At 66.7% G+C, this 230,686-nt stretch carries 199 protein-coding genes and 3 tRNA genes (1 of these 202 running past the window's edge); 118 read left to right on the top strand and 84 right to left on the bottom strand.

Translation table 11 applies throughout. The features are described 5' to 3' along the window. Window positions 1-138: 138 nt before the first annotated feature. The 6 genes from ACMGRF_RS05145 (at window position 139) to ACMGRF_RS05120 (ending at window position 5,508) form a co-directional block, all read left to right on the top strand. On the top strand, window positions 139-1,125 hold the full coding sequence (locus ACMGRF_RS05145) for a PhoH family protein (RefSeq protein ID WP_005415936.1): 987 nt from the start codon (window positions 139-141) through the stop codon (window positions 1,123-1,125). After that, window positions 1,122-1,607, top strand: a complete 486-nt coding sequence (ybeY, locus tag ACMGRF_RS05140; protein WP_049412052.1) for an rRNA maturation RNase YbeY — start codon at window positions 1,122-1,124, stop codon at window positions 1,605-1,607. The genes ACMGRF_RS05145 and ybeY overlap by 4 nt, the downstream gene beginning before the upstream one ends. 106 nt (window positions 1,608-1,713) lie before the next feature. After that, a complete protein-coding gene (locus ACMGRF_RS05135; protein ID WP_414485910.1) occupies window positions 1,714-2,280 on the top strand; it encodes a hypothetical protein in 567 nt (188 codons plus the stop codon). 64 nt (window positions 2,281-2,344) lie between these two features. Further along, window positions 2,345-3,226 carry an HlyC/CorC family transporter gene (locus tag ACMGRF_RS05130; RefSeq protein WP_005408827.1) on the top strand — a complete coding sequence of 294 codons (882 nt, stop codon included), beginning with the start codon at window positions 2,345-2,347 and terminating at the stop codon, window positions 3,224-3,226. Next, window positions 3,223-4,479, top strand: coding sequence for a DUF4105 domain-containing protein (locus ACMGRF_RS05125; protein ID WP_414485692.1), 1,257 nt, complete (start codon window positions 3,223-3,225; stop codon window positions 4,477-4,479). The genes ACMGRF_RS05130 and ACMGRF_RS05125 overlap by 4 nt, the downstream gene beginning before the upstream one ends. 6 nt (window positions 4,480-4,485) lie before the next feature. Beyond that, entirely contained in the window at window positions 4,486-5,508 is a 1,023-nt protein-coding gene (locus tag ACMGRF_RS05120; protein ID WP_049412061.1) for a magnesium and cobalt transport protein CorA, read from the top strand. Window positions 5,509-5,583: 75 nt separating this feature from the next. Here ACMGRF_RS05120 and ACMGRF_RS05115 read toward each other — a convergent pair whose 3' ends face one another. The 4 genes from ACMGRF_RS05115 to ACMGRF_RS05100 all read right to left on the bottom strand — a co-directional run bounded on the left by ACMGRF_RS05115 (window position 5,584) and on the right by ACMGRF_RS05100 (window position 9,935). Next, window positions 5,584-6,948 carry an NAD-dependent succinate-semialdehyde dehydrogenase gene (locus ACMGRF_RS05115; RefSeq protein ID WP_049412065.1) on the bottom strand — a complete coding sequence of 455 codons (1,365 nt, stop codon included), beginning with the start codon at window positions 6,946-6,948 and terminating at the stop codon, window positions 5,584-5,586. Window positions 6,949-7,030: 82 nt separating this feature from the next. After that, window positions 7,031-7,873, bottom strand: a complete 843-nt coding sequence (locus ACMGRF_RS05110; protein ID WP_019659047.1) for an ABC transporter permease subunit — start codon at window positions 7,871-7,873, stop codon at window positions 7,031-7,033. After that, window positions 7,870-8,802 (bottom strand): ABC transporter permease subunit, encoded by a 933-nt coding sequence (locus ACMGRF_RS05105; protein WP_414485691.1) that lies wholly within the window; start codon window positions 8,800-8,802, stop codon window positions 7,870-7,872. Before ACMGRF_RS05105 ends, ACMGRF_RS05110 begins: the two co-directional genes overlap by 4 nt. Then, window positions 8,799-9,935 carry an ABC transporter ATP-binding protein gene (locus ACMGRF_RS05100; RefSeq protein WP_099488550.1) on the bottom strand — a complete coding sequence of 379 codons (1,137 nt, stop codon included), beginning with the start codon at window positions 9,933-9,935 and terminating at the stop codon, window positions 8,799-8,801. The genes ACMGRF_RS05105 and ACMGRF_RS05100 overlap by 4 nt, the downstream gene beginning before the upstream one ends. Window positions 9,936-10,226: 291 nt before the next feature. Between ACMGRF_RS05100 and ACMGRF_RS05095 the strand changes: the two genes are divergently transcribed. Then, on the top strand, window positions 10,227-11,609 hold the full coding sequence (locus tag ACMGRF_RS05095) for a flavin-containing monooxygenase (protein WP_414485690.1): 1,383 nt from the start codon (window positions 10,227-10,229) through the stop codon (window positions 11,607-11,609). A gap of 38 nt (window positions 11,610-11,647) precedes the next feature. On the opposite strand, the gene ACMGRF_RS05090 is transcribed toward ACMGRF_RS05095, so the two are convergent. The 3 genes from ACMGRF_RS05090 to ACMGRF_RS05080 all read right to left on the bottom strand — a co-directional run bounded on the left by ACMGRF_RS05090 (window position 11,648) and on the right by ACMGRF_RS05080 (window position 15,004). Further along, on the bottom strand, window positions 11,648-12,757 hold the full coding sequence (locus ACMGRF_RS05090) for a polyamine ABC transporter substrate-binding protein (RefSeq protein WP_019659050.1): 1,110 nt from the start codon (window positions 12,755-12,757) through the stop codon (window positions 11,648-11,650). 91 nt (window positions 12,758-12,848) lie between these two features. Next, window positions 12,849-14,246 (bottom strand): glutamine synthetase family protein, encoded by a 1,398-nt coding sequence (locus ACMGRF_RS05085; protein WP_049416306.1) that lies wholly within the window; start codon window positions 14,244-14,246, stop codon window positions 12,849-12,851. Beyond that, a complete protein-coding gene (locus ACMGRF_RS05080; protein WP_049416308.1) occupies window positions 14,243-15,004 on the bottom strand; it encodes a gamma-glutamyl-gamma-aminobutyrate hydrolase family protein in 762 nt (253 codons plus the stop codon). Before ACMGRF_RS05080 ends, ACMGRF_RS05085 begins: the two co-directional genes overlap by 4 nt. 200 nt (window positions 15,005-15,204) lie before the next feature. Here ACMGRF_RS05080 and ACMGRF_RS05075 point away from each other — a divergent pair, with 200 nt between their 5' ends. From ACMGRF_RS05075 to ACMGRF_RS05065, 3 genes are all read left to right on the top strand, one after another. Then, a complete protein-coding gene (locus tag ACMGRF_RS05075; protein WP_414485909.1) occupies window positions 15,205-16,443 on the top strand; it encodes an NAD(P)/FAD-dependent oxidoreductase in 1,239 nt (412 codons plus the stop codon). An 81-nt stretch (window positions 16,444-16,524) separates the two neighbouring features. After that, the gene (locus ACMGRF_RS05070) at window positions 16,525-18,129 is read left to right on the top strand and encodes an MASE1 domain-containing protein (protein WP_414485689.1); all 1,605 of its coding nucleotides are present in this window, start codon (window positions 16,525-16,527) and stop codon (window positions 18,127-18,129) included. 189 nt (window positions 18,130-18,318) lie between these two features. Beyond that, window positions 18,319-19,899 carry an MASE1 domain-containing protein gene (locus ACMGRF_RS05065; RefSeq protein ID WP_053091789.1) on the top strand — a complete coding sequence of 527 codons (1,581 nt, stop codon included), beginning with the start codon at window positions 18,319-18,321 and terminating at the stop codon, window positions 19,897-19,899. A 112-nt stretch (window positions 19,900-20,011) separates the two neighbouring features. On the opposite strand, the gene ACMGRF_RS05060 is transcribed toward ACMGRF_RS05065, so the two are convergent. After that, a complete protein-coding gene (locus tag ACMGRF_RS05060; protein WP_241895102.1) occupies window positions 20,012-20,437 on the bottom strand; it encodes a hypothetical protein in 426 nt (141 codons plus the stop codon). Window positions 20,438-20,792: 355 nt separating this feature from the next. On the opposite strand from ACMGRF_RS05060, the gene ACMGRF_RS05055 reads away from it, so the two are divergent. Both ACMGRF_RS05055 and ACMGRF_RS05050 read left to right on the top strand, forming a co-directional pair. Next, window positions 20,793-22,136 carry a diguanylate cyclase gene (locus tag ACMGRF_RS05055; RefSeq protein WP_049416322.1) on the top strand — a complete coding sequence of 448 codons (1,344 nt, stop codon included), beginning with the start codon at window positions 20,793-20,795 and terminating at the stop codon, window positions 22,134-22,136. 86 nt (window positions 22,137-22,222) lie between these two features. Then, entirely contained in the window at window positions 22,223-22,684 is a 462-nt protein-coding gene (locus tag ACMGRF_RS05050) for a bacteriohemerythrin (protein WP_049416324.1), read from the top strand. On the opposite strand, the gene ACMGRF_RS05045 is transcribed toward ACMGRF_RS05050, so the two are convergent. Then, window positions 22,665-23,966: an MFS transporter gene (locus ACMGRF_RS05045; protein ID WP_049416327.1), complete on the bottom strand. Its 1,302-nt coding sequence runs from the start codon at window positions 23,964-23,966 to the stop codon at window positions 22,665-22,667. The two genes, ACMGRF_RS05050 and ACMGRF_RS05045, sit on opposite strands and share 20 nt — an antisense overlap. Before the next feature lie 199 nt (window positions 23,967-24,165). After that, window positions 24,166-25,662 carry an aldehyde dehydrogenase gene (locus ACMGRF_RS05040; RefSeq protein ID WP_099495047.1) on the bottom strand — a complete coding sequence of 499 codons (1,497 nt, stop codon included), beginning with the start codon at window positions 25,660-25,662 and terminating at the stop codon, window positions 24,166-24,168. A gap of 104 nt (window positions 25,663-25,766) precedes the next feature. On the opposite strand from ACMGRF_RS05040, the gene ACMGRF_RS05035 reads away from it, so the two are divergent. The 6 genes from ACMGRF_RS05035 (at window position 25,767) to ACMGRF_RS05010 (ending at window position 31,985) form a co-directional block, all read left to right on the top strand. After that, window positions 25,767-27,119, top strand: coding sequence for an aspartate aminotransferase family protein (locus ACMGRF_RS05035; RefSeq protein WP_262257373.1), 1,353 nt, complete (start codon window positions 25,767-25,769; stop codon window positions 27,117-27,119). 63 nt (window positions 27,120-27,182) lie between these two features. After that, window positions 27,183-28,061: a plasmid replication/partition related protein gene (locus ACMGRF_RS05030; protein WP_049437941.1), complete on the top strand. Its 879-nt coding sequence runs from the start codon at window positions 27,183-27,185 to the stop codon at window positions 28,059-28,061. A gap of 118 nt (window positions 28,062-28,179) precedes the next feature. Next, window positions 28,180-29,466, top strand: coding sequence for a DUF445 domain-containing protein (locus ACMGRF_RS05025; RefSeq protein ID WP_049416341.1), 1,287 nt, complete (start codon window positions 28,180-28,182; stop codon window positions 29,464-29,466). Between the two features lie 244 nt (window positions 29,467-29,710). Next, window positions 29,711-30,025, top strand: a complete 315-nt coding sequence (locus ACMGRF_RS05020; protein WP_049416344.1) for a DUF3649 domain-containing protein — start codon at window positions 29,711-29,713, stop codon at window positions 30,023-30,025. Further along, on the top strand, window positions 30,022-31,659 hold the full coding sequence (locus ACMGRF_RS05015) for a PepSY-associated TM helix domain-containing protein (protein WP_414485688.1): 1,638 nt from the start codon (window positions 30,022-30,024) through the stop codon (window positions 31,657-31,659). Before ACMGRF_RS05020 ends, ACMGRF_RS05015 begins: the two co-directional genes overlap by 4 nt. Next, window positions 31,656-31,985 carry a DUF3325 domain-containing protein gene (locus ACMGRF_RS05010; RefSeq protein ID WP_049416349.1) on the top strand — a complete coding sequence of 110 codons (330 nt, stop codon included), beginning with the start codon at window positions 31,656-31,658 and terminating at the stop codon, window positions 31,983-31,985. Before ACMGRF_RS05015 ends, ACMGRF_RS05010 begins: the two co-directional genes overlap by 4 nt. Before the next feature lie 138 nt (window positions 31,986-32,123). Here the strand turns inward: ACMGRF_RS05010 and rlmKL are convergent, their stop codons facing one another. Continuing rightward, window positions 32,124-34,262 (bottom strand): bifunctional 23S rRNA (guanine(2069)-N(7))-methyltransferase RlmK/23S rRNA (guanine(2445)-N(2))-methyltransferase RlmL, encoded by a 2,139-nt coding sequence (gene rlmKL, locus ACMGRF_RS05005; protein ID WP_414485687.1) that lies wholly within the window; start codon window positions 34,260-34,262, stop codon window positions 32,124-32,126. 145 nt (window positions 34,263-34,407) lie between these two features. Next, window positions 34,408-34,935: an alpha/beta hydrolase gene (locus ACMGRF_RS05000; protein ID WP_049416354.1), complete on the bottom strand. Its 528-nt coding sequence runs from the start codon at window positions 34,933-34,935 to the stop codon at window positions 34,408-34,410. 72 nt (window positions 34,936-35,007) lie between these two features. On the opposite strand from ACMGRF_RS05000, the gene ACMGRF_RS04995 reads away from it, so the two are divergent. Beyond that, window positions 35,008-35,574 (top strand): N-acetylmuramoyl-L-alanine amidase, encoded by a 567-nt coding sequence (locus tag ACMGRF_RS04995; protein WP_049416357.1) that lies wholly within the window; start codon window positions 35,008-35,010, stop codon window positions 35,572-35,574. Between the two features lie 540 nt (window positions 35,575-36,114). On the opposite strand, the gene ACMGRF_RS04990 is transcribed toward ACMGRF_RS04995, so the two are convergent. The 3 genes from ACMGRF_RS04990 to ACMGRF_RS04980 form a co-directional block, all read right to left on the bottom strand. Continuing rightward, window positions 36,115-37,017, bottom strand: coding sequence for a sulfurtransferase (locus ACMGRF_RS04990; RefSeq protein WP_414485686.1), 903 nt, complete (start codon window positions 37,015-37,017; stop codon window positions 36,115-36,117). After that, a complete protein-coding gene (locus ACMGRF_RS04985; protein ID WP_180880786.1) occupies window positions 37,014-37,817 on the bottom strand; it encodes a CoA pyrophosphatase in 804 nt (267 codons plus the stop codon). The genes ACMGRF_RS04990 and ACMGRF_RS04985 overlap by 4 nt, the downstream gene beginning before the upstream one ends. 213 nt (window positions 37,818-38,030) lie before the next feature. Further along, window positions 38,031-38,732 (bottom strand): FKBP-type peptidyl-prolyl cis-trans isomerase N-terminal domain-containing protein, encoded by a 702-nt coding sequence (locus ACMGRF_RS04980; protein ID WP_005408797.1) that lies wholly within the window; start codon window positions 38,730-38,732, stop codon window positions 38,031-38,033. A gap of 167 nt (window positions 38,733-38,899) precedes the next feature. On the opposite strand from ACMGRF_RS04980, the gene ACMGRF_RS04975 reads away from it, so the two are divergent. The 15 genes from ACMGRF_RS04975 to rnt all read left to right on the top strand — a co-directional run bounded on the left by ACMGRF_RS04975 (window position 38,900) and on the right by rnt (window position 52,013). After that, window positions 38,900-39,682: an enoyl-CoA hydratase-related protein gene (locus ACMGRF_RS04975; RefSeq protein WP_180880785.1), complete on the top strand. Its 783-nt coding sequence runs from the start codon at window positions 38,900-38,902 to the stop codon at window positions 39,680-39,682. 4 nt (window positions 39,683-39,686) lie between these two features. Continuing rightward, window positions 39,687-40,040 carry a hypothetical protein gene (locus ACMGRF_RS04970; RefSeq protein ID WP_049411258.1) on the top strand — a complete coding sequence of 118 codons (354 nt, stop codon included), beginning with the start codon at window positions 39,687-39,689 and terminating at the stop codon, window positions 40,038-40,040. Then, a complete protein-coding gene (gene nth / locus ACMGRF_RS04965) occupies window positions 40,040-40,729 on the top strand; it encodes an endonuclease III (RefSeq protein WP_099488566.1) in 690 nt (229 codons plus the stop codon). Before ACMGRF_RS04970 ends, nth begins: the two co-directional genes overlap by 1 nt. Window positions 40,730-40,925: 196 nt before the next feature. Next, the gene (locus tag ACMGRF_RS04960; RefSeq protein WP_049411264.1) at window positions 40,926-42,137 is read left to right on the top strand and encodes an OprO/OprP family phosphate-selective porin; all 1,212 of its coding nucleotides are present in this window, start codon (window positions 40,926-40,928) and stop codon (window positions 42,135-42,137) included. Between the two features lie 221 nt (window positions 42,138-42,358). Next, window positions 42,359-43,375 carry a phosphate ABC transporter substrate-binding protein PstS gene (pstS, locus tag ACMGRF_RS04955; RefSeq protein WP_019659077.1) on the top strand — a complete coding sequence of 339 codons (1,017 nt, stop codon included), beginning with the start codon at window positions 42,359-42,361 and terminating at the stop codon, window positions 43,373-43,375. Window positions 43,376-43,782: 407 nt separating this feature from the next. Continuing rightward, a complete protein-coding gene (gene pstS / locus ACMGRF_RS04950; protein ID WP_049411267.1) occupies window positions 43,783-44,871 on the top strand; it encodes a phosphate ABC transporter substrate-binding protein PstS in 1,089 nt (362 codons plus the stop codon). A gap of 82 nt (window positions 44,872-44,953) precedes the next feature. After that, window positions 44,954-45,922 (top strand): phosphate ABC transporter permease subunit PstC, encoded by a 969-nt coding sequence (gene pstC / locus ACMGRF_RS04945; protein WP_414485685.1) that lies wholly within the window; start codon window positions 44,954-44,956, stop codon window positions 45,920-45,922. Continuing rightward, window positions 45,922-46,785 carry a phosphate ABC transporter permease PstA gene (gene pstA / locus ACMGRF_RS04940; RefSeq protein ID WP_049438223.1) on the top strand — a complete coding sequence of 288 codons (864 nt, stop codon included), beginning with the start codon at window positions 45,922-45,924 and terminating at the stop codon, window positions 46,783-46,785. Before pstC ends, pstA begins: the two co-directional genes overlap by 1 nt. Window positions 46,786-46,804: 19 nt before the next feature. Then, window positions 46,805-47,635: a phosphate ABC transporter ATP-binding protein PstB gene (gene pstB, locus ACMGRF_RS04935; RefSeq protein ID WP_049411272.1), complete on the top strand. Its 831-nt coding sequence runs from the start codon at window positions 46,805-46,807 to the stop codon at window positions 47,633-47,635. 76 nt (window positions 47,636-47,711) lie between these two features. Then, on the top strand, window positions 47,712-48,419 hold the full coding sequence (phoU, locus tag ACMGRF_RS04930) for a phosphate signaling complex protein PhoU (protein ID WP_005415893.1): 708 nt from the start codon (window positions 47,712-47,714) through the stop codon (window positions 48,417-48,419). A 259-nt stretch (window positions 48,420-48,678) separates the two neighbouring features. After that, window positions 48,679-49,035, top strand: coding sequence for a hypothetical protein (locus tag ACMGRF_RS04925; RefSeq protein ID WP_049411277.1), 357 nt, complete (start codon window positions 48,679-48,681; stop codon window positions 49,033-49,035). Further along, the gene (locus ACMGRF_RS04920) at window positions 49,022-49,897 is read left to right on the top strand and encodes a DUF692 domain-containing protein (RefSeq protein WP_012479633.1); all 876 of its coding nucleotides are present in this window, start codon (window positions 49,022-49,024) and stop codon (window positions 49,895-49,897) included. Before ACMGRF_RS04925 ends, ACMGRF_RS04920 begins: the two co-directional genes overlap by 14 nt. Then, window positions 49,890-50,645: a DUF2063 domain-containing protein gene (locus ACMGRF_RS04915; protein WP_180880781.1), complete on the top strand. Its 756-nt coding sequence runs from the start codon at window positions 49,890-49,892 to the stop codon at window positions 50,643-50,645. Before ACMGRF_RS04920 ends, ACMGRF_RS04915 begins: the two co-directional genes overlap by 8 nt. Window positions 50,646-50,672: 27 nt before the next feature. Next, entirely contained in the window at window positions 50,673-51,194 is a 522-nt protein-coding gene (locus ACMGRF_RS04910) for a DoxX family protein (protein ID WP_049438231.1), read from the top strand. A gap of 168 nt (window positions 51,195-51,362) precedes the next feature. Then, complete coding sequence (gene rnt / locus ACMGRF_RS04905) at window positions 51,363-52,013, top strand: ribonuclease T (protein WP_414485684.1); 651 nt, start codon at window positions 51,363-51,365, stop codon at window positions 52,011-52,013. 65 nt (window positions 52,014-52,078) lie between these two features. Here rnt and ACMGRF_RS04900 read toward each other — a convergent pair whose 3' ends face one another. The 3 genes from ACMGRF_RS04900 to ACMGRF_RS04890 form a co-directional block, all read right to left on the bottom strand. Next, window positions 52,079-55,105, bottom strand: coding sequence for a ligand-binding sensor domain-containing diguanylate cyclase (locus ACMGRF_RS04900; RefSeq protein WP_099488574.1), 3,027 nt, complete (start codon window positions 55,103-55,105; stop codon window positions 52,079-52,081). 176 nt (window positions 55,106-55,281) lie between these two features. Then, entirely contained in the window at window positions 55,282-56,691 is a 1,410-nt protein-coding gene (locus ACMGRF_RS04895) for an ATP-binding protein (protein ID WP_049411285.1), read from the bottom strand. 6 nt (window positions 56,692-56,697) lie between these two features. Continuing rightward, on the bottom strand, window positions 56,698-57,426 hold the full coding sequence (locus tag ACMGRF_RS04890) for a response regulator (RefSeq protein WP_005415886.1): 729 nt from the start codon (window positions 57,424-57,426) through the stop codon (window positions 56,698-56,700). A gap of 204 nt (window positions 57,427-57,630) precedes the next feature. Between ACMGRF_RS04890 and ACMGRF_RS04885 the strand changes: the two genes are divergently transcribed. From ACMGRF_RS04885 to ACMGRF_RS04875, 3 genes are read left to right on the top strand one after another with little or no spacing between them, the layout of a single operon-like run. Beyond that, the gene (locus ACMGRF_RS04885; RefSeq protein ID WP_049438234.1) at window positions 57,631-58,872 is read left to right on the top strand and encodes an efflux RND transporter periplasmic adaptor subunit; all 1,242 of its coding nucleotides are present in this window, start codon (window positions 57,631-57,633) and stop codon (window positions 58,870-58,872) included. Continuing rightward, window positions 58,869-60,827 (top strand): MacB family efflux pump subunit, encoded by a 1,959-nt coding sequence (locus tag ACMGRF_RS04880; RefSeq protein WP_049411292.1) that lies wholly within the window; start codon window positions 58,869-58,871, stop codon window positions 60,825-60,827. Before ACMGRF_RS04885 ends, ACMGRF_RS04880 begins: the two co-directional genes overlap by 4 nt. Continuing rightward, window positions 60,824-62,263 (top strand): efflux transporter outer membrane subunit, encoded by a 1,440-nt coding sequence (locus ACMGRF_RS04875; RefSeq protein ID WP_049411295.1) that lies wholly within the window; start codon window positions 60,824-60,826, stop codon window positions 62,261-62,263. The genes ACMGRF_RS04880 and ACMGRF_RS04875 overlap by 4 nt, the downstream gene beginning before the upstream one ends. 82 nt (window positions 62,264-62,345) lie before the next feature. Here the strand turns inward: ACMGRF_RS04875 and rlmB are convergent, their stop codons facing one another. The 3 genes from rlmB to rnr form a co-directional block, all read right to left on the bottom strand. Beyond that, window positions 62,346-63,089 (bottom strand): 23S rRNA (guanosine(2251)-2'-O)-methyltransferase RlmB, encoded by a 744-nt coding sequence (gene rlmB, locus ACMGRF_RS04870; RefSeq protein WP_005408775.1) that lies wholly within the window; start codon window positions 63,087-63,089, stop codon window positions 62,346-62,348. A gap of 94 nt (window positions 63,090-63,183) precedes the next feature. Further along, complete coding sequence (locus ACMGRF_RS04865; protein ID WP_049411297.1) at window positions 63,184-63,666, bottom strand: GFA family protein; 483 nt, start codon at window positions 63,664-63,666, stop codon at window positions 63,184-63,186. Between the two features lie 94 nt (window positions 63,667-63,760). Continuing rightward, window positions 63,761-66,226 (bottom strand): ribonuclease R, encoded by a 2,466-nt coding sequence (gene rnr, locus ACMGRF_RS04860; RefSeq protein WP_049411299.1) that lies wholly within the window; start codon window positions 66,224-66,226, stop codon window positions 63,761-63,763. A 128-nt stretch (window positions 66,227-66,354) separates the two neighbouring features. Between rnr and ACMGRF_RS04855 the strand changes: the two genes are divergently transcribed. Then, window positions 66,355-66,439, top strand: a tRNA-Leu gene (locus ACMGRF_RS04855). 157 nt (window positions 66,440-66,596) lie between these two features. Continuing rightward, window positions 66,597-66,681: transfer RNA gene (locus tag ACMGRF_RS04850), tRNA-Leu, on the top strand. Window positions 66,682-66,820: 139 nt separating this feature from the next. Here ACMGRF_RS04850 and ACMGRF_RS04845 read toward each other — a convergent pair. Further along, window positions 66,821-67,567: a sulfite exporter TauE/SafE family protein gene (locus ACMGRF_RS04845; protein WP_049413258.1), complete on the bottom strand. Its 747-nt coding sequence runs from the start codon at window positions 67,565-67,567 to the stop codon at window positions 66,821-66,823. Window positions 67,568-67,666: 99 nt separating this feature from the next. Between ACMGRF_RS04845 and ACMGRF_RS04840 the strand changes: the two genes are divergently transcribed. The 3 genes from ACMGRF_RS04840 to ACMGRF_RS04830 all read left to right on the top strand — a co-directional run bounded on the left by ACMGRF_RS04840 (window position 67,667) and on the right by ACMGRF_RS04830 (window position 69,303). Continuing rightward, window positions 67,667-68,566, top strand: coding sequence for a LysR family transcriptional regulator (locus ACMGRF_RS04840; protein WP_049413260.1), 900 nt, complete (start codon window positions 67,667-67,669; stop codon window positions 68,564-68,566). A 50-nt stretch (window positions 68,567-68,616) separates the two neighbouring features. Further along, a tRNA-Leu gene (locus ACMGRF_RS04835) sits at window positions 68,617-68,701 on the top strand. 323 nt (window positions 68,702-69,024) lie between these two features. Further along, a complete protein-coding gene (locus ACMGRF_RS04830; protein WP_049412208.1) occupies window positions 69,025-69,303 on the top strand; it encodes a hypothetical protein in 279 nt (92 codons plus the stop codon). Window positions 69,304-69,414: 111 nt separating this feature from the next. On the opposite strand, the gene emrB is transcribed toward ACMGRF_RS04830, so the two are convergent. Genes emrB through emrR form a run of 4 tightly spaced genes read right to left on the bottom strand, consistent with a single transcriptional unit; the run spans window position 69,415 to window position 74,135 of the window. Beyond that, a complete protein-coding gene (emrB, locus tag ACMGRF_RS04825) occupies window positions 69,415-71,001 on the bottom strand; it encodes a multidrug efflux MFS transporter permease subunit EmrB (protein WP_049438443.1) in 1,587 nt (528 codons plus the stop codon). A 7-nt stretch (window positions 71,002-71,008) separates the two neighbouring features. Next, window positions 71,009-72,190, bottom strand: coding sequence for a multidrug efflux MFS transporter periplasmic adaptor subunit EmrA (emrA, locus tag ACMGRF_RS04820; RefSeq protein WP_049412202.1), 1,182 nt, complete (start codon window positions 72,188-72,190; stop codon window positions 71,009-71,011). An 11-nt stretch (window positions 72,191-72,201) separates the two neighbouring features. Beyond that, window positions 72,202-73,695, bottom strand: a complete 1,494-nt coding sequence (gene emrC, locus ACMGRF_RS04815; RefSeq protein ID WP_049412200.1) for a multidrug efflux transporter outer membrane subunit EmrC — start codon at window positions 73,693-73,695, stop codon at window positions 72,202-72,204. After that, on the bottom strand, window positions 73,692-74,135 hold the full coding sequence (gene emrR, locus ACMGRF_RS04810; protein ID WP_005415875.1) for a multidrug efflux system transcriptional regulator EmrR: 444 nt from the start codon (window positions 74,133-74,135) through the stop codon (window positions 73,692-73,694). Before emrR ends, emrC begins: the two co-directional genes overlap by 4 nt. 172 nt (window positions 74,136-74,307) lie before the next feature. Between emrR and ACMGRF_RS04805 the strand changes: the two genes are divergently transcribed. The 3 genes from ACMGRF_RS04805 to ACMGRF_RS04795 all read left to right on the top strand — a co-directional run bounded on the left by ACMGRF_RS04805 (window position 74,308) and on the right by ACMGRF_RS04795 (window position 78,158). Then, window positions 74,308-75,189, top strand: a complete 882-nt coding sequence (locus tag ACMGRF_RS04805; protein WP_180879605.1) for a helix-turn-helix domain-containing protein — start codon at window positions 74,308-74,310, stop codon at window positions 75,187-75,189. 59 nt (window positions 75,190-75,248) lie between these two features. After that, complete coding sequence (parC, locus tag ACMGRF_RS04800; RefSeq protein ID WP_049412194.1) at window positions 75,249-77,492, top strand: DNA topoisomerase IV subunit A; 2,244 nt, start codon at window positions 75,249-75,251, stop codon at window positions 77,490-77,492. A 216-nt stretch (window positions 77,493-77,708) separates the two neighbouring features. Further along, entirely contained in the window at window positions 77,709-78,158 is a 450-nt protein-coding gene (locus ACMGRF_RS04795; RefSeq protein WP_049412190.1) for a hypothetical protein, read from the top strand. A gap of 362 nt (window positions 78,159-78,520) precedes the next feature. Here ACMGRF_RS04795 and bfr read toward each other — a convergent pair whose 3' ends face one another. After that, a complete protein-coding gene (gene bfr / locus ACMGRF_RS04790) occupies window positions 78,521-79,009 on the bottom strand; it encodes a bacterioferritin (RefSeq protein ID WP_005415872.1) in 489 nt (162 codons plus the stop codon). A 125-nt stretch (window positions 79,010-79,134) separates the two neighbouring features. Between bfr and ACMGRF_RS04785 the strand changes: the two genes are divergently transcribed. Next, a complete protein-coding gene (locus ACMGRF_RS04785; protein ID WP_262224153.1) occupies window positions 79,135-81,462 on the top strand; it encodes a penicillin acylase family protein in 2,328 nt (775 codons plus the stop codon). A gap of 82 nt (window positions 81,463-81,544) precedes the next feature. Here ACMGRF_RS04785 and ACMGRF_RS04780 read toward each other — a convergent pair whose 3' ends face one another. From ACMGRF_RS04780 to map (ACMGRF_RS04745), 8 genes are all read right to left on the bottom strand, one after another. Next, entirely contained in the window at window positions 81,545-82,939 is a 1,395-nt protein-coding gene (locus tag ACMGRF_RS04780; RefSeq protein ID WP_164282834.1) for a cation:proton antiporter, read from the bottom strand. Window positions 82,940-83,039: 100 nt separating this feature from the next. Further along, a complete protein-coding gene (gene asnB / locus ACMGRF_RS04775; protein WP_111096472.1) occupies window positions 83,040-84,731 on the bottom strand; it encodes an asparagine synthase B in 1,692 nt (563 codons plus the stop codon). Between the two features lie 537 nt (window positions 84,732-85,268). Then, a complete protein-coding gene (dapE, locus tag ACMGRF_RS04770; protein ID WP_049412179.1) occupies window positions 85,269-86,396 on the bottom strand; it encodes a succinyl-diaminopimelate desuccinylase in 1,128 nt (375 codons plus the stop codon). Continuing rightward, entirely contained in the window at window positions 86,393-86,764 is a 372-nt protein-coding gene (locus ACMGRF_RS04765; RefSeq protein ID WP_181452403.1) for an arsenate reductase, read from the bottom strand. Before ACMGRF_RS04765 ends, dapE begins: the two co-directional genes overlap by 4 nt. Before the next feature lie 31 nt (window positions 86,765-86,795). Further along, a complete protein-coding gene (locus tag ACMGRF_RS04760; protein WP_099495063.1) occupies window positions 86,796-87,662 on the bottom strand; it encodes a hypothetical protein in 867 nt (288 codons plus the stop codon). A gap of 2 nt (window positions 87,663-87,664) precedes the next feature. Beyond that, on the bottom strand, window positions 87,665-88,744 hold the full coding sequence (dapD, locus tag ACMGRF_RS04755; RefSeq protein ID WP_049412173.1) for a 2,3,4,5-tetrahydropyridine-2,6-dicarboxylate N-succinyltransferase: 1,080 nt from the start codon (window positions 88,742-88,744) through the stop codon (window positions 87,665-87,667). Further along, complete coding sequence (locus ACMGRF_RS04750) at window positions 88,744-91,371, bottom strand: [protein-PII] uridylyltransferase (protein ID WP_414485683.1); 2,628 nt, start codon at window positions 91,369-91,371, stop codon at window positions 88,744-88,746. The genes dapD and ACMGRF_RS04750 overlap by 1 nt, the downstream gene beginning before the upstream one ends. Window positions 91,372-91,373: 2 nt before the next feature. Further along, window positions 91,374-92,159 (bottom strand): type I methionyl aminopeptidase, encoded by a 786-nt coding sequence (gene map, locus ACMGRF_RS04745; protein ID WP_032955117.1) that lies wholly within the window; start codon window positions 92,157-92,159, stop codon window positions 91,374-91,376. A 230-nt stretch (window positions 92,160-92,389) separates the two neighbouring features. Here map (ACMGRF_RS04745) and ACMGRF_RS04740 point away from each other — a divergent pair, with 230 nt between their 5' ends. The 24 genes from ACMGRF_RS04740 (at window position 92,390) to ACMGRF_RS04625 (ending at window position 120,585) form a co-directional block, all read left to right on the top strand. Then, window positions 92,390-92,920, top strand: a complete 531-nt coding sequence (locus tag ACMGRF_RS04740) for a spore coat U domain-containing protein (protein ID WP_049438435.1) — start codon at window positions 92,390-92,392, stop codon at window positions 92,918-92,920. Then, the gene (locus ACMGRF_RS04735) at window positions 92,920-93,669 is read left to right on the top strand and encodes a molecular chaperone (protein ID WP_262224154.1); all 750 of its coding nucleotides are present in this window, start codon (window positions 92,920-92,922) and stop codon (window positions 93,667-93,669) included. Before ACMGRF_RS04740 ends, ACMGRF_RS04735 begins: the two co-directional genes overlap by 1 nt. 7 nt (window positions 93,670-93,676) lie before the next feature. Beyond that, on the top strand, window positions 93,677-96,049 hold the full coding sequence (locus ACMGRF_RS04730) for a fimbria/pilus outer membrane usher protein (RefSeq protein WP_414485682.1): 2,373 nt from the start codon (window positions 93,677-93,679) through the stop codon (window positions 96,047-96,049). Beyond that, window positions 96,046-97,083: a spore coat protein U domain-containing protein gene (locus ACMGRF_RS04725; protein WP_099495068.1), complete on the top strand. Its 1,038-nt coding sequence runs from the start codon at window positions 96,046-96,048 to the stop codon at window positions 97,081-97,083. The genes ACMGRF_RS04730 and ACMGRF_RS04725 overlap by 4 nt, the downstream gene beginning before the upstream one ends. A 152-nt stretch (window positions 97,084-97,235) precedes the next feature. Then, window positions 97,236-97,454 (top strand): hypothetical protein, encoded by a 219-nt coding sequence (locus tag ACMGRF_RS04720; RefSeq protein WP_049438432.1) that lies wholly within the window; start codon window positions 97,236-97,238, stop codon window positions 97,452-97,454. Then, the gene (locus ACMGRF_RS04715; protein WP_099495070.1) at window positions 97,454-98,152 is read left to right on the top strand and encodes a molecular chaperone; all 699 of its coding nucleotides are present in this window, start codon (window positions 97,454-97,456) and stop codon (window positions 98,150-98,152) included. The genes ACMGRF_RS04720 and ACMGRF_RS04715 overlap by 1 nt, the downstream gene beginning before the upstream one ends. 219 nt (window positions 98,153-98,371) lie before the next feature. Beyond that, window positions 98,372-99,178, top strand: coding sequence for a 30S ribosomal protein S2 (rpsB, locus tag ACMGRF_RS04710; RefSeq protein ID WP_005408748.1), 807 nt, complete (start codon window positions 98,372-98,374; stop codon window positions 99,176-99,178). 125 nt (window positions 99,179-99,303) lie between these two features. After that, the gene (tsf, locus tag ACMGRF_RS04705; protein ID WP_005415856.1) at window positions 99,304-100,179 is read left to right on the top strand and encodes a translation elongation factor Ts; all 876 of its coding nucleotides are present in this window, start codon (window positions 99,304-99,306) and stop codon (window positions 100,177-100,179) included. A gap of 259 nt (window positions 100,180-100,438) precedes the next feature. Then, window positions 100,439-101,977: a GGDEF domain-containing protein gene (locus ACMGRF_RS04700; protein ID WP_049438430.1), complete on the top strand. Its 1,539-nt coding sequence runs from the start codon at window positions 100,439-100,441 to the stop codon at window positions 101,975-101,977. A 120-nt stretch (window positions 101,978-102,097) separates the two neighbouring features. Next, window positions 102,098-102,826, top strand: coding sequence for a UMP kinase (gene pyrH / locus ACMGRF_RS04695; protein ID WP_005415854.1), 729 nt, complete (start codon window positions 102,098-102,100; stop codon window positions 102,824-102,826). 96 nt (window positions 102,827-102,922) lie between these two features. Continuing rightward, window positions 102,923-103,477, top strand: a complete 555-nt coding sequence (frr, locus tag ACMGRF_RS04690) for a ribosome recycling factor (RefSeq protein WP_414485680.1) — start codon at window positions 102,923-102,925, stop codon at window positions 103,475-103,477. 5 nt (window positions 103,478-103,482) lie between these two features. Beyond that, window positions 103,483-104,250, top strand: coding sequence for a polyprenyl diphosphate synthase (gene uppS, locus ACMGRF_RS04685; RefSeq protein WP_049412139.1), 768 nt, complete (start codon window positions 103,483-103,485; stop codon window positions 104,248-104,250). Next, a complete protein-coding gene (locus tag ACMGRF_RS04680; protein ID WP_049412136.1) occupies window positions 104,247-105,083 on the top strand; it encodes a phosphatidate cytidylyltransferase in 837 nt (278 codons plus the stop codon). The genes uppS and ACMGRF_RS04680 overlap by 4 nt, the downstream gene beginning before the upstream one ends. 2 nt (window positions 105,084-105,085) lie before the next feature. Next, on the top strand, window positions 105,086-106,276 hold the full coding sequence (locus tag ACMGRF_RS04675; protein ID WP_414485679.1) for a 1-deoxy-D-xylulose-5-phosphate reductoisomerase: 1,191 nt from the start codon (window positions 105,086-105,088) through the stop codon (window positions 106,274-106,276). 55 nt (window positions 106,277-106,331) lie between these two features. Continuing rightward, a complete protein-coding gene (gene rseP / locus ACMGRF_RS04670; protein WP_061480177.1) occupies window positions 106,332-107,690 on the top strand; it encodes an RIP metalloprotease RseP in 1,359 nt (452 codons plus the stop codon). Window positions 107,691-107,764: 74 nt separating this feature from the next. Continuing rightward, the gene (bamA, locus tag ACMGRF_RS04665) at window positions 107,765-110,128 is read left to right on the top strand and encodes an outer membrane protein assembly factor BamA (protein ID WP_099488610.1); all 2,364 of its coding nucleotides are present in this window, start codon (window positions 107,765-107,767) and stop codon (window positions 110,126-110,128) included. A gap of 433 nt (window positions 110,129-110,561) precedes the next feature. After that, a complete protein-coding gene (gene lpxD, locus ACMGRF_RS04660) occupies window positions 110,562-111,584 on the top strand; it encodes a UDP-3-O-(3-hydroxymyristoyl)glucosamine N-acyltransferase (protein ID WP_099495076.1) in 1,023 nt (340 codons plus the stop codon). Next, a complete protein-coding gene (gene fabZ / locus ACMGRF_RS04655) occupies window positions 111,581-112,039 on the top strand; it encodes a 3-hydroxyacyl-ACP dehydratase FabZ (protein WP_005415845.1) in 459 nt (152 codons plus the stop codon). The genes lpxD and fabZ overlap by 4 nt, the downstream gene beginning before the upstream one ends. Window positions 112,040-112,055: 16 nt before the next feature. Further along, a complete protein-coding gene (lpxA, locus tag ACMGRF_RS04650) occupies window positions 112,056-112,847 on the top strand; it encodes an acyl-ACP--UDP-N-acetylglucosamine O-acyltransferase (protein ID WP_049416723.1) in 792 nt (263 codons plus the stop codon). A gap of 53 nt (window positions 112,848-112,900) precedes the next feature. Then, window positions 112,901-114,103, top strand: a complete 1,203-nt coding sequence (gene lpxB / locus ACMGRF_RS04645; RefSeq protein ID WP_239668876.1) for a lipid-A-disaccharide synthase — start codon at window positions 112,901-112,903, stop codon at window positions 114,101-114,103. After that, complete coding sequence (locus ACMGRF_RS04640; RefSeq protein WP_049416727.1) at window positions 114,100-114,759, top strand: ribonuclease HII; 660 nt, start codon at window positions 114,100-114,102, stop codon at window positions 114,757-114,759. Before lpxB ends, ACMGRF_RS04640 begins: the two co-directional genes overlap by 4 nt. Window positions 114,760-114,996: 237 nt before the next feature. Continuing rightward, window positions 114,997-118,587 (top strand): DNA polymerase III subunit alpha, encoded by a 3,591-nt coding sequence (gene dnaE, locus ACMGRF_RS04635; protein ID WP_049416729.1) that lies wholly within the window; start codon window positions 114,997-114,999, stop codon window positions 118,585-118,587. A 55-nt stretch (window positions 118,588-118,642) separates the two neighbouring features. Next, window positions 118,643-119,512: a hypothetical protein gene (locus ACMGRF_RS04630; protein ID WP_049416730.1), complete on the top strand. Its 870-nt coding sequence runs from the start codon at window positions 118,643-118,645 to the stop codon at window positions 119,510-119,512. A gap of 113 nt (window positions 119,513-119,625) precedes the next feature. Next, complete coding sequence (locus tag ACMGRF_RS04625; RefSeq protein ID WP_049416733.1) at window positions 119,626-120,585, top strand: acetyl-CoA carboxylase carboxyltransferase subunit alpha; 960 nt, start codon at window positions 119,626-119,628, stop codon at window positions 120,583-120,585. Window positions 120,586-120,724: 139 nt separating this feature from the next. Here the strand turns inward: ACMGRF_RS04625 and ACMGRF_RS04620 are convergent, their stop codons facing one another. Further along, complete coding sequence (locus ACMGRF_RS04620; protein WP_049416734.1) at window positions 120,725-121,180, bottom strand: CopD family protein; 456 nt, start codon at window positions 121,178-121,180, stop codon at window positions 120,725-120,727. 188 nt (window positions 121,181-121,368) lie between these two features. Between ACMGRF_RS04620 and ACMGRF_RS04615 the strand changes: the two genes are divergently transcribed. Further along, entirely contained in the window at window positions 121,369-121,959 is a 591-nt protein-coding gene (locus tag ACMGRF_RS04615) for a class I SAM-dependent DNA methyltransferase (protein ID WP_049416736.1), read from the top strand. A gap of 93 nt (window positions 121,960-122,052) precedes the next feature. Beyond that, the gene (locus tag ACMGRF_RS04610; RefSeq protein WP_049416738.1) at window positions 122,053-123,360 is read left to right on the top strand and encodes a polyhydroxyalkanoate depolymerase; all 1,308 of its coding nucleotides are present in this window, start codon (window positions 122,053-122,055) and stop codon (window positions 123,358-123,360) included. A 110-nt stretch (window positions 123,361-123,470) separates the two neighbouring features. Here the strand turns inward: ACMGRF_RS04610 and ACMGRF_RS04605 are convergent, their stop codons facing one another. Both ACMGRF_RS04605 and ACMGRF_RS04600 read right to left on the bottom strand, forming a co-directional pair. After that, window positions 123,471-124,460 (bottom strand): sensor domain-containing protein, encoded by a 990-nt coding sequence (locus ACMGRF_RS04605; RefSeq protein WP_049440891.1) that lies wholly within the window; start codon window positions 124,458-124,460, stop codon window positions 123,471-123,473. Beyond that, the gene (locus tag ACMGRF_RS04600) at window positions 124,457-124,822 is read right to left on the bottom strand and encodes a PadR family transcriptional regulator (RefSeq protein WP_004150914.1); all 366 of its coding nucleotides are present in this window, start codon (window positions 124,820-124,822) and stop codon (window positions 124,457-124,459) included. Before ACMGRF_RS04600 ends, ACMGRF_RS04605 begins: the two co-directional genes overlap by 4 nt. A gap of 136 nt (window positions 124,823-124,958) precedes the next feature. On the opposite strand from ACMGRF_RS04600, the gene ACMGRF_RS04595 reads away from it, so the two are divergent. Further along, window positions 124,959-125,861, top strand: a complete 903-nt coding sequence (locus ACMGRF_RS04595; protein WP_099495080.1) for a peptidylprolyl isomerase — start codon at window positions 124,959-124,961, stop codon at window positions 125,859-125,861. A 611-nt stretch (window positions 125,862-126,472) separates the two neighbouring features. Here ACMGRF_RS04595 and ACMGRF_RS04590 read toward each other — a convergent pair. Beyond that, complete coding sequence (locus tag ACMGRF_RS04590; RefSeq protein ID WP_049417251.1) at window positions 126,473-127,345, bottom strand: DMT family transporter; 873 nt, start codon at window positions 127,343-127,345, stop codon at window positions 126,473-126,475. A 115-nt stretch (window positions 127,346-127,460) separates the two neighbouring features. On the opposite strand from ACMGRF_RS04590, the gene ACMGRF_RS04585 reads away from it, so the two are divergent. Together ACMGRF_RS04585 and ACMGRF_RS04580 are read left to right on the top strand one after the other, a co-directional pair. Next, window positions 127,461-128,405, top strand: coding sequence for a LysR substrate-binding domain-containing protein (locus ACMGRF_RS04585; protein WP_099486702.1), 945 nt, complete (start codon window positions 127,461-127,463; stop codon window positions 128,403-128,405). A gap of 68 nt (window positions 128,406-128,473) precedes the next feature. Continuing rightward, window positions 128,474-128,767, top strand: coding sequence for a hypothetical protein (locus ACMGRF_RS04580; RefSeq protein WP_005415831.1), 294 nt, complete (start codon window positions 128,474-128,476; stop codon window positions 128,765-128,767). A gap of 31 nt (window positions 128,768-128,798) precedes the next feature. Here ACMGRF_RS04580 and ACMGRF_RS04575 read toward each other — a convergent pair whose 3' ends face one another. Next, window positions 128,799-129,578 carry a DUF4349 domain-containing protein gene (locus tag ACMGRF_RS04575; protein WP_414485908.1) on the bottom strand — a complete coding sequence of 260 codons (780 nt, stop codon included), beginning with the start codon at window positions 129,576-129,578 and terminating at the stop codon, window positions 128,799-128,801. 32 nt (window positions 129,579-129,610) lie between these two features. After that, window positions 129,611-129,967: a GFA family protein gene (locus ACMGRF_RS04570; RefSeq protein WP_049417256.1), complete on the bottom strand. Its 357-nt coding sequence runs from the start codon at window positions 129,965-129,967 to the stop codon at window positions 129,611-129,613. A gap of 112 nt (window positions 129,968-130,079) precedes the next feature. Here ACMGRF_RS04570 and ACMGRF_RS04565 point away from each other — a divergent pair, with 112 nt between their 5' ends. Then, window positions 130,080-131,888: a DUF885 domain-containing protein gene (locus tag ACMGRF_RS04565; protein WP_099560111.1), complete on the top strand. Its 1,809-nt coding sequence runs from the start codon at window positions 130,080-130,082 to the stop codon at window positions 131,886-131,888. A gap of 86 nt (window positions 131,889-131,974) precedes the next feature. Here ACMGRF_RS04565 and ACMGRF_RS04560 read toward each other — a convergent pair whose 3' ends face one another. Together ACMGRF_RS04560 and agp are read right to left on the bottom strand one after the other, a co-directional pair. Further along, complete coding sequence (locus ACMGRF_RS04560; RefSeq protein WP_180879618.1) at window positions 131,975-132,409, bottom strand: hypothetical protein; 435 nt, start codon at window positions 132,407-132,409, stop codon at window positions 131,975-131,977. A gap of 152 nt (window positions 132,410-132,561) precedes the next feature. Beyond that, the gene (gene agp / locus ACMGRF_RS04555) at window positions 132,562-133,866 is read right to left on the bottom strand and encodes a bifunctional glucose-1-phosphatase/inositol phosphatase (protein ID WP_414485678.1); all 1,305 of its coding nucleotides are present in this window, start codon (window positions 133,864-133,866) and stop codon (window positions 132,562-132,564) included. A gap of 497 nt (window positions 133,867-134,363) precedes the next feature. Here agp and ACMGRF_RS04550 point away from each other — a divergent pair, with 497 nt between their 5' ends. The 4 genes from ACMGRF_RS04550 to ACMGRF_RS04535 all read left to right on the top strand — a co-directional run bounded on the left by ACMGRF_RS04550 (window position 134,364) and on the right by ACMGRF_RS04535 (window position 137,337). Next, window positions 134,364-134,537, top strand: coding sequence for a hypothetical protein (locus tag ACMGRF_RS04550; protein ID WP_180879619.1), 174 nt, complete (start codon window positions 134,364-134,366; stop codon window positions 134,535-134,537). A gap of 85 nt (window positions 134,538-134,622) precedes the next feature. Continuing rightward, entirely contained in the window at window positions 134,623-135,324 is a 702-nt protein-coding gene (locus ACMGRF_RS04545; RefSeq protein WP_180879620.1) for a hypothetical protein, read from the top strand. Next, window positions 135,302-136,279: a hypothetical protein gene (locus ACMGRF_RS04540; protein ID WP_414485677.1), complete on the top strand. Its 978-nt coding sequence runs from the start codon at window positions 135,302-135,304 to the stop codon at window positions 136,277-136,279. Before ACMGRF_RS04545 ends, ACMGRF_RS04540 begins: the two co-directional genes overlap by 23 nt. A 2-nt stretch (window positions 136,280-136,281) precedes the next feature. Further along, window positions 136,282-137,337 carry a TraB/GumN family protein gene (locus ACMGRF_RS04535; RefSeq protein WP_414485676.1) on the top strand — a complete coding sequence of 352 codons (1,056 nt, stop codon included), beginning with the start codon at window positions 136,282-136,284 and terminating at the stop codon, window positions 137,335-137,337. Between the two features lie 58 nt (window positions 137,338-137,395). On the opposite strand, the gene smrA is transcribed toward ACMGRF_RS04535, so the two are convergent. Beyond that, complete coding sequence (gene smrA / locus ACMGRF_RS04530; RefSeq protein WP_180835048.1) at window positions 137,396-139,228, bottom strand: multidrug efflux ABC transporter SmrA; 1,833 nt, start codon at window positions 139,226-139,228, stop codon at window positions 137,396-137,398. 155 nt (window positions 139,229-139,383) lie between these two features. Then, window positions 139,384-140,946 carry a serine hydrolase gene (locus tag ACMGRF_RS04525; protein WP_111096460.1) on the bottom strand — a complete coding sequence of 521 codons (1,563 nt, stop codon included), beginning with the start codon at window positions 140,944-140,946 and terminating at the stop codon, window positions 139,384-139,386. A gap of 110 nt (window positions 140,947-141,056) precedes the next feature. Here ACMGRF_RS04525 and ACMGRF_RS04520 point away from each other — a divergent pair, with 110 nt between their 5' ends. Then, complete coding sequence (locus ACMGRF_RS04520) at window positions 141,057-141,500, top strand: VOC family protein (RefSeq protein WP_049417273.1); 444 nt, start codon at window positions 141,057-141,059, stop codon at window positions 141,498-141,500. Then, window positions 141,497-142,369 (top strand): DUF72 domain-containing protein, encoded by an 873-nt coding sequence (locus ACMGRF_RS04515; protein WP_049417275.1) that lies wholly within the window; start codon window positions 141,497-141,499, stop codon window positions 142,367-142,369. Before ACMGRF_RS04520 ends, ACMGRF_RS04515 begins: the two co-directional genes overlap by 4 nt. On the opposite strand, the gene ACMGRF_RS04510 is transcribed toward ACMGRF_RS04515, so the two are convergent. Beyond that, window positions 142,290-142,904 carry a Pr6Pr family membrane protein gene (locus ACMGRF_RS04510; RefSeq protein ID WP_049441404.1) on the bottom strand — a complete coding sequence of 205 codons (615 nt, stop codon included), beginning with the start codon at window positions 142,902-142,904 and terminating at the stop codon, window positions 142,290-142,292. The two genes, ACMGRF_RS04515 and ACMGRF_RS04510, sit on opposite strands and share 80 nt — an antisense overlap. Before the next feature lie 79 nt (window positions 142,905-142,983). On the opposite strand from ACMGRF_RS04510, the gene ACMGRF_RS04505 reads away from it, so the two are divergent. Next, entirely contained in the window at window positions 142,984-143,931 is a 948-nt protein-coding gene (locus ACMGRF_RS04505) for a DMT family transporter (RefSeq protein WP_049417279.1), read from the top strand. A gap of 30 nt (window positions 143,932-143,961) precedes the next feature. Here ACMGRF_RS04505 and ACMGRF_RS04500 read toward each other — a convergent pair whose 3' ends face one another. The 6 genes from ACMGRF_RS04500 to ACMGRF_RS04475 all read right to left on the bottom strand — a co-directional run bounded on the left by ACMGRF_RS04500 (window position 143,962) and on the right by ACMGRF_RS04475 (window position 153,564). Then, window positions 143,962-145,122: an AAA family ATPase gene (locus ACMGRF_RS04500; protein WP_111190904.1), complete on the bottom strand. Its 1,161-nt coding sequence runs from the start codon at window positions 145,120-145,122 to the stop codon at window positions 143,962-143,964. A 117-nt stretch (window positions 145,123-145,239) separates the two neighbouring features. Beyond that, window positions 145,240-146,310, bottom strand: a complete 1,071-nt coding sequence (locus tag ACMGRF_RS04495) for a sensor domain-containing diguanylate cyclase (RefSeq protein WP_111190903.1) — start codon at window positions 146,308-146,310, stop codon at window positions 145,240-145,242. A 134-nt stretch (window positions 146,311-146,444) separates the two neighbouring features. Next, on the bottom strand, window positions 146,445-147,167 hold the full coding sequence (locus ACMGRF_RS04490) for a pseudouridine synthase (protein WP_019659152.1): 723 nt from the start codon (window positions 147,165-147,167) through the stop codon (window positions 146,445-146,447). A 34-nt stretch (window positions 147,168-147,201) separates the two neighbouring features. Beyond that, on the bottom strand, window positions 147,202-148,866 hold the full coding sequence (locus tag ACMGRF_RS04485) for a diguanylate cyclase (protein ID WP_414485675.1): 1,665 nt from the start codon (window positions 148,864-148,866) through the stop codon (window positions 147,202-147,204). A gap of 109 nt (window positions 148,867-148,975) precedes the next feature. Next, window positions 148,976-151,399, bottom strand: coding sequence for a putative bifunctional diguanylate cyclase/phosphodiesterase (locus ACMGRF_RS04480; RefSeq protein ID WP_049441394.1), 2,424 nt, complete (start codon window positions 151,397-151,399; stop codon window positions 148,976-148,978). A 218-nt stretch (window positions 151,400-151,617) separates the two neighbouring features. Continuing rightward, window positions 151,618-153,564 carry a DEAD/DEAH box helicase gene (locus tag ACMGRF_RS04475; protein ID WP_049413970.1) on the bottom strand — a complete coding sequence of 649 codons (1,947 nt, stop codon included), beginning with the start codon at window positions 153,562-153,564 and terminating at the stop codon, window positions 151,618-151,620. A gap of 268 nt (window positions 153,565-153,832) precedes the next feature. On the opposite strand from ACMGRF_RS04475, the gene ACMGRF_RS04470 reads away from it, so the two are divergent. Further along, window positions 153,833-154,054: an RNA-binding S4 domain-containing protein gene (locus ACMGRF_RS04470; RefSeq protein ID WP_014036469.1), complete on the top strand. Its 222-nt coding sequence runs from the start codon at window positions 153,833-153,835 to the stop codon at window positions 154,052-154,054. 11 nt (window positions 154,055-154,065) lie between these two features. Here ACMGRF_RS04470 and ubiM read toward each other — a convergent pair whose 3' ends face one another. From ubiM to ACMGRF_RS04450, 4 genes are all read right to left on the bottom strand, one after another. Beyond that, window positions 154,066-155,244, bottom strand: coding sequence for a 5-demethoxyubiquinol-8 5-hydroxylase UbiM (ubiM, locus tag ACMGRF_RS04465; protein WP_180879625.1), 1,179 nt, complete (start codon window positions 155,242-155,244; stop codon window positions 154,066-154,068). A 79-nt stretch (window positions 155,245-155,323) separates the two neighbouring features. Then, complete coding sequence (locus ACMGRF_RS04460) at window positions 155,324-155,713, bottom strand: MAPEG family protein (protein ID WP_049441386.1); 390 nt, start codon at window positions 155,711-155,713, stop codon at window positions 155,324-155,326. A gap of 11 nt (window positions 155,714-155,724) precedes the next feature. Beyond that, a complete protein-coding gene (locus ACMGRF_RS04455) occupies window positions 155,725-156,270 on the bottom strand; it encodes a DUF4019 domain-containing protein (RefSeq protein WP_099486723.1) in 546 nt (181 codons plus the stop codon). Between the two features lie 59 nt (window positions 156,271-156,329). Beyond that, window positions 156,330-157,493 (bottom strand): hypothetical protein, encoded by a 1,164-nt coding sequence (locus ACMGRF_RS04450; protein ID WP_100477787.1) that lies wholly within the window; start codon window positions 157,491-157,493, stop codon window positions 156,330-156,332. Window positions 157,494-157,976: 483 nt separating this feature from the next. Here ACMGRF_RS04450 and ACMGRF_RS04445 point away from each other — a divergent pair, with 483 nt between their 5' ends. The 3 genes from ACMGRF_RS04445 (at window position 157,977) to ACMGRF_RS04435 (ending at window position 161,618) form a co-directional block, all read left to right on the top strand. Further along, window positions 157,977-159,455: a DNA-3-methyladenine glycosylase 2 gene (locus tag ACMGRF_RS04445; protein WP_049416048.1), complete on the top strand. Its 1,479-nt coding sequence runs from the start codon at window positions 157,977-157,979 to the stop codon at window positions 159,453-159,455. Beyond that, window positions 159,452-159,943 (top strand): methylated-DNA--[protein]-cysteine S-methyltransferase, encoded by a 492-nt coding sequence (locus ACMGRF_RS04440; RefSeq protein ID WP_414485674.1) that lies wholly within the window; start codon window positions 159,452-159,454, stop codon window positions 159,941-159,943. Before ACMGRF_RS04445 ends, ACMGRF_RS04440 begins: the two co-directional genes overlap by 4 nt. Before the next feature lie 424 nt (window positions 159,944-160,367). Next, on the top strand, window positions 160,368-161,618 hold the full coding sequence (locus tag ACMGRF_RS04435) for an ectonucleotide pyrophosphatase/phosphodiesterase (protein WP_414485673.1): 1,251 nt from the start codon (window positions 160,368-160,370) through the stop codon (window positions 161,616-161,618). 128 nt (window positions 161,619-161,746) lie between these two features. Here ACMGRF_RS04435 and ACMGRF_RS04430 read toward each other — a convergent pair whose 3' ends face one another. Continuing rightward, window positions 161,747-161,926 (bottom strand): 30S ribosomal protein THX, encoded by a 180-nt coding sequence (locus tag ACMGRF_RS04430; protein WP_004150462.1) that lies wholly within the window; start codon window positions 161,924-161,926, stop codon window positions 161,747-161,749. A 110-nt stretch (window positions 161,927-162,036) separates the two neighbouring features. Next, the gene (locus ACMGRF_RS04425; RefSeq protein ID WP_099486733.1) at window positions 162,037-162,450 is read right to left on the bottom strand and encodes a MerC domain-containing protein; all 414 of its coding nucleotides are present in this window, start codon (window positions 162,448-162,450) and stop codon (window positions 162,037-162,039) included. 136 nt (window positions 162,451-162,586) lie between these two features. On the opposite strand from ACMGRF_RS04425, the gene ACMGRF_RS04420 reads away from it, so the two are divergent. The 4 genes from ACMGRF_RS04420 to ACMGRF_RS04405 all read left to right on the top strand — a co-directional run bounded on the left by ACMGRF_RS04420 (window position 162,587) and on the right by ACMGRF_RS04405 (window position 168,453). Continuing rightward, entirely contained in the window at window positions 162,587-164,794 is a 2,208-nt protein-coding gene (locus ACMGRF_RS04420; protein ID WP_049413558.1) for a TonB-dependent receptor, read from the top strand. 254 nt (window positions 164,795-165,048) lie between these two features. Continuing rightward, window positions 165,049-165,615 (top strand): TetR/AcrR family transcriptional regulator, encoded by a 567-nt coding sequence (locus tag ACMGRF_RS04415; RefSeq protein ID WP_019659167.1) that lies wholly within the window; start codon window positions 165,049-165,051, stop codon window positions 165,613-165,615. Further along, window positions 165,615-167,288 (top strand): MFS transporter, encoded by a 1,674-nt coding sequence (locus tag ACMGRF_RS04410; RefSeq protein ID WP_049413555.1) that lies wholly within the window; start codon window positions 165,615-165,617, stop codon window positions 167,286-167,288. Before ACMGRF_RS04415 ends, ACMGRF_RS04410 begins: the two co-directional genes overlap by 1 nt. A 10-nt stretch (window positions 167,289-167,298) precedes the next feature. Further along, window positions 167,299-168,453 carry an HlyD family secretion protein gene (locus ACMGRF_RS04405; protein ID WP_049413553.1) on the top strand — a complete coding sequence of 385 codons (1,155 nt, stop codon included), beginning with the start codon at window positions 167,299-167,301 and terminating at the stop codon, window positions 168,451-168,453. Window positions 168,454-168,548: 95 nt separating this feature from the next. Here the strand turns inward: ACMGRF_RS04405 and ACMGRF_RS04400 are convergent, their stop codons facing one another. From ACMGRF_RS04400 to creB, 7 genes are all read right to left on the bottom strand, one after another. Beyond that, window positions 168,549-169,040 (bottom strand): Fur family transcriptional regulator, encoded by a 492-nt coding sequence (locus ACMGRF_RS04400; RefSeq protein WP_005415799.1) that lies wholly within the window; start codon window positions 169,038-169,040, stop codon window positions 168,549-168,551. Window positions 169,041-169,074: 34 nt separating this feature from the next. After that, window positions 169,075-170,478, bottom strand: coding sequence for a glutamate--tRNA ligase (gltX, locus tag ACMGRF_RS04395; RefSeq protein ID WP_100477783.1), 1,404 nt, complete (start codon window positions 170,476-170,478; stop codon window positions 169,075-169,077). 156 nt (window positions 170,479-170,634) lie between these two features. Beyond that, complete coding sequence (locus tag ACMGRF_RS04390) at window positions 170,635-172,227, bottom strand: M20/M25/M40 family metallo-hydrolase (protein ID WP_414485672.1); 1,593 nt, start codon at window positions 172,225-172,227, stop codon at window positions 170,635-170,637. A gap of 156 nt (window positions 172,228-172,383) precedes the next feature. After that, window positions 172,384-172,794: a hypothetical protein gene (locus tag ACMGRF_RS04385; RefSeq protein ID WP_005412698.1), complete on the bottom strand. Its 411-nt coding sequence runs from the start codon at window positions 172,792-172,794 to the stop codon at window positions 172,384-172,386. 10 nt (window positions 172,795-172,804) lie between these two features. After that, a complete protein-coding gene (creD, locus tag ACMGRF_RS04380) occupies window positions 172,805-174,124 on the bottom strand; it encodes a cell envelope integrity protein CreD (RefSeq protein ID WP_049413546.1) in 1,320 nt (439 codons plus the stop codon). An 81-nt stretch (window positions 174,125-174,205) separates the two neighbouring features. Continuing rightward, complete coding sequence (gene creC / locus ACMGRF_RS04375; RefSeq protein ID WP_049435868.1) at window positions 174,206-175,666, bottom strand: two-component system sensor histidine kinase CreC; 1,461 nt, start codon at window positions 175,664-175,666, stop codon at window positions 174,206-174,208. A 3-nt stretch (window positions 175,667-175,669) separates the two neighbouring features. Next, window positions 175,670-176,395: a two-component system response regulator CreB gene (creB, locus tag ACMGRF_RS04370; RefSeq protein WP_080352990.1), complete on the bottom strand. Its 726-nt coding sequence runs from the start codon at window positions 176,393-176,395 to the stop codon at window positions 175,670-175,672. A 35-nt stretch (window positions 176,396-176,430) separates the two neighbouring features. Between creB and ACMGRF_RS04365 the strand changes: the two genes are divergently transcribed. The 4 genes from ACMGRF_RS04365 (at window position 176,431) to ACMGRF_RS04350 (ending at window position 182,205) form a co-directional block, all read left to right on the top strand. Further along, window positions 176,431-177,288: a 23S rRNA (adenine(2030)-N(6))-methyltransferase RlmJ gene (locus ACMGRF_RS04365; RefSeq protein WP_049411136.1), complete on the top strand. Its 858-nt coding sequence runs from the start codon at window positions 176,431-176,433 to the stop codon at window positions 177,286-177,288. Between the two features lie 95 nt (window positions 177,289-177,383). After that, window positions 177,384-177,929 (top strand): GNAT family N-acetyltransferase, encoded by a 546-nt coding sequence (locus ACMGRF_RS04360; protein WP_004150340.1) that lies wholly within the window; start codon window positions 177,384-177,386, stop codon window positions 177,927-177,929. Between the two features lie 149 nt (window positions 177,930-178,078). Further along, window positions 178,079-181,543 carry a transcription-repair coupling factor gene (gene mfd / locus ACMGRF_RS04355; protein ID WP_111190897.1) on the top strand — a complete coding sequence of 1,155 codons (3,465 nt, stop codon included), beginning with the start codon at window positions 178,079-178,081 and terminating at the stop codon, window positions 181,541-181,543. A gap of 44 nt (window positions 181,544-181,587) precedes the next feature. Continuing rightward, on the top strand, window positions 181,588-182,205 hold the full coding sequence (locus tag ACMGRF_RS04350; RefSeq protein WP_049411129.1) for an HD-GYP domain-containing protein: 618 nt from the start codon (window positions 181,588-181,590) through the stop codon (window positions 182,203-182,205). A gap of 68 nt (window positions 182,206-182,273) precedes the next feature. On the opposite strand, the gene ACMGRF_RS04345 is transcribed toward ACMGRF_RS04350, so the two are convergent. Further along, a complete protein-coding gene (locus tag ACMGRF_RS04345; RefSeq protein ID WP_414485671.1) occupies window positions 182,274-184,367 on the bottom strand; it encodes a M13 family metallopeptidase in 2,094 nt (697 codons plus the stop codon). 138 nt (window positions 184,368-184,505) lie between these two features. Here ACMGRF_RS04345 and ACMGRF_RS04340 point away from each other — a divergent pair, with 138 nt between their 5' ends. Further along, window positions 184,506-184,967, top strand: coding sequence for a hypothetical protein (locus ACMGRF_RS04340; protein WP_049437883.1), 462 nt, complete (start codon window positions 184,506-184,508; stop codon window positions 184,965-184,967). A gap of 110 nt (window positions 184,968-185,077) precedes the next feature. Here ACMGRF_RS04340 and gpmA read toward each other — a convergent pair whose 3' ends face one another. Continuing rightward, entirely contained in the window at window positions 185,078-185,827 is a 750-nt protein-coding gene (gene gpmA, locus ACMGRF_RS04335; RefSeq protein ID WP_014036448.1) for a 2,3-diphosphoglycerate-dependent phosphoglycerate mutase, read from the bottom strand. Window positions 185,828-185,921: 94 nt separating this feature from the next. Between gpmA and nfi the strand changes: the two genes are divergently transcribed. Beyond that, entirely contained in the window at window positions 185,922-186,596 is a 675-nt protein-coding gene (gene nfi / locus ACMGRF_RS04330) for a deoxyribonuclease V (protein ID WP_414485670.1), read from the top strand. Window positions 186,597-186,634: 38 nt separating this feature from the next. On the opposite strand, the gene ACMGRF_RS04325 is transcribed toward nfi, so the two are convergent. Both ACMGRF_RS04325 and ACMGRF_RS04320 read right to left on the bottom strand, forming a co-directional pair. After that, complete coding sequence (locus ACMGRF_RS04325; protein WP_312546770.1) at window positions 186,635-187,615, bottom strand: cation diffusion facilitator family transporter; 981 nt, start codon at window positions 187,613-187,615, stop codon at window positions 186,635-186,637. A gap of 140 nt (window positions 187,616-187,755) precedes the next feature. Continuing rightward, window positions 187,756-190,005 (bottom strand): TonB-dependent siderophore receptor, encoded by a 2,250-nt coding sequence (locus ACMGRF_RS04320; RefSeq protein WP_414485669.1) that lies wholly within the window; start codon window positions 190,003-190,005, stop codon window positions 187,756-187,758. 286 nt (window positions 190,006-190,291) lie between these two features. Between ACMGRF_RS04320 and ACMGRF_RS04315 the strand changes: the two genes are divergently transcribed. Next, a complete protein-coding gene (locus tag ACMGRF_RS04315; protein ID WP_414485668.1) occupies window positions 190,292-191,707 on the top strand; it encodes a diguanylate cyclase in 1,416 nt (471 codons plus the stop codon). Window positions 191,708-191,802: 95 nt separating this feature from the next. Here ACMGRF_RS04315 and ACMGRF_RS04310 read toward each other — a convergent pair whose 3' ends face one another. Continuing rightward, a complete protein-coding gene (locus ACMGRF_RS04310; RefSeq protein WP_414485907.1) occupies window positions 191,803-193,080 on the bottom strand; it encodes an MFS transporter in 1,278 nt (425 codons plus the stop codon). 15 nt (window positions 193,081-193,095) lie between these two features. On the opposite strand from ACMGRF_RS04310, the gene ACMGRF_RS04305 reads away from it, so the two are divergent. The 15 genes from ACMGRF_RS04305 to map (ACMGRF_RS04235) all read left to right on the top strand — a co-directional run bounded on the left by ACMGRF_RS04305 (window position 193,096) and on the right by map (ACMGRF_RS04235) (window position 205,763). Continuing rightward, the gene (locus ACMGRF_RS04305; RefSeq protein WP_099494806.1) at window positions 193,096-193,545 is read left to right on the top strand and encodes a winged helix-turn-helix transcriptional regulator; all 450 of its coding nucleotides are present in this window, start codon (window positions 193,096-193,098) and stop codon (window positions 193,543-193,545) included. 73 nt (window positions 193,546-193,618) lie between these two features. Continuing rightward, complete coding sequence (locus ACMGRF_RS04300) at window positions 193,619-194,746, top strand: metallophosphoesterase (RefSeq protein ID WP_414485667.1); 1,128 nt, start codon at window positions 193,619-193,621, stop codon at window positions 194,744-194,746. Window positions 194,747-194,879: 133 nt separating this feature from the next. Then, window positions 194,880-195,563 (top strand): response regulator, encoded by a 684-nt coding sequence (locus ACMGRF_RS04295; protein WP_049414101.1) that lies wholly within the window; start codon window positions 194,880-194,882, stop codon window positions 195,561-195,563. Continuing rightward, window positions 195,560-196,939 carry a sensor histidine kinase gene (locus ACMGRF_RS04290; RefSeq protein WP_414485666.1) on the top strand — a complete coding sequence of 460 codons (1,380 nt, stop codon included), beginning with the start codon at window positions 195,560-195,562 and terminating at the stop codon, window positions 196,937-196,939. The genes ACMGRF_RS04295 and ACMGRF_RS04290 overlap by 4 nt, the downstream gene beginning before the upstream one ends. 80 nt (window positions 196,940-197,019) lie before the next feature. Next, complete coding sequence (locus ACMGRF_RS04285; RefSeq protein WP_049414105.1) at window positions 197,020-197,856, top strand: alpha/beta hydrolase; 837 nt, start codon at window positions 197,020-197,022, stop codon at window positions 197,854-197,856. Between the two features lies 1 nt (window position 197,857). Then, window positions 197,858-198,217: an EamA family transporter gene (locus tag ACMGRF_RS04280; RefSeq protein WP_049414108.1), complete on the top strand. Its 360-nt coding sequence runs from the start codon at window positions 197,858-197,860 to the stop codon at window positions 198,215-198,217. Further along, a complete protein-coding gene (locus tag ACMGRF_RS04275) occupies window positions 198,214-198,612 on the top strand; it encodes a DMT family transporter (RefSeq protein WP_049414110.1) in 399 nt (132 codons plus the stop codon). The genes ACMGRF_RS04280 and ACMGRF_RS04275 overlap by 4 nt, the downstream gene beginning before the upstream one ends. Window positions 198,613-198,622: 10 nt before the next feature. After that, on the top strand, window positions 198,623-199,825 hold the full coding sequence (locus tag ACMGRF_RS04270; RefSeq protein WP_414485664.1) for a DegT/DnrJ/EryC1/StrS family aminotransferase: 1,203 nt from the start codon (window positions 198,623-198,625) through the stop codon (window positions 199,823-199,825). 173 nt (window positions 199,826-199,998) lie between these two features. Then, window positions 199,999-200,715: an MtnX-like HAD-IB family phosphatase gene (locus tag ACMGRF_RS04265; RefSeq protein WP_414485663.1), complete on the top strand. Its 717-nt coding sequence runs from the start codon at window positions 199,999-200,001 to the stop codon at window positions 200,713-200,715. A gap of 64 nt (window positions 200,716-200,779) precedes the next feature. Further along, the gene (locus ACMGRF_RS04260) at window positions 200,780-202,180 is read left to right on the top strand and encodes an aspartate aminotransferase family protein (RefSeq protein ID WP_006425764.1); all 1,401 of its coding nucleotides are present in this window, start codon (window positions 200,780-200,782) and stop codon (window positions 202,178-202,180) included. 28 nt (window positions 202,181-202,208) lie between these two features. Further along, a complete protein-coding gene (locus tag ACMGRF_RS04255) occupies window positions 202,209-203,273 on the top strand; it encodes a GNAT family N-acetyltransferase (protein WP_414485662.1) in 1,065 nt (354 codons plus the stop codon). A 3-nt stretch (window positions 203,274-203,276) separates the two neighbouring features. Then, window positions 203,277-204,161, top strand: coding sequence for a hypothetical protein (locus ACMGRF_RS04250; protein WP_134708934.1), 885 nt, complete (start codon window positions 203,277-203,279; stop codon window positions 204,159-204,161). A 171-nt stretch (window positions 204,162-204,332) separates the two neighbouring features. Further along, window positions 204,333-204,692, top strand: a complete 360-nt coding sequence (locus ACMGRF_RS04245; protein ID WP_072166862.1) for a bleomycin resistance protein — start codon at window positions 204,333-204,335, stop codon at window positions 204,690-204,692. Between the two features lie 68 nt (window positions 204,693-204,760). Then, window positions 204,761-204,973, top strand: a complete 213-nt coding sequence (locus ACMGRF_RS04240; RefSeq protein WP_006425741.1) for a ParD-like family protein — start codon at window positions 204,761-204,763, stop codon at window positions 204,971-204,973. 7 nt (window positions 204,974-204,980) lie between these two features. Beyond that, the gene (gene map, locus ACMGRF_RS04235; RefSeq protein ID WP_049414149.1) at window positions 204,981-205,763 is read left to right on the top strand and encodes a type I methionyl aminopeptidase; all 783 of its coding nucleotides are present in this window, start codon (window positions 204,981-204,983) and stop codon (window positions 205,761-205,763) included. Here map (ACMGRF_RS04235) and ACMGRF_RS04230 read toward each other — a convergent pair. Continuing rightward, entirely contained in the window at window positions 205,760-206,374 is a 615-nt protein-coding gene (locus ACMGRF_RS04230; RefSeq protein ID WP_100477768.1) for a LysE/ArgO family amino acid transporter, read from the bottom strand. The two genes, map (ACMGRF_RS04235) and ACMGRF_RS04230, sit on opposite strands and share 4 nt — an antisense overlap. Before the next feature lie 106 nt (window positions 206,375-206,480). On the opposite strand from ACMGRF_RS04230, the gene ACMGRF_RS04225 reads away from it, so the two are divergent. From ACMGRF_RS04225 to ACMGRF_RS04205, 5 genes are all read left to right on the top strand, one after another. Continuing rightward, complete coding sequence (locus ACMGRF_RS04225) at window positions 206,481-207,374, top strand: LysR family transcriptional regulator ArgP (RefSeq protein ID WP_049437859.1); 894 nt, start codon at window positions 206,481-206,483, stop codon at window positions 207,372-207,374. A 78-nt stretch (window positions 207,375-207,452) separates the two neighbouring features. Continuing rightward, entirely contained in the window at window positions 207,453-208,859 is a 1,407-nt protein-coding gene (locus ACMGRF_RS04220) for a TolC family protein (protein ID WP_414485661.1), read from the top strand. Continuing rightward, the gene (locus ACMGRF_RS04215) at window positions 208,852-209,865 is read left to right on the top strand and encodes an HlyD family secretion protein (RefSeq protein WP_049437855.1); all 1,014 of its coding nucleotides are present in this window, start codon (window positions 208,852-208,854) and stop codon (window positions 209,863-209,865) included. The genes ACMGRF_RS04220 and ACMGRF_RS04215 overlap by 8 nt, the downstream gene beginning before the upstream one ends. Continuing rightward, window positions 209,850-211,037, top strand: a complete 1,188-nt coding sequence (locus ACMGRF_RS04210) for an ABC transporter permease (protein ID WP_099487000.1) — start codon at window positions 209,850-209,852, stop codon at window positions 211,035-211,037. Before ACMGRF_RS04215 ends, ACMGRF_RS04210 begins: the two co-directional genes overlap by 16 nt. After that, window positions 211,034-212,161, top strand: a complete 1,128-nt coding sequence (locus ACMGRF_RS04205) for an ABC transporter permease (RefSeq protein WP_049437851.1) — start codon at window positions 211,034-211,036, stop codon at window positions 212,159-212,161. The genes ACMGRF_RS04210 and ACMGRF_RS04205 overlap by 4 nt, the downstream gene beginning before the upstream one ends. A 44-nt stretch (window positions 212,162-212,205) precedes the next feature. Here the strand turns inward: ACMGRF_RS04205 and ACMGRF_RS04200 are convergent, their stop codons facing one another. The 13 genes from ACMGRF_RS04200 to ACMGRF_RS04140 all read right to left on the bottom strand — a co-directional run. Further along, window positions 212,206-213,738, bottom strand: coding sequence for a hypothetical protein (locus ACMGRF_RS04200; RefSeq protein ID WP_414485660.1), 1,533 nt, complete (start codon window positions 213,736-213,738; stop codon window positions 212,206-212,208). After that, window positions 213,725-214,087 (bottom strand): glycine zipper 2TM domain-containing protein, encoded by a 363-nt coding sequence (locus ACMGRF_RS04195; RefSeq protein ID WP_099487005.1) that lies wholly within the window; start codon window positions 214,085-214,087, stop codon window positions 213,725-213,727. Before ACMGRF_RS04195 ends, ACMGRF_RS04200 begins: the two co-directional genes overlap by 14 nt. Window positions 214,088-214,257: 170 nt before the next feature. Further along, window positions 214,258-216,480 carry a methyl-accepting chemotaxis protein gene (locus ACMGRF_RS04190; protein ID WP_414485906.1) on the bottom strand — a complete coding sequence of 741 codons (2,223 nt, stop codon included), beginning with the start codon at window positions 216,478-216,480 and terminating at the stop codon, window positions 214,258-214,260. Window positions 216,481-216,689: 209 nt separating this feature from the next. Continuing rightward, window positions 216,690-217,091, bottom strand: a complete 402-nt coding sequence (locus ACMGRF_RS04185; protein ID WP_049437845.1) for a hypothetical protein — start codon at window positions 217,089-217,091, stop codon at window positions 216,690-216,692. After that, the gene (locus tag ACMGRF_RS04180) at window positions 217,091-217,798 is read right to left on the bottom strand and encodes a hypothetical protein (protein WP_239668813.1); all 708 of its coding nucleotides are present in this window, start codon (window positions 217,796-217,798) and stop codon (window positions 217,091-217,093) included. Before ACMGRF_RS04180 ends, ACMGRF_RS04185 begins: the two co-directional genes overlap by 1 nt. A 371-nt stretch (window positions 217,799-218,169) precedes the next feature. Next, window positions 218,170-218,637 carry a hypothetical protein gene (locus ACMGRF_RS04175; protein ID WP_134708936.1) on the bottom strand — a complete coding sequence of 156 codons (468 nt, stop codon included), beginning with the start codon at window positions 218,635-218,637 and terminating at the stop codon, window positions 218,170-218,172. Window positions 218,638-218,878: 241 nt separating this feature from the next. Beyond that, window positions 218,879-219,223, bottom strand: coding sequence for a DUF596 domain-containing protein (locus ACMGRF_RS04170; protein WP_065427422.1), 345 nt, complete (start codon window positions 219,221-219,223; stop codon window positions 218,879-218,881). Between the two features lie 674 nt (window positions 219,224-219,897). After that, window positions 219,898-220,269 (bottom strand): ribonuclease toxin immunity protein CdiI, encoded by a 372-nt coding sequence (gene cdiI, locus ACMGRF_RS04165; RefSeq protein WP_134708937.1) that lies wholly within the window; start codon window positions 220,267-220,269, stop codon window positions 219,898-219,900. 7 nt (window positions 220,270-220,276) lie between these two features. Further along, window positions 220,277-221,029 carry a CdiA family toxin C-terminal domain-containing protein gene (locus tag ACMGRF_RS04160; protein WP_143566366.1) on the bottom strand — a complete coding sequence of 251 codons (753 nt, stop codon included), beginning with the start codon at window positions 221,027-221,029 and terminating at the stop codon, window positions 220,277-220,279. Window positions 221,030-221,164: 135 nt separating this feature from the next. Then, entirely contained in the window at window positions 221,165-222,631 is a 1,467-nt protein-coding gene (locus tag ACMGRF_RS04155; protein WP_414485659.1) for a VENN motif pre-toxin domain-containing protein, read from the bottom strand. A 4-nt stretch (window positions 222,632-222,635) separates the two neighbouring features. Then, window positions 222,636-223,076 carry a hemagglutinin repeat-containing protein gene (locus ACMGRF_RS04150; protein WP_049438742.1) on the bottom strand — a complete coding sequence of 147 codons (441 nt, stop codon included), beginning with the start codon at window positions 223,074-223,076 and terminating at the stop codon, window positions 222,636-222,638. Window positions 223,077-223,509: 433 nt separating this feature from the next. After that, window positions 223,510-223,695: a DUF4926 domain-containing protein gene (locus ACMGRF_RS04145; RefSeq protein WP_157803434.1), complete on the bottom strand. Its 186-nt coding sequence runs from the start codon at window positions 223,693-223,695 to the stop codon at window positions 223,510-223,512. Between the two features lie 13 nt (window positions 223,696-223,708). Then, window positions 223,709-230,686, bottom strand: the 3' portion of a protein-coding gene (locus ACMGRF_RS04140; protein ID WP_414485658.1) for a hemagglutinin repeat-containing protein. It continues 5,652 nt past the right edge of the window; only the last 6,978 of its 12,630 coding nucleotides appear in the window; its start codon lies beyond the right edge, outside the window; its stop codon occupies window positions 223,709-223,711.

Below are 230,686 nucleotides of genomic sequence, written 5' to 3'. Positions count from 1 at the left end.
CAGCTTTTCGCGCCCCCCGTCCACACCGGGTGTGGAAAACCGCGTATCGGCCCGCCGCTGGCCGCATGCCCGGTACGCGCGTAACCTTGTCACCCCGAGTCCATCGCGGTGGACGGCGACCCCGCCCCACCCCAAGCAATGAAAAGCATCGATCATCGAGACTTCACCCTGTCGCCGGAAGACAACGAGCGACTGGCCAACCTGTGCGGCCCCTTCGACGGGCACCTGCGCCAGATCGAGCTGAAGCTCGGCGTGGAGATCGCCAATCGTGGCTTCGTGTTCCGCATCAGCGGGCCCAATGAAGCCATCGTGGAGGCGCAGAAGCTGGTTGAAGCGCTGTACGCCGAAGCCGGCGAAACCACCTTCGACAACCACGCCATCCACCTGCGCCTGGCGCAGGCCAACGTCGAGCAGATCGCCGAGCGCTCCTACGAAGCGCAGGACGTGGCGATCAAGGTCAAGCGCGGCACGGTGCGCGGCCGTGGCGCCAACCAGGGCCGCTACCTGCACCAGATCGCCACGCATGACATCAACTTCGGCATCGGCCCGGCGGGAACCGGCAAGACCTTCCTGGCCGTGGCCAGCGCGGTCGAAGCACTGAACGAGTCGCGGGTGCAGCGCCTGATCCTGGTGCGCCCGGCGGTGGAAGCCGGCGAGAAGCTGGGCTTCCTGCCCGGCGACCTGAGCCAGAAGGTCGACCCCTACCTGCGACCGCTGTACGACGCCCTGTACGAGATGATGGGCGTGGAGAAGGTGGTCAAGCTGCTGGAGAAGAACGTCATCGAGATCGCGCCGCTGGCCTACATGCGCGGCCGCACGCTCAACGATGCGTTCGTGATCCTGGACGAGGCGCAGAACACCACCATCGAGCAGATGAAGATGTTCCTGACCCGCCTGGGCTACGGCTCCACCGCGGTGGTCACCGGTGACCTGACCCAGACCGACCTGCCCAAGCACGTGAAGTCCGGCCTGCGCGACGCCATCGATGTGCTGCGCGAGGTCGAGGGCGTCAGCTTCACCTTCTTCGAATCCCGCGACGTGGTCCGGCATCCGCTGGTGGCGCGCATCGTCAGCGCCTACGACCGCCGCGACCTGCATCAGATCCAGCCTGGAGCAACGCCATGACCCGTGGTCCCGTGCGACTGGACGTCGCCGTCAGTTATGCCCTGCCGCGTACCGGGCTGCCGGCGGCCGTGAGCTTCCGCAAGTGGGTGGCCGCTGCGTTGAAGGGCCGCATCCGTGAGGCCGACCTGGCCATCCGCGTGGTCGATGCCAAGGAGGGGCAGTCGCTGAACCGTCATTACCGTGGCAAGGACTACGCCACCAACGTGCTCAGCTTCCCGGCCGAAGTGCCTGAAGGCCTGCCCAAGGGCGTCAAGTTTCCGCTGCTCGGCGACCTGGTGATCTGCGCACCGGTGGTGGCCCGCGAAGCCGACGAACAGGGCAAGGCGCTCAACGCCCATTACGCGCACCTGACCGTGCACGGCGTGCTGCACCTGCTTGGCTGGGACCATGAGGACGACAAGGAGGCCGAGGCGATGGAACAGCTGGAACGGGAGATCCTGGCCGAGCTCGGCATCGCCGATCCCTACGCCGGCGAGCGCTGAGGCCTATGCAGCCGCGCCTACGCTCGGCTCCAATGCATCGCCCCCGCAAACCTGACCGAAATGCAGCCGAGCATGGGCTCGACTCTACAACGGGAATTTCTTTGTGCTGCTGCGTATTGCCCTGCCCCTGCTGCTCGTCGCGTCCGCCCCGGCCGCTGCCTTGGATCTGCCGGCGCTGATCGAATGCCGCCAGGGCGTGGCCGAGCAGGCCGCGCTGGCGCCGCTGCTGGCTGATCCGCTGAAGGCCGTGGCCCAGGGCCTGCAGCCGCTGCCGCAGGGCAACCAGTTCATGAGCGAGTACCGGCTGGCCAGCCCGATCACCGTCTTCGGGCAACAGACCGAGCGGGTGGCGGTGGCCGGCGCCAGCATCATGGCCGTCCTCGACCAGGCCGACCCACGCCCGCTGGCCAAGCGCCTGGCGCTGGAGACCGGCTACGACCAGGACGGCAAGTTCATGGCCGGCCGCGAGCTGGTCAGCCGCGACGTGACCGACCCGAAGACCGGCGAGGCCCAGATCGAGTCGATCATCCTCAGCGTGTCCACCGTGGCCTCCCATCCGGGGAAAACGCTGGCCGGCTGTACCTACAGCCTGGACCTGCCTGAAGAAGAAGCCCCTGCCCGGCCTGAACTGGCCCCGCCGCCGATCACCGGACCGGGCAGCGACGGTCACTGACAGGCCGCCACATCCTGCTAGACTTGGGCCAACGCCCGGCCTGCCGGGTGCCTTTTTTCCAGAGATGTCAGAAGACGACAGTAGTAGCTCCCCTGCGGAGCACAGTGAAAAGAAGCGCGGCTGGCTTGAACGCCTGACCTCGGCCTTCTCCGGCGAACCCCATACCCGCGACGAGCTGGTCGCTGTCCTGCACACCGCGCAGGAAGAGGGGCTGATCGCCGCCGATACCCTGAAGATGATGGAAGGCGCCATTTCGGTGGCCGAGCTGACCGTGGGCGACGTAATGATCTCGCGCTCGCAGATGGTCTCGCTGCCGGTTGAAGCGCCCTTCCTGGAACTGATGAAGCAGGTGGTCGAATCCGGCCATTCACGCTTCCCGGTGCACGGCGAGAACAAGGACGACATCCTTGGCATCCTGCTGGCCAAGGATCTGCTGCGCGGTGTGGTTGCCGACAACGGTCCGGCCAACGTGCGCGAGCTGCTGCGCCCGGCGGTATTGATCCCGGAAGCGAAGAAGCTGAACGTGCTTCTGAAGGAGTTCCGCCTGTCGCGCAACCACATGGCCATCGTGGTCGACGAGTACGGCGGTGTCGCCGGCCTGGTCACCATCGAGGACGTGCTGGAACAGATCGTCGGCGAGATCGACGACGAGCATGACGAGGCCGAGGATCCGTCCGCGCAGATCGCCATCCAGTCCGACGGCCAGTACGTGGTCGACGCGCTGACCCCGATCGGCGACTTCAACGAGCGCTTCGGTGCCACCTTCTCCGATGAGGACTACGACACCATCGGTGGCCTGGTCACCGAGGCCGTGGGCCATCTTCCGGAAGTCGGCGATGAGCTGGCGCTGGACCGCTTCATGTTCCGCGTGGCCCGCGCCGATGCGCGCCGGGTTCAGGCCTTCCACGTGACCGTGCTGCCGCCGGACGCGCAGGACGACGCTTGAAGCGCCGCGGTCTGATCCTGACGGCGTGGCTGGCACTGTGTGTGCTGGCCTTGGCCATGGCCCTGCCACTGGCCGCCTTCGCGCAGCCGGCGGCAGCCGTGTCCGCGCCTGCCACCGCCGACGCCGAGGCCCCCGCCCCGCGCATCGGCGTGGTGACCATGCAGCCGGGCACCGTGTTCTTCGAACGCTTCGGGCATGACGCCATCGTCGTGGTCGATCCGGCCAGTGGCGAAGCGACCTCGTACAACTTCGGCTACTTCGATCCGTCCGAGGACGACTTCATCAGCCGCTTCGTGCGCGGCGACATGATGTATTACCTGGTGGCGCTGCCGCTGCAGCAGGACCTGTCGTACTACGACGAGACCGGCCGCGGTGCCAGCGTGCAGTGGCTGGACCTGCGCCCCGACCAGGCGCGTGCCCTGGCCGCTGACCTGGCCGAGCGGGCCAAGCCGGAAAACGCGCGCTACCACTACGACTACTACACCGCCAACTGCGCCACGATGGTACGCGACACGGTGGACAAGGCACTGGGCGGTGGCCTGCAGTCGCAGTTGTCGGGCCGTTCGCGCGGCAACACCTACCGCAGCGAATCAGTGCGCCTGGCCTCACCGGCGCCGTGGATGTGGCTGGGCTTCGATGTCGGCCTGGGGCCGTTCGCCGACCAGCCGCTGTCGCGCTGGCAGGAAGCGTTCGTGCCGATGCGCCTGGCCGATGCGCTGCGCCAGGCACGCAACAGTGATGGCCGGCCGCTGGTGCAGTCCGAACAGGAACTGCTGCCACACCGCATCGATCCGGAGCCGAAGGAGTTCGCGCGTCGCTGGTGGCCGTGGCTGCTGCTTGGTCTGGTCGTGGCCGGCGGCGTGCTGGCGCTGCGCAACCGCCCGCGCCTGCTGGCCGGGCTGGCCCTGCCGTTCTGGCTGTTGTGCGCCATCGCCGGCAGCCTGCTGGTGTTCCTGTGGGGTTTCAGCACCCACTACGCCGCCTGGGCCAACCGCAACCTGCTGCTGCTTTCGCCGCTGGCCGTGCTGCTGCTGCCCGGAGCAGTCAGCCTGCTGCGCCGGCGCGCGCCGGGGCGCATGTTCAGGATCGTGGTGTGGCTGCTGGCGGTACAGGCCGTGGCCGCGCTGGTGCTGCACTGGCTGAGCCTGCAGGCCCAGTACAACGTGCAGTGGATCGTGCTGCTGTTGCCCGTGCACGCGGCACTGGCCTGGGTGTTGGGGCGCCGTCCTCACTTGTCCGAAACACGGCGCTGACGCACGATGGCGGGCATGTCATTGCCCGCCTCCGCTTCCGCCCCTGCTTCAGCCAACCCTGCCTGCGTCATCAACTGCGTCCACTACGATGACGAGGGCATACGCCACGACATCAGCCTGGACGCCATCAGCGATGTCATTGCCAGTGGCAATGGCTTCGTGTGGGTCGGCCTGTACGATCCCAACGATGATGTGCTGCTGAAGCTGCAGGAAGAATTCTGCCTGCACGACCTGGCCATCGAGGACGCGCGCAACGCGCACCAGCGGCCCAAGGTCGAGACCTACGGCAATTCGATGTTCGTGGTGGTGACCACCGCGCAGATGGTCGACGAGCGCATCCAGTATGGCGAAACCCATGCCTTCCTCGGCCCGCGCTTCCTGGTAACGGTGCGCCACGGCGCCTCGCTGTCCTACGCGCCGGTACGTGCTCGGGTCGAGCGTGAGCCGCAGCTGCTGAAGATGGGCCCGTCGTACTGCCTGTACGCGGTGACCGACTTCGTGGTCGACAATTACCTGCCGATCATGCACCGCTTCCGCGACACCCTGGACCTGCTGGAAAAGGACATCTTCGCCGAGAACTACAAGCGCAGCACCGTGGTGCGCCTGTACGAGCTCAAGCGCGAACTGAACAAGATGCGGATGGCGGTGGCGCCGCTGCAGGATGTGCTGGCCCAGCTGCGCCGTTACCAGGGCGAGCTGGTTCCGGACGAAGTGAAGCTGTACATCCGTGACGTGCACGATCACGCGGTACGCATCAGCGATGTGATCGACACCCTGCGCGAGATGCTGGGCACCGCGCTCAGCGTGAACCTGTCGCTGGTTACGCTGGCGCAGGGCGAGACGGTCAAGCGCCTCGGTGCGTGGGCTGCGCTGCTGGCGGCACCGACGCTGATCACCAGCTGGTACGGGATGAACTTCAGCCACATGCCGGAGCTGAGCGAACCGTGGGCCTACCCACTGATGATCGTTGGTGTGGGCGGCGTCTGCGTGGGCCTGTACCGGTTGTTCAAGCGCGCGAAGTGGTTGTGACCCGCTGCTGGTAGTGCCGGCCGCTGGCCGGCAACCAGGGCAATGCCGGCCAGCGGCCGGCACCACCATTCGCCATCAAGCCACGTAAACGGTCTTGATGTTCATGAACTCATGGATGCCGTGGTCGGCCAGTTCCCGGCCAAAGCCAGACTGCTTGCTGCCGCCGAACGGCAGCCGCGCATCGCTCTTGACGATCGCGTTGACGAACGCGGCGCCGCATTCCATGCGTTGCGCGAAGGCTTCGCCACGCACCGGATCGCGCGTCCACACGCTGCCGCCCAGGCCGAAGCGGGTGTCGTTGGCCACGCGCAGTGCCTCGCCCTCATCAGCGACCCGGATCACCGCAGCCACCGGACCGAACAGTTCCTCGTCGTAGGCCGGCATGCCCGGGCCGACCTGGTCGAGCACCGTGGCCGGATAGCCGGCATGGGTGCCGGCAATCGGCTCGCCGCCTATCAACACCCGTGCACCCTTGGCCACGCTGGCCTGTACCTGCTTGTGCAGTTCATCGCGCAGATCGGCACGGGCCATCGGCGCCAGCGTGGTGCCCCGCTCATCGGGGTCGCCGTACTGGCGCTCGGCCGCAGCTTCAACGAAGCGACGGGTGAATTCATCGGCCACCGCCTCGACCACGATGAACCGCTTGGCCGCGATGCAGGTCTGCCCGCTGTTGTCGAAGCGCGACTTCACCGCTGCCGCAACCGTCTTGTCGAGGTCGGCATCGTCGAGCACCACGAAGGCATCACTGCCCCCCAGCTCCATCACCGACTTCTTCAACTGGCTGCCGGCGTTGGAGGCGATCGAGCGCCCTGCCCGCTCGCTGCCGGTCAGCGTCACCGCCTTCACCCGTGCGTCGCGCAACACATCGGCGGCCTGATCGTTGTCGATGTGCAGCACGTCGAACACGCCGTCCGGCAGGCCGCCATCGCGGCACACCGCCAGGATCAGGTCGGCACACTGCGGTACGTTGCTGGCGTGCTTGAGCAGCGCCACGTTGCCGGCCATGAACGCCGGTGCGAGGAAGCGGAACACCTGCCAGACCGGGAAATTCCACGGCATCACCGCGAACACGCAGCCGATCGGCTCGTAGCGCACATAGCTGCGCTGGGCTTCGGTGTCGATCAGCTGCGGCTTGAGATAGTCGGCCGCGTGGTCGGCATAGTACTCGCAGGCCGCCGCGCACTTGTCGACCTCGGCCAGGGCCTCGGCCTTGAGCTTGCCCATCTCGTGGGTCATCGCCTGCTGCAGATCGTCGCGACGCGTACGCAGCTGCGCGGCGATCCCGCGCAGGATGGCGCCGCGGTCCTGTAGCGAGCGATCGGCCCACCCCGGAAATGCATCGGCAGCGGCCTGCAGGCGCTGCTCGATGTCGGCAGCGCCCATCAGTTCATGGCGGTAGGTCACCTGGCCGGTGGCCGGGTCGACGATCTCGACGGTCATAAGGGATCTCCATCAGGAAGACCCCATTGTGCGCCGCCGGCCGTGAGCCGGGTGTTGCCGGCGCTGTCGACGGACCGTGTACTCAGCCGTTGTCCTGCCGCGCCAGCTGCAGGTCGCGCTGGCGCCGCTTTTCGGCGCGGGCATTGATGTACCAGCCGATCACCGCAGCGATCGATACCGCCGACACCAGCAGCGTGGCCAGTGCATTGATCTTCGGGCTGATGCCCATGCGCACCGACGCGAACACCTTCATCGGCAGCGTGGTCGAGCCCGGCGTGGCGACGAAGCTGGCCACCACCACGTCATCCAGCGACAGGGTGAACGCCAGCAGCCAGCCCGCCACCAGCGCCGGCGCGATGATCGGCAGGGTGATGCGGGTGAACACGGTCAGCCGGCTGGCGCCAAGGTCCATCGCCGCCTCTTCCAGCGACAGGTCCATTTCCTGCAGGCGCGAAGACACCACCACGGTGACGAAGCACAGGGTGAAGGTGACGTGCGCGATCCAGATGGTGGCCAGGCCGCGCGCCGGGAAGCCCGGAATCGCGCCCATCGAGGCCAGCAGCGCCATCAGCGAGAAGCCCAGGATCACATCCGGCATCACCAGCGGCGCGGTGACCAGCGCACCGAACAGCGGCTTGCCACGGAAGCGCTTGAAGCGGGTCATCACCATCGCCGCCAGCGTGCCCAGCACGGTGGCGGTACAGGCGGTCCAGAACGCCACCACCAGGCTGGTCCACATCGCCTCCATCAGCGCGCGGTCGGCGAACAGGTCGCTGTAGGCGCGGGTGGAGAACCCGGCCCAGACCATCGCCAGCCGCGAGCTGTTGAACGAATAGAACATCAACAGCAGGATCGGCAGGTACAGAAAGGCGAAGCCGAGCAGCAGCACGCCCAGCGCCAAGCCTTTGCCGGTGCGCGGACTCATGCCTGCTTCCCTTCCAGCAGGCGCTGCTGGGAACGGTTGAACAGCAGGATCGGCACCAGCAGCAACAGGATCATCGCCACCGCCATCGCCGACGCACCCGGCCAGTTGCGGTTGTTGAAGAACTCGTTCCACAGCTGGCGGCCGACCATCAGCGTCTCCGAGCCCCCCAGCATTTCCGGAATCACGAATTCACCCACCGCTGGAATCATCACCAGCATGCAGCCGGCGATGATGCCGGCCTTCGACAGCGGCAGCGTGATGCGCAGGAAGGCCTGCCATGGCTTGGCACCCAGGTCGTAGGCCGCTTCCAGCAGGCGGTGGTCATGCTTGACCAGGTTGGCGTACAGCGGCAGCACTATGAACGGCAGGTAGCAGTAGACGATGCCGATGTAGGCGGCGGTCGGCGTATCGATCAACTGCAGTTTCGGCAGCCCCATCGACGTCATCAGCGCCTGCAGGCCGGTGAACTGCAGGAACTGGTCGAGCAGGCCGTTGCGGTCCAGGATCGCCTTCCACGCATACACGCGGATCAGGAACGAGGTCCACGATGGCAGTACCACCAGCATCATCGCCACGTTGCGCGCGGCCGGCGACAGGCGGGAAATGGCATAGGCCATCGGGTAGCCGATCAGCAGGGTCAGGAAGGTGGAGATGGCCGCGATCCTGATCGAGCTCAGGAAGGCCTGCGCATAGATCGAATCGCGGAACAGCGCCAGGTAATTTTCCAGGTTCAGCTTCAGCGAGAAGCCGCCGTCGGCATACTGCAACAGCCAGGTGTACGGCGGCGAGCCGACCCGGCTGAGCGAGAAGCTGATCATCAGCACAATCAGGAACGGCACTGCGAAGAACAGCAGCAGCCACAGGTACGGAATGCCGATCGCCGTGGCACGCAGCCCCGGCAGCCAGCGCTTCAGGCCGGCGACGCTCATGAGGTGAGCACCACGCCGTCATTGTCGCGCCAGTGCACCCACACCTCGTCGGCCCAGGTGAGGCCATCACTGGCCCAGCGCTGCGAGTTGGCAAAGTTGGCCAGCACCTTGGCGCCGCTGGGCAGGCGCACGTGATAGACCGAGTGGCTGCCGAAGTAGGCGATGTCCTCGATCACGCCCTGCGCCTTGTTGGTGTGCCCTTCCGGCTCATCCTTGCCGATCATCACCTTCTCCGGGCGCAGCGCGAATGCGACCGGCTGCCCTTCATAGCAGGTGATGCCATGGGCGATGTAGATCGGCGCCGGGAACAGCGGCGAGCGCACGGTGACGTACTCGGGCAGGTCCTCGTCGATCACCCCGTCGAACAGGTTGACCGAACCGATGAACTCGGCAACGAAGCGGTTGGCCGGCTGCTCGTAGACCTCGTCCGGCTTGCCGACCTGCTGGATCCAGCCCGCATCCATCACCGCGATGCGGGTGGCCATGGTCATCGCTTCTTCCTGGTCGTGGGTGACCATCACGCAGGTCACGCCCGACGATTCGATGATGCTGACCAGTTCCAGCTGCATCTGCGAGCGCAGCTTCTTGTCCAGCGCGCCCATCGGCTCGTCGAGCAGCAGCAGCTTCGGCCCCTTGGCCAGCGACCGCGCCAGCGCCACGCGCTGCTGCTGGCCGCCGGACAGCTGGTGCGGCTTGCGCTTGCCCAGGTGGCCCATCTGCACCAGGTCGAGCATCTCGCCGACGCGCTTGCTGATCGCGTCCTTGCCCAGGCCATCCTGCTTCAGGCCGAAGGCGATGTTCTGCTCGACCGTCATGTGCGGGAACAGGGCATAGGACTGGAACATCATGTTGACCGGCCGCTGGTACGGCGGCAGCGCGTCCAGGCGCTGACCATCGACGGTGATGCTGCCCTTGGTGGGCGTCTCGAAGCCGCCCAGGCAGCGCAGCAGGGTCGACTTGCCACTGCCGGAGCCACCGAGCAGGGCAAAGATCTCGCCCTTGCGCACGTCCAGGTTGACGTCGTCGACGGCGACGAAACCGTCGAATTCCTTGCGCAAATCACGAATGGAGAGATAGCCGGGCGCACCGGTCGTGTCGACGACGGCGGCTACCGGCTGGGCTTCAACGGGCATGGGGGCTCCGGGAGCGGGCGGTGGACAGCGGCGGCCATTCTAACGGCCGGGGGCCGAAGGGGATATGACGGCAGTGGGTGGAAGCGGCCGCTGGCCCGCCCAGGGACCCCGACGCGTGTCGGTTTTCCCCCGCCATGGTGGCCTGTCCGCCGGAAGGCCCGGCCCCTCCTCGACGCCCGGGCGGTCGACCCGGCCAGACACCACGGGCGGCAGCCCGATCTGCAACATTTTTCAGAACGGGATCCATTGAAAGCCCGGGGCATTCCCCGCGCAATGCCCCGGATCTAGGCCTTGCATGGACCGACCCTGGTGATTTCCCCGGACAGCCCCTCCCCTTTCCCGTCCTGCCTGCCGGACTCCCAGCCTGCAAGGCTGCCGCTGGTCATCATCGGCGCCGGCCAGGCCGGGTTGTCGCTCAGCGCGCTCCTGCAGGAGGCCGGCGTCGAGCATCGCGTGCTGGAGGCCGAAACCGTGGGCGCCAGCTGGCAGCGGCGCTGGGATTCGTTCCAGACCAACACCGCCAACGCGACCATGGCCCTGCATGGCCATGCCTATGCCGGGGACGACCCGGAAGGGTTCATGGGGGCCCCGGAAGTGATCCGACGGCTGCGCGACTATGCCGACGAGCGCGCATTGCCGATCAGCGAGGGGTGCGTGGTCCATCGGGTCGGGCCCGAGTCCCGTGGTTATGCCATCGACAGCAGCCGGGGGCTGATCCGTGCCCAGGCGGTGGTGGTCGCCACCGGTGAATACCGCCGGGCGCGGTTGCCCCGGGCCCCCTTCGCGCCCGCACCAGGCCTCACCGTGCTGCACTCCAGCGACTACCGCAGTCCCGGCCAGCTACCCGAGGGCGCGGTGCTGGTCATCGGCGGCGGCCAGTCCGGCGCACAGATCGCCCAGGACCTGTGCGACGTTGGTCGCAGCGTGTACTGGTCATTGGCCGATCGTCATTCGCACACCCGTCGGCTGCGCGGCAAGGACTCGATGACCTGGTGGGACATGGCCGGGCGCATCCATCAACACGTAAGCCAATCGGCGGCCGTACTGGCAGGCGAGCCGGACGCGCTGCGCAAGGCCCGCACCGCGGAGTTCCCGCTGATATCCGGCAAGGGCGGCGCCGGCCTGGGCAGTTCGATCAGCCTGCTCGCCATGCACCGCGCAGGGATCAGGTTGCTGGGCCGGTTGCAGGAATTCAATGGGAACACCGCCCGCTTCGCCGATGTCCGCCCGCAACTTCGCACCGCGATCGAGGCGACGCGCGCCGAGTACGCCTATCTCGATTCGCTGGCCAGCGCGTACTACGCCACGCGGCCCGAGCCGCGCACCGACGATGCCCGCTACATTCCCGAAGAGGTCTACCTGCACTGGGACCCGGAACCGTCCCCGTGCGAGCTGGATCTGCAGGCCGCAGGTATCCGCTCGGTGGTGCTGGCCACCGGTTTCGTCGCCGAATGGCCCTGGCTGGACGTGCAGGGCGCGCTGGATGCACACGGCTACCCGCTCGGGGAGTTCGGTGTTTCACCGCAGCCGGGGCTGTTCTTCATCGGCATGCACAACCTGCAGCGGATGAGTTCGTCGTTCCTGTGCAACGGCGGCCGCGATGCACGCGACCTGCTGCCAGCCATCCTGCAGCACCTTGGCCGAAGCGGGAGTACCGGCTTCGGCGCAGGTTAAGGGAGCCGCCGGGCAAGGCCCGGCGGCGCCAGACCGGCTTAGCGGCCGGTCTTCACCTCGGTCCACAGCCGGGTGTAGAGCTTGTCGGTCTCCGGCGTGTTGATCGAGTAGGTGAACATCTTCTCGGCCACGTCCGCCGGCGGGTAGATGGTCGGGTCGGTGCGGATCGCCTCGTCCACCAGCGGCGTCGCGGTCGGGATCGGGTTGGCGTAGTGGATGAAGTTGGTATTGGCCGCGGCGACCTTCGGTTCCAGCAGGTAGTTGATGAACCTGTACGCCGCTTCCGGGTGCTTGGCGTCCTTCGGGATCGCCAGCATGTCGAACCACTGCGGCGCACCTTCCTTCGGGATCGAATAAGCCACGTGCACGCCATTGCTGGCTTCCTCGGCGCGGTCGCGGGCCTGGATGATGTCACCGGACCAGCCGACCACCAGGCAGGTGCCGCCGTTGGCCAGCGAGCCGACGTACTGCGAGGAGTGGAAATTCTGCACGTACGGGCGGATCGACTTCAGCAGGTCGGCCGCCTTCTGCAGCTCGGCCGGGTCGCCGCTGTGCGGGTCCAGGCCCAGGTAATGCAGCGCGATCGGGATCATGTCGGCCGGCGTGTCCAGGATGGTCACGCCGCAGTCCTTCATCTTGCTGATGTTCTCCGGCTTGAACACCAGGTCCCAGCTGTTGGCGATGTCGGTGCTGCCGCCGAAGCGCTGCTTCAGCATGTCCACGTTGTAGCCGATGCCGGTGGTGCCGATCATGTACGGCACGCCGTACTGGTTGCCCGGGTCCTGGGTGGCGATGCGCTTCATCACCGCCGGATCGAGGTTGGCCAGGTTCGGGATCTTGCTCTTGTCCAGCGGCAGGAACACGCCGGCCTGGATCTGGCGGCCGAAGAAGTTCAGGGTCGGCACCACCACGTCGTAGCCGCTGTTGCCGGCCAGCAGCTTGGTCTCGACCATCTCATCGCTGTCGAATACATCGTAGGTCACCTTGATGCCGCTCTCCTTCTCGAAGGTCGGAATGGTGTCCTCGGCGATGTAATCGCTGTAGTTGTAGACGTTCAGGACCTGGCTGTCCTGCGCGCCGCCGTTGCCACCGCCACAGGCGGCAAGCATGGCGGAGGCCAGGCCGAGCGTGAGGATACGCAGCTTCATCGGGTGCTCCAGAATGCGGGAAGGGGGGCCGGCGGGGCCGGCGACGGGTGCCAGCCTACCCCCCGGCGGCGGATTTTTCTATTCCGGATGCTCAGACGTTCAGCAGCAGGAACTCGCGCTCCCACGAGCTGATGACGCGGAAAAAGGTCTCGTATTCCTTGCGCTTGACCGAGATGTAGGCGCGGCAGAAACGCTCGCCCAGCAGGGCCTGGAGCTCGCTGCACTGCTCCAGCCCGTCCAGCGCCTCGCCCAGCGAGCGCGGCAGGTTGTAGCCCAGTTCCTTCGCGCTGCCGGTCACCGGCGCGTCCGGCGCCAGCCGCTCGCGGATGCCGAGCAGGCCGCAGGCCAGGGTGGCCGCCATTGCCAGGTACGGGTTGGCGTCGGAACCGGCGAACCGGCTCTCCACGCGCATGTTTTCCGGTGTATCCAGCGGCACGCGCAGGCCGCAGGTGCGGTTGTCGAAGCCCCAGTGCACGTTGCTCGGCGAGACTTCGCCGAACACCAGCCGGCGGTAGGAATTCACGTTCGGCGCGAAGAACGCCATCGCCTGCGGCGCGTACTTCTGCAGGCCACCCAGGTAGTGGCCGAACACCGGGCTGAACTCGCCCTCGGCATCGGTCTCGCCAGCGAACACATTGCTGCCATCGCTCACCCGCACCAGGCTCTGGTGGATGTGCATGGCACTGCCCGGCTCGTTCTCCATCGGCTTGGCCAGGAACGTGGCGTAGACCCCGTGGCGCATCGCCGCCTCGCGCATGGTGCGCTTGAACAGGAACACCTGGTCGGCCAGGTCCATCGCATCGGCATGGGTGAAATTGACCTCCAGCTGCGCTGCGCCGGATTCGTGGATCAGCGTGTCCACATCCAGCTTCATCGCATCGGCGTAGTCGTACATCAGGTCGAGGATCGGGTCGAACTCGTTGACCGCGTCGATCGAGTACGACTGCCGCGCGGTCTCCGGGCGCCCCGAGCGGCCGGCCGGCGGCAGCAGCGGGAAGTCAGGGTCGGTGTTCTTCTGCACCAGGAAGAACTCCAGCTCGGGTGCCACCACCGGGCGCAGGCCCAGTTCCGCATAAGCCGCCAGTACGCGGCGCAGCACGTTACGCGGCGCAAGCTCGTGCGGTTCGCCGCTCTTGGTGTAGCAATCGTGGATGACCTGCGCGGTGGCATCGGCTGCCCACGGCACCATGCGCACCGTATCCGGGTCAGGGCGCAGCATCATGTCCGAGTCCGACGGCGAGGTCAGCTCGTAGTAGTCGTCGGGGAACTCGCCGGTGACGGTGGTGGCGAAAATGCCTTCCGGCAGGCGCGTGCCGTAGTCGTGCGAGAACTTGTCGGCAGGAATGATCTTGCCGCGGGCGTTGCCGGTGATGTCCGGCACCAGGCATTCCACCTCGGTGATGCGCCGCTCCTTCAGCCAGCGCAGCAGGCTGCTTTCCTGCGGTGCGGGGGGCGTGGCCGTCTTGCGCGGGCGCGTTCGGGAACTCATCGGGAATCCAGTCGGTTCTGTTGGTGCTGCCGGCAAGCTTGGCCGAACGCACGGAAAATAGCGTGATAGAACGGCGCCTGCGTGACACGCCACTCCGGATGCCACTGTACGCCGAGCACAAATCCATGGTGCAGGCTGCGCGCTGCCTCGACCAGTCCGTCATCGGCCATGGCCTCGACCTGCAGGCCCTGCGCGAGGCGGGCGATGCCCTGTCCGTGCACCGAGTTCACCTGCACGCGGTCGCTCCCCTGCCACCGCGACAGCCAGCCATCGGCGGCCAGGGTGACCGCGTGGGCCGGTCCGTACTGCACCTCCACCGGCGCCTGTGGGTCTTCGCGATGGTCAGCCAGGCCAGGCAACGCGTGTACCTGCGGATGCAGGCTGCCACCCAGCGCGACGTTCAACTCCTGGAAGCCGCGGCAGATCGCCAGCACTGGCAGGTCCAGCGCCAGCGCCTCGTGCAGCAGCGCGAAGGCATTGGCATCGCGGGCAGGGTCATGCGGATTGCCTGGCCAGCTGCGGCCGCCATCGTAGTGCTGCGGTTCGATATTGCTGACCGCGCCGGTCAACAGCAGGCCATCGAGCCCAACCAGCCAGTCGCTGGCCGGCAACGGTGGCTGCAGGCTCGGCAACACCACCGGCGTCACCTCGGCCGCCTCGGCCAGCGCGCGCACGTACTTCTCGCCGGCCACCGCGAAACGGTGGTGGCCGAGCACGGTGCTGTCGGTGGGCAGGCCCACCCAGGGCAGGCGGCGCATGGGAAGACTCCTTGGCGTGCGGACACGTTACCCGCCGCCTGGCAACGGCGGCAAGTCGCTGCCCTCACACCGCAGCTGCCACGCATCGGCGAAACTACCGGGGTGAACGCTGATCGACCTGCCCTGCTCCGCCCTCCCGCACTGCACCCGCGAGGCCTGCAGTGAGCGCCGCCTTTCCGCCCAGCTGGTATGCCGCCAGCCTGCCCGAACCGCCCGCGCTGCCCGCGTTGCAGGGGCAGGTGCAGGCCGACGTTGCGGTGCTGGGCGCCGGCTATACCGGCCTGACCGCCGCACTGGAACTGGCCGCGCGTGGCCAGCGCGTGGTGGTGCTGGACGCACAGCGGATCGGCTGGGGCGCGTCCGGCCGTAACGGTGGCCAGGCGCTGGTCGGCTATGGCTGCGAGGTGGACGAACTGGAGCGTCAGCTCGGCCGTAACGATGCGCGCCACCTGTTCGACTGGTCGCGCGACGCGGTACAGGCGATGCGCAGGCGCATCGATCGCCTTGGTATCGACTGCCACTGGGTGGAGGGCCACGCCAGCGTCGCCATCCGCGAACGCCATGAGCGCGACCTGCGCGCCAACTGCGAGCATCTTCAGCGCCACTACGACTACCCGATGCAGTGGTGGGACCGTGAGGCCCTGCGCGCACAGCTGGACAGCCCGCGCTACCGCGCCGCGATGTTCGATCCGCACAGCGCGCACCTGCACCCGCTGGCCTATGCGCGTGGCCTTGCCGATGCGGCACGCGCGGCCGGCGTGGTGATCCACGAGCATTCGGCGGTCACCCGCGTGCAGCGCGGACCGCAGCCCACCCTGCATACCGCGCAGGGAAGCGTGCGCGCTGCGCATCTGGTGGTTGCCGGCAATGCCTGGCTGCAGGGCCTGCTGCCCGAGCTGGAACGCCGGATCATGCCGGTCGGCACCTATATCGGTGCCAGCGCGCCGCTGGGTGCCGAGCGCGCCCGTGCACTGATCGGCAACAACATGGCGGTGGCCGACACCGCCTGGGCACTGGATTACTTCCGCGTCAGCCACGACCACCGGCTGCTGTTCGGCGGCCGCGCCAGTTACTCGGCGCTGCCCCCACCCGGCCTGCGCGGGGTGATGGAGCGGCGCATGCACCAGGTCTTCCCGCAGCTGGCCGACGTGCCGCTGGAGCAGGTCTGGGGCGGCTACGTGGACATCACCCGCAACCGCGCCCCGCATTGGGGCCGGCTGGACGGCAACCTGTACTTCGCGCAGGGCTTCTCCGGCCATGGGGTGGCCGCCGCCGGGCTGGCCGGCGAGGTCATCGCCGCCGCGATTGCCGGCCAGAGCGAGCGCCTGGACGTGTTCCAGCGCCTGCGGCATGCGCCTTTCCCCGGCGGCCGGCTGCTGCGCATGCCGCTGCTGGTAGCGGCGATGTCCTGGTACAAGCTGCGGGATGCGTTGTGGTAGTGGAGCCATTGCCTGCCACATGACTTGATCCAATGCCGCCCTTTGTTTGCATAATCGGCGCAGGAGCTGGGGAGCACGTGGATGCAGTGGTGGAAGGACGGCCTGCTGGTGAGGATCCGGGTAAGCCCCGAAGGGCTGGCGCTGGCGTTCGTCTATGCGCTCGCCTGCTGGGCGGCGCGCAATCTGTCCCTGGACCAGTTTTTCCTGCCCGCCGGTGTGCGGGTGGCCGCCCTTCTACTGTGCCCGCCCCGTCTCTGGCCCTATCTGCTGATCGGTGAGTACGCCTACTTCGCGCATCTGCGCATCCCCCTGCTGGGCAAGTACGGCCTGACCTGGGTGATCTGCGCATCGGTCTTCCTGATGCCAACCGTGATGCTGATCGTGCGGCTGCACCGGAAACTGCTCGCACGCACCACCGTCGTGGGTGTAATTTCCATCGCGGTCTGCGCGGCTGCGGCGATCAGCCTGCTCAACCTGGGCATCTCCTCCCTGCTTTGGCCACCGTTGCGGGAAACGCCATTTCTCACCCACGTGTTGCGCTACGCGCTGGGCGACTTCACCGGCATCCTTATCCTGGCACCGCTGGCACTGCTTTGGATCCGCCGCGCCGAGGAACAATGGACGGCCCGGTCCGTTGCGGCCGTGACAGGTGCACTCGGAGCCATGCTGGTCATCGGCCTGCAGGCGACGCCAGTACCTGCATCGATCACCAGCCCGGGCTCGCTGCAGCTGCTGCTTATCCTGCCGATTCCAGCAATCGCCCTGACCTGCCTGCTGGGGTGGCGTGGAGCAGCCATTGGTGTTGCCGCCGTGAACATGATCCTGGGCATGAGCACACAGGCCGATCGCCCAGACGCGTTCGATGCCGCAACCTTCGCCACCCAGCAGGCCATGGCCATCGCCAGCGTCGCCCTGTTGCTGCTGGGTGCGCGCATCACCCACTTCCAGAACCAACACCGGTTACGCGAGGAAGATGGCCGGGCAGCCCTGCAGCTTGCCCGCAACTCGCACCTGGCCAGCGAGATGGAATTGCGCGAACGGGCGGCGCATCTGCGCCAACTGGGCGATGGCATTGACCTGTCTCTGAGCGAGATGGTGAATTGGCTGCACGCCCAGGGTCATCACGCCGTGGCCGACAGCCTGCGGCATACCTCGGAGGTGCATTCGCGCCTGTTCAGGGCCCAGGCCAGCATGATCTATCCCGCCGCCCTGGAACGACTGGGCCTGTATGTGGCACTGCAGGCAGGTGGAGTGCGCGAGGCTTGGGACGCCACCCATCGGATCGGGCGGCCCAGGTTGATGGGTGATCCCTGCCTGCTCGGCGTCGGCCTGCAGCTTGCGGCCTATCGACTCGTGGTTGACGCGGTATCACTGCTTCTGAAAAGCGAATCCGGACAGATTTCTGTCAGTATCCGCTGCGGAAACTTCATCCATAAGCCCGGCGTATTCATCTGCATTGCCCTCGTGGGCCGAAACGAATCATTGGGAACCCGGACCTTGGAACAAGCAAATGAGCATTTGCTGGGCCGAATCCTGGTGCATGGCGGCCACATGGACATCACGGGCAACAGGCTCAGGATCGTGTTGACGGAAGCACAGGGAGATTCCCGCCAGGCGGAGGCCAACCCAGCCCTGGGGGGAAGTATGAGATCCATCGATCCAGGCGCCCCACGGACCGCGACCTGACTCCCCCAAGGAAACGAGATGCAGATCACTACTCAAAAGTGATCTCTATTCGGCGCCCCCCGCTTTCCTCTCCAGGACCGCGCGCCACCGAATGATTGCGCCCCCGTGCTTCTATCGATACTGTCACCCGATGGCGAGTTCAAGCAAGCAATGGGGCCGCCGCCATGTCACGAGCAATGGAGGCTTGGGTTGAACTGGTGGAAAAGGGGAATTGAGCTGACGTTCCGCGTACGGCCCTTGGGGCTGGCGATTGCCGCGATGTACGCGATTGCCTGTTGGGCCGCCTGGCGGGTCTCTTTGGACCAGTTCTACCTGCCTGCCGGCATTCGTGTAGCGGCTTTGCTTGTGTGCCCACCTCGCCTCTGGCCCTACCTGCTCATTGGCGAATACGCGTTCTTCGCACAACTGCGCTACCCGCTGATAGATGAGTATGGACTTGCGTGGGTAATCCTGGGTTCGGCGTTCCTGCTGCCAGCCGTAGCGCTGGTTGTGTATGCGCATCGAAAATTCATGACTGCAAAGGCAGATGGATGGCTGCTTTCAGTCGCAGTTTCAGCCGCCGTGATTGCCACTGCCTTGAAGCTTGGGCTGTCTCACCTGCTTTCAGAGAGCCCTTCAAGCGTGCCGATTGCGACAAGGGCTGTGCGCTTCGCCCTCGGTGACTACATTGCCATTCTGACCGTCGCACCGCTCGCAGTTCTCTGGAGCAGACGCCACGCAATGTACGAATGGAGGCTCTGGCGCTCCCCTCCCACACTCGCTGCTCTTGCAGTGATGCTGGGGCTCGGCCTGGTTACCGCAATGGCCCCCGGCCTGTCGGATGCGAGCAAAACGAGTCTGCAGTTGACCATGGCACTGCCCGTGATCGTGTTGACATGCATCCATGGCTGGCAGGGAGCGGCCATTGGTGTTCCCCTGTTGAATATTCTCATTGCGGTGGTCACTCCTACATCCGGCCTCCTTGGCTCATACGATGAGAGAACGTTCACAACGCAGCAGCTGATTGCCATTGCAGGAACGGGGTTGCTGGCACTCGGTTCCCGGATCACCCGGCACTATCACCAGCGGGGACGTAGAGACGCAGACGGACACCAGACCGCTCGGCTATCAAGGTCAGCTCATATGGCGAGCGAGATGGATCTGCGGGAGCGCGCCCTGGATCTCAGGAGAATTGCGGATGGCATTGAAGTTTCCTTGAACAAGACGGTCGACTTGTTGAAGACACACGGCCATCACTCGCCGGCGCTGGATCTGCTTCTCACGTCCACCGCGCATTCCCGCCAGTTCCGCGAATTGACCAGCATGGTATATCCGACCGAAGTCGAGCACGTCGGGCTCTACCTGGCCCTGCAGGTCAGCGGCATTCGCGAAAGCTGGGATCAGACACACAGGGTCACATCTCCCATCCTGACCGGGGATCCCTGCAGATTGAGCATTGCTTTGCAACTGGCGGCCTACCGCACGCTCACCGAGGCCGTTTCATTGCTGCTCAAACAGGAACAAGGACAGATCCAGATACATGCTCGTTGCGGGCGACTGAAAGGGCAACAAGGAATTCTGCTCAGGATTGCGCTACTGGACCGTGATCGCGAGCTGCTCGTCGACACCACAAGGCTGGCTATTGAACGCCTGAGTTCGCGTGCACAAGCCTATGGGGGAAAAGTGCACTGCGAACGGAACCGCGTGCGTGTGCTGCTTCTGGAAACAGCGACCAGCAACGCGCAAAGCAGCATGCAAGCTGCCTGGACAAGCCGAGTGGACATCGCCTGACTGTCGCCAGCCACCAGAACGCAAGGCCCGGACGATCAGATCATCGCAGGAGCCGGCTCCCCGGCTCCTGCTTCGTCGGTGTGCCCCGTCGTGGCGGCCGCGAAGAGTGTCCTCAGCCTGGAGCATCCACGGATTCGACGGCCCATACAGCGCTCGCGCCTTCTCCATAGACAACCAACGAGAACCGGGCGCTCTGGAACACCACGCGTCGGACGCTCTTTTCGGGCAGACGCAGTCGATGCGAAGGCAAAGATACCTTTGCAGCGCTGTTGCCCGCTGGAAGCGTCCAGAACGTCGCATCGACATTTCCCACGATAAGGACGACCTGTCCCGAGAGATCGTTCACCTGGTAGTAACTGATCCCATCGCGTTCAAATCCATAAACAAGCCAGTTTGGATTCGAACTCAGATTCGTGGCTGCCGGCAGAGCCTCCCCCAGACCGCTCTGAGCCATATGGATTCCGTTGTCTCCACTCGGGCAACACGCCGATGCGCTGAAAGCGGACATGGAAAGCAGGACAGCGGCAGGCAGCAACACTCGCAATTCAGAAAATCTCACGCTCACCCCCATGGATGGTTGGAAGGACAACTCCAGGCAATTCCGTTTCGCCACCCGGCGACTGGATGGCTCTCGACCTCGCTTGAAGGGATCCTTCGTTCGGCGCAGTCGTGCCCAAGACACCAGTAGGGATGGCGCAACCCAGCATAACCACGCCGCACTGCAAGCGCCATGAAGGGAATTGCTTCCAGACCTGACCGTGTCTCCCAGGGATGCCCGGTACCCCCACCAGGACCGTGCAGGGCAGATCTGTCCGCAACCAAAGGCTCCGCTAAAGTTACACCCGAAACCGCCGCTATCCGTGCCGAGCCCCTCCCTCGTGAGCCACCGCATCATGCCCGTGCTGCCGCAGGCCGCCGTCGATGGCGACCTGGCCGATCCGCTGCCGCAGCGGATCCTGCTGGTCGAAAACTCCCGTGCGTTCACCGGCATGCTGCGCGAAGCCATCGAGCAGCGCCTGGAACTGCCGGTGGTGATCGCCTCCACCCTGGCCGAGGCCGACCGGCTGCTCAGCGAAGGCGGGGGCTGGTTCCTGGTGCTGACCGGACTGGTGCTGGCCGACGGCGACCGCGATGCAGTGGTCGAGTTCTTCCTCAAGCGCGACCTGCCGACGGTGGTGGTCAGCGGCGTTTACGACGAGGACCTGCGCAAGCGCGTACTGCAGCAACAGATCATCGACTACGTGCTGAAGAATACCCCGGGCAGCATCGACTACCTGGTGTGGCTGGTGCAGCGGCTGGAACGCAACCGACGCATCGCCGCGCTGGTGGTGGACGATTCGCCGTCCGCGCGTGGCTATGCCGCCGCCCTGCTGCGCATGTATGGGCATGAGGTGCACGAAGCCGCCGACGGCAACGAGGGCCTGGCTGCAATCGAGGCGCATCCGGCGATCCGCCTGGCGGTGGTCGACCAGGAAATGCCCGGCATGCAGGGTGTGGAATTCACCCGTCGCCTGCGCACCCTGCGCTCGCGCGACAAGGTGGCGGTGATCGGCATCTCCGGCAATACCGACGCCTCATTGATCCCGCGCTTCCTGAAGAACGGCGCCAACGATTTCCTGCGCAAGCCGTTCTCGCGCGAGGAGTTCTTCTGCCGCGTCTCGCAGAACGTGGACCAGCTGGAACTGATCGGCACCCTGCAGGACCTGGCCACCCGCGACTTCCTTACCGGCCTGCCCAACCGTCGCTTCTTCCTGGAGCAGAGCCAGCGTCAGCTGCCGCAGCTGCAGCTGCACGGCCAATGCGTGGCGGTGGCGATGATCGACATCGACCACTTCAAGCACATCAACGACACCCATGGCCACGAAGCAGGCGACGACGCGCTGCGCGCGGTGGCCGGCGCGGTGACCGCGCATGCACGCAGCCACGACCTGATCGCGCGCTTCGGCGGCGAGGAGTTCTGCCTGCTGGTGCCGGACATGGAACAGGACGAGGCGCTGCTGTACTTCGAAGAACTGCGCCAGCGCATCGCCGCACTGGAGGTGGACATCGGCACCGCTACCCTGCGCATGACAGTCAGCATCGGCCTGTGCTGCCTGCGCCCGCAGCGCGATGCGCTGCACCGGCTGATCTCCGAGGCCGACCGCCAGCTGTACCTGGCCAAGGCCGGTGGCCGCAATCGGGTCAGCTGCACCACGGTGGCCAGCCCGCTGCGTCCACGCGAGCCTGCGCTGACCTGACCGGCTCGCTTTGATCCAGATCAACGCCGTTCCCGCACGGCAGCTCTACAGTCGGCCCCGACATACGCATGAAGGGGAGCCGGGGGATGGCACTACTGGTCTGGCAGGACGATCTGAACATCGGCATCGATGTGATCGATCAACAACACCGCCGCATCATCGAGATGCTCAACCACCTGCACGTGGCGCAGACCAGCCTGCAGCGTGCAGCGGTGGGTGAAGTGATCGACGAAGTCGTCGACTACACCATGTCGCACTTCGCGTTCGAGGAAGAGCTGATGGAGGAGGCGGGCTACCCGTTCTGTGCGGCACACAAGCGCGTGCACGAGATCTTCATCAAGCGCGTGGCCGAGTACCGGTTGCGCTTCCAGGCCGGCGAGGACATCAGCGACGAACTGCGCACCATGCTCTCGCGCTGGTTGTTCAACCACATCCGCGGCGATGACCAGGCCTATGCCGAACAGGTCAAGGCGCACCTGAACCAGTTCACCCGCGAGCACCAGGGTGGCGGTTGGCTGGGGCGTACGCTCAAGCGCTTCTTTGGCTGAACCGCAGCGCGCGCCGGTGCAGTGCCACCAGCGCGCACAGCGTCGCCACCGCGGTCAGGCACAGGTAGTAGCCGACCGCGACCAGGCCGAAGCGCTCGGCCAGCCAGGTGGCCAGGTAGGGCGCCGGTGCCGCCCCCAGAATGCCGGCCAGGTTGAATGACAGCGATGCGCCGGTGTAGCGCACCTCCACCGGGTAGATCTCGGCCAGGAAGGTACCGCAGGGACCGTAGGTCAGGCCCATCAGGAACAGGCCCAGGCACAGGAAGGCGGTGACCAGCCACGGGCTGTGCGGCTGGAACAGCGGCGCGAACAGCACGCCGAAACCGATGATCAGCACGCTGGCCACGATCATCGTACGGCGCGTCCCCCAGCGGTCGCCATAGCGCGCCGACAGCGGGATGCCCAGCGCGAAGAACAGCATGCCGGCCATCTGCATCAGCAGGAACTGCTCGCGGCTGTAACCCAGCACCGCGGTGCCATGGCCCAGACTGAACACTGTCATCAGGTAGAACAGCACGAAGGTGGCGAACGCACCCAGGGTACCCAGCAGCATCGGCACCGGGTGGTCACGCAGCACCGTCCACATCGGAAGCCGCACCGGCGCCTTGCGCTCCAGCGCCTGCTTGAAGTCGGGGGTTTCGTGGATGTTCAACCGCACCCACAGGCCGAGGCCGACCAGCAGCGCGCTGGCCACGAACGGAATGCGCCAGCCCCACTGCAGGAAGTCGGCCTGGCTCAGGCAGCGGCCAAGCACCAGGAAGATGCCGGCCGACAGCAGGAAGCCGAGCGGTGCACCCAGCTGCGGGAACATGCCGTACCAGGCACGCTTGCCCGGCGGTGCGTTTTCCGTGGCCAGCAGCACTGCCCCGCCCCACTCGCCGCCCAGCCCCAGGCCCTGGCCGAAGCGGCACAGCGCCAGCAGCGCCGGCGCCCACAGCCCGATCTGTGCGTGCGTCGGCAGCAGGCCGATCAGTACCGTGGACAGCCCCATGGTCAGCAGCGCAGCCACCAGGGTGGCTTTGCGGCCGATGCGATCGCCGAAATGACCGAACACTGCCGAGCCAACCGGGCGTGCGATGAAGGCCACCGCAAAGGTTGCCAGCGACTGCAGCAAGGCTGCCTGTTCGCTGCTGTCCGGGAAGAACAGGTGCGGGAACACCAGCACCGCGGCCGTGGCGTAGATGTAGAAGTCGAAGAACTCGATCGTGGTACCGATCAGGCTGGCCAGCAGGACACGACGGGGGGAATTCACGGGCGGCGCGGCAGCGGTGATCGTCGACATCGGCAACACAGGTAACGGCGGATCGCCCGATTCTGCCACGGGCCGGTGGCCGCACGGGACGATGGTTTCAGCCGACACCGATGCCAACGAGGGGGCAGGCGCCATTGTTCTGCAGGTTCTCGCCCCTGCTCGGCCACATTCCACGAAATGCAGCCGAGCATCGGCTCGGCTCTACAGGTGGGCGCAAGGCCCGGCGCCGTTACAGCTGTATCCAGGTGGCCTTGATCTCGCTGTACTTGTCGAACGCATGCAGCGATTTGTCGCGCCCGTTGCCGGACTGCTTGTAGCCACCGAACGGAGCGGTCATGTCGCCGCCATCCCAGCCGTTCACCCAGATGCTGCCGGCGCGCAGCTGGCGCGCGACGCGGTGGGCTCGCCCCAGGTCCCGCGTCCACAGGCCGGCGGCCAGGCCGTAGCGGCTGTCATTGGCCAGGCGCACCGCTTCGGCTTCGTCTTCGAAGCCGAGCACGGCCAGCACCGGCCCGAATACTTCCTCGCGCGCCAATGCCTGGTCGGGGCTCACCTGATCGAATACCGTGGGCTGCACATAACAACCGCCCGCCTCGATGTCGGCGCGATGACCGCCCAGCAGCAACCGGGCGCCCTCGCCTTCGGCGCGCGCGATATCGTCCATCACCTTGTCCAGGTGCGCGGCATCCACCAGCGCGCCCATCGGCGCATCGGGGTCCAATGGATGGCGGGGGTGCATGTGCTGGCCATAGGCAACCACCTGATGCACGAAATCCTCGCGGATCGAACGCTGTACCAGAAGCCGCGAACCTGCGGTACAGACCTCGCCCTGGTTGAAGAAGATGCCCTGTGCCACCGCCTTCGCAGCGGCGTCCAGATCAGGGGCGTCGGCGAACACCACATGCGGGCTCTTGCCGCCACACTCCAGCCAGACCCGCTTCAGGTTGGATCGCCCTGAACACTGCAGCAGCTTCGCGCCCGTGGCTGTGGAGCCGGTGAAGGCGAGCACGTCCACATCCATGTGCAGGGCCAACGGCTCACCGACGCGCGCACCGTGCCCCGGCAGCACGTTCAGCACGCCCTCTGGCAGGCCCGCTTCGGCGGCCAGCGCCGCCAGCCGCAACGCACTCAAGGGCGAGCGCTCGGACGGCTTGAGCACCACCGAGTTGCCCATGGCCAATGCAGGCGCGATCTTCCAGCAGGCCATCAGCAGCGGAAAGTTCCACGGAACGATCGCGGCCACGACCCCGGCGGCCTCGCGCGTGACCAGTCCCAGTTCGTGCGGGCCGGTCGGCGCGATCTCGCCGTACAGCTTGTCGACGGCCTCGGCGGTCCAGCGCAGGCAGCGCACCGCGCCTGGCAGGTCGATGCGGCGCGCATCACGCACCGGCTTGCCCATGTCCAGGGTTTCCAGCAGGGCCAACTCGTCGGCATGCGTTTCCACCAGTGCCGCCAGCGCCAACAGTACGCGCTTTCGCTGGGCCGGGCTGGCCTGCGACCAGTGGCCGGCCTCGAAGCTGCGCCGCGCGGCCATTACCGCGCGCTCCACGTCCTGCGCGTCGCAGTCGGCGACCGTGCCCAGTACGCGACCGTCGATCGGGCTGACGCAGTCGAAACGGGCGCCGCTGGCGGCATCGACATAGCGGCCATCGATGAAGGCCTGCCCCGGCATCGACAGCTGGAGGGCCAGCGCCTGCCAATGGCTGCGGTCGGGGAAATCGGCCATGGGAAGCTCCAGCATTCAACGAGCCTTGGTTATACCGGGGTCACCGCGACTCCGCCGTGACGTGGCTGCGCTACATTCGTCGCATCGGACCCGACGGAGCTGGCATGAAGCGTCCCGGAAGCGACCTGCACGACCTGGCCACACAGCGCCCCGAGTCACTGGACGCTTACTGGATGCCATTCACCGCCAACCGCCAGTACAAGGCGGCACCACGCATGCTGGTCCGCGCCGAAGGCATGCACTACGAAGACATCGATGGCCGCCCGATCCTTGACGGTACCGCGGGCCTGTGGTGCTGCAACGCCGGCCATGCCCGCCCGCGCATCGTCGAGGCCATCGCCGGGCAGGCGCGCACGCTCGACTACTCGCCGGCATTCCAGATGGGCTCGCCGCCGGCCTTCGCGCTGGCACAGCGGCTGGCCGCACTGGCTCCGGCCCCGCTCAACCATGTGTTCTTCACCAGCTCCGGCTCGGAGGCGGTGGATACCGCGATGAAGATCGTGCTGGCTTACCACCGCCAGCGTGGCGAGGGCCAGCGCACGCGCTTCATCAGCCGCGAGAAGGCCTATCACGGCGTCGGTTTCGGTGGCATGGCCCTGGGCGGTCTGCCCAACAACCGCAGGGCGTTCGGCCTGCAGCTGGGCGGCGTGGACTATCTGCGCCACACCCTGGACCTGCAGCGCAACGCGTTCAGCAAGGGCCTGCCGCGCCAGGGCGCGGAGCTGGCCGACGACCTGGAACGGCTGATCGCGCTGCATGACGCCTCGACGATTGCCGCCGTCTTCGTCGAGCCCATCGCCGGCTCCGCCGGGGTGATCCTGCCCGCGCCCGGATACCTGCAGCGCCTGCGCGAGTTGTGCGACCACCACGGGATCCTGCTGGTGTTCGATGAGGTCATCACCGGTTTCGGCCGGGTCGGCATGCCCTTCGCCGCGCAGCGCTTCGGGGTCACCCCGGACCTGCTGACCTTCGCCAAGGCGGTCAGCAACGGCGCGGCGCCGCTGGGCGGCGTGCTGGCCAGCGACGCCGTGCATGCCACGCTGATGCAGGCCCCGCCGCAGGCCATCGAGCTGTTCCACGGCTATACCTACTCGGGGCACCCGCTGGCCTGCGCCGCAGCGCTGGCAACACTGGACGTCTACGCCGAAGAGCGCCTGTTCGAGCGCGCCATCGAACTGGGCGAGTACTGGCAGGAACGGCTGCACGCGTTGCAGGGCCTGCCCAATGTGATCGACATCCGCAACTTCGGGCTGGTCGGTGCGGTCGAGCTGGCGCCACGCCGGGACATGCCCGGCAGCCGCGGCTACGAGGTGTTCCGGCGCTGCTTCCACGACGGCCAACTGCTGGTGCGCTGCACCGGTGACATCATCGCGCTGTCGCCGCCGCTGATCGTGGACAAGGCGCAGATCGACCAGATCACCGGCACCCTGGGCGAGATGATCCGGGTCACCGCCTGAACCCGGGCCGGCGGTGGCGAGCGGGTACAATGGGCGGTTCCGCTCCTGCTCGTTGCCGTGCCCATGGATATCGTCGTCAAAGAAGAACTCAAGGCCTACATCGACCCGCTGACTGCGGACGAACATGACGCGCTGGAGCGCAGCATCCTGGCCGAAGGCTGCCGCGATGCGCTGGTGCTGTGGGGTAATGTGCTGGTCGATGGTCACAACCGTTTCGGCATCTGCCAGAAGCATGGCCTGCCCTTCAACACCGTGCAGAACACGCGCTTCCAGAGCATGGAAGACGTGCACCTGTGGATGATCGAGCAGCATCTGGGCCGCCGCAGCGTGTCCGACTTCCAGCGTGGTGTGCTGGCACTGCGCAAGCGCGACATCCTGGCCGCCCGCAAGCAGGTCGAGCAGGCGCAGCTGCAGCGCGAAAGCGACGGTATCGCCGAGATTGCCGATGAGGCGGGCGAGGACAGCCCGCCGTGGGAGCCGGCACCGAAGCTCAGCCGCGCCGAGCTGGCCCGCGAGGCCAAGCTGAGTACCAGCCAGGTCGGCATGATCGAGCGCATCCACGCCCAGGCTGCACCCGAAGTGGTGGAGGCGGTGAAGGCCGGCGTGATCTCGATCAGCGCCGCTGCGGCCGTGGCCGACCTGCCCGAAGAGGAGCAGCGGGCCGCCGCCGCCGGTGGCAAGGACGAGCTGAAGCAGGCGGCCAAGCGCGTGCGCGAATCCAAGCGCAAGCCGCGCGCACCGAAGCCGGACGCGGCCGAGATGGACTTCGAGGAGCCCGGCGAGGACGAGATCGCCAGCCGCGACGCCGAAGTACTGTTGGCACTGGAACAGCTGGGCGAGGATGCCCCGGCACTGCGCCGCCGCGTGGTCGCGTTGACCCGCGAGAACGACACTCTGCGCGCGCAGCTGGCCGCGCTGCGCAAGCAGCTGGAAGCACTCTGAACCAGCGGGTAGTGCCGGCCGCTGGCCGGCACCCCCATGAATCTTCCGCAAGCGTTGCGGATGCCGGCCAGCGGCCGGCACTACCAGATGCTCATGCCGTGCCGGTTAGACTTCCGGCATGACGCCTGCCCACGATCCGCGCCGCGCCCAGCTGCGGCGCCTGAAAGCCCTCGCACTGGGCCTGCTGCTGTTGATGCTGGCCGGTTTCGCGATCAGCCATTGGCACGGCGAACGCGGCATCTGGGCCTGGGTTTCGGCTTTCTGCGAGGCTGCTGCGGTCGGCGCGCTGGCCGACTGGTTCGCGGTCGTTGCGCTGTTCCGGCGGCCAATGGGCCTGCCGATTCCGCACACCGCGATCATTCCGCGCAGCAAGGAGCGCATCGGCGACAGCCTGGCGCTGTTCGTGCGCGACCAGTTCCTGGAACCGGGTGTGCTGCTGGCCAAGCTGCAGGTGTTCGATCCGGCCAGCCGCCTCGGTAGCTGGCTGGCCGACCCGGCACGCTCGCGGATGCTGGCCGACATGGCCCGCGGCTGGGCGCTGCAGGCACTGGATTTCTTCGACGAAACCGCGGTGCGGCGGCAACTGCATGCCTTCGTGGTGCAGCAGCTGCGGCAGTGGAATGCCGCTGCCACCGCCGGTGAACTGCTGGCCCTGCTGACCGCCGATGGACGCCACCAGCGCGTGCTGGACGAGGGCCTGCAGCGCTTGGGACGCTGGCTGGAGCAGCCGGAGGTGAAGGAGCGCGCCTCGCAGCTGATCGTGCGCTACATCCAGCGCGAATGGCCGACGCTGTCGAGCACGGTGAACTGGGTCAAGCCGATCGACGAGATCGGCGACAGCCTGGCCGAACGCCTGGCGCGGGCGGTACTGGAAGAACTGCAACAGGTGCTGGCCGAGCCGCAGCATCCGCTGCGCCAGGACTATGAGACCTGGCTGCAGAACTACGTGCAGCGCCTGCGCGAAGACCCGGCACTGGCCGAGCGCATCGAACAGCTCAAGCAGGACATGATCGACCACCCCGCCCTGCAGGACTACGTGCAGGGGCTGTGGGCGCGCATCCATGCCAGCCTGCGCGCCGACCTGCAACGCGAGGACTCGGCGCTGGTCGGCCACCTGCAGCGCAGCCTGGCGTCGCTGGGCAGCAGCCTGCAGGCCGACCCGGCCCTGCGCGAGGCCCTCAACCAGCACCTGCTGGAAGGTGCGCAGCGCCTGACCGGGCGCCTGCGCGAGGGCGTGACCACGCATATCGCGCAGACCGTGAAGGGCTGGGACGAGCGGCACCTGGTCGAGCAACTGGAACTGAGCGTGGGTCGCGACCTGCAGTTCATCCGCTTCAATGGCACCCTGGTGGGCGGGTTGATCGGCCTGCTGCTGCATGCGGCAACCGTGGTGTCCAGGTTCTAGCCCCGGCCAATGCCCACGATCAGCACGCTTGATTCATAAAATGCGAATACATATCATTTACTGATCGGTTGTACGCTTAGCCAAACGGGCACGAAGACGCGCCCATCGCCCGCGTACTTCCCCGACCTCTGGGCTGCCCGTCTGCGCGGGCAGTGCTTCGTCGATGGGACACGCTGGGCGACATGCGCAGGGCGCAAGGGGGCCGCGGACGCGTTCCATCCCTTCTCCTACCTGCAGGAACGCCGTGGACCGCTCGCCCACACCCGCCAGCCCCCGCACCTTGTTCTCCAACCCGCGCTGGGGCGTGCTGTCGCGCTCTTTGGCCGCGATTTTCGGCGGCTATGCGCTGGCCTCGATGACCAGCGTGTTCTGCGCGGTGGCATTGCCCGGCGCGCGCGGCCAGACCGTGCTGACCGGCATGCTGCTGGCCATTCTGGTGGCTGCCTGCGCGGCGCTGTGGGCCTTTGCCACCCGCAGCGCGCTGCGCGCCTGGGTCGGCATCCTCGCCCCCGCCCTGCTGATGGCGGCGGTCGCGCGCCTGTTGGGAGCCTGGGCATGAAGAACGGATTCCGCCAGTCGATGGCCTGGCTGCATACCTGGACTGGCCTGCTGGTCGGCTGGTTGCTGCTGCTGATCTTCATGGCCGGCACCGCCAGCTACTATCGGGAGGAAATCAGCCGCTGGATGCGCCCGGAGCTGCCGTCCAGCAACGTCAGCATCGACGTGGCCGCGCAGCGCGCGGTGGCCTACCTGCAGGCCAATGCGAGCCACGCCGAGAACTGGTTCGTCACCCTGCCGCAGCCGCGCAACCCGGCCATGCAGATGTTCTGGCGGCTGCCGCCGGAACTGGCCGACCCCAGTCGTGGCCGTCGCGGTGGCTTCGGCGACGCCACGCTCGACCCGAACACCGGCCAGGCATTGAAGGCGCGCGAGACCCGTGGCGGCGACTTCTTCTACCGCCTGCACTTCGACCTGCACTACATCCCGGTGTACTGGGCGCGCTACCTGGTCGGGTTCTGCGCGATGTTCATGCTGGTGGCGATCATCACCGGCGTCATCACCCACAAGAAAATCTTCAAGGACTTCTTCACCTTCCGCAAGGACAAGGGCCTGCGGTCCTGGCTGGATTTCCACAACGTCAGCGCGGTGATGGCCCTGCCGTACCACGCGATGATCACCTACACCGGCATCGTCACTCTGATGATCATGTACCTGCCGTGGGGGGTGAAAGTCGCCTACCCGCAGGACGAGGAAAAGTTCTTCAGCGAAGCCTTCGGCGGCATGCCGGAGGTGACTGCGCCGGCCCAAGGCCGCGCCACGCCGCTGCCGATCGCACAGCTGCTGGACAGCGCGCGTGCACACTGGCACGGCGTGGAAGTGGCCGGCTTCACCGTGTCCAACCCGGGCGCAGCCAATGCGGTGATCGACATCCGCCAGCGCGACGGCAGGCGTTTGTCCACCGACACCCCGGCGCTGCGCTACAACATGGTCAGCGGTGCGCTGCTGGAAGAGACGCCGCCGTCCGGCGGCGCCACCGCCACCCGTGGCGTGCTGTATGGCCTGCACCTGGCGCGCTTCGCCGACTGGGGCCTGCGCGCACTGTTCTTCCTGTCCGGCCTGGTCGGCTGCCTGATGGTCGCCAGCGGCGTGGTGCTGTGGGCGGTGAAGGAGCGTCCCAAGCATGCCAAGAACGGGCGTACCGGATTCGGCCTGCGCCTGGTCGATGCGTTGAACATCGGCACCGTGGCCGGCCTGCCGATCGCCTTCGCGGCGTACTTCTGGGGCAACCGCCTGCTGCCGCTGCAGATCGCCGAGCGCTCCAGTGCCGAGGCCAACGTGTTCTTCTACGCCTGGGGCGGCGCGCTGCTGGCCGCCTTCATCTGGCCGAAGCGGATGATGTGGGCGTGGCAGCTGTACCTGGGTGCGGCCGCGTTCGCACTGGTGCCGGTGGTCAATGCGCTGACCACGCACGCGCATCTGGGCATCACACTGCGCAGCGGTGACTGGGTACTGGCCGGCGTCGATCTGTCGATGATCGCGTTCGGTGCAATGCTGGCGCTGTGCGGCTGGCGCATGCAGCGCTGGACGCCACCGCTGAGTGCGGCCGAGAAGAAGAAGCGTGCGGCCGCTGCGGCTGCGCCGAAGGCATCGCTGAACACTGCAGAAGCGGCCGAAGCGGAGGCCAGCGCATGATGCTGCTGGCACTGGCACTGTCGTTCTCTGCGTTCACCGCGCTGTCGCTGTCGATGGAAAGGCACCAGCACGACTTGCATGGCAAGGCCGCGGCCGCACCCGCACGGCGGATGCAGTGGCGGGTGCTGGGCTGGGCGCTGCTGACGGCGGCGTTCGCACTGTGCGTGGCCGACCACGGCTGGGCGATGGGCCCGGTGCTGTGGCTGGGGGCAATGACCCTGGCCGGCGTGGCGCTGTCGTTCGGGTTGTATCCGTATCGTCCAACGTGGATTGCGCCGCTGGCGATCGCGCTGCCGGTGCTGGGGTTGGTGCTGGAGTTGCTGTAGCCGCAGGACGGGGACGGCGGCATCAACGCATGGCGTGGATCTACAGGCCCAATGGGGTAGTGCCGGCCGCTGGCCCGCATCCCGCGGACCTTCCACGGTTCTGACGCAGTTGCCGGCCAGCGGCCGGCACTACCGGGCTTACCCCAACCGCTTCAGTTCCCATGCGCGGTGGATGCGCGCGTTGCGCTCGAAATCCGGACCAATCGTGCGTGCAGTGATCTCGCGGCACTGGGCGAACTCGGCGATGGCGTTCTCTTCCAGCTTGAAGCGGCGGAAGTTGTTGGAGAAGTACAGCACGCCACCCGGTGCCAGCCGCGCCACCGCCGCACGCAGCAGCTTCAGTTGTTCGCGCTGCACATCGAAGTCATCGGCGCGTGCGGAGTTGGAGAAGGTCGGCGGGTCACAGAAGATCACGTCGTACTGTCCACGGTCGCCTTCCAGCCAGGCCATCGCGTCGGCCTGGACCAGCAGGTGCTGGTTGCCCCCCTGCCCGTTCAGCGCCAGGTTGTCGTAGCACCACTGCAGGTAGGTAGCCGACAGGTCGACGCTGGTGGTGCTGGCGGCACCCGCCACGGCGGCCTGCACGCTGGCCACGCCGGTGTAGCAGAACAGGTTCAGGAAACGCTTGCCACGCACCTGCTCGGCCATCATCCGGCGCAGCGGGCGGTGGTCAAGGAACAGGCCGGTATCCAGGTAATCGAACAGGTTCACCTGCAGCAGCGCGTTGTTCTCGCGCACCACGATGAACTCGTCGCGCTGCTCGAAGCGGCCGTACTTGCTGCCGCCCTTGCCGCGCTCGCGCGATTTCATCGACACCTGCTCCGGCGGCACGCCGAATACTTCGCGCGCGGCGGCCAGCAGCTCATTGCGGCGGCGGCGCACGTCGTTCTCCGGAATCGCTGCCGGTGCCGCATATTCCTGCACATGCAGGAAGGTACGCCGCCTGCCACCCTCTTCCTCGTAGACGTCGATGGCCGCCGCGTACTCCGGCAGGTCGGCGTCGTAGGCGCGGAAGCAGGTGATGTCCTCGCGGGCACGCCAGCTCTTGAACTTCTTCAGGTTCTTGCGCAGGCGGTTGGCCACCATCTGCGCGCCTTCGCTCAGCTCGCGGGGCTGTGCCGGATCACGGCCCGGCACAGCGATCGGATCGCAGACGATCAGCGCGCATTCCAGCGCACCGTTGAACATCTGGTACTTCTTGCTGGCGCGCAGGCCGGTAGCGAAGGCCAGTTCGTCATTGCCACACAGCAGGCTGGCGCGCCACTGCGGCACCGCCTTCTGCAAGGCATTGCCCAGTGCGCGGTACAACGCCGGATCGGCGGCCAGGCGCTCGTCGTACGGTGGGTTGCAGACCACCGCTCCGATCTCCTGTTCGGGCGCGGCCAGGTCGGCGACATCGGCGCGGGTGAAGCGGATCGCGTGGGCGACGCCGGCGACCTCGGCATTCTCGCGGGCCGCCTGGATCGCGGCCGGGTCGATGTCGCTGCCGTGGATGACCGGCTTCAGCGCGGCCAGGCCGGCCGCTTCGCGCTCACGTGCTTCGCTCTGGATGGACTTCCAGGCCGTCTTGTCGAAGCCCAGCCAACGGCTCGGCGGCAGGCTGCCATGCCGCATCAGGCCGGGGGCAACGTCGGCGGCCATCAGTGCGCCTTCGATCAGCAGCGTGCCGCTGCCACACATCGGGTCCAGCAGGCCACCGCCGGCGGCATGCAGGCGCGGCCATTGCGCGCGCAGCAGCAGCGCGGCGGCCAGGTTTTCCTTGAGCGGCGCCTCGTGGGCGGCACCGCGCCAGCCACGGCGATGCAGCGGGCCACCGCCGAGGTCGATCGACAGCGAGGCGCGGCCCTTGCGCAGCGAGAGGTTGACGCGCACGTCGGGCAGATCGGTGTTGACCGAGGGCCGCTCCAGGCCTTCGTCGCGCATGCGGTCGACGATCGCATCCTTGATCCGCTGCGCGGCAAAGCGTGCATGGGTGATCTTGTCGCCGGACACGTGCGCATCCACCGCCAGGGTCATCTCCGGCGAGATGTGCTCGTGCCACGGCAGTGCACGCACGCCGTCATACAGGGCCTGCTCGTCCGGGCAGTCGAACTCGTCGATCGGCCACACCACCCGGCTGGCCAGGCGCGACCACATCACGATCCGCAGCGCCTGCGCCAGTTCGCCCTCGGCGTTGACGCCGGCAATGGTGGCGGTGGCCTTGCCAAGGCCCAGGGCCGACAGTTCATCGGCAAGCAGGTATTCCAGGCCCTTGGCGCAGGAGACGAAGAATTTCACGGGATCGGTTCGCAGGTGGTCGGGCGCGGCACAGGGGCCGGGCCGGTCGGAAAGGAGGGCCGTAGGCACGGCCGGCAAGCCCGCGCCGGGGGCGGCGGGGCTGCCATTGTAGTCAATGCGGGCGGGCGCGCCGTGCGCCCCGGCTTCACAGTTGCCGCAGCAGGCGCTCGAAGGCCTGCGCGGAAGCGTCCACGTGGCGCTCCAGGCGGTGGCCATCGTCAACCAGCAGCAACTGCGCCGAACGCGCCTGCGCCCAGGCAATCACGCCGGCAGCCGGCACTACATCGTCATGCCAGGCCTGCACCACCGTGGTCGGCACCGCAGCGGCGTCCAGCGCCGGCATCGGGCCCATGGTGGTCGGCGGCACCATCAGGAACAGGCCGGCGACCGGCACCTGCAGCGAGGCGATGGCGGAGATGTAGGCGCCCAGGCTGGAGCCGGCCAGCACCACCGGCCCCTGACGGGCAGCGATGGCGGCGCGTTCAACCAGACGGCGCAGGCGGGTCGGCACGTCGCCCACCCGGCTGACCTCGCTCATCGCATCCAGGTCGGTGTAGTCGGGGCGCTCGTGGGTCCAGCCCAGGCGTTGCGCCACCTCGGCCAGCGCGGTGACCTTGGTCGCCTCCGGGCCGCTCTCGAAGCCATGGGAGAGGATGCAGTGGCCGCGGCTCATGCGCGTGCTCCGTGGGCGCGGGCCGACGAGGAAAGGGAAGGCAGGTTCATGCCGCAATGCTAGCATCGCCGGATGCCCAACCCGCTCCTGCCCGGCCTGCAGCTGCAGCCCCTGCCCTATCACGACCGACTGCCGCTGCGGGATCCCGCCTCGCTGGAAATGGTGGTGATCCACTGCACCGAGCTGCCCGATCTGGCGATGGCCCGCGAGTACGGCGAGCGCGTGCTGTACGACAGCGGCGCCGGCAACAGCGGGCACTTCTACATCGACCGCGATGGCAGCGTAGTGCAGTACGTGGCGCCGGAACGCGTGGCCCATCACGTGCGCGGCATGAACGCGCATACGCTGGGCATCGAGCTGGTCAACCGCGGGCGCTATCCGGACTGGTTCGACAGCCGCCACCAGGCGATGGACGAGGCGTACACCGAGCCACAGCTGGAAGCGCTGGAGCGGCTGCTGCTGGCGCTGGCGGTGCGCTATCCGTCCTTGCGGCGGATCGCAGGGCACGACCAGCTGGATCTGGAGCAGGTGCCGGCCAGCGATGATCCGACGCTGAGGGTGGCACGCAAGCGCGATCCGGGGCCCTTGTTCCCGTGGGCGCGGGTGCTGGCGAAGGTGCCGCTGCAGGGGTTGGAGTAAGCAGCAGGGCTGCGCCCTGCACCCGCAGAGGCAACGGCAACGTCAACGGCAACGGCAACGTCAACGTCAACGTCAAACTCTGGCATTCCGTGGGATGGCGGGGTGGGTCCGGTTGCGGGGGACGCCGTGAACCCGTCCACGGGGGCTTGGGCGCGGCATCCATGCCGCGGACTGATCTGGCCCCCCGCAACCGGACCCACCCCGCCTTCGACAGTTTCCCGCTGCTGTTGGTGGGTGTCGACCTTGGTCGGCACGGGGTCGGATCCCGTTGCCACGCAACGGGCTCTGACCCACGATTTACGCTCGATGGAGTCAGAGCCGTTTTCCGTTGGAAAACGGATCCGACCCCGCGCTTCTCAGGTGCCGGTCGCCACCGGGCGGCTGCTGTCGCTCACCCACCCACTCCACGAATTGGTGGGTGTCGACCTTGGTCGGCACGGGGTCGGATCCCGTTGCCACGCAACGGGCTCTGACCCACGATTTACGCTCGATGGAGTCAAAGCCGTTTTCCGTTGGAAAACGGATCCGACCCCGCGCTTCTCAGGTGCCGGTCGCCACCGGGCGGCTGCTGTCGCTCACCCAACCGCTCCAGGAGTCGGCGTAGATGCGTGCGCCGCTCAGGCCTGCGCTTTCCATCGCCAGCAGCAGGTGGCAGGCGGTCACGCCGGAACCGCACATCAGCACCACCTGCTGCGGATCGCGGTTGCCGATCACGCCCTGCAGTTCGGCGCGCAACTCCTGTGCGTCGCGCAGGCGGCCGTCGAGCACGTTCAGTGCAAACGGGCGGTTGACCGCGCCCGGCACATGCCCGGCCACCGGGTCCAGCGGCTCCACTTCACCACGGAAGCGTTCACCCGCGCGCGCGTCGACCAGCCAGCCCGGCGCATGCTTCAGCCGCGCGGTGATTTCATCGGCGTTGGCGATCTGGGTGGTGTCGAAACGGCCCGGGTAGGCCGGCAGCGACGCGACCATGCCCTGCCCGGCTGCCAAGGGATGACCTGCGGCCTGCCAGGCGGCAATGCCGCCGTCGAGTACGGCCACCCGGGTGTGCCCGATCAGGCGCAGCAGCCACCACAGGCGCGAGGCGGCCATGCTGCCGTCGCTGCCATCGTAGACCACGACCTGGGTGTCGGGGCCGATGCCCCACTGCCCCAGCGTCGCGGCAAAGGCATCGCTGTCCGGCAATGGATGGCGACCATGGCCGACGCGGCTGAGATCGGACAGGTCACGATTCAGATCGGCATACACCGCACCCGGGATATGACCTGCCAGGTACTGGCCGCTGCCCGCCTGTGGATCGGCCAGCGAGGAACGCGCATCAACCACGCGCACGGCGGTGCTGGCGGTGGCACGCGCATCGACCACGTGTACGCCTTCGCCCAGTGCAGCGGCCAGGGTGTCGACATCGACCAGGGTGGTCCACGGCTGCTTGATCGGGTTCATTGCACTTGCTCCAGGCGGCGACGCAGGTTGTAGAGGATGGCCGCGGTCGCGCCCCAGATGCGCTGGCCGGGCCAGCCATACTCAAGAACGTGGCGGACGCGGCCGCGATGATTGATTTCGACCTGGCGCAGGCTGTCAGGGGCCATCAGGTAGTCCAGCGGCACCTCGAACACTTCGGCCACTTCGCTGGGCTGCGGCACCGGCACGAACTCCGGATCGACCACCGCCACCACCGGCGTGACGCGGTAGCCGGTGATGGTGACGAAGGGATCGAGATACCCCAGCGCCTGCACCTGGCCGGGCGCCAATGCGATTTCTTCCTGGCTCTCGCGCAGCGCGGCCGCCAGCGCGTCGCGGTCATCGGGTTCGGTGCGGCCGCCGGGGAATCCGACCTGGCCACCATGGGTGCGCAGTGTTTCGGTGCGACGGGTGAGGATCACCTGTGCACCGTTGGCGCGCGGCACGATGCCGGCCAGCACCGCAGCCTCCACCGGAGGCCCGGGCGGCAGCAGATCGACCAGCTCACTGCGGTTCCAGCCGTCGCCGGCAGGTGGGTGGGCCAAGGGGTGCAGCGCGCGCATCAGTCGTTCGTGGTCGGCCAGCGAGCCGCGCAGGGAGTGCTGCAGTTGTTCGCGCAGGGGCTGCACGCGATGCAGGATGCGGCTGCGTTCCTCGTTGCTCATCGACGACCACCGCGCGATCTCATCGATATGCCGCCCGCAGCCGGCGCATTGCCGGTCCGGATCCAGCGTGCACACTCCGATGCAGGGACTTGCGACAACACGCGCCGTTTCTTCCATTGTTTGCACCCGCCAACAGTAGCGCGATCGGGCTGAATTTGCGCGGGTGGCCCGGCCGGACGATAGTCGACTGTCAGTCGACTCGCGCGCGCAGCGGGCGTTTCCCCGATGTGACCCAAGAGCAGTCGACTGACAGTCGACTCTACCGTCAGGTACTGCGCAAACAAAAACGCGCCGGTGGGGTCACCGGCGCGTTTGGTTTGCTGCTTCGATTTACTTGACGCTGACCAGCTTGATCTCGAACTGCACAGCCACGTTCGGCGGGAACGGGGTGCGCGGATCGGCACCGTAGGCCTGGTCCGGCGGCAGGGTGACTTCCCACTTCGAGCCTGCCGGCATCTGCAGCAGGGTCTCGCGCATGGCCTTCATTTCGACTTCGCTGACCTTGATCGACGGGATCTGCTGGGCCGGGCGGGCTTCGGTCGGGCGCTGGCCGTACGGGAACGGACCGGCCACTTCCAGCTGCACAGTGCTGGCCTGGGTCGGCTTGGCACCCTTGCCGGCTTCGATCACGCGGTACTGGACGCCGCTCGGCAGGGACTGCACGCCGGCCTTGGCCTTGTTCGCCGCGATGAACTGGTCGCTCTTGGTCTTGTTTTCGGCAGCCGCCTTTTCGTACTCGGCCTTGGCGGCCTGGGCACGGCCCTGCTCGCGCTTCTGGAACGCTTCAACGGCCGGCTTCAGCTGCTCGGCGGTGATCGCCGGCTGCTTCTTGGCGTAGGCATCCTGCAGGCCCTTCACCACCGAGTTGATGTCCAGCTGCTCACCACGACCGGTCAGCTCCGCCAGGTTGTTGCCGTAGTCGTAACCGAAGTAGTAGCTCAGCTTGCCCTTTTCGGACGAGACGTCCTGGGCGAAGGCATTGCCCGTCAGGGCCAGGGCCGCGACGGCGACCGCGATAGAACGCAACTTCATCAAACAGTTCTCCAGGGGTGGTAACTCAGGGACGTTCTGCGCCGCCCTGAGGCGACGGGTTAGGATAACGGGCGCAACGTGTAACCGCTACTCACGATGCAGGCTATGACCCGTCTGCGTTTGCAGAGTTCAATATCACTTTTTTTTAACGTTCCAGGAGTTTCCCCGTGGCCGATGCCCTGATCGCTGTCGCTGACGACGGCGCCATCCGCACCGTGACCGTCCAGCGCCCGGACAAGCTCAATGCCCTCAACGCCGCGACCCTGCAGGCCCTGGCCGATGCCTTCAGGGACGCCGCCGCCGATCCGGAGGTGCGCGTCGTGGTATTGACCGGGGCGGGCCCCAAGGCGTTTGTGGCCGGTGCCGACATCGCGGAAATGAACACTCTCAGCGCCGTTCAGGGACGTGATTTCTCGCTGCTGGGCCAGGCGCTGATGCGCCAGATCGAACGCATGCCCAAGCCGGTCATCGCACGCGTGAATGGTTTCGCACTGGGCGGTGGCCTGGAACTGGCGATGGCCTGCCACCTGCGCATCGCCGCGGATACCGCCAAGGTCGGCCAACCGGAAATCAACCTGGGCCTGATCCCCGGCTTCGGCGGCAGCCAGCGCCTGCTGCGCCTGTGCGGCCGCGCCGCCACCCTGGAGCTGTGCATGCTGGGGGCGCCGATCAACGCCGCGCGTGCGCTGGAACTGGGCATCGTCAACCAAGTCGTGCCGGCCGACGCGTTGGACAACCGCGTGCAGGACGTCGCCCGCCAGCTGGCGCGCTCGGCGCCGCTGGCCCTGCGTGGCCTGCTCGACGCGGTGCACGTGGGCGGCGAATGCAGCCTGGAGGCCGGGCTGGAATACGAAAGTGCGCAGTTCGGCCTGCTGTTCGCCACCGAGGACATGCGCGAAGGCACCAGCGCCTTCCTGCAACGCCGCGCGCCGGCCTTCCAGAACCGCTGACGCCATGGCATCCCGACCCAACCCCGTGCAGTTGTTCGCCCGGGTCCAGGCAGACGATCTCGATGGCGCCCTGCAGGCCGGGCTGATGGACTACGCCGTCCGTGCCGGCGACGACCGGTTGCTGCCCGACCACCCCGACCTTCCGCAACGCCTGTGCCAGGCCCAGCAGCAACTGCACGCGGCCTGGGCTGCACGCGAACGCTACCGCGCCCGTGCGGTGCGCCTGGCCCGCCGCGAGGCCGAGCGCGATGCACGTCGCACCCCGGCACCCGCCCCGGACGTGAAGCCCGCCCTGCCCGCTGCGGCAGCCGCGATTCTGGCCCGGGCCAAGGCCCGCGCCCGCGGCAAGGAACAGTGATGGCCACCACGAAGAAGACCGCACGCGCCCCGGCGCGGCGTGGCGGCACGATGCCGCGCGCCGACGTGGTGGAGATGTTCACCCGCCTGCGCGAACTCAACCCGCACCCGAAGACCGAACTGGAGTACAGCTCGCCGTTCGAGCTGCTGGTAGCGGTGGCGTTGTCGGCGCAGGCCACCGACGTCGGCGTCAACAAGGCCACGCGCCGACTGTTCCCGGTCGCCAACACGCCGGCGAAGATCCTTGCGCTCGGCGAGGATGGCCTGAAGCCGTACATCGCCACCATCGGGCTGTTCAACGCCAAGGCAAAGAACGTGATCGCCACCTGCGCGATCCTGCTGGAGAAGCATGGCGGTGAAGTGCCGCGCGATCGCGAAGCGCTGGAAGCGCTGCCGGGTGTCGGGCGCAAGACCGCCAACGTGGTGCTCAACACCGCGTTCGGCGAGCCGGTAATGGCGGTGGACACGCATATCTTCCGCGTCGCCAACCGCACAGGACTGGCGCCGGGCAATAACGTGCGCGAAGTGGAAGACAAGCTGGTGAGGGTGATTCCGGCCGAGTTCCTGCTCGACGCACATCACTGGCTGATCCTGCACGGGCGTTATGTGTGCAAGGCGCGCAAGCCGGATTGCCCGGGCTGCGTGATCGCCGACCTGTGCCGGTTCAAGGATAAGACCACGGCCGAGTGACGGCAGCATCCACGCAGGGCGTGGATCTACTGCAACCGGGTCGCAATCCGGGCGTCATACGCAAGCGGTTTCAATGGCAGGCCCTGCCGTGACGGGGCCTGCGGCGGATGTCTGCCGCGCGTGAACTGTCACATTTACGCAATCTTTACCTTCTAGCCTGCGCGCATCTTCCCACCTGCCTGCAAGGCTCCTCTCCATGAAACTGCATCACCAACTCCTGACGGTGGCCGTGGCTGCTGCGCTGTATGTGCCGGCTGCACACGCCGAAGTCGCCATCGACGTGATCGGCGGTTCGGAAATCACCTTCGAAGGCCTGGTCCAGGCCGACGGCAACTGGTTCCACAACGATGTGGTCGACCTCAACGGTGGCGACGCCGGCAACGGCAAGAACAGCGAATTCGAACTGCGTCGCGCCGAGCTGGTGCTGAAGGGCAAGGGCCCGGGCAACGTGGAGTGGGTGGTCGGCTATGACGCCAAGGCCGACAAGTTCCTCGACACCAACGTGAAGTACAAGCTGCTGGGCAACGCCAACCACTTCCTGCAGCTGGGCCAGTTCAAGCAGCCCAACAGCCTGGAAGAACTGTCCAGCACCAAGAACAACGATTTCATTTCCAAGGCAGCGGTCACCAATACCTATGCCATCGCCCGCCGCCTGGGCGGCGCGTACAGCTACGGCCAGGACAACTGGTCGGTGACCGCCAGCGCCTTCGGCCGCGAGCTGACCCGCAACCTGGCCCACGGCAGCGGCTACGGCGCGCGTGGCACCTGGGCCCCGATCAATGAAAAGGGCCAGGTCCTGCACTTCGGCCTGAGCTACGTCAACTACGACGCCGACGCCGACACCCTGCGCGTGCGTGCGCGTCCGAATGCCGACCTCGCCACTGCCCGCCTGGTCGACAGCGGCAACCTGACCGACACCGACCGCGTCAGCACCATCGGTGCCGAAGCGATGTACTTCCAGGGTCCCTTCAAGGCCCAGGCCGAGTACTACACCAGCAAGGCCAAGCGCTACGACCACGACAACTACACCAGCGACGGCTACTACATCAGCGGCGTGTGGAACGTGACCGGCGAGACCTGGAGCTACAAGGGCGGCACTCCGGGCACCGGCCTGCCGAACAACCCGGCCGGCGGCCAGTGGCAGCTGGGCGTGCGCTACGACCACATGGACCTCAATGACGGCAACCTCGCCGCCAACCCGGTCGCCGGTCGCCCGCCGATCGTCGATGGCGTGCTGGGTGGCAAGATGGACATCTGGACCGTGGGCGCCAACTGGTATCTGCGTTCCAACTTCAAGCTGATGCTCAACTACGTGATGGTCGACAGCAAGAAGTACAGCTCCACGGCGCGCGGTTTCGTCAACGACGATCCCAACATCCTGGAAGCCCGCGCGCAGTTCTTCTGGTAAGTCCAGCCGCCTGCGTTGAACCGCGAAGGCACGGCCCCGGCCGTGCCTTCGTCGTTGAGTGGTACCCGTGCCGCCCTGCCGGCGCAGCGGACGTGACATCCCTCATGACGCGTGTCACGCCCGCGTCATATGACAGACGCGGACGTGTCACGCAACCGTTATGGAATGTGCACCGAAACGTCGGGCAACCGCCCTTCGACCACCACCCCAGGAGTCTCCCCGTGATCCACGCCTTCAAATCGCGCGCCGCTGTCGCCATCCTGGCTGCATCGTCCGTGTTCGCCGCCAACGCCGCCGACATCACCGGCGCGGGCGCATCGTTCATCTACCCGGTCATGTCCAAGTGGTCGGCCGACTACAGCGCCGCAACCGGCAACAAGGTCAACTACCAGTCCATCGGTTCCGGCGGCGGTATTGCCCAGATCAAGGCCAAGACCGTTGATTTCGGCTCTTCCGATGCGCCGCTGAAGCCGGAAGACCTGGCTGCTGCAGGCCTGGCGCAGTTCCCGTCGGTGATCGGCGGCGTGGTGCCGGTGGTCAACGTGGCCGGCATCGCCCCGGGCGCGCTGAAGCTGGACGGCGCGGTGCTGGCCAACATCTTCCTGGGCAAGATCAAGACCTGGAACGACCCGGCCATCGCCGCACTGAACCCGGGCGTGACCCTGCCCAACGCCAAGGTCACCGTCGTGCATCGTTCGGACGGCTCGGGCACCACCTTCAACTTCGTCAACTACCTGTCCAAGGTCAGCCCGGAGTGGAAGAGCTCGGTCGGTGAAGGCACCTCGGTGCAGTGGCCGGCCGGCATCGGCGGCAAGGGCAACGAAGGTGTTGCCGCCTATGTGAAGCAGATCAAGGGCGGCATCGGCTACGTCGAACTGTCCTACGCGCTGCAGAACAAGCTCTCCTACACCGCGATGAAGAATGCCGCCGGCAAGTTCGTGCAGCCGAGCGACACCTCGTTCGCTGCCGCCGCTGCCAGCGCCGACTGGGCCAGCGCCCGCGACTTCTACCTGGTGATGACCAATGCGCCGGGCGCCGAGTCCTGGCCGATCACCGCCACCAACTTCATCCTGGTGCAGAAGACGCCGAAAAATGCTGCCAATGGCAAGGCGACCCAGGAGTTCTTCCGCTGGGTCTACAAGAACGGCGACGCCCAGGCCCGCCAGCTGGACTACGTGCCGCTGCCGGACAGCCTGGTCCGCCAGATCGAGACCTACTGGTCGCAGAACCTGAAGTAAGCGCGTTCCCCCGCAGGAACGGGGGCGGCGGGTCCTCTCTCCCCCGCCGCTCCCACCCGGGCGCGAGATCCTCGAGATCTCGCGCTCTTCTTGTTTTCGGGGATACACCTGCCTCTGTAGAGCCGAGCCACGCTCGGCTGCGCTCTGGAGCGTGCGGACCAACGGTCCGCAGCTACCGAGGGCAGGGAACAGCCGGGCGGGCTCGGCTCTGCCTTGCACCAGCCGTCATATCAGTGCGCAGATCCGGGGTTTCCGGGCCCCGGCCGGATCGGCGCCAACCCTGTGAAACCCTTGTCAGAACGTGATCCAGGACACCTCTGTCATGGTCGTAATACGGCTGTAACAAAAACATCATTTCATAGCCGCATCCGCCGACCACGTCGGCTCTTCCCCGCTATGGAGTGACCATGAAACTGCACTCGGCCGGCCTTGCCGCCCTTTCCCTGGCCATCGCCCTGGGCCTGTCGGCCTGCGGTGGCGACAAGCAGGCCGCGCAGCAGCCGGCTGCCGACGCTGCCGCTGCCCCCGCCGCTGCCGGTGCCAAGGTGACCGCCGAAGTGTCCGGCGCGGGCGCGTCCTTCATCTTCCCGCTGGTCTCCAAGTGGTCGGCTGACTACAACGCCAGCACCGGCGCCAAGATCAACTACCAGTCGATCGGCTCCGGCGGCGGCATCGCCCAGATCAAGGCCGGCACCGTCGACTTCGGTTCGTCCGACAAGCCGCTGAGCAGCGAGGAGCTGGCCCAGGCCGGCCTGGCGCAGTTCCCGTCGGCCATCGGCGGCGTGGTGCCGGTGGTCAACATCGAAGGCCTGGAAGCCGGCAAGCTGCGCCTGAGCGGCGCCCTGCTGGCCGACATCTTCCTGGGCAAGGTCAAGACCTGGAACGACCCGGCGATCGTCGCCGCCAACCCGGGCGTGAAGCTGCCGGACGGCAAGATCACTCTGGTCCATCGTTCGGACGGTTCGGGCACCACCTTCAACTTCTCCAACTACCTGTCCAAGGTCAGCCCGGAGTGGAAGAGCAAGGTCGGCGAAGGCACCTCGGTGCAGTGGCCGGACGGCGTCGGTGGCAAGGGCAATGAAGGCGTTGCGTCCTACGTGAAGCAGATCAAGGGCTCGATCGGCTACGTCGAACTGGCCTATGCCCTGCAGAACGGCATGCCGTACACCGCCATGCAGAACGCCGCCGGCAACTGGGTCGAGCCGAGCGCGGAAACCTTCGCCGCGGCGGCCGCCAGCGCCGATTGGGCCAGCGCCAAGGACTTCAACCTGGTCATCACCAATGCTCCGGGCGAGCAGGCGTGGCCGATCACCGCCACCAACTTCATGCTGATGCAGAAGCAGCCGAAGGATGCCAAGCGCAACCAGGACACCCTGGCCTTCTTCAAGTGGGCCTTCGAGAACGGCCAGGCCCAGGCCAACGAGCTGCACTACGTGCCACTGCCGGCCGAACTGGTCAAGCAGATCGAGGCCTACTGGGCGACCGACCTGAAGTGATGGACTCGACGGTGCCCGCCCCGCGCGGGCACCGCTTGTTCTACGCCGTGCCGCCCCGCCCCTTCCTGGCCCAGCCGTCCCCATGAATGCCATCGCCCAGCCTGCAGCCGCCCCGTCCACGCGTGATGCGCGTGATGCCCGCAACGACAAACTGTTCCGATGGGTGCTGGTCGGCACCGTCATCTTCGTACTGATCGCCCTGGCCTGCGCCGCGCTGTCGATGCTGTGGGGCGGTCGCCATGCCCTGCAGATGCAGGGACTGAGCTTCTTCTTCTCCGCCGATTGGAATCCGGTCGAAAACAAGTTCGGCGCCCTGGCTCCGATCTACGGCACCCTGGTCACCGCCGTCATCGCGATGGTCATCGCCGTGCCGGTCAGCTTCGGCATTGCCTTCTTCCTCACCGAAGTCGCGCCGCGCTGGCTGCGTGGCCCGGTCGGTACCGCCATCGAACTGCTGGCCGGCATCCCCTCGATCATCTACGGCATGTGGGGCCTGTTCGTGCTGGTGCCGGTGATGACCGAGTACGTCACCCCGTTCCTCAACGAGACCCTGGGCGAGTGGCCGGTCATCGGCCCGATGTTCCAGGGCCCGCCGCTGGGCATCGGCATGCTCACCGCCGGTTTCGTGCTGGCCATCATGGTCATTCCGTTCATCTCCTCTGTGATGCGCGAAGTGTTCCTGACCGTGCCGACGCGCCTGAAGGAATCGGCCTACGCGCTGGGCTCCACCAAGTGGGAAGTGAGCTGGGACATCGTCCTGCCCTACACCCGCTCGGCGGTCATCGGCGGCATCTTCCTCGGCCTGGGCCGCGCACTGGGCGAAACGATGGCGGTGGCCTTCGTGATCGGCAACAGCGTGCGCCTGTCGCCGTCGCTGCTGGAACCGGGCACCACCATCGCCGCGCTGATCGCCAATGATTTCGGCGAAGCCACTGAAACCTACCGTTCGGCCCTGCTGCTGCTCGGTTTCGTCCTCTTCATCGTCACCTTCGTGGTGCTGGCCATCGCCCGCCTGATGCTGATGCGCCTGTCCCGCAAGGAGGGCAACTGATGTCCACCACCGCTGATTCGCTGTACCTGCGCCGCCGCATCGGCAACGTCGTTGCGATCACCGCTTCCTGTGCCACTGCCCTGTTCGGCCTGTTCTTCCTGGGCTGGATCCTGTTCACCCTGGCCTCCAAGGGCCTGGCCGGGATCAACCTGGACCTGTTCACCAAGATGACGCCGCCGCCGATGCAGGACGGCGGCCTCGCCAACGCCTTCTTCGGCAGTGCGGTGATGTGTGCACTGGCCATCGGCATCGGCACCCCGCTGGGCGTGCTGGCCGGTACCTGGCTGGCCGAGTATGGCAACGCCCGCAAGGTCGGCACCGTGGTCCGCTTCGTCAACGACATCCTGCTGTCGGCGCCGTCCATCGTGCTGGGCCTGTTCGTCTACACGCTGTACGTGATGCAGACCGGCGGCAACTTCTCGGCGTTCGCCGGTGCCCTGTCGCTGGCCTTCATCGTGCTGCCGGTGGTGGTACGCACCACCGACGAGATGCTGCGGCTGGTGCCCTCGCAGATGCGCGAAGCGGCGCTGTCGCTGGGCATCCCGCAGTGGAAGGTGATCGTGCAGGTGCTGTACCGCAGTGCTTCGGCCGGCATCATCACCGGCATCCTGCTGGCGCTGGCCCGCATCTCCGGCGAGACCGCTCCGCTGCTGTTCACCGCCTTCGGCAACCAGTACTGGAACAACAACATCTTCCAGCCGATGGCTTCGGTGCCGGTGGTGATGAACCAGTTCGCCGGCAGCCCGTATGAATCCTGGCAGGTACTGGCCTGGGCCGGTGCCCTGGTGCTGACAGTCTTCGTGCTGCTGGTCAGCCTTGCCGCCCGCGGCATCCTGCTGCGCAACCGTATCTCCCATGACTGACCTTTCCGTGGATAACGCCATGAACGACCTTTCCAACGCCGTGCCGATGCAGCGCATCGCCGTGCCGTCCTCGCACGAGAGCCTGCACACCCCGGCTCCGGTCAAGCTTGCCGCGCGCGGACTGGACTTCTACTACGACAAGTTCCATGCCCTGAAGGGCATCAACCTGGAGATTCCGGAGAAGCGTGTGACCGCGCTGATCGGCCCTTCCGGTTGTGGCAAATCGACCCTGCTGCGCATCTTCAACCGCATCTACGCGCTGTACCCGAAGCTGGAAGCGCGCGGTGAAGTGCTGCTGGACGGCGAGAACATCCTGTCGCCGAAGTACCCGATGAACCGCCTGCGTAGCAAGGTCGGCATGGTGTTCCAGAAGCCGGTGCCGTTCCCGATGACCATCTTCGAGAACGTCGCCTACGGCATCCGCCACCACGAGAAACTGAGCAAGGCCGACATGGCCGACCGCGTCGAGCAGGCGCTGCGCCAGGGCGCGCTGTGGGACGAAGTGAAGGACAAGCTGGGGCAGAGCGCACTGGGCCTGTCCGGTGGCCAGCAGCAGCGCCTGTGCATCGCCCGTGCCGTCGCCCTGCGCCCGTCGGTGCTGCTGCTGGACGAGCCGACCTCGGCGCTGGACCCGATCTCGACCAGCCGCATCGAGCAGCTCGTGGAAGAACTCAAGCACGAGTACACGATCGTGATCGTCACCCACAACATGCAGCAGGCTGCGCGCGTGTCCGACTACACCGCCTTCATGTACCTGGGCGACCTGATCGAGCACGACCGCACCGAAGTGATCTTCTCGCAGCCGTCGCAGCGGCAGACCGAGGACTACATCACCGGTCGCTTCGGCTGAGACGACGGTCGAGCGTGGCTCGACTCTACAGACAACGCCAGTCGAGCATGGCTCGACTCTACAGAGCGGAACAACCATGAACCTTCCCAACGACCACATCGTCAAGAGCTACGACGAAGAACAGCAGCGCCTGGTGGCCGAAATCGTGCGCATGGGCGAGATGGCCGTCGCCCAGCTCGAAGCGGCGATGGACGTGATCGAGAAGCGCGACGAGAACGCCGCCCATCGCATCATCGCCAACGACGAAGCGATCGACGCGCTTGAGCAGCAGATCAGCCACGACGTGATGCGCCTGGCGCTGCGTGGGCCGATGGCGCGCGACCTGCGCGAGATCCTCGCTGGCCTGCGCATCCCGGCCGACATCGAGCGCATCGGCGACTATGCAGCGAACGTGGCCAAGCGCTCGATCGCGCTGGGCAAGGTGCCGCCGCTGCCGCAGATCCAGGGCCTGCGCGCGCTGGGCCGCCTGGCCGCGCAGCAGGTGCGCCGTGCCATCGCCGCCTACCGTGACAACGATGCCGAGGCCGCACTGGCACTGCGCGAGGACGACGCCCGCCTGGACGCCCAGTACACGGCGCTGTTCCGCGAGCTGCTCACCTACATGATGGAAGACCCGCGCAACATCACCCCGTGCACCCACCTGCTGTTCATGGCCAAGAACCTGGAGCGCGTGGGCGACCACGCCACCAACATCGCCGAGAACGTGTGGTTCCTGGTGCACGGGGAGCAGCCGCTGCCGCCGCGTGAAAAGCGCGACGAGACCTCCAGCACCGGCCAGCCCTGACGCTGCACTGCAACACCGGAGTCGACTCCAAGGTGGCCGCTGTCCCAGTGACAGCGGCCTTCTTGTTACTGGGCGTTCCGGCGATTCATCCACGCATGGCGTGGATCTGCCGGGAACCGTGTTCCCCTTCTGTAACAAACCTCACGAAAATTTGAGTTCTTGGCGAGGATTCGTTGAGTAGGATCGCTGCACCATCGTTTCCACCGGCATCCCTGCCGGCCACCCGGGCACCCGCCCACACCACCCAGGAGCACCACCGATGAGCAGTTCCAACAAGACCCTGTCCCTGCTGACTGCTACCGCCCTGGCCGCCGGGCTGGGCATGACCGCCAGTGCCTCGGCCCTGAGCATGAGCGACCTCGCCCAGGGCTACCTTGTTGCCGGACAGGCAGCCAAGGCCAGCACCGATGCCAAGGCCGCCGACGCCAAGATGGCCGCCGACGCGACCAAGCACGCCGAAGGCAAGTGTGGTGCCGATGGCAAGAGCGGCGAAGGCAAGTGCGGCGCCGACAAGGGCAAGGCTGCCGGTGCGGCAGCTGGCGACAAGGCCAAGACCGGCGACACGAAGTCGGCCGAAGGCAAGTGCGGCGAAGGCAAGTGCGGTGGCAAGCACTGACGCCCGCGCCAGCCTCGTCCACCCGCGGTCGCCGCTTCGTGCGGCGGCCGCCGGGTTGGGCCTGCGCCGGGCGCTGCTGCAGGACCTGCGTGACGCCCCGGAAGGCGACTTCGACTTCCTCGAATGCGCACCGGAGAACTGGATCCATGTCGGTGGCCCGGCCGGTGATGCACTGGCCGAACTGGCGCAGCGCCATCCGCTGAGCTGCCACGGCCTGTCGCTGTCGCTGGGCGGCAGTGCACCGCTGGATACCCAGTTGCTGGAACAGGTCGGCCGGTTCCTCGAAAAGCACCGCGTGCCGCTGTACAGCGAGCACCTCAGCTACTGCAGCGACGACGGCCACCTGTACGACCTGCTGCCGATTCCCTTCACCGACGAAGCCGTGCGCCATACCGCGCAGCGCATCAGCCGCGTGCAGGACCTGCTGGGCCGTCGCATCGCAGTGGAGAACGTGTCCTACTACCTGGCACCCGCGCCGGCGATGGACGAACTGGCCTTCACCAATGCCGTGCTTGCCGAAGCCGACTGCGACCTGCTGCTGGACGTCAACAACGTCTACGTCAACGCCTGCAACCACGGCTACGATGCCGATGCCTTCATCGCCGGTCTGCCTGCACGGCGCATCGTCTGCCTGCATGTGGCCGGTCATCTGGATGAAGCCCCGGACCTGAAGATCGATACCCACGGCAGCGCGGTGATCGATCCGGTCTGGGCGCTGCTGGCGCGTACCTATGCACGCATCGGCCCGCGCCCCACCCTGCTCGAACGCGATTTCAATTTCCCGCCCTATGCAGAACTGCAGGGCGAACTGCAGACCATCCGCCGCCTGCAGGCTACGCATGCCGGGGCGGCACATGGCTGATTCCGCCGACACCCTGCGCGCGCAGCAGCACGCCTTCACCGCGCACCTGCGCAACCCGCAGGCGGTACCCGCACCGGCCGGACTTGAGCCACGCCGGGTCGCGGTATACCGGCACCTGCTGTTCAACAACCTGCTCGGCCTGTTGAGCAACGGTTTCCCGGTCTGCGTGCGCCTGCTCGGAGAACCGGCCTGGAGTGCCCTGGTGCGCCACTACTTCGCCACCCACCGCTGCCAGACACCGCTGTTCACCGAACTGGCCGCTGAATTTGTGCAGTGGCTGCAGGCGCAGCCACAGCTGCCCCACCCTGCGCTGGCCGAGCTCGCTCATTACGAGTGGGCGGAGACCGCGCTGTACCAGCTTCCTGCCGAACCGCTGCCGGTGCCGGGTGACATCGATCCGCTGCTGGTGCCGCTGCAGCGCTCACCGCTGGCGTGGCCGTTGCTGTACCAATGGCCGGTGCACCGCCTTGGCGCCGAGGACGCACCGACCCAGTTGCCGGCTGAGCCGACCGGCCTGCTGGTGCGTCGCGAGGCCGATGGCGAGGTGCGCTTCGCCGTACTCAGCCCGTTGGCGGTGTACCTGCTGTCCAGCATCGGGGAACAGCCCGGCCTCGATGGACATGCCTATCTGAAGCAACTGGCCGCCGCGCATGGCCTGGCCGAACAGGCGCTGGCCGAACCCGGTGCCGCGCTGCTGCAGCAGTTCCTGCGGGCCGGCGTGATCGGCCCACTTTACCCACCTGCCTGACACTCTCTTTCCCCCGGAGATGCACCGATGAAGCTTCCGCCCCTGGCCGCCGCGCGCGGCCGGCTGGACCGTCTCGCCCCCTGGTTGGCGCCGCTGGGCCTGCGGCTGCTGCTGGCCTGGGAATACTTCGAATCCGGCCGTGAGAAGCTGCACGGCCAGAACTGGTTCGCCGACCTGCAGGACGCCTTCCCGTTCCCGTTCAACCAACTGCCCGCTGCCCTGAACTGGCAACTGGCCACCTGGTTCGAACTGGCCGGCGCGGCCTGCCTGCTGCTTGGCTTCGGGACGCGCTTGGCCGCCGCCAGCCTGCTGGTGCTGACCGTGGTGGCGACCTATGCGGTGCATTGGCCGATGCAATGGAATTCGCTGGGTGACCTCGCGATGGGGTATGCCATCAGCGACCAGGGCTACGGCAACTTCAAGCTGCCGGTGCTGTTCATGGCCATGCTGCTGCCGCTGATCTTCACCGGCGCCGGCAAGCTGAGCGTGGACGCCTGGTTGGCCCGGTGGCAGCCATCCGTCACGACGGCACGGCCTGCGGTGCGCTAGATGCCGACCGTGGTCGGCGCGCCGTGTGCCAACCAAGGTTGGCACCTACCGGAATCCTGAGCGTGCGGTGCCCGGTAGGTGTCGACCTGGCTCGACACACGCCCCCCCAGGGAACCCATGCACAGAAGGCTGGCCGGGCGCTCAGGGTCGCTCTGCTAGAATTCACGCATGACTGACCCCACCCCCGCACCTGCCGCCGTTCCCGATTCCGCAGTTCCCCAGGCGCAGCGCGCGATGTCACAACGCTTCCGCGGCTTCCTGCCGGTGGTGGTGGATGTGGAAACCGGCGGCTTCGACAGCCAGCGCAATGCGCTGCTGGAAATCGCCGCGGTGCCGATCGAGATGGACGAGAACGGCCTGCTCTACCCCGGCCAGACCGCCAGTGCCCACGTGGTCCCGGCCGAGGGCCTGGAAATCGACCCGAAGTCGCTGGAAGTGACCGGCATCATCCTCGACCACCCGTTCCGGCTGGCCAAGGAAGAAAAAGCGGCGTTGGACCACATCTTCACTCCGGTGCGTGCGACGATGAAGAAGTACGGCTGCCAGCGCGCGATCCTGGTGGGCCACAACGCCCATTTCGACCTCGGCTTCGTCAACGCCGCAGTGGCCCGCACCGGCCACAAGCGCAACCCGTTCCATCCGTTCAGCGTGTTCGACACGGTCACCCTGGCCGGTATCGCCTATGGGCAGACCGTGCTGGCGCGTGCAGCGACGGCCGCCGGCCTGGGCTGGGATGCCAACGAGGCGCACAGCGCGGTGTATGACACCGAGCAGACCGCGCGGCTGTTCTGCACCATCGCCAACGCCTGGCCGCGCTGAAGCAGCCAACGACGCAACCGCACCCACCCCACCGCGCAGCAGATCCACGCCAGGCGTGGATGAACTCAACCGATGCTCGTGCGATCGCGGCCGTCGCTCTTGGCGCGGTACAGCGCGCGGTCGGCGCGCTGGTACAGCAGCGCCGGGGTACGGTCGTCGGCATCCAGCTCTACCAGGCCCGCGCTGAAGGTGACACGCAGGCCCGCCACGCCGGCCCAATCGGGATGATCATGGAACAGGCCACGCAGGCGCGCGCACAGCTGTGCGGCTTCCTCCAGGCGGGTGTCGTTGAGCAGCAGCGCGAACTCTTCGCCGCCGGTGCGCGCCGGCAGGTCGGAGTCGCGGCACGCCGCTGCGATCAGTGACGCCACCTGCACCAGCACGGCATCGCCGATGCTGTGGCTGTGTCGGTCGTTGACGTCCTTGAAGTGATCGATGTCGAGCACCACCAGGCACAGCGGATGACCACTGCGCTGTGACCGGGCGAAGTCACGCGCCAGCGTTTCGTCGAAGGCGCGGCGATTGGCCAGGCCGGTCAGGGCATCCTCGCGGGCCTGCCGCTCGAAGGCTTCGGCCTGGCGCGCCAGGCGCTCGGCCAGTTCGGTCTTTTCCTGGTTCAGCGCCTGCAGGTGCACCGTCTTGGCCTGCAGGTCGAAGGTCGCTTCGTCCACCCGCCGTGCCAGGCGCAGGTTGCTGGCCTTAAGCTGCTGCAGCAGCAGCCGGTACAGCGCCACCAGTCCAGCCAGCAGCAGCATCCCCGCCAGCACCTGCACGCTGCGGCGCTGCCACCAGAACGGCTCCACGGTGAAGCTCCACACCGCCTCCTGTTGGCCCCAGCTGCCGCCGGGATGGGCGGCCGCCACATGCAGGGTGTAGTCGCCCGGCGGCAGTCCGACGAACTCAACGCTGCGCTGCGGGCCGCGCTCGACCCAGCCCGCATCCAGCCCGTCCAGCCGCGTGCGGTAGCGGATCCGGTCAGACATCAGGTAGCTCAGGCCGACATAACTCACCGCCAACCGGCGCCCCCCAGGAATATGGTTGCGATCCGGCCCTTCCCAATGCACCGGCGCGCCATCCACCTGCACGCTCTCGATCGCGGCCGGCGGCGATGGCCGCTCGCGGAAACGCTGCAGGCGCTGCGGGTCGACCGTGCTCAGGCCGCCCGCGGTGACCACCCAGAACGTGCCGTCCTGGCGCAGGATCGCCGATGGGCTGGAGCTGCCGTTGGCCTGTGCATTGGCCATGCCGTCGATCTCGTTGTAGCGCTCCACCCACACCCGCGGCGTGCGGCCATCGGCCACGGCGTTGAGGGTGGCCATATCGGTGCGCAACACGCCGCGATTGCTGCTGATCCACACATTGCCAAGGCGATCCGGCACCAGCTGGAACACCGCATCCACCGGCATGCCCTGCTCAAGCCCCACCCGCGCCAGCCTGCCGCTGCGCCAGCGGTAAAGGCCGCGATCACTACTGATCCACATCGCGTCGCCCAGCTGGTGGAAGCCGAACACGCTGCGGCCACCGCCCAGCGGCGCCAGGTCGATCGACTGCACGTGGTCGCCGCGCAGCACGCGGATACCTTCGATGGTGCCGATCCACAGGTTGCCCTGATGGTCATGCTCCAGCGCGGTGATCAGGCCGCCGGGCATGCCCGGCACGTTCGAGACCTGCACATGGTCGCCGTCGATGCGCACCACGCCCTTCTGCGTGCCGGCCCAGACCACGCCCTGCGGATCAACGCTGATCGCACGGATGTTGCCACCCGGCATGCCGTCGGCTGCCGCGTAGTTGTGGCGCAGGTGGCCGTCGCGGTCGAGCCGGTAGACACCATCGCCGAAGGTTCCGACCCACATGTCACCGTCCGGCCCCTGTGACAGGCTCAGCACCGAAGGTGCCTTGCCGCCGCGGTTGTGCAGCGGCATCGCCCGGAAACGGCCGTCCGCGGTCCGCATGTCAAGCCCGCTGGCGCTGCCGACCCACAGCTGGCGATCGCGATCCTCGAATACCGTGCGCACGTAGTCGCCACTGAGCCCATCGCGCTCGGTGTAGCTGCTGAACAGAGTTTCGCGCAGGCGATAGAGCCCGCCGTTGGCGCCCACCCAGATGCTGCCTTCGGCATCCTCGCGCAGGCTGACCACGCGTCCACCCGGAAGGTTCAAGCCGGCCGGCAGTCGCTCCAGGCCATGTGCGGAAATGCGCAGCAGGCCCTGGTTCTCGGTGCCCAGCCACAGGTCACCGTGCCGGTCCTGCAGCATCGAGGTCATGTGCAGCTGGCCCGGCAGGCGGTGCACCAGCACCAGCTGGTCGTCCTCTACCCGGTACAGGCGCTCACCGGCGACGATCCACAACGCGCCATCCGGCGCACGGTAGGGCCACGACAGGCCACTGCCGGCACCCAGCCCCCACGCAGCGGGGGCGCGCTTGAGCACGCCATCGTTGTCGCGCAGCACCAGCCCGTCCAGCGTACCGACCCAGACCCGGTCCTGCGCATCGACCACCAGCCTGGTGAAGCTCATCGCCATCGGCAGGTCCGCCGCCGGCGCCTGGTAGACAATGCCGCTGTCCGGCGTCAGGTAGCCGATGCCCTTGCCTTCGTACAGCAGCCACAGCCGACCCTGGCTGTCCATCTGCATGGATTGGATCAGCACCTGCGGCGTATCGGCCTGGTGCTCCCAGACCCGCCATTGCCCATCACTGCCACGGTGGCTGACGTTGCCGCGTGAATCGCTGATCCACAGTCCGCCCTGGCGGTCGACGAACAGAGCGCCGATGCCGTTGTCGCGCAGGCCCGGGCGCGTGCTGCGGTCGAACACGGTGAAATCCAGGCCGTTGTAGCGCACCAGCCCTTCCCAGGTGGCGAACCACAGATGGCCTTCCGGTGTCTGCGCAATGTCGCGCAGCGAGTTGTGCGGCAGGCCATTGCGCGAGGTCCATACATCAATGGCGTAGTCGCGCAGCGGCGGCGCGCCTTCCTGCGCAGCCAACGGCTGCGCGAGGGCCAGCAGCAACCACAACAGGCCCTGCCGCAGTACCCGCCTGGCGCCTGATGCGCAGCACTCCGCCCAGTGCCTCTCGTTCCCCTGCCCGCCCATCACCGCAGCGGCGGCGGCCAGGTGCGGCTGCAGGACGCGGCTGCGTGCGAGGACAGCCGGGCAGCGTGCAATGGCATGCCGGCGGGAACGGGCTGGCTCATCGGGGCGAGACTGGGGAGATGCGCAGATGATAGGCCAAACCCCGGCCCCGGCGTCACCGTTTGCAGTCTCCCGGCTCAGCCGGCGCGGCCGGGTGCCACCACCTGCGCGCTGGCCGGCCACTGCACCACGGCTTCCAGCCCTCCCTCGGCCCGGTTGCGCAGCCACAGCCGGGCGCCGTCCTTCTCGGCCAGGGCGCGCGCGATGGTCAGGCCCAGGCCGGCTCCGCCGGTCTGGCGCGAACGCGAGGTCTCCACCCGCACGAACGGATCGAACACCGCCTCCAGCTGCTCCTCGGCCAGGCCCGGGCCGTCATCGGCCACCACCACGGTAATCGCACCGCCGCTGCGCTCAACCCGCACCCGTGCCCGCTGTGCGTACATCACCGCGTTGTCCACCAGGTTGGAGAACAGGCGGTGCATCGCCAACGGACGCAACATCAGCACCGAACCACTGCCGCCTTCGAAGACCACATCACCGCCGCCTTCGGCGGCGTCCTCGACAATGCTCTCCAGCAGCGAATCCAGGTCCAGTGCGGCGCGCTGCTCGGCACTCTCGGCACTGCGCGCCAGTTCCAGGCCCTCGCGCACCAGCGCCTGCATCGCCGCCAGGTCGCCGATCAGGCGCTCACGCAGGGCCTCGTCGCTGACATTCTCCAGGCGCAGGCGCAGCCGTGTCAGCGGCGTCTGCAGGTCGTGGGTGATCGCCGCCAGCATCTGCGTGCGTTCGGCCAGGTGCCGCTGCAGGCGGTGCTGCATGGCGTTGAAGGCTTCGGCGGCACGCTGCACTTCGCGCGGCCCGCGCAGTGGCAACGGGTCGCGCTGCAGGTCATCGCCAAGGTCTTCTGCGGCTGCGGCCAGTTCCTGCAGCGGCGCGCTGGCCATGCGCGAGACGATATAGGCCAGCACGGCAATCGCCAGCACCAGCAGGGTCAGGAACCACGGGTCCACGGCGAGGATGCCGTTGTGCGCCACCGCCGGCGAGTCCAGCGCCAGCTTCAGCAGCGTGCCGTCGTTGAGGGTCACGTCCACTGCACGGCATTTGGGCGGGATGAACGCGGGGTCGCGTTCGCGCGGCGGCCGCCGGTGGCCCGGCGGCGGCGGCGGCAGCAGCTCCTGCAGTTTGGGAATGCAGGAGCGGAACGAAGCGAAGTGCACGTGCGCGCGCGACACCGGCCCGGGGCGGTCTTCCAGTACTTCCATCAGCGCCGTGTCGGCCCGCCCCAGGCGTGCGCCCGGCTGCAGCGCGCGCACGCTCGGCCCGCCGATCGCCAGCAGGCGCTCGCGCAGCTCCGGATTGCCGTCCAGCAGGTTGACGTAGCCCTGCAGGCGGTCGGCGATGCGGTTCAGGTTCTGCCGCTCGAACTCCTGCTGGCGCTTGGAGGTGGCCAGCATGGTCGCGCCGATCGCAGCCACCGCCATGCCCAGCAGCAGGATCACGAACAACCGCCCGACCATCGAGGACAGGAAATGGCGCAGGCGCTTCATCGCGGTTTATTCCAGGTTGACCGACGAGGCCAGCACGTAGCCTTCGTTGCGCACGGTCTTGATCAGTCCATCCGGGCCACCATCGTCGCCCAGCTTGTTGCGCAGGCGGCTGACCTGCAGGTCGATCGCGCGATCCTGAGCCTCGTAGTTGCGGCCACTGCTGAGCGCGACCAGCTGCTCGCGCGACAGCACCTTGTTGGCGTGGGCGATGAACACCCGCAGCAGGCGGAACTCGGCGCCGGACAGCACCACCACGCGGCCATCCGGATCGACCAGGTGGCGATGCTCCAGGTCGAATACCCAGCGCGAGAAACGCGCGCGGCGTACCGCCAGCGGTTCCAGGTTGGCCGGCAGCGCCTCGGTCCGGCGCAGCACGTTGCGGATGCGCGCCAGCAGCTCGCGCGGCTCGAACGGCTTGGCCAGGTAGTCGTCGGCGCCCATTTCCAGGCCCAGCACGCGGTCGATCGGCTCGGCGCGCGCGGTCAGCATGATCACCGGCGTGTTCGAACGCGCACGCAGGTCACGGCACAGGGTCAGACCATCCTCGCGTGGCAGGTTGAGGTCCAGCACGATCAGGTCCACGTGCTCGCGGTCCAGCAGCTGGCGCATGGCGGTGCCATCGGCCGCAGTGCTCACCTGGTAGCCGGCGCGGCCGAGCTGTTCGGCCAGCAGCGTGCGGATGTCGTTGTCGTCGTCGACGATCAGCAGTCGATGCATCGGGTTTTCAGTCTCCATGTCGCGATCATCCCGTGTCGGCAGCTGAACCGCATCCGGGGCAATGCGTACCAGTGTATCCACCCGTGGGCGGGATACCTGTGGTTACGCCTGTTCACCGACAGTGTTACATACAGACATGCCCCGAGGATTGAGCCATCCATCGCCCGGTCTTCACAATGCCCACCAACGCCGCCCTCGCGGCCTCGAGAGTGAAGCCACGACGTGACGTTCCGCCTGCTGCCAGCGACCCGCCGGAGTCGCCTGATGCTGATCGCCCTGCTCGCCCTGATCATCGCCGCGACCGCCTGGTGGCTGCTGCGCAAGCCCGCCGCCCCGGCGGTGGCCACCTCGCCGGTCAGCCGCGGTGACATTGAACAAACGGTGGATGCCACCGGCGTGATCGACGCCTACAAGCTGGTCAGCGTGGGCGCGCAGGCGTCGGGCCAGATCAAGTCGCTGAAGGTACAGCTGGGCGACACCGTGAAGGAAGGCGACCTGATCGCCGAGATCGATGCCACCACCCAGCAGAACCAGGTGCTCAACGCGCAGGCCTCGCTGGACCAGGTCACCGCCCAGCGCGCGGTGCAGCAAGCCACCCTGCGCCAGGCCGAACTGGAGTTCGCGCGCCAGCAGCAGATGCTGGCCGCCGAGGCCACCTCACGCCAGGAATACGATGCCGCCGAAGCACAGCTGAAGACCGCCCGCGCCCAGCTGCAGTCCTACGAGGCGCAGATCAAGGGCCGCGAAACCGAGCTGGGCACCGCCCGCGCCAACCTGGCCTACACCCGCATCACCGCGCCGATGGACGGCACCGTGGTCGCGGTGGTGGCCGAGGAAGGCCGTACCGTGAACGCCAACCAGACCGCACCGACCATCGTCATGCTGGCGCGGCTGGACGTGGTCACCGTCAATGCCGAGATCTCCGAGGCCGACGTGGTCAAGATCAAGCCCGGCATGCCGGTGTACTTCACCACCCTGGGCGACCCGGACCGCAAGTATCACGCCACGCTGCGCCAGATCAATCCGGCGCCGGCCTCGATCGCCAACGAGAGTTCGTCCAGCTCCAGCAGTTCCTCCAGCTCCAGCTCCAGCAGCGCGGTCTACTACAACGCGCTGTTTGATGTGGAAAACCCGGACGGCACGCTGCGCATCGACATGACCGCGCAGGTCTCGGTACTGCTCAAGCAGGCCAAGGGCGTGCTGATGGTGCCGGCGGTGGCACTGGGACCGAAGCGCCGTGGCGATGAGCGGATGGTGCGGGTGCTGGACGACAAGGGCCAGCCGCAGCCGCGCAAGGTCACCGTGGGCATCAACAACGGCGCCTCGGCCGAGATCCTGTCCGGCTTGAAGGAAGGCGAGCGCGTGGTGGTCGGCGAAGCCGGTGCGGCCGGTGCCAGCGCCGGCGGCGGCAACCGCGGCGGCATGCAGATGCGGGTCGGCGGCCCGGGCATGGGGCGCCGATGAGCACGACGGCGCCGCTGCTGCGCCTGCGCGACCTGCGACGTGAATTCCCGGCCGGCGACGATGTGATCGCCGTGCTGCGCGACGTCCATCTCGACATCCACGCCGGTGAGATGGTCGCCATCGTCGGCCAGTCCGGCTCGGGCAAGTCGACGCTGATGAACATCCTCGGCTGCCTTGACCGGCCCACTCGGGGCAGCTACCAGGTGGCCGGCCGCGAAACCGGAAAGATGGAGCCGGACGAACTGGCCGAACTGCGCCGCGAACATTTCGGTTTCATCTTCCAGCGCTACCACCTGCTCGGCGACCTCGACGCGCGCGGCAATGTGGAAGTGCCGGCCGTGTATGCCGGCAGTCCCGGCCCGGTGCGCAACGCGCGTGCCGAGCAACTGCTGCAGCGGCTGGGGCTGGGCGACCGCATGCATCACAAGCCAGGCCAGCTCTCCGGTGGCCAGCAGCAGCGCGTGTCGATCGCACGCGCCCTGATGAACGGCGGCGAGGTGATCCTGGCCGACGAACCGACAGGCGCGCTCGATACGAAATCCGGTGAGGAAGTGATGGCGATCCTCGGCGAACTGCATGCCGAAGGCCACACCATCATCATCGTCACCCACGACATGAGCGTGGCCCGGCACGCACAGCGCATCATCGAGATCCGCGATGGCGAGATCATCGCCGACCGCGCCAATCCGGATGCGCCGAGCTACCGCGCCCAGCGCGAAGCCAGTACCGGCGTCGCCCACGGCAACAGCTGGCGGGCGGCCCGCGACCGCTTCACCGAAGCGTTCCGCATGGCGCTGCTTGCGATGAACGCCCATCGCCTGCGCACCTTCCTGACCATGCTCGGCATCATCATCGGCATCGCCTCAGTGGTCTCGGTGGTGGCCCTGGGCAACGGCTCGCAGCAGCAGATCCTGCAGAACATCAGCGCGCTCGGCACCAATACCATCGACGTCTACCCCGGCCGCGGTTTCGGCGACATGCGCTCGGCGCGGGTGCAGACGCTCAAGGCCAGCGATGCCGACGCACTGGCGAAGCAGAGTTACGTGGACAGCGCCACCCCCAGCGTGTCGACCTCGGTCACCGCGCGCTACCGCAACCAGTCTTCCACTGCGCAGGTCAGCGGCGTCGGCGAGCAGTTCTTCCGGGTCAAGGGCGTGACTCTGCTCAGTGGCAGCTTCTTCGATGCCGATGCGGTCAAGGGCCTGGGCCAGGTGGCGGTGATCGACGAGAACACCCAGACCCAGTTCTTCCCTGATGTCGACCCGGTCGGGCAGGTGATCCTGCTCGGCAACGTGCCGGCACGCGTGGTCGGCGTGGCCAAGCGCCAGAGTTTCGGCTTCGGTGGCAGCACCAGCCTCAGCGTGTGGGTGCCCTACACCACGGTGATGTCGCGCATGCTCGGCCAGAGCCATGTCTCCAGCATCACCGTGCGCGTGGACGACAACACACCGATGGATGCCGCTCAGGAAGCGATCACCCGCCTGCTGACGATGCGCCACGGCACCGAGGATTTCTTCCTCAGCAACAGCGCCGAGATCCGCGACACCATCGAGCAGACCACGCGCACGATGACCCTGCTGATCGGTGCCATCGCCGCCATCGCGCTGCTGGTCGGCGGCATCGGCGTGATGAACATCATGCTGGTGTCGGTGACCGAGCGCACCCGAGAGATCGGGGTGCGCATGGCCGTCGGTGCACGACAAAGTGATATCCGCCAGCAGTTCCTGATCGAAGCGGTGCTGGTGTGCCTGCTCGGTGGCGTGCTCGGCATCGGCCTGGCCCTGCTGCTGGGCTCGATGATCGGCCGCTTCGCCAGCGACTTCCAGGTGCTGTTCTCCACCGCCTCGATCGTTGCCGCCTTCGCCTGCTCGACCCTGATCGGCGTGGCGTTCGGCTTCCTGCCCGCGCGCAACGCCGCGCAGCTCGACCCGGTAGAGGCCCTGGCCCGCGAATGAAGATGATGACCCGACTGCCCTTCCCTGCCCCCTCGCGCCGGCTGCTGGCGGGGGCCGTTCTGCTCGCCCTGTCTGGCTGCGCCTCGGTCGGCCGTTATCCGGTGGCCGATCCCGACGTGCCGGCCCAGTATGGGCGTGGCGATGCCACCCTCAACGCACCGGCCGACGACCCGCGCAGCAGCCTGGACACACCGGGCCACGACATCCGCCAGGACACCTGGTGGACCGGCTTCGGCGACGAACGCCTGGACCGCCTGGTGGCGCAGGCGCTGGCCGCCAACAGCGACCTGGCCGCCGCCGGCCTGGCCGTGCAGCGTTCACGCCTGCAGGCCGGCCTGGCCAGCAACGCGCTGTGGCCGCAGCCTTCGTCATCGGGCGTCAGCGGCAATGCCAGCCGCGCCACCGACCAGGCCGACGACTGGCGCCGCAGCTATTCCACCGGCGTTTCGCTGGGCTGGGAGGTCGATCTGTGGGGACGCCTGCGCACCCAGCGCGACATCGCCCGCTGGGAAGCCGAAGCCAGCGAGGAAGACCGGCAGAATACCGCCCTGCTGGTGATCAGCGACACCATCACCCAGTACTGGAACCTGGCCTACCTGAACCAGTCGATCGCCACCGGCCAGGCCAATCTGGAGCGGCTGGAGCGCACCCGCGAACTGGTGCAGGCCCGCTTCGACGCCGGTGCGGTATCGCGCCTGGAAGTACGCCAGGCGCTGCAGAACCTGCAATCGCAGCGCTCCTCGCAGAGCGCGCTGGAACAGCAGCGGGTGGAGGTGCGCAACGCACTGACCGTGCTGCTGGACGGCACACCCTGGCCACAACAGGACGAACCGCAGGACCTGCTGGGCGCACGCAGCCCGCGCATTGTCGAGGGGCTGCCAGCCGATCTGCTCGGCCGCCGCCCCGACCTGCGTGCGGCAGAACTCCGCCTGCGCAACAGCCTGAAGACCATCAAGGTCACCGCCACCCAGTACTACCCGGCGCTGAGCCTGACCGGCAGCCTCGGTTCCAGTGCGACCTCGCTGGGCGATGTACTGCGCAATCCGGTGGCCACGCTGGGCGCGGGCCTGTCACTGCCGTTCCTCAACCTGCAGCGCGCGCAGCTGGATACCGATATCGCCGGCACCAGCTATCAGATCGCCGCGACCAATTTCCGCAAGACGCTGTATACCGCGCTCTCGGAAGTGGACAACGCACTGTCCGCGCGCGAGCAGCTGGCGCGCCAGGTCGCTGCCTCGCAGGCTTCGTACGAGGAAGCGGTGGAAGTGGAGCGCGCGCAGGAAGTGCGCTACCGCGTGGGCGCCACCGATCTGCGCACCTGGCTGGAAGCGCAGCAGACCCGGCGTGATGCCGAGCTGTCGCTGGCGCGCGTGCGCCAGGGCCAGCTGAACAACGACGTGACCCTGTTCAAGGCACTGGGTGGCAGCGCGGGGTAGCGGCTTCTGTAGAGCCGAGCCCATGCTCGGCTGCTTTCCTGATCGGGTATGCGATAGCCGAGCGTGGGCTCGGCTCTACAGATCAACCGCGCTGGCGCACGGCCTCGAACAGGCTGACGCCGGCGGCGACGGAGACATTCAGGCTCTCGATCTCACCCGGCATCGGGATCTTGACCAGGCCATCGCAGTTCTCGCGGGTCAGGCGGCGCAGGCCGTCGGCTTCGCCGCCCAGCACCAGCGCGATGTTGCCCTTCAGGTCCAGCTGGTACAGCGAGGCGGTGGCCTCACCGGCCAGGCCGTAGATCCACACGCCCTGCTTCTGCAGGTCCTTCAGGCAGCGCGACAGGTTGGTTACCGCCACCACCGGGATCAGATCAGCGGCACCGGCCGAGGTCTTGCGCACGGTGGCGTTGACCGTGGCCGACTTGTCCTTGGGGATGATCACTGCGGTTGCACCGGCCGCAGCGGCCGAGCGCAGGCAGGCGCCCAGGTTGTGCGGGTCCTGCACCTCGTCCAGCACCAGCAGCAGGGCCTTGCCCTCGGCCGCAGTAACCAGGCCTTCCAGCTCGTTCTCGCTGTAGGTGCGGGCGGCGGCATAGCGCGCGGCCACGCCCTGGTGTCGCACCGAACCGCCGACGCCGTCCAGCGCCTGGCTGTTCACCTTGCGCACGTCGATGCCCTTGCGGCGCGCGTTTTCCTCGATCTCGGTCAGGCGCGGGTTCTTCGCACCGGCCTCGACCAGCACTTCGCGGACGTTCTCGGCGTCGTTCTCGATGGAGGAGGCGACGGCGTTGACGCCGACAATCCACTGGCTGTTCTTGCTCATGCGGGCGGGGACCGGAAAGGGGGTGGCTATGGTAGAGCATCGGCGGCGGCCGCGCTTCAAGGCAGCCGAGCATGGACTCGGCTCTACACAAACCTCAACGGCTGCGGGGCGGCCAGTGCGGGGTGTCGTGGTCGGGGTGCTGGTGGGACACGATCGTGGCCAGGAAATCCAGCGCCGCGATGTCCTCCTCGGTACGTCGGGCCGGCAGGCTGGCCAGGCTGTCGACGAAGGGCAGCTTGCGCTCGACCCCGTACTGGATCGTCGGCGGCAGGCGTTCGGGTTGGTCAAACGCGCCGGCAGCCACCGCCACGCCATCGGGCGCTTCGTAGGTCAACGGCGTGCCGCAGTCGGCGCAGAACCCGCGCCGCACCACGTTGGAGGACTGGAAATAGCGCGGCTGGCCCCGGGTCCAGTTGAACTGCACACCGCGTACGGACACCAAGGGCGCGTAGAAGGCACCAAAGGCCTTCTGGCACATGCGGCAGTGGCAGATCGAGCTGTGGGTCAGCTCGCCACGGGCCTGGAAGCGGATTGCGCCGCACTGGCAGCCGCCGCTGTATTCGGGTTGGCCTTGCATGCGATGTCTCCTGGTGGTGCCGGCCGCTGGCCGGCAACCCGTCGGTGCCGAGGGTGCCATGGATGCCGGCCAGCGGCCGGCACTACCACGGTCATCAATATTTCTCTTTCTTCCGCTTGGCCGGCTTGCCCCGCTCAGGCAGCGGCGGAAGGCCATCGCCCTCGTCCTCACCCTTGTGCTCGACCAGGCGAAAGTCGATCTTGCGCTCTTCCATGCTGGCCTTCAGCACCAGGATGCGCACGCGGTCGCCCAACCGGTAGCTGCCGCCGCGGCGCTCGCCGGTCAACGTCTTGCGGGTTGCGTCGAACTTGTAATAGTCCTGCGGCAGCTGGGTCACGTGGACCAGACCCTGCACCTTCGACTCATCCAGCTCGACGAACAGGCCGAAGCTGGTCACGCCGCTGATCACGCCGTCGAACTGGCCACCCACGTGTTTTTCCATCCACGCCGCGCGGTAACGCTCGTCGACCTCGCGCTCGGCCTCGTCGGCACGGCGCTCACGCTCGGAACACTGCAGCGCCAGCGCGGCCATCTCGCGGGCGTTGTAGGTGAACTTGTCCAGCGGCTTGCCGGACAGTGCATGCTTGATCGCGCGGTGTACCAGCAGGTCGGGATAGCGACGGATTGGCGAGGTGAAGTGCGCGTAGGCCTCCAGCGCCAGGCCGAAGTGGCCGTGGTTCTCCGGGCTGTAGATTGCCAGGCTCTGGCTGCGCAGCAACACCGACTCCAGCAGCGTCGCATCGGGGCGGTCGCGGATCTTCTTCAGCAGCTTGGTGTAGTCACCCGGGCGCACCTTCGACCACGGCGGCAGGCTCAGCTTGAACTCCTTGAGGAATTCCAGCAGGTCGGCGTACTTGGTTTCCGGCGGCTTCTCGTGGATGCGGTATGGCGCCGGCACGTGGCGCGACAGCAGGTACCTGGCCGCCTCGACGTTGGCCGCGATCATGCATTCCTCGATCAGCTTGTGCGCGTCGTTGCGCACCAGCATGCCGGCCTGGGTGACTTCACCACGGTTGTCCAGCACGAAGCGTACCTCGCTGCTTTCAAACTCGATGGCGCCACGCTTGGCACGTGCCTTGGACAGCACCTTGTACAGCTGGTGCAGTCGCTGCACCTGCGGCAGCAGGCTGCCCATCCAGGCCTTGGTATCGGCATCGTCCTCGCCCACCGCCTTCCACACCTGGGTGTAGGTCAGGCGCGCGTGCGAGTTCATCACCGCCTCGTAGAAACGCGAATGCGTGACCAAGCCGTCGCGGTCGATCTGCATGTCGCAGACGAAGCACATACGGTCGACCTTGGGCATCAGTGAGCAGATGCCGTTGGACAGGGTTTCCGGCAGCATCGGCACCACGAAGCCGGGGAAGTAGACCGAAGTCGCACGCTTCTGCGCTTCCTCGTCCAGCGGCGTGCCGGGGCGCACGTAGTTCGAAACATCGGCAATGGCCACCACCAGGCGGAAACCGTCGGCATTCGGCTCGCAGTACACCGCGTCGTCGAAGTCCTTGGCATCCTCGCCATCGATGGTGACCAGCGGCGTGCTGCGCAGATCGACGCGGTCGCCGATCATCGCCGGTTCGACCACCAGCGGCACCGAGGCCGCTTCATCCAGCACTTCCTGCGGGAACTCGAACGGCAGCTCGTGACCGTGGATGGCGGTCTCCACCACCAGCGAGGCGGTCAGCTTGTCGCCCAGCACTGCAATGATGCGGCCGATCGGCGGGCGGCGGCTGTCCGGGGCCTGGGTCAGTTCGCAGACCACCAGCTGGCCGTCGCGCGCGCCACCGGTCTGGTCCGGCGGTACCTGCACGTTGCGCTGCACGCGCTTGTCATCGGGCACCACGTAGTTGATGCCCATCTCAATGCTGAAGCGGCCGATCAGGCGGGTCATGCCGCGTTCGAGCACGCGCGCAATGCTGCCTTCGCGACGGCCCCGGTGATCGATGCCGGTCACGCGGGCGAGCACCTTGTCGCCGTGCATCACCTTGCGCATCTCGTACGGCGGCAGGAACAGATCGTCGCCCCCTTCGACCGGGCGCAGGAAGCCGAACCCTTCCGGGTTGGCGATCACCACGCCGGTGACCAGGTTCAGGGTCTGGATCGGAGCGAAACCGCCACGGCGGTTCTGCACCAGCTGGCCATCACGGACCATGGCACCGAGCCGGCGCGCCAGCGCCTCGGCCCGGTCCGGTGCGGTCAGCCCCAGGCGCGCGCCCAGCTCCTCGGCCGTCTGCGGGCCTTCGCAACGCTCCAGCAGGGCCAGGATGGCCTCGCGGCTGGCGATGGGTTGTTCGTATTTCTCGGCTTCGCGGGCGGCATAGGGATCGTCGATCACCTTGCCGGTCGGCGGCAGCTTGCGGCCCGGGGCCGGGCCGGGTGCAGCCGCATCAGCGCTGCGGACCTTGCGGCCGCGCGGCGGTGTGCCGCCTTCATTCAATTCGGGGAACCAGCCTGGCAGCGGCTTGCCCGGCTTGGCGGTGCGGGCTGCGCCCGCCTTCGGGCCCTTGTTGGGGGCCTGGCTGCGGGACTTGCTCCCGCCCTTGCTTGGTTTTTTGGTAGTCATCGCCCTACATGGTAGCCGTTGATGGCGTGCAGAACGGGTCAGCGCCCGCCCTGGAGGCGTTGGATGAAATAATTTCAGGAAGTCATTGACAGTCCCCGGATTCATCTTCACAATTGCGCCTCTGGAACGCCCAGGTGGCGGAATTGGTAGACGCACTAGTTTCAGGTACTAGCGGGTAAAACCGTGGAGGTTCGAGTCCTCTCCTGGGCACCAACGAAAAAACTCCTCGCTTCGGCGGGGATTTTTTTTGCCTGCGATCCAGCGCGGGAACGCCCCTTCCTTGAGCAGGACACCGCGAGGCGCTGTTCGGAGTGTCTTCACCAAGGTGTTGACACCTCCGTAACAACACCCCATAATTTCGCTCCTCGACGCCCAGGTGGCGGAATTGGTAGACGCACTAGTTTCAGGTACTAGCGGGTAAAACCGTGGAGGTTCGAGTCCTCTCCTGGGCACCACGTCGAGAATGAGAAAAACCCGCGAAAGCGGGTTTTTTCATGCCCGCAATTCGGGCCTTTGCAGAGTCGCGCCATGCTCGACCCCTGTGATGATCAATCGAGCATGGCTCGGGTCTGCAAAAGGCGACCGCGAACGCCGTCAGACCAGCGGCCGCAGCACCAGTTCCAGCCCAAGCAGCAGCAGGAACCCAAGGAAACAGGCGCGGAACACCCGCGCACTGATCCGCTGCCGGATCACCTGCCCCAACCACATGCCCAGCAGCGCCGGCAGCACCGCCAGTGCACTCAGCCCCAGCTGCTGGATGCCGAACGCACCGTGCAGCACCAGGCCGGTGGTCAGCGAAATCGTCGACACGGTGAACGCCAACCCGAGCGCCTGCACCAACTCTTCGCGCTGCAACCCCAGCGACTGCAGGTACGGCACGGCCGGCATCACGAACACGCCGGTGGCGCCAGTCACCACGCCCGACAACGCCCCCACCAGCGGCCCCAGCCAACGCTCGCGCCGCTGCGGCACGCGGAACACCGGCGCAAGCAGCGCATAGGCCGCATAGACCACCAGCGCCAGGCCCAGGGCAACGCGCGACCCAGTGCGATCTACCCGCACCAGCAGCGCGGCCGACCCCAGCGTCACCACCACCACCGCGAGCATCATCGGCCACAACCGCCGCACGATGGGGCCCAGTGACGGCCCGGACAGCAGCTGCCACGCATTGGTGACGAAGGTGGGAATGAACAGCATCGACGCCGCCGACACCGGCGACAGCGTACTGCCCAGCAGGCCCATCGCCACCGTCGGCAACCCCATGCCGGTCACGCCCTTGACCACGCCGGCCAGCACGAACACCACCACCAGCAGCACATAGAAGTACATCGGTTCATTCATGCCTTCATTGGATCGACCGGCGACTCGGCGCACAATGCGGTCTTCCCGGCCTCGCCTTCGGCTGATCCGAAGGCACAGGCGTTGCGATGAGGGCATCACATGCGGATGGATATCGCCGACCTGCGCCTGTTCCTGGCGATTGCCGAGGCGGGCAGCATCACGGCCGGCGCAGCGCAGGCGAACCTGGCACTGGCTTCAGCCAGCGAACGCCTGCGCACGATCGAAGCCGACGCCGGCACCGCGTTGTTGAACCGGCACCCGCGTGGCGTCAGCCTGACCGAAGCCGGCGCCGCCCTCGCCCACCATGCGCGACTGATCGTGCAGCAGCAGGCGCAGCTGCGCGGCGAGCTGCAGGCATTCGCGCACGGCGCGCGTGGCACCCTGCACCTGTATGCCAACACCGCTGCGCTGACCAACTATCTGCCCCCGCGGCTGGCACCGTGGCTGGCCGAACGCCCGCGCCTGCACGTGGAACTGCTGGAGCGCACCAGCCCCGAAGTCGTGCGCGCGATCATCGCTGGCCAGGCCGAGGCCGGCATCATCAGTGATGCGGTCGACGCTGCCGGCCTGCAGCAGCATGTGGTCGCCGAAGATCCGCTGGTGATGCTGCTTCCTGCCGATCACCGGTTTGCATCACTGCGCAGCGTGACCTTCGCCGATGCCGCAGGCGAGACCTTCGTTGCCCTCGCCGATGGCAATGCGCTTCAGATCTACATCGAAGACCAGGCCCGCGACATCGGGCGCCGCCTGGATGTGCGCATCCGCATGAAGACCTTCGAGGGTGTCTGCATCATGGTCGGCCACGGCATCGGTGTCGGCATCGTGCCGCGGAGCATCGCGCGCCAGCATCGACGCAGTACGCATACCGTTGCGGTGCCGCTTGCCGATGGGTGGGCACAGCGCCGCCTGTGCGCCTGTTTCGCCGGGTGGGCGCAGCTGTCACCGGCGATGCGCAGCCTGCTGCACCACCTGGGCGTGCAACCGCAGAAAAAAGTGTGAAATGTTGTTGACACACTCTCTGCCGTACCGCACAATTCATCTCCTGAGTCGCCCAGGTGGCGGAATTGGTAGACGCACTAGTTTCAGGTACTAGCGGGTAAAACCGTGGAGGTTCGAGTCCTCTCCTGGGCACCACGACTCAAGATGATCAAACCCGCGAAAGCGGGTTTTTTCGTTTTCGGGGTTTGGCGAACGTGGCGTCCCACCTACCCATCGAACTGTCGTATCTCGCACCATCTGGGAATCGCCTACTGGCGCATACCGCATCCCCGTGCGTCGGCCCCCTCCCCTGGACGGCCCGCTTTTGGGCCCCATTTCACGTTGGCCGTTCAATTCGTACTTTTCCTAGTAGATATCCACCCGATTCCTTTTCGGTGGAGGCAGATTTGCGGGAGCCGGTTGCAGGTGTATCGCCACGACCTGACCAGCGCCCCTCCTCTCCCCAAAAGGACGCACCAATGCAGCGCAGCATCATCTGCCCTCACTGCCATACCGGCTCGAACCATGGCGTAACCGTATGCGTGGGATGCCAGGCCGAGGTCCACTACGGTGCATCCAGGGAGGCGGTCATGTTCGTCTTTGTCGCCGCCATTGTCTGCGGCACACTGGTCGGCAGCCAATTGCAGGCCACTGCCGGCTGGCTCACAGGCGCGGCCGTTCTGGTGGCGGGAATGTGGGCCATTTCCCGATTGTTCCGTGATCGGGTGGTGTTCAAGCGCGTCTATCGCACGCGTTGAACCTGCATCGTTGCAATGCTCCGATGACACGGTCCGTGCGATCTGCGTAGCACAAGCAAGGACCCCGCCTGGCGGCGGGGTCAAAATACAGCACGGTGTTTCCAGGGAGTTTCAGTGTCCGCCGCCGGCGGCCGCACCGGCACCCGCACCGAACGGCGGCTTGGCCAGCCACAGGAAGGTGATGATCGCCAGGAAGATCCAGCCCAGCAGGAAGAAGATGTCGTTGAAACCCATCTGCGATGCCTGGTGGTTGATCATGTTGTTCAGTACCGCCGCGCCATGTTGCAGGTCGCCCTGCCCCATTGCGGTGACCTGCTCCTGCATTCCCGGCTGATAGGCCGAGATGTGCTCGGTCAGGTCGGCATGGTGCACCTGGGTACGCCGCGCCCACAGCCACGTCGTCAGCGAGGCCGCGAAGCTGCCGCCCAGCGTGCGCAGGAACGTCGCCAGGCCGGAGCCCGCCGCGATCTCGCGCCCATCCAGGTCCGACAGCAGGATCTGCAGCACCGGCATGAAGAACAGCGCCACGCCAATGCCCATGATCAGCTGCACGCCGGCCACGTGCATGTAGTCCACCTGCAGGTTGAAGTTCGAGCGCAGGAAGCTGGTCATCGACAGCACGATGAAGGCCACGGTGGCCAGCATCCGCATGTCGAAGCGCGACGCATACTTGCCCACGAACGGCGTCATGATGACCGGCAGGATGCCGATCGGCGCGGTCGCCAGGCCTGCCCAGATCGCGGTATAGCCCATGTCACGCTGCAGCCACTGCGGAATCAGCAGCGCCACGCTGAAGAACGCCGCATAGGCCACCACCATCGCCAGCGTGCCGGCACGGAAGTTGCGGTGCCGGAACAGCTTCAGGTCGACGATCGGATCCTTGTCGGTCAGTTCCCAGATCAGGAACACCGTCAGCGTCACCACCGCCACGCAGGCCAGTACCACGATCTTCATCGACGAGAACCAGTCCTCGTCGTTGCCCAGGTCGAGCACCAGCTGCAGCGCGCCGACACCGATCACCAGCGTGACCAGGCCGACGTAGTCCATCTTCGGCTTCTCGATCTGCTCCGGGCGTCCCTTCAGCTGGTTGCCCACCACCAGCGCAGCGAAGATGCCCAGTGGCACGTTGATCAGGAAGATCCATTCCCAGCTGTAGTTGTCGGTGATCCAGCCACCGAGGATCGGGCCGCAGATCGGCGCCACCACCGTGATCATCGCCAGCAGCGCCAATGCCTGCCCGCGCTTCTCGCGCGGGTAGATCGAGACCAGCAGCGACTGCGTGATCGGGTACATCGGGCCGGCCACGAAACCCTGCAGCGCACGCGACACCACCAGCATGCCCATGCTCTGCGCAAGGCCGCACAACAGCGAAGTGATGACGAAGGCCAGGGTGGCCCAGACGAACAGTTTGCGTTCGCCGAAACGGCGGCTGAGCCAGCCGGTCAGCGGCAGCGCGATGGCCGTGCTGACCGCGAACGAGGTGATGACCCAGGTCGCCTGCTGCGAACTGGCGCCGAGATTACCGGCGATGGTCGGCAGCGAGACGTTGGCGATGGTGGTGTCGAGCACCTGCATGAACGACGCCATCGCCAGGCCTACGGTGCACAGGGCGACGCTGGGCGGCAGGAACCCGGAGGCCGCAGCCGGCGCCGCCGGTGCGCCCGGAGCGCCGGGCGCGGCTGGAGCTTGTGCGGACATGGCGACCTCAGCCCACCTTCGCCTGTTGCTGCGGCAGGTTGCCCTGGATGATCGTGTGGATCACCTCGTCGGCATCATGCAGCTGCTTGGCATACACGTCGGTGTCGAACACCGTGCCCTTGGCCGGGGTGCTCGGCAGCACTTCGCCCTTCTGGTCGCGCAGGCTCACTTCGGCCTTCATCGACAGGCCGATGCGCAGCGGGTGTTCGGCCAGCTGCTTGGCATCGATGGCGATGCGCACCGGCACGCGCTGCACGATCTTGATCCAGTTGCCGCTGGCGTTCTGCGCCGGCAGCAGCGAGAACGCCGAGCCGGTGCCCAGGCCCAGGCTCTGGATGCGACCCTTGTACTTCACGTCGCCGGCGTACAGGTCCGACTTCAGCTCCACTTCCTGGCCCAGGCGCATGTGGCGCAGCTGGGTTTCCTTGAAGTTGGCCTCGACCCACATCTGCTCGGTCGGCACCACGGCCATCAGGGCATTGCCCGGCTGCACACGCTGGCCGACCTGCACCGAACGACGGGCGACGTAGCCGGAGACCGGCGCGACGATGCCGGCGCGGGCGTTGTTGAGGAAGGCCTGACGCAGCTGTGCGGCGGCAGCCTGCACGTCCGGCTGGGTGGCGATCACGGTGTCGTCGACCAGCGCGCGGTTGCGCTCGACGGTCTCGCGCGAACCGGCCACGGCGGCTTCGGCAGCAGCCAGTTCGTCACGGGCGTGGGCCAGTTCTTCGTTGGAGATGGCGCCGGTGGCGGCCAGGTCCTTGCGCCGGGCGTAGTCGTCGCGCACGCGCTTCAGGGTCACCTGCCGGGCGTTCAGTTCCGCCTGCGCGCCTTCCACGCTGCGGTACAGGCCACGGGTCTGGCGCACGGTCCTGGCCAGGTTGGCTTCGGCCTGCTGCAGCGCCACCGCGGTGTCGGACGGGTCCAGCTGCACCAGCAGCTGGCCGCGCTCCACGCGCATGCCGTCATCGGCATTGATGGCGACCACGGTGCCGGTCACCAGCGGGGTGATCTGCACCTGGTTGCCCTGCACGTAGGCATCGTCGGTCTCTTCGAACCAACGGCCGAACATGAAGTACCACAGCGCCAAAGCGGCAAGCAGCAGCACGACGATCACGAACAGGCCGCGCAGCAGGTTGCCGCGGCGGTTGGGGGCGGCCGGGGCCGCGGTGTCTTGGGTCTGGCTCATGTCGGAGATCTTCAGGAATGCGAGGAATCGGAATGGGAGGCGATCGGTGCGCGGTCGGCGTCAGTGGGCTGGAAACCACCGCCCAGCGCCTTGCTCAGGCGCACCGAGGACTGCACCTGCTGCGACTGCAGGCCGGCCAGCTGCTGCTGCGACTGCAGCAGGGTGGACTGCGCGGTCAGCACGTCCAGGTAGCTGCCGATGCCGGCGCGGTAGCGCTGCTGGGCCAGGTCGAAGGCAGCGCGTGCGGTGTCCACCGCCTGCTGCTGCGACTGCGCCTGCTGTGCCAGCGAGCGCACCGCGTTGACCTGGTCGGCCACATCACGCAGCGCATCGAGCACGGTCTGGTTGTAGTTGGCCACCGCCAGGTCGTACTGCGCATCGGTATTGGCCAGGTTGGCGCGCAGCTTGCCGCCTTCGAAGATCGGCAGGCTCAGCGCAGGGCCGATGTAGGCGAAGGTGGAACTGCTCTTCAGCAGGTCGCCCACATTCGGGGCGACCACGCCGGCCAGCGCGGTCAGGTTGAAGCTCGGGTAGAACTTGGTCTTGGCAACCTTGATCTGCTTGTCGGCTGCTTCAACGCGCCAGCGTGCGGCCACGATGTCGGGGCGGCGGCCAAGCAGTTCGCTGGGCAGCACGCCCGGCAGCTGCAGTGCCACCGGATTCAGCGGCCGCGGGCGCTGGATCGACAGGCCACGGTCCGGACCCTTGCCGACCAGCGCGGCCAGTGCGGTGCGGGCGGCGTCGATACGCTGCTGGGCGGCCTGCACCTGCTGCTGCGCGGCCGGCACGCGGGCCTCGGCCTGGCGCACCTGCAGATCACTGTCGATGCCGGCGCGGCGGCGCTGGCGGGTAAGTTCAAGTGACTTCTGCGAGCGGCTCAGCTCTTCCTCGGCCACGTCGTTGAGCTGCCACGCGTAGGCCAGGTCGGCATAGGCCTGGGTGATGCCGGTGGACAGGTTCAGGCGGGCGGCCTGCGCTTCAACGGTGGCGGCGTGCGCACCGTCCACGGCGGCTTCCCAGGCGGCGCGCTTGCCGCCCCACAGGTCCACGCCGTAGCTGAAGTCGAAGGCGACCTGGCTGCTGCCGGCGTAATGGCCACCGATCTCGCTGCCTGCCATCGACTCAGGCAGGCGCAGGCCGGTGTAGCCACCGGACACCGACAGGCTCGGCAGTTCGTCGGCACGTGCGGTGCCGACCTGGGCCTGGGCCTGGCGCAGGCGGGCATCGGCGGCGTCCAGGCTCGGGTGGCCGGCCAGGCCCTCGGCAACCAGCGCGTCAAGCTGCGCATCACCCAGTGCCTTCCACCAGTCCTGCGCCGGGAAGCCGGTGGCGCTCAGGTCGGTGTCGGCCAGGGTGCGTTCGCTGTGCAGGCTGTCCACGTCAAGCACGTGGCCCTGCGGGTTGAGGCCACGACTGCTGGCGCAGGCGGCCAGGGCCAGGGCCAGCGCTGACACCAGCAGCGCGCGCCCGGACCGGCGGAGAGTGGAATGCGGGATCGGGTTCATGGGGTCGTCAGTGAATCGCGGATTCGGGTAAGGAGGGACAGCAGCAGCGTGCGCTCGTCGGCGGAAAGATCACGCAGGGCGTAATCCATCACCGCGTCGCCACGCAGCTTCAGGCGCGCCCACAGCGCGCGGCCTTCATCGGTCAGCACGATCTGCAATGCCCGCCGGTCCTGCGCATGCGGTTCGCGGCGGACGCAGCCCAGCGCTTCGAGCTTGTCCAGCAGCCGGGTCACCGCGCTGGGCACCTGATCGATGGCCTGGGCCAGTTCGTTGGCGGTGCACGGTGCCATGTTCGAAAGCACCTTCAACCCGATGTAGTGGGTGAAGCCGATGCCCAGATCTTCTTCAGCCATGGACGCGTCGAGTTGGCGGACCAGGCCGTCGCGCACCTGGCGCAGCAGCAGGCCGAAGCTGGGAGGAGTGGTTGCAGGACAGATCATGGGGGAGCATTCTCTTCCAAAAAAAATATTTCTCAATGGAAATATTCGATCTGGCATCGAATGCTGTGTTGCAGCAGTGGGCTGGATCGGTGAAGGCGCCTACCTTAATGACCTGGTCAGGTGGCCCGGTAGTACAATCCAGCCAATGGATGACACATTTCAGCCAGCAGACATGATGAACAAGGCAGAAATCCCCGCTCCCAAACGCCTGCTCAGGGACGATGCACTGGACTGGTTCGAGCGCAACGACGGCCCATCGGTGGTCGCCTACCGCTTCGACAGCCCGCAGGGACTGGTCCGTGAGGTGGACTGGCATCATCACCAGCGCGCGCAACTGATCTACGTGGAGCGCGGCCTGCTGACCACCCGCACCTCGCACGGCACCTGGTCGCTGGCGCCGGGTTCGGCCGGCTGGATGCCGCCGCTGGAGCCGCACACGGTCACCCTCGACGGGCCGCTGCGCGGCTGGGGCATGGCGCTGGCCGCACCCGCCTGTGCCACCCTGCCCGCCGACCCCTGCGTGCTGGGCCTGTCCAAGCTGGCGCAGGCGCTGGCCGAGCGTATCTGCGAATGGCCGCTGGGCTATGACACCACGCCCGAGCGCCAGCACATCATCGAGGTGCTGCTGGACGAGATCCGCACCGCGCCGCGTCAGCGCATGCATCTGCCGATGCCGCATGACCGGCGGCTGCTGAAGATCGCCTCGCAGCTGCTGGCCGACCCGTCCGACGAACGCAGCCTGGCCGAATGGGCGCACTGGGCCGGCCTGTCACCGCGCAGCCTGACCCGCCACTTCCGCGACGAGACCACGCTCAGCTTCGCCCAGTGGCGGCAGCAGGCCCGGCTCTCCGAAGCCCTGCGCCAGTTGACCGATGGCCGCAGCGTCGCCGACATCGCCCATGCACTGGGCTTCAGCAGCGCCAGCGCGTTCGTCACCGTGTTCCGCCGCCACTTCGGGCTGCCGCCGGGGCGCTACCTGGCGCGGGCCGGCCACGGCCTGGAAACCGGGCTGGACCCTGCGCGCGGCTTGGCATCCCCCGCCGCATCCGGATAATCACAGGATTGCGAGCGGCGACCGCCGTCGCCGCCTCCCGACATAGGTAACAACGCCGCATGACCGAACTTGCCCGCCCCGTGTTCCACGGATTCGAACAACTGCCGCTGCGCGAGTACGCCGAACGCGCCTACCTCGACTACTCGATGTACGTGGTCCTGGACCGTGCCCTGCCGTTCATCGGCGACGGCCTGAAGCCGGTGCAGCGCCGCATCATCTATTCGATGAGCGAGCTGGGCCTGAATGCCGCGTCCAAGCCGAAGAAGTCCGCGCGCACCGTCGGCGACGTCATCGGCAAGTACCACCCGCACGGCGACAGCGCGTGCTACGAAGCGCTGGTGCTGATGGCGCAGCCGTTCTCGTACCGCTACCCGCTGATCGAGGGCCAGGGCAACTTCGGCTCCAGCGACGACCCGAAGTCGTTCGCGGCGATGCGTTACACCGAATCCAAGCTGACCCCGATCGCCGAAGTGCTGCTGGGCGAACTGGGCCAGGGCACCACCGACTGGGCACCGAACTTCGACGGCACCCTGCAGGAACCGACCTGGATGCCGGCGCGGCTCCCGCACCTGCTGCTCAACGGCACCACCGGCATTGCCGTGGGCATGGCCACCGACGTGCCGCCACACAATCTCAACGAGATCGTCAGCGCGCTGCTGCACCTGCTCGACAACCCCGATGCCAGCGTGCGCGACCTGTGCGAACACGTGCAGGGCCCGGACTATCCGTCCAGCGCCGAAATCATCACTGCGGCCAATGACCTGCGCAACATCTACGAGACTGGCAACGGTAGCGTGCGTGCACGCGCGACCTTCACCAGGGAAGCCAGCAACATCGTGATCACGGCGCTGCCGTTCCAGGTGTCGCCGTCGAAGGTGATCGAGCAGATCGCCGCACAGATGCGCGCCAAGAAGCTTCCGTGGCTGGAAGACATCCGCGATGAATCCGACCACGCCAACCCGGTGCGCGTGGTGCTGGTGCCGCGTTCCAACCGCGTCGACGCCGACCAGCTGATGGGCCACCTGTTCGCCACCACGGACCTGGAGCGCAGCTACCGCGTCAACCTCAACGTGATCGGGCTGGACGGCCGTCCGCAGGTGAAGAACCTGAAGATGCTGCTCAGCGAATGGCTGACCTTCCGCAGCAACACCGTCACCCGCCGCCTGCAGCACCGCCTGCAGAAGGTCGAGCGCCGCCTGCACCTGCTGGAAGGCCTGCTGGTCGCGTTCCTCAATCTGGACGAGGTGATCCACATCATCCGTACCGAAGACGAGCCGAAGGCCGCGCTGATCGCGCGCTTCGGACTGTCCGAGGAACAGGCCGAGTACATCCTGGAAACCAAGCTGAAGCAGCTGGCCCGCCTGGAAGAGATGAAGATCCGCGGCGAGCAGGATGAACTGGCCAAGGAGCGCGAGAAGATCCTCGGCATCCTCGACAGCAAGGCCAAGCTGAAGAAGCTGATCCGCGATGAACTGACCGCCGACGCCAGGAAGTTCGGCGACGCACGCCGTTCGCCGCTGGTGCAGCGCCAGGCGGCGCAGGCGATCGACGAGACCGAGCTGGTGCCGAGCGAACCGATGACCGTGGTGCTGTCGGAGAAGGGCTGGATCCGTGCCGCCAAGGGCCACGACGTCGATGCATCCGCGCTGTCGTACCGTGAAGGCGACGGGCTGCAGGGCGCGGTGCGCGCACGCAGCACCCAGCAGGTCGCGTTCCTCGACAGCGAAGGCCGCGCCTACTCGACGCCGGTGCACACCCTGCCCTCCGCGCGTGGCAATGGCGAACCGCTGACCGGCCGCTTCTCGCCGGCACCGGGCACCAGCTTCGTGACCCTGGCCAGCGCCGAGCCGGACACCCGCTTCGTGCTGGCCTCCAGCCACGGTTATGGCTTCGTCACCCGCTTCGAGAACCTGATCGGCCGCAACAAGGCCGGCAAGGCGATGCTGAACCTGTCGGCCGGCTCGTCGGTGCTGACCCCGTCGGTGGTCGCCAACGTCGCCACCGACCGCATCGTGGCGGTGACCAGTTCGGGCAACCTGTTGGCGATCGCCGCCAACGACCTGCCGGAACTGGACAAGGGCAAGGGCAACAAGATCATCGAGATCCCGAAGGCCAAGCTCGCCACCGAACGCGTGGTCGCCATCGTGGCGATCAGCCCGGGGCAGACCCTGCAGGTGCGCAGCGGCCAGCGCACCATGGGCCTGAAGTTCAACGAGCTCGACGCCTATCTCGGCGCCCGCGCCACCCGCGGGCACCTGCTGCCACGCGGCTGGCAGAAGGTGGAAGGGCTGTCGGTGGAGTGACCGCCGCGGGGGTCGGATCCCGTTCCGACGGAACGGGCTCTGACCCCGGACTATCGCTCCTGGTAGGTGTCAACCTTGGTTGACACGCCCTTGCGGGTAGACGCCAACTTGGATTGGCGTCAGTCGACGAACAAGGCATAAGCGACAATTGCTGACCAGTTGCACGCAAATAGCCGGGGAAATCCCGGCTATTTGCGTTTTTTGGATCACAATCAAATGATTGATGCCAACACAAACCACCAGATGATTCCTTCAACCATTCACGTTCAGGGCCTTGGCGAACTGCACATCGTTGGGGATCGCGATACCGGCTGGTTCGCCCAAGGACACCTGCCTGCCGGGGACGGCACTTTCTTCTCGATCCAGATGTCAGAAGACGGTCAGCTGATGGCTGGAGTCGGCTTCGTGATGGAACAGCTCTCTAAACTCCCAGTGCTGCAACAGTACGCATTGGATCATCTCGCCGCACACTTCCCAGTCGAAGCTTCATCAGGGGAAGGCCCTCTGGCCTCTGAGCCAGAGATTACGTTCTGGGAGCTGGAAAGGTGGTCGATGCTCTTTGCAGAGGGACGGCTACCCATCTGCTACCCCTACGGAGTTCTGGTCGACTTCATTGGACTGACTCCCGTGGGATACCAGGATCTCTCCGATGCAGAGGAGATATGAAACCCCGTCTCTGACTTGAATCTCCGTCGTCGTGCCATGCATCCCGAGCGAGGGGTCAGAGCCGTTTTCGTCGAAAACGGATCTGACCCCAGGCACGAAAAAGCCGGGGCATTCCCCGGCTTTTTCGTTGTCGGCTGGCGGGCGGTGGAGCGGCTGGCGGGCGAAGGCTGGCTGGCGGTGCTCCGGTGCTGGCGGGCGACAGAACGCTGTACTGCTGGTAGAGCCGACCGCTGGTCGGCTGCCTTTGGCTCCTGGTAGAGCCGACCGCTGGTCGGCTGCTTTCTGCAGAGCAGCCGACCAGCGGTCGGCTCTACCGGAAGGCAGCCGAGCATTGGCTCGGCTCTACAAAAAACGATGCCCGCTCAGTGCGCCGGGGCGCCGCTGCCGTCGATCTTGCTCAGCTGGTACAGCTCCAGGCCGATGCGCTTGATCAGGCCCAGCTGCTGTTCCAGCCACCAGGCGTGGTCTTCTTCGGTGTCCTTCAGCTGCGCCAGCAGGATGTCGCGGCTCACGTAGTCGCCCTTCTCCTCGCACAGCTTCATGCCGGCGGCCAGATTGTTCCGAACGGCGTATTCAGTGTCGAGATCCTTCTGCAGCATCTCTTCCACGGTCTTGCCCGGCTCCGTGGCATGCGGGCGCATGTCCGGGTCGCCGCCGAGGAACAGGATCCGGCGCAGCAGCGCATCGGCGTGCTGGGTTTCCTCTTCCATCTCGTGGTTCAGGCGTTCGTACAGCGCGAACAGGCCCTGGTCCTCGTAGCGGCGGGAATGGATGAAGTACTGGTCGCGCGCAGCAAGCTCGCCGCGCAGCAGTTCCTTCAGGCAGGCGATGACGTCCGGGTTGCCTTTCATGAGGGGGGCTCCTGTGAATCGATGCGGCATAGGGTGCCGCATTTCAAAATACGGTGATCTAATCGGAATCAGTCGCAGTTGCGCCTGCGGCTACAATCGGCCCACGAGTTCGGAAAGGACGTGCGATGCGACGTACATGGCGTTGGGTGCTGGGCGTGTTGATCGCCATCGTGCTGGTCACCGCACTGGTGCTGTGGCTGCTGCTGCGCGGCAGCCTGGCCGACCTGGACGGCGAGCATGCGCTGCCGGGGCTGGCCAAGCCGGTCACCCTCGAGCGCGATGGGCTGGGCGTGGTCACCATCACTGCCGGCAGCCAGGCCGACGCGATGCGTGCGCTCGGCCGCGTACACGCGCAGGAACGTTATTTCGAGATGGACCTGATGCGCCGCAGTGCCGCTGGCGAGCTGTCGGCGCTGTTCGGGCCGAAGGCCATCGACGCCGACAAGCGCATGCGCGTGCACCGGCTGCGTGCACGCACCGAGGCGAATCTGCAGGCCGCACTGGGCGACAACGGCATAGCCGTGCGCGCCTACGTGGATGGCGTCAACGAAGGCCTGGCCGATCTCTCCGTGCGCCCGTGGGCCTACCTGCTGCTGCGGCAATCACCACAACCGTGGCAGGCCAGCGACAGCGTGCTGACCGGGCTGGCCATGTACGCCGACCTGCAGGACCCCGGCAACCAGACCGAGCTTGCACTGAGCCGCATCCGCGCGGTGGTGCCGCCAGCGCTGTACGCGCTGATCGCCCACGACGGCACCGAATGGGATGCACCGCTGTTCGGCGAACCCACCGGCAACGCCGCCCTGCCCGATGCCAGCCAGCTCGACCTGCGCACATTGAAGGGAAAATCCGGCACCGCGCAGGAAGAGGTGGACGCCGTCGGCAGCAACAACTTCGCGGTGGCCGGTGCGCTTACCGCCGACGGTCGCGCGATCGTCGCCGACGACATGCACCTGGGCCTGCGTGCCCCCGGCCTGTGGTTCCGCGTGCGCCTGCGCTATCCCGATCCACAGGCCGCTGGCGGCCAGGTCGACGTCACCGGCTTCTCGCTGCCGGGCCTTCCGGCCGTGATCGTCGGCAGCAACGGGCACATCGCCTGGGGTTTCACCAACAGCTACATCGACACCGCGGACTACCGCACCGAACCGGCCAATGCCGCAGTGACGGTGCATGAAGAACGGATCGCGGTGGCCGGCCAGGCCGACGTGCTGTTCCCGGTACGCGAAACCGCCTGGGGACCGATCCTGCACACGCATGCCGATGGCAGCGGCGACGCGCTGCGCTGGGTCGCCCAGCTGCCCGGTGCGGTGCGCCTGGACTTCGGTGATCTGGCCCGCGCCGGTGATCTGGACGCTGCGCTGCAGTTCGCCGACCACGCCGGCATCCCCGCGCAGAACCTGGTGGTCGGCGACCGCACCGGACGCATCGCCTGGCGCCTGATCGGCGCCCGCCCGGATCGCGGTCCGGGCTGCGCGCCGGCCGGCTTCAACGCCGCCCACAACCAGGACTGCGCCCCCTGGCCGATCCGCACCGATGCCTCGCCGGCATTGATCGATCCCCCCAACCATCGCCTGTGGACCGCCAACGGCCGCGTCCTCGACGGCGAGGCACTGGCCCAGGCCGGCAACGGCGGCTATGACCTTGGCGCCCGCGGGCGGCAGATCCGCGACCTGCTGGCGATCCAGGAGCGCTTCGATGAACACGACCTGCTGGCGATCCAGCTCGACGATCGCGCGGTGTTCCTGCAGCGCTGGTGGGCGCTGCTGCACGACGTCATCGAACGCAGTGACGACCCTGCACTGAAGCGCTTGAAGGAGGCCAGCCATCAATGGGACGGCCGTGCCTCGGCCAGCTCGGTCAGCTACCGGGTGGTGCGCGAGTTCCGTACGCAGGTGATGACAACACTGTCCGATGCACTGCTGGCACCGGCCAATGCGCAGCTGGGCGATGACTATCTGGAGCCGCGCCTGGCGCAGCTGGAAGGCGTGGCCTGGCCGATGCTGCAGCAGCGTCCGGCCAATCTGCTGCCACCGGCCTTCGACAGCTGGGATGCGCTGCTGATCGACGCCGCACGCCGCACCGAGAGCGAGCTGGCCAGGCAGGGCCCACTGGCCAAGCGCAGCTGGGGCGAACGCAATACGGCGGCGATCTGCCACCCCATCGCACGGGCGCTGCCGGACATCGCCAAACACTGGCTGTGCATGCCGGCCGACCGCCTGCCCGGCGACCGCGACATGCCGCGCGTGCAGACGCCGGGCTTCGGTGCTTCCGAGCGCATGGTGGTTTCGCCCGGCCACGAGGCCGACGGCATCGTGCATATGCCCGGCGGCCAGAGCGGGCACCCGCTGTCGCCGTACTGGGGCGCCGGCCACGAAGACTGGGTGCATGGGCGGCCGACGCCGTTCCTGCCGGGCAAGCCGCAGCACACGATGACGCTGGTGCCGGCGCGGTAGTGCCGGCCGCTGGCCGGCATCCATGCAGGTGTGTCCAGCATCATGAGGTTGCCGGCCAGCGACCGGCACTACCGTTCGACGCTCAGCCCCTGCGCCGCTCGATCAGGTTCAGCAGTGGCCCGGTCATCGCCGTTGTCACCAGCGCCATGATCACCAGCACCGCGAACAGGCGGTCACCGAGCAGGCCAAGTTCGTAACCCAGGTTGAGCACGATCAGCTCCATCAGGCCACGGGTGTTCATCAGTGCACCCAGCCGCCACGCCTCACGGGTGGGCATGCCGGCACTGCGTGCGGCACTGAAGGTACCCAGCAGCTTGCCCGTCGTGGCTACCGCGATCACCACCACGCACAACAGGACATCGCTGGCCTGCAGCGTATCGGCGCGCATGCGCAGGCCGGTCATTGCGAAGAACAGCGGCAGCAGCAGCGTCACCGCGAACGGTTCGACGCGCGCCATCAGCAGGTCGCGCAACTGCACATTGGAAGACACCGCCACGCCCGCCGCGAACGCACCGAACAGCGCGTGGATGCCCAGCATTTCGGTGACCAGCGCACTGCCCAGCGACAGCAGCAGGATGCCGAGCAGCCAGCGTCCCTCACGGCCCGGCGCGATCTGCTGGCGGGCGAACCACGGCCTCACCAGCCCCAGCATCAGCGCCACGAACGCGACCACGCACAGCAGGTTGAGGCTGGCCGGCAGCCATCCGCTGGCCTGGGCGGCGGCCACGATCAGCGCCAGCAGGCACCACGCGGTGGCATCACCCAATGCAGCGCAGGCAATGGCGGTCTGCCCCAGTGGCGTCTGCGTGATACCGCGGTCGGCAAGGATGCGCAGCAACACAGGGAAGGCCGTGATGCTCATCGATATGCCAACGAAAAGCGCGAATGCGGTGAAGCCCACGCCCTGCGGGCCGTGCTGCGGGTACAGCCAGATCGCCAGGGCGACGCCAAGCACGAACGGCACCGCGATGCCGGCATGGCTGACCGTAAAGGCAAAACGCCGGCGTCCACGCAGCGCCGCCAGGTCCAGCTCGGCACCGGCCACCAGCAGGAACATCAGCACGCCCAGCTGGCTGAGCATGCCAAGCGGCCCCAACGAGCTGGCCGGGAACAACGCACCGTGCAACTGCGGCAGCAAGCTGCCGAGCACCAGCGGGCCCATCATCAGGCCGGCCGCCATCTCGCCGATCACCGCCGGCTGGCCCAGCCGCTTCAGCAGCGCACCGGCGCCCTTGGCTACCAGCAACAGCACCAGCAGCTGCAACAGGAACAGGCCCAGCGGCGACGCCAGATGCTGCGCCCAGGTGGCTTCGGCCATGGTCGTGGCCGTGGCACGGGCACCAGCCTCGGGCGCCGCCGGACCGGCATAACGGGCCAGCAGCACGCCGGCCAGCAACGGCACCCCAGCCCAGGCCAGGTAGCGCCATCCCCACTTCGTCGGTGGCACCTGGCCCCCGCTGTGTACGTCCATGAACATTCCCCAATGTGCAGGGGGGCGATCATACAAAAAGGGGACGGAGGGGATTAAGTCGTTAGTGACACAGGCGCCCCGGCCCCCCTCCGTCCCCTTTCGGCGCTTACGCCAGTGCCTGCTCGTGCACGCCAGCGACCGCGCGCCCCGACGGATCTGCAGCTGCGGCGAAGCTCGCATCCCACGCGATCGCCGCCGGCGACGAGCAGGCGATGGACTTGCCACCCGGCACGGTCTCGGCGGCCGCACGGCTCGGGAAGAACTGCTCGAACAGATGACGGTAGTAGTAGGCCTCCTTGGTCTGCGGCGGGTTGTGCGGGAAGCGCTTGTCGGCCGCTGCCAGCACACGGTCGCTCACCTGGGCTTCGGCATGCGCCTTCAGCCCGTCGATCCAGCCATAGCCAACGCCATCGCTGAACTGCTCCTTCTGCCGCCACAGGATGCTGTCCGGCAGGTAGCCTTCGAACGCCTCGCGCAGCACCGCCTTCTCGATGCGGCGGCCACCAACGCCCGCACCGACCATCTTGTGCGCGGCGTCGAAGCGCATCGCCACATCGAGGAATTCGCGATCCAGGAACGGCACCCGCGGCTCCACGCCCCAGGCCATCATCGACTTGTTGGCGCGCAGGCAGTCGTAGTTGTGCAGCGCGTCGAGCTTGCGTACCAGCTCGTCGTGGAATTCACGCGCATCCGGCGCCTTGTGGAAATACAGGTAGCCACCAAAGATCTCGTCGCTGCCCTCGCCGGAGAGCACCATTTTCACGCCCATCGCCTTGATCCGCCGCGCCAGCAGGAACATCGGCGTCGATGCGCGGATGGTGGTGACGTCGTAGGTCTCGATGTGGCGGATCACCTCCGGCAGCGCATCGAGGCCTTCCTCGAACGTGTACTCGAAGCCGTGATGCACGGTGCCCAGCGCTTCGGCGGCGATTGCAGCGGCGGCCAGATCGGGAGAGCCCTTCAAGCCGATCGCGAACGAGTGCAGGCGCGGCCACCAGGCTTCGGTCTGCCCCCCATCCTCGATGCGACGACGTGCATAGCGCGCGGCCACCGCCGCCACCAGCGACGAGTCCAGGCCACCGGACAGCAGCACGCCGTACGGCACATCGCTCATCAGCTGGCGTTCCACCGCATGCTCGAATGCCTGGCGCAGCTCGGCCAGATCGGCCTGGCGGCCGTGCACGTCAGCGTAGTCGCGCCACGGCTGCTGGTAGTAGCGCACCAGCTCACCACTGGCACTGTCGAAATAGTGGCCCGGCGGGAACTGCGCAACGTCGGCACAGGTATCGACCAGCGCCTTCATTTCCGAGGCCACTCGCAGACGCCCCTGGGCATCGTGGCCCCAGTACAGCGGCACCACGCCCACCGGGTCGCGCGCCACCAGGACACGACCGGCACCACGGTCCCACAGCGCGAACGCGAAGATGCCATTGAGCTGCTCCAGCCACTGCGCCGGCGAAGCGCCCTGGCGGTACAGCGCGTTGATCACTTCACAGTCCGAACCGGTCTGGAAGTCATAGGCGGTGGTCAGTGCGGCCTTCAGTTGCTGGTGGTTGTAGATCTCGCCGTTGACCGCCAGCGCCAGCTGGCCGTCGGCCGACAGCAGCGGTTGCGAGCCGCCGGCCGGGTCGACGATGGCCAGCCGCTCGTGGACCAGCAGCGCACCTTCGTCAAGATACACGCCGCTCCAGTCCGGGCCGCGGTGGCGCTGGCGCTGCGACAGTTCCAGCGCATGGCGGCGCAGGGCCGGGAGATCGTCACCGGCCTGCAGGCCGAAGATTCCGAAGATCGAACACATGGGGGAGCTCCTGTTGGGGGAATTTCACGGGTGGGAGGGTGTTCGACCGGCCATCCAGGCCCGGGCAGGCTGCGCCCAGGCACAAAAAAACCCGCATCGACCGATGCGGGTTTTCTGGTGTCCGGGCGTGTGGTGCTGTCTATCTACCCAGGGCGCAGTCCCGCATCGGCCGCGCACGATTATTCGCGCGCAGATTATTGCGGTTGTTGTTATTGACGGCGGTGGCCAAGCGGATCGACATGGCATCGACCCTACCCCGGTTTCCAGCGCGGCGCAACAGTTGCGTCGGCAACCGAGGCACCGGGGCACTGGTTGCCCTGCCCTGCCTGGGCCTGGCGGCCTACCAGACCCTCACCCGCCTTCGGCCCTGCCAGCGGCGGCCGGCTTGTTCGCCAGGCCCCCAGGCGCAGCGCTTCTACATGGCCGCGCCAAGCTACTGGGAAAAGGCGATCATGCCGCCGTTACTCATTTTTCGGACCAGGGCCCGGCTGCAGTCCTGCGGAAGGTGTGCGGACTGACGATCGGCATCCACCATCCTCACACCAGCAGCCGCTCCACCAGCCGCTGGTACAGCCCGGGCAGCGCTTCCAGTTCGTCCACGCGCACGTTCTCGTCCACCTGGTGGATGCTGGCGTTGACCGGCCCCACTTCGATGCACTGCGCGCCCAATGGCGCGATGAAGCGGGCATCGGACGTGCCGCCGCCGGTGCTTTCCTCCGGTGCACGGCCGATGTGCTCGGCCAGCACCGCACGCGCAGTGGCGCGCAGCGTGCCTTCCGGGGTGTAGAACGGTTCGCCGCTGCGATGCCACTTCAGCGTGTACTGCAGGGCATGCCGATCCAGCAGCGCGGTGATCTCCGCTTCCAGTTTCGGCGCATCCCAGTGCGGGTTGTAGCGGATGTTGAAATCCACTTCGAGCTCGCCGGGAATCACATTGTTGGCGCCAGTACCGGCATGGATGTTGGAGACCTGCAGGCTGGTCGGCGGGAAACTCTCGTAGCCGTCATCCCAGCGCCGTGCGCTCAGCTCGGCCAGGGCGGGCGCCGCCTGGTGGATCGGGTTGCGTGCCTTCTCCGGGTACGCCACATGGCCCTGTACGCCCTGCACCCGCAACTTGGCCGACAGGCTGCCACGACGACCCACGCGCAGCAGGTCACCGAGCGTCGCGGTCGACGACGGCTCGCCGGTGATGCACCAGTCGATGCGTTGGCCGCGCTCGGCGAACAGTCGTGCGACGTGGCGCACGCCATCGATGGCATCGCCCTCCTCGTCGCTGGTCAGCAGCACCGCCAGCGTGCCGGGGTGATCGGGATGCGCGGCAACGAACTGCTCGGCCGCCACCACGAACGCCGCCACGCTGCCCTTCATGTCGGCGGTGCCGCGACCATACAGCACGCCATCACGGATCGTCGGCGTGAACGGATCGCTGGTCCAGGCCTCGCGCGGCCCCGTCGGCACCACATCGGTATGGCCCAGCAGCACCAGTACCGGCGCGCCTTGGCCGTGAGTCGCCCACAGGTTGTCGACCTCGCCCAGCCGCAGGTGGTCACACTGGAACCCGGCCTGGTTCAGGCGTGCCGCCAGCAGTGCCTGGCAGCCGACATCGTCCGGCGTCACCGAGGGCCGTGCGATCAGCTCGCAGGTCAGGTCGAGGACCGCGCTCACGCGTCACCCATCCCGAAGCGGGCCTTGAAGCTGTTGTCACTGAAACCCTGGCTGACCGTGCCGTCGGCGGTGACCACCAGCGGGCGCTTGATCAGCTGCGGGTACTCACGCAGCAGCAGCTTCCATTCGGCCTCGGAATCTGCGGCCTTGCGGTTGTCCGGCAGCTGCCGCCAGGTAGTGGAGGACCTGTTGACCATCGCGGCCAGGCCACCCAGCTGCTCAGCCCACGCCAGCAGTGTTTCCGGGCTCGGCTTGTTGTCGCGGTAGTCGACGAAGGTGTACGGCACGCCGAAGCGGTCCAGCCACCTGGTCGCCTTCTTGCAGGTATCGCAGTTCTTCAAACCGTAGACAGTGGTGCTCATGGCCATCTGTGATGCTGGAAAACAGAGGCCCAGAATCTCACAACAGGCGCTCGGACACGACCCGGAACGGCACCCTTGGCAGCCGGAAGGCCAGCCCCTCGTGCAGCGCCACGTCCATCGCCTGCAGGCGCTGGCACTGCAGCTCGCCTTCCAGCTGCAGCGGCTGCAGGCTGTCGACATCCACCGGCAGCGCGATGCGGGTGCTGGCCCAGCGCCGGTCACAGGTGCGCGCAATGGCCTCATCCTGGCAGGTCAGGAAGCGCAGCAGGGCCTGACGGCCACCGATGCCCTCCCGCCACGCCTCATCCTCCCAGCCCGCAGCGGCCCGCCACTGCAGGTGCAGGGCAGGTGCACTCCCCTGCCCGCCTTCGATCAGGGTGTACCCATCGCCATCGGCGCGCACCACATGCTCGAAGCGCACGGACAGGTGGGGCTGCATGGCATCGCTGAAAGCGCGCGCGCCGGCGACGAAGGCCAGCTGGTCCATCACGTTGCGATCGAACAGCACCACCGGGGTTCCGCCCGGATCATCGTCACGGCGCAGGTACCAGCGCCAGTTGCTCTGCTGCGGCGACGGCATCAGTGCGCGCAGCGGCCCGGCCAGCGCCGGCCCAAAATGGCCGTGGCGATAGCTGAGGAGGGTGTACGGCGTGCGCCCGGCGTGCACCACGAAGTGATGGCCCGGTGGCGGCAGCGGGGCATGGCGCACATCGACCCACCAGCTCGCGTAGACCACGTCGCGCACGTCGCTGACCAGCACCGGCATCGGCCAGCGCCGCGACAGTGCCCGGCGCAACCGGGTCCAGCGCGGAGCGTGCAGCAGGCGCGGCAGCATCCGTCCGAACGCGTTGTCGGACGGATGCCGGTAGATCGCGGACTGCGCCAGGTCCTCCGGCGCACTCACCTTCAGTCGGCCAGGCCGCGCAGCAGGTCGTTGACGCTGGTCTTGCTGCGGGTCCTGGCATCAACCTGCTTGACGATCACCGCGCAGTACAGCGAGTGGGTGCCGTCCTTGCTCGGCAGCGAACCGGACACCACCACGCTGTACGGCGGGATATAGCCGTAGCTGATCTCGCCGGTGGCGCGGTTGTAGATGCGGGTGCTCTGGCTGAGGAACACGCCCATGCCGATCACGCTGTGGTGGCCGACCACCACGCCTTCCACCACTTCCGAACGCGCGCCGATGAAGCAGTGGTCCTCGATGATGGTCGGGCTGGCCTGCAGCGGCTCCAGCACGCCGCCGATGCCGGCGCCACCGGACAGGTGGCAGTGCTGGCCGATCTGCGCGCAGGAACCGACGGTCGCCCAGGTGTCGACCATGGTGCCTTCGCCGACGTAGGCGCCGATGTTGGTGAAGCTCGGCATCAGCACTACGTCCTTGCCGAAGTACGTGCCGCGGCGGGCGATCGCACCGGGCACCACGCGCACGCCGCCACGGCGGAACTTCGCTTCGTCATAGCCGGCGAAGCGCGATTCGACCTTGTCCCAGAACGGTGCCGGTCGTGCATCGACCACCGCCATGTCGTTGACGCGGAAATACAGCAGCACGGCCTTCTTCAGCCACTCGTTGACCTTCCAGCCGCCCTGGCCGTCCGGCTCGGCGACGCGGAATTCACCGCTCTCGAGACCGTCGATCACGCGGTTGACCAGCGGCCGGGTCGAGCCTTCCAGCTCATGCAGGGTCAACGTGGCGCGGCGCTCGAAGGCGCTCTCGATGCCGAACTTGAGTTCCTCCACGCCGGGTGCCGACGGCTTGCGCAGCGACTTGCGGGCGATGGTTTCGGCGCGGACGGCTTCGGCGCTCCTGGCCGGCGCCGGCTTCTTCACAGCACGCTTGACCGCAGCCGTTTTCTTCGCCGGGGCCTTCACCGCAGCGGCCTTCTTCGGCGCAGTGGCCTTCTTTGCGGCCGGTGCGGCTGCAGCAGGTTTCCGGGCCGCTGCGCTCTTGGGGGTCGCGGCGGTCTTCTTGGCGGGCTTGGTGGCCATCAGGCGGGGTCTCCGGCGTTTCGATCAGGGTCCAGGCAGGCCAGCATTGCGTCATGCAGCTGCTGCCGGGCAGGTTCAGTCAGGGGGAGGTCGTGTTCGTCACTGATCACGAAGGTGTCTTCGGCGCGCTCGCCGAACGTGGCAATGCGCGCATCATGCACGCGCAGGCCCTGGTTGCGCAGCACGAACGCCACATCGGCCAGCAGGCCGGGACGGTCGGGAGCGACCAGGGCAAAACGGGTTGCGCCCGGTTCATCGCGGAACTCGATGCGCGGAGCGAAGCGGAAGTGCCGCAGTTGCCGCGGTACCACACGGCGCGACGGCCGCAGGCGCGACAGGTCACCACTGAGTGCCTCGCGCAGCGCCGCCTCCAGGTTGGCACTGCTGCCATCGGCAAACGTGTCGGCCGGGTTCACTTCGAAGGTATCGAAGATGGTATCGGCCGGACCGTCCAGCACGCGTGCGCGGTGAATGCCATAGCCCTTGCGGTCAAGGGTCATCACGATCGCGGCGAACAGGCCGTCGCGGTCGGGCGAGTGCACGAACACTTCCAGCGCCGGGTCATCGACACTGATCCGGCGCACCTTCACCAGCGCCTGGCCCTGCCTCACCGGTACCAGCGCGGCTGCCTGCCAGGCCAGCTGCTCGGGGCGCAGACGAATGAAGCCCTCATCCGGCATCACCGCGAACTGGCGATCGATGGTGGCGTCGTCGTAACCCTGCTCGCGCACCAGTGCGCGCACGCTGTCACGTGCCTCGGCCACGCGTTCGGCGGCCGGTACCGGATGCTCCAGCCCCTCGCGCAGCGCGCGCCGGGTGGCGAAGTACAGGTCGGCCAGCAGGCGGTCCTTCCAGGCATTCCACAGCTTCGGGCTGGTGCCGGCGATGTCGGCACAGGTCAGCAGGTACAGGTAGTCCAGGCGGTCGCGGCTGCCGACCAGGGTGGCGAAGCGATGGATCACCACCGGATCGGCGATGTCCTGCTTCTGCGCGGTCACCGACATGCGCAGGTGCTGTTCGACCAGCCATGCCACCAGCTCGGTATCGGTGCCACTCAGTGCATGTGCCTGGCAGAACGCACGCGCGTCCACCGCCCCCAGCTCGGAGTGGTCACCGCCGCGGCCTTTGGCGATGTCATGGAACAGGCCGGCCAGCAGCAGCAGTTCCGGCTTGCGCAGGCGTGGCCAGACTTCGTGCGCGATCGAGAAGCGCTCGTCGGCACGGCTGCTGGCGAACTGGCCGATGTTGCGCAGGACCATCAGCGTGTGCTGGTCGACCGTATAGACATGGAACAGGTCGAACTGCATGCGCCCGCTGACCTGGGCAAACGCGGGGATCCACTGGCCAAGCACGCCCAGCCGCGCCATGCGCGAAAGCGTGTCGACCGGACGCTGGCCGCGCAGCAGGGCAAGGAAGTGCTCGCGTGCGTCGGCGTCGGCCTGGTCATAGGCCGGCAGCAGCGGCAGCGACTCGGCCAGTGCACGCGCGGTCAGCGAGTGCAGGCCGCGCACCTGCGGGTTGTTGGCCCAGCTGGAAAACAGCGCGAACACCTGGCCGATGTCGCCCTGCGGCCAGTCGGCCTCGTTGGCGGCCAGGTAGCCACGGCGCAGGGAGAAGCCCACGGTCAGCGGTTCCGGCTGGGCCTCGCCATCGAACTGTTCCTCGAAGCGCTGCAGCAGGCGGTCGCTGATCCGGCGCACCACCAGCGCGGCGCGGTAGAAGCCCTGCATCATTTTTTCGACACCGAGATTGTCGGCATCGTCTTCGAAGCCCAGACGCGCGGCCAGGGTCTTCTGGTAATCGAAACGCAGGCGCTCTTCCGGGCGGCGCGCGACCAGGTGCAGGCCGAAGCGCAGCCGCGCCAGCACTGCACGCTCGCGCTTCAGCGCGGCCGCTTCGTCGGCACCCAGGTGGCCCAGGCCGACCAGCGCTTCCAGGTCGCGTACGCCGAAGGCGCGCAGCGCCATCCAACCCAGCGTGTTGAGATCGCGCAGGCCGCCGGGACCATCCTTGAGATCCGGCTCCAGGTTGTCGGCAGTGTCGCCGAAGCGCTGGTGGCGGTTGCGCAGCTCTTCCAGCTTGGCCAGGAAGAAGGCACGCGCCGGCCACAGCTCACGGTCGTCGATGGCCTCGCGCAGCGCACGGCGCGCTGCATCATCAGCCAGGATCGGACGCGCCTCGATCAGCGCGGTCAGCACGGTCTGGTCAGCCGCCGCCTCGCGGCACTGCAATGCAGAACGCACCGCATGGCTGACCGCCAATCCGCAGTCCCACAGCAGCGCGAACAGGCGTGCCAATGCCGCTTCATGCGCCCGTTGTGCGGGCGGGTCGCCGAGCACCAGCAGGTCGATGTCCGAACGCGGAAACAGTTCACCCCGGCCATAGCCACCGACCGCGAACAGCGACAGGTCGCTGTCGGCCGGTAGGCAACGCTGCCAGGCCAGGCGGATCAGATGGTCGGCCGCGCGCGCCCGCAGCGCCAGCAGGCGCTCGATGTTGTCGCCCTGGTCGAAGCGGCGATACAGGCGCGCGTCGGCCTGCTGCAGCGCCTGGCGCGCGGCAGCAGCCCAGTCCGGGTCGTTGAGCGACGCGGCCGGCGTGTCCAGCAGCGAACTCGCCGGCAGCATCGTCAGGAAACCTGCGACTCGCCCGGCGAGAGGGTCAGCACGTCCACGCCGGTCTCGGTGACCGCGACCATGTGCTCCCACTGCGCCGACAGCTTGCGGTCCTTGGTCACCACGGTCCAGCCATCCGGCAGCACCTTGTTGTAGCGGGTGCCCTCGTTGATCATCGGTTCGATGGTGAAGGTCATGCCGGGCTGCAGCACCAGGCCCTGGCCCGGGCGGCCGTAATGCACCACCTGCGGCTCATCGTGGTAGACCTTGCCGATGCCATGGCCGCAGTACTCGCGCACCACGCTGAACCGCTCGCCTTCGGCATAGCTCTGGATGGCATGGCCGATGTCGCCCAGGGTGGCGCCCGGGCGCACCGCGCGGATGCCGCGCCACATGGCTTCGTACGTGGTTTCCACCAGGCGGCGGGCCATCACCGACGGGGTGCCGACGAAGTACATGCGGCTGGTGTCGCCGTGCCAGCCGTCCTTGATGACGGTGACGTCGATGTTGATGATGTCGCCATCCTTGAGCACCTTCCCTTCGCTGGGGATGCCGTGGCAGATGACGTTGTTGACCGAGGTGCACACGGTCTTGGGGAAGCCGCGGTAGCCGACGTTGGCCGGAATGGCGCCCTGCACGTTCACGATGTGGTCGTGGCAGATGCGGTCCAGTTCCTCGGTGGTGACACCGGGCTTGACGTGGGGGGTGACGATGTCGAGCACTTCGCTGGCCAGGCGGCCGGCGATGCGCATCATCTCGATTTCCTGCGGGGTTTTCAGATTCACGCTCATGGCACCCATTATCGCCGATCCGGCCGCAATCTGAACGAACGCCACCCAACTGCCGATCCGGGGCATGCACGGTTCCGGCAAGGAAAGTGAAAGCGTGATGGCCTCCACTCTTGCGCCTGCCTATTTATCACGGATTACAGACACTTACGCCTCCTAAGCTGGACCCACTGTCGTCAAAGCGGCGCCGAACGTGCCGTCTTCGCCTTGTTCAACGGACCTTCGGGTCAGGGAGGTTGTCCATGCGATCCCCAGTTCGATCACCGCTGGCATGGGCCGTGGCCGGGCTCCTGCTGTCCGGCCCGGCGCTGGCCGCCGACACCACCACCTTCAACGTCACCCTGGTGGTCACCAAGGCCTGCACCATCACGGCGGCGGCCGCCACCAACGTGGACTTCGGCACCGCGGCATCAACCACCACCACGCCCACCCTGGGCCAGGGCACGGTGACCGCCCAGTGCTCGGCACTGACCCCGTACACGATCTCGCTGAATGCGGGCGCCAATGCCAGCACCGCCAATGACGTCACCACCCGGCGGATGAAGAACACCAATGCGGCGGTGACCGCCAACAACTATGTCGGCTACCAGCTCTACCAGGATGCCGCACATACCCTGGTCTGGGGCGCCACGACCGGCACCAACACCCAGGCCGGCATCGGCACCGGCCTGGCCGTGCCCTACATCGTCTACGGCCAGATCCTGAACCTGAGCACCAACAACCCGGCCGCCGGTAACTACCTGGATACGGTTACCGCCACGATCACCTATTGATGGAGCACGCCCCCATGGCCGGATCCCGCCCGTGGCGCGCCACCGGCGTGGCGCTGCTCGCCCTGTACCTGCTCGCCATCGCGGCCGCCGGCGCCACCAGCCTGCAGGTGGCCCCGACCACCCTGCAGCTGGAAGCCCGCCAGCGTGCCGGCGAATTGTGGCTGACCAACAGCGGCACCTCGCCGGTGAAGCTGCAGGTACGCGTGTTCCGCTGGGTGCAGCAGGACGGCCAGGAACAGCTGCTGCCCACCGATGCGTTGATGGCCACCCCGCCGATGCAGGAACTGGCCGCCGGACAGCAGCAGCTGGTGCGGGTCATGCGTCCGGACAAGGAACCGCCAGCGGCACAGCAACATTACCGCCTGATCGTTGACGAGGTGCCCGACCTGGCCATCCGCGCGGGTGGCATGCAGTTCGTCCTGCGCTATTCGATCCCGGTGTTCGTGCAGCCCTCGGCCGGCACGCTGGCGCCGCAGTTGCGGGCCCGGCTGGTAAAGCTGGCGGACGGCCGCAACGGCGTCGAAGTAGCCAATTCGGGCAACAGTTACGCTCAGATCGCCGATCTCGCGCTGGGCAGCGCCACGCGCCCACGCATCGTCCATCCCGGGCTGCTGGGCTACGTATTGCCCGGCCAGGTGATGCGCTGGCCGATCGAACGCACGGCGATCGACCGCGACAACGACCAGATCACGGCCAAGCTCAATGGCGAGTCGGAACAGACGCCACTGTCGCCCCCACCGGCTCGCTGAGGCGTTGATGGGCGCGCTGTTGGCTGCCCTGGCTCCCGCGGCGACCGAGGCCGCCGATGTGTCCGGCGTGGCCACGGCTGCTGATGTATCCGGCGTGTCGGCCGATGCGATCCTGCCACCCCCTACCCCACTGACCGCCAGCCAGACGCTGTACCTGGATGTGTCGCTCAACAGCACGCCGCGCGGCCTGCTGCCGTTCACCGAGAACCGGGGCCGGCTGCAGGCCAGCCCCGAAGTGCTGCGCCAGCTCGGCTTCAACGCCAGCGGCGATGCACCGGTCTATCTGGACCAGATCAGCGGTGCGGTGGTGCGCTACGACGCCCACATGCAGACCCTGGCGCTGGACGTGCCGCTGGACCAGCTGGCACTGCCGACCACGGTGCTCAGCCGGCCGCAGGCGCGTGCGCCGACCGGCAGCGCCTCGCCCGGCGTGCTGCTCAACTACGACGTCTACGGCAGCCGGGTGGACACGCTCGGCAACCTCAGCCTGAGCTCGGAGCTGCGCGTATTCGGCATCGGCAATGGCACTTTCGAGAACACCGCCATCAGCCGCCGCTACCAGCAACCCGGCGACCGCCATTGGCGCGGCGAGAGCGTGCGCCTGGACACACGCTGGAGCCTGGATTTCCCCGATAGCGCAACGACCCTGGAGATCGGCGATTTCTACAGCGGGTTCGTCGACTGGACCCGCCCCGTGCGCCTGGGTGGCCTGCAGATCGGCCGCAACTATGGCCTGCAGCCCTACCGCGTGCTGACGCCCACGCCGAGCTTCCTCGGCCAGGCCGTGGTGCCCTCCACGGTCGAGCTGTATGTCGATGGCCTGCGCCAGTACAGCGGGCAGGTGCCGGTCGGTCCCTTCCAGCTCGCAGCACAGCCCGGCATCAGCGGCACCGGCAACGCACAGGTGGTGGTGACCGACGCATTCGGCCGCATGCAGACGCTGGACTTCAGTTTCTACGGCACCCAGCAGCTGCTGGCCAAGGGCCTGTCGGACTGGTCGGTCGGCGTCGGCCACCTGCGCCGGGATTTCGGCGAGCGCTCCTTCGCCTATGACGATCGTACGGTGGCCAGCGCCAGCTGGCGCGGCGGCGTCACCGACACGTTCACCGGCGAGGCGCATGCCGAAGGCGGCGGCGGCCTGGCCCAGGGCGGCATTGGCGGCTGGTGGCTGCTCGGCGCCGCCGGCGTGTTCAATGCCGCCTATGCGCACAGTGACTACCACGGCCTGCAGGGTGGGCAATGGGCGCTGGGCTACAGCTGGAACAACCGTCGCTTCAACGTCAATCTGCGCAGCGTGCGCAGCCACGGCGACTACCGCGACCTCGGCGCGCTGCAGGGCAACCTGCCACCAAGCATCAGCGAGCAGGCAACGGTCGGCCTGGACCTGCTGCGGCTGGGCACGCTCAGCGCCAGCTATCTGCGCCTGCGCTACCCCGACGGAGACGACAACCGCTATGCCAGCCTGTTCTGGTCGCGCACCTGGAGCCAACGTTGGTCGGCCTACCTGTCGGTGAACCAGAACCTGGACCGCAGCGATGACCGCAGCATTTACCTGTCGATGACTGCCAGCCTGGGCAACAATCGCCAGGCCAGCCTCTCCAGCCAGCGCAATGGCGACAGCCAGAGCTGGGTCGCGGACGTGACCCAGCCGGTGCCCGGCGATGGCAGTGCCGGCGGCGTCGGCTGGCGCGCGCAGCTGCGCCACGGCGAGGACGGCAACGGCGGCCTGGCCGAGGTCGGCATCCTCAACGATGTCGGCCGCTATTCATTCGGCGCCTCGCGCCAGGGCGGGCTCAACTATGCCTACGCCAGTGCCAGCGGCAGCCTGGTGTGGATGGGCGGGCACGCCTTCGCCACGCGCGAGGTAACCGATGCGTTCGCGGTGATCAGCACCAATGGCGTCGCCGGCGTCCCGGTGCGGCTGGAGAACCGGCTGATCGGTGTCACCGACGATCGCGGCCTGCTGCTGGTCAGTCCGCTGCTGTCCTGGCAGCGCAACCGGGTCTCGATCGACACCCTGGACCTGCCCGAAGACATGCGTGCCGACCGCATCGAGGACTGGGTCACGCCGCGCCAGCGCGCGGGTACCCGCGTGACCTTCCTGTTGCGTTCGCGGTCGTCACTGAGCCTGACCCTGCTGGCGATGAACGGCCAGCCTCTGGAGGTGGGCAGCGAGGTGCAGCTGCCTGACGGTCGCCAGGCCACGGTCGGCTACGACGGCCTGCTCTATCTGGAAGATGTCGCCGCCGGCAGCGTGCTGTACGTCACCACCAGCCATGGCCCGTGCCGGGTGAAGGTACCGGACCTGCCCAAGGTGGTGGCGTCCGGCGCGCGGCCGAAGCCGGCGCCGCAGCAGTGCATCCCGGAGGTGGCGCCATGAGGGTGCTGCTGCTCGTCCTGTTGCTGTGGGCCGGCCTGCTGGCAGCGGCGCCGGCCGGTGCCACCGCAGTCTGCACGGCGGTCGCCAATCCGACCCTGCCGTTCGGCAACATCAACAGCAATGCACCCGGCCCGAGCACGGCCAACCTCAACATCACGGTGACCTGCACCACCGCCGCGCTGAGCCTGCTGGCCACCACCGGCGTGCGCGTCTGCGTGGGCATCGGCGCAGGCAGTGGCGGCGGCAGCAGTTCCACGTTCCGCACGATGGCCACCTCCACCAGCGACACGATGAATTTCCAGCTGTACAACAACGCCAGCTTCGGCCAGGTCACTGGCCTGGTCCCGCGCGGCACGCCGCCAGCGCAGGAGCTGACCATGAGCTACAACGTACCGCTGCTGACCGGCGGCAGTGGTGCGCAGACTGTGCAGCTGTTCGGTCAGATTCCGGCCAACCAGGTCCTCGCCTCCGGCGCGTACAGCAGCACTTTCAGCGGTGCCAGCGTGGTGCTGACCTGGGCCTGGAACGAGGTGCTGGCCGGTAGCGCCACCGTCCCCGCCACCTGCAACGGCGGTGCCACCGGTACCAACAGCGCGAGTGCGGCCTTCAGTTTCACCGCTACCGCCAACGTGCTGCCGCAATGCGGCAGCTACGTCACCACCAACATGAATTTCGGCAACGTCACCGGCGGCATCCCGGCCAACATCGACCAGACCGCCACCCTGACCCTGACCTGCCTGAAGAACACCGCCTTCCAGGTCGGCCTGAACAACGGCCAGAACAATCCTGCCGCCACCACCACCCGGCGCATGGCCACCACCATCGGCAACAGCACCTACTACCTGCCCTACGAGCTGTACCGGGATCCGGCACGAAGCCAGCGCTGGGGCAACACCCTGGCGGTCGACACGGCCAGCAGCACCGGCACCGGCAGCGCGCAGCAGCTGACCATCTATGGCCGGGTGCCGCCGGTTACCGGCCAACCCCCGGCCGGCACCTACAACGACCTGGTGACGGTGACGATCACCTACTGACCAGCGTGCCGACCAACGGTCGGCACCCACCGGACGAAGGCCGTGCCGAGCGCCGGCTCGGCGCTACAGTTGCGGCGCATCCAGCCGATACCGCGCAGCAAGTCTTTCAGCACGGTGGATGGCAGGTGGTTCGCACATTCCTGATCGGGGCGATGCTGGTCGCCAGCACGCCGGCCCGCGCCGAACCGCGCAGCAGCACGCTGCAGATCCGGCTGACCGTGGTCGAGTCCTGCAGCGACGATGCCGGCGCTCCCCCTTGCGCGGCGCCACACCAGCGCAGTGACGCCCCCAAGGTGCCGCCCCAGATCCGCGACCTCGCGCCTCCGGCGACAGACGACAGCGCAATGCCCTCCGTGACCCTCATCTACTGATGCGCGCGCTGCTGATCCTGCTTGGACTGCTGCTGGCGCAGCCGTCGGCGGCGCTGGAGCTGTTGCCGACCACCCTGCAGCTACCCGCCGAAGGCGGCCGCGCCGAACTGTGGCTGCGGAATCCGGGGCCCGGCCGCTGGCAGGGCCAGGTGCAGGTGCTGGCGTGGGATCAGCAGCTGGACGCCGAACGACTGCACCCCAGCGACCACATCCGGGTCAGCCCGGCGCGGCTGGACCTGGCCCCCGGCAGCACCCAGCGCGTCTGGCTGCTGCCAGGCGGTCCGGCAGCATCGGCGGGCGAACAGGCCTATCGGATCGTACTGGCGCCGGCTTTGCCGGGGTTGCCGCGCTATTCGCTGCCGCTGTTCCGCGGCCCAGCGGCGCCAGCGCCGAATGCCCGGCTGCAGGGCTGCGTCGAGGCACATGGGCCTCGGGCCATGCTGCGACTCAGCAATTCCGGTACCCTGCATGGCCGCCTGCACGATCTGCGATTCATAGCGGCCGACGGCCAATCGTCGCTGCTGGTGGCCGGGCTGGCCGGCTATATCCTCGCAGGCCATGAACGCCGCTGGCCCCTGCCTGCCCGCCCCGATGATTATGTCGGCGGCCACTTCCAGGCCCGCCTGCAGGACGGCCGCGAGGTCGATCTGGCCGCATCTGACCCTGCCATTGCAGCGGACGCCCCCAGCGGGCTATAATCGACCGGATTCCTGCCGCCTGCGTGCGCGGGAGCCCGTCCACACCGGACGTCACCGGTGAATCCACACCTGCTGCCCCCATCCGTGCCGGGGTGCTCCGCAAGGAGTTCGGCCACGGAGGCAACAGGGAAGCCCAACCCCGGAACCGATCGCGCTTCCACGCGTCCCGCATACCTATCCCGCGGGCGGAATCGCTGGTTCCATATCAGGAGTATTGCAATGCCCCAGGTCACCATGCGTCAGATGCTGGAAGCCGGCGTCCACTTCGGCCACCAGACCCGCTACTGGAACCCGAAGATGGCTCCGTACATCTTCGGCGCCCGCGGCAAGATCCACATCATCAACCTGGAAAAGACCGTCCCGCTGTTCAACGATGCGATGAACTTCATCTCGTCGGTTGCCCAGAAGCGCGGCACCGTCCTGTTCCTGGGCACCAAGCGCAGCGCCCGCGAAACCATCAAGGAAGAAGCCGAGCGTTGCGGCATGCCGTTCATGAACCAGCGTTGGCTGGGCGGCACCCTGACCAACTTCCGTACCGTCAAGCAGTCGGTTGCCCGCCTGAAGGAACTGGAAGCCGGTGAAACCGACGGCACCTTCGAGAAGCTGGTCAAGCACGAAGTGCTGGGCCTGCGTCGCGAGCGCGACAAGCTGGAAGCCTCGCTGGGCGGTATCAAGGACATGAACCGTCTGCCGGACGCCATCTTCGTGATCGACATCGGCCACGAAGACATCGCGATCAAGGAAGCCAAGAAGCTGGGCATTCCGGTCATCGCCGTGGTCGACACCAACTACAACCCGGAACTGGTGGACTACGCCATCCCGGGCAACGACGACGCCATCCGCGCTGTGCAGCTGTACGCCCGCGCCGCTGCCGACGCCGTGCTGGAAGGCAAGGCGGCTGCCCCGCACGCCGCTTCGGTGCGCGAGGAAGAGTTCGCGGAAGCCGCTGCTGAAGGCGAAGAGAAGCCGGCCCGCCGCGCTCCGGCCAAGAAGGCTGCCAAGAAGGGCGACGACGCCCAGGCCTGATCCAGGCCCCGGGTGGACGCCCGGCGTCCACCCTCCCTGCACGCAGCCATCGGTGCGTGACAGGACCGTGTCACACGGGCCGGCCACCATGCCGGCCCAACCCCTTTCTTTCGTGAGGTAATCCCGTGGAAATCACTGCTTCCCTGGTCAAGGAACTGCGCGAGCGCACCGGCGCCGGCATGATGGAATGCAAGAAGGCGCTTACCGAAGCCAACGGCGACATCAACGCCGCTGCTGAAGCCATGCGCAAGTCCGGCGCTGCCAAGGCCGACAAGAAGGCTGACCGCGTGGCCGCCGAAGGCCGTCTGGGCCTGGCCCAGGACGGCGGCAAGGCCGTGCTTGTCGAAGTCAACTCGGAAACCGACTTCGTCGCCAACGATGACAACTTCAAGTCCTTCGTCAACGCCGTCGCCGCCGCTGCCCTGGCATCGGGCGCCACCGACGTCGAAGCCGTGAAGGCCGCCACGCTGGCCGACGGCCGCACCGTTGAAGAAGCCCGCGCCACCGCCGTGCAGACCCTGGGTGAGAACATCCAGATCCGCCGCATGGTCAAGGTCGACACCACCGGCAACATCGGTGCGTACGTCCACACCAACGGCAAGGTCGGCGTGCTGGTCGACCTGATCGGCGGCGACGTCGAGCTGGCCCGTGGCCTGGCGATGCACGTGGCCGCGCTGAAGCCGCCGCACAACAAGGCTGCGGACGTTCCGGCCGAGTTCGTCGAAAAGGAAAAGGAAATCGAGCTGGCCAAGATGACCGAGAAGGACAAGGCCAAGCCGGCCGACATCCTGGAAAAGATCATCAGCGGCAAGATCAACAAGATCGTCAGCGACGTGACCCTGTACGGCCAGACCTACGTGCTGGGCGACACCACCGTCGAGCAGGTGGTCAAGGCCGCTGGCGCGGACGTGGCAGGCTTCAAGCTGCTGATCGTCGGCGAAGGCATCGAGAAGGTGGTGGAAGACTACGCCGCCGAAGTTGCCAAGGCGATGCAGGTCTGATTCCAGCCTTCCGGCTGTGAAGCGACCAGAAGGAGCCGCGGGAAACCGCGGCTCTTTTTTTATGCATGGGCCCAGGGATTAACCCATGGCCCATCGGTGGGTGCGCACCGTTGGTGCGCACAACCGGCACCTTTGCGTTGCGCTCGAATCAAGCCGATACTCAGTCGCAGGGAATCCTCAGTCACCTAGCAGGAACGAAAATCGCGGACTGTGATGCATTCCTAGGTATTCTTGCCCCAATGGAATTGAACGACCCGACATGCCTCCCGAGCTGACAGCTGCCCTGGCGCTCTGCCGCAACCTGCCTTCGCCACCCGGTATTGCCCTGCGCATCATCGAACTGGCCCAGGACCCGGAAGCGGACATCGCCACCGCCGCCGACATCATCGCCATCGACATGGCGCTGAGCGCTCGCATGCTGCGCATCGCCAATTCACCGCTGTATGCCAGCCGCCGCCGCATCGAGAACCTCGGCCAGGCGCTGACCATGCTGGGCCTGAACGCCACGATCAGCCTCGCCCTCGGCTTCACCGTCACCCAGGGCCTGACCGGCGGCACCGGCGCCGACCACGACCTGCGCCAGCGCGCGTGGAAGCGCAGCATCCTCAGCGCCCTGGCTGCCAGCCAGCTGGGCCAGGCGCGCGGCCTGCGCCGGCTGGAGGAACTGATGCTGGCCGGCCTGCTGCAGGACCTGGGCGTACTGTGCCTGGCCCAGGCCGAGTCGGAGCGCTACCTGCCGCTGCTGCGCGAGGCACGCGACAACATCGACCTGGTCGCCCGCGAACGCGAGGAACTGGGCTGCAGCCATGCCGAGGTCGGCGCGTGGGTGGCCGAGCAATGGGGCCTGCCCCGCTACCTGGTGGAGAGCATCAGCCACAGCGAGGACGAGGACGCCGCCGAATCGCCGTTCCAGGCCTGCGTGCAGCTGTCCGGCGCAGTGGCCGACATCTGGCTGGACAGCGACGCCGATGCCGCGCGCGAGCGCGCCCTGCAGCAGGTGCACGACCGCCTGGAGCTGGACAGCGCGCGCTTCGACCAGGTGCTGGCGCGCATCAGCGAGGCCCTGCCCGACATCGCCAGCCTGTTCGATGCCGGCCTCAATTCTCCGGCGCGGGTGCGCGAGCTGATCGATCACGCGCAGGAACTGGCCACGCTGCGCAACCTGCGCGAACTGCAGGATGCCGACCAGGCGCGCCGCCGTGCCGACGAATTCGAGGCGCGCGCCAAGCGCCTGGCCGACCAGGCCCATCGTGATGCATTGACCGGCGTGCTCAACCGCCGGCAGCTGGAAGCGGTGCTGGAGCAGGAATTCCTGCGTGCCGGCCGCCAGGGCTGGCCACTGTCGGTGGCCTTCATCGACCTGGACGACTTCAAGAAGATCAACGACGCCCACGGTCACCTGACCGGCGACGAGGTGCTGCGCGCCTTCGCCGGCAAGCTGCAGGGCCAGCTGCGCAGCAGCGACACCGTGGCCCGCTTCGGCGGCGAGGAGTTTGTCGCACTGCTGCCCAACACCAGCGAAAGCGTGGCCCTGGACGTGATCCGCCGGGTGCTGGCCAACATCGTCGCCACGCCGATGGCCGAACTGGAGGGTGGTCCGCTGTTCGTCACCTTCTCCGCCGGCGTGGCCACCCAGGGCGGCTACGAGCGCTTCGCCGACGTCCAGGACCTGCTGCGCGCCGCCGACGACGTGCTGTACCGCTCCAAGAACCTGGGCCGCAACCGGGTGATCGCCCGCTCGCCGGGGGCACTGGGCCATGACGAGCTGTCGGCCACGGCCAGCGCCGAACTGGGCTGAACGGGACACCCCGGCCGACCGGGCGAACCACCGGATTCTGCGCCGCAGTGCACAAAACACTTTGGCACAACGCCGCATGCGCGTAGAATCGCCCGCGATTTCCACGCACCCGAGGTCCTCATGTCCAAGCTCGCCTATCGCCGCATCCTTCTGAAACTGTCCGGGGAGGCGCTGATGGGAGACGAGGACTACGGCATCGACCCGAAGATCATCAATCGCCTCGCCCGTGAGGTCATCGAAGCCCAGCAGGCCGGTGCCGAAGTGGCGCTGGTGATCGGCGGTGGCAACATCTTCCGCGGCGCCGGCCTGGCCGCCGGCGGCATGGACCGCGTCACCGGCGACCAGATGGGCATGCTGGCCACGGTCATCAACGCCCTGGCCATGCAGGACGCCCTCGAGAAGCTGGGTGCCAAGGCCCGGGTGATGAGCGCGATCAAGATCAACGACGTGTGCGAGGACTACATCCGCCGCCGCGCCATCCGCCACCTGGAAAAGGGCCGTCTGGTGATCTTCGCTGCCGGCGTCGGCAGCCCGTTCTTCACCACCGACTCCGGCGCCGCCCTGCGCGCGATCGAGATCGGCGCCGACCTGCTGCTGAAGGCCACCAAGGTCGATGGCGTGTACGACAAGGACCCGAACAAGCACAGCGATGCGGTCCGCTTCGACAGCCTGAGCTACGACGAAGTGATCCGCCGCGGCCTGGAAGTGATGGACACGGCGGCCTTCGCTCTGGCCCGCGACAGCGACCTGCCGATGCGCGTGTTCGACATGGGCCAGCCGGGCGAACTGCTGAAGATCCTCAACGGCGCGAACATCGGCACCCTGGTCCAGGGCCGCGACCCGGCCTGAGCCTGAGCGCAAAGCGACAACCGGGCCGATTCAGGCCCGGCAGCGTCCCGTATTCGCCTATAATCGCCCGATTCCAGATACATCCAGGACCGGGCGATGCTCAACGACATCAAGAACAACGCGCAGACGCGCATGGCCAAGAGCATTGACGCTCTGAAGCACACCCTCACCTCCATCCGGACCGGCCGTGCCACCCCGGCCCTGCTGGACCGCGTGACGGTCCGCGCCTATGGCAACGCCAGCACCCCGCTGAACCAGGTCGCGTCGATCTCCAACGCCGACGCGCACTCGCTGCTGGTCACCCCGTTCGACAAAGGCATGATCAAGGAGATCGAAAAGGGTCTCTACAACGCCGAGTTCACTCCGAACACGCTGGGCACCGCGATCCGCATCAACATGCCGCCGCCGACCGAAGAGCGCCGCAAGGAGCTGGTCAAGCAGGTGCAGAAGGAAGGGGAAGGCGCCAAGATCGCGATCCGCAACATCCGTCAGGACGCGAACAAGGAAATCGCCAAGCTGGTCAAGGACAAGGCGATCAGCGAAGACGAGAAGAAGCGCGGCGAAGACGACATCCAGAAGCTGACCGACGCCAACATCAAGGACGTCGACAAGGTCGTTGCCGACAAGGAAAAAGAACTGCTGTCGGTCTGAAGTCGATGCCTTCAGTCCCGCCTCCGTTGCCTGCCTCCCTGCCCCGCCACATTGCCATCATCATGGATGGCAATGGGCGTTGGGCACAGCAGCGCCGTCGCCCCCGCGTGATCGGCCACCGTGCCGGCGCGCGCGCGGTCAACCGCACCATCGAGCGCTGCCTTGAACTGGGCATTCCGGCGCTGACCCTGTTCGCCTTCTCCAGCGAGAACTGGGGCCGGCCGCAGGAGGAAGTGGACGCGCTGATGAAGCTGTTCCTCGGTGCACTCGACCGCGAAGTGGACGAGCTGCACCGGCGTGGCGTGCGCGTGCGCTTCATCGGCGAACGCGAGCGCTTCGGCGCCGGGCTGGTCAGCCGCATGCAGCTGGCCGAGCAGCGCACCGCCGACAACACCACCCTGACCCTGTCGATCGCCGCCAGCTACGGTGGCCGCCAGGACATCGCCCGCGCCGCGCGCGCCCTGGCCGTCGAAGTGGCGGCCGGTCGCCTTCTGCCCGAGCAGATCGATGAATCGCTGCTGGGCAGCCAGGTGGCCCTGGCCGACCTGCCGCCGCCGGACCTGTTCATCCGCACCGGCGGCGACACCCGCATCAGCAACTTCCTGCTGTGGCAGCTCGCCTATACCGAACTGTGGTTCACCGAGGCCCTGTGGCCGGACTTCGACGCCGGGCAGCTGCAGCAGGCGCTCGACGCCTATGCCGGTCGCGAGCGTCGTTTCGGCCTGACCAGCGCCCAGATTGCCGCACTGGCCACCGAGACTTCCAGCCCATGACCAAGACCCGAGTCCTTGCCGCGCTGATCATGGCGCCGCTAGCCATTGCGGCGATCCTGCTGCTGCCCACGCAATGGCTGGCCGCCGCCGCCGCCGCCGTGCTGCTGATCGGCCTGTGGGAATGGCTGAAGCTGGCCGGTATCGAGGACACCCTGGCGCGCACCGTGCTGCTGGTGCTGAACCTGCTGCTGATGGTGCTGCTGGTCTGGGCCGATGGCAGCACCCTGGTCCTGTTCCAGATAACCACGCTGGCCGGCGTTGCCTGGTGGCTGGCCGCGCTGGTCTGGTTGCGTTTCTTCACCTTCGGTGCGCAGCCGTCGGCACCCTCGCGGATCCTGAAGATGCTGGCAGGTACCCTGGCCATCGTGCCGGCGTGGGCCGCGCTGGTGCTGATCCATGCCGGCGGCGATCCGCCGGGCCAGCAGGGCCACCTGTGGCTGCTGGCTGCGCTGGCGCTGGTGTGGGCGGCCGACTCGGGCGCCTATTTCGCTGGCCGCCATTTCGGCAAGCACAAGCTGGCGCCGCGGATCAGCCCCAACAAGACCTGGGAAGGCCTGTTCGGCGGCCTGCTGGCCGGTGTCGCCGTGGCCCTCGGCCTGGGCTGGCTGGCTGGCATCGATGCCGCACACCTGCCCGGCCTGTTGATCACCGCAGTGGTGGCGGTGTTCGCCTCGGTCCTGGGCGACCTGTTCGAGAGCCTGATCAAGCGCCATGCCGGCGCCAAGGACTCGGGCCACCTGATCCCGGGCCACGGTGGCGTGCTCGACCGGGTCGACGGCGTCCTCGCCGCCGTGCCGGTGTTCGCGCTGGGCAAGGAAATCTTCGGGTTCTGACCATGAATGCTGCTGCAGACCTGCGCCGGGTCGCCGTGTTCGGCGCTACCGGCTCGATCGGCGCCTCCACACTGGACGTGATCGCCCGCCACCCGCACCGCTACCAGGCCACGGTGCTCGCTGCCGGTCGCCAGGTGCAGGCGCTGCTGGCGCTGTGCCGCCAGCACAGACCCGCGCACGCGGTGATCGCCGACGCATCGCTGTTCGCCGAGCTGCGTGACGGCCTGCGCGAGGCCGGACTGGCCACCGAGGCCCATGCCGGCCAGGCCGCGCTGGACCAGCTGGCCGCCAGCGATGCCTGCGATACCGTGGTCGCGGCCATCGTCGGCGCGGCCGGCCTGTCCTCGACCCTGGCTGCCGCCGCCGCCGGCAAGCGCATCCTGCTGGCCAACAAGGAATCGCTGGTGCTGGCCGGCGAACTGCTGACCCGGACGGCCGAACGTGCCGGTGCCGAAATCATCCCGATCGACAGCGAGCACAGCGCGATCTTCCAGTGCCTGCGCTCGCGCGATGCCAGTGTCGACGGCGCCGGCGTACGCCGGATCCTGCTGACCGCCTCCGGCGGCCCGTTCCGTGGCCGCAGCCGCGCCGAGCTGGCCCAGGTCACCCCGGCCCAGGCCGTTGCCCACCCCAAGTGGTCGATGGGGCCGAAGATCTCGGTCGATTCGGCGACGTTGATGAACAAGGGCCTGGAGGTCATCGAGGCCCACCACCTGTTCGGCGTGCCCGGCGAGCGCATCGAGGTGCTGGTGCACCCGCAGAGCCTGGTCCATTCGCTGGTCGAGTTCGTCGACGGCTCGACCCTGGCCCAGATGGGCCTGCCGGACATGCGCACCACCCTGGCCGTCGGCCTCGGCTGGCCGCAGCGCATCGAATCGGGCGTGGCCGGGCTGGACCTGCTGGCCCAGGGCCGCCTGGATTTCGAGGCCCCGGATACCGACGCCTTCCCCTGCCTGGCCTTGGCCTGGCAGGCCATGCAGGCCGGCGGCACCGCGCCGGCGGTGCTGAACGCCGCCAACGAAGAGGCGGTTTCAGCGTTTCTTCAGGGCCGGATCGGTTTCCTGACGATCCCGGCGCTGGTTGCTAACGCTCTTTCAACACTGCCGTCCCAGCCAGCCGATACACTGGAGGTCCTGTTGTCCGCCGACCAGCGGGCACGCCAGCTCACCCTGAACGCCATCGACGCCGCCTGAACGACCGCCTCGCCCAGCATGACGCCGCCGCCCCTGCCCGCCACTGTGTGCCTGCATGACTGACTTCATCGGATCGGTCTGGTGGATGATCGTCAGCCTCGGGCTGCTGGTCACCTTCCACGAGTTCGGGCACTACTGGGTCGGGCGCCTGTGCGGGGTCAAGATCCTGCGTTTCTCGGTCGGCTTCGGGCGGCCGCTGTGGTCGCGCCGCGACAGGCACGGCACCGAGTTCGCCATCGCCGCCATCCCGCTGGGCGGTTATGTGAAGTTCCTCGACGAACGCGAGGTCGAAGTGCACCCGCACGAGCGCGGCCAGGCCTTCAACCACAAGACGGTCTGGCAGCGCATCGCGATCGTTGCCGCCGGCCCGATCGCCAATCTGCTGCTGTGCATCCTGCTGCTGTGGGCGATGTTCGTGATCGGCAAGCAGGATTACTCGCCCACCATCGGCCGTGTCAGCGGCATCGCCGCCAGTGCCGGGCTGGCCAGCGGCGACCGCGTGCTGCGCGTGGACGACCGCCAGGTGGTCACCCTCGGCGAGGCCAGCATGGCGCTGACCGCAGCCGCGATGGACCGCCGCGACGTGAAGCTGGAAGTGCTGGATACGGCCGACCAGGTACGCACGCGCACCCTGCCGCTGTCGCAGCTGCCGGCGGGTTTCGATGAGCGGCGGGTGCCGATCCTGGCTGGCCTGCACTGGCAATCGTGGCTGCAGCCGGCGCAAGTCGAGTCGCTGACTGCGGACTCCGTGGTGGCAGGGCAACTGCAGCCAGGCGACCTGATCGTGGCCATCGATGGCCAGCGCATCGACAGCGTCGACCAGGTGATCGGCGAGATCCAGGCCCTGGGCCGTGCCGGCGGGCCGGGAATGATCGAGGTCCTGCGTGGCGGCGAGCGCCTGGCGCTGGAAGTCACCCCGCGCCAGGGCAAGGACGGCAAGGGCAATCCGGTCTGGCAGATCGGCGTCGGCTTCCCCACCAGCTACAGCCCCGCCTATGACACCCTGCTGCGCTATGGCCCGCTGGATGCGGTGACCGTGGCGGTGCGCGAGACCGGCCGCCTGGCCGCCGACTCGCTGGGCATGATGGGCCGCATCGTGACCGGCAAGGCCTCGCTGCAGAACGTTTCCGGGCCGGTCACCATCGCCCGCGTGGCCAATGTCTCGGCCAAGCGCGGCCTCGACTGGTTCCTGCAGTTCCTTGCCCTGCTGTCGCTCAGCCTGTGCATCATCAACCTGCTGCCGATCCCGATCTTGGACGGCGGCCACCTGCTGTATTACCTTATCGAGTTGGTCAAGGGCAGCCCGCTGAGCGAGCGTGCCATCGCCGCCGGCCAATACATCGGCCTGGCGTTGCTGGCCGGGCTGATGGGGTTGGCGTTCTACAACGACATCCTCGGCCTGGTCCCGCGATGAACTTTTCCACGTTGTTGCCGTCTACAGCGTCGGCATCCCGCACCAATGAAATCGACCTTCCTACCGGACGTGACATGACGCGACTCCCCAATCGCCGCCTGCTGGCCCTCGCCCTCGCCGCCGTCACCGGCGCTCCCGCCCTGGCCCAGGCAGCCGAGCCCTTCACTGTCAGCGACATCCGCGTCGATGGCCTGCAGCGCATCAGCTCGGGCACGGTGTTCACCTACCTGCCGGTGGAACGCGGCGAGACGATCACCGACAACAAGGTCGGCGAGACGATCCGCGCCCTGTACAAGACCGGCTTCTTCGAAGACGTGCAGCTGGACCGCCAGGGCACGATCCTGGTGGTGACCGTCAAGGAACGCCCGGCGATCAACAAGCTGACCGTGACCGGCAACAAGGACATCAAGTCCGACCAGCTGCTCAAGGGCCTGTCCGACATCGGCCTGACCGAGGGCGGCACCTTCGATCGCCTGAGCCTGGACCGCGTGACCCAGGAACTGCGCCGCCAGTACAACGACCGTGGCAAGTACAACGTCGACATCACCCCGACGGTGAGCCCGCTGGACCGCAACCGCGTGGACATCGCCATCGCCATCAAGGAAGGCAAGGCCGCCAAGATCCGCCACGTCAACCTGGTCGGCACCGAAAAGTTCGAGAGCAAGGACATCCTGGAGACCTGGGAGTCCAAGGAGCACAACTGGGCGTCGTGGTACCGCCGTGACGACCAGTACTCCAAGGAAAAGCTGTCCGGCGACCTGGAAAAGCTCAATTCCTGGTACCTGGATCGCGGCTACGTCGATTTCAGCATCGATTCCACCCAGGTCTCGATCAGCCCCGACAAGCGCGACATGTTCCTGACCGCGGGCGTGACCGAGGGCGCGCAGTACAAGATCTCCGAGATCAAGGTCAGCGGCGACACCATCCTCCCGCAGGAGGACGTCGAGCGCATGGTGATCCAGAAGTCCGGCGACACGTTCTCGCGTGCCCTGCTGGAATTCAGCTCGGACACCATCACCAATTCGCTGTCCAATATCGGCTACGCGTTCGCCAAGGTGAACCCGATCCCGACCACCAACCGCGCTGAACAGACCGTCGCCATCAACATGCAGGTCGTGCCCGGCCCGCGCGTGTCGGTGCGCCGCATCCTGTTCCGTGGCAATACCCGCACCTCCGATGAGGTGATGCGCCGCGAAATGCGCCAGTTCGAGAACAGCTGGTACTCGCAGGCCGCGATCGACCGCTCCAAGATCCGCCTGCAGCGCCTGGGCTACTTCGAATCGGTGGAAGTGGAAACCCCGGCCGTCAGCGGCAGCAACGACCAGGTCGACGTCGTCTACAACGTCAAGGAAACCACCTCCGGCAGCTTCGTGTTCGGCCTGGGCTACTCGCAGTCCTACGGCATGACCACGTCGGTGCAGCTGTCGCAGAACAACTTCCTCGGCGGCGGCAACCGCGTGTCGGTCGAAGCCTCGCGCAGCAGCTACCTGCAGCGCTACGGCTTCAGCTACACCAATCCGTACTTCACCGATGACGGCGTCTCGCTGGGCTACAACCTGTCCTGGCGCGAACTGGACTACTCCGACTTCAACACCGCGCAGTACAACAGCACCAACGGTGCCGCGCAGGTGGTGTTCGGCGTGCCGCTGACCGAGACCGATACCGTCTCGCTGATGTTCGGCATCGACAGCAACCAGATCACCACGTACCAGGGCTCGACCCCGCAGTCGATCATCGACTACATCAATGCAGTCGGTCGCCGGACCTTCCACGCCTGGCGCACCGAGCTGGGCTGGGCACGCGACTCGCGCAACGATTACTTCATGCCCACCCGCGGCACCTACCAGCGCATCGGCCTGGAAACCACGCTGCCGGGTTCGACCATCGAGTACTACAAGCTGAACTACCAGATCAGCAAGTACTGGCCGATCATGCCGTCGCTGGTGATCAACACCCGCGCGGAAATCGGCTACGGCGATGCCTACGGCAACGACTACACCCGTACGCTGACCAATCCGGATGGCACCACCCGCACCGTCACCGCCAGCGGCCTGCCGTTCTTCGAGAACTTCTACGCCGGTGGTACCAATTCGGTGCGCGGCTTCGAGGACAACACCCTCGGCCCGCGCGAAGTCACCACTGGTTATCCGGAAGGCCAGCCGCTGGGTGGCTCGCTGAAGACCGTCGGCTCGGTGGAGGCCTACTTCCCGCGCCTGTTCGACAGCCCGTCGGCGCGCGTGTCGGCCTTCGTCGACTTCGGCAACGTGTATACCGGCGTGGACAACTTCAAGGCCAACGAACTGCGCGTCTCCACCGGTGTGGCCCTGCTGTGGCGCGCCCCGGTTGGCCCGATCTCGATCAGCTACGCCTTCCCGCTGAAGAAGGAAGACGATGACAAGATCGAGCGCCTGCAATTCACGTTCGGTGGCCAGTTCTGAGGAACTCTGTTCCTCAGAACTGACCCACCTCCGGTGAATTGCCCGCGCATTTCACCTATCCCCCGCGCCGCTGGCGCGCCCCCCTTAACAAAGGGGGGCTCTCCACCAGACGGGGCGCGAAGCGCCGGGCATTGCCCGGCGTTTTCGTTTGGCCTGGATGCCGGAAGCGCCCGCTCTGCTTTTGATCTTTTCTGTTTTTCCGTGGCTGGCACTCGCGCCAAGCCGTCGGAGGTCGGATGGGGCGGGGCTGCGGGGGTGTGAGCCGCATGGATGCGGCGACCAAGGCTACATGGACGTACTTGCGCCGCCCCCCGCAGTCCCGCCCCGTCCGACCCAGCCCATGACACTGGCTCTGCCGGCCGCGAGGGGCCCTGCCGTTGGCTGCATATGCCCCCCGCATGACCGCAATGGCGTCACACGTTAAACTCCCGCCGTGAATACTCCCACCTACACCGCCCAGCAACTCGCCGAGCAGTTCGGCCTGCAGGTCCATGGCGACCCCGCCACCGCCATCCATGGCGTGGCCACCCTCGCCCATGCCGGTCCTGGCCAGCTGACCTTCCTTGCCAACCCGCGCTACCGCGCCCAGCTGGCCGACAGCCAGGCCTCGCTGGTGGTGCTGCGTGCCGACGACGCCGAGTCCGCTCCCGGCGCCGCGCTCGTCGCCAAGGACCCGTACACCACCTTCGCCAAGATCGCCGCGCTGTTCGACATCGCGCCGACCCGCCCGCCGGGCATTCACCCCAGCGCGGTGATCGACCCCAGCGCCAAGGTTGCGGCCAGCGCGCACATCGGTCCGTTCGTCTCTGTCGGCGCGCGCAGCGTCGTCGGCGAGAACTGCATCATCGGCGCCGGCAGCGTGATCGGCGAGGACTGCAGCCTGGATTCCGGCTGTGAGCTGATCGCACGGGTCACCCTGGTCACCCGGGTCAGGCTGGGCAAGCGCGTGCGCGTGCATCCCGGTGCCGTGCTCGGCGCCGACGGCTTCGGCCTGGCGATGGACGCCGGCAAGTGGATCAAGGTGCCGCAGCTCGGCGGCGTCCGCATCGGCGATGACTGCGAGATCGGCGCCAACACCTGCGTCGACCGTGGTGCGCTGGAAGACACCGTGCTGGACGAAGACGTGCGCCTGGACAACCTGGTACAGATCGCGCACAACGTGCAGATCGGCGCGCACTCGGCCATTGCCGGCTGCACCGGCATCGCCGGCAGCGCCAAGATCGGCCGCTACTGCCTGCTCGGCGGCCACGTTGGCGTGGTCGGCCACCTCGAGATCTGCGACAAGGTCGTGATCACCGGCAAGTCGGTGGTCCGCAACTCCATCCATGAGCCGGGCGAGTATTCGTCCGGCACCCCATTGACCGACAACCGCACGTGGCGCAAGAACGCCGCGCGCTTCAAGCAGCTGGACGCATTGGCTCGCCGCGTTCTGGCTGCTGGCAAGGAGAAAGAATGAACGATTCGCTGCAGCTTCCGATCGACGTCTGCCAGATCCAGGAACTGCTTCCACATCGCTACCCGTTCCTGCTGGTGGATCGGGTGCTTGAACTCGACGTCGAGGCCAAGCGGATCCTGGCGCAGAAGAACGTCAGCATCAACGAGCCGTTCTTCCAGGGCCACTTCCCGGGCCGCCCGATCATGCCCGGCGTGCTGATCATCGAAGCGCTGGCGCAGGCCGGCGGCGTCATGACGCAGCTCACGCTCGGCCGCGACGCGCAGTCCAAGCTGTTCTACATGGTCAAGGTGGAAAACGCCCGCTTCAACAAGCAGGTCGTCCCCGGCGACGTGCTGATGCTGGACGTGCAGATGAAGCGCCTGATCCGCAACATGGGCTGGTACTACGGCGAAGCCAAGGTCAACGGCGAAGTCGTCGCGTCGGCCGAGGTCATGTGTGCCGGCGCCAAGGGCTGATCCACTGGAGGCAGCAATGACTGACAACGCACCGCGGATCCACCCCACCGCCGTCATCGACCCGGCTGCTCGCCTGGCCGACGATGTCCAGGTGGGCGCCTTCACCCTGATTGGCCCCGATGTTGAAATCGGTGCCGGCACCGTGGTGGGCCCCCATTGCAGCATCCACGGCCCGACCCGGATTGGCCGCGACAACCGCTTCGTCGGCCATGCCGCGATCGGTGGCGAGCCGCAGGACAAGAAGTTCGCCGGCGAGCGCACCGAACTGGTGATCGGCGACCGCAACGTGTTCCGCGAGTTCGTCACGCTCAACCGCGGCACCGGCGGCGGCGGTGGCATCACCACCATCGGCAACGACAACTGGATGCTGGCCTACACGCACGTGGCACACGACTGTCATGTCGGCAACTTCTGCGTGTTCTCCAACAACACCACCCTGGCCGGCCACGTGACCGTGGGCGACTACGTGATCATCAGCGGCTTCGCCGGTGCCCACCAGTTCTGCCGCATCGGCGCGCACGCCTTCCTCGGCATGGGCGCACTGACCAATGGCGACGTTCCGCCGTTCACCATGGTCGGCACCGATTCGCTGGGCCGCCCGCGCGGCATCAACAGCGAAGGCCTGAAGCGACGCGGCTTCGACGCCGAGCGCATTTCGGCCATCAAGCGTGCCTACCGCACGCTGTACGTCGCGGGCCTGCCGCTGGCAGAGGCCAAGGTGCAGCTGACCGAACAGGCGCGTGACAGCGACGACGTGAAGGCGATGCTGGACTTCATCGAGCACGCCGAGAGGCCCCTGCTGCGATGAGCAGCTCGACCGGCCAGGCGCCGGCCGGCGCCGCGGTGATCCCGCTGGCCTCGATGGCCGGCAGTGTTCCCGCGCAGCGGGTGCTCAGCGAGCGCCCGTTGCGGATCGCGCTGGTTGCCGGCGAAGCCTCCGGCGACCTGCTCGGTGCGGGCCTGGTGCGTGAACTGAAGGCGCGCTTCCCGAATGCCGAGTTCGCCGGTATCGGTGGCGACGCCATGCGCAGCGCCGGCTGCCAGACTTGGCACGATGCCAGCGAGCTGGCGGTGATGGGCCTGACCGAAGTGCTGCGCCACCTGCCACGCCTGCTCAAGCTGCGCTCGGCGTTCCGCCAGCGTGCGCTGGAATGGCAGCCGGACGTATTCATCGGCATCGACGCCCCCGACTTCAACCTGGGCATCGAGCGCTGGCTGAAACAGCGTGGCGTGCGCACCGTGCATTACGTCAGCCCGTCGGTCTGGGCCTGGCGCGAAAAGCGCGCGGAGAAGATCGGCAGCAGCGCCGACCTGGTGCTGTGCCTGTTCCCGATGGAGCCGCCGATCTATGCCAGGCACGGCATCGACGCGCGCTTCGTCGGCCACCCGATGGCCGATGACATTCCGCTGCAGGGCAACCGCGAGGAAGCACGCGCCGCGCTCGGCCTGCCGGCCTCGGCCAAGGTGCTGGCGGTGTTGCCGGGCAGCCGCCTCGGCGAGATCTCGCGCCTGGGCGAACCGTTCTTCGAAGCCGCCTGGCAGGTCTCTGAACGCATTCCGGGCCTGCATGTGGTGGTGCCTGCCGCCAACCCGGCCTGCAGGCAGCTGATCGAGGAACAGCTGTCGCGCTCGGCGCTGCCGGTGGCCTACTCGCATGTGCTGGACGGCCAGGCGCGCAACGCGATGATCGCCGCCGACGTGGTGGTGCTGGCCTCCGGTACCGCGACCCTGGAGGCCATGCTGGTGAAGCGGCCGATGGTGGTCGGTTACCGTGTCAACGAACTGACCTATCGACTGGTGAAGGCGCTTGGCCTGATCAAGGTCGACCGCTTCGCCCTGCCCAACATCCTGGCCGGCCAGGACCTGGCACCGGAACTGATGCAGCACGACTGCACGCCGGACAGGCTGGCCGCGGCCATCCAGCAGTGGTTCGACCACCCGCAGCGGGTGAGCGACCTGCAGGACACGTACGTGCGACTGCACGAGCGCCTGCGCCGCAATGCCTCGGCGCGTGCCGCCGATGCCGTCGGCGAGCTGCTGATGCGCGACCAGGCCCAGGCATGAGCCGCCGTCACGCCGCCGCAGCCAGCCTGACCCTGTTCGACGGCGTGGCCGTGGTCGAGCCGGAGCGTCTTGTGGCCGGCGTCGACGAGGCCGGCCGCGGCCCGCTGGCCGGGCCGGTGGCGGTGGCGGCGGTGGTGTTCGACCCGGCGCGGCCACGGATCAACGGCCTGGACGACTCCAAGCAGCTCACCGCGGCCCGCCGCGAGCAGCTGCATGACCGCATCATCGAGCGCGCCCTGGCCTGGCACGTGGTGCTGGTGGACGTGGACACCATCGACCGCCTGAACATCTACCAGGCCACCCTGCAGGGCATGCGTGACGTCGTTGCAGCGGTCGCCCATGTGGCCGGCTTCGCCCGCATCGATGGCAATGTGGTGCCCAAGGGCCTGGTGCTGCCGGCGCAGGCGCTGGTCGGCGGCGATGGCATCGACCGCGCAATCATGGCCGCATCGATCCTGGCCAAGGTCTCGCGCGACCGCTACATGCAGGATGTGCATGCCCGCCACCCGCAATACGGCTTCGAGCAGCACAAGGGCTACGGCACTCCGGCCCACCTGGCCGCCCTGCGCGAGCACGGCCCCTGCGTGGAGCATCGGCGCAGCTTCGCACCGGTGCGTGAGTGCCTGGACCTGGCGCAGGCGGCGGCCATCGCCTGAGCCAGCTGGAGTTGTAGGGCCGAGCCCATGCTCGGCTGCTGTGGACAGCCGGGCATGGGCTCGGCGCTACAGAAGGCGGCCTCCCGCACGCCTGAATCCGGCGCCACGCCGTGCCCCTGTCAAGCCTTGTGGCAACCCCCTGCCCTCGCTACCCTGACCGGGCATTCCAGCGCTTCCCGACCCCGGCGACGAACCTCCGTCAGCACCCGGGGCCCGCGCGCTCCAACCTGGTCCGGCATGTCCAACTCCCGCTTCGTACATCTCCACGTCCACACCGAGTTCTCGCTGGCGGACTCCACCATCCGTGTGCCGGCCAAGCCGGACCAGGCGGACCCGAAGAAGGCCAAGCAGGCCAACCTGCTGTCGCGCTCGGTGGAGCTCGGCCTGCCCGCACTGGCGGTGACCGACCTCAACAACCTGTTCGCCCTGGTCAAGTTCTACAAGGCCGCCGAAGGCGTCGGCATCAAGCCGATCGCCGGTGCCGACGTGCTGATCGCAGAGGAAGGCCAGGACCCGTGGCGGATGACCCTGCTGTGCCGCGACCGCGAGGGCTACCTGAGCCTGTCGCGGCTGCTGACCCGCGCCTGGATGGAAGGCCATCGCCCGGAAGGTGGCGTGGCCATCCACCCGGACTGGCTGAAGGCCGGCAATGCCAACCTGTTCGCGCTGGCCGGCCGGCAGAGCCTGGCCGGGCGCCTGGCACTGGACGGCAAGCATGAACTGGCCGAGCAGCAGCTGGCCGACTGGCAGCGCGTATTCGGCGATGGCCTGCACCTGGAGCTGACCCGTACCGGCCGCGAGGGCGAGGAAACCTTCAACCAGTTCGCGCTGATGGCCGCTGGCCAGCGCGGCCTGCCGGTGGTCGCCAGCAATGACGTGCGCTTCCTGTCGCCGTCGGATTTCAGCGCGCACGAAGCGCGCGTGTGCATTTCCACCGGCCGCGTGCTGGACGATCCCAAGCGTCCGCGCGAGTACAGCGACCAGCAGTACCTGAAGTCGGCCGAGGAGATGTGCGCGCTGTTCGCCGACATCCCCGATGCGATCGACAACACGCTGGCGCTGGCCGAGCGCTGCAACATCGAGATGCGGCTGGGCACCTACTTCCTGCCCAACTACCCGGTGCCCGACGACGAGACCCTGGACACCTGGATCCAGAAGATGTCGCGCGACGGCCTGGAAGAGCGCCTGGAGAAGAACCCGCTGGCGCCGGGCAAGACCCGTGAGGAGTACTTCGAGCGCCTGGAGTTCGAGCTCAACACCATCATCAAGATGGGCTTCCCCGGCTACTTCCTGATCGTGGCCGACTTCATCCAGTGGGGCAAGAACCAGGGCATCCCGATCGGTCCCGGCCGCGGCTCGGGTGCCGGCTCGCTGGTGGCGTGGGCGCTGAAGATCACCGATCTGGACCCGCTGCCGTACAACCTGCTGTTCGAGCGATTCCTGAACCCGGAACGCGTGTCGATGCCCGACTTCGACATCGACTTCTGCATGGACCGCCGCGACGAGGTGATCGACTACGTTGCGCGCAAGTACGGGCGCGAGCGCGTCAGCCAGATCATCACCTACGGCACCATGGCCGCCAAGGCGGTGGTGCGCGACTCCGGCCGCGTGCTCGGGTTCCCGTATGGCCTGGTCGACGGTGTTTCCAAGCTGATTCCCAACATCCTGGGCATCCACCTGAAGGATGCGCTGGGCAAGGGCAAGGAAGGCCCCAGCTCGGAAATGGCCTCGGCCGAACTGATCCAGCGCTATGAAACCGAGGACGATGTCCGCGACCTGATCGACCTGGCGCTGCAGCTGGAAGACCTGACCCGCAACGCCGGCAAGCACGCCGGTGGCGTGGTGATCGGGCCCGAACCGCTGAGCGAGTTCTGCCCGCTGTACGCCGAACACGACGAGAATGGCCTCGGCAAGAACCCGGTCACCCAGTTCGACAAGAACGACGTGGAAGAAGTCGGCCTGGTCAAGTTCGACTTCCTCGGCCTGCGCACGCTGACCATCATCGACTGGGCAGTGAAGGCGATCAACAAGCGCCACGAACGCGCGGGCATTCCGCCGGTCGACATTGCCGCGATCCCGCTCGACGATGCGCCCACCTACAAGGACATCTTCGCCAACGGCAACACCGGCGCGGTGTTCCAGTTCGAATCCTCGGGCATGCGCCGCCTGCTGAAGGACGCGCGCCCCGACCGTTTCGAAGACCTGATCGCGCTGGTGTCGCTGTACCGCCCCGGCCCGATGGACCTGATTCCCTCGTTCAACGCGCGCAAGCACGGCCAGGAAGAAATCATCTATCCCGATCCGCGCACCGAAGCGATCCTGAAGGACACCTACGGCATCATGGTGTACCAGGAGCAGGTGATGCAGATGGCGCAGATCGTCGGCGGCTACTCGCTGGGCGGCGCCGACCTGCTGCGCCGCGCGATGGGCAAGAAGGTGCCGGCGGAAATGGCCAAGCACCGCGAGATCTTCCGCGAAGGTGCAGCCAAGGGCGGCGTCGATGGCCCAAAGGCCGACGAAATCTTCGACCTGATGGAGAAGTTCGCCGGCTATGGCTTCAACAAGTCGCACGCCGCTGCGTATGCGCTGGTCAGCTACCAGACCGCGTGGCTGAAGCGGCATTACCCGGCCGAATTCATGGCGGCCACGCTGTCCTCGGACCTGGACAATACCGACAAGGTGGTCGGCTTCCTCGACGAGGTGCGCAACCTCGGCCTGACCGTGCTGCCGCCGAAGGTGAACCAGTCGGCCTTCATGTTCGAAGCGGTCACGCCAGACACGATCCAGTACGGCCTGGGCGCGATCAAGGGCGTCGGCCAGGGCGCCTGCGAAGCGGTGGTCGAGGAACGACTGAAGGGCGGGCCATTCAAGGATCTGCTGGACTTCTGCACCCGCGTCGGCTCGGCCAAGCTCAACCGGCGCACGCTGGAAGCGATGATCAACTGTGGCGCGCTCGATGAGCTCGGCCGCAACCGTGCCTCGCTGATGCTGCAGCTGCCGGAAGTGATCAAGGCCACCGACCAGATGGCACGCGAGCGTGCGTCCGGGCAGAATTCGCTGTTTGGCGGGCCCGATCCGAGCACCGTTTCGATCCAGCTGGACCTGCCCGAAGCCGAAGAATGGCCGCTGCTTCAGCGCCTCAACGGCGAGCGCGATACGCTGGGCTTCTATCTCAGCGGCCACCCATTCGATCCCTGGCGCGACGATGTGCGCGATCTGGTAGGCAACGACCTGGGTTCGGTGGAGAAAATCTGGAGCGCAAACAGCGGTGGCGGCGGTGGCGGCGAGAAGCGCTGGCGCCCGGAAGTGCAGACCGTGCTGGCCGGCCAGGTGGTCGGCGTGCGCCGCAAGGGCGAAAGCCAGATCTTCATCCAGCTGGAGGACGGTCGCGGCCGCGTGGAGTGCAGCGCGTTCTCCGATGCGATGGCCGAGTTCGGCCACCTGATGACCAAGGACCGCATCCTGGTGGTCAAGGGCGGCCTGCGCGAGGACGAATTCAACGGCGGCTACGCGCTGCGCATCCGCCAGTGCTGGGACTTCGACGAAGTCTGCGCCAACTACGCCACGCGGCTGTCGTTGCGCCTGGACCTGCGCCAGCAGCGCCCGGTCTGGGAGCGCATCAACGCCCTGCTCGACCGCCATCGCCCGGGGCGCACGCCGCTGCGCCTGGACCTGCTGCTGAAGGGCCCGCACGGCGGTGTCGCCGGCATGCTGGATGTCTCCGGGCAGAGCGCAGTACGCATCGATTCCAAGCTGATGGAGGCGCTGCGCGCCGACCCGGCCGTACGCACGCTGAAGGTGCGCTACAGCCCGCCGTGGGCCAGCTGAGGCTGGCTGCTTCGTGTTCCTGTTTTCCCGTTCCAGACATCAAGGACGATTGCCGATGAAGACCCTGCTGTTCCCGTTCGTTGCCGCACTGGCACTGGCCGCCTGCTCGCCGTCGAAGATCGAGTTCCAGATCGACAACCCGACCGACACGCCGCTGGCGCTGAGCATCGACGGCCAGGACCTGCCGGTGGCCGCGCACGGCTCGCGCCCGATCTCGCTTGCCGTTGGCGAGCATCGCCTGCATACCGACACGCTCGGCGACGTGCGCTTCATCGTCTACGTCGACGGTCGTGGCGGCCTGATCAACCCGACCCTGAGCGAATACGTGATCGCACGCGAGGTCTACGTCACCGACGAGAGCAAGCTGAAGAACTTCGGCACCGGCAAGGCCGGCATCGAGCTGGGCGGCGTCGACTTCGAGGGTCCCTTCGAGAAGCGCCACGACCTGTTCATCGACAAGACCTGGACCTACGGCGTGCGCGAACCGTTCCCGAAGGAAAAGGTGGTCGCCCACGTCGATTCCAGTGGTGGCCAGATCGTCGCCAAGGTGTTCACGGCACCGGATTTCATCGCCTACGTCGAGGAAGGCATGGGCGAGCCGGGCGCGTTCAAGCGCGAACAGCCGGCCGGCTACGTGGCCCCGGCATACAGGCTTGAACCGGCACCGGCCAGCCTGCCGGCGCTGGCGCCGGCGTTCGAGGCGCATGCCGCGCCGCTGCGCGAGGTCTACGCGCAGTGGCTGAAGGCCACCACCGCCGATGAACAGAAGGCCCTGCGCAAGCAGGACTTCGCTGCGCAGATGGCCTTCACCTCGGCCACTGCCACCCTGGGCAGCGGCCTGGGCCGGGACGCCAACGAGGCCTACAACGACTTCGTTTCCAAGCGCAGCCAGTTGATGGGCCGCAGCGCCCTGGTGGTGCCCTGAGCTGACTGGCGCCGCCTGCCCGGCTGCGCTACCGTCGCCTTCCAGACGAAGGCGTACGGGTGGTTTGCACGCATTCGGCTAGAATTGCCCCCTTCTTTACACGACGGCTTCCGATGAATCCGAACTACCTCGACTTCGAGCAACCCATCGCCGACCTGGAAGCCAAGATCCAGGAACTGCGCAACGCCAGTGCCGGGCCGGCGGTCAATGTCGAGGCGGAAGTGCACGCGCTGCAGGACAAGCTGCGCATGCGCACCGCGCAGATCTTCCGCAACCTGACCTCGTGGCAGGTGCTGCAGCTGGCCCGCCACCCGTCGCGCCCGTACACCGCCGACTACATCCGCATCATCTGCGATGAGTTCCAGGAGCTGGCCGGTGACCGTGCCTTCGCCGACGACAAGGCGATCATGGGCGGCCTGGCCCGCATCAACGGCCGCGCGGTGATGGTGATCGGCCACCAGAAGGGCCGAGACACCAAGGAAAAGATCAAGCGCAACTTCGGCATGCCCAAGCCGGAGGGTTACCGCAAGGCGCTGCGGCTGATGAAGATGGCCGAGCGCTTCGGCCTGCCGGTGCTGACCCTGATCGACACCGCTGGTGCGTGGCCGGGTATCGACGCCGAATCGCGCGGCCAGTCCGAAGCGATCGCGCGCAACCTGATCGAGATGGCCGAGCTGAAGGTGCCGATCATCTGCACCGTGATCGGTGAAGGCGGCTCCGGCGGCGCGCTGGCGCTGGGCGTGGGCGACCGCACCGTAATGCTGGAATACGCGGTGTACTCGACCATCACCCCGGAAGGCTGCGCCTCGATCCTGTGGAAGGACGCGGGCAAGGCCAAGGAAGCGGCCGAACAACTGGGCCTGACCGCCCCGCGCCTGAAGAGCCTGGGCCTGGTCGACAAGGTCGTGCGCGAGCCGACCGGTGGCGCCCACCGCAACCCGACGCAGATGGCCAAGCGCCTGAAGGCCGTGCTGCTGAACGAGCTGGACGCGCTGGAGAAGCTCTCCACCGAACAGCTGCTGGAGCAGCGCTACGCGCGCCTGCGCAGTTACGGCACGTACGAAGCGGCGTGATCCGGTAGTGCCGGCCGCTGGCCGGCAACACGCAGGTGGTTGCAGAAATGAAAGAGCCGGGCATTTGCCCGGCTCTTTCGTTTCCGCCCTGGCCGCATCCACGCATGGCGTGGATCTACCGGGTGCAGATGACCCCGCCTCAGAACGGCTTGGCCAGCACCAGCCACACGATCGGGATGAACGCCAGCAGCGGGATCTCGTTGATCCAGCGCAGCGCGCGCGACGACGGCAGCGCCCTGCCCTTGGCCACGCCCTTCAACAGACGGCCGATCCAGCTGAAATACACCAGCAGCACCACCACCAGGCCCAGCTTGGCGTGCAGCCAGCCAGCGCCGCCCGGCGCGACCATGGTCGGAAAATCCGGGATGATCTTGTAGCCCAGCCACAGCACCAGGCCCAGCACAAAGGCCAGGCCGAACATCGAGTGGCCGAAACGGTACAGGCGCAGGCCCATCAGCTGCAGGCGCTCGGTCACGGCCGGCTGGCCTGCGGTCTCGGCCAGGTTGACCAGGATGCGCGGCAGGTAGAACACCGTGGCCATCCACGCCACCACGAACACGATGTGGAAGGTCTTGACCCAGTAGTAGCTCTGCATGCGCTCGCTCCGGCGGCTGGCGTGGATGGGCGCCTATTGTCGCAGTAGAGCCACCCCATGGGTGGCTGCCGCGTCCAATCGCCGCAATCAGGACAGCCACGCATGGCGTGGCTCTACTGCGGGTCCGCCACACCCGGGGGCGCAACACCGTACGATAGGCGCCGTTTTCCCCGATCGCGCACCGCCCCATGGACAAGACCTACGACGCCGCCTACTTCCAACGCTGGTACCGCCGCGCCGACATCGGCGGCAGCGCCCGGCTGGCGCGCAAGGTGGCCCTGGCCGTGGCCAGCGCCGAGTACTACCTGGAACGACCGATCCGCAGTGTGCTGGACATCGGCTGCGGCGAAGGCGCCTGGCGCGCGCCGCTGCTGAAGCTGCGTCCGAAGGTCGAATACCTGGGCTTCGACAGCAGCGAGTACGCTGTGCGCCGCTACGGCCGCACCCGCAACCTGCACCTGGCCCGCTTCGGCGACTTCGCCTGGCTGCGGCCCTGCGCCCCGGTCGACCTGCTGGTGTGTTCGGACGTGATGCACTACGTGCCCGACCGCGAGCTGCGCGCCGGCCTGGCCGGCGTGGCCGAGCTGACCGGCGGCGTGGCCTTCCTGGAGACCTTCGCCGCCGAGGACGCGTTCGAGGGCGACCACGACGGCTTCCAGGCCCGCCCGGCACGCTGGTATCGGCGGACGTTGGCCCGGCACAGCTTGCAGCCGGTAGGGTCGCACTGCTGGCTCGGTCCCGCCCTGGCAGGCGATGCCGCCGCGCTGGAACGGATGTGAATCCGGATTCATTATTTTCAGCCAACTTAACCTGCGGGACACCCGGATGGGATATGCTGCGCGGCAACATATGACCATACATATTCGGTCGTCATGCTCTATCAACTGCACGAACTGACCCGCAACCTGCTCGCTCCCTGGGTGCACCAGGCCCAGGCCAACGCCAGATTCTTCGCCAACCCGGGCCACTGGTGGTCGCAGATGCCCGGCGCCGATCGCCTGGCGGCGGTCAATGAGCTGTTCCACCGCATCGGCAAGGATTACGAGAAGCCCGAGTGGGGCATCAACGAAATCGACGTCGACGGCGAGCGCGTGCCGATCGTCGTGCACGAGGAAGTGAACAAGCCGTTCTGCAAGCTGCTGCGCTTCAAGCGCCACAGCAATGAAGCCGACCAGCTGCACACCATGCTCAACCAGCCCTTCGTGCTGGTGGTGGCGCCGCTGTCCGGCCACCACGCCACGCTGCTGCGCGATACCGTGCGCACGCTGCTGCGCGACCACCGCGTGTACGTGACTGACTGGATCGACGCACGCATGGTGCCGGCCAGCGAAGGCGAGTTCGGCCTGGACGATTACATCGCCTACATCCAGGAGTTCATCCGCCATCTGGGCGTCGAACGCCTGCACGTGGTCAGCGTGTGCCAGCCGACGGTACCGGTGCTGGCCGCGGTTTCGCTGATGGCCAGCCGTGGCGAATCGACGCCCCGCACGCTGGTGATGATGGGCGGCCCGATCGATGCGCGCTGCAGCCCGACCGCAGTGAACAACCTGGCCACGCAGAACCCGCTGTCGTGGTTCGAGAACAACGTCATCCACACCGTGCCGGCCAGTTACCCCGGCGCCGGCCGCCGCGTGTATCCCGGCTTCCTGCAGCACGCCGGCTTCCTGTCGATGAACCCGAGCCGCCACTTCAGCTCGCACTGGGATTTCTACACCGATCTGGTCAAGGGCGACCTGGAAGACGCCGACGCGCATCGTCGCTTCTACGACGAGTACAACGCGGTGCTGGACATGCCGGCCAAGTACTACCTCGATACCATCCGCGTGGTGTTCCAGGACTTCCTGCTGCCGCGTGGCGAGTGGGTGGTCAACGGCGAGAAGGTCGATCCGTCGGCGATCCGCGATACCGCGCTGCTGAGCATCGAAGGCGAGCTGGACGACATCGCCGGCCTCGGCCAGACCGAGGCGGCGCAGGCGCTGTGCACCGGCATTGCTGCTGACCGCCGCGAGCATTTCATCGTCGAAGGTGCGGGCCACTACGGCATCTTCAGTGGCCGTCGCTGGCGCGAGGTGGTGTATCCGAAGGTGCGCGACTTCTTCGCCGCGCATGCCGAAGCACCGGCGGCGAAGGCCACGAAGAAGAAGAGCAACGTCACCCCGTTGCGGCGCAAGGCGGGGTAACTCCCCGCCGTGGGGTCGGATCCCTTTCCAACGGAAAGGGCTCTGACCCAGCATGATGGGATCCGGGGTCAGAGCCCTGTTCTGCGAACAGGGATCCGACCCCTGGCCTGTTACAACCGCACCAGCAGGTTCTTGGCAATCAGCCCATGCAGCTTGCCGATGCCGCGTGCCAGGTGCATCGTCAGCACCAGCAGCAGTGCGCCCGCCGCAGCAACCGCGATCGCCACCAGCGGCGAGGCGGCCATCGGCAGCACGTTCACGCCATCGACGTAGACACCCGGAATGTCACCGCTGAACAGCGCGGCCACCGGCGCCCAGATCAACCCCAGTGACAGCGACAGCAGCGTCACCGCGATGGTGAAGTAGACCACGCCCAGCGGCAGCATCAGCACGAAGTACAGCAGGGTCAGCCAGGTACGGCCATCGGTGAACATGTCGCCGATGCGCTGCAGCCAGGTGCGGCTACGGTCGGTGTAGCGCGGACGGCGCGGCATGCGCTCGCCCAGCAACGCTTCCACCAGCCGCCCTTCCAGCAGCGCCAGCCCGCGCACCGAGCCGAAGAACAGCACGGTCAGCGGAATGCCGATGATCAGGATCAGCAGGCCGAGCGAGAGCGACAGGCCGGTCACCACCCAGGTGAAGAAGAAGATGCCGGTGGCCAGCGACAGCAGCATGTAGAACAGCGCACCGTAGGTGTGCGGATCGGCCACCACGCCGAAGAAGCGCGCCAGCAGCGAACGCTGCACTGGCGCCTGCGGCGACGAGGCCGGCTCGACGCCACTGGCTTCGGCCGCCGCACGCAGCACCGGCGCGGTATCCGCACGCGGCGTACGCAGCGCGCGGTTCACCGTCACTTCGGTCTCGCGGTAGATCTCGGCCACCTCGTCCGGCGCACCGTAGCTGCCGGCGACGTCGGCGATCACCTCGGCCTCGCTGCGGCCGGGCTGCGCCGCCAGCTCCGAGCGCAGGTATTCCTCGGCGTCGTACAGCGCGTCCTGCACCATCGCCGGATCGGCACCTTCCAGCGCCGCGCGCAGCTGCGCCAGGTACTGCGGGATGGTGGTGGGCAGGGCGCGGCCTGCCAGGCTCGGGTCGTTCATTGCGGTACCCCCTCCAACACGGAATCGACGGAATCGCGGGTGGCCTGCCAGGCCTGGCGCCACTGCGCCAGCACCTCGCGGCCACGTTCATTGATGCGGTAGTAGCGCCGCGGCGGCCCGCTGCTGGACGGCTCCACATGGCTTTCCAGCAGCCCGGCGCCCTCCAGGTTGCGCAGCACCGGGTACAGCGCGCTCTGCTTGCCGCTCAGCACGCCCTCGCCCACCCGCTCCAGCTCCTTGGCAATGAGGTAGCCGTACAGCGGCTCCCCGGCCCGGGCCAGCACCGCCAGCAGGGCCAGCGACACCGTTCCGGCGCTGAGCTCCTTCTGGAACTTCTTCAGGTGGACATCGTCCTCGGACATGACCGGCCCTCCACTACGTTGAAGTCCACAGTAGTGCGAAGTTCGGTATAGCGAATGTGTCGTTAGTCACTCTGCCGGTTGGCGCGGCTGCGCGGCTCGCGCAGAATCGAAGCCTTGTTCATGTTCCGGGGTTCCCATGCCGCACCGTCGTCGCCTTGCCCTGACCGCCCTCGCCCTGGCCTGCCTGCTGCCCGCCCTGGCCAGCGCAGCCACGCCCTACCGCAGCCCGCAGCAGATCCTCGACGCCTCGGCGGCCAGCGACTGGCGCACCCCGGACCCGGCCAACCTGCTGTACATGGACCTGCCGGCCGGGCGCGTGATCATCGAGCTGGCGCCGCAGTTCGCCCCCCGCCATGTCGCCAACATCCAGACCTTCGCCCACGAGCACTTCTGGGACGGCACCAGCATCTACCGCTCGCAGGACAACTTCGTGGTGCAGTTCGGCGATGCCGACGCCGATGACGCGGCCAAGGCCAGACCGTTCGGCAGCGCCGCGCGCAAGCTGCCGGCCGAGTTCGAACGCGCCAGCGCCGGCCTGAAGGTCAGCGTGCTGCCGGATCGCGATGGCTGGGCCGCGCAGACCGGTTTCGTCGACGGCTTCCCGGTCGGCCAGGACCCGCAAGCCGGCAAGGCCTGGCTGGCGCACTGCTACGGCATGCTCGGTGCCGGCCGCAGCAACGAGGAAGACAGCAGCATCGGCGCCGAACTGTACGTGGTGACCGGTCAGTCGCCGCGCCAGCTGGACCGCAACATCACTCTGGTCGGTCGCGTGTTGAAGGGCATGGAGCTGCTCAGCGCGACCCGGCGCGGACCGGCGCCGATGGGCTTCTACACCGACCCGAAGCTGCGTACGCCGATCCTGTCGATCCGCCGTGCCAGCGACGTGCCGGCGGCCGAGCGCACGCCGATCCAGGTGCTGCGCACCGATTCGAAGACCTTCGCCGATACGGTGGAGGCGCGGCGCAATCGCGTGGATGATTTCTACAAGCGCCCGGCGGGGCATATCGACCTCTGCAATATTCCGGTGCCGGTGCGGTAGGAGCCTGGCTTCCTGCGCGTTGCGCGTGCTGAAGGTACTTCGCTGTTCATGGGCGTTACTTTTCTTTGTGCGCAAAGAAAAGTAACCAAAAGAAACGCTCCGCCGGTCGCGAGCCGGTGCTGCGCACCGGTACCCTCCGCTCCTCGGCCCGTCGAGGGACGGCGCGGGAACTCGCTGCACTCAGACACCCGCGCCTCTTCGCCCTCGCCGGACCTGCGGTGCTCGGCTCGCTCAAGGCGGATCCCAGATCAAAGGCAGAAGCGGTCGCTTCGCTCGCAGGGCCCGGCCCGGCCCGGCACTACCAAGCATCGTCGTGCAGCTGTGGCTCTTGACCTTGGGTCCGCCTTGAGCGAGCCGAGCATCGCAGGGGAATCAGGGGCGAAGAGGTGCCAATGTCTTGTAGAGCCGACTGTTAGTCGGCTGACCTCTGCACACCGTCCCCTGATTCACCGAGAAGCGCAGGGGACCGACGTGCGAAGCACGGCGGCTCGCGGCTCGGCGGCGTGTTTCTTTGGTTACTTTCTTTGCACGAGCAAAGAAAGTGACACCTCTCCGCAGGCACGGAAAAGACCTGCCGGGCAGCGCCCGGCACTACCAGCGCTTCGGCACCCTCAGCCCTTCTGGCTTACCGCCACGCTACCCAGAATCAACACACCCGCAATCAACATCTGCACAGTCACCGCCTCACCCAGGAACAACCACGCGAAGGCCGCGCCGAACAGCGGAATCAGGTAGGTCACCGTCGACGCCCGCGACGGGCCGATACGACCGATCAGTCGATAGAACATCAGGAACGCCAGCCCGGTACAGGCGACGCCCAGTGCGATCGCTGCGCCCCAGGCCTTCAGTGGAATCGCCGCCTGCGGCCAGTGGGTCACCGCCATCGGCAGCATCCACAGCGAGGCACACGACAGCGTTGCAGCAGCGGCCGCGGCCGACGGCAGGCCGGTCATGTGCCGCTTTACCAGGTTCACGCCCAGGCCGTACAGCAGCGAGGCCGCCGCACCGGCCAGCACTGCAGTGCCGATGCTCAGGCCCGACACCTTGGCGGTGGCCAGTACCACCACGCCGGCGAAGCCGACCAGCAGCGCCCCGGCGCGGCGCATGCCGATCTTCTCGCCGAAGAACAGGAACGCGATCAGCGCGGCGAACAGCACCGTCATCGCATTGCAGATCGCACCGATCGCGGCCGGCGCCTGCTCGGCGGCATAGGCAAACAGCACGAACGGCAGCGCCGAATTGATCAGGCCGATCGGCGCCAGCCACAGCCACCGGCGCGGCGGGAACTGCGCGCGGGCGTGCCACAGGAACGGCAGCAGCACCAGCGCGCCCAGCACCAGCCGCACCTCGACCAGCGCGAATGGGCCGAACGACGGCACCGCCACCCGCATGAACAGGAACGAGCAGCCCCAGATGGCGCCCAGCAGGGTCAATTCCAGCGGCGTGCGCCAGTCGCGCTCGGCCGCCTGTGGGATCGCATTCATGCCCTGCCTCCGTCCATCGTCTGTTCCTCGCCAAGGCAGACAGGATCAGACGCAGACGCCCGCCGCACAAGCGCGTAGTATCGCTGCCAGCCACAAATATGGTTTGAGGCTCGACATGCAGCTACGCCCTTCCCTGCTCCCCGCACTGGCGGTGTTCGCGGTCGCCGCACGGCACCAGAATTTCGCCCAGGCCGCGCAGGAGCTGCACCTGACCGCCAGCGCGGTCAGTCACCACGTGCGCCGCCTGGAAGAAGTGCTGGAAACCCGGCTGTTCCTGCGCCACGCCCGCGGCGTGCGCCTGACCGCCGAGGGCCGGCAACTGGCCGACGCCGCCAGCGCCGCCTTCACCGATGTCGCGGCGGTCGCCCATCACCTGCAACCGGATGCCGACAGCGTGCCGTTGCGTATCACCACGCTGCGCTCGCTCTCATACTGCTGGCTGCTGCCGCGACTGCCACGCTTCACCCAGGCCTATCCACACATCCGCATCGAGCTGCACACCGGCAGCGGCCTGGATCGCTACGACGACAACGGACCGGAAGTCGGCATCCGCTACGGGCTGGGCCAATGGCCGGGCCTGCGTGCACAGCACCTGATGGATGACTACCTGTTCCCGGTGGCCTCACCGGCGCTGGCCGGGGTCGAAGCACTGGTTGATCCGGCGCGCATCGCCGACCTGCCGCTGCTGACCGACCTGTCGCCGCAGGGCTGGCGTGACTGGTTCCGCCACGCCGGCGTGCGCCCGCCGTCGCCGCTGCCGCCGATGCACACCTTCGCCGACAGCACCGACGCGATGCGTGCAGCGGTGTATGGCATGGGCGCGGTGCTGGCGCGCACCCACATCGCCCAGCCCTACCTGCAGCGCTACGAGGTGGTGCGCCTGCCCGGCCCGGCATTGAAGGCACGCTATGCCTACCACGTGGTGCACGCAGAAGGGCAACCGCCGAGCCCGGCCGCGCGCCTGTTCATCGACTGGTTGCTGGAACAGGCGCAGGACGAACGCACGCCGATCCCGGCATTGCCGGAAAGCCTGCTCGGCCGCCCGGCCACGCTTGCCTGACTTCGCCCTCACCCGTTCTTTGCCCGATGCTGGCTAGGCTGCTTGCACCTCCACAACGTACCTACGCCATGGCCATGCTGCGACTGCGCATCACCGGAACCGAAGACGACGCCCGTGCCATCAGCGACCTGCTGCTCGGCCTGGACGGCATCGAACATGTCGAGGAAACCGACGACCTGATGCCGCACATGGACGACGACGATTCCAGTTCGGCCGGGCTGTCCGACGACATCGGCCCGGGCATCCACGAGCTGGAAGTGGAAGTCGGCAATGAAAGCACTGCGCAGAAGGTACGCGACGCCGTGCAGGAGCTGGCGCTGGAGCTGGATGTGTTCGTCGAGTACGAGACCGACGAGGGCTGACGCCGGCTCCCTGCCGGCATCAGCCGTCACCTCAGCGGGTGGGCGGCAGCGTGCGACGGCGGCGACGCCACCACGCCCGCACACCCCAGGCCACGACCAGAGCCAGCACGCCCACCGGCAGCAGGGCCGCCACCGCGCGGATCAGGAACGCGATGCTGCTGCCGAGGATGCCGCCCGATTCGCTCAGCGCCTCGCCGATCTCGCTCCGGCTGCGCTGGCCAGAGGTGGTCTCGAAGTGCAGCGTCACCAGCTGGGTATCGATGCGACGACGCTGCTGCGCGGCGTCCTTGTTGGCTTGCTCAACGCCGGCCTCGATCTCCGACAGGCGCGTGGTGATCGCCATCAGGTCTTCGATCTTCAGGTCCTTGCGGTCCTGGTAGGACAGCAGCCGTGCGTGTTCCTTCTCCAGCCGCGCCTTGGTCAGCGCGGTGTCGGCCACGGCCTGCGCGAGGTCCTCGGCACGCGTGTTGCGCGACTGCAGCGTTCCGCCCTCACCGGCCATCGCGATCAGCGGCTCGGCGCCCTTCGGCGCGATGCGCACCTTGACCTCACCGCTGGGTTGCTCGCCACTGCGCTGGTCGACCTGCAATACCGCGCAGTCGCCGAACTTCGCGCTCTGGCAGGCTTGGGCGATCTGCTGGATGCGCGGCGCGATCTTTGCCGCCTCCAGCTGCACCTGCACGTCATGTTCATAGGCGAGGAACGCACCTTCTGGCGACGCGACGGCCGCTTCGGCGGCCGGGGCGCCCGCATCGGCGGCCATGTCGCCCTGCTTGGCGCAGCCCGCCAATGCCAGCAGCACCACCGGCATCGCCAGGCTGCGCGTCCAGGCGCGCGCGCCGGTCACAGTGCGGCTCCGTTGTAAGACGTGACCGAAAGACCGGCCAGATCGACCTGCGGCACGCAGCGCACGTTCACCGCCACCATCGGTGTGCCGGTACGCGGGTCGACCGCTTCGCTGTAGGGGGCGACGCCACATTCGCGGCAGTGGTGATGGTCGATGTGGGCCTTGTTGAAGTGGTAGGTGGCCACGTCAGCCGGATCGGTGGTCAGCTGGAACGCCGCACGCGGGGCGAACCACAGCAGGCTGCCGCGACGGCGGCACATCGAACAGTTGCAGTCGATGACGTCGCTGATCGGCGCCTCGGCCTGTACGGTGAATGCGATCCTGCCGCAATGGCAGCTTCCCTGGTATTCCATGTCCTGCGCTCCTTTGGAGGGTCCTTGAATCCGCCCATGGTAATCCTATGGCACGGGGACAAAGCAGCGACGGGGCCCTATGCTCAGGGTTTGACCCCGTACAGGAATGCCGATGCGCCCGCATCTTCTTGCCCTCGCCCTGGTCGCTGCGCTGGCCGGTTGCCAGCCTGCCGACGCCCCGACCAACGCTTCCACCCCGGCCGCCAGCCAGCAGGCCGGTGATGCGGCGGTCGATGCCGCCTTCGCCGATCTGTCCAAGCGCGCCCTGGACACCTGGATGCAGCTGTCGCCGGTCAGCGCCACCCAGATCGGTGACCACCGCTACGACAGCGAACTGGACGACCTGAGCGCCGCCGGCCAGCAGAAGACCGTGGCCGCCTACAAGGCGCTGCTGGGCGAGCTGGACAAGATCGAGGTGGCCAAGCTGGGCCGCGAGAACCAGGTGGACGCGGCGATCCTGCGCAACCAGCTGCAGTCGGAAATCTGGAACGCCGAAGTGCTTCAGTCCGGCAAGTGGGACCCGCAGCTGTACAACGGCATCGCCGGCAGCGCGATCTATGGCCTGATGGCCCGCGAGTTCGCGCCGCTGCCGGAACGCCTGAAGTCGGCGACCGCGCGCATGGAAAAGCTGCCGGCGATCTTCGCCCAGGCACGCGAGAACCTGGATCCGGCCCGCGTTCCGAAGATCCATGCCGAGACGGTGGCCAAGCAGAACAAGGGCATCCTCAGCATCGTCGATACCTTCATCACCCCGCACATCGGCGAACTGCCGCAGGCCGACCAGCAGCGCCTGCAGGCGGCCATCGACGGCCTGAAGAAGGCGGTGGACGAGCAGCAGACCTGGCTGGACAAGACCCTGGTGCCGAACGCCAAGGGCGACTTCCGCATCGGTGCGGAAAAGTACGACCAGAAGCTGAAGTTCGCGCTCAGCTCCTCGCTGTCGCGCCAGGAGATCGGTGAGCGTGCGCGCGCCGAACTCAAGCGTGTGCGCGAGGACATGTACGGCATCGCGCAGACCGTGCTGAAGGACAAGCCGGGTGCGCCGGAGATGCCGGCCCAGCCGACCGACGAGCAGCAGCAGAAGGCGATCGAAGCTGCGCTGGAGCTGGCCTACGCCGACAAGCCGGCACGCGACAAGGTGGTCGACGATGCCAAGGCCGCACTGGAGCAGTCCACCGCGTTCGTGCGCGAGCACGACCTGATGACCCTGCCCGACGCGCCGGTGGACATCATCCTGATGCCGGAATTCCAACGTGGCGTGGCCGTGGCCTACTGCGATTCGCCGGGTCCGCTGGACAAGAACCTGAAGACCTTCTACGCCGTGTCGCCGATTCCGGACGACTGGAACGACAAGCAGGTCGACTCGTTCCTGCGTGAGTACAACTCGCGCATGATCCACCTGCTGAGCATCCACGAAGGCACCCCGGGCCACTACCTGGAAGGCTGGCATTCGGCCAAGTTCCCCTCCACCCTGCGTGCGGTGCTGCGTTCAGGCCTGTTCGCCGAAGGCTGGGCGGTCTACACCGAGCGCATGATGCAGGAGCAGGGTTACCTCAACAACGACCCGCTGTTCCACCTGGTGCAGCTGAAGTTCTACCTGCGCACGATCTCCAACGCGATCCTCGACCAGGGCGTGCACGTGGACAACTGGGATCGCGAGAAGGCGATGCACCTGATGACCCACGACGCGTTCCAGCAGGAAAGCGAAGCGGCCGGCAAGTGGGTGCGCGCGCAGCTGACCTCGGCGCAGCTGCCGACCTACTTCGTCGGTGCGCAGGAACACTTCGACACCCGCAAGGCGGTGCAGGAGAAGCTGGGCGACAAGTTCAACCTGAAGGCGTACCACGACCAGGTACTGTCCTACGGCGCCCCGCCGGTGCGTTTCGCACGCCAGCTGATGCTGGACCAGCCGATCGAGTGATCGGGGTGGTGTAAGTTGGAAACGGAACGGCCCGGGCAAACCCGGGCCGTTTCTGCAGGCCGCCCCGAAATGACGAAACGGAGAACTCAGACGACCACTGCTGAGTAGACTCGAGCGGCGAGATCATGCGCGACGCCCATATTGACCAGTGCAAAATCAGACTCGTCTTCCCCACCGGTCTTTTTGACAATCTCCTGCAACTGGTACCTGCGCTCATACGAGGCCAGCACATCGCCAACGTCACCCTTCGAACGGGCAGCACAGACGATCACCTTGCATCCTGCCTGTGCAAGTTGGTCGATCAGACCATCCACGGTTCCGGAAACATCACCGCGGTTGAAAATTCCGATCTTGCATCCGTTGATCTGAACCATTGCACTGAAGTCGAGCTTGTGGCCAATAGCCTCAAACGAAATCAATCGCGTGGCAGAGTGCGCAGCCAGCAGTCGGTACAACATGAGAAGCGTCGAGCTCTTTCCCGAGTTGCTGGCGCCACGAAGCGCGATCAGCTGTTTTTTCATTTTCCAAGTCCATTTTCAGGGTTGAAGTAATGCTGCCGGAACCTGGCAGCGAGCACACACATCATGCCGCCGAGTTGCACCGGATTCAGCGGCATTGAATGGCGGCAATCCAAGTGTCGGCACCCGCCTTGGTTCACGGGACTCTGCGGTCTTCAGACACCATCGACAGCCCTTTTGCCATCTCCGCTGAAAGCCCTCACTTTAGCTCCAAGTAGTTGCCTAAACTGCGCTTCAGTGCACCCAGTCTTCGCACACCCTTGCGGCACCAGCGTCGCCCGTACCGGCGGCTGCATTTCACTCAGTGGCACCGCGTCACGCAACTGCTCCTTGGTGGGATAGACATATACCAGCCGGTAGTGCGCCCTCCCGCTGTGCCCACGCCAGCGTTCGAACTGCAGCAGGCCACCGATCGGTGTCTTCTCGTACTGCCCCGGCAGGCTGTAGTCGCTGATTCCCAACGCCGCCAGCACGGAACCGATGTTGGAATCGTGACCGACCAGCAGGGTCACCTTCGGCGACGCCGGGTCGTCGAACAACGCATTCACTCTTGTCAGCAGCGGAGCGGCCACATCACGCGCCACCTCGGGCGTTCCGAACAGGATGTCCTGGTAGCGGTTGCGGATCTGCGCCAGCGCCTGCCATTGCGCCTCGGTGGTCAACCGACCCCAGCCTTCGCGGGGGATGCCACTGCCCTGGTAGTGCTCCATCAACAAGGCATCGACCAGCCCGCTGGCCAGCGCCAGTGATCCGGACGCGCGTGGTTCCTTGCCCGGTTCCGTACTGAAGGTGGTATCGGCCAGCGCCAGATGGCAGTTGCCGTGCCCCTTGCATGCCGCCGACTGCGGATAGCGGGTGATCTCCTCCACCACGGACAAAGCCGGTGCCAGGTCCACTGCGGCCAGCGCTCGCTGCATTGACTCCAGCGCGCGCGTGCGGAATGCCGCGTCGTCGCGGCGGATCACCGGATCGAACAACGGATCCATCGTCCCCAGCGCCATGCGCTGTTCGACCGCAACATGGCAGCCCGGAAACGCACCGGCAATGAAGAACTGCGCGGTGGCCTGGGTACGCTCCAGGCTGTTGGCATGGGCGTGGAAGTCAGCCGGCTGCGGGCAACCCGACGCCGGCAACAATTGCACCTGGCGCAGCCACTGGCCGATGTAGCGCCCCATGTAGACCTCCAGCACGCCGCCCTTGGTGGTCAGCTCGCCGGGGCCCACATCCCAGCGTGGCCAGCGCTCCGGCGTGGCATGGGCAAGGGCGCCTGACGCCACCACCGGCGCGCGCAGGTTGTGGCGGCTGAGCAGGACGACCTGCTCGAGCTGGTCATTACCTACACCGTCCGCCGCTCCACTCGCTGCCATGCCCGGTGCAGCCATGACCAGCATCATCACCAGCGGTAGACGACGCAATAGGCGGAAATACATCGCGGCGACCTGGAACGGATGAGCCAGCATTATCCACTGCTCCGGTGCGAAGGGTATCGCAGATCCTGCGGATGTATCCCTGCGTTGTGCACCTCCATGGCGATGACCAGCCGCTCGGCAGCGCCACCGAGCGGCAGTCTCAAGAGAGTCGAACTGTTCCGACTTCAACCGCGGAGGTCTTTTGTCGTGAAAAGCCCACCCCGCCCCCAGTATCTGGGCGCACCAGGTTCCAGCACCTCCAACTACTTCCGGTCGCAAGCATCACCAAACATTGCGCGAATCTGACGACTACACGCCATGCCCCGCCTCTACCTGTGTCCAGATCGCCCCCCGGCATTGATCAATCAACGGGTTCGAAACGTCGAGCAGCAGATCATCTGCTCGGCCCACACGAAGATCCGAGTGAAAGTCCTACGACACAGGACTGCGGCTACCGACAGCCAGGCGCCACGCGGACGGTACATTCTTGATGCCGACCGAGAAATAGCCCCCGGTCTTCCACTTATCTTCGACAAAGGAACTACGTCATGAATGTATCCGCCACCCTCTTGGATCCGAAAACCGTCGCAACTTGGATGAAATTCTCCGGCGCAAACGCAAACGCGCTGGACACCATCTTTGAAGCCGAAGTTGATGGCATCAAAGTTGCGGCATTCAGCAGCGACTGCTGCGGGTCCAACAATTACGAAGATCCGCGATAAGGAAGGTGATGGCACACGGCTCGTACGTGTGCCATCAACCCAACCTGCCGGATTCAGGCTCAAGATCACACGCAGCTGAAATAAAATGAGCACCAGAGCATCAACACCCCAGCAGCCCAATACCCCATGCGATGCGATATTCCCGTACCCAACGGATAGCACATCGTCGACCGCCATCATTGTGGCGACGACCCGTTCCAGCATCGACCGTGCCATTGACCTATCAAACAGAGGAATGGTCACCGGGATCATTGGTGCTGACTCGGCATACTCGATAGCGCCATCCGAGGCTCTTCACAAGCTGGAGCGCAAACCGGGACGCCACATCATCGTTGTGTTCAGCGACCAACTTACATCCAGCGTTGACGCGCCTGTCCTGACATCCCGCCAAGGTCAGCAGCGTTTCCTATCCTTGGTCGAGGCGATTCTGAACAACCTTCACGGATTTCGCCTCATTGCATGCACGCATGAAGGCGCAATATCGTTGCCTCCCGGTTCCCCTCTTGTTTCCGTGCTGCGCGTCCTTTCGGACCATCTGGATGCCAATCGCCGAATAGGCAGCAACTGGCTCGCAGAAGCAGCACAGATCCAGCGGCGGCCGGGCACACGACTTTCCGAAAGCAGAATCCGCCAGCGCGTTTTCCACTCCGCCATGATGCACATGTACTGGAAGCATCCAGACTTCAATCCCATGAAATTTGACCAGATCCACGGAGAACTGAAGAGTTTTTACCGTGCATCGGAACCACGAAAGGAACCCGGCGATGCGCAACAGCCAGGCCTGTGAGATTGATCAGTACGCCCCGATGGCGACCATTCGACACGATATCCAGACAGAGCAGCAGCTTGACCTGCATCTCTCCGACAGCGAAAGGGTTGCTATCCACTCGGCATGCAGAATGAGCGGACTCGATCTGGACTCATACTATCGATGGTATCAACAGAAAAGCACCATCAGCTCCCAACTGGCACAGCTTGACCGCCATTCACTTCTCGAAGCCATCCGTTGCATTGATCGCTCCGACTATTCGTCAATCAATGAAAGGCTCCCGAGCGACAGAGGAGTTGTGATCGCACTTCCGCATCATGGCCACTACGTCCTGTCTGCCATCCGCCTGATGGAGAGCATTCGCCACCATCGTGATGTTCACATCTTCTACGGAGATCCAACCAACCATTCCGGCAACGAGCTATTCGACGATCTCTATCGACGACTGTTCGATCGCGCCGGATGTCGCGCTGGCATTGTCCACTCGAATGCAAAAGGAATCGCTACAGCACTTCGCGCCCTGAAGAACGGGGCAGCTGTCATCATGATGCCCGACGTTCACCGCCTGCGCGAAGAAGCCTTTTGTATTCCATTTCTTGGCCGCCGCCTGGACGTCATGCTAGGCACCGCCGCTATGGCTCGAAGAACCGGGAGTTGCATCCTGCCGGTCGTATCCCTCGTTGACCACGATTTTCAGGCAACCGCTGTTCTCGGAGACCTGATCAATCCGAGCCACACGCCAGCGCCGGTTCCATCAGACGTTTCTGACTACTGGACCACATTGGAGATTTTCCGCTTTCTAGAACGCCAGATGGGTCCTCAGATCATCTATTGGCAGTACATCCGACAGCATCTCCTGCAGAGATCGAGGTTCCCGCACTTTCACCCCGACACAGTTGATGCGGCATGGAGCATGTTTTCGAAAGACCAGCGAACCCATCCGCGCCCCATGTTCACAGCATGCCTGGATTGAGCATGGATGGACTACGCACCTCGTCAATCGGCTTGATAGGCCTTGTTCTCATTGCGCTTTCTTCCGCCGATGGATACGCCAGAGATCAAGAAGAGCCCAGCATTACTCCCCTTCGCACCGTCCATGCGACCCCTCCAAGGCCAGGGCCACGCATCTGGAAGTTCACGAAGGGATATTCAACCGTGCTGGTCTTGGGCACGGTTCAACCTCTCAGGAAGGGCCTATTCATAGATACCCGCAGCGTGGAGGCCGCAATTTCAGCATCCGACGTGGTTCTAAGTCCGCCAGGGGTGACAATCGAACACGATGGCGGATTTTTTGGCGGCCTCTTGCTGTGGCCCTCCATCCGCAAACTCAAGTTCCTCGACGGCGACAGAACGCTGCGTGACGCACTTACGGGCGCCGAGTATGCGAGATGGAACGAGCTCAAGCATCGCTACAACCTGCGCGACACCAGCATTGAGAGAATGCGCCCGATGTACGCGGCCTGGAAGGCTCATGACACCGCACTGAGGGCCAGCGAAATCAGGACCGGCAGCCATCTTTCCAAGGCTATCCTCCAGACAGCCCGACGGCACCGGAAGCCTATCGTCGATGCTCGCTTCTCTGTGCCGGTAAAGGCCGCCAGACAGACGATTCAGAATTTCCACATTGATCCTGTGCTCGACCGCAGGTGTTTCGCAGATGCCACTTCAAGCCTGCAGCCTTGGCTCGATCGAGTCGACGAAATCGGTCGTGCATGGGCGGATGGAGACATTGAAGCAGACGTACTTCTGCACGCTCCATCATCACCCTCTCGGTGTTGGGTCCGCCTGACCAATGATGCAATCGCCAACACGATGAACCTGAACCTTGATGTCGAGAGCCGAGCTCACTGGCTCGAAGCGCTTCGCTCCACCCCTTCCCGCCACAACACCGTTTTCACCACCCTGCCATTGGAAGACCTTCTCCATTCAAAAGGCATGGCCGCCGCGCTTATGGAAGAAGGATACACTTCCGATGCTGGAGCAATCGCTGGCAATCAGCCATTTCCAAGCTATCCGACCAGCGTGAACTGATGTTCAGCCAGACCCATGGAAGTGGACTGTGACACCTGGCGATACACACACATCGGTGTTACTGATCGGCCGCCACGAAACCACCGGTCTGCCGCGCCCACAACCGTGCGTACAGACCACCGGCGGCGATCAGTTCGGCATGGCTGCCGGTCTCGACGATGCGGCCCTGGTCCATTACCACCAGCCGGTCCATGCGCGCGATGGTCGACAGCCGGTGCGCGATCGCGATCACCGTCTTGCCGCCCATCAGCTCATCCAGGCTGTCCTGGATCGCCGCTTCCACTTCCGAGTCCAGCGCCGAGGTCGCTTCGTCCAGCACCAGGATCGGCGCGTCCTTCAGCAGCACGCGGGCAATGGCGATGCGCTGGCGCTGGCCGCCGGAGAGTTTCACGCCACGCTCGCCGACATGCGCGTCGTAGCCGCGACGCCCCTGACCGTCCACCAGCGTGTCGATGAAGGCTTCGGCACGCGCCTTGGCCACGGCAGCGCGCAACTGCTCATCGGTCGCGTCCGGACGGCCGTACAGCAGGTTGTCGCGGATCGAGCGGTGCAGCAGCGAGGTGTCCTGGGTGACCACACCGATCTGCTGGCGCAGGCTTTCCTGGGTGACGTACGCAATGTCCTGGTCGTCGATCAGGATGCGGCCGCTTTCCAGGTCGTACAGGCGCAGCAGCACGTTGACCAGGGTCGACTTGCCGGCACCCGAGGGACCGACCAGGCCGATCTTCTCGCCCGGCTTCACCACCAGGTCCAGGCCTGCGATCACGCCACCCTTCTTGCCGTAGTGGAAGTGGATGTCCTGGAAATGCACGCCGCCACGGGTCACCTGCAACGGCACTGCATCCTCGCGGTCCTGCACGGTCAGCGGCTGGGCGATGGTGGTGATGCCATCCTGCACCGTGCCGATGTCCTCGAAGATGCCGTTGATGGTCCACATGATCCAGCCGGACATGTTATGGATGCGGATCACCAGGCCGGTCGCCAGCGTTATCGCACCGACGGTGATGTGCCCGCCATTCCACAGCCACAGCGCCAGCCCACAGGTACCGGCGATCAGGAAACCGTTGACGATGGCGATGGTCAGGTCCATGCCGGTGGTCACCCGGGTCTGCGCGCGGTGCTTGACCGCCAGTTCCTGGATCGACTCGGCCACGTAGGCCTGCTCGCGCCCGCCATGGGCGAACAGCTTCAGCGTGGGAATGTTGGTGTAGCCGTCGACGATGCGGCCCATCGCCTTGGAGCGCGCTTCGGACGCAATCCAGGCCCGTTCCTTCGCGCGCGGCACGAAGTAGACCATGATCACCGCATAGGCCAGCAGCCACAGGACCAGTGGCACCATCAACCGCCAGTCCGCCTGCGCGAACAGGTACAGCGCCGTGCCGGTATAGACCACGATGTACCAGAGCGAATCGACCATCTGCACCGCTGACTCGCGCAGCGAGGTACCGGTCTGCATGACCCGGTTGGCGACGCTGCCGGCGAAGTCGTTCTGGAAGAAGCTCAGGCTCTGCCGCACCACGTAGTTGTGCATCAGCCAGCGCGAGCGGTTGCTCAGGCCGGGCACGATGGCCTGGTTGACCAGCAGGTTGTGCAGGCCCACCAGGATCGGCCGCGCGATGACCGTGATGAACAGCATCCAGCCCAGTTCATTGGCATGGCGCTTGAAGAAATCGGCACCGGGCTGCTCGGCGACCATGTCGACGATGCGGCCCAGGTAATCGAACATGGCCACTTCCACCAGCGCCAGCAGCAGGCCGGCGATCAGGGTCGCCAGCAGCACCGGCCAGACCGGGCGCAGGTAGTGCAGGTAGAACGGCAGCACCTTGCGCGGCGGCATGCGCCCGTCCACGGGCGGGAACACCGGGATCAGGGATTCAAACCAACGGAACATCGCATTCCCTCGCCTTCAATAGCCGGCGGAGTATCCCACGCCGGATGTGTACGCCGGCCGACGATGCCGCGGCGCCGGTAGTGCCGGCCGCTGGCCGGCAACCTCGCGACGTTTCCACGGATCATGAGGTTGCCGGCCAGCGGCCGGCACTACCCTCATTCTTTGACCGGGGTGAACAGCAGATCCTGGAAATCGAAACTGAAATCGGTCAGGTCGGAAATCGGCTGCATGCGCACCTCGCGCACCTTGCCATCCGGGTCCAGGCTGAAGTTCACGAACGCATCGGCGTTGAGCGAACGGTCGTCCCAGCGCACGATGAAGGTGTCATGCTGCCAGTGCTCCAGGCGCCCGCTCAGCTGCGCGGTCTTCGCAAAGCGCAGGCGCAGGCCCTTGCCTTCGGCGCTGATCTGCATGTCGCCATACCAGCGGTCACGGAAGCTGCCGGTGTAGCCGGCCAGCGCCAGCGATGGCCGGCTGCCCTTGTCGCGTGCGCTCTGGTGCTTGGCCCAGGCCTCGTCGGCCTTGTCCTGGCCCTTGGCCACGGCCTTGGCATAGGCGTCCACCCAATCGTGCTTTTCTCCGCCCAGGTAAGCGTCAAGCACGCTCAGGGTGATCGCATTGAACGCGGCGCCCACTTCCTGGTTGGTCAGCACCACCACGCCCAGCTTCTCGCCCGGCACCAGGGTCAACCGCGAGACCATGCCCGGCCAGCCACCGGTATGCCAGACCAGCTTCTGACCACGGTAGTCGCTCAGGCTCCAGCCTTCGCCATAGCCGGCGAAGTTGGCCCGCGCCGGTGCCAGCTCCGGCACGCTCGGTGCCGGGATCGACTGCGGGGTGATCATCCGCCACATCTGCTGCTGGCTCTTCTCGCTGAACAACGGCGTGCCGTCGGCCAGCTTGCCTTCGGCCAGCTGCACCTGCATCCAGCGCGCCATGTCGTGCGCGCTGGAATAGATGCCGCCGGCGCCGGCATTGTTCGACCAGGTCAGTGGTGCGACGGTGCGCAGGTCCTTGAAATCGTACTTGGCGTGGCCGACCGCCGCCTTGTCACCTGGCTTCAGGTGGTCGGCGTTGTAGCGCGTGCCAGCCATCCCCACCTTGTCGAAGATGCGCGTCTGCAGGAACTGCTGGTAGCTCATGCCGGACACGCGCTCGATCACCTGTTGGGCGACCGCGTACAGGATGTTGTCGTACGCATAGCTCTCGCGGAAGCCGCCCTTCAGCGGCACCCTGCCCAGTCGCTCCACGACTTCGGCGTTGCTGTAGGAGGTGGCCGGCCAGAACAGAAGGTCACCGGCGCCCAGGCTCAGCCCGCTGCGATGCGACAGCAGGTCGCGGATCGTCATCTGCCCGGTCACGAACGGATCGGACATGCGGAACGACGGCAGGTGGTCGATCACCCTGTCATCCATCTTCAGCTTGCCGTCCTCGGCCAGCAGGTTCAGCGAGGTGGCGGTGAACGCCTTGGTATTGGAAGCGATGGCAAACAGGGTGTCGGCCTGCACCGGCTCCGGCTTGCCCTGCTCGCGCACGCCCCAGCCACGTTCCAGCACCACCTGGCCATCCTTGACCACGGCCACGGCGATGCCGGGCACGTCGAACTGCGTGCGCACGCGCTCGACGGTCGCATCCAGGTCCTGCAGCTGCTGCGGGGTCGCCGCATTGGCCATGGTCGTGCACGCCAGCAGCACGGCTCCTCCGATCCAGGTTTTCATCCAGCACCATCTCCGAACAGGGGTAGCGGCCATGTGCAGGCCGTCACCGGGGTTTCGCAGGATGGTAACGGTCGCCGATGCACCCTGCCCCGTGCCATAGGAGGGGTGTCATGGGCGGGAACGGCCAACCAAGCAACGGCTCCACCATCATTCCGTGCCTGCGCTACCGCGACGCGCTGGCCGCCATCGACTGGCTGCAGCGGGCCTTCGGCTTCCATGCCCAGGCCGTGTATGCCGATGGCGATACGGTCTTCCATGCGCAGCTGACCTTCGGCAACGGCATGATCATGCTCGGTTCGGCCAACAACCAGAGCGCGTGGAGCGAACACGCGGTTCTGCCCGGAGAAGTCGGCGGCCGCCAGACCCAGAGTGCCTGCGTGATCGTCACCGATGTCGATGCGCACTATGCGCGGGCCAAGGCGGCTGGAGCGCGCATCGTCATCGACATTGCCGACCAGGACTACGGTGGCCGCGGCTACGCCTGTGCCGATCCTGAAGGCTACCTGTGGTGGTTCGGCAGCTACGACCCCTGGCGCGAGGACCACAGCCAGTGACCGCTGCCGGCCGGATGGCGATCCGCTGCGGTATCGGCGGCTGGGTGTTTCCCGAGTGGCGCGGCGGCATGTTCTATCCGGTGGGACTGCCGCAGCGCGAGGAACTGGCCCATGCCAGCCGCGCCCTGCGCTGCATCGAGATCAACGGCACCTTCTACCGCACGCCGACTGCGGCTCAGTGCGCGCAGTGGGCCGCGCAGACGCCGGAAGGCTTCCGTTTCTCGATGAAGGCGCCACGCTACCTGGTGCAGCGCCGCGACCTGTCCAGCACCGTGGAAGCGGCCACGCCGTTCCTGCAGGCGGGACTTGCACTCGGTGACCGGCTCGGCCCGCTGCTGTGGCAGTTCGATCCGCACCATCCGGCCGACGCCGATGCATTGGAAGCGCTGATGGCGCAGCTGCCGAAGCAGCTCGAGGGCGTGCCGTTGCAGCACGCTCTGGAAGTGCGCAACGCCAAGGCACATGGACCGGCTCTGGTCGCCGCCGCGCGCCGCCACGGCGTGGCACTGGTGATCGAGGACAGCGACGAGGCGCCATTGCATGGCGATGTCAGTGCTGGCTTCGTCTACGCGCGGATCAAGCGCAGCCAGGCCCGCTTGAACGAGGGCCTGCCTGCGTCCGTCCAGCAGCGCTGGGCCGAACGCGCACGACGCTGGTCACGCGGCGGGCCGGTGGACGACCTTCCCTGCCTGGCCGGGCCCGCCCCGGAGACCCCGCGCGAGGTCTACCTGCTGTGCATCGGTGCCGGCAAGGCCCGCAATCCGGCGGCAGCGATGGCCCTGCAGCGCCTCATCGACGGCGCCAGCGGTCCAGCCCCCACAGCAGGGTCCAGCCCACCACGAACACGCCCGCAACGCGCAGCACGTTGAGCAGGAAGGCCGCCAGGCCCAGGCGTTGCAGTTCGAGGAATGGATACGGCGCCTGTCCGGTCATTGCAGCGACCAGCATCGCCCAGCCGAGGTAGACCAGTGGTACCAGCAGCACGCCGCCCAGCGCGTGCCAGCGCAGCGCCCCATGCGGCAGCAGCCACCACCACCCGAGCAGGTACAGCGCCGGCACAGCGTAGTGCAGGCCGGCATCGACCCACCATTGCAGCCCGGTGGGCTGCCACAGCCCCTGCAACGCCAGCACGTAGATGCACGCGGTCACCCCGATGCACAACCCGATCACCGCGGCGACAGTGGTGTTCAGCACACCCGCACGGATCAGCCTGACGCATCCCAGGCACACCGCCAGGTTGCTGAGAATCGTGAAGTAACCAACGAAGCGCAGCGTCGCCATGCCGACCCCGGCAGCCGCCCCGGGGCCGCGTAGCAACAACAGGTATTGCAGCAGCAGCGAGGTGGCGGCCACCAGTGCAGTCAGGGCTGCCCATGCACGCAGGGCGGAGCGGTTGGCAGCCATTGCAGGGTTCCCTTGGGGGGTTTCCGCGAGCATGCCACAGTCATCGCCGACAGCCGCGCGATTGCCTCACAATAGGCCGATGAGCACACCCGATACCCGCAAAGCGCTGTGGCAGATCCATTTCTGTGTCCTGCTGTGGGGCATCACGGCCATCCTCGGCAAGCTGATCACCCTGCCCGCACTGCCGCTGGTGTGGTGGCGCATGCTGTTGGTGACGGCGATGCTGGCCCTGCTGCCGCGGGTCTGGCGCGGGTTGCGCACCCTGCCCCCGCGGCTGGTCGCCGGCTACGCCGGCATCGGCGCGCTGGTCGCCCTGCACTGGCTGACGTTCTACGGCGCGGTGAAGCTGGCCAATGCCTCGGTGGCTGCCACCTGCATCGCACTGGCACCGGTGTTCACCTCGATCATCGAGCCGTGGGTGGCCAAGCGGCCGTTCCAGCTGCGTGAGCTGGCGTTCGGCCTGGCGGTGCTGCCGGGTGTTGCGCTGGTGGTCGGTGGCGTGCCCGATGGCATGCGCCTGGGTGTGTTGATCGGCGCGATCTCGGCGCTGCTGGTGGCGGTGTTCGGTTCGCTCAACAAGCGCATGGTCAGCCATGCCGATCCGCTCACGGTCACCGCGCTGGAGCTGGGTGCCGGCGCGCTCACCCTGACCCTGCTGGCGCCGCTGATGCCCTACCTGCTGCCGGCGCTGGCCAGCCCGCTGTGGGTGGTCCCGAATCTGCACGACGGGATCCTGCTGCTGGTGCTGGCCGGGTTCTGCACGCTGCTGCCGTTCGCCCTGGCCCTGGTCGCGCTGCGCCACCTGAGTGCCTACACGGTGCAGCTGGTGACCAACCTGGAGCCGGTCTATGCGGTGGTACTGGCGGTGGTGCTGCTGCGCGAGCAGCACGAGGTCACCCCGTGGTTCTACTTGGGCGTGGCGATCATCGTCGGCGCGGTGTTCCTGCATCCGCTGCTGAACCGCCGCAAGCCGGTGCAGCATCCGGAAATCCTTGGCACGGCCGAAGCGCGCAACATCGCCGATTGAGTGCATCCACGCATGGCGTGGATGGCCGCATCAACGCTGCGGCCAATGCCAGGCCGGCGCATCCAGCAGGCCCTGCCCGCTCAACAGCGTGCGGCCCTGTTCCTTGTACAGATGCAGCGAATGGCACCCTGGCGCCTGTTCCAGCGCCGCGATCAGCCGGCTGGCGTGCGACACCACCCATACCTGGCTGCGCGCACTGGCTGCGATGATCAGCCGCGCCAGCGCCGGCAGCAGGTCCGGATGCAGGCTGGTCTCCGGTTCGTTGAGCACCATCAGCGGCGGCGGGCGTGGCGTGTGCAGCGCCGCCGCCAGCAGCAGGAAGCGCAGCGTGCCGTCGGAGAGCTCGGCCATCGACAATGGCCGCAGCAGCCCGGGTTGGTGAAAGCGCAGCGCCAGGCGTCCATCCAGCTCCTCGAAACCGACCGTGGCACCCGGGAACGCGTCATCGACGCTGCGTGCCAACGCAACCGGGTCACCGATCTCGAGGATGGTCACCCAGGCCGCCGCCAGGTCCCGGCCATCGTGATGCAGCACCGGCGTGCGCGTGGCCATCGCCGGTTGCCGCGCCGGGGCATCGCCATCGCTGCGGAAATGGTCGTAGAAGCGCCAGCATCGGATGTACTCACGCAGCGTGATCGTTTCGGGCATGCGCTGCGGATCGCCGACCTGGGTGAACAGGCTGTCGAACAGCGACAACCGGTCATCCACCAGATCCCAACCGCGCGCATGGCGCTGCCGCACCATCGCCCCGCGACGATCGACCAGCAGGTTGGCGCTGCGCAGGAACGGCCCCGCCCAGATCGCCTCGGCCTTGATCTGCGGATCCAGCGCAAACGCCGAACGGCTCGGCGGCGGGTAGCCGAGATCGATGGCATAGCCCAATTCTTCGGTAGTGAAGCCCAGCTTCAGCCCCACCGACGCCTGCCGGAGCCCGCCCTGCAGCGGAATCCCGCCAGCCGCAACCCTGCGATCGATGGATTCGGGACCTGCCCACAGCGCCGAACCCAGCCCTCCTTCGCGGGCCAGCACCGCCGCGACGCCACCCTGAGCAGTCTCGGCCAGCAGGCGCAGCGCGCGGTAGAGGCTGGACTTGCCACTGCCGTTGTCACCGGTCACCACATTCAACTGCTGCAGCGGCAGTACCAGCCCATGCAGCGAGCGATAGTGGGCGATGGCCAGGGTCTGCAACATGGTCGGCGTCCGGGAAAACAGGGCGTCATGCTGCCCGCTTTTGATCGCAGGAGCTGCGACGCGATGTGAATCGGGAAGAGCATCCACGCATGGCGTGGATCTACCGGGCGGGGCGCTTCAGCCCGCCACTTCCACCCGGTTGCGGCCATTGCCCTTGGCCCGGTACAGCGCCTTGTCGGCACGTGCCAGCGTCTCATCCACGCTTTCACCGGGCTGGTGCTGGGCGATGCCGATACTGATCGTGACCGGGAAGCCCAGTGGCAGGTCGGCCACGGCCAGGCGCAGGAACTCGCACTGAAGTTCGGCGGTGCGCAGGTCGGTTGCGGGCATCACTGCCACGAACTCCTCGCCGCCATAACGCGCCGCCATGCCACGGTCGGCAAAGTGCGAACGCAGCAGTGCGCCCAGTTCGGCCAGCACGCGGTCGCCGGTAGCGTGGCCCTGGAAGTCGTTGATGTGCTTGAAATGATCGATGTCCAGCAGCGCGACGCAGGCCTCAGCGGGCTGATCCCCGGTCGCCGCCACGGCCTCGTCCAGCGCCGCTGCCATCGCGCGGCGGTTCGGCAGGCCGGTCAGCGCATCGGTGCGGCTCTGCTCGGCCAGGTCGGCGTTCTGCGCCAGCAGCACGTCGTGGTACTCCGACAGCAGGCGCTCGTAATCATCGCGTTCCAGCATGTGGTTCTGGATGTCCAGCGCGAAACGGCGCAATTCCATCACCAGCATCACCTGCCGCGACAGTGCGGCCAGCGCCTCGGCCTTGTCGCTGGCCAGGTGCTGCGGCTGTGCGTCGAACACGCACAGCGTACCCAGCGGCAAGCCGTCGGAGCTGATCAGCGGCGCGCCGGCATAGAAGCGGATGTGCGGATCGCCGACCACCACCGGATTGTCGTGGAAGCGCACATCCTGCAGCGCATCCTCGACCACCATGATCTGCTGCGGCTGCAGGATGGCATGGCCACACATCGATTCGCTGCGCAGGTTTTCCGCCGCATCGATGCCCTGGATCGACTTGAACCATTGCCGTTCGACATCGATCAGGGTCACCGCCGCCATCGAGGTGCCGCAGACCGCCTTGGCGATCACCACCAGGTCGTCGAAGGATTTTTCACGCTCCGAATCAAGGATGCGGTAGCGATACAGCGCCTCGAGCCGAAGGGCTTCGTTGGCGGGCTTGTCGGGCTTGATCATGCAACGTCACGTTCCGGCAGGTCACTGCAAAGTCTAGCTGACGCCGGTGCGTAATCCGCACAACGGGTAGTGCCGGCCGCTGGCCGGCATCCCGGATACATCGCGCGCCCAATGCAGCCGGCCAGCGGCCGGCACTACCAGTCCAGCTGCTTCGGCAGCAGGCCCTGCAGCTCCTGCTCGGTCAGGTTGCGCCACTGGCCCGGCTTCAGCGCGCCAATCTTGATGTTGTCGATGCGCACGCGGCGCAGCTGGGTCACGCGATAGCCGAACTCGGCGGCCATCAGGCGGATCTGCCGGTTCAGGCCCTGCTGCAGGGTGATGCGGAAACCGAACTTGGCGATGCGCGAGGTCTTGCACGGCAGCGTCATCTGGTCGTGGATGCGCACGCCCCGGGCCATGCCGCGCAGGAACTCATCGGTGACCGGCTTGTTGACCGCCACCAGATACTCCTTCTGGTGGCCGTTCTCGGCACGCAGGATCTGGTTGACGATGTCGCCGTTGCTGGTCATCAGGATCAGGCCTTCGGAGTCCTTGTCGAGGCGGCCGATCGGGAAGATGCGCTGTTCATGGCCGACGAAGTCGACGATGTTGCCCTTGACCGACGTCTCGGTGGTGCAGGTGACGCCGACCGGCTTGTTCAGCGCGATGTAGACGTGGCGGCGGGCGCCGGGCTTGCGGGCCACGCGCGCGCGCAGCGGCTGGCCGTCCACCAGCACCTGGTCTTCCTCGCCCACCACCGCGCCGGTGCCGGCCGGATGGCCGTTGACGGTGACCCGGCGGGCGGCGATCAGGCGATCGGCCTCGCGGCGGGAGCAGAAGCCGGTGTCGGCGATGTGTTTGTTGAGTCGGGTGGTCATCGCCCTATTATCCGGCATCGCCGCCCGCCGCGCTTCATGCCAGGCCGGGTGGATCGAGTTCTTCGCCGTCGAACACCCGGTTGCGGCCGGCACGCTTGGCCACGTACATGGCATGGTCGGCCCGGCGCAGCAGCGCGGCGAGATCGTCCTCGCCCGGCCGCCACTGCGCCAGGCCGATGCTGGCGGTGACCTCCAGGCCGGGCACCTGCAGCGCCCCGGCCGCTTCCGTGATGTGCTGGCGCAGGCGATCCAGGCGCGCCGACGCCGCCTCCCGCGGCATGCCCGGCATCAGCAGCAGGAACTCTTCGCCACCCATCCGCACCACCTGGTCCTGGCTGCGTACCGCGGCACGCAATGCGCGTGCCACCGCCACCAGCACCTGGTCCCCCACGGCGTGGCCATGGCGGTCATTGATGTCCTTGAACAGATCGATATCGAGGAAGCCGATCACCAGCGGGCCACGCTCGCGGTCAACCCGCTCAAGGTGGCGGGCCAGCTGCTGCAGGCCGGCACGGCGGTTGGGCAGGCCGGTCAGGCCATCGGTCTCGGCCAGCTGGCGCAGTTCATCGCGCTGCTGGCGCAGGCGGCCCAGCCGCTGGTTCAGTGCGTAGGCTGCCATCATCAGCAGCCAGGTCACCGCCAGCTGCAGGGCCTCCACGCGGTATTCCAGCAACCACGCCGCGCGGCAGGCGTCGGCCAGGATCAACACCAGCATCGGCGCCAGCGCCGCCAGCCCCGCCTGCGCCCAGCGGTCACCGCGCAGCCGCGCCCACACCCCGACCATCAACGCCAGGCCACAGCCCAGCAGATAGGACACCTGCAGGCCCTGCGCCACCCAGGCCAGGCTGTCCCATGGCAGCCAGGGCACCAGTGCAGCCAACACCAGCAATCCCCAAAGCGCCAGCAGCTGGAACGGACGCGAACGCGGCAACAGGCGATCACCGCCATTCAGCCGCCACAGCGCCGGCAGCACCAGGGCCTGCGTGGCCGCAGTCAACGCCAGCAGCCACCAGGCACCGCGCTCGCCCACCGGCAGCCAGGGTTCCGGATAGCCGCTGAGGCCACCGAGGATGGCCTGCCACAGCACCAGCACGGTGGTACCGGCGATGTAGACCAGGAAACTGCGGTCGCGGGTGGTGAGGAAGGCCATCAGTGCCGACAACGCCAGTGCGATCGCCACGGCGATGCAGGCCGCGCGCACCAGCAGGCGGGCGGTATCGTTCTGCTGCACGGGACTGGGCGCACCCAGCCGAAGGGTGGGTACCCAGCGCGCCTTCAACGGCGTCTGCCACGACACCAGGAAGGGATCGTGACTGCCCGCTGGCGGCACCGCCACCAGCCCGACGCCCGCGCGGAAGCGTGAGTCTCGGGTACGGGCATCGTGCATGTTGCCGCAGATCTCGCGATCGCCATACTGCACGCGGACTTCGCCAGCGAACACATTGAACACGTCCAGGGCCTGCGGTTGCCCCGACCAGCCGCCCGGCGGCGCAGGCACCTTCACCTGCTGCCGGTGACCGGCCAGCATGCCCGGCGTGCATGCGCGATGTGGAGTGGGTTCATCGGTGGCTGCGCCGACCAGCAGGTAATCGCGGCCGGCTTCGGCGGCGGCGGCCCACAGTGGCCACGGCGTTGCCAACCACACCAGCAGCACGACCAGCACCGCCCCTGTTCCGTACTGCCACTGCCTGCCGCCCACGCCACGTCCTGTTCCTGCTTACGCCCGCGCCCACTGCGCGTCGCCCCTGGCGGGCATTATCGCAGCCGCGGCTGCAACGCATGTGTAGACCAAAGTCGCCGCAGAGCATTCAGCCTGCGGCGGGAGGACCTTTCACGGCCACCAGGCGCACCGGCCGCAGGTCGGCCAGGGTCATCCGTTCCAGTGGCTGCGGTCGCTCGACCGCATAGCCCTGCAGGCCCTGCACCCCAAGCCGGGTCAGCGCGGCGGCGACTTCGGCGGTCTCTACCCATTCGGCCACCACCTCCATCTGCAGCTCGCGCCCCAGTTCACTGATCGCGCGCACGGTGGCGTGGCTGACCGGATCGGTATCCATGTCGCGCACGAAGGCCCCGTCGATCTTCAGGATGTCGGCCGGCAGCTGGCGCAGGTAGCCGAACGAGGACAGCCCGGAGCCGAAATCGTCCAGCGCCATCCGGCAGCCGCGCGCCTTCACCGCATCGATGAACGCGCGCGCCTGGCTGAGGTTGCTGATCGCGGCGGTCTCGGTGATCTCGAAGCACAGCTTGGAGGCCAGCGCGCGATTGCGCTCCAGCAGGTCGCAGACGAAGGCGAGGAAGCCGGGCTCGGCGATCGACTGCGCCGACACGTTGACGTTGCACAGTCCCAGCTGCCGCACATGCGCCGGGCATACCTGCAGGTGCCGGAACAGCAGGCCGAGCACGTGCCGGTCCAGCGCCACGGCCATGCCATAGCGCTCCACCGCCGGCATGAACTGGCCCGGCAGGTGCAGGCTGCCATCGCTGCCGCGCATGCGCACCAGCACCTCGTAGTGCAGGTAGCTGGGATCGCCGACGCGTGCGATACGCTGCGCGTACAGCACCATGCGGTTCTCGGCCATGGCCAGGCTGACGCCCTGCAGCCGCTCGGCTTCCCGGCGCCGTTCCTCCAGCGCCATGCGGTTCTCGTTGAAGCAGTGCACGCGGTTGCGCCCGGCCTGCTTGGCCGCATAGCAGGCACTGTCTGCGGCGCTCATCAACCAGTTCACATCCGGTGCATCGGCGCTGACCTCGACCACGCCGATGCTGCAGCTCAACTGCGGGCTGCCCTCGCTCACCGGGAACGTCGCCTGCCCCAGATTGCGGATCACCCGCTGCAGCACGCGCTTGGCCTCGTCCTGCCCGGCATGGGCGAGGAACACCGCGAACTCGTCCGCACCCAGCCGGCCCACCCAGTCACCATCGCGCACCGCCGCCACCAGGTAATCGGCGAAGCTGCGCAACATCTGGTCGCCGGCGGCATGGCCGAAGCTGTCATTGACCAGCTTGAAATGGTCCAGGTTGATGTAGCACAGCGCGTGCGTGCCACCTTCGCTGCGCACCTGCAGCAGCGCGCGTTCCAGCAGGCGTTCGATCTCGCGCCGGTTGATCAGGCCGGTCAGCGGGTCGTGGCTGGCGTGGTGCTCGATCTCGCGCGCCAGTGCATGGTTCTGGCTCACGTCTTCGATGATCGCGAACACCGACAGGCCGCCGCCGGCGCTGCGCACACCGGTGCCGCTCCAGCGGCCCCAGACCAGGCTGCCATCACGACGGCGGAAGCGCAGTTCGCTCGGGCGCAGCTGGCGGTCCCAATCGATGCGCCCCACCCCGTCAATGACCAGCTCGCCGTCCATCAGCAGGTCAGCCAGCGACAGCTGCAGCAGCACGTCGCGGCGATGATCGAGGATGTCGGCCATCGCCTGGTTGGCCTCGATCACCTTGCCTTCGGTATCGAGCTTGAGCATACCGACGTTGGCCTGGTAGAACGCTGCGCGGAAGCGGCTCTCGTGTTCGGTCAGGTCCTTGCCGACGCGGCGCGCCAGGGCCACCGCCATCAGGCTGATCGCCAGCACCGACAGGCCCGCGACCATCAACGTGGCCAGCCTCACCAGCGTCGCCATCCGCAGCAGCGCCTGCGAGAACGCCTGGCTCTGCACCTGCATCCGGCGGTCGAGATCACGCAGTTGCTGCAGGTACTGGTCACGCGTGGCCGCCGGCAAGGGGCCACCCTCGTGCCGCCGCTGCAACTCATCGACCAGGCCCTGCAGCGCCATCAGGTCCCCGTCGGTCTGCCGCCATAACGCGGTCGCTTCGCGGAAGGCACCGATATCGCGCGCGTAGCGGAACGAAAACACCAGGCGCGGAATGTCGGCGTGCGCGTTGCCACCCTGCAGGAAGCCCTGCCGGGCCTTCTCTTCGTCAGGCTCCGCCTGTTCCAGCGCCAACCGCGCCTGCAGATCGCCCAACGGCACCTGCAGAGCCCGGCGTGCGTCGTCCAGATCCTGGCCATTGCCGCGCGCCAGGTAGCGGCTGAGCGCGGCGGTCGTATCCTGCTGACCACGCGACCAGTATCCCTGGCCGGCGATCCAGGCGGTGGAGGCCGCCTGCAGTTCCTGGATCAACGCCGACAGTGCGACCAGTCCGATCGCCATGCCGGTCAACAACGCGAATCGCAGTCCCAGCCCCCGGGTCATCGGCACCCGCCGGCTCTTTTGGTCCGTGCCACTCCTACCCATCCCGGATCCCCCCGAATGTGCCGCGGTGACAACCTCCTTTGGAACCGGCCCAGCCTATGACCGGCAATGTGTTGACCATGCGAAAAAGGGGACGGAGGGGATTAAGTCGTTTTCGGCATAAGCGCATGGCCTGCCATATACGACTTAATCCCCTCCGTCCCCTTTTCCTGTACGCCAGCCCGGGGGCTGGCGTTGCTCTGGACGGCTGCGGGTGCGGCTTAGAAGCTGCGCGGGCCGCGCGGCTTGAAGCCATCACGACGTGGCGGGCGGCTGTCGCGGTCACCGCCGCGGTCGCCCCCATGGCCACCCGGACCACCCGGGCCGCCACGACGCGGGCCACCCGGGCCGCCCGGACCACGCTTGTCGAAGCGCGGCTTGAACGGGCGCGGGGCCGGGTTGGTGTCTTCACCCGGAGCCAGCGCACGCATCTGCAGCTGCTGGCCGGACACCCAGACCTTCTGCAGGTGCGACAGCACGTCCGGCGGCATCTGTGCCGGCAGGTCCAGCAGCGAGAAGTCGTCGTGGATGTCGATGCGGCCGATGAAGCGGCTTTCCAGGCCGGCTTCGTTGGCAATGGCGCCGACGATGTTGGCCGGCTTCACGCCATGCTGGTGACCGACCGAAATACGGTAGGTCTCCATGCCCTGCTCCGGTGCACCACGCGGCGGAACCTCACGGCGCGGACGCTGTTCAAAACCACCTTCGGCGTCGTCACGGCGCGGGCCACGCTCGAAGCGCGGACCCCGCTCGTTGCGGTCGAAGCGATCGCCACGCTCCGGGCGGTCGCCACGGTCGAAGCGCTCGCGCGGCGCGCGCTCTTCACGCGGGGCACGCACCGGCGGCTGCAGCAGGAACGGGGTATCGCCCTGCAGCATCCTGGCCAGCGCGGCGGCGATCTCGATGGCCGGCACGTTCTGCTCGTTCTCGAAGCGCTCCAGCAGCTGGCGGTAGAAGTCCAGGCCGCCGGCGCCGAGGGTTTCGCTGATGCGCGAGGTGAACTTGTTGATGCGGGTGTCGTTGACCGCTTCCACGCTCGGCAGCTGCATCTCTTCGATCGGCTGGCGGGTGGCGCGCTCGATCTGGCGCAGCATGCCCTTCTCGCGCGGGGTGGCGAACAGGATCGCCTCGCCGCTGCGGCCGGCACGACCGGTACGGCCGATGCGGTGCACGTAGCTTTCGGTGTCGTACGGGATGTCGTAGTTCAGCACGTGGCTGATGCGCTCCACGTCCAGGCCGCGCGCGGCCACGTCGGTGGCGACCAGGATGTCCAGCTTGCCTTCCTTCAGCATGGCGATGGTGCGCTCGCGCTGGGCCTGCTGCATGTCACCGTTGATGGCGGCAGCGGCCAGGCCACGCGCCTGCAGCTTGCTGGCCAGTTCTTCGGTGCCGGCCTTGGTGCGCGCGAAGATGATCATCGCGTCGAACGGCTCGACTTCCAGGATGCGGGTCAGCGCGTCCAGCTTGTGCATGCCGCTCACCCACCAGTAGCGCTGGCGGATGTTGGCCGAGGTGGTGGTCTTGGCCGCGATGGTCACTTCCACCGGGTCCTGCAGGTAGGTCTGAGCGATGCGGCGGATCTGCGGCGGCATGGTCGCCGAGAACAGGGCCACCTGGCGCTGCTCCGGCAGCTTCTTCAGCACGGCTTCGACATCGTCGATGAAGCCCATGCGCAGCATTTCATCGGCTTCGTCCAGCACCAGGGTCTTCAGCTCGGACAGGTCCAGGGTGCTGCGGTCCAGGTGATCGATCACGCGGCCGGGAGTACCGACCACGATGTGCACGCCACGGCGCAGGGCCGACAGCTGCTGGCCGTACGGCTGGCCGCCGTACACCGGCAGCACGCGGAAGCCCGGGATCTTCGACGAATAGGACTGGAACGCCTCGGCAACCTGGATGGCCAGTTCGCGGGTCGGCGCCAGGATCAGGGCCTGGGGCTTGATCTGCTGCAGGTCGATGTTGGACAGTACCGGCAGTGCGAACGCAGCGGTCTTGCCGGTACCGGTCTGGGCCTGGCCCAGCACGTCGCGGCCTTCCAGCATCGCCGGGATGGTGGCGGCCTGGATCGGCGACGGGGTTTCGTAGCCGATGGCGGTGACCGCCTGCATCACGGGCTCGGACAGGCCGAGCTGCGCGAACTGCAGCGGCGCTTGGGAATCTTGGGACATGGGGAACTCCGAAGGCACTGCCGTCTTCCTGGCAGTGCGATAAAAAGGGTGATGGTCCGCGCTTTGGGCGCCCTTCTTATCGCGTGCCCTGGCGCTGCTCGGTCGGAGGAGATTTCACTCGCTCAGAGCGGAATGATACCGCATTGATCCTGAACGAGGCGTACAGCTTTCCATGCGCGTGCCGTCGTGCCCCGTGCTGGCGCACAATACGTGCCCGCTCCCCGGCCCGGCCGCTGGCCTGCGCCCTCTTTCCAGGACCCCTCGCTCCATGCAGATTCTCGAATTCGACCTCGACGGCGACTACGTCGAACTCAAGCAGCTGCTGAAGCTGGCCGACCTGGTCACCAGCGGCGGCGAGGCCAAGATGGTCATCAGCGAGGGCCAGGTGCGGGTCGACGGTGAGGTCGAACTGCGCAAGGCCTGCAAGATCCGCGCAGGCCAGGTGGTCGAGTTCGCCGACAGCCAGATCCGCGTGCTGGCCGCTGGCTGATCCGAGAATGTTCAGGCTACGCGCTGGGTCAGGTGCGAGGCAATCAGCTGCCTGAACGGTGCCACGCCCTGCGCCACGCGCAGGCCCGCGGCCCGCAGCAGGCGTGCCGGGCGACGATCGTCGGTGTACAGGCTGGCGATCGCGTTGGTGGCCTCGTACAGCGGCCGAGACGCAAACCGATGACCGCGTTGGTAGCTGGCCAGCACGCCGGCGGCGGCGATGTCGGCACCGCGCCGCTGCTGCGCGACGATGCCCTGTGCCAGCCGCTGCGCACTGGCCAGTCCCAGGTTGAAGCCATGCGCGGTGACCGGATGCATGCCCACCGCCGCATCGCCGATCAGCGCCGAACGCTCGCCGACGAAGCGGTGCGCGTACACCCCCACCAGCGGGTACGCCTGCGGCGTGGCCACCGGCTGCATGCGGCCCAGGCGATGCTCGAAGCAGGCACTGATGGCCTCGCCGAAAGCCACCTCGTCCATCGCCAGCAATTCTTCGATCTGCCGCGGCGGCAGCGTGATCACCGCCGATGCCTGGCCCTCGTTGAGCGGCAGCAGCGCCATGGTGCGGCCGTAGCCGAACCACTCCCACGCAGTGTGGTGATGGTCGCGCTCGACCTGCATGCGGCACACCAGCATCGACTTGCCGAAGTCGCGCATCTGCGCACCGATGCCAAGCATGCGGCGCGTGGCGGAGAAGCGGCTGTCAGCCGCGACCAGCAGGCGCGCGTACAGTTGACTGCCGTCATCGAGTCTGACCACGTGGCCCTGCGCATCGGCCTGCACGCCCAGCACCTTGCGCCCATCGAACAGCTCCAGCCCATCCTGGCCCTGCACGGCATCCCAGGCGGCGCGGCGGATCAGATGGTTGGGCACCAGCCAGCCCAGCGGCTGACCATCGGCCTGGCTGCTGGCAAAGGTCAGCGCGAACGGCGAGCCGCCGTTCATCACCCTGGCATCGCGCAGCTCGGCGACTTCGGCCTGCGGCAGGCGCTGCCACAGCCCCAGTTGCTCCATGCTCTGCCGCGAGGCATGGGTCAACGCGATCTCGCGGCCATCAAAGGCGGCGTCGGCCAGGGCCTGGCGCGGCTGAACTTCGACCAGCCCGACCTGCAGGCCACTGCCGGCCAGCGCACGCGCGAAGCACAGGCCCGCCGGTCCGGCGCCGACCACCACCACGTCCATCCTGCGCATGCGCGCCTCCTGCCGTTGATTCAGTCCGGGCCAGCATAGCGCCGCGCGCATGACTGGCCTTGATCTGGATCAGGCCCGGCTACAGCAGTGCGAACACCAGCGCCAGGATCGACAGCAGCGATACGAGCCAGACCAGGCTGCGCACGTAGGGCACGCCTGCGGCATACAGCGGCAGGTAGACCACACGCGCCCAGAAGTAGGCCTGCGCAGCCAGCGCCGTGGTGTCGTTGCTGCGCCCGGCCACGACCACTGCGATCGCGGCGGCGGCAAAGAACGGGAAGGTTTCCAGGAAGTTGGCCTGCGCACGCTGCAGGCGACCGGCCAGCGCGCTGAGCGGCTTTGCATCGCCATCCCGTGCCGAGGCATTCCACTTCATCCCGCGCTCGCGGGTGACCACGGTGGAGGTGGCGAAGATGTAGACGAAGCCCAGCACGATCGACCAGGCCAGCATTGTCAGCTCAGTTGCCATCGTTCATCTCCTCAGGGTGCCGACGCGCGCAGGCTGTAACCGGCCAGGCGCCAGACCTGGTCTTCGTCGAAGCGGAACGAGACCAGCTCGCGCACCGGCTGCGCGCTGTTGGCGAAACGGGTCGGGAAGCTGACGTTGATGTACAGCCCTTCCGGCACTGCGGCGCCGGAGCTGTACTTGACCCGGGTGATGGTCGGCTGGCCACGCCCGGCCAGCGCACCCAGGCGCGTACGCTCGGCGGCCAACTGGCTGACGAAGGTGGCCTTCGGCACCGCACGGCGCGCGACCGCCGAAGCGCCATCCCACAATTCGCCGGCGCGGTTGGCATCGACCAGCTGCGCCGCCTTCAACGCAGCCGCGCCCATTTCCGCGTCCTGTTTCTGCACCTGGGCCTGCTGTGCAGCAGTCAACGCCGGGGTACCGGCAGTGGCGGGCTTCGCGGCCGCCGGCGATGCCGGGGCCGGGCGTGCCGGGGCCGGTGCAGGCGTGGCCGGCGCAGGGGCCTGCGCCAATGCAGTCAGGGGCAGCATGGACAGCAGCAGGAGCACGCGCTTCATGGACACCGCCGGTTCTCGAGGAAAGGACCGCAGTCTACGCCAGCGCGGTGAGCGGTTCGTCAGCGCGCGGGGGCGTTGCCTTCCACCGCCGCCGCATCGGCCTGCGCGGCCGGGGTGCCGGTCTCTGCCGGCGCCTGTTCGGCCACCGGCGGCGGCTCCGGCGGCGCTGGTGGCAGCGTCGCCACATCGATCTCCGACAGCGGGCTTTCGTCGGGGCAGACCGCGTCCGGGAAGCCGAAGCGCTGCTTCAACGCCTGGCCACAGCTGTTGATCGACTCCATGTCGGCGCCTTCGCGCTTGCACTGCTGGTCGAAGGCGACCAGGAAGGCGTCCTTGCGCTGCACGAAATCGTCGCCGCAGGCACGCATCTGCTTGATCCGTTCCAGATCGTCCTGCACCGCATTGGTGCCATCCAGGCCGTACTGGCGAAGTTCGTCCGGGGTCAGCAGGCGCAGGCTGCGGTTGGGCACGGTCATCATCAGATCGGCCACACCGACCGCCACGCCGTTGCGTTGCAGGTAGTCCTTCACGTTGTCGTAGACCTCGTGCAGCTCGCGGTTGAGCTCGGCGCGCGAGGTGGCCTTGGAACTGATGCGCATCATGCGATGGATGCCGACCTTGCCCGACAGCAGGCGGTTGTCGCCGGCGGCCAGCACGAACACGCAGGCGCTGTGGCAGATCGAGCCTTCGCGCACCCAGATGGTCCAGCCCGATTCACCGATGCTGTCACCGGCCACGATCGCCGACTCCACCTGCCCGCCGCTGGAATCCAGGTCAAGGATGCGCTTGTGGATCTTCTGCTGGTCGGCCACCACCGCCAACCGCCACATCATTTCGGCGAAACCCGGATTGATCTTGCCTGCGTAACGCACGCGCATCAGCCCACGCTCGGCACACGGCGCCAGGGCCTGGGTGATCTGCTCGCGCTGCAGCCCTTCCAGTTCGACACCGTCGCCGGCATCACCCGCATATTCCGTGCTGCAACTGACCCAGGCACGTCCGTTCTCCAGCTGCGCCTGCGGCCACGGCCGGTCCTCCCGGCTGCGCGGCGGCGCCGGCGGCGGCGGTGCGTCAGCCGCATTGATCGACACCATGTTCTCGCCATCGCTGGACGGCGCCCGCGACGCCTTGTCGGCGGCAGTCACGTTGCCCGGATTTTCCAGCTGGCTGCAGCCCGCCAGGGCCAGGCACAACAGGGGCAACCAGCGGAGTTTGGCGGACATCGGGCAACCGGATTTCAAGAGAACAAGGGCCACAGTCTACCCGTCCAGCGCGCGCATTCAGCGCGTGGCACTGAACCCCTTCTGACCCTTGGGAAAGCGTGTCGACCAAGGTCGACACCTACCAACAGACGCGTGAACCTGTCGGGGGTGGGCGGTGTGGGCTGGCAGGACCGTTGGCGCCATGGATGGCGCCATCGAGCCCCCAGGGGTGAGGGCGCTTTGCTTGCGAAGCACTGCTTCGCAAGCGCCCGAACGCACAGCCGCCAGCGGCTGGGCCGGTCTGGGGGTTTACGGCGTGTCCTGCCACCGGACCCACCACGCCATCCCACAGGAATCCCGCTTCTGCTGTTGCTGTTGCTGTTGCTGTTGCCGGCCAGCGGCCGGCACTACTGCGGGTGCCGGGCGCAGCCCGGCGCGACCCCCTTCGGCATCCATGTCCGAATGTGGCGAGTATCGCTGCTCGCGCGGGCCTAGACTGGCGCCATGGACTCCCCCCTCGCCCTCGACACCGCCGCCTGCGACCGCGCCCGCCTGGCCCGCGACGCACGTTTCGACGGCGTGTTCTTCACTGCCGTGCGCAGCACCGGCATCTATTGCCGCCCGGTGTGCCCGGCACCGCCGCCGAAGCCGCGCAACATCACCTACTTCCCGACTGCCGCGGCCGCCGCGGCGGCCGGTTACCGTCCCTGCCTGCGCTGCCGCCCGGAATTGGCACCGCAGGCGCAGCAGGCACTGGCCGGACAGACCGTGCAGCGCGCACTGGCGCTGATCCAGGGAGGCTTCCTGCAGGAGCAGCCGGTGGCCGATCTTGCAACGAAGCTCGGCCTCAGCGCGCGCCAACTGCAGCGCCTGTTCGTCGAACATCTCGGCGCGACGCCCGGGCAGATCCACGCAACCCATCGCCTGTTGCTGGCCAAACAGTTGCTGACCGAAACCACGCTGGCGGTGACCGACGTCGCGCTGGCTGCCGGCTACAACAGCCTGCGCCGCTTCAATACCGCGTTCCTGCAGGGCTGTGGGATGGCGCCGACCGCCCTGCGCCGCCAGCATCAACCGTTGGCTGCAGATGATGGCGGCCTGGTGCTGCGCCTGGGCTACCGTCCGCCACTGGACTTCCCACGCATGCTGGCGTTCCTGCGCAAACGCAGCCTGCCCGGCATCGAACTGATCGGCGAAGACAGCTACCAGCGCGTACTGGGCACGCCGGAGCGCCCCACCCTGCTGCGCGTCACCGCCGATTCGAAGCGGCCGGAACTGCGCCTGCAATTGGGCGCGGTGGATCCGCGCCTGATCCCCGACATCGTGCGCCGCGTGCGTCGGGTGTTTGATCTGGATGCCGACCTGCAGCAGGTCCATGCCGCGCTGGGCGAAGAACCGCTGCTCGCGCGTGGCATCGCCGAACGCCCCGGACTGCGCGTACCCGGCGGCTGGGATGGTTTCGAGGTGGGCGTACGCGCGGTGCTCGGGCAGCAGGTCAGCGTGGCCGCGGCCACCACCTTCGCGCGGCGCCTGGTCGATGCCTACGGCGCACACCTGCCGGGCATGCCATCGGAATTCGATCGCCAGTTCCCCGCGCCCGAGGTACTGGCCGAGGCGCCGCTGGAATCGATCGGCCTGCCGCGCAGCCGCGCCGCTACCGTGCGCGCACTGGCTGCCGCCTGCGCCAGCGGCCAGCTCGACTTCGGGCCCGGCCAGGCCTTGGAGGAATTCGTTGCGCGCTGCGTGGCACTGCCCGGCATCGGCCCCTGGACCGCGCAGTACATCGCCCTGCGCGGGCTCGGCCAGCCCGATGCCTTCCCCGCCGGCGACCTGGTGCTGCAACAGGTGCTCGGCCACGCCCAGGGCCAGCGCCTGAGCGAACGTGCGACCGAAGCGCGCTCGCAACCGTGGCGCCCCTGGCGCGCCTACGCCGTGCTGCACCTGTGGCACCTGTCCGGCACGTTCGTTGGAGAACCGACATGACCCTGTTGTTCGATCGTTTCGACAGCCCGATCGGCGTATTGACCATCGCCGGTGATGAGCGTGGCCTGTCACATGTGCTTTTCCCCGAGAACCGCCATCCGGCACGCGGGCGCGATGACTGGCACTACGCACCGGATGCGCTGCCGGAAGCGCGCGAACAACTGCTGCAGTTCCTGCACGGCGAGCGCAGCAGCTTCGACCTTGTGCTGGCACCACGAGGCACGCCTTTCCAGCTGCGCGTGTGGCAAGCGCTGGCGCAGATTCCGTTCGGCCAGACCTGGAGCTACCTGCAGCTGGCGCAGCACCTGGGACAGCCCAGCGCGACCCGCGCGGTGGGCGCGGCCAATGGCCGCAATCCGTTGCCGATCATCCTGCCCTGCCACCGCGTGATCGGCAGCAACGGCGCGCTGACCGGCTTCGGTGGCGGCCTGGAAACTAAGGCCGCGCTGCTGCGGCTGGAACAACGCCAGGCCCCGCTGTTCGCCTGAGAGGGCCGGCCGGGCTGCGCCCGGCACCCGCAGAGGCAACCGCAACGGCCGAAGCAACAGCAGCATTCCGAAGCATGGCGTGGTGGGTCCGGCTGCGGGGGACGCCGTCAACCCGTCCTTGGGGGCTTGGCCGCGGCATCCATGCCGCGGACACCCCCGCAACCGGACCCACCCCGCCTTCGACAGATTCCTGAGATCTGTCGGGACGGCGCACTGCGCAACTGTTGGTAGGTGTCGACCTCGGTCGACACGGTAGACCCACGCCATGGTGGATGGAAGCATCAGGAATTATGTCTGGAGAAAGCCCCCTTCCTGTTGAATGGGGCGCGCCGACTGGCGCGGGGATGAGGAAAAATGCGCGGACACGGCGCGCAATAGTGCGCCGTGTCTTGGGCGCGTCATTACCTCGCACTATCATGCGCGGATGACTTCCGTACGCCTGACCTGCGCGCTGGCGCTGCTGCTGCCATTGGCCGCCTGCACCACCGCGCCCGCCCCTTCCGCCTCCGCTCCCGGTTCCGCCGCTGCGGCTTCGCCTCCGAAGCTGCTGCTGATCTCCATCGACGGCCTGCGCGCCGATGCGCTGGACCGTGGGCTCACTCCGAACCTGCAGCGACTGATCGACGGCGGCGTGCGTGCACGCTGGATGACGCCGTCCTATCCGTCACTGACCTTCCCCAACCACTACACCCTCGTCACCGGCCTGCGTCCGGACCACCACGGCATCGTCAACAACAGCATGGACGATGCAACCCTGGGCCGTTTCGAACTGAGCAACCGCGACGCGGTCACCACCAGCGGCTGGTGGGGTGGCGAACCGATCTGGGTCAGTGCCGAGAACGCTGGCGTACGTTCGGCCACCACGGCGTGGCCGGGCAGTGAGTCTGAAATCCGCGGCGTGCGCCCCAGCAAGTGGCGCGTGTACGACGGCAAGGAACCGCTGGAGCAGCGGGCCAGCATCGTGCTCGACTGGCTGGCGCAGACCGATGCTGATGCACCGCGCCTCACCACGCTGTACATGGAACACGTGGACAAGGCCGGCCACCACTACGGCCCCGGGTCGAAGCAGTACGCCGACGCCATCGTGCGCGCCGACCAGATCGTCGGCCAGGTGCTCGACGGGCTGCAGCAGCGCGATCTGGCCAAGACCACCAACGTGATCGTCGTGTCCGACCACGGCATGGCCAGCGTCGCCGACGGCAACGTGATCGCCACCGAGTCGATGGCCGACCCGGCCATTGCACGCAATATCAGCCAAGGCCAGTCGGTGGGTTTTGCGCCGGTCGCCGGCCGCGAAGCGGAAGCCGAACGCGCCCTGCTCGGACGCCACGCGCACTACGAATGCTGGAAGAAGGAGAACCTGCCGGCACGCTGGCACTACGGCACGCATCCGCGGGTTCCGGCCATCGTCTGTGTCATGGATGAAGGCTGGGATGCCCTGCACCAGGAGAAGATCGCCAAGCGTGCAAAGCAGGATCGAGGTTCGCATGGCTACGACAACGCACTGCCTTCCATGCGCGCAGTGTTCGTGGCCGGCGGCCCGTCGTTCCGCCAGGGCCTGGTGATCGATGGCTTCGACAACGTCGACGTCTACCCGCTGCTGGCGCACCTGCTGCAGGTGCCGGCCGCGCCCAACGACGGCAATCCGGAAACGCTGAAGAAGACACTGCGCTGATCCGATTGTAGAGCCGAGCCCACGCTCGGCTGCATTGCGCCGAGCATGGGCTCGGCTCTCCAAGAACGTGCATAAAAAAAACGCGGCGCCAGGCGCCGCGTTTTCTTTGGACCGGTCGGTCGGCCGGATCAGGCCTTGGCGACGGCCTTCTTCGCCACAGCCTTCTTCGCCGGAGCCTTGGCCACGGTCTTCTTGGCAACCGGGGCGGCGGCGCCTACGGCGACCTTGCTCGCGGTATGCGAACGGGCGTTGCCGTAGCTGGCGTTGTAGCGCTTGCCCTTGGCGGTCTTGCGGTCACCCTTACCCATGTCTTCAACTCCTCAAGTGTGAAATCTGGTTACCCCGTACTGACACGGGTTCGGCGGGGCCGCCTTGCTGGGCGCCCCCGCGCACGATCGAAAATCCTATCACGGAGCGCCTAGTGCGCGCAGCTGGCGTCGTGTACGTGGCCGTGGTTCAGGCGCAGGTTGACCAGATGGGCAACGCCCACCAGCAGGCCACCGACGGTCATCACCACCGCATGCGGCACGGCATTGTGATGCAGCGGCTCGTACAGCACGCCGGCCCACAGCGCGACCAGGCCGGGGATCAGGAAGCCCAGCGCACGCAGCGCGCCATGGCGGCGGTAACCCCAGACCAGGCTGAACAGCCCAAGCAGGGTCACGAACAGCACCAGCGCCTGTTCAACGCCGTCGCTCAGCCAGAACGACAGGCCCAGCGAGGGCGCTGCCGCCAGCAGCACCGGGATGACTGCGCAATGCACCGCGCACAGCATCGAACCGGTGGCACCAAAACGGTCGAGCAGGTGGCGCAGGCGTGAGGACAAGGACATGACTTCCAGCAGGGTCGGCGAATCGTTATGGAATAATATAACATCCCTTCCCGACCCGCACGCTTTCCCCTTCCCCCGTCCCATCGACGGGATTCGTGCGCCCAGCGATTGATACAGTGTAACAAAGGACCCATCCATGCCCGCCCACACCGCACGGCTCAAGCCGCATTCCCTGGCTCTGGCCCTCGCCGCCCTGCTGCCGTCCGTCGCCTTTGCAGCCGGTCAGGACACCGCCCATCGTGACCGCCACCTGACCGAGCTGTCCTCGGTGCAGGTCACCGCGTCGCCGCTGCAGGGCGATGCCGAATCCCTTGCGCGCCCGGTGGAGGTGCTGGCCGGTGAGCGCCTGGACGAGCAGAAGGCCGGCACCCTCGGCGATACCGTGGCCAAACTGCCCGGCGTGCAGAGCACCTTCTTCGGCCCCGGCGTCGGCCGCCCGATCATCCGCGGCCAGGAAGGCCCGCGCGTGGCCGTGCTGTCCAACGGCATGGGCAACATGGATGCCTCTACCGTCAGTGCCGACCATGCCACCAGCATCGAGCCGTTCCTGGCCGACCAGATCGAAGTGCTGAAGGGCCCGGCCACGCTGTTGTTCGGCAGCGGCGCCATCGGTGGAGCGGTCAATGTGGTGGATGGCCGCATCGCGCGCGAACTGCCGGAGCGCCCGCTCAGCGGCCGCGCCGAGCTGCGCGGCAACTCGGTGAACAATGAGCGCAGCGGCATGTTCCGCCTCGATGGCGTCAGCGGCAACGTCGTGCTGCACGTGGATGGCCTGGTGCGCAATGGCGACGACTATCGCATTCCCGGCTACGCGGTGATCGACAGCTTGGAAGACCACCACGACGACCATGACCACGACCACGCGGGCGAGGAAGGCGAAGAGCCGCGTCGCGGCCGCCTCGACAACAGTTCCATCCGCACCCGCGCCGGCGGCGTCGGCGCCACCTGGCTGGGCGAAGGCGGCTACTTTGGCGTGTCGGCCAGCACCTACCGCACCAACTACGGCATCCCCAATGGCGCGCACGTGCACGCCGATGGTGACGATCATGGCCACGACCACGGTCACGACCATGGGGATGAAGAGGAAGGCGGCGACGAGCACGACGTGCGCATCGACATGGTGCAGAACCGCTTCGAGACCAAGGCCGGCATCTACAACCCGGCCTCGTTCCTGAAGAACATCAACGCACGCGTGGCCTACACCGACTACGAGCACGTGGAGCTGGAGGCCGGCACGCCCTCCACCCGCTTCACCAACCGTGGCATCGAAGCGCGCCTGGAAGCGGTGCAGCAGCAGATCGGTGGCTGGGACGGTGCCTTCGGCCTGCAGTTCGGCAACAGTGATTTCGGCGCCAAGGGTGAAGAGGCGTTCGTACCGGATACGGGTACGAAGAACATCGGCCTGTTCGTACTGCAGGAAAAGCAGTTCGGCCCGTTCAAGCTGGAACTGGGCGGCCGCCACGACCAGGTCAAGCTGGACCCGACCGGTGATTACCGTCGCCGCACGTTCGGCGCCACCAACCTGTCGGCTGCCGGCATCTGGAAGCTCAACGACGCGGTCGACCTGCGCATCGGCGTGGACAGCTCCGAGCGTGCACCGACCAACGAGGAGCTGTATGCCGCCGGCGCGCACATCGCCACCCGCTCGCTGGAAATTGGCGACGCCAACCTGAAGACCGAGCGCGGCCAGCGCGTGGAGCTGGGCATCCACACCCACAGCGAGCGCCTGGACTTCTCCGCGTCCGTCTACCAGACCAAGTTCAAGGATTTCATCTACCTGGCCGACACCGGCGTTACCGAGGGCCTGCCAGTTCGTGCGTGGACCCAGCAGGACGCGGTGTTCCGCGGTGCCGAGGCCGAAGCGCTGGTGCACCTGTTCGAGGGCGGCGCCGGTGACTGGGACCTGCGCCTGTTCGGTGACTACGTGAAAGCCAAGCTGGATGGCAGCGGCAGCCGCAACCTCGACATCGCCGTGCCGCACGGCGACCACAACCACAATTACAGCGTGGAACTGGCCAACACCGGCTACCTGCCGCGCATCGCCCCGGCCCGCGTCGGCGCCGACCTGCGCTGGTCGAAGGACGGCTGGCGCGCCTCGGTCGGTGCGGTGCGCTACAGCCGCCAGAAGGACGTGGCGCAGAACGAGGAGCCGAGCGATGGCTACACCCTGGTCGACGCCCACCTGGCCTACCGTTGGGACCGCAACGCCAGCAACAGCTACGAGGTGTTCCTGGATGGCAGCAACCTGACCAACCGCGAAGTGCGCCCGCATACCTCGCTGCTGCGCGACTACTCGCCGCTGCCGGGCCGTGGCGTCGCATTCGGCATCCGCGCGTTCTTCTGATCGATGTAGGGGGCGGATCCCTTTCCGCGGGAAAGGGCTCTGCCCCGACTCGCCCTTCAACGCATGGCGGGACCGCACCACGAATACCATTCTCTCTCCCGGGGGGCCGTCTGGCCCCCCGTTCCTTTATGTGTGAACGAGGTCGCGGCGCCCTCGCTCACACACCCGTCACAAAGATGTGCGTACCACAACAAGCGGACAATCCCGTCACCCAATGTCTCGCCAATCGGACACTTTTGTCCGAAAATAATTCCATGACTGCCCAACGTGCCGATGCTGCTGCCCGCCGTGCCCTCATCCTCGACGCCGCCGATCATGTCTTCGGCCAACATGGCGTCACCGCCCCGCTGGACCTGGTGGTCGAACGTGCCCAGGTGGGCCGCGCCACCCTGTACCGCAACTTCCCCGACCGCACCGCACTGATCCAGGCGCTGCTGCAGCGCACGGTCGACCGCATCCGGCGCCAGGTCGAACAGCTAGGCGACCGCGACGACGCCCTGTTCGAGGTGTTCGAGGGCATGGCCCAGCGCATCATCGATTCGCCGGCACTGGCCGACTACTGGCGTGCGGTTGATTCGGACGTGCCGTCCATGCGCGCCGCGCGCGAGACCGTGCGCGACCTGCTGGAGGAACCGATCGCGCGCGCCAAGGCGGCCGGGCTGTGCCGTGCCGATCTGGAGAAGACGGATATTTCACTGATCTCGGGCATGCTGGGTGCGGCCCTGCGCGGCAAGACCCGCGACGAGCGCGCCCAATTGGCCGGCCGCGCCCTGCAGCTGCTGCGTGGGGGTCTCCAGGGAGCTGCCAGCGAGGCCCGTTGATGGTCCAGCCGTATCTGAAGCCGGTTCCGGATTGGGAGGAGCATGAGAAGCCGACCATGCCCGGTTCGGCGTCGATGCCCTGGCACCCGCCATACCGGCGCGCGGCCTATGCGCTGGTATCGCTGCTGGTGGCGATCACCGGCGGCCTCGGCAATGCGCTGGTTACCGCCAACCTGCCGTTCCTGCAGGGCCAGCTGGCGCTGACCCCGACCCAGGGCAGCTGGCTGGTAGCGGCCTATGCCATGGTCAACGTCACCGCCAACCTGCTGGCCTTCAAGTTCCGCCAGCAGTACGGCATCCGCCTGTTCGCCGAAATCGGGCTGGGGCTGTATGCGGCGCTGGCGGTGCTGCACCTGTTCGTCGGCAGCTTCGAGACCACGATGCTGACCCGAGCCGCCAGCGGCTTCGCCGGCGCGGCCTGTTCGACCTTGGGCACGCTGTACATGCTGCAGGCCCTGCCCCGCCGCTTTACCGGTAACCTGCTGGTGGTCGGCGTCGGCCTTTCGCAGCTGGCGGTGCCGATCGCCTGGATCGTTTCACCAGGTCTGGTCGATACCGGCCAGTGGCACCAGCTGTATTCATTCGAGGCCGGCCTGGCGTTGTGCGCCTTCGCCGCGGTGGTGGTGCTGAAACTGCCGCCCGGCATCCAGGTGAAGGCCTTCGAGCCGCTGGATTTCCTTACCTTCGCGTTGTTGGCGCCGGCGGTTGCGCTGCTGGTGATCGTACTGGCGCAGGGCTACACCCGTTGGTGGCTCAACACGCCGTGGCTGGGCTGGGCGCTGATCGCCTCGATCGTGCTGTCCACCACCGCTTTCATCATCGAACACTACCGGCGCAATCCGCTGCTGCAGATCCGCTGGCTGTCGACGCTGCCGGTATTGCATTTCATCGTCGGCGCCTTCCTGATCCGCTTCCTGACCACCGAGCAGTCCTACGGTGTGGTCAACCTGATGCGCACGCTGGGCATGGGGCCGGACCAGATGCGCCCGCTGTTCGTAGTGATCCTGGCCGGAGTGATCGTGGGCATCGCCGGAGCCTCGCTGACCTTCGGCCCGAAGCGGCTGATCGCCCAGCTGCTGATGGCGATCCTGCTGCTGGGCGCTGCCGCGTTCTTCGACCAGCACCGCACCAGCCTGGATCGGCCGCACGACTTCTACGCCAGCCAGTTCCTGGCCTCGGTCGGTGCCGGCATGTTCATGGGGCCCCTGATCATGCTTGGCATCTCTGCTGCGCTGAAACAGGGCGTGGACCACATGATCACCTTCCTGGTGACGCTGTCGATCACGCAGACCCTGGGCGGCCTGGCCGGCTCGGCGGTGCTGGGCACCTTCCAGCTGCATCGCGAGCAACTGTATTCCAGCGCGCTGACCAGCCAGCTCGATCCGGCCGATCCGGTGGTGGCGCAACGCTTGCGCCTCCAGCAGCAGCTGTACGCTGCGCAGATCACCGACCCGGTGCTGCGCAGCGCGCAGGGCAGCGCGCAGCTGGCGCAGACCACGCGCCGCGAAGCCAATGTGCGCGGCTTCAATGATGTGTTCACCCTTAGCGGTTGGCTGGCGATCGGTTTCCTGTGCTGGTTGCTGCTGCTGTCGCTGCGCACCGCCGTGCTCAAGCAATGGCGCAAGCGCCACCCCACTTCACCCGTTGTGGCCACCCCGGCCGCGCATCGCTGAGTCCTCCACCATGCCCCCCGTTCCGCCCCGACCCGACGACGCCGACAACGTCACCCCGCCGCCGCCCACCGACGCGGCGCCCGCGTCCACGCCGGTAGAACCCGCGGTCGCGCCGAAGTACCTCAAGCCCAGCGCGCGCAGCGTGGTGGTGATGGTGGTGGTGGCCTTGCTGGGCATTGCGCTGATCCTGCGTGCCTGGCACCTGTGGCCGTTCACCAGCAGCGTGATGGTGACCGACAACGCCTATGTGCGCGGCCAGATCACCGTGATGGCGCCACAGGTCAACGGCTATGTGACCGAAGTGCTGGTGAAGGATTTCCAGCATGTGCGGCAGGGCGAGCCGCTGCTGCGCATCGATGACCGCATCTATGCCCAACGCGTCGCCCAGGCGCAGGCGACGCTGGACAGTGCGCGCGCGGCGCTGGCCAATTCCGACCAGTCGCAGGCACAGAACCGTGCGCAGATCGCCTCGGCGCGCGCCACGCTCTCGGCCGGCCAGGCCGAACTGCAGCGCGCGCGCAACGAGCTGAAGCGCTACGAGGAACTGGCCGCGCAGCAGTTGGTGTCGATCAATGACCGCGACAAGTTCCGCACCAGCCAAGCCTCGGCACAGGCCAGCGTGCAGCAGTCGCAGGCGCAGATCCGCATCGCCGAGGAAACACTGGTGTCGACCCAGGTCGCGCGCAAGAGCCTGGAGGCCCAGGTGGAAAGCGCACAGGCGCAGCTGGAGCTGGCCCGCATCGACCTGGCCAACACGGTGATCCACGCACCGCGCGACGGCCAGATCAGTGAGGCCAGCGTGCGCGTGGGCCAGTATGTCGCCGCCGGTTCGCAGCTGCTGTTCCTGGTTCCTGACACATTGTGGGTGGTGGCCAACTACAAGGAAGGCCAGACCTGGGGAATGGCGATCGGCCAGCCGGCCACGTTCTCGGTGGACGCGTTCCAGGGCCAGGTGCTGAGGGGCCGCGTGCAGGAGATCGCGCCCGCCACCGGATCGGAGTTCAGCGTGTTGCGCCCGGACAATGCCAGCGGCAACTTCACCAAGGTGGTGCAGCGGCTGCCGGTGCGGATATCGATCGATGAAGGCCAGAAGCTGGCCGCGCAGCTGCGGCCCGGCATGTCGGTGATCGTGCGGGTGGATACCGCAGGCAAACCGAAGGACTAGCCCTTGTCATGAAACGGGGTCAGATCCCTTTTGCCACTGGCAAAGGGATCTGACCCCACTCAGGATGCCGGCCAGCGGCCGGCACTACCGTTGCGTTAGCCGGCGCAGCGCGCGCAGAGACCGTGCACTTCCAGGGTCTGTGCCTGCGGCTGGAAGCCCAGTTCCTTGGCCCGCTTCTCCAGCTGGCTGACGATCTCGCGGTCTTCCAGCTCCACTGCGCTGTGGCAGCTGTTGCAGATCAGGAACGGCACCGAATGCGCAGCGCTGCTTGGATGATGGCAGGCCACGAAGGCATTCACCGACTCCAGCTTGTGCACGAAGCCATTGGCCATCAGGAAGTCCAGCGCGCGGTACACGGTGGGCGGGGCATCAGCGCCCACGCCCTTGCCGTTGCGCACCCATTCCAGCAGCTCGTAGGCCTTGACCGGCTTGCCGGCCTCGGCGATCAGCTTCAGCACGTTGGCGCGGATCGGGGTCAGGCGCAGCCCGCGTTCGCGCGAGACACGCTCGACCACCGCCACGAAATCCGATGCGTCGTGGACGTGGTGGTGCGGGGCGGTACAGGCAGTGGCGGTCTTGGCGGGCATGCGTGTTCTCCGGTTCGGGCCTGGCAAGGATGCCTCAGGCCGTTGCTACCTTGGTGATGGCCACATCAATGCGTTTCAAGGCCTGCTCGCGGCCGGCCAGGTAAACGGTATGGGAAATGTCAGGGCTGACCTGGGTGCCGGTGATGGCCACGCGCAGCGGCTGGGCGACCTTGCCCATGCCGATTTCCAGCGCTGCGGCCGCGTCGTGCAGGGCGACGCCCACCGACTCGGCGGTCCATTCCGGCAGCGCGGCCAGCAGCTCGCGGGCCTTGCCCAGCGCCACCTCGGCACCGGCCTTGAAGTGCTTGGCCACCGCCGCTTCATCGTATTCGGTCAGCGGCTGGTACCAGACCACGGCCTTCTCGGCCATTTCCTTCAGGGTCTGCACGCGTTCACGCAGGGCGATCACCACATCCTCCGGAGCCGGGCCGGCGGCCACGTCCAGCCCCAGCTTCTGCAGCTGGTAGACCAGGTGCGGCACGATCGAGGCCACCTCCTCGGTCTTCAGGAAGTGCTGGTTGACCCAGCCCAGCTTGGCCATGTCCAGGCGCGAGGCCTTGGAATTGCAGTCCTTCACGTCGAACAGATCGATCAGTTCCTGGCGGCTGAACAGCTCCTGGTCACCATGCGACCAGCCCAGGCGGGCCAGGTAGCTCAGCAGTGCGTCCGGCAGGTAGCCGGCGTCCTTGTACTGCATCACGTCAGCCGCACCCGTGCGCTTGGACAGCTTGGCGCCCTGCTCGTCCAAGATCATCGGCATGTGGCCGAACTTCGGCACCGGCGCGCCGATGCCTTCATACAGGTTGATCTGGCGCGGGGTGTTGTTGATGTGGTCGTCGCCGCGGATGACCTCGGTGATGCCCATGTCCCAGTCGTCCACCACCACCGCGAAGTTGTAGGTGGGGTAGCCGTCCGGGCGGAAGATGACCATGTCATCCAGCTCGCTGTTGGCGATCTCGATGCGGCCCTTGATCAGGTCATCGAACACCACCGTGCCTTCCAGCGGGTTCTTGAAGCGGATGACGCGGTTCGGGTCGTCCCGGTAGGGCAGGCCCAGATCGCGCGCAGCGCCGTTGTAGCGCGGCTTTTCCTGCCTGGCCATGGCGGCCTCGCGCATGGCATCCAGCTCCTCGCGGGTCTCGTAGGCGTAGTACGCCTTGCCCTCGGCGATCAGCTGCTCGGCCACTTCCTGGTAACGGGCGACGCGGTCGGTCTGGTAGATCGGGCCTTCGTCGTAGTCCAGGCCCAGCCACTCCATCGCCTCCAGGATGGCGTCGATTGCGCCCTGGGTGCTGCGTTCGCGATCGGTGTCCTCGATGCGCAGCACGAACTCGCCGCCGCGGTGACGGGCCTCCAGCCAGCAGTACAGCGCGGTGCGGGCACCACCGATGTGCAGGTAGCCAGTGGGACTGGGGGCGAAGCGGGTGCGGCAGGTCATGGACGGCTCGAGGAACGGGAATCCCCCGATTTTACCAGCCCACCGCCCCCGACGGAAAAAGGGGACGGAGGGGATTAAGTCGCGATTGCCCAGCCGTTGGGTGCTGCAACCGGGAAGCGGAGGGGAGATACGACTTAATCCCCTCCGTCCCCTTTTTTACGGTTCTACCTTTCGCGGGAAGGACGGCTCGCGCATTGCGGCGTTGTAGGCGAACGAAGCGACGATGGCGGCGGCCTGCTTCAGGTCTTCCGGTTCGGCGTGGTCCCAGGTGTCCAGGTGGCTGTGGTGGACGTTGGTGAAGTAGTCCAGCCGGTCCTGGATGAACTGGAAACCCGGCAGGCCGATGCGATCGAAGCTGATGTGGTCGGTACTGCCGGTGTTGCGGGTGGCCACGGTGGTGGCGCCCACGTCATGGAACGGCGCCAGCCAGGCTTCGAAGATCGGCATCGCCGCCAGGTTTTCCTGCGCGTAGATGCCACGGAAGCGGCCCGAGCCGTTGTCCATGTTGAAGTAGACCTGGAACTTGCTGTAGTCGCGGGTCTTCTGCAGTGCACCGGTCGGCTCGCGCAGCGACGCCGGCAGCGCTTTCTGGGCCGGATCGGTCGGCTCCGGGAACTTGCCGAAGTGCTTGGCCACATAGGCCTGCGAGCCGATCAGGCCCTGCTCCTCGCCGCTCCACAGCGCCACGCGGATGGTGCGCCTGGGCTTGGCGCCGGTAGCCTTGAGGATGCGCATCGCCTCCATCATCACCGCCACGCCGGCGGCGTTGTCGGCCGCACCGGTGCCGCTGTGCCACGAATCCAGGTGGGCACCGATCATCACCACTTCATCGGGCTTGCTGCTGCCGCGGATCTCGGCCAGCGTGTTGTAGCCGGGCTGGTCGGCCTCGTCGGTGAAGCGCGCCGCTACATCCACACGCAGGCGCACCGTCTGCTTGGCCTGAAGCGCGCGCACCAGCGGATTGAAGTGTTCGCTGATCATCGCCAGTTCCGGGATGCCCACCGGCTCACCGGCCTTGCGCGAACCGCCGCCGGCAACGCGGATGATGCCGTTGTCCCAGCTGCTGATGCTGATCGAGGCCAGCGCGCCCTCTTCGACGAAGAACGCGTTGACCTTGGCCGCCAGCTGCTGGCGCTCCTGATACTCCTTGACCCGCTTGGCGCGCTCGGCGGTAGCGTCCTTGTCCTTGGGCAGGGTGAACTCCTGCAGGCCCTCGAGCGAGGTCGCGTCGTGGCGGTGCGAATCGGGCTCGGTGCCCCGCTTGTATTCGCGTGCCTCGCCCAGCAGGAGGATCCTGCCACGCAGCTTGCCGCGGTACTTCTCGATGTCTTCGGGCTTCTTGATGTCGACCTGCACCAGCTCGCCTTCGACCGGGCCCTTCGTACCGGGGGTCCAGGCCTTGGGCAGCGCATGCAGCGGCTGCACGCGGTCACCCAGCATTTCCACGCTGGCCGAGGTGAATTCCCAGCCACGGCCGAAATCATCGAAGGCCTCGTCGTGGACGTTGTCCAGCTTCCATTCGTTGAACTTGCCGCGGGTCCACGCATTGGCGCGGCCCATCGCCGGCGAATTGCTCAGGCGCGGGCCGATGCGCTCGGTGAGATAGCTGAAGGTGTCCATCACCTGCGAACGGTGGAACGCCTCCTGGCGGATGCGGCTGACCATGTCCAGGTCCACCGTCTCGCGCTGCTGTGCCGCTGCATTGCCACCCATCGCCAGCGCTACGGCCAGCACGCCCCACTTCAACACATCGCACCCCTGCCCTTCGGCTCGATCATCAACCCATCGAGTCTAGCCAGCCGGGGCGCGGCGATACCGTCCCATCGGTCATGGACGGCGCGCAAGCGTGCGAACCAAGGGTTCGCACCCACAGGAGAAGGGTGGGGTCGTACCCGCAAAGCCGAATCACCCGCTCCATCCCAACCACAACTGCGCCCGCTCCGGCAGCAACAGCAACCAGTGCCGCCGGTCGATGCTGCTGCAGCCGTACACCGCCGCGTGTGCCGGCCAGTCATCTGGAAGGCCGCCGATGCCGATCTCGGCCAATGCCTCCGCGCCGGCCTTCCATGGCCGATAGCGCGGCACCCGGCCGGCCACCGCGCCGCGTCCCTGCCGCGCACCCTGCAGCCAACGCAATCCCTGCCCCTGCAATCCTTCGCAGGTCACCGCCGCCAGCTGGAAGCGGACCAGGCCGGGGGCGATCCGTGCCCCCGGCAGGGCCGCCAGCACGCCATGTGCCTGCAGCAGTGCGTCCACTTCCAGCAGGGCCGGAATGCCCTGCCGTGCCCGTTGCCGCAATCCCCGGCGCCAGCCCATGGCGTGCTCCTTACTTCAGGTCCGCGCCGAGCGCGTACCAGTCGACCCGGCGGGTTACCCACATCGCCAGCGCGAGGATCACGAACAGCAGCAACGACCCCATCAGCAGTGCGTTGTTCTCCGAGACCAGCAGGCCATACAGCGCGCCGTACAGCACGGTCAGCAGGGCCGCGAAGCCGAGGCCGCGCTTCCAATGGCCCAGCACGTTGGCCAGGTACACCGCCTGCAGGCCGATGCAGGCCACCGCCGAGACCAGGTAGGCCTTCCAGAACGCGATGTGTTCGGACAGGCTGATCAGCAGCAGGAAGAAGATCGCCAGCGCCAGGCCGACCATCAGGTACTGCAGCGGGTGGATGCGCAGCGACTTGATCAGCTCGAACAGGATGAAGCCGACGAAGGTCAGCAGCACGAACAGCACGCCGTACTTGGACGCACGGTCGGCCTGGGTGTAGGTATCGACCGGATCGACCAGCGACACCGTCACCGCCTGCGAGTCGACCGAACCTTCATTGCGCAGCTGTCGCTGTGCGTCGGAGGCCAGCGAGGACACCGCCCAGCGCGCGTCGAATCCCTGCGCATCAACGCGCCGCTCGTTGGGCAGGAACGCACCGCTGAACGACGGATGCGGCCAGCTCGAACGCAGCGCGATGTGGGTGTCATCGCCCACCGGCACCACCGACAGCATGCGGCTGCCATCCAGGCGCAGCTCCAGTTCAACGGTGCTGGCCGCCAGCGTGCCGCCCTGATCCGCAGCGAAACCGGCCACCGGCGCATGCAGGCCACGGCCGACTTCGCTTGCTACGCCGACGCCCGGCAGCAGGCGCAGCTGCTTGCCATCCACGCGCAGGTTCGGTGTACCGACCAGGCCGCGCACATCGGAAATTCCCACCGCCACATACGGCTGGCCATACGTGCGCCCTGCCTTCACCGGATAGTCGTCAGCGGCGAAGCTCGCCTTCATCTGGCCGTTCCAGCTGTACACCGGCACCTTGAACAGGCCGACTTCGCGCTGGCTCGGCAGCATCTCGCCGCCCACCTCCAGCGACGCTGGCATCTGCAGCCAGTGCCCCTCGGTGACCTGCACCTCGGTCTTCTTGACGCCCAGCGGGTCAACCAGTTCAACCTGCTTGCGTTCCACCCACGGCACCACCCGCACCGGGCCCACCAGCTGCTGCGTGCCGGCACGGCTGTCGGCCACCCGCGCAAAGGCCTCGTCGCGGTACTGGCTGCGTTCGGTGATCACCCCGCGGATCATCATCAGCGGCACCAGCAGCAACAGGATCAGCCCGCCGACAATGGCGAACCGCAGCAGCATCTTCAGGGATTTCATGGTCCATCCTCGTTGGAGAGAGCTGCAGGATGGACCGCTGCGGTGAGCAGGGTTTGTGGCGAATTTGAAGCGAGTGTGAAGTCAGCGGCGCGGCCGCTGGCCCGCTGCGCCCAACGGCAGCCACAGGCTGGCCACCGTGCCACCGCCATCGCGGGCGTCGAGGCTGGCGCGTCCGTCATGCAGGCGAGCCACTTCCTGCACGAACGGCAGGCCCAGGCCGGAACTGCGCCGGCCGCTGCCGGGACGCGCCAGTGAATAGAAGCGTTCGAACACCCGTTCGCGCGCGTAGTCGGGAATGCCGGCACCGCGATCCGCTACCTGCAGGCGCACGCCCTGCCCGTCCACCTCGGCCTGCAGCGCGATGTCCGCGCCGGGCGGTGAGAAGGCAATGGCGTTGTCGATCAGGTTGTGCAACGCCTGCCGCAGCAGATAGGCGTCGCCCTGCACGCGCAGGTCGGGCACGCTGCCGATGCGCACCTGTACGCCGGCCGCCTGCGCACGCACCTGCGCCGCCGCCGCCGCATCGGCCAGCAAGGTTGGCAGGGCGATCGGATCGCGGGTCTGCAGCCAGCCGTGCTGTTCCACTTCGGCCAGCGCCAGCAGCTTGTCGATCGTCTCGGTCAGCCGCTCCTGTTGATCAACGATGCTGCGTGCAAAATGCACGCGGTCGGCCTCCGGCAGCGGCTCCTGCAGCAGCTCGGCGGCACCGCGGATCGCCGCCAACGGACTCTTCATTTCATGCGTCAGCGACTGCACGTACTGCTCGACGTAGGCCTTGCCCTCCAGCTTGCGGCGCATCGTTTCCAGTGCCTGCCCCAGGTCGCCGATCTCGTCGCGGCGCCGCCGCGGCGGTGGCACCGGTTCGCCGGCGCTGACCGCGCGTGCATAGCGGCTGAGCTGGCCAAGGCCCGTGGTGAGCCACATCGTCACCAGCACGCCGACCAGCGCCGACAATCCGATCAGCCAGGCACCGCGCTCGATGATGGCGCGCTGGCTGGCCGCAATGAACGGATCGATGCTGCGGTTGGGCTGGGCCAGGCTGAGCACGCCGATCAGGGTGCGGCCATCGGCCGGGTCGTATACCGGCGCCGCCACATGCATCACCGTATCGCCTTCTTCGCCTGGCACTTCCGGGCTGGAGCGGGCGCCGTACTCGCCACGCAGGGTGCGGTAGACATCGTTCCAGCGCGAATTGTCACGCCCCAGGTCGCGGCCCAGCGAGTCGTAGATGACGATGCCCTTGGCATCGGTGATGGTCACCCGGTAGTCCAGTGAGCGCTTGGGAAAGCGCCAGACCATCGCCTTCAGGTCACGCTGCCGCGCCTTGGCCAGGTTGCGGGTGAAGCTGCCGCTGCGGATGGTGCCGTCCTTGACATCGGCCGCCGCCATCTCGGCCAGCACGTTGGCGGCATCGACCAGGGTCGATTCCATCGCCTGGCGCACACCCGGCTTCACTTCATTGACGAACACGCGCATCACGAAGAACGCGGCGATGCCGGTGATCAGGAAGAAGCCGAGGAACAGCTTCAGGACCAGGCGCATCGGCTAGACCTCCAGCGCGTAGCCAAGGCCACGGTGGGTGCGGATCGGATCGTCGCTGGCACCGGCTGCGCGCAGCTTGGCGCGTAACGTCTTTACATGGGTGTCGACGGTACGGTCGGCACTGTCGGCGCTGCTGTCCCAGCCGCGATCCATCAACTGGGCGCGACTGAGAATGGCGCCCGGCCGCTGCAGCAGCGCTTCCAGCAACGCGTACTCGTAGCGGGTCAGGTCCAGCGCGTGGCCGCGGAAGCGGATGCGCCGGCCTTCGCGGTCGATGGCGAAGGCGCCATGTTCCTGCCAGCCCGCATCGGCGCCGGGGGCTGCCACGACCGGTGCCGCGCGACGCAGGCGCGCACGCACCCGCGCCACCAGCTCACGCGGCGAGAACGGCTTGGTCATGTAATCGTCGGCGCCCAGTTCCAGGCCCAGCACGCGGTCCACTTCATCGTTGCGGGCGGTCAGGAAGATCACCGGCAGCTGGGCCGCCGGCCCGGGCTGCGCGCGCAGCCGCCGGCACACCTCGAAACCGCCCAGGTCGGGCAGGCCCACGTCCAGCACCACCACGTCGATATCCCCGGCCTGCAGGCGTTGCAGGGCCTCGCCACCGAGCAGGCAGTGGCTGGCGGCATAGCCCTCGCTGCGAAGCGCATAAAGCACGGTTTCGGCGATCGCGGCTTCGTCCTCGACGACCAGGACATGGGCAACAGGAGCTGTCATGGCGCGCAGCATAGCCGCTGCGGCCGCCGCCCCGTACACTGCCGCCCATGAACTATCGCCACGCCTTCCATGCCGGCAACCACGCCGATGTGCTCAAGCACATCGTGCAGCTGGCCCTGATCGACAGCTTCAAGCGCAAGGACAGCCCGTTCTTCGTGCTAGATACCCACGGCGGTGCCGGCCGCTACCTGCTGGCCAGCGAAGAGAGCCGCAAGACCCTCGAGGCCGAGTCCGGGATCATGCGGCTGATGGCCCAGCCCAGGCTGCCGGAGGTGGTCGAGCGTTACCTGAAGGCAGTGCAGGCCGACAATCCGGTGGGCGCGCTGACCAACTACCCGGGCTCGCCGCTGCTGAGCGCACAGGCCATGCGCGCACAGGACCGCATGGCGGTCTGTGAGCTGCAGGAAGCCGAAGCGGCCGCGTTGAAGGCCCTGTTTGCCCATGACAGCCGCGTCGACGTGCGCCCCGGAGATGGCTACGCCCTGCTGCGCTCGCTGCTGCCACCCAGGTTCAACGGCAGCAAGATCGGCCGAGGCCTGGTGCTGATCGACCCGCCGTACGAGGCCCAGGACGCCGAATACCAGAACATCCTGGCCGCCCTGGCCGAGACCCTGGCACGCTGGCCGCAGGCCACCTGTGCGGTCTGGTTCCCGATCAAGCAGCGCCGCACCATCCTGCACTTCCTGCGCAAGGCCACCGCCCTGCCGGTGAAATCGGCGATGACGATCGAGTTCCTGGTGCGCCCGGACGACTCGCCGCTGCGCCTCAACGGCAGCGGCATGCTGCTGCTCAACCCGCCGTGGCAGTTCGACCGCGTGGTTGGTCCGGCCCTGCCGGCGCTGCGCCAGCACCTGGGCGAACCCGGGGCCAGCACCCGCCTGGACTGGCTCAAAGCCCCCGAATAACGGCCTTCACGAGGCTGTACCGCCGTGAGCCTTTCGTTCACGGAACGCAGCCCCGGTGATGCCACAATCGATGGACCACCAAGGAATCACCCGGTATGGCCACTCGCAACCGCATGCCGCCCTGGCATGAGATCTTCAAGGCTCCCAGCGGCCACGAGCTGCTGATCCGCCCCATCCGCCCGGAAGATGGCGCACCGCTGCAAGCGGCATTCAGCCTGTTCGGGCCGGAAGAAATCCGTGATCGTTTCCTGCAGGCGGTGACCGAGCTTTCGCCGGAAACCACCCAGCGCCTGACCCACCCGAATCCGAAGACCGAGATCACCCTGGTCGCAGCCGAATCGCTGCCCGCTGGCGAAGCGGTGGTCGGCGCGGTCGCCCGGGCGTCGATCATCCCCGGCACCCGTGAAGCCGAGTACGCGATCCTGATCAGCCGCTTCCTGATCGGCCAGGGCCTGGGACGGCAGCTGATGCGCAAGCTGGTGAAATGGGGCCGTGGCAAGTACCTGGACCGCCTGTACGGCGACGTTGCCGCCGAGAACGAACCGATGAAGCAGCTGGCCGCGTCGCTGGGCTTCAAGCCGGTGCCGCACCCGACCGGAGCCGAAGGCCTGGTGCGGATGGTGCTGGAGCTGGACAACTGACGGATGCGCCGGGCCCTGCCCGGCCACGTCTCCCGGTAGTGCCGGCCGCTGGCCGGCATTCCGCTCCCCCAACGGCGCCTGAGGCTGCCGGCAACCGGCCGGCACGACGCACCGGAGCCGGATCGGGCTTCTGCTAAAATCCGGGGTCCATGTCGCGTACCTCATACCCCGCCCCGCCGCTGCCGCGCGCCGGCCAGCTCCGCGCCTGGTGGCGCGCCCCCGCCTCGCCCACCGCACTGGCCTGGTACCTGGCCCAGGCAGCGCGCGTGCACGACGCACCGCTGCTGGTGATCGCCCGTGACAACCACGGCGCCAACCAGCTCGAAGCCGACCTGCAGACCCTGCTTGGCGGCGATCCAGGCCTGCCGGTGGTCGCCTTCCCGGACTGGGAAACCCTGCCCTACGACCGCTTCAGCCCGCATCCCGACATCATCTCGCAGCGCCTGGCAGCCCTGCACCGCCTGCCGACGCTGAAGCGTGGCCTGGTGATCGTGCCGGTGCAGACGCTGCTGCAGCAGCTGGCCCCGCGCAGCTACGTGATCGGTGGCAGCTTCGACCTGAAGGTCGGCCAGCGCCTGGATCTGGAAGCCGAGAAGCGCCGCCTGGAAAGCGCCGGCTACCGCAACGTGCCGCAGGTGATGGACCCGGGTGACTTCGCCGTGCGCGGCGGCCTGCTCGACGTGTTCCCGATGGGCGCCGACGAGCCGCTGCGGGTGGAGCTGCTGGACGAGGACATCGATTCGATCCGTGCCTTCGATCCGGAAAGCCAACGTTCGCTGGACAAGGTCGAGGCCGTGCACATGCTGCCGGGCCGCGAAGTGCCCATGGACGAGGCCAGCATCGCCCGCGTGCTGGCCACGCTGCGCGAGCGCTTCGATGTCGACACCCGGCGCAGTGCGCTGTACCAGGACCTGAAATCCGGGCTGGCCCCGGCCGGCGTCGAGTACTACCTGCCGCTGTTCTTCGAGCGCACCGCAACCCTGTTCGACTACCTGCCCGACGGCAGCCTGCCGGTGGTCTGCGCCGGTGCCGGCGAAGCCGCCGAGGCGTTCTGGGCGCAGACCGGCGAGCGTTATGAGCAGCGCCGCCACGATGTGGAACGGCCGCTGCTGCCGCCGTCGGCGCTGTACCTGTCACCGGAACTGCTGCGCGAGCGCCTGAACGATGCCCCGCGCATCGAGGTATGGGCCGCCGACCACGCACGCATCGCCGACGCGCACGCGCTGGGCGACCAGCCGCTGCCCCCGCTGCCGGTGGCCGCACGCGAAGCCCCCGCCGGCGATGCGCTGAAATCCTTCCTCGGCCATTATCCGGGCCGGGTACTGATCGCCGCCGATTCGCCCGGCCGCCGCGAGGCGCTGCTGGAAGTGCTGCAGGCCGCCGAGCTGAAGCCGCCGGTGGTGGCCGACCTGCCCAGCTTCCTCGCCGACGACGCGCGCTTCGCGATCGCGGTGGCGCCGCTGGAAGATGGCTTCGCACTGGACGATCCGCGCATCGCGGTGCTGACCGAGCGCCAGCTGTTCCCCGAGCGCGCCGGCAGCACCCGCCGCACGCGCCGTGCCGGCCGTGAGCCGGAAGCGATCATCCGCGACCTCGGTGAACTGACCGAGGGCGCGCCGATCGTGCACGAGGACCATGGCGTCGGCCGCTACCGTGGCCTGATCGCGATGGACGTCGGCGGCATGCCCGGCGAGTTCCTCGACATCGAATATGCCAAGGGCGACCGCCTGTATGTACCGGTCGCCCAGCTGCACCTGATCAGCCGCTACTCCGGTGCATCGGCGGAAACCGCACCGCTGCATTCGCTCGGTGGCGAGCAGTGGAGCAAGGCCAAGCGCAAGGCCGCCGAGAAGGTGCGCGACGTGGCCGCCGAACTGCTGGAGATCCAGGCCCGCCGCCAGGCGCGTGCCGGCCTGGCACTGCAGGTCGACCGCGCGATGTACGAGCCGTTCGCCGCCGGTTTCCCGTTCGAGGAAACCCCCGACCAGCTGGCTGCGATCGATGCCACCCTGCGCGACCTGGCCAGCAGCCAGCCGATGGACCGCGTGGTCTGCGGCGACGTCGGCTTCGGCAAGACCGAGGTGGCGGTGCGCGCTGCATTTGCTGCGGCCAGTGCCGGCAAGCAGGTGGCGGTGCTGGTGCCGACCACGCTGCTGGCCGAGCAGCATTACCGCAACTTCCGCGACCGTTTCGCCGATTACCCGCTGAAGGTCGAAGTGCTGTCGCGCTTCAAGACCAGCAAGGAAATCAAGGCCGAACTGGAGAAGGTGGCCGCTGGCACCATCGACGTCATCGTTGGCACCCATCGCCTGCTGCAGCCGGACGTGAAGTTCAAGGACCTGGGCATGGTCATCGTCGACGAGGAGCAGCGATTCGGCGTGCGCCAGAAGGAGGCGCTGAAGGCGCTGCGCGCCAATGTGCACCTGCTGACCCTGACCGCCACGCCGATCCCGCGCACCTTGAACATGGCCATGGCCGGCCTGCGTGACCTGTCGATCATCGCCACGCCTCCGCCGAACCGGCTGGCGGTGCAGACCTTCATCACCCAGTGGGACGACGCGCTGCTGCGCGAAGCCTTCCAGCGCGAACTGGCGCGCGGTGGCCAGCTGTACTTCCTGCACAACGACGTGGAGAGCATCGGCCGCATGCAGCGCGAGCTGTCCGAGCTGGTGCCGGAGGCACGCATCGGCATCGCCCACGGGCAGATGCCCGAGCGCGAACTGGAAAAGGTGATGCTGGATTTCCAGAAGCAGCGCTTCAACGTGCTGCTGTCGACCACGATCATCGAATCGGGCATCGACATCCCCAACGCCAACACCATCATCATCAACCGTGCCGACCGTTTCGGCCTGGCCCAGCTGCACCAGCTGCGTGGCCGCGTGGGCCGTTCGCACCACCGTGCCTACGCCTACCTGATCACCCCCGACCGTCGCGCGATCACCCCCGACGCCGAGAAGCGCCTGGAAGCGATCGCCTCGATGGACGAGCTGGGCGCCGGCTTCACCCTGGCCACGCACGATCTGGAAATCCGCGGCGCCGGTGAACTGCTTGGCGAGGACCAGAGCGGGCAGATGGCCGAGGTCGGCTTCAGCCTGTATACCGAGCTGCTGGAACGCGCGGTACGCAGCATCAAGCAGGGCAAGCTGCCCGACCTGGATGCCGGTGAGGAAGTGCGCGGCGCCGAGGTCGAGCTGCATGTGCCGGCGCTGATCCCGGAAGACTACCTGCCGGACGTGCACACCCGCCTGACCCTGTACAAGCGCATTTCCAGCGCGCGCGACAGCGATGCACTGCGCGAACTGCAGGTGGAGATGATCGACCGCTTCGGCCTGCTGCCGGATGCAGCCAAGCACCTGTTCGCCATCGCCGAGCTGAAGCTGAAAGCCAATACGCTGGGCATCCGCAAGCTCGACCTGGGCGAGAACGGCGGCCGCATCGTGTTCGAGTCCAAGCCGAACATCGATCCGATGGCGGTGATCCAGCTGATCCAGAAACAACCGAACCTCTATGCCATGGAAGGGCCCGACAAGCTGCGCATCAAGCACCCGCTGCCGTTGCCGGAAGACCGCTTCAATGCGGCCCGCGCCCTTCTGACCACCCTCGCCCCGGGTTGATCGCCCCCGAACACCCCGCACCGGTCCCCACCCGGTGCGGGCGGATGACCATGTTTCCTGACGCCGTACCCGCCCCCGACCTGCTGCACGCGCAGGCCTGCCTGATCGATGCCCTCGCGATGTCGCTACAGATGCGCGACGCCTACACCCGCCACCACTGCGACCGCGTTGGCCTGCTCGCGCAGCGCCTGGCCACGCACTGCGATCTTGATGACGATGCCCGTGCGCAGATCGGCCTGGCCGCGCGCTTCCATGACATCGGCAAGATCGGCATACCCGATGACGTGCTGCTGGCACCACGCCGGCATACCGATGAGGAGCGCGCGATCATGCGCGAGCATCCGGTACGCGGCGAACACATCTTCCTGGCCACCGGTCGCAGCGACGCCTCGCCGGTGGCGCGGCTGATCCGCGCCCATCACGAGGCCTTCGATGGCAGCGGCTACCCCGATGGGCTGCGCGGCGAATCCATCCCGCTGGGTGCGCGCATCGTCACCATCGCCGATGCCTACGATGCGATGACCAGCGTGCGCCCGTATCGCAATGCGATGGAGCACGAGGCCGCATTGCGGATCATCGACGAGCAGGCCGGCGGGCTGGTGGACCCGTACGTGCTGCAACGCTTCCATCGCATGCTGGAGCGGGAACCGGAACTGGCCTGAGATCGGCCGGGCAAACGAAAGGCCCGGCGTTCGCCGGGCCTTTCGCTTCACGCATCACGGGTGATCAATTACCAGATCACCACACGCTTGTCGTCGGCGCGCACCATCGCATCACCCGCCTTGCACTGGAATGCAGCGGCGAACGACGGCATGTTCGACGGCGCACCGTTGGCACGGAAGTTGGCCGGCGCGTGCGGATCGGTGTTCAGACGCACGCGCAGCTCGCCATCGGTGAAGTTGCGGCGCCACACGGTGGCCCAGTTCATGAAGAAGCGCTGGTCCTGGCTGTGGCCATCGACGTCGACATTGGCCTTCGGGTCTTCCTTCAGCGCCATCTGCAGCGCGTCATAGGCCACGGTCAGCCCCCCCAGGTCGCCGATGTTCTCGCCCAGGGTCAACTTGCCCTTCACGTTCACGCCCGGCACCGCTTCATAGCCGTCGAACTGCGCGACCAGCTGGTCGGTACGCCCGGTGAAGGCCTTGCGGTCGGCGTCGGTCCACCAGTTGTCGAAGTTGCCGTTGGCGGCGAACTGGCTGCCGGAGTCGTCGTAGCCGTGCATCATCTCGTGGCCGATGACCGCGCCGATGCCGCCGTAGTTCAACGCCGGATCGGCCTTGGCGTCGAAGAACGGCGCCTGCAGGATCGCCGCCGGGAACACGATCTCGTTCTTGGTCGCGTTGTAGTAGGCATTGACGGTCTGCGGGGTCATGCCCCACTCGGTCTTGTCCACCGGCTTGCCGATCTTGTCCAGCATGTAGCGGTAGTTGAACGCGCGTGCTGCCTGCATGTTGCCCAGGTAGCTGTCGCCGTTGGTCTGCAGGCCCGACCAGTCACGCCACTTGTCCGGGTAGCCGATCTTCGGGGTGAAGCTGGCCCACTTTTCCAGTGCCTTCTTCTTCGTTTCCTCGCCCATCCACGGCAGCTGCTCCAGGCGCGCCTTCAATGCCTGCGACAGGTTCTCCACCAGGTGCTGCATGGCCACCTTCGACTCGGCCGGGAACACGGCGTCGACGTACAGCTGGCCCAGGGCTTCGCCCATGCCGCCGTTGACCGACTCCAGCACGCGCTTCCAGCGCGGCTGCATTTCCTTCTGGCCACGCAGGGTGGTGCCGTAGAAATCGAAGTTGGCCTTCTCGAACTGGCTGCTCAGGTACGGCGCGGCATCGTCGATGGTGTGGAAGCGCAGGTAGGCCTGCCAGGTGCTGGCCGGCACATCGGCGAGCATCTTGTCCATTTCACCGAAGAAGCCCGGCTGCGCCAGCGAGAACTTCTGTGCGGCCGGCACCTTCAGGGTGTCGAACAGCGCGGTCCAGCTGAAGTTCGGGGTCAGCTTGTCGGCATCTGCGGCGCTGAGCGGGTTGTAGCGCTTGGCCGGGTCACGCATTTCGATGCGCGACATCGAGGCCTTGGCCAGGCGGGTTTCGAAGGCCATCACGGCCTTGGCCTGCTCGGCGGCCTGCGCCGCGTCCACACCGGACAGGGTCAGCACCTGTGCAATGTAGGCCACGTAGGCGTCGCGGATCTTGGCCTGCGCGTCGTCGAAGTAGTAGCCCTTCTCCGGCAGGCCCAGGCCGCCCTGGCCGACGTAGGCGATGACGTTGGCCGAATCCTTGTAGTCGGCATTGGCGAACAGCGAGAACAGCACGCCCTTGCCCTCGGCCTGGCTGTCGCGCAGGTACTGGGTGATGGCAGCGGTGTCGTTCAGTGCAGTGATCTTGTCCAGCTGCGGCTGCAGCGGCGCCAGGCCGGCGGCTTCGATCTTGGCCTCGTCGTTGCCGGTCTTCCAGATGTCACCGATCTTGGCTTCCACCGAGCCGGCCTTGGCCTGGCTGGCGGCGGCCTGCTGCACCAGCGCGTGCTGCACTTCCAGCGAGCGCTCGCGCAGGATCTCGAAGCTGCCCCAGGTGGTCTGGTCGCCCGGCACCGGGTTGGCCTTCAGCCACTTGCTGTTGACGAAACCATTGAGGTCGGTACAGGCCGAAATGGCCGGATCCAGGTCGGCGCTGTTGAGCGAGATCAGCGGCGTCTTGATCTGCGACAGGTCGAAGGCCGGCTTGGCGTCGGCACTGGCCGCCGGCGCGGTTTCGTTCTTGCCACAGGCGGCCAGCGAGGCAGCGATGGCGATGGTCAGGCCCAGCGGGACCAGATTGCGGACGTTCATGAGGCTCTCCTGCGGGTAATTTCACAGGGTAGCCGGGCACGCCCACGGCAGGGACCGGCCAAAGGTCACGAGCCCGTGGAGTCGCCAACCAACTGCACGCCGGTATTCTTAGCTTCCCGATCACCGGATATCGCGCCCATGGACGACGCTGCGCTGCTACTGGCCCTCGACAGCTGCGAGTATCTATTCCTGACGGGTATTGGCGAACCGGAGGCCAACTGTCTGCGGCTGGTCATCGAAGAGGGACAGGTGACAGGAGAGCCTCGCCCAGTGGACCTCGGCAATGGACGTTCGATCGAGGGCGTGCGCGCGATAGAGATAACTTCCCATTCGCAGCGGTTCGAGCTGATTTGGAACGCCTACATCAGCTACGCCGTGCACAACGAGTCCTACCAGAGCTGGGACGACTCCGAAGCCTGGAGCGGCAACCTGTTCCGCCGTTACAGCCGTTCGAAGTTCCTCGATTATCTGGACCATGCCACCTTTGCCGATGTCAGTTACCCGGGCCCATTCACGCACTATCAGGTGATATGCCAGGACCACGTCATCGACATTGCCGCGTTGCAGCCGCCCAAGGTGCGCCGCATGGATCCCTCGTAGCTGGCTGATGCAGCCCCCATGGGTTGGCTCTACCGGGTTGCGACAGCGCCGGCCGAGCGTGGGCTCGGCTCTACAAAAGCGAAGGCCGGCTTGCGCCGGCCTTCTGCTTCTTATTTCGCCTTGCCCTGGTTGGCTACTGCTTCAGCGGCCTTGCGCGCCGCTTCCGGGTCGCCCAGGTAGCGGAACGACTGCACGGTCAGGTCATCGTTCAGTTCGAACAGCAGCGGGATGCCGGTCGGGATGTTCAGCTCGAGGATCTCCTCGCGCGAGACATTGTTGAGGTACTTGTACAGCGCGCGCAGCGAGTTGCCGTGGGCGGTGACCAGCACGGTCTTGCCGTCCTTCAGCTGCGGCGCGATGGCGTCGTGCCAGTAGGGCAGCACGCGGTCCAGGGTGGTGGCCAGCGACTCGGTGCCCGGCAGCGCGTTGCGGTCCAGACCGGCGTAGCGACGGTCATGGATCGGGTGGCCCGGATCTTCCAGGTCCATCGGCGGCGGCGGGATGTCGTACGAACGACGCCAGACCTTGACCTGCTCTTCGCCGTGCTTGGCCGCGGTCTCGGCCTTGTCCAGCCCCTGCAGGCCGCCGTAGTGCCGCTCGTTGAGGCGCCAGGACTTGTTCACCGGCAACCAGTCCTGCTCCAGCTCGGCCAGCGCACCCTGCAGGGTGTGGATGGCGCGCTTGAGCACGGAGGTATGGGCGACGTCGAACTGCAGGCCTTCCTCGCGCATCAGGCGACCGGCGGCAGCCGCTTCCCGGCGCCCCTGCTCGGTCAGGTCGACATCGACCCAGCCGGTGAAGCGGTTGTCCAGGTTCCACTGGCTCTGGCCATGGCGCAACAGTACGAGTTTACGGGTCACTGCAGGGTCTCCAACGCGAGGAAAGGCAGGCCGCCATTGTAGCCCCGGCGGCCGCTCACCGTGCCGTGGCGCCGCGCATGCGATGCTGCAGCCAATGAATACGGTGATCGACCCCGGGCGCTGGGAAGGCAGCGTCACCGCCGCCCGCGCGCAACAGCTGCAACTGGCCGGCCGCGTGGAACGCCAGGACCGCCTGCCCCGTGACGTGCGCTGGCTGGCCGGGCTGGATGTCGGCTTCGAGGACAACGGTGCCATTACGCGCGCTGCGGCGGTCCTGCTGGATGCAAAGACGCTGCAGCCCGTGGCGCAGGAGATCGCGCGGGTTCCTACACTGATGCCCTATATCCCGGGCCTGCTCAGCTTCCGCGAGCTGCCGGCACTGCTGGCCGCACTGGCACTGCTGCCACGAACGCCGGACCTGGTGTTCGTCGATGGCCACGGCATCAGCCATCCGCGCCGGCTGGGCGTCGCCGCGCATCTGGGCGTGGTCACCGATCTGCCGAGCATCGGCGTGGCGAAATCGAAACTGGTGGGAAGGTTCGTCGAACCGGACGCCGAAGCTGGTGCACATACGCCGCTGCTGGAGGGCGATGAACAACTGGGCTGGGTGCTGCGCAGCAAGCTGCGCTGCAAGCCGCTGTTCGTGGCCGGTGGCCATCGGGTCAGTGCCGACACCGCGCTGGGCTGGGTGCAGCACACCCTGCGTGGCTATCGGCTGCCGGAGCCAACCCGGCTGGCGGATCGGCTGGCCTCGCGGCGGGACGAATAGCTGCACCGGGCGTCTCCCGGCGCGCGCGTCATCTTCGATCAACGATGCACGTGGCCACGATGGCCCTGCGCGTCCTCGCCATGGTCGTGGCCCTCATGGCCCTCGTGTCCGCCGCCCTTGGCCGGCGCCGGCCCGCCACAGGCTTCGCCGCAGTGGTCTGCCTCGATCTGCAGTGTCACGTGCTCGATACCGAAGTCATCATGCAGGCGACCGCCCAGCTCGCGGCGCAACGCATCGGCGTCGGTGCCGTCGCGCATCACGATGTGCGCGGTCAGCGCCGGCGTGCTTGAAGCCAGCGCCCACACGTGCAGGTCATGCACGTCCAGCACGGCGGCGTGGCCGGACAGGCTGTCGCGCACCCTGGCCACGTCCATGCCCTTGGGCACGCCTTCCAGCAGCACGTTGATCGCCTCACGCATCAGCACGTAGGTACGCGGCAGCACCCACAGGCCGATCAGCACGGCCAGGATCGGGTCGATCGGTTTCCATCCGGTCCACTTGATCAACAATGCGCCCGCAATCACTGCCACCGAGCCGAGCATGTCGGCCCATACTTCCAGGTAGGCGCCCTTCACGTTGAGGCTCTCGCCACTGCCCGCCTGCAGCAGGCGCATCGAGATCAGGTTGATGACCAGGCCCGCAGCCGCGATCACCAGCATGCCGGAGGAGGCGATCTCCTGCGGCTGGCGGAAACGGCCGACCGCCTCCCACAGGATGTAGGCGGCGACCACGAACAGCATGGCACCGTTGATCATCGCGCCCAACGCTTCCAGCCGTGCATAGCCGTAGGTGCGGCGCGCATCCGGTGGGCGCCGGCTCAACCGTACCGCGACCAGCGCGATCATCAGCGCCAGCGCATCGGTGGCCATGTGTGCGGCGTCGGACAGCAGCGCCAGGCTGTTGGTCCAGAACGCGCCCACCACTTCGACGACGAGGAAGGTGGTGGTCAGGCCGAGTGCCCACCACAAGGGCTTCTCGTGGCGGATCTGGGATGGCAGGTGATCGTGGTCGTGGCCCATGGCAACAGCTCCTTTGCGATGCGGTGCAGGCTACGCGGTGCCGGCGGGGGAGACTATTACGATGTTTATAACATTGCAGGCCACACGAGCCCTCGCCGGGCATGGCCCGGCGAGGGCCGCAGACCGACGACCGCGTGCGGTCAGAAGCCGAAGCGCAGGCTGGCCCAGTACGCGCGGCCCGGCTCGTTGTAGGTCGCCGCCCCGGCATCACTGCTGTTGGCCTCGCGGAACAGGCGCTTGTCGGCCAGGTTGTTCACGCCGAAGCCGAAGCTGACCGTCTCGGTCACCTTGTAGCGCGCGCTCACGCCCCAGATGTTGTACGCGCCACGATCCTGCAGCGCGATCGATGCATCGCAGCTGCCGGTGCAGCGCGGGTCGTTGTTGATGTTGGCGGTGGCCGGTTCCTGCTTGCCGTAGAAGGTGCCGGTCAGCAACACGGACAGCCTGTCGGTGGCCTGCCAGTCCAGCATGGTGTTGATCGTGTACTTCGGAATCACCGACAGCGGCTGGTGCGTGGTCTTGTTCTCGTTTTCCACCATGTAGGTGAAGTTGTTGCTCCACTTCAGGCGGTTGCCCTGCTCGCCCAGCAGCGGAATGACCAGGTTGCCTTCCAGCCCCTGCACGATCGCCTTCGGCGCGTTCTCCCAGCGGAAGATGCGGCCCTTGGTGTCGGCGGTCAGGCCAACCTGGGTGTAGCCGGCCTGGATCTTGTCCTTGTAGTCGTTGTGGAAGTAGGTCAACGAGGCCTGCCAGCCGCTCTGCGGTGCCCACTCGATGCCCAGTTCCTTGTTCAGGCTGGTTTCCGCCTTCAGGTCCGCGTTGCCGCGCATGTAGCAACCGGCACCCAGGCTCGGCAGTGCATTCGGGCAGCCGTTGCCACGGGTGTAGTACAGATAGTCCGGATTGGACTGGTACAGGTTCGGCGCCTTGAACGCGCGGGCGATGCCGCCCTTCACCACCCAGTCGCTGTTGATGCGGAACTGCGCATTGAGGCTGGGGCTGGTGTTGTTGCCGAACTGGCTGTGGTGGTCGAAGCGCAGGCCCGGGGTGACGATCCAGCGCTCGCCCAGGTAGATGTTGTCCTCCACGAACGCCGCCGTGGTCTGCGCATCGGCCTTGCCGCGCGCACGATCGGCCGACAGCCCCGGGATGCCACCGCCGCTGCTGCTGGACTGGCTCATCGAGTACGGGTCGGTCAGGCGGCTGTCCAGGTATTCAAAGCCCAGCGTCCAGATGTTCTCGGCGCTGCCCAGCGAGGTCGGGAAGCTCACTTCGCCATCCAGCTGGTAGTTGCGCAGGCGCGAGGTCGACCAGTCGGTGCCGTTGAAGCTGCCTTCCGGGCCACCGGCCAGGCCTTCATTGATGCGCGAGTTGTTGACCGCTTCCACCGCGGCGGTCACCCGCGAGGTCACGTCGCCCCAGCGGCCGCGATGGGTGATCGCGCCGGTGTTGCGGTACATGCGGTTGGTTTCCGCTTCGCCTTCGGCCAGCGCCGCCAGGTCAACGCCGGTCGAGGTACCGGTAGTGCTGACCGCGCGGTCACCGGCGTAGATGTTGCCCTGGCGGCTGGTGCCGGCTTCGAACTCCACCACCTGGTCGGCGGTGATGTCCCAGCGCAGCAACGCGTTGACGTCGCGGTTCTTGACACCCTCGCGGCCAGCCGGTGGCACCGCGTTCGGGTTGGTGGCGTACTGGCGGTTGAGGTCCAGTGAGTCGGCGTCGGTCTTGTTGAGGTTGCCGTACAGGCGGAACGACAGGGTGTCGGTCATCGGCCCGCTCAGCTGCAGGCCGACGCGCTCGCTGCCGCCTTCGGCGCTGTGCTCGGGCACCAGGCCATACAGGTCGACCGCTCCGGTCAGGTCGCCGGTCGGGCGCTTGGTGATGATGTTGACCACGCCGCCGGAAGCACCGGAGCCATAGCGTGCCGCCGCAGGGCCGCGCAGCACTTCGATGCGCTCGATCATTTCCGCCGGCACCCAGTTGGTATCACCGCGGGTATTGCGTTCGCCACTGCGGCCCATGCGCACGGCATCGCGCGCGCCGATGCGCTTGCCATCGACCAGGATCAGGGTGTTTTCCGGACCCATGCCGCGCAGGTCGATCTGGCGATTGTTGCCGTACTGGCCCGAGGCGCTGTTGCCGGTGAGGTTGACGCCCGGCATGGTACGCAGCAGTTCGGCGATGTCGTTGGCCGGTGGGCGCCTGGCGATGTCCTCGGCGGTGATGGTCGAGGTACCCAATGCCTGGCGGGCAATCTGCGAAGCGGTGACATGCACGGTATCGATATCGGTAGCGTCTGTTTCCGCATGGGCGGCCATGGCACTGCCGGCCAGCAGGGCGGCAACGGCGAGCGCCAGCGGGCGCGGCGAGAGGACAACGGCAGGAGACATGATCTGGACCTTCTGGCAGGGCAACGGGGCCTCTGGCAAAGGGCTTGAGGCAACGACGAGGGGGAGGCGGAGCGTCGCTGCAGTCGCCTGCGGCCCGATCCGTGCGCGCATTCTCCCATCAATGCGAGTGATTCTCAAATGCGTTCGCTCATTGCTACCGCAGGCGTGATGTGCCCTGCGTGCCGAACGACCCTGCATCGCGCTTAAACTGGCCGGCTTACCCACCATCAACCGCACGCCACCGCGGCCGATACCCGTGGTTTGCCGTACGCAGTCAGAGATCGACGTGGAACCACCCCAACTGGACGATGCCAGCCAGCCGCTGGCCGAGGCCTGGCAGCACTGCCTGCAACAGGCCGGCCCTGCGGCCACCGCGCTGCTGCACGCCGCCGCAACCGATGCCCCGCCGGCGCTGGCCCGTCGCTTCTACGAAGTGCTGTTGCAGGACGGGCGTGCACGCCGCTTCCTGTCCCACGATCAGGTCAAGCAACGCCTGCAACCGGCCATGCAGCGCTGGCTGGTGCAGTTGCTGACCACCGATGCCGACGGCATTGCCGCCACCGTCGCCTCGCAACGGGTGATCGGCGATGTGCACGCCCGGGTCGGCATTCCGGTCGACTTGGTCACCCGCGGCGCGCGCGTACTCAAGCACGAGCTGTTCGTTCGCCTGCGCGACGACGCGCCCGACAGCGCCACCGCGTTCGCCGCCATCGATTGCCTCAGCGCGATCATGGACATCGCCATGGAAGGCATGACCCTGGCCTACACCCATGCACGCGAGCGCTCCACCCGTGCCGATGCTGCCTACCGGTTGTTCTCGCTGGTGCAGAATGTCGGTACTGAACGCGAGCGCCAGCGCGCCCTGCTGCTGGACTGGGAAAACGCGCTGCTGTACGCACTAGCCGGCCACGTGCAGGGCAGCGACAGTGCCAGCCTGGCCAGTTCCGAGTTCGGCCTGTGGTTCACCCACAAGGGCATCCCCAGCTTCGGCGAAAGCAGCGAGACCCAGCAGGTCGGGCAGTTGATGGCGCGTATCGATGATCGACTGCAACAGGCCGCCACCGACACCCCGGCGCAGCGACTGGCGGTGCTGCCGGCCATCCGCGAGGACCTGGCCGCCATCCGTACCCTGATGACGCTGCTGTTCGAGCGCATCGGCGAACTGGATGCCGGCAGCGATGCCCTGACCAACCTGCTCAACCGCCGCTTCCTGCCTACCGTGCTGCGCAGGGAGATCGAACTGGCCACGCGCAACCGCACGCCGTTCTCGCTGCTGCTGCTCGACCTGGATCACTTCAAGGCGATCAACGATGGTCACGGCCACGACGCCGGCGACCGCGCGTTGCAGCACGTCGCCGGCCTGCTCGGCCAGCTGACCCGCGGCAGCGACTACCTGTTCCGCTACGGCGGCGAGGAGTTCGTGGTGGTGCTGGTTGCCGCCAGCGAGTCACAGGCCTCGGTGATTGCCGAGAGCCTGCGCCGGCAGATCGCGCAGTCGCCGGTTGTGCTGGCCAATGGCCAGGTGCTGGAACTGACTGCCAGCATCGGCGTGGCCGGCCATGATGGCCACCCGGACTACGAACGGTTGATGGCACGTGCCGACGCGGCGATGTACAAGGCCAAGCGCAGCGGCCGCAACCGCGTGGTGGTGGCCAGCGACGCGTTGCAGGATGCGCCGGGGCGGCGGGCATTGCAGCGCTGAACCGGCGGAAAGATCCCGGGTGCGGTAGAGTCGACTGTCTGTCGACTACCGCACGCAGCGCGAGGTTTTTCGCCGTCGGAACGAAGAGTAGTCGGCTAACAGTCGACTCTACCGGTTCGCGGCCCAGCCGAGGCGTTGAACGCCACCACCCGCCATGCTGCCCACCACAGCAGCGCCAGCAGCGCGATGCCCGCCCCCAGCAGGCACACAGCGGGCCAGCCATGCCGGGCCTGCACCCAGGGCCCCGCTGCCGCACCCGCCCCACTGCCAACTGCATAGAACAGCATGTACAACGCCACCAGGCGCCCATGCTGCCCTTCCTGCGCACGCAGCAGCAGCGCCTGGTTCGATACGTGCAGTGCCTGCCCACCGAGGTCGAGCACGATCACGCCCAGCAGCAGCAACGACAGCGACTGCGGCAGGCCCAGCAGCGGCCACCACGCGACCAGCATCAGCAGCAGCGCGCCAAGACTGACCCGATTGGCAAGACCTCGGTCCATCCAGTGCCCGACCCGCGAGGCCATCAATGCACCTGCCACCCCGGCCAGGCCGAGCGCACCGATGGCCGCAGTGGACCACTGCAGCGGTGGCGCCGACAACGGCAAGGGGGCCGCCGCCCAGAACACGTTGAGTCCGGCAAACAGCAGCAACGCCAGCGGACCGCGCTCGCGCAGCGTTCGATCCCGGCGCAGCATGCCCAGCATCGAGCCCAGCAACTCGCGCCGGCGTGGAGGAACCGATGGCGCCGGCACTGCGGGCAGGCGCCGCCACAGCAGTACGGCCAGGGCCGCCATCAGCGCTGCCGACAGCAGATAGACCGCTTGCCAGCCGGCAATGGCCGCCACCGTGCCGGACAGCACGCGCGCGAGCAGCAGCCCGATGAACACCCCACCCTGCACCACCCCTACCACGCGCCCGCGCTGCGCGGCCGGAGCCATCGCTGCCGTATAGGCGATCAAGCCCTGGGTCAGCGCGGTGCCCAACAGCCCGGCCAGCAGCATGCCAGACAACAGCCAACCGGCCGTGCGTGCCGCTGCCAGCCACAGCAGGGCCGCCACCAGTGCCGCCAACTGCAGCCGCAGCAGGCGCCGCCGGTCACCGCGATCGGCCAGCGGCAGCAACCCGAGCAATGCAAGCACGCTGCCGGCCTGGGTGGCAGCCAGCACCGCGCCGGCCACGGCCCGGTCCAGCGCAAAGGCGCGTGCAAGCTGATCCAGCAGCGGCTGCGCGTAGTAGACGTTGGCGACGCTGGCGCCGGCGGCAACCGCAAGCAGGACCAGCAGCGGGCGGGGAAGCAATGTGGCACCCATCATGTAGTTGCAATTTGAAACTTGATGCAGGCTATCGTCATTGGTTTTAAACTGCAACCACATTAGGAGATAGCCAGCATGCACGCCGACAGTCCCTGTCCTGTAGCCCGCAGCGCCGACCTGCTCGGTGATCGCTGGGCACTGCTGGTGATCCGCGATGCCTTCGACGGCGTCAGCCGCTTCGGCGACTTCCAGCGCAGCCTTGGCGCCGCCCGCAACATCCTCAGCGATCGCCTGCGCAGGCTGGTCGAGGCCGGCGTCCTGCAACTGCAACCGGCCTCAGACGGCTCGGCCTATCAGGAATACGTGCTCACCGCCGCGGGACAGGCGCTGTTCCCGGTGCTGGTTGCGCTGCGCCAATGGGGTGAACGCCATCGCTTCGGTGCAGGCGAAGCTCATTCGCAGCTGATCGAATCCAGCACGCGGCGACCGCTGCCGTACATGCAGCCGCGCGGGCGCGACGGTCGGCCGCTGCAGGCCGCCGCCACCCGTGTGCGCAAGCTCAGGGACGACGGGCACAGCGCCTGACCCGCCCATTCGCGCACACCGCGCCCCGGGCGCGCCGGTTAGCATCGGATGTTTCCGCCGCCGGACACCGACGATGTCGCGCTATCGCCCTTCCCTGATGACCGCCCTGCTGCTGCCGTTGCTGGCCTGCAGCGCCGGAACCACGCAGGCCCGCGAGGCTGCCGCGCCCGCCGACCACGTGCAGGCCGATGGCCCCTATGTGTTCCGCCAGGGCGACCAGCTGCAGGCCCGATGGATCTGCGCCGACAAGGTCGAATCGCGCACGCTTGCCGCCGGGGCAACAGGGACCGATATCGCACCGCGCTGCGGCTACGAACACACCGTGCATGTGGCTGCGCCGAATGCAGCCTCGGTCTCGGTGCTGCCGGCCACACCCCGCATCGTCGCGCTGTCCGACATCCACGGCCAGTACGGGTTGCTGGTGCGCCTGCTGCGTGCCCACCACGTGATCGACGCGGAGGATCGCTGGGCGCTGGGCAAGGACACGCTGGTCATCGCCGGCGACGTGTTCGACCGCGGCCCGCAGGTGACCGAGGCGTTCTGGCTGCTCTACGGCCTGCAGCAGCAGGCGGCCGCCGCCGGTGGCGCCGTGCACTTCGTGCTCGGCAACCACGAAACCATGGTGCTGTACGACGACCTGCGCTACGTCAACCCGAAGTACCTGCGCAGCGCCCAGCTGCTGGGCCGCAGCTACCCGCAGCTGTATGGCGCCGACTCGGTGATCGGGCGGTGGCTGCGCACCCGCCCGGTGCTGCTGAAGATCGGCGATACCCTGTTCCTGCACGGCGGCATCTCGCCCGAGGCGGTGCAGCTGGCGCTGGACCCGGCACGCACCAATGCGGCCTATCAGGCCTCTCTGGGCCTGCCCAAGGCCGAAGTGAAGGCCGACCCGGCCACCGCACCGCTGTATGACGGCAAGACCAGCCCGATCTGGTACCGCGGCTATTTCGATGGCCGCCTCGACACCGCGGGTGTGCAGGCCGTGCTCGACCGCCTGCAGCTCAAGCGTATCGTGGTCGGCCATACCTCGATGCCACACGTCAGCAGCTTCCACGGCGACCGCGTGATCGCCATCGACAGCAGCATCAAGAACGGCGAGAACGGCGAACTGCTGTTCATCGAGGATGGCAAGCTCAGCCGTGGCCTGCTGGATGGCTCCCGGGTGCCGCTGGCGCTGGGTGAGCCGGGGCTGCAGGACTGAATGGAGGGACAGCGTGACGGCGCCGGGAGGTGCCGGCGCGCTCCACCTTCACCCGGTTTGCGGCTACCCTTCGGCAGCCGAGAGGCCCACCCCGCCCAGCCGGTGGGCCTGACCGTTACAGGAGCCCCCGCGCATGCGCGTTCTGATTGCTGAAGATGACCCGGACATCGCCTCGGGCCTGTGCGCCTCGCTGCGCCGGCAGGGGCACGTGGTCGACCACGTCGACAACGGTGCGCACGCCGATGCAGCACTGGGCTCGACCCAGTACGCACTGCTGGTGCTGGACCTGGGGCTGCCGCAACTGGATGGCCGCGACGTGCTGCAACGACTGCGCCAGCGCGGCGATGGCCTGGCGGTGCTGGTGGTGACCGCGCGTGACGGCCTGGCCGAGCGGGTGCGCGTGCTCGACCTCGGTGCCGACGACTACCTGGTCAAGCCGTTCGCACTGGACGAATTCGAAGCCCGCGTGCGTGCACAGCTGCGGCGGGTCACCAGCAATGGCAATCCGGACCTGCGCATCGGCCGCTTGCGCCTGGACCTGGCCGGGCACCGCGTATGGATCGACGACCAACCACTTGAACTGACCGCACGCGAGTTCGGCCTGCTGTCGGCGCTGGCGGTGCGTGCAGAGCGCATCGTGTCACGCGCGCAGCTGGTGGAAGCGCTGTGCGACTGGGGCCAGGACCTGACCGACAACGGCCTGGACATCGCCCTGCACCGCCTGCGCCGCAAGCTGCAGCCGGGCGGCATGGGCATCCGCACCGTGCGTGGGCTGGGCTACATGCTGGAAGACGCACAGGACGACAGCGCCCCGTGATCAGCGGCCCCCCCAGCCTGCGACGGCGCCTGCTCGCCTTCCTGGCGTTGCCGATGCTTGGCCTGCTCACCTTCAATACGATCCTGGCCTATTACGTTGCGCTGGACTATTCCAACCGCATCCACGACCGCAACCTGATCGACGACACGCACTCGTTCGCACAGATGCTGAGCACCATGCCGGTGACCAGCGACCTGTCTCCGCAGGCGCGCTTCCTGATCGAGTACGAGCCCGACGGCCATCGCTATTTCAACGTGGACAGCAGCCGCCAGGGGACACTCAGCGGCAATGCGGATTTCAGTGCCTACGCGCCTTCGCAGGAATGCACCGGCGTGGACCCCACCCTGTACGATGGCATTCTCAACGGCCAGCCGGTGCGCATGGCCACCGTCTGCACGCGTGCGATGAACGATCCGCAGGACCAGCTGGCGGTGACGGTGGCCGAAAGCATGGCCGAACGACGCCAGCGCGCGCGCGAAATCCTGATGATCATCATCCCGCTGATGACCATGCTGGCGCTGGGCACCGCCGCGCTGGTCTGGTTCGGGGTGACCCATGGCCTGCGCATCCTGACCCCGCTGAGGACCCGCCTGGCGCAGCGCCGCGGCGAACTGGCACCGATCTCCGATGCCGACGTGCCCGAAGAGATCCAGCCGCTGATCAGCACGATCGACGATCTGTTCGCGCGCCAGGCGGAAATGATCACCCTGCAGAACCGTTTCATCGCCGACGCCGCGCACCAGCTGCGTTCGCCGTTGGCCGGCATGGCCCTGCACGTGGACCAGGCACTGGCGCATGGCGACCCGGACACGGTGCGTGAGGCACTGCAGCACATCCGCCGGCTCAACCAGCGCACCGCGCGGGTCAGCACCCAGCTGCTGGCGCTGAGCCGGGCCCAGACCGTGCCGGAGACGGTGGAGGCACTGGACCTGTGCGAACGGGTGCCGCAGTGGGTCGGTACACGCGTACCTGAAGCGATCCGCGATGGCATCGATCTGGGTTACTGCGGCAGCCCCCAGCCGCTGCGCGTGCTCGGCAACGGTGCCCAGCTGCAGGAAGCACTGGACAACCTGATCGACAATGCGCTGCGCTATGCCGGCCGCGATGCGACCGTCACCGTCGGCGTGCACGCGCTGGATGACAATGACGTCGAACTGTACGTGGAGGACAACGGGCCCGGTGTACCCGAGGACGTGATGCCGCGGCTGGGCGAGCGCTTCTTCCGCGCCCCCGGCACCACCGCCAGCGGCACCGGCCTGGGCCTGGCCATCGCCCACGAGGCGGTGGAGCACTTCGGCGGGCGCCTGAGCTTCCTCAACCGCCACGGCGGCGGGCTCAAGGTCGCCATCACGCTGCCGCTGCTGAAGGGCCCCTGACCCGGACCGGGGCGCTGAAAGGCTGGCGAAAATCGCGGTTGCGATCCTGACCCTCCCCACTGCCGTCCCGGAGCCGCCAGGTGACCGAATCGCACGACTTCTTCCTCCCCGGTGGCCCGCAGGGCGTGCTGCTGGTCCACGGCCTGACCGGTACCCCGGCGGAAATGCGCATGCTGGGCAAGGGCCTGAACAACGCCGGCTTCACCGTACACGGCGTGCAGCTGCCCGGCCATTGCGGCACCGTCGATGACCTGCTGGCGACCACCTGGGAACAGTGGTACCAAGGCGTCGAAGATGCGGCGGCAAGCCTGCGCGGCAAGGTCGACCAGCTGTTCGCCGGTGGCCTGTCGATGGGCGCGGTGCTGGCGCTGGCGCTGGCCGCACGCCGCCCCGAGTGGGTATCCGGCGTCGGTGTGTATGGCGCCACCTTCCGCTACGACGGCTGGAACATTCCCGCCGTCGCCCGCCTGTCGTTCCTGCTGCCGTGGTTCAAGCGCTTCAACATCGGCCGCGACCGCATGTTCATGGAAGAACCGCCGTACGGCCTGCGCGACGAGCGCCTGCGTGCGCAGGTCAGCGCCGCCATGCTGTCCGGCGACAGCGCGGCGGCCGGCCTTCCGGGCAATCCCTGGCACGCGCTGGCCGAGATGCGTGCGCTGAGCAACTGGACCCGCCGCCACCTGCACCAGGTCACCGCCCCGTGCCTGGTGATGCACGCCCGCGAAGACGACGTGGCCAGCATGGGCAATGCCGAACTGGTGATGTCGCGGGTCAGTGGCCCGAAGGAACTGGTGGTACTGGAGGACAGCTACCACATGATCACGATCGACCGCGAACGCCGCGAGGTGATCCGCCGCAGCGCGCGCTTCTTCACCGGGATCGGTGAACGCAGCGGCGTCCTCAAGGCGGTGGCCTGAGATGGGGGCACTCGCCACGCTGCTGTGGCTGGCCAATGTCGTGCTCGATACCGGTGGCCAGCTCGCCTTCAAGGCCGCCGCCAGCGACCCGCAGGAGGGCGAGGGACTGCAGCGCTGGAAGCACATGCTCGGCCGCCCCTGGCTGTGGATCGGCATCGCCTGCTACGTGCTTGAGTTCGTCGCCTGGATCGCCTTCCTGTCACTGGTTCCGCTGTCCAAGGGCGTGCTGCTGGGCTCGATCAACATCGTGGCGCTGATGATCGCCGGCCGCATCCTGTTCCGCGAGAAGCTCACGCCATTGCGGGTGACCGGGATGCTGCTGGTCACAGCAGGCGTGGCGGTGGTGGGGGCCGGCTCGTGAGGCGCCTGTACGTGATCGGTTTTCCGCTGCTGATGGCCTTCGATACGCTGGCCCAGCTGTGCTTCAAGTACGCCGGCGATGCTGCGCTGCCGGTCGAGGCCAACACCGCCTGGCTGCTGCGCGTGCTGTCGCAACCCTGGGTGTACGGCGCCATCCTCGGCTACGTTGGTGCGTTCTTCACCTGGATGAGCCTGCTGCGGCATGCGCCGATCGGCCCGGCGTTCGCGGCCTCGCACCTGGAGGTCATCAGCGTACTGCTGCTCTCGGCGTGGCTGCTGAAAGAGCCTCTCACCCTGCACCACCTTGTCGGTGCGGTCCTGATCGTGGCCGGCATCGTCTGCCTCGGCCGCGCGGAAGCGGACGACCCGCACAGTCCCACCGAAAACGCCTCGTGAGCGCGTTGCGATGAGCCTGTTCGCGCGCGAACTGCCACCGACCGCCGGCCTGCCGATGCAGGCCAGCGACTTCCTTCCCGGTGGCGGTGACCTGCGCGGGATCCTGGCCAACCAGCTGGGCACACCGCCGCTGCAGCTGACCTGTTCCGGCACGCACGCGCTGCTGATCGCCCTGCGCACCCTGCGCAAGCGCGCGCCCAGGCGCGACACGGTGATCATGCCGGCCTATACCTGCCCGCTGGTGCCGATCGCGGTGCACAGCCTCGGCCTGCGCGTGCAGCTGTGCGATACCCGGCGCGGCCACTTCGACTTCGATCCCGGCCCGCTCAAACGGTTGGCCGATGCGCGTACGTTGGCCATCCTGCCGACCCACCTCGGCGGTCGCATCGCCGATGTCGAGCGGGCCTGCGACATCGCCCGCGGCGCCGGCGCCTGGGTCATCGAAGATGCCGCACAGGCGCTGGGCGCACGGGTGGGCAACAGCAGTGTCGGCCTGCGTGGCGATATCGGATTCTTCAGCCTCGCTGCCGGGAAGGGGCTGAGCCTGCACGAAGGCGGCCTGCTGGTCAGCCGCGATGACGAACTGCGCGCCGAACTGGCCGAGCATGCCGCCGAACATGTGCGCTTCAACCTGCGCTGGGAGCTGCTTCGCAGTGTGCAGCTGCTTGGCCTCGCCGCCTGCTATCGCCCCTCGCTGCTGTCGCTGGTGTACGGCAATCCGCTGCGCAGCGCACTGCAGCGTGGCGATCTGGAAGACGCGGTCGGTGACATTTTCCCGCTGGACATACCGCAGCACCGGGTCAGCCGATGGCGGCAGAACATCGGTGCCCATGCTGCACGGCGGCTGCCGGCGTTCCTGCAGGCCGGGCGCCTGCGCGCACTGCAGCTGCGCGTGCAGCTGGCACAACTGCCGGCGGTGGAGGTGGTCGATGGCCTGGCCGGTAGCGGCGGCACCTGGCCGATGCTGATGCTGCTGCTGCCCAGCCAGCGCGCGCGTGACGCCGCACTGGACACACTGTGGCCGCGCGGCCTCGGCGCCAGCCGCATGTTCATCCATGCCCTGCCCGACTACGCCTACCTGCGTGGCATCGTGCCGCAGGAGGACGTGCCCAATGCACGTGACTTCGCCGCACGCATGCTGACCCTTGGCAACAGCGCCTGGCAGACCCGTGAAGAGACGACCGAAATACTGCAGGTCCTGGCCCGCGCCTGACCTGCACATGCATGCGTGGCCTGCGCTCCGCGCATTCATCCATGCACCTTCCTGAACGCTTTCCCAGCCCGTCAAAAGAGCCTTTCAACAGGAAAGGAACGAGAAAGGCGGCCTGCCTACATTGGGCCTGCCCGGCAACGTGCCGGACGCCTTTCTCATCGACGGAACTGCCCATGCACTGGAGCATCCTGTGTGACTTCGACGGCACCATCAGCCTCGAAGATGTCATCGACTCGCTGCTGGAGAAGTACGGCCAGCCGGGCTGGCAGGACCTGGAAGACCAGTGGAAGGCAGGAAAGATCGGCTCGCGTGAATGCATGCAGGGCCAGGTGCGGCGGCTGGCACTGGATCCGGCCACGCTGGATGCGCACCTGGACCAGGTGCAGATCGATCCAGGCTTCGTCGCCTTCGTCGCTCGCGCCGAGCAGCTGGGCCTGCCACTGCGCATCGTCAGCGACGGCCTGGACTATGCGATCCATCGCATCCTCGCCAACCATGGCCTGTCGCAGCTGCCGGTGGTGGCCAACCACCTGCGCTGGTGCGGCGACCATTGGGAGCTGGAATCGCCCTACCAGGCCGAAGGCTGCCGCAGCGGCACCTGCAAGTGCACCTGCGCCGCGCAGGCACGTGCCAACGAAGCACCGCGCGTGCTGATGATCGGCGACGGCAGTTCGGATTTCTGCGTATCCGAAGACACCGACTTCGTGTTCGCCAAGCGCCGCCTGATCACCCATTGCACCCATGCCGGCATCGAGCATGCCGCCATCGACACCTTCCACGATGCAATCGCACTGCTGCCGCACTTGCTCGATGGCAGCCTGTTGCAGCCACGTCGCCTCGACGCCCGCCCGCAGCCCGCCGCACTGCCCCTGCTGCTGGCCACCGCCTGAGCACTCCCTTCCAGGCGCGCTCCCCTGTTACCCCTTTCGAACGTCCTTCACGGAACCGAACTGCATGAACATTTTTGACAAGAACGCCGACGCCGCTGCCTCCGATGCGCAGCTGCTGGCCGACGAAGCCCGCTACAGCTCCTTCGGCGACACCGTCCATTACGTCGATCCGCCGAAGATCTTCCAGCGCGGCGAAGGCAGCTACATGTTCGACGGCGCGGGCGTGCCCTACCTCGACCTGCAGATGTGGTACTCGGCCTGCAACTTCGGCTACAGCAACAAGCGCCTGAACGACGCCCTGAAAGACCAGATCGACACCCTGCCGCAGGTCGCCAGCCAGTACCTGCACCCGACCCGCGTGCAGCTGGCCAAGACCATTGCCGTGGACATGCACGAGAAGTTCGGCCTCGACGGCCGCGTGCACTTCAACGTCGGCGGCGCACAGGCCATCGAGGATTCGCTGAAGATCGTGCGCAACGCGCGCGGCGGCAAGAGCCTGATGTTCGCCTTCGAGGGCGGCTACCACGGGCGCACCCTGGGTGCCTCGTCGATCACCTCCAGCTACCGCTACCGCCGCCGCTACGGCCACTTCGGCGAGCGCGCGATGTTCATCCCGTTCCCGTACCCCTTCCGCCGCCCGAAGGGCATGACCCCGGACGAGTATTCCGACCACTGCGTGTGGCAGTTCGAACGCCTGTTCGAGAGCGAATACAACGGCGTGTGGGATCCCAAGGTCGGCCAGGCCGAGTACGCCGCGTTCTACGTCGAACCCATCCAGGGCACCGGTGGCTATGTCATCCCGCCGCGCAACTTCTTCACCGGCCTCAAGCGCGTGCTGGACAAGTACGGCATCCTGATGGTCGTCGATGAAATCCAGATGGGCTTCTGGCGCACCGGCAAGCTGTGGTCGATCGAGCACTTCGGCGTGACCCCGGACGTGCTGGTGTTCGGCAAGGCGCTGACCAACGGCCTGAACCCGCTGTCGGGCCTGTGGGCGCGCGAAGAGCTGATCAACCCGACCGTGTTCCCGCCGGGTTCCACCCACTCCACCTTCAATTCCAACCCACTGGGCACCCGCCTGGGCCTGGAAGTGCTGAAGCTGGGCAAGGAAATGGATTACGAGCGCACCGTGCCGGAAAAGGGCGCGTACTTCCTCGACGGCCTGCGCGGCCTGCAGAAGCGCCACCCGGAAATCGGCGACGTCGACGGCCTGGGCCTGGCGCTGCGTGCGGAAATCTGCCAGACCGACGGCTACACCCCGAACAAGGAGCTGCTGGACCGCATGGTCGACATCGGCCTGGCCGGTGACCTGCTGCACGACGGCAAGCGCATGGGGCTCGTGCTCGACGTGGGCGGCTGGTACAAGAACGTGATCACCTTCGCGCCGTCGCTGGACATCAGCTACGAAGAGATCGACCTGGCGATCACCCTGCTTGACCAGGCGCTGACCAAGGCCAAGGGCTGAGGTCGATGCGCAGCCGGTTCCCGTGCCGATGGAGATGACGTCACGTGCATCCAGCACCGCGCTGGAACCGGCCGCGCTGCTGGAGGGCTTCCTGGCCCACCCGCCGCTCGGTTTCGAGGCAGGCCGCCTTCCCAGCGGCCTGCCGACCTTCCGTGCACCACTCGACCTGACCACCACAATGGACGACGCGCTGCGCAGCAAGCTGCTCGGCCTGCCGCTGTCACGCCTGTGGCGGCCGTGGATCACCTGGAAGACGCGCTTCGTCGGTGCCACCAGCACCGAGTACACCCCGCTGCCGGCACACGTCGCGCCGGAGGCGCTGGCCGAGGACGTGACGCGTCACGCGATCGGTGATACCCGGCTGCTGGTGGTGAAGGACCTGGCAATCGATTCACCGCTGCTGGACGACGCCGCCAACGCACACAGCGGCGCCTTCCTGCAGGCGTTGCTGGCACGCGGCTTCGTCGAACTGGAAGGCATGCCGCTGGCCTGGGTGGCGATCGATTTCGATTCGCTCGAGGACTATCTCGGCCGCCTTTCATCCTCGCGCCGCAAGAACATCCGTCGCAAGCTGCGTTCGCGCGATGAGCTGCAGATCGACTGCATCGCCACCGGCAACCCGGCCCTGGCCGACCCGCAACTGCAGGCCGAGCTGTATGCGCTGTACCTAGGCGTGTATGCGCAGAGCGCGGTGCATTTCGACCAGCTCGACCTGCCCTACTTCCAGCATCTGCTGGCCGACAGCCAGGGCCAGGGACGGATGTTCCTGTATCGCCACCAGGGCCGGCTGATCGGCTGGAACCTGTGCTACGTGCATGCCGGCAAGCTGGTGGACAAGTACATCGGCCTGGCGTACCCGCAGTCGCGCGAGCACAATCTGTACGCGGTCAGCTGGATGCACAACCTCGAATTCGCGCTCCAGCACGGCCTGAGCCACTACGTGGCCGGCTGGACCGACTCGCGCATCAAGGCCGAACTGGGTGCGCGCTTCACCTCCACCCGGCATGCGATCCATGCTCGTTCCCCGTTGCTGCGCGCTGCGCTGCGCAGGCTGGCACCCTATCTGCAGGGCGAACCTGATGGAGGCGGTTGAACGATGCCATTGCGTTCCCCGCTGATCCTGGACCTGGACGGTGGCGTGCTGCCGCTGCCACAGGCGCAGACCCTGGGCCTGCCGCAGTGGCACGATCCGCTGCGCTTCGCCTGCAGCAATGCCACCCTCGACCGTTTCGCCGCTGAAGTGCTGGCACCGCTTCCGGCCCAGCTCGGAACGGTCATGCTCGGCAGTGGCGACTTCCACCACCTGAGCCTGCCACTGCTGCGCCGCATGCGCGGGCAGGCCCCGTTCCAGCTGGTGGTGCTGGACAACCATCCGGACAACATGCGTTTCCCGCTCGGCATGCACTGCGGCTCGTGGGTGAACGCCGCCAGCAAGCTGCCGCAGATCTCGCACATCCATGTGCTCGGCATCACTTCCAGCGACATCGGCCTCGGGCATGCCTGGGAGAACCACTGGCGACCGCTGATGGGTGGACGCCTGACGTACTGGTGCATGGACGTGGACGTGGGCTGGAGCCATCGCGTCGGTATCGGCCACGCCTTTCGGCGATTCGAGCATCCCGAGGCACTGGTCGCCGCGTTCGCCGCCGAGCAGGCCACGTCCCCGCAGCCGACCTACCTGTCGATCGACAAGGATGTATTCGCCGAGGACGTTGCGCGCAGCAACTGGGACCAGGGCCGCTTCCAGCTGGAACACGCACTGGTGGTGATCGAAGCACTGCGCGCCGGTGGCCTGGTCGGCAGTGACATCACCGGCGAAGTCTCGCTGGCCAACTACCAGAGCCGCTTCAAGCGCTGGCTGTCGTCGCTGGATGGCCAACCCGACATCAGCGCCGAGGACCTGCCGGTCTGGCAGGCACGGCACCAACAGGTGAACCGCGAGCTGCTGGCAGCCATGGCCGCCGTGCCGACGGCCGGTTGACTGCCTCGATCGTGCCGCCGCGGGCCGGCGTGGCTTCGGTAGTGCCGGCCGCTGGCCGGCGTGGCTTCGGTAGTGCCGGCCGCTGGCCGGCAACCTCATCGTTCCCAGGCTCGCCGGGATGCCGGCCAGCGGCCGGCACTACACTGGGCTCCCGCCCCAGGAGCCCGCGCCATGCCCCAGACCGTCATCCCGCAACTGCGCATGCGCCACGCCGACACCACCCTGCCGTTCTACGTGCAGGGGCTGGGTTTCGTGGTCGACTGGGAACACCGCTTCGAGTCCGGCTTCCCGCTGTTCGCCCAGCTCACCCGCGATGGCCAGACGATCTTCCTCACCGAGCACAGCGGTGACTGCGAGGTCGGCGGCGCGGTGTACTTCATCGTCGACGACGTCGACAGCCTGTACCGCGCCTTCAGCGCCGCCAACGTGCCGATCGAGCAGCCACCGCATGACACCGACTGGGGCAGCCGCGAAATGCTGCTGCGCGACCCCGACGGCAACCGCCTGCGCTTTGCCACCCACCTGGACTGAACAACGCCGGCTTGAGGCGGATATACGAAACATATACGATCCGTATCTCCCCTGCTCCAGGACCGCCGATGGGCATCGTCAACATCGATGACACCCTGCACGACCAGCTGCGCCGTGCCTGCACCGTCTCCAGCCGTTCGATCAACGCCCAGGCCAATTTCTGGATCCGGGTCGGCATGCTGTGCGAAATGAACCCCACGCTGAGCTTCCAGGACATCGTCGCCAGCGAACTGCGCGCGGCTGGCGTGCAGCCACAGGCGCTGGCACCCGGGCGGGCCTGACGTGGCGGTGATCAAGCAGCCGCACGAAATCGCGCTGATGGCCGAATCCGGGCGCCTGCTGGCGCAGGTGTTCGCCGCGCTTGACCCGTTGCCGCTGCAGGGCCGCAGCACGATGGAGATCAACGACTTCGTCGAGCGCATGATCGTCGATGAGCTGCAGGCGCGGCCGGCCAGCAAGGGCCAGTACGGCTTCCCGTATGTGCTCAACACCTCGATCGACAACGTGGTCTGCCACGGCGTACCCAGCACCACCGACGTGCTGCGCAATGGCCAGATCGTCAACCTCGACATCACCCTGGAGAAGAACGGCTACATCGCCGACTCCAGCACCACCTACCTGGTCGGTGAGGTCGACTACGCCGCGCGCAGGCTGGTGCAGACCGCCTACCAAGCGATGTGGAAAGGCATCGCTGCGGTGCGCCCCGGCGCGCGCCTGGGCGATATCGGCCACGCCATCGCCCGCCACGCGCGCAGCCACGGCTACAGCGTGGTGAAGGAATACTGCGGCCATGGCATCGGCCAGGAAATGCACGAAGAACCGCAGATCCTGCACTACGGCCATCCCAACACCGGCAGGGTGCTGGAAGAAGGCATGGTGTTCACCATCGAGCCGATGCTCAACCAGGGCAAGCCGGCCATCCGCCAGCAGCCGGACGAATGGCCGGTCTACACCCGCGACGGCAAGCTGTCGGCGCAGTTCGAGCACACGGTGGCGGTCACCCGCAACGGTGTGCGCGTACTGACCCTGCGCCCCGGCGAAGCGCCACTGTGCGCGGTGGACGCGGCCTAGAGCGGACGCAACAGCAACAGTGTCGCCAGGCAGAACATGAAGACCGCCACGGCGGCATCCAGCACCCGCCAGGCACCTGGCCTGCGGAACACCGGCTGCAACAATCGCGCGCCATAGCCCAGCGTGCAGAACCAGGCCACGCTGGCCACGCAGGCCCCGGCGGCGAAGGCCCAGCGCAGATCGCCCGGGTAGCGCGTGGACAGGCTGCCCAGCAGCACCACGGTATCGAGGTAGACGTGCGGATTGAGCAGGGTGAAGGCCAGGCAGGTCAGCAGCACCTGGCGCGCACTGCCGGCCTGCGCCTCGGCGGCGGCCAGTACGCTACCACCGCGCCACGCGCGCAGCCCGGCCCGCAGGCCATACCAGAGCAGGAATGCCGCGCCACCGAAGCGCAGCACCTGCAGCAGCAGCGGCCACTGCAGCACCAGCGCGCCCATGCCACCGACGCCGGCCAGGATCAACGCGATGTCCGCGCCGGCGCAGGCCAGCACCACCCTGCCCACATGCCACTGCTGCAGGCCCTGGCGAAGCACGAAGGCATTCTGCGCGCCGATGGCGATGATCAGGCCGGCACCTGCGAGCAGGCCGGCGGCGGTAGCGGCGATCCACATCAGGACAGGCCAGGCAGCGAGGGGACGCGCAGGGTGCGGCCGCCGCGCCTGTTTAGACAATCTGATTTTTCTTTATCCTGTGCAGGAAAACTGAAGAGACACCGGCATGGACCTGGTACATCCACAACTGGCCGCGTTTGCCGCGGTGCTGGAAGAAGGCAGCTTCGAGGGCGCGGCACGCCGCCTGTCGATCAGCCCATCAGCACTGTCGCAACGGATCAAGGCGCTGGAAGACCGGCTCGGGCAGGTCCTGGTGGTGCGCCAGGCACCCTGCCGACCAACCGCCGCGGGGGAAGCGCTGCTGCGCCGGGTACGCCCGATGCAGGCACTGGAAGCCGAGGCGCTGGCCGAGCTGCTACCCGAGCGTGGCGACGACGCTGCGCGTACGCCCATCCCCCTGGCGGTCAACGACGACTCGCTTGATACCTGGTTCGTCCCAGCCATCGCCGACCTGCACCAGCGCCATGGCTACCTGTTCGACCTGCGCATGGACGACCAGGACCACACCCTGCAGCTGCTGCGCGATGGCAGCGTGCTCGGCGCAGTGACCGCCGAAAACCAGCCGGTGAAGGGCTGCAACGTGCACCCGCTCGGCGCCATGCGTTACCACGCGATCGCTTCGCCCGGCTTCGCCCGCCAGTACTTCAGCGATGGCATGCAGGCCGCAGCCCTGGCGCGCGCACCGATGCTGGTGTTCAACCGCAAGGATGAACTGCAGTGGCGCTTCGTGCGGCGGCTGACCCGCGCGCGCCTGCAGCCGCCGCTACACTACCTGCCCTCTTCCACCGGTTTCGTCGAAGCCGCCGCGTGCGGACTCGGTTGGGGCATGGCCCCGGAAACCCTGGTCGCGCCCGCCGTGCGCGCCGGCCGCGTGGTGGTACTGGAACCCCGCCGCTGGCTGGACGTGCCGCTGTACTGGCAACATGCCGCCGTGCGCTCAAGCACGTTGCAGCACATCACCCAGGCGCTGCGCACTGCGGCCAGCGGCACCCTTCGTTGAGGACGATCCGATGACCGCAGACCCGGGCTTCACGCCGCGCGCACTACCGTTTGTGCACTTCTTTACCACTGGGACGGCATGGGCGTGATCGGCCGACGTACAAGGATGCACCGCGCGAAGGCCGCGCTGGCGCTGGTGCTGGCGACCTGCCTGCCAATCGCTGCGTCCGCGCAGAACAGCAACGACGCCCCCGCATTGGACTGGGAACAGGCACGCCAACGCCTGGAGCAGGTCTCCGATGCGCTGGCCGCCGCTGATGCAGCGGTACGCAACAAGCAGGACCTGCAGGACGCCACGCGCCTGCTGCGCCTGCCGGAGATCACCGGTGAAGTGCGCCGCCTGCAGTTCCAGAAGACCCTGACCCTGCCACTGGGTTCGCTGGCGCCGGTGGCTGAAGCCTTCGGTATCGATTCGCCGCTTTCGTTCACTGAGCGCGACTGGCGTACACGCCCGGTGGTGACCGCGGTGCTGCCGCTGTACACCGGCGGCGTGATCCCGGCCGCGCAACGTGCGGCCAGCGCCGCCCATGAGCAGGCCAACGCCGAGCGCGAGGCACAGCGCCAATCATTGACCGTGCAGCTGGCCCAGGCCTACTTCGGCCAGCGCCTGGCCGAGCAGGCGGTGGACGTGCGCCGCGACGTGCGCGACGGCCTCAACCGCCACCTGTCCGATGCAGAGAAGCTGGAACGCGAGGGCTTCGCCACCCGCGCCCAGCGCCTGCAGGCCACCGTGGCCCGCGACAAGGCCGAGCGCGAATACCAGAAGACGGTGAATGATCTGGCTACGCTGAAGGCCGCACTGGCCACGCTGCTGCGCAGTGGCGGCGAGGTGCAGCCGGTGTCGCCGCTGTTCGTGCAGCGCGTGCCGCTGGAACCGGTGGCCAGCTTCGAGCGCACCGCGCAGGCACGGCAACCGCAGATCGCGCGCCTGCGGGCGATGGTGGCGCAGGCCGAACAGGGCGTGCGCGTGCAGCAGGCCAAGCTGAAGCCACAGATCTTCGCCTTCGGCCAGTATGACTTCCGCCGCCGCGACGAAATGCTGACCGACCCGGACTGGGCGTTCGGCATCGGCCTGAAGTACACCTTCCTGTCGCCGAACTCGCGGCCGGCGCAGATCAGCGCGGCACGTGCGCAGCAGGAGCAGGCCGAAGCCGGCCTGCGCGAGGCCGAGAACCAGGTCGCACTGGGCGTGCGCAAGGCCTGGAACGAACTTGAGACCGCGCGCCAGCAGTTCGTGCTGCTCGACAGCAGCATCGCCCAGGCACAGGAAAACCTGCGCCTGCAGGAGCTGGCATTCCGCGAAGGCCAGGCCACCTCGCTGGATGTGATCGATGCGCGGCTCGGCCTGGGCGGCGCCCGTGTCGAGCGCGCACAGGCCGCCTACCAATACGACGTTGCGCTGGCACAGTTGCTGGAGATCAGTGGACAGATGGACCGTTTCGAAGAATTCCGGCGGCGTGCGGACGAGGTGATCGACCATGAGTGATGTGCTGCACGACGATGCGACGACGCCCCCCGGCAAGCGACGGCTGGGACCGATCCTGCTGGTGGTCCTGCTGGTCGCGGTGGTGCTCGGCCTGTGGCTGGCCTGGCGCAGCCCGGCCGACCAGATCCAGGGCATGGCCGATGCGGACACGATCAACGTGGCCGCCAAGATCACCGCACGCGTGGCCGAGCTGAAGGTGCGCGAGGGCGATCGCGTGCAGGCCGGGCAGGTGCTGTTCCTGCTCGACAGCCCCGAAGTGGCCGCCAAGGAACAGCAGGCGCACGGCGCATTGGCCGCTGCGCAGGCTGTGGCCGACAAGGCCGACGAAGGCGCGCGCAGCGAAGACATCCGCGCCGCCGAAGCGAACTGGAAGCGGGCCGAAGCCGGCGCGACGCTGGCCGAAGCCACCTACCGGCGCGTGCAGAACCTGTTCAACGAAGGGGTGATGACCCGGCAGAAGCGCGATGAAGCGCATGCCCAGGCCACCAGTTCGCGCGAACTGGCCCGCGCCGCCCGCGCGCAGTACGACATGGCATTGGCCGGCGCCCGCGAGCAGGACAAGCGCGCCGCGCAGGGCCAGGTGCAGCAGGCGCAGGGCGCGGTGGCCGAAGTCAACGCGGCGCGTGCCGAAGTGGAGGGACGCGCGCCGGTGGCGGGCGAGATCAACAAGCGCATGGCCGACCCGGGCGAGCTGGTGCCAGCCGGCTATCCCGTGTTCACCCTGGTCGACATCGACCGCATGTGGGTGGCGATGAACCTGCGCGAATCGCAGATGCAGGGCCTGAAGGTCGGCAGCAAGCTGAAAGGCAGCGTGCCAGCGCTCGGCCTGGACGGGGAGTTCGAGGTCTACTTCATCAATCCGGCCGGTGACTATGCAACCTGGCGTACCACCCGCCAGTCGTCCGGCTATGACGTCCGCAGCTTCGAGGTGCGGGTGCGCCCAGTACGCCGCATCGAGGGCTTCCGCCCCGGCATGAGCGTGCTGTTCGCATGGCCCCAGCACTGAGCCCGGACCGCAACGGCTTCGCCGCTTCGTGGCGGCGCGAGCTGCAGTCGCTGCGCGGCAACCGTGCCGACCTGCTGCTGGTCACCTTGCTGCCACTACTGATGCTGGTCGTGATGGCATGGATGTTCACGCCGTCGGTGATGCGCGATATCCCGATTGCTGTGGTCGACCATGACCACAGCAGTGACAGCCGCCTGCTGCTGCGCATGCTCGACGCCAGTCCCGGCGTACGCGTCGCCAGCCAGCCAGCGGACCTGGAGGAGGCACGTTCGCAGCTGCGCAGCCTGGACGTGTTCGCCATCGTGCTGGTGCCGCGCGATGTCACCCGGCAGGCGCTGCGCGGGCGCCAGGGCACGGTGTTCGCCTATTACAACGCCACCTACATGACCACCGGCCAGTCGGCGTCGCGCGACATCGGCGACGCGGTTTCCGCATGGAACGCACGCCTGCTGCGCGAGCGCATCGGCCTGCAGGTCGGCCCGGGCAAGCTGCGCGCGGCGCCGATCGCGGTGCAGTCGGACATCCTCTACAACCCGGCGCGCAGCTACGAATTGTTCCTGCTGCCACTGATCTTCCCGGCGGTGCTGTCACTGGTACTGGCACTTGCGGTGGCCGGCAGCCTCGGCCGCGAGATCCGCGATGGCACCCTGCCCGCCTGGCTGGCTCGAACGCCGTGGTCGGCGATTGCCGGCAAGGTCGCGCCGTACCTCCTGCTGTTCTCGCTGTATGGCGCGCTCGGCATCGGCTATCTGGCCTGGCTGCGCGGCGATGGTGTGGCCGGCAGCGTGCTTCTGCTGCTGATCGCACAACCCCTGTTCTACCTGGCCACGGCCGCCTACGCGCTGTTCTTCGTCGGCGTCACCCGCGACATGGGCACCGCGTTGTCGGCAGTCGGTCTGAGCATCGGCACCGCACTGGCGTTCTCCAGCGCTACCTTCCCGGTGCTGGACGGGCCGTTGTTTACCCGCGTCTGGCACCAGCTGCTGCCATTGAGCGCCTACATCAAGCTGCAGACCCAGCAGCAGTTCATCGGCTCGCCACTGCAGGTTTCGGCATGGCCACTGGCTACGCTGCTGTTGATGACGGTGGTGGCTGGTGGCATCGGCGGCCTGCGCCTGATCGCCTTTGCACGCACGCCTGCCGCCGCACAATCCGCAGGGGCTGACGCATGAGCGTACTCTGGCGCAGCCTGCGGCAGACCCTGATGGCGGTGCTGTGCGACCGCTACGCGATCGTGGTGATGGTCGGTGCGGTGATCCTGTACTCGTTCTTCTATCCAGCCGCCTACCGGCACCAGGTGGCCGGCAACCTGCCGGTGCTGGTGGTGGACGAAGACCACAGCGCGACCAGCCGCGAGCTGCTGCGCAAACTCGACGCACTGCGCGTTGCGCGCGTGGTCGGGCAACCGGCGGACGTCGACAGCGCACGCCGGCAGTTGGAAGCCGGCCATGCCGAGGGGATCGTCGTGATCCCGGCCAACCTGGAGCGCGACATCCTGCGCGGCCTTCCGGCCAGGCTGGTATTGCTTGGCAACGGCGCCTACCTGGGCCGCGCCAGCTGGGTGCTGGGCAGCGTAGCTGATGCGCTGGGTGCGTTCGGGCGTGATGCCGTGGTCGGCCAGGCCGCCTTCATGGGTGCGCCGCAGGCACCGCCGGTCACCCTGGTGCAGCGCCCGCTGTACAACACGCAGGAAGGCTATGGCAGCGCCATCGTGCCCGGCGTGGCCGAGCTGATCGTGCACCAGACGCTGTTGATGGGCATCGGCGTTCTGCTCGGCGGCCGCCGCCTCGCACTGGGCCGGCGCCTGCGCTTCGACCTGCCGACGCTGGCCGGCATGGCGTTGGGCTTCGGCCTGATCGGCCTGTTCGGCCTGTTCTGGTACGCCGGTTTCACTGCCTGGGTGCAGGACTATCCGCGCGGCGGCAACCCGATGGGCCAGCTGCTGGGCGGCACCTTGTTCATCGCCGCCACCGTGGCCTTCGGCCTGTTCGTCGGCAGCTTCTTCCGCACCCGCGAGCGCGCCTTCCAGTACATCATCGCCACCTCGATCCCGCTGTTTTTCCTGGCCAACCTGTCATGGCCGGCGGTGATGACGCCGCAACCGCTGGTCTGGCTGGCACAGCTGCTGCCGACCACCTCGGGCATCAACCTGATGGTGCGCCTGAACCAGATGAACGCCCGCCTGGCCGACGTCAGCCACGAACTGATCACCCTCACCGTCCTGCTGCTGCTCTACGGCAGCCTCGCCACCTGGCGCCTCCTCGCCAAAAAGGGGACGGAGGGAATCAAGTCGTAAGCGGCCGGTTCAAGCGGCGCGGCATGGCCGTTTTGATCCATCGTTCATGGATCCGGGGCATACCAGAACGGGATGCGGAACGCGCGGCGCCGTCCGGCCCCCCGCTCGCCGCCTGCAGCATTCCACACCAGTTCCAGGTCATGGCGCCCGGGTGCGAGCCCCCGGGTAGGCAGGTACCCCACGAGGCCGCGCATATCCAGGTCACGCCGCTCCATGGGCACGAAGCCCTGCAGGTCGACCGGGGTGCCGTCCAGCTTGACCTGCCAGAGCCGGGAAAGACACTCCACTGCGGCATTGGCGGCCTGTTGCCCGGTGGCCTCATTGCGCGCGTCCGGAAGTGCGGTGCAATGCTGGCGCGCCAGCGGATTGTCGCGTTGCGGGCGATGCGGAATGAACAAACGAAGCTGCGCACCGCTGATCGTGTCCGACGGGATCATCGGGTACGGCAGCAGCTGGTCATGCGCCGAACGCATCGATTCGTAATGCGCACTCAGCATGCCGTGCTCAACCGCCGCTTCCGTGACGATCTGGTAACGGTTGAACAGCGAGAACTTCAACGACGCCATCACCTGCACGGCCGCCAGCAGCATCGCCACCAGCACCGCGAACAGGTAGGCCGCCATGAACGAGCGCGAGCGCAGGTTGCTCTGCATGGTCAGCTGCATGGTCTGCATCAGGCGCAACAGCGGAACCCGTTGCAGTGCCGCCAGCATGCCCTGCAGCAGTTGCTGCGGTCGCTCATGGGGCTGCCCGCGCGCCTGCCGCCGTGCCACGATCTTTTCCAGGATCCCGGGGGTAACAGCCAGCGCCAACATTGCGGCCAGCACGGTGCACAGGGCGAGCATGGCGACATGATCGGCGCCACCGGACAGCGCGCCGATCACCATCGACACACCGAGCGTCAGAACGGCCAGCACCAGCGTGCCCGCCAATGTCTGTACGGCAAGCAGGGTGGTCGAGAACAGCATCGTCGCCAGCCGGTCGGCACGTTCGATGCTGCCATCGAGGCCTCCGTCCCGGGCATGCAGGAAGGCGCGCGTGACCGCCCCCATTCTTGGCAGGCGCCCCCAGTCAATGCCCTCGGGGAAATGCGACCTGAGGCCGATCAGCCCGATCCAGTAGCCGCGCACCGTGAGGTGGATGATCAAGGCCACTGCCAGCACATAGCACATGCCGACACTGATGCTGAAACCGAACCAGAGCATCTGGAAGTACATGCCTTCGGTGTGCAGGCTGCTGCGCGCCCAGGCGTCGAACAGATAACCCGGCACGGCCAGCAGTGCGAACGCCAGCAGGCCCGAAATGAAGAGCTCGAGTTCATCGGTGCGATCACGCACCCGATGGGGATGGGCAGTCGCTTCCGGTATCGGGTCGTGCCTGGCGAGCGGTGCCGCTTGGGGAGCTGGAGCCGATTCGTTCACTGGACGTTCATCCGTTGAGTCGGCGCAGTATAGGCACGACGCCGGAGTCAGCGATACAGGTCCGGAACGATGAACGCCGGCGCGGGGCCGGCGTTCGAGTACTGCACTGTGGAAGGGCTGGACAGGGCGGGACGGCAACCGATCAACGATAGACACGCTCGCAACGGCGCTCGACCACGCGGTCGCCGTTCTTCTGCTGGCTGTTGCCCTGGATCTGGCGACCGGCCGCGCCACCGGCCACAGCACCGGCCACGGTAGCGAGCTTCTTGCCATTGCCGCCGCCCACCTGGTTGCCCAGCAGGCCGCCGATCACTGCGCCCGTGGCCGTACCCGCAATGCGGTTCGGATCGCGCGAGTTGCGCTGCACTTCCACGTTCTTGCAGACCACGCGGCTGCCGTCGTTGAACTTGCGTCCCTCATCGCGCGGGCCATACGTCTGCGCGCCGGCCACCGACGAAGCCGCCAGCAGGGTGCCCAGCACAAGCAATCGGGTCGAGGTCTTCATGGCGATCTCCTGAGTTCCGGTATGGCGCAAGTCTCCTCCTGCGGTCGGCAACCGGAAGTGAAATGCGCGTGTCCGCCACCTCATCGGCCATCGCGCGTTCAGGAAGAAGGTTGCGCCCATCACGATCATCCGTCGTGATGGGCGCCGTCTCCCTACCGGCGTGCCACGTTCTAGAACTCTTCCCAACCACCGGCATTGGCCGCCAGTGTCGGCTCGATGCGCGGCGACAGTGCCGCCGGCCTGCGCACCGGAGTAACCGTCGCGGCCACCGCAGCCAGGGCCGGACGCACGGCTGCAGCCGCGGTTGCCGCACCGGTGCGGAACACCGAAACCGCCTCGGCCAGCAGGTTGGCCTGCTCCGCCATGGAGCGTGCCGCCGCGCTGGCTTGTTCCACCAGCGCCGCATTCTGCTGCGTGGTTTCGTCCATCTGCACCACCGCCTGGTTGACCTGTTCGATGCCCGAGCTCTGCTCCTGCGACGCAGCAGAGATATCGGCCATGATGTCGGTAACGCGCTGCACCGAGGCCACGATCTCGCCCATGGTGGTGCCGGCCTGGCGGACCAGCGCCGATCCATCAGCGACCTTGCCGACCGACTCCTCGATCAGGCCCTTGATCTCCTTGGCCGCGCCGGCCGAGCGCTGTGCCAGCGTGCGCACCTCACTGGCCACCACCGCAAAGCCCCTGCCCTGCTCGCCAGCACGCGCAGCCTCCACCGCCGCATTCAAGGCCAGGATGTTGGTCTGGAAGGCGATACCGTCGATGACGCTGATGATCTCGGCGATCTTCTTCGACGAGGCTTCGATGGCCGACATTGTGGTGACCACCTGTCCGACCACCTCGCCGCCCTGCGAGGCGACACCATGCGCGCCAATCGCGAGCTGGTTGGCCTGGCGTGCGTGCTCGGCGTTCTGCTTCACGGTGGAGGTCAGCTCCTCCATCGACGCAGCCGTCTCTTCCAGGTTTGCCGCCTGCTGTTCGGTACGCCGCGACAGATCGGTGTTGCCCGAGGCAATCTCGCCCGCTGCCAGGTTGATGCTGGACGCACTGGACTGGATGCGGCCGACAATCTGCTTGAGCTGATCGACGGTGGCATTGCAGTCATCGCGCATGCGGGCGAACACGCCGTGGAAGTCACCCTGCATGCGTACGGTGAGGTCACCGCGGGAGATCGCCTGCAGCAGGGTCGACACCTGTACCAGGTTCTGGTCGGTGGTCTGCATCAAGCGATTGAGCCCGGCCACCATGTCGCGGAAATCGTAGGCGAAGCGATCTTCATCGCCGCGCAGGCTGAAGTCGCCCGCCGCCGCGGCCGTCGCCAGCCGGCGGATCTCGCCGTTGATCGCCGAAAGGCTGGTCTTGGTCTCGTCCATTGCCTGGGTGATCGCCGCCTTCTCGCCCGGCAGCGGATCCATGTCCACCGACAGGTCGCCCTGGGCGTAGTGCTTCATCACTTCGATCAGCCGGTTCTGCACCTGCACATGCGAGCCGACCAGCGCATTCGTCTCGTGCACCATGCGCCCGTAGTCGCCGGGGAAGGCACTCTCGTCCATGCGATAGCTGAGGCTGCCTGCATCGTGCTGACGGGCCAACTCGCCCTGCGCCGCCATCACCGACTGCAACTGCGCCTGCATGCGCTGCATCGACCTGAGCAGCTGCGTCACCTCATCGTTGCCGGACGCGTCGATGCTGTTGTCCAGCCGCCCGTTGGCGATGCCGTCGGCCAGCTTCACCGCGCCTTCCAGCGGGCGGGTCAGGCTGCGGGTGATTGCCCACGCGGCAAGCGAGCCCAGTACCAGGCTCAGCACGCCGAACACGATCGACAACGTGCCGGTCCAGGATTCGGTTGAACGGTATTCCTCGCGGCTGCGCGCGGTCAGTGTCTCCTGATGCCGCAGCAGGGTCGAGATCGTCTCATTCCATGCGGTGGCCAAGCCGTGCTCGGCGAGCAGTTCCTTGGCCGCACCGTCAAAATCCCCCGCCTTCATGCGCTCGTGCAGATGCTGGGTGGAGGCGTCGGTGGCCTTGCGTGCCGCGTCGATCTTCGCGACCAGGGCATCGCCGGTGGCGTCGCGTGGAATCTTGATGTATTTGGCCCAGATACCATCGTAGGTCTGCGACAGCTCCTGCGCCTTCTGATAATCCTTGTCGAAATCCTCGCCGCGCTTGATCACCATCAGCCTGCGGTGCATCAACACTGCGTTGTTGGTATCCAGCATCTCGTTCAACAGCCGCATCTTCACCATGTTGACGTCCACCACTTTCGAGAACTGGGCAGACTTCAGATGGTTTCCGTACAGCGCCAGGCCAACGATGGCCACGATGAACAGCAGCAGCAAACCGAACCCGGCACCCAGCCGGGATCCCACTCGGAGGTTGCGTAAGGCGAGCATCTCAATTCCCTTGATCATGGCCGTACGATCGATGGCGGCGCAGGCAGGGGAAACTTTATGGGTCGATATTATTATATCGATCTAAAACTCTGGAACTGTGCAGACAGGTGTGAAATCAGACAACCCACGAACGCGTTATATCCATAAGGTATATCGCCATGTGTACCGAGAATGGGATCAGGCCGGGCCTGCCTCCCCGGTATCCGGCATTACGGAGCAGCAGGCCCCGGGAAGACCAGATCCTTCCCGAGCCTTGCCGCATAGACGCTCTCGAACTGGAACGAGAGCACAAACCGGAACCCGCACGTCGCGGCGTAGAGCTTGATGAAGCGGCAGATTTCCCCCCAGGCGCTCTCAAACCCGCTCGCGCGGAAATGAAACGAGCCCAGCAGGCCCACCTGCCACTCGGATTCAATCCCTTCCGCTGCGAGTGCCTCCGGCGGGTCGACGATGCCGAACCCGAAGCCGGTGTTGGACGCTGGAAGATATCCACGCAAACCGTCAGTACAGTCAGTACCGTCGGAGTACTCGGCCTGGATCGAGTCCAGAGCGCGCAGCACGGCATCCAGATCGGCACCGGCTTCGACCTCGAGAAACAGCGAAATGCTCATTACCTGCGCAAGCCGATGAGGGTATGCCTGTTGAAGAACTGCATCTTTCCCTCGATCGTGAAGTCCGTGCGCCTGATCTCGCCCAGCATCATCTCGCGCTGCGCCTCGCTCAACGTGCACGGCTCCAGAACATTGGCCTCCAGCACTCGCCCCGGGGGCGCCAGCCGCAGCTCGACAATGCAGGCATTGCCCTCAATGGGAACACCTGCTGGCCACGCCGTCATTGCGATCGCACGCATTTGCTCCTGGTACGCCACCCGCTCTGCTTCCTCTATTCGCGGGTCCGGCAGATCCGGCGGGTTCGCCGCCACGTGCACAGCAGACTGCGTGGGCGTTGGCTCTGATATCGAACCAACGATCAGTTTGATCAGGGTGTTCTGTGAGGCCGTTACCGCCAAGGCGATCACCAGAGCGGTGTAGCTGACACCACCAGCCTTCTGCAGCTCAAGGTGCCGCCGATGTGCCCCGCGATGCTCGGCATCAACCTTACGGACAATCCTTCGGCAATGCGACAGGTACAGCGGATTCGCCAGGATTCCTGCAAGTACGCGAACACCACGAAAGAGAGCGAGGACAACCATGGCAGCCCCAGCAGCGCGAAGGTGGTCATCAGTAACGGCGAAAGGATGAACCAGATTGTGCCCCACGCATGCATGCGCCGGAAGAAGAACCAGAGTGACGAGAACAGGAACGCCGGCCAGTTCCATCGCCTTGGCGCCCTGCCGCTTGCTTCGTACAGCCTCCAGTGGTGGAGATAGGTGGAGAACCTGTCTCCTACCACGATCGCCAGTGCATCCTTCTCGCTCAGCCCATCGGAGGCTGTATCTGTGCGCTGTACTGCTTCACCGACGGCGCTGCCGAAGGTGGGTTCAATCCTTACTTTCATTATCCTCTATCCAAACTCGCCACGAAACTCAACCTTGCTCCAGGCAGGCTCCTCTGTCACCTCAACATGAGGCCTACTGCGGCCGGCAAGAATCTCGACTTCGAATTCACAACCGAATTCAAGATCCTCTTGCATCGCCCGCCCCACCCCATTCAATCGCTATTGCCATCAGAGAAGCCGCTACCCAAACCCCTACGACCTAACCTTTCCAACCGACTCCATCCACTCAACCCAGACAGAGGAATCATTCAGGCAACTGGAATCATTTAAAGGCGACGTGAGACGCCCAATAACTTCGAACAGCGGAAGACCCTCACCGGATCGATCAAAAATCGCCTCGAGGAATACCAGCATTACTGCGAACGAATTCAGCAACATCAAACGCCCACCCGATGAATTCATTTGTGCGACACAGAATTCAGCATTAAGTGCGCCCCCAGCGGTGTTGACCTCTGCAAACGCGTCGCGCCAGTCATCCCACATTACCGGATCGTTGGGCAGGTCATCTGCCCACAAAAAAGAGCGCGCCGAAGATAATAGATCAACAAGAGCGTCCTGATTACTACCCCTATCCGAATAATTTTGCAGGAAAACGCACATCAACACATATGCAGCCTGAACAGAAATTTCTTTGAAATCTCCCATATCACCAACACTCATCCCGCCCCCCCCCTCTTCTGAACCGGCTCACATGCGCACTGCAAACACCATTGGCAATCAGCTGGCTGGTGGCCGTCACCGTACCTGCGGCAGCCGCCGTCGCCTGCCTGTCCATCAGCAACGTGCTTGCATCAGCAATGCCTTCACCGCGCGCTGCGCTGGTATCGATGTTGACGCCCAGCTCAGCCGCCAACATCTGTTTGCCATCGATGGTGAGGTGCGATCGATTTGGACTGGAATGCTACGTCCAATGCTCACGGCCATCTGCGCTGATCCAAACTAAGCCCGCCGGAGCATCGATCAAGAACCAAAGGCCGAATCCATCAATATCATCTTCGCCAGGACTCTCAGGCCATGCCTTTGAGATGAACAACAATTGTTCCCGCCAGTCACCCTCCAAGGTCCTCCCGTCCGATGCGAGTTTTACTTTCCGATCTCTCAGCAAACGCCCCATCAACTCGAAGAACGCGTCCCTCCTTCCAGAAATCCCAACATCCCCCATCTCCATCGTCATGTGCTGCCAGACGGCACCAAGAGACAACCCAAACGAAGAATTCATCACTGCAGAATAGACTTCATCCCTCATTCTAGCCTCACCCCTACTTGCCCCCATTACCTATCGACTTGTCCCGCACATCAGTCGCCCAACTCGCACCAGATTGCGCTCGCCTGATCCCCTGCGTGGAAGTTGTTCTCAAACAAGTTCCTGGCAATCCTCACATTCAATACGGTCCCCGCCAGATCCTGCCCGACAACCCACCCGCCAGCGCTCCCACCGCTTTAGAAAGCGCCAGAACCGCCTCCGTTTGAATCATCGAACAGTCCAAGCTCTCCGGGCCACGAACCCATACTTGTACGAAACGGCCGCATTCACAAACGCCTGACAGGCAGGGCTCGCCGAGTTCGCTGTACAAACCGAGAGCAGCTCACAGTCCATTCGCTCCGACAGTTGCTTGGCAACGTCACGCACCATCTTTTGGCATGACGTGTCGCTGCCATACTCGTCGAGTTGCTGCTTCATTACTCGAGCTTGATACTCAGCAAGGAAGTTATTCTCAACCGAGTTCTTGGCAATCCCCGCATTCATCGCGATCCCGGCCAAATCCTACCCTTAAGCACCCAATAAGTTTCTGGCGATGGCACAGGCACAGCGAGCTCGCCAGTAATGCTTAAGCAGACGGCTCATCAGCGATGGCAACAGCGCCAGCCGCAGCGCCCGCATCAACGATGCTGCAATCATCAGCAGGGCCGCAGTCTGGATTAGCCATTTCCCAGCTCATTCTGGCACAGCATTGAGCGAACGTAATCAGCCGATCCCGGAGTTCTTTCTATATATTTGAGACATGCCATACCCAGGTATCGACTAAATTCTTCATCACTAACAATCACAACGTCCGGGTCATACTTTAGCCCATATGAAAATTCCACCCCAGAAAAGTGATCATCCACGTCAAAGCTACTATTATCCGGGAATCTACAGTCAACATCATCGGTGCCAAAACCCCAGCCCCTTGATAAACACTCGAGCATCTGAATAAACATTCCCGAAGAATAAATCCAATCAAAGTAAGCAAAAACCACCCAATCAGAGTCCCTCTTATCCATCCAAGATCCAAACAACTGATCACTCATACCAACCTCACTTAGGGTGGAAATTTTTAACTACACCGGCATCATCGATGTACACAACGAAAGAGACGCCGCCCGCATTGGACTCATATATCCTCTTCCCCGCAGCAACAGCGTCCTTGTAACCCTTCGCAGCAGCTTCCTGGCCGAGCATCAAAACCTTCCTATCTGACATTATAGAAGGATCATACACGATCTTCGTCTGGACTTTATTTTTATAGCCCACAATTACTTTCCCAGTAGGATCCAACGCCGGCACCTGATAGGAGATAACGGAAACACCCGGAACATCCGTGGAAACCTCGCTTACGATTTTCACTCCACGAGCCGCAGCCTCCGACCTGAATTCCACTGAATTGTGCGCCCCAGAAATTCCGTTCTTCTGAGAATAACCATCTGGACGAGAAATATGCGCATCAATATCGACCTTGAATGATATGCCGTCCGGATAATTAACAACTCCCAAGTGAGCAATACTTCCACCTCCAACAATGTTATCTGGCAACAAATGCGGCGGCAACGAGCCATCCGGCTCCAATTTTACCGAGCGCGCCACTCGAGCTCGTTCGAGCGCCTCCGAGGCAGCGGCCTCCAATGCGGTGGTCTTAGCCCCCTTTGCAAGGAACGCCTCAGGCCCTAACAAAGAGGTTCCGATATCAACAGTGAGCTTTCCGCCAACGTTCGCTGCTTGGTCGACATCCTCAAAGTTCCACGAGTTTCGTCCACCAGCTAAGTAGTAGGCCAACCCCGCAGTCTTCTCCATGTACTCATTGATGGCCTGGCTTATCGCGTTGTTGCGCTTTTTGGGAGAAGGCCTGCAAGCCAAGCTTGTCCATCTCCTTGTAATCCGAGACCAAACCCAGCAGAACACCGATCTGGTTCATGCTTGCAGCACCCGCTACCAGGTCTCTTCCCCAGTCCAGAGCCCATTTACAAAGGCAGCACCAGCGACTGCTCGATTCGTCGACGACAGCCAGTCAGCTTCCGCACCGTAGCCTGCACCACGCAATAGATCGACAGTGTTCGAACCACACTCACCAACTAGCGAACAGTACACCTTCCTTTGCAGATCTTCGGTAGAAGAGTGAATGGCAATTTTTTCAAGGCTTACCCCAGAACCGGCATTCTTGCTTGCAGCGATGAGCTTATCGGCGTTTTCCGCCATCCATGCGTCATACTCTCCCTTATATATAGGTGAGTTATGCGATTCCAATGCAATTTTCGCAAGTGAGCGCTGTTCAGCACATGCGGCAGATCCTGGCACTTGGCACGCCATCAACAGCTTGTAATCGCGCTCAGCGGAGAGCCGCTCGAAGTTTTCCTTGATATCGCAGTCTTTACCTGCATCAGAGCAGATAACGGTCGCCTGAAGGTACTCCATCCGCTCGTCGTGATTCAGGTAGTTATTCTCAACGGAATTTTTTGCAATACCCATGCCCAATGTCGCGCCAGAAATTCCTGCAGCGGAAAGTCCTCCCGCCATTGCGCCGACTGCCTGTCCCAGCACCCTTACTTGCTCCGCCTGCTCGGGCGACAACTGCCCCTTATTCTGTTTGGCGTAGTAGTCACCCAGGAACTTCGCCGCCAGCTCACCACCACCGGCCGCCAACGCCCCAGTCCCCGCCTTGCCACCATTGGCCTCTGCCAACAGCGCGCCCAGCAGCGCGTGCGACAGCATCTGCATGGCCTCGCTAGGCACAGCACTCTGCTTGTTCGGGTCAAAGGTCTTGCCGATCAGTTCAGCCGCATACGGTGCCAGCGCGTTGGAACCCAGCTGACCCAGCCCCTGCCCTTCAACACCACCGACCAGCGCGCTGATCACTGCGCCGAGCGCGCGGCCATAGACACCATCAGGCGCCCACTTCTGCTGGGTCATCAGCGCATCGGGGTAGGATGCATCGAACGCGACCAGGCGCTTGAACTGCTCATCGGGAAGAAGCGCGTCGAATGCCCGTTTCTCTTCGGGACTCATCGGCTCCCGATACTTGTCCGTGATCTTCTTCGCATCCGCACTGCCAATATCCCAGGCAATCTGCTGGCTGGTGGCCATCACCGTCCCAGCGGCAGCCGCCATCGCCTGCTGGTCTGCCAGCAGCTTGCTCGCATCCGGCAATGCGTCCAGCACGCGATGCGCTCCACTGGCGTCGGTGTTGATGCCCAGCTCGGCCGCCGACGTCTGCTTGCCACCGATGGTGATGTTGCCCTCGGTCAAGGTGGCAAGGGTGGAGCTGCTGTCGCTGCCCTTTTCCATCATCGGCAGACCCGGACCACCTCGCGGTGCCGCAGTTCCCGGCTTGGGCGCCCAGCCATCCATCTGCCCGCCCCCGCCACCGCTGATGCTGCCGGAGTCTTCCGAGTAGTCCATCTGGTTATGCAAGTCGCTGAAGGTCAGCGTCTGTGCGGACAGTTCGCTGTTGGCCGCGTTGGTGCTGGAAATCGCGCCGCCTCAGATTCACGTGTCCAGCATCCACGTGATAGCCACCGTTGCCGGCAAACAAGCCACTCTGCTGGCCCACGCCCTGGTAGCTGCCCTCGGCCTTGCCTGCACTGGCGTAGCCATCGGCGTTCCACGCGTTGCCGAAGGCCACTTGCACGCGCCCACCCACCTGGCTGTTCTTGGACATGCTCTCGGCCATGTCCTGCAGCGATTCGATGGTCAGCGTGCCGCCGGTCTTGACGTCGATGCGGTCGGCCGAGGCGGTCGCGCCGCGCAACGTGGTGTCACCCTCGGCCTTCAGCGAGATGTTCTGGCCGGTCAGCGTGGTGTTCTGCCAGGTGTTGCTGTCCGAGTTCGCCTTGCTGCTGCCCACGCTGGCTTCAGGAAATGCGCACGATGCATTTGCTCACATTGCCGCAAGCGTTCTCGAACTGCCCCGAGCGTCGGCAAACAAGCAAATTCGCCTACAGCAATCTCATGAAGACCATTATTCCGTCAGTAAATCTTTCCACCACCAGAAAGGGCTGCGGCCGGGGCACGACCGGCCATTTTAGCAGCAGCGCAAATGTTACCTATTACTTAATTTTCTGAATGAAAGATCTCTGGATGAACGTCAAGGGGCGGGCGATGCTGTGCCGGCCCACTTGACCGGCTGTCCAGTTGGAAAAGGCGATGCAGCATTGATTGGCTGCGATGCCCTCGGCCCAATGCAAGAACTACTCCGGAACGTCCGTCAAGCTTATCAGCAGACACTTCTCTCCACCCCAATCACCAAACTGATAGGCCGACCTGCAAAGCCTCCACTGCTATGAAACGAGCGCCATCTGCGACTCATCAAGAACAACCTCCGCCACAGTTACACCACTGACATCCGAGAATTCAACCTCATACGCGCCCCCTGAAAAGACACACACCACAACACCACGATCCCCTGCAATCAATCCTAACTCGGGAACGTCCCGCAACACCTCAACCACATCATTTATTTTCATGGCCATAATTAATCTATTTCACGAATAACGTAGTCAGCTCGGGAGTATCCGAGCCTGATCGATAAATCCACCCCGTCCTTACCACTCCGGGCCCTTTAGGCCCAATCACTGGGATATCAACTGTATAACGCGCCCCATACTCATCAACCTTTCCCGGCGTTGGTTGAATCTTTGCAACCCCCTCTTGAAGCTGTTTCATAAGAACATCTGAATTACTTTTATTAAAGCCCAGAACAGACTCGAAAACGCGAGCCTTATTTCCGCCCACAGGATGATCTGGGTTTAGCGCATATCCCTCCAGCTTGCGTGGATCAATGATGGCACGATCGGCGCCTATCAGTGAAGATGCAGGCTCTCCTGGCCTTCCAGCGCCTCCGTTAAGCAATTTTCCGGCATTTGAATCTCCCTTTCCAGCCTCGGTCTGCGCTGAAGAAGAGATCCCATCACCTCTAGGGGACTCTCGGCTTCGGCTAGAAGCGCTACTCTTTGTAGCACCGCTACCAGCGGGGTTAATTCCAAGCCGCCCGGTTACAGGCAGCAAACCCGTCTTCCCCGCAGCCGTTGCCCCGGCAATCAGCGCGATATTCCCCGCAGTCATAGTGAGTGCATATCGATCATCGTCACTCAGCCCTACAAGGCTGCCGAACAGATAGCTTCCGCTCGCCAGAGGGCTACCGACCAAGGCATCCATCAGCGCGAAGTCACGCCGTTGCCTCATCACCGTTGGCAGGAGATCTTCAGAGCGCCATACCTCCAAGCCGGACCTGATGATAGCCTTGTTGAAGATTGCCTCGTTTTCGCTATCAGCTCTCCAAATATTCTTTTCGAAGAACGAAAAATTCTCATCAGTGTACTTCTGCTTATCGCGCGAAAGTCCCGAGTAAGGGAATTCGCTTGCCTCGCGAATACCCCCACTGACGAGGGCAATCGCCGCATCCGTGCCGTTCTGCTGGGCATACGCCCCCAGATAGAGCTCCAGATTGTGCTGCTGCACGACAGAAAGAGGCTGACCGCTGGCAAGCATATTCAGCAGGCCATCACTCATATGATCCCCAGCGTCGAGATAAATAAGCTCCGCGGATTCCTGTGGCGTCAATTTCCCCTTCTTAGACTTCTCACGTAGATCTGCCAGCCGCTGCTGATCATCCTTCCCGAGGAAATTATTCTCAACAGAATTCCTGGCAATCCCCGCATTCAACGCAATCCCCGCCAGATCCTGTCCCGACAACCCGCCCGCCAGAGCTCCCACCGCCTGTGACAGCGCCAGAACTGTTTCCCTTTCCTGTGGGCTGAGGTTCGAAGGGTCCCCGCCGAACAACTTGTCCGTCAGGAACTTCGCCGCCAACTCACCACCACCGGCCGCCAACGCCCCACTCCCCGCCTTCCCACCATTGGCCTCTGCCAACAGCGCGCCCAGCAGCGCGTGCGACAGCATCTGCATGGCCTCGCTAGGCACAGCACTCTGCTTGTTCGGGTCAAAGGTCTTGCCGATCAGTTCAGCCGCATACGGTGCCAGCGCGTTGGAACCCAGCTGACCCAGCCCCTGTCCTTCAACACCACCGACCAGCGCGCTGGTCACTGCGCCGAGCGCGCGACCATAGACACCATCAGGGGCCCACTTCTGCTGGGTCACCAGCGCATTCGGGTAGGATGCATCGAACGCGACCAGGCGCTTGAACTGCTCCTCGGGAAGAAGCGCGTCGAATGCCCGTTTCTCTTCGGGACTCATCGGCTCCCGATACTTGTCCGTGATTTTCTTCGCATCCGCACTGCCAATATCCCAGGCAATCTGCTGGCTGGTGGCCATCACCGTCCCAGCGGCAGCCGCCATCGCCTGCTGGTCAGCCAGCAACTTGTTCGCATCCGGCAATGCATCCAGCGCACGATGCGCTCCACTGGCGTCGGTGTTGATGCCCAACTCAGCCGCCGACGTCTGCTTGCCACCGATGGTGATGTTGCCCTCGGTCAAGGTGGCAAGGGTGGAGCTGCTGTCGCTGCCCGTTTCCATCATCGGCAGGCCCGGACCACCTCGGGGTGCCGCAGTTCCCGGCTTGGGCGCCCAGCCATCCATCTGCCCGCCCGCACCACCACTGATGCTGCCGGAGCTGGCTGCGTAGTCCATGTGGTTCTGCAGGTCAGTGAACGTCAGCGAGTCCGCAGTCAGTTCACTGTTGCCCGCATTAGTGCTGGCAATCGCCCCGCCCACCAGGTTCACGTGGCCGGCATCGACGTGGTAGCCGCCATTGCCGGCAAACAGGCCGCTCTGCTGGCCGACACCCTGATAGCTGCCGCTGGCCTTGCCTGCGCTCGCATACCCGTCGGCATTCCACGCGGTACCGAACGACACCTGCACGCGGCCACCCACCTGACTGTTCCTGGACATGCTCTCGGCGATGTCCTGCAACGACTCGATCGTCAGCGTGCCGCCGGTCTTGACGTCAATACGGTCGGCGGTCGCCGTGGCACCACGCAGCGTGGTATCGCCCTCGGCCTTCATCGAAATGTTCTTGCCGGTCAGCGTGGTGTTCTGCCACGTGCTGCTCTCGGCATTGGCCTTGCTGCTGCCAACGCTCGCTTCGGCGTACACATACACGCCGGTCTGCGCGCCTACAGAGACCCCCACGCCCACTTCGGCGCCGGCATTGCTGCTCTTGCTGCGGTCGGCCACATGCGCCTTGCCTGCTTCCAGCAGAATGTCGCCGGCCGAATCCAGGCTGAGGGTGTTGCCTGCACTCAGGTTGCCCTGCACCACATGGATGTCGCCCTGGGTGCTGGTGAGGTTGACGTTGCCGCCGCCCTGGATGGTGGAGCCACGCGAAACCATGCTGCTGCCATCTGCACTGCTGTTGGCGGTCTTGAAGCCGATGCCTGCTTCAGCACGGAACAGTTCGCCACTTCCGCCACGGCCGGACAGTGCCGAGATCGCACTGGCTGCCTGGTACGCGTTGGCGCCCGCCGCCATGCCCTGCATCTTCTGCAGGCGATCATCGGACTGACGTGCCGCGTCAACGTTGTTGATCAGGTCGATCAACGGCGACTTCACCCGCGCGAACACGCCGATCTTCAGGTCCTTGTCGCTCTGCGAGTAGTGGCCGCTTTCGTCGGCGGTCAAAAGCTCGATCTCGGCGGCAGTGATGTTCACGTCCTTGGCGGCCACCACGTTGCTGGCCGTCTGCGTGTACTTGCCTCCAGCCGTCAGGTTGACGCTGCCGCCCAGGCTGCCGATGCTGCTGGCCACCTGTGACACCTGCGCGCTGTCGTCCTGGTGCTGCTCGCGGTGCCAGCCGGAGAACTTCTCGGTATCCGATATCTGTACCGAGCCGATCGCCTTGCTGTCCGACGTATTGGCGTTGCTGACCGTATCCTGCCCGCTGCGGACCAACAGATCCCCGGCCGCACGGATGCTGACGTCCTTCTCGGCGGCGATGTTGGCTGCGGTCAGGCTGATGTTGCCCTCGGTGGTGGCCATGCGCACGCCGCCGCCGACCGACAGCTGCGTGCCAGTGATGGTGTCACTGCTACCGCTGCCCTGGCTCTGCGCGTTGTTGGTACCAAACGGTAGGCCGCTGGTGTTGTTGGCAAAGCCCCAGCCCTTGCCGCGGCTGCTGCTGTCGCTGCGCTCGGTGTTGTGGGCCACGTCGAACACGATGTCCTGGGTGGCCAGCAGCACAGCGTTGCCCTCGGCAGACATCTGTGTGCCCTGGCTGAGGATCGAGCCGCCGTTGGCAATCAACGTGAGATCGCCGCCTGCAGCCAACTGGCTGACGCGGGCATCACTGGTCGAATGGCTCTGCTCGCTGTTGGCGCGCTGGCTGCCGGCAGTCACCACGGTCGACGTGGTGGCCGCACGCAGGCCGGAGGCTGCGCCTTCAGCGGTGCGGGTGATCCGCCCCATCGCCGAGCCACTGTCGGCCATGCCGTCGGTGGTCGAATCGCGGGCGCTGCGGTAGGCCTTGGTCGGGTCGTAGGTCACGCCCACCGAGAAGCCGCTGGACTTGCTGGCCTGGCTGGATTGGCTGTCCGTGGTGTCCTGTCGCGCCAGCAGCGCAATGTCCTTGCCCACCAGTGTCAGGTTCTCGCCTGCGGCGACGTCCGAGGCCTCGATCGTCAGTGTGTTGCCAGCATTGATCAGGACATTGCCGTCGCGCGAGGCGATCGCCGATCCCACCTGGGTGGTGGACTGCTCGGCGTGGGTGCTGCTGTTCTTCGCGCTGCTATAGCCCACCGATGCCACGCCGTTGCCGAAGCCCCCGGTAACGCCGGATTTCTTTTTGCTTTCGTTGGACTCACTGCTGTGATGGTCCTCGGCGGCAGTGATCAGCACATTGTTGCCAGCCCCCAGAATCACGTTGCCGGTGGCATCGACCACCGCACCTACCGCAGTCAGATCGCGTCCAGCCGTGATGTTGATACGCTCGCCCTGGATCGCCGTGCCGATGGCATAGCTGTCGCTGGCGTCGACGCTGCGCGTGGTGGTGGTGCTGGAGAGCGTCTTCTTTTTCTTGTCGTAGCTGTCCAGGCTGTAGTCGTGCGTCTCATTGGCCGAGAGCAGGTTGACGTCGCGACCTGCGGCCACGCTTACCGCGCCGTCATTGCTGTCGACCAGCGCAGCCGTCAGGTTCACGTCCCGGCCCGCGTTCAGCAGCAGATTGTCCCCGGCCTGCAATGTACTGCCCCGCACCGTCTCATCACGCTGGCTGACCTGCAGCGAACTGCGCTTGCCTGCGCTGGCAAAATCACGGCTCTCGCTGTCCACCAGCGCCTGGCTGTTGATGTCCCCACCGGCCTGCAGCGCCAGACCGCCCGCCGCCTTGATCTGCGCGGCGGCCAGGTTGATGTCCTTGCCGGCGGCCAGCACCACATCGCCAGCGCCCTGCACCGATGTGGCAGCGTGCGTCGTCCTGCTGCTGCGTTGGTGGTTGCGTTCATCGAAGGTGGCGTCGCGGCGCTCCTCCAGCGCAATCGCGCCAACATCCAGAGTGCCGCCTGCGGCCAGCTGGGTCAGGCCGTCGGCGCCGGCGTTGCGGATCTGTGCGGCCTGCAGGCTGATGTCACCACCGGCTACCACCGACAGCATGCCGTCGCCACTGGGGTTGGTTACGTACAGGCCAGCAACCCGATCGATGCGGTTGGTCTCGTACTGGTAGGTGCCACCGCCCTGCTGTGTCTCCACCGTGGAGGCCACCGTGACATTGCCCGCAGCCTTGACCGACAGCGCATCGCTAGCCGTCACGGCGGCACCGGCAACGCGGATGTCCTTGTCCGACGACAGCCCGACGTACTGGCCGGAAATGCTGCCGCCCAAATGCTCGATGTTGCCGGCATCGATGGTCACCAGCTTGCGCCCGGCGATGTTGCCGGTGTTGACCAGGCCATTGCCCAGTTTGATATCGACATTGGCGCCGGCCAGCAGTGCGCCGTTGCCGTCCAGGTCGCCCGGGCGCAGGCGCAGGTAGACCTGCGGCACCAGCGCGGTGGTGGTGCTGCCATCGGCCAGGGTGACGGTCTGCTCGACCAGCCAGACGATGTCGCTGGTCAGCTGTGCCATCTGCGCTTCGGTCAGCGCCACGCCGGGGCGAAGGCCCCATTCGCTGGCCACCGTGGCACCGGCCTCCAGCAGCGCGCGGTACTGCGCCTCGTCACTGGCGTAGCCGTCGAGGAAGCGGCGACCGGTCAGCTGGCCGATCTGCTCGCGCACCAGCTTCTGCTCGTAGTAGCCGTCACCCAGCCGCTTCTGCACGGTATCGGGCGAGTAGCCCATCTGGCCCAGCAGGTGGTCCGAGCTCAGCCAGGTCTTGTGGTCGGTGAAGCGCGGATCGGTCTCGACCAGATAGTGGCCGCCGTTGGGATTGACGTTGAACAGGCTGGCGCTCGGCGCGCGCGTGTCCGGTGCACCCATCGCGATGCGATCCGGCGATCCTCCACTGGCTGCGACCACGCGCGGCCCGAATGTACCGGTGTTGCCACTCACGCCGCCGACGCTGCTCCCTTGCTGGGTACTGGCACCATCGGCCGCCTGTGCCAGCGCGCGTTCGGCACCGGTGCCAGTGGATTGGCCCGGCCCCTGCGCACCGCCATGACCCGGCCCATCCGGCAGCGCCGTGGGCCCCTGCACGTTGAGGTTGGCCATGGCCGAACCGTTCTGCACGTTCGGCGCGTTTCGCCCCTGGTTGAGGTTGCTCAGGTCACCGACGTCGATGCTCAACGAGCCGCCGCTGACAATGCTGCCGCCAATCTTACCGGTCACCTCGGAAATAGCCGGAGCACTCCAGGTCATCACGTCCCCGCCGAAGGTGTGGCTGACGTTGGAGAACTGGTGCGTGCGATACAGCGTGGCCGCCAGGTTCTCCACCTTCGCCGCGCCGGTCAGGCCGATAATGTCCAGATCGCCGCCGGCGGCGATGCTGCCGTAGTGGTTGCGCAGGTCATCGCTGCGGATGCGCATCGCACCGCCTGACCGGATGACCGCATCGGCACCGACGCTCGGCTGCAACACATCTTCGGTCACCGTGCGCGTAGCCAGGCGATACTGCTCGTTGGCGCTGGTGGAGTTGCCGCCCGCAAACTGTGGGCTGGTCAGAATGCGGTCGGGATCGTAGTCCTTGTAGGTCCACAACTGCACGCAGTTGGTCGTGCAGGTGCCATACGCTGACGAGTAGGTGAGTTTGTCATCGACGTAGCGGAATGCCGGCGAATCGGGATGCAAGGTGGCCAGCTCGGCAAACGGATCGTCGGCACCAGCGGCAACCTGGTCCGGATTGACCTGGTTGTTTTGGCGGCCGACGTAGTACATCACCACCGTGCCATCCTGCACGTTCAGCCGCGCACGCTCACCCAGCGCGGCATACAGCCCACCGCGCCCGAAGAAGTAGGCACTGGTCTGCGCGGTCAGTCGTACCACCGCACGGTGCACGGTGAAGCCATCCGGCGTGATGTGCGGCGTGTCTTCCAGGATATCGGTCGGGTTGAGGTAGTACACCTCGTGCGCCGA

Origin of the sequence: Stenotrophomonas sp. EMP41 (assembly GCF_047495535.1) — a bacterium.
In the GTDB taxonomy this organism is placed as follows: domain Bacteria; phylum Pseudomonadota; class Gammaproteobacteria; order Xanthomonadales; family Xanthomonadaceae; genus Stenotrophomonas; species Stenotrophomonas sepilia.
Note: the sequence above shows the minus strand (reverse complement) of the source record. Positions and strands in the feature narration are given on the sequence as shown.

Coding starts and splice junctions, on each gene's coding strand:
- ACMGRF_RS05145 (WP_005415936.1), top strand. CDS start 139: ATGAAAAGCATCGATCATCGAGACTTCACCCTGTCGCCGGAAGACAAC.
- ybeY (WP_049412052.1), top strand. CDS start 1,122: ATGACCCGTGGTCCCGTGCGACTGGACGTCGCCGTCAGTTATGCCCTG.
- ACMGRF_RS05130 (WP_005408827.1), top strand. CDS start 2,345: ATGTCAGAAGACGACAGTAGTAGCTCCCCTGCGGAGCACAGTGAAAAG.
- ACMGRF_RS05120 (WP_049412061.1), top strand. CDS start 4,486: ATGGCGGGCATGTCATTGCCCGCCTCCGCTTCCGCCCCTGCTTCAGCC.
- ACMGRF_RS05115 (WP_049412065.1), bottom strand. CDS start 6,948: ATGACCGTCGAGATCGTCGACCCGGCCACCGGCCAGGTGACCTACCGC.
- ACMGRF_RS05110 (WP_019659047.1), bottom strand. CDS start 7,873: ATGAGTCCGCGCACCGGCAAAGGCTTGGCGCTGGGCGTGCTGCTGCTC.
- ACMGRF_RS05105 (WP_414485691.1), bottom strand. CDS start 8,802: ATGAGCGTCGCCGGCCTGAAGCGCTGGCTGCCGGGGCTGCGTGCCACG.
- ACMGRF_RS05100 (WP_099488550.1), bottom strand. CDS start 9,935: ATGCCCGTTGAAGCCCAGCCGGTAGCCGCCGTCGTCGACACGACCGGT.
- ACMGRF_RS05090 (WP_019659050.1), bottom strand. CDS start 12,757: ATGAAGCTGCGTATCCTCACGCTCGGCCTGGCCTCCGCCATGCTTGCC.
- ACMGRF_RS05085 (WP_049416306.1), bottom strand. CDS start 14,246: ATGAGTTCCCGAACGCGCCCGCGCAAGACGGCCACGCCCCCCGCACCG.
- ACMGRF_RS05080 (WP_049416308.1), bottom strand. CDS start 15,004: ATGCGCCGCCTGCCCTGGGTGGGCCTGCCCACCGACAGCACCGTGCTC.
- ACMGRF_RS05070 (WP_414485689.1), top strand. CDS start 16,525: ATGCAGTGGTGGAAGGACGGCCTGCTGGTGAGGATCCGGGTAAGCCCC.
- ACMGRF_RS05055 (WP_049416322.1), top strand. CDS start 20,793: ATGCCCGTGCTGCCGCAGGCCGCCGTCGATGGCGACCTGGCCGATCCG.
- ACMGRF_RS05050 (WP_049416324.1), top strand. CDS start 22,223: ATGGCACTACTGGTCTGGCAGGACGATCTGAACATCGGCATCGATGTG.
- ACMGRF_RS05045 (WP_049416327.1), bottom strand. CDS start 23,966: ATGTCGACGATCACCGCTGCCGCGCCGCCCGTGAATTCCCCCCGTCGT.
- ACMGRF_RS05040 (WP_099495047.1), bottom strand. CDS start 25,662: ATGGCCGATTTCCCCGACCGCAGCCATTGGCAGGCGCTGGCCCTCCAG.
- ACMGRF_RS05035 (WP_262257373.1), top strand. CDS start 25,767: ATGAAGCGTCCCGGAAGCGACCTGCACGACCTGGCCACACAGCGCCCC.
- ACMGRF_RS05030 (WP_049437941.1), top strand. CDS start 27,183: ATGGATATCGTCGTCAAAGAAGAACTCAAGGCCTACATCGACCCGCTG.
- ACMGRF_RS05025 (WP_049416341.1), top strand. CDS start 28,180: ATGACGCCTGCCCACGATCCGCGCCGCGCCCAGCTGCGGCGCCTGAAA.
- ACMGRF_RS05015 (WP_414485688.1), top strand. CDS start 30,022: ATGAAGAACGGATTCCGCCAGTCGATGGCCTGGCTGCATACCTGGACT.
- ACMGRF_RS05010 (WP_049416349.1), top strand. CDS start 31,656: ATGATGCTGCTGGCACTGGCACTGTCGTTCTCTGCGTTCACCGCGCTG.
- ACMGRF_RS05000 (WP_049416354.1), bottom strand. CDS start 34,935: ATGAGCCGCGGCCACTGCATCCTCTCCCATGGCTTCGAGAGCGGCCCG.
- ACMGRF_RS04995 (WP_049416357.1), top strand. CDS start 35,008: ATGCCCAACCCGCTCCTGCCCGGCCTGCAGCTGCAGCCCCTGCCCTAT.
- ACMGRF_RS04990 (WP_414485686.1), bottom strand. CDS start 37,017: ATGAACCCGATCAAGCAGCCGTGGACCACCCTGGTCGATGTCGACACC.
- ACMGRF_RS04985 (WP_180880786.1), bottom strand. CDS start 37,817: ATGGAAGAAACGGCGCGTGTTGTCGCAAGTCCCTGCATCGGAGTGTGC.
- ACMGRF_RS04980 (WP_005408797.1), bottom strand. CDS start 38,732: ATGAAGTTGCGTTCTATCGCGGTCGCCGTCGCGGCCCTGGCCCTGACG.
- ACMGRF_RS04970 (WP_049411258.1), top strand. CDS start 39,687: ATGGCATCCCGACCCAACCCCGTGCAGTTGTTCGCCCGGGTCCAGGCA.
- nth (WP_099488566.1), top strand. CDS start 40,040: ATGGCCACCACGAAGAAGACCGCACGCGCCCCGGCGCGGCGTGGCGGC.
- ACMGRF_RS04960 (WP_049411264.1), top strand. CDS start 40,926: ATGAAACTGCATCACCAACTCCTGACGGTGGCCGTGGCTGCTGCGCTG.
- pstS (WP_049411267.1), top strand. CDS start 43,783: ATGAAACTGCACTCGGCCGGCCTTGCCGCCCTTTCCCTGGCCATCGCC.
- pstC (WP_414485685.1), top strand. CDS start 44,954: ATGAATGCCATCGCCCAGCCTGCAGCCGCCCCGTCCACGCGTGATGCG.
- pstA (WP_049438223.1), top strand. CDS start 45,922: ATGTCCACCACCGCTGATTCGCTGTACCTGCGCCGCCGCATCGGCAAC.
- pstB (WP_049411272.1), top strand. CDS start 46,805: ATGAACGACCTTTCCAACGCCGTGCCGATGCAGCGCATCGCCGTGCCG.
- phoU (WP_005415893.1), top strand. CDS start 47,712: ATGAACCTTCCCAACGACCACATCGTCAAGAGCTACGACGAAGAACAG.
- ACMGRF_RS04925 (WP_049411277.1), top strand. CDS start 48,679: ATGAGCAGTTCCAACAAGACCCTGTCCCTGCTGACTGCTACCGCCCTG.
- ACMGRF_RS04915 (WP_180880781.1), top strand. CDS start 49,890: ATGGCTGATTCCGCCGACACCCTGCGCGCGCAGCAGCACGCCTTCACC.
- ACMGRF_RS04910 (WP_049438231.1), top strand. CDS start 50,673: ATGAAGCTTCCGCCCCTGGCCGCCGCGCGCGGCCGGCTGGACCGTCTC.
- rnt (WP_414485684.1), top strand. CDS start 51,363: ATGACTGACCCCACCCCCGCACCTGCCGCCGTTCCCGATTCCGCAGTT.
- ACMGRF_RS04900 (WP_099488574.1), bottom strand. CDS start 55,105: ATGGGCGGGCAGGGGAACGAGAGGCACTGGGCGGAGTGCTGCGCATCA.
- ACMGRF_RS04895 (WP_049411285.1), bottom strand. CDS start 56,691: ATGAAGCGCCTGCGCCATTTCCTGTCCTCGATGGTCGGGCGGTTGTTC.
- ACMGRF_RS04890 (WP_005415886.1), bottom strand. CDS start 57,426: ATGGAGACTGAAAACCCGATGCATCGACTGCTGATCGTCGACGACGAC.
- ACMGRF_RS04880 (WP_049411292.1), top strand. CDS start 58,869: ATGAGCACGACGGCGCCGCTGCTGCGCCTGCGCGACCTGCGACGTGAA.
- ACMGRF_RS04875 (WP_049411295.1), top strand. CDS start 60,824: ATGAAGATGATGACCCGACTGCCCTTCCCTGCCCCCTCGCGCCGGCTG.
- rlmB (WP_005408775.1), bottom strand. CDS start 63,089: ATGAGCAAGAACAGCCAGTGGATTGTCGGCGTCAACGCCGTCGCCTCC.
- ACMGRF_RS04865 (WP_049411297.1), bottom strand. CDS start 63,666: ATGCAAGGCCAACCCGAATACAGCGGCGGCTGCCAGTGCGGCGCAATC.
- rnr (WP_049411299.1), bottom strand. CDS start 66,226: ATGACTACCAAAAAACCAAGCAAGGGCGGGAGCAAGTCCCGCAGCCAG.
- ACMGRF_RS04845 (WP_049413258.1), bottom strand. CDS start 67,567: ATGAATGAACCGATGTACTTCTATGTGCTGCTGGTGGTGGTGTTCGTG.
- ACMGRF_RS04840 (WP_049413260.1), top strand. CDS start 67,667: ATGCGGATGGATATCGCCGACCTGCGCCTGTTCCTGGCGATTGCCGAG.
- ACMGRF_RS04830 (WP_049412208.1), top strand. CDS start 69,025: ATGCAGCGCAGCATCATCTGCCCTCACTGCCATACCGGCTCGAACCAT.
- emrB (WP_049438443.1), bottom strand. CDS start 71,001: ATGTCCGCACAAGCTCCAGCCGCGCCCGGCGCTCCGGGCGCACCGGCG.
- emrA (WP_049412202.1), bottom strand. CDS start 72,190: ATGAGCCAGACCCAAGACACCGCGGCCCCGGCCGCCCCCAACCGCCGC.
- emrC (WP_049412200.1), bottom strand. CDS start 73,695: ATGAACCCGATCCCGCATTCCACTCTCCGCCGGTCCGGGCGCGCGCTG.
- emrR (WP_005415875.1), bottom strand. CDS start 74,135: ATGATCTGTCCTGCAACCACTCCTCCCAGCTTCGGCCTGCTGCTGCGC.
- ACMGRF_RS04805 (WP_180879605.1), top strand. CDS start 74,308: ATGATGAACAAGGCAGAAATCCCCGCTCCCAAACGCCTGCTCAGGGAC.
- parC (WP_049412194.1), top strand. CDS start 75,249: ATGACCGAACTTGCCCGCCCCGTGTTCCACGGATTCGAACAACTGCCG.
- ACMGRF_RS04795 (WP_049412190.1), top strand. CDS start 77,709: ATGATTGATGCCAACACAAACCACCAGATGATTCCTTCAACCATTCAC.
- bfr (WP_005415872.1), bottom strand. CDS start 79,009: ATGAAAGGCAACCCGGACGTCATCGCCTGCCTGAAGGAACTGCTGCGC.
- ACMGRF_RS04785 (WP_262224153.1), top strand. CDS start 79,135: ATGCGACGTACATGGCGTTGGGTGCTGGGCGTGTTGATCGCCATCGTG.
- ACMGRF_RS04780 (WP_164282834.1), bottom strand. CDS start 82,939: ATGTTCATGGACGTACACAGCGGGGGCCAGGTGCCACCGACGAAGTGG.
- asnB (WP_111096472.1), bottom strand. CDS start 84,731: ATGTGTTCGATCTTCGGAATCTTCGGCCTGCAGGCCGGTGACGATCTC.
- ACMGRF_RS04765 (WP_181452403.1), bottom strand. CDS start 86,764: ATGGCCATGAGCACCACTGTCTACGGTTTGAAGAACTGCGATACCTGC.
- dapD (WP_049412173.1), bottom strand. CDS start 88,744: ATGGCCACCAAGCCCGCCAAGAAGACCGCCGCGACCCCCAAGAGCGCA.
- ACMGRF_RS04750 (WP_414485683.1), bottom strand. CDS start 91,371: ATGCTGCCGGCGAGTTCGCTGCTGGACACGCCGGCCGCGTCGCTCAAC.
- map (WP_032955117.1), bottom strand. CDS start 92,159: ATGGGTGCCATGAGCGTGAATCTGAAAACCCCGCAGGAAATCGAGATG.
- ACMGRF_RS04740 (WP_049438435.1), top strand. CDS start 92,390: ATGCGATCCCCAGTTCGATCACCGCTGGCATGGGCCGTGGCCGGGCTC.
- ACMGRF_RS04735 (WP_262224154.1), top strand. CDS start 92,920: ATGGAGCACGCCCCCATGGCCGGATCCCGCCCGTGGCGCGCCACCGGC.
- ACMGRF_RS04730 (WP_414485682.1), top strand. CDS start 93,677: ATGGGCGCGCTGTTGGCTGCCCTGGCTCCCGCGGCGACCGAGGCCGCC.
- ACMGRF_RS04725 (WP_099495068.1), top strand. CDS start 96,046: ATGAGGGTGCTGCTGCTCGTCCTGTTGCTGTGGGCCGGCCTGCTGGCA.
- ACMGRF_RS04720 (WP_049438432.1), top strand. CDS start 97,236: ATGCTGGTCGCCAGCACGCCGGCCCGCGCCGAACCGCGCAGCAGCACG.
- ACMGRF_RS04715 (WP_099495070.1), top strand. CDS start 97,454: ATGCGCGCGCTGCTGATCCTGCTTGGACTGCTGCTGGCGCAGCCGTCG.
- rpsB (WP_005408748.1), top strand. CDS start 98,372: ATGCCCCAGGTCACCATGCGTCAGATGCTGGAAGCCGGCGTCCACTTC.
- ACMGRF_RS04700 (WP_049438430.1), top strand. CDS start 100,439: ATGCCTCCCGAGCTGACAGCTGCCCTGGCGCTCTGCCGCAACCTGCCT.
- pyrH (WP_005415854.1), top strand. CDS start 102,098: ATGTCCAAGCTCGCCTATCGCCGCATCCTTCTGAAACTGTCCGGGGAG.
- frr (WP_414485680.1), top strand. CDS start 102,923: ATGCTCAACGACATCAAGAACAACGCGCAGACGCGCATGGCCAAGAGC.
- uppS (WP_049412139.1), top strand. CDS start 103,483: ATGCCTTCAGTCCCGCCTCCGTTGCCTGCCTCCCTGCCCCGCCACATT.
- ACMGRF_RS04680 (WP_049412136.1), top strand. CDS start 104,247: ATGACCAAGACCCGAGTCCTTGCCGCGCTGATCATGGCGCCGCTAGCC.
- ACMGRF_RS04675 (WP_414485679.1), top strand. CDS start 105,086: ATGAATGCTGCTGCAGACCTGCGCCGGGTCGCCGTGTTCGGCGCTACC.
- rseP (WP_061480177.1), top strand. CDS start 106,332: ATGACTGACTTCATCGGATCGGTCTGGTGGATGATCGTCAGCCTCGGG.
- bamA (WP_099488610.1), top strand. CDS start 107,765: ATGACGCGACTCCCCAATCGCCGCCTGCTGGCCCTCGCCCTCGCCGCC.
- fabZ (WP_005415845.1), top strand. CDS start 111,581: ATGAACGATTCGCTGCAGCTTCCGATCGACGTCTGCCAGATCCAGGAA.
- lpxA (WP_049416723.1), top strand. CDS start 112,056: ATGACTGACAACGCACCGCGGATCCACCCCACCGCCGTCATCGACCCG.
- lpxB (WP_239668876.1), top strand. CDS start 112,901: ATGGCCGGCAGTGTTCCCGCGCAGCGGGTGCTCAGCGAGCGCCCGTTG.
- ACMGRF_RS04640 (WP_049416727.1), top strand. CDS start 114,100: ATGAGCCGCCGTCACGCCGCCGCAGCCAGCCTGACCCTGTTCGACGGC.
- dnaE (WP_049416729.1), top strand. CDS start 114,997: ATGTCCAACTCCCGCTTCGTACATCTCCACGTCCACACCGAGTTCTCG.
- ACMGRF_RS04630 (WP_049416730.1), top strand. CDS start 118,643: ATGAAGACCCTGCTGTTCCCGTTCGTTGCCGCACTGGCACTGGCCGCC.
- ACMGRF_RS04625 (WP_049416733.1), top strand. CDS start 119,626: ATGAATCCGAACTACCTCGACTTCGAGCAACCCATCGCCGACCTGGAA.
- ACMGRF_RS04620 (WP_049416734.1), bottom strand. CDS start 121,180: ATGCAGAGCTACTACTGGGTCAAGACCTTCCACATCGTGTTCGTGGTG.
- ACMGRF_RS04615 (WP_049416736.1), top strand. CDS start 121,369: ATGGACAAGACCTACGACGCCGCCTACTTCCAACGCTGGTACCGCCGC.
- ACMGRF_RS04610 (WP_049416738.1), top strand. CDS start 122,053: ATGCTCTATCAACTGCACGAACTGACCCGCAACCTGCTCGCTCCCTGG.
- ACMGRF_RS04605 (WP_049440891.1), bottom strand. CDS start 124,460: ATGAACGACCCGAGCCTGGCAGGCCGCGCCCTGCCCACCACCATCCCG.
- ACMGRF_RS04600 (WP_004150914.1), bottom strand. CDS start 124,822: ATGTCCGAGGACGATGTCCACCTGAAGAAGTTCCAGAAGGAGCTCAGC.
- ACMGRF_RS04595 (WP_099495080.1), top strand. CDS start 124,959: ATGCCGCACCGTCGTCGCCTTGCCCTGACCGCCCTCGCCCTGGCCTGC.
- ACMGRF_RS04590 (WP_049417251.1), bottom strand. CDS start 127,345: ATGAATGCGATCCCACAGGCGGCCGAGCGCGACTGGCGCACGCCGCTG.
- ACMGRF_RS04585 (WP_099486702.1), top strand. CDS start 127,461: ATGCAGCTACGCCCTTCCCTGCTCCCCGCACTGGCGGTGTTCGCGGTC.
- ACMGRF_RS04580 (WP_005415831.1), top strand. CDS start 128,474: ATGGCCATGCTGCGACTGCGCATCACCGGAACCGAAGACGACGCCCGT.
- ACMGRF_RS04575 (WP_414485908.1), bottom strand. CDS start 129,578: ATGCCGGTGGTGCTGCTGGCATTGGCGGGCTGCGCCAAGCAGGGCGAC.
- ACMGRF_RS04570 (WP_049417256.1), bottom strand. CDS start 129,967: ATGGAATACCAGGGAAGCTGCCATTGCGGCAGGATCGCATTCACCGTA.
- ACMGRF_RS04565 (WP_099560111.1), top strand. CDS start 130,080: ATGCGCCCGCATCTTCTTGCCCTCGCCCTGGTCGCTGCGCTGGCCGGT.
- ACMGRF_RS04560 (WP_180879618.1), bottom strand. CDS start 132,409: ATGAAAAAACAGCTGATCGCGCTTCGTGGCGCCAGCAACTCGGGAAAG.
- agp (WP_414485678.1), bottom strand. CDS start 133,866: ATGCTGGCTCATCCGTTCCAGGTCGCCGCGATGTATTTCCGCCTATTG.
- ACMGRF_RS04550 (WP_180879619.1), top strand. CDS start 134,364: ATGAATGTATCCGCCACCCTCTTGGATCCGAAAACCGTCGCAACTTGG.
- ACMGRF_RS04545 (WP_180879620.1), top strand. CDS start 134,623: ATGAGCACCAGAGCATCAACACCCCAGCAGCCCAATACCCCATGCGAT.
- ACMGRF_RS04540 (WP_414485677.1), top strand. CDS start 135,302: ATGCGCAACAGCCAGGCCTGTGAGATTGATCAGTACGCCCCGATGGCG.
- ACMGRF_RS04535 (WP_414485676.1), top strand. CDS start 136,282: ATGGATGGACTACGCACCTCGTCAATCGGCTTGATAGGCCTTGTTCTC.
- smrA (WP_180835048.1), bottom strand. CDS start 139,228: ATGTTCCGTTGGTTTGAATCCCTGATCCCGGTGTTCCCGCCCGTGGAC.
- ACMGRF_RS04525 (WP_111096460.1), bottom strand. CDS start 140,946: ATGAAAACCTGGATCGGAGGAGCCGTGCTGCTGGCGTGCACGACCATG.
- ACMGRF_RS04520 (WP_049417273.1), top strand. CDS start 141,057: ATGGGCGGGAACGGCCAACCAAGCAACGGCTCCACCATCATTCCGTGC.
- ACMGRF_RS04510 (WP_049441404.1), bottom strand. CDS start 142,904: ATGGCTGCCAACCGCTCCGCCCTGCGTGCATGGGCAGCCCTGACTGCA.
- ACMGRF_RS04505 (WP_049417279.1), top strand. CDS start 142,984: ATGAGCACACCCGATACCCGCAAAGCGCTGTGGCAGATCCATTTCTGT.
- ACMGRF_RS04500 (WP_111190904.1), bottom strand. CDS start 145,122: ATGTTGCAGACCCTGGCCATCGCCCACTATCGCTCGCTGCATGGGCTG.
- ACMGRF_RS04495 (WP_111190903.1), bottom strand. CDS start 146,310: ATGATCAAGCCCGACAAGCCCGCCAACGAAGCCCTTCGGCTCGAGGCG.
- ACMGRF_RS04490 (WP_019659152.1), bottom strand. CDS start 147,167: ATGACCACCCGACTCAACAAACACATCGCCGACACCGGCTTCTGCTCC.
- ACMGRF_RS04480 (WP_049441394.1), bottom strand. CDS start 151,399: ATGGGTAGGAGTGGCACGGACCAAAAGAGCCGGCGGGTGCCGATGACC.
- ACMGRF_RS04475 (WP_049413970.1), bottom strand. CDS start 153,564: ATGTCCCAAGATTCCCAAGCGCCGCTGCAGTTCGCGCAGCTCGGCCTG.
- ACMGRF_RS04470 (WP_014036469.1), top strand. CDS start 153,833: ATGCAGATTCTCGAATTCGACCTCGACGGCGACTACGTCGAACTCAAG.
- ubiM (WP_180879625.1), bottom strand. CDS start 155,244: ATGCGCAGGATGGACGTGGTGGTGGTCGGCGCCGGACCGGCGGGCCTG.
- ACMGRF_RS04460 (WP_049441386.1), bottom strand. CDS start 155,713: ATGGCAACTGAGCTGACAATGCTGGCCTGGTCGATCGTGCTGGGCTTC.
- ACMGRF_RS04455 (WP_099486723.1), bottom strand. CDS start 156,270: ATGAAGCGCGTGCTCCTGCTGCTGTCCATGCTGCCCCTGACTGCATTG.
- ACMGRF_RS04450 (WP_100477787.1), bottom strand. CDS start 157,493: ATGTCCGCCAAACTCCGCTGGTTGCCCCTGTTGTGCCTGGCCCTGGCG.
- ACMGRF_RS04445 (WP_049416048.1), top strand. CDS start 157,977: ATGGACTCCCCCCTCGCCCTCGACACCGCCGCCTGCGACCGCGCCCGC.
- ACMGRF_RS04440 (WP_414485674.1), top strand. CDS start 159,452: ATGACCCTGTTGTTCGATCGTTTCGACAGCCCGATCGGCGTATTGACC.
- ACMGRF_RS04435 (WP_414485673.1), top strand. CDS start 160,368: ATGACTTCCGTACGCCTGACCTGCGCGCTGGCGCTGCTGCTGCCATTG.
- ACMGRF_RS04430 (WP_004150462.1), bottom strand. CDS start 161,926: ATGGGTAAGGGTGACCGCAAGACCGCCAAGGGCAAGCGCTACAACGCC.
- ACMGRF_RS04425 (WP_099486733.1), bottom strand. CDS start 162,450: ATGTCCTTGTCCTCACGCCTGCGCCACCTGCTCGACCGTTTTGGTGCC.
- ACMGRF_RS04420 (WP_049413558.1), top strand. CDS start 162,587: ATGCCCGCCCACACCGCACGGCTCAAGCCGCATTCCCTGGCTCTGGCC.
- ACMGRF_RS04415 (WP_019659167.1), top strand. CDS start 165,049: ATGACTGCCCAACGTGCCGATGCTGCTGCCCGCCGTGCCCTCATCCTC.
- ACMGRF_RS04410 (WP_049413555.1), top strand. CDS start 165,615: ATGGTCCAGCCGTATCTGAAGCCGGTTCCGGATTGGGAGGAGCATGAG.
- ACMGRF_RS04405 (WP_049413553.1), top strand. CDS start 167,299: ATGCCCCCCGTTCCGCCCCGACCCGACGACGCCGACAACGTCACCCCG.
- ACMGRF_RS04400 (WP_005415799.1), bottom strand. CDS start 169,040: ATGCCCGCCAAGACCGCCACTGCCTGTACCGCCCCGCACCACCACGTC.
- gltX (WP_100477783.1), bottom strand. CDS start 170,478: ATGACCTGCCGCACCCGCTTCGCCCCCAGTCCCACTGGCTACCTGCAC.
- ACMGRF_RS04385 (WP_005412698.1), bottom strand. CDS start 172,794: ATGGGCTGGCGCCGGGGATTGCGGCAACGGGCACGGCAGGGCATTCCG.
- creD (WP_049413546.1), bottom strand. CDS start 174,124: ATGAAATCCCTGAAGATGCTGCTGCGGTTCGCCATTGTCGGCGGGCTG.
- creC (WP_049435868.1), bottom strand. CDS start 175,666: ATGCGCCTGGTCCTGAAGCTGTTCCTCGGCTTCTTCCTGATCACCGGC.
- creB (WP_080352990.1), bottom strand. CDS start 176,395: ATGCTGCGCGCCATGACAGCTCCTGTTGCCCATGTCCTGGTCGTCGAG.
- ACMGRF_RS04365 (WP_049411136.1), top strand. CDS start 176,431: ATGAACTATCGCCACGCCTTCCATGCCGGCAACCACGCCGATGTGCTC.
- ACMGRF_RS04360 (WP_004150340.1), top strand. CDS start 177,384: ATGGCCACTCGCAACCGCATGCCGCCCTGGCATGAGATCTTCAAGGCT.
- mfd (WP_111190897.1), top strand. CDS start 178,079: ATGTCGCGTACCTCATACCCCGCCCCGCCGCTGCCGCGCGCCGGCCAG.
- ACMGRF_RS04350 (WP_049411129.1), top strand. CDS start 181,588: ATGACCATGTTTCCTGACGCCGTACCCGCCCCCGACCTGCTGCACGCG.
- ACMGRF_RS04345 (WP_414485671.1), bottom strand. CDS start 184,367: ATGAACGTCCGCAATCTGGTCCCGCTGGGCCTGACCATCGCCATCGCT.
- ACMGRF_RS04340 (WP_049437883.1), top strand. CDS start 184,506: ATGGACGACGCTGCGCTGCTACTGGCCCTCGACAGCTGCGAGTATCTA.
- nfi (WP_414485670.1), top strand. CDS start 185,922: ATGAATACGGTGATCGACCCCGGGCGCTGGGAAGGCAGCGTCACCGCC.
- ACMGRF_RS04325 (WP_312546770.1), bottom strand. CDS start 187,615: ATGGGCCACGACCACGATCACCTGCCATCCCAGATCCGCCACGAGAAG.
- ACMGRF_RS04320 (WP_414485669.1), bottom strand. CDS start 190,005: ATGTCTCCTGCCGTTGTCCTCTCGCCGCGCCCGCTGGCGCTCGCCGTT.
- ACMGRF_RS04310 (WP_414485907.1), bottom strand. CDS start 193,080: ATGTGGTTGCAGTTTAAAACCAATGACGATAGCCTGCATCAAGTTTCA.
- ACMGRF_RS04305 (WP_099494806.1), top strand. CDS start 193,096: ATGCACGCCGACAGTCCCTGTCCTGTAGCCCGCAGCGCCGACCTGCTC.
- ACMGRF_RS04300 (WP_414485667.1), top strand. CDS start 193,619: ATGTCGCGCTATCGCCCTTCCCTGATGACCGCCCTGCTGCTGCCGTTG.
- ACMGRF_RS04295 (WP_049414101.1), top strand. CDS start 194,880: ATGCGCGTTCTGATTGCTGAAGATGACCCGGACATCGCCTCGGGCCTG.
- ACMGRF_RS04280 (WP_049414108.1), top strand. CDS start 197,858: ATGGGGGCACTCGCCACGCTGCTGTGGCTGGCCAATGTCGTGCTCGAT.
- ACMGRF_RS04270 (WP_414485664.1), top strand. CDS start 198,623: ATGAGCCTGTTCGCGCGCGAACTGCCACCGACCGCCGGCCTGCCGATG.
- ACMGRF_RS04265 (WP_414485663.1), top strand. CDS start 199,999: ATGCACTGGAGCATCCTGTGTGACTTCGACGGCACCATCAGCCTCGAA.
- ACMGRF_RS04260 (WP_006425764.1), top strand. CDS start 200,780: ATGAACATTTTTGACAAGAACGCCGACGCCGCTGCCTCCGATGCGCAG.
- ACMGRF_RS04255 (WP_414485662.1), top strand. CDS start 202,209: ATGGAGATGACGTCACGTGCATCCAGCACCGCGCTGGAACCGGCCGCG.
- ACMGRF_RS04250 (WP_134708934.1), top strand. CDS start 203,277: ATGCCATTGCGTTCCCCGCTGATCCTGGACCTGGACGGTGGCGTGCTG.
- ACMGRF_RS04245 (WP_072166862.1), top strand. CDS start 204,333: ATGCCCCAGACCGTCATCCCGCAACTGCGCATGCGCCACGCCGACACC.
- ACMGRF_RS04240 (WP_006425741.1), top strand. CDS start 204,761: ATGGGCATCGTCAACATCGATGACACCCTGCACGACCAGCTGCGCCGT.
- ACMGRF_RS04230 (WP_100477768.1), bottom strand. CDS start 206,374: ATGTGGATCGCCGCTACCGCCGCCGGCCTGCTCGCAGGTGCCGGCCTG.
- ACMGRF_RS04225 (WP_049437859.1), top strand. CDS start 206,481: ATGGACCTGGTACATCCACAACTGGCCGCGTTTGCCGCGGTGCTGGAA.
- ACMGRF_RS04220 (WP_414485661.1), top strand. CDS start 207,453: ATGGGCGTGATCGGCCGACGTACAAGGATGCACCGCGCGAAGGCCGCG.
- ACMGRF_RS04215 (WP_049437855.1), top strand. CDS start 208,852: ATGAGTGATGTGCTGCACGACGATGCGACGACGCCCCCCGGCAAGCGA.
- ACMGRF_RS04210 (WP_099487000.1), top strand. CDS start 209,850: ATGGCCCCAGCACTGAGCCCGGACCGCAACGGCTTCGCCGCTTCGTGG.
- ACMGRF_RS04205 (WP_049437851.1), top strand. CDS start 211,034: ATGAGCGTACTCTGGCGCAGCCTGCGGCAGACCCTGATGGCGGTGCTG.
- ACMGRF_RS04195 (WP_099487005.1), bottom strand. CDS start 214,087: ATGAAGACCTCGACCCGATTGCTTGTGCTGGGCACCCTGCTGGCGGCT.
- ACMGRF_RS04190 (WP_414485906.1), bottom strand. CDS start 216,480: ATGCTCGCCTTACGCAACCTCCGAGTGGGATCCCGGCTGGGTGCCGGG.
- ACMGRF_RS04185 (WP_049437845.1), bottom strand. CDS start 217,091: ATGAGCATTTCGCTGTTTCTCGAGGTCGAAGCCGGTGCCGATCTGGAT.
- ACMGRF_RS04180 (WP_239668813.1), bottom strand. CDS start 217,798: ATGGAACTGGCCGGCGTTCCTGTTCTCGTCACTCTGGTTCTTCTTCCG.
- ACMGRF_RS04175 (WP_134708936.1), bottom strand. CDS start 218,637: ATGAGTGTTGGTGATATGGGAGATTTCAAAGAAATTTCTGTTCAGGCT.
- ACMGRF_RS04170 (WP_065427422.1), bottom strand. CDS start 219,223: ATGAGGGATGAAGTCTATTCTGCAGTGATGAATTCTTCGTTTGGGTTG.
- cdiI (WP_134708937.1), bottom strand. CDS start 220,269: ATGAGTGATCAGTTGTTTGGATCTTGGATGGATAAGAGGGACTCTGAT.
- ACMGRF_RS04160 (WP_143566366.1), bottom strand. CDS start 221,029: ATGGAGAAGACTGCGGGGTTGGCCTACTACTTAGCTGGTGGACGAAAC.
- ACMGRF_RS04155 (WP_414485659.1), bottom strand. CDS start 222,631: ATGGACTACTCGGAAGACTCCGGCAGCATCAGCGGTGGCGGGGGCGGG.
- ACMGRF_RS04145 (WP_157803434.1), bottom strand. CDS start 223,695: ATGAAAATAAATGATGTGGTTGAGGTGTTGCGGGACGTTCCCGAGTTA.